221 protein-coding genes, 7 tRNA genes, 1 other RNA gene and 8 pseudogenes (2 of these 237 cut by a window edge) are annotated in these 230,686 nt (G+C 33.9%); 125 read left to right on the forward strand and 112 right to left on the reverse strand.

Translation table 11 applies throughout. The features are described from left to right. Both GKR88_11550 and GKR88_11555 read right to left on the reverse strand, forming a co-directional pair. Window positions 1-1,224, reverse strand: the 5' portion of a protein-coding gene (locus tag GKR88_11550; GenBank protein QMU64861.1) for a peptide chain release factor 3. It extends 363 nt beyond the left edge of the window; 1,224 of the gene's 1,587 nt are visible here — the first part of the coding sequence; it begins with the start codon at window positions 1,222-1,224; the stop codon falls past the left edge of the window. Window positions 1,225-1,303: 79 nt separating this feature from the next. Then, entirely contained in the window at window positions 1,304-1,828 is a 525-nt protein-coding gene (locus GKR88_11555; GenBank protein QMU64862.1) for a hypothetical protein, read from the reverse strand. 208 nt (window positions 1,829-2,036) lie between these two features. Between GKR88_11555 and GKR88_11560 the strand changes: the two genes are divergently transcribed. From GKR88_11560 to GKR88_11580, 5 genes are all read left to right on the forward strand, one after another. Continuing rightward, window positions 2,037-2,549, forward strand: coding sequence for an isopentenyl-diphosphate Delta-isomerase (locus GKR88_11560; GenBank protein ID QMU64863.1), 513 nt, complete (start codon window positions 2,037-2,039; stop codon window positions 2,547-2,549). Window positions 2,550-2,586: 37 nt separating this feature from the next. Then, window positions 2,587-3,000: a 6-carboxytetrahydropterin synthase gene (locus tag GKR88_11565; protein ID QMU64864.1), complete on the forward strand. Its 414-nt coding sequence runs from the start codon at window positions 2,587-2,589 to the stop codon at window positions 2,998-3,000. Window positions 3,001-3,093: 93 nt separating this feature from the next. Next, window positions 3,094-4,065, forward strand: a complete 972-nt coding sequence (locus tag GKR88_11570) for a mannose-6-phosphate isomerase (protein QMU64865.1) — start codon at window positions 3,094-3,096, stop codon at window positions 4,063-4,065. A 55-nt stretch (window positions 4,066-4,120) separates the two neighbouring features. Continuing rightward, the gene (locus GKR88_11575) at window positions 4,121-4,813 is read left to right on the forward strand and encodes an HAD hydrolase-like protein (GenBank protein QMU64866.1); all 693 of its coding nucleotides are present in this window, start codon (window positions 4,121-4,123) and stop codon (window positions 4,811-4,813) included. A gap of 95 nt (window positions 4,814-4,908) precedes the next feature. After that, the gene (locus tag GKR88_11580) at window positions 4,909-5,802 is read left to right on the forward strand and encodes an IS1595 family transposase (GenBank protein ID QMU64867.1); all 894 of its coding nucleotides are present in this window, start codon (window positions 4,909-4,911) and stop codon (window positions 5,800-5,802) included. A gap of 22 nt (window positions 5,803-5,824) precedes the next feature. Here the strand turns inward: GKR88_11580 and GKR88_11585 are convergent, their stop codons facing one another. Beyond that, on the reverse strand, window positions 5,825-5,968 hold the full coding sequence (locus GKR88_11585; GenBank protein ID QMU64868.1) for a hypothetical protein: 144 nt from the start codon (window positions 5,966-5,968) through the stop codon (window positions 5,825-5,827). 234 nt (window positions 5,969-6,202) lie between these two features. Between GKR88_11585 and GKR88_11590 the strand changes: the two genes are divergently transcribed. The 4 genes from GKR88_11590 (at window position 6,203) to GKR88_11605 (ending at window position 8,266) form a co-directional block, all read left to right on the forward strand. Next, a complete protein-coding gene (locus GKR88_11590) occupies window positions 6,203-6,469 on the forward strand; it encodes a hypothetical protein (GenBank protein QMU64869.1) in 267 nt (88 codons plus the stop codon). A 170-nt stretch (window positions 6,470-6,639) separates the two neighbouring features. Beyond that, window positions 6,640-6,837, forward strand: a complete 198-nt coding sequence (locus GKR88_11595; GenBank protein ID QMU66699.1) for a hypothetical protein — start codon at window positions 6,640-6,642, stop codon at window positions 6,835-6,837. A gap of 178 nt (window positions 6,838-7,015) precedes the next feature. After that, window positions 7,016-7,777 carry an enoyl-CoA hydratase/isomerase family protein gene (locus GKR88_11600; protein QMU64870.1) on the forward strand — a complete coding sequence of 254 codons (762 nt, stop codon included), beginning with the start codon at window positions 7,016-7,018 and terminating at the stop codon, window positions 7,775-7,777. Between the two features lie 192 nt (window positions 7,778-7,969). Then, window positions 7,970-8,266 (forward strand): DUF721 domain-containing protein, encoded by a 297-nt coding sequence (locus GKR88_11605; GenBank protein ID QMU64871.1) that lies wholly within the window; start codon window positions 7,970-7,972, stop codon window positions 8,264-8,266. 13 nt (window positions 8,267-8,279) lie between these two features. Here GKR88_11605 and GKR88_11610 read toward each other — a convergent pair whose 3' ends face one another. Continuing rightward, window positions 8,280-8,699, reverse strand: a complete 420-nt coding sequence (locus GKR88_11610; GenBank protein ID QMU64872.1) for a nucleoside-diphosphate kinase — start codon at window positions 8,697-8,699, stop codon at window positions 8,280-8,282. Window positions 8,700-8,775: 76 nt separating this feature from the next. On the opposite strand from GKR88_11610, the gene GKR88_11615 reads away from it, so the two are divergent. From GKR88_11615 to GKR88_11630, 4 genes are read left to right on the forward strand one after another with little or no spacing between them, the layout of a single operon-like run. Then, window positions 8,776-9,804, forward strand: coding sequence for a bifunctional oligoribonuclease/PAP phosphatase NrnA (locus GKR88_11615; GenBank protein ID QMU64873.1), 1,029 nt, complete (start codon window positions 8,776-8,778; stop codon window positions 9,802-9,804). Further along, window positions 9,794-10,339 (forward strand): gliding motility-associated peptidyl-prolyl isomerase GldI, encoded by a 546-nt coding sequence (gene gldI, locus GKR88_11620; protein ID QMU64874.1) that lies wholly within the window; start codon window positions 9,794-9,796, stop codon window positions 10,337-10,339. Before GKR88_11615 ends, gldI begins: the two co-directional genes overlap by 11 nt. Continuing rightward, window positions 10,336-11,379 (forward strand): peptidylprolyl isomerase, encoded by a 1,044-nt coding sequence (locus GKR88_11625; GenBank protein ID QMU64875.1) that lies wholly within the window; start codon window positions 10,336-10,338, stop codon window positions 11,377-11,379. Before gldI ends, GKR88_11625 begins: the two co-directional genes overlap by 4 nt. A 7-nt stretch (window positions 11,380-11,386) precedes the next feature. Next, window positions 11,387-11,950 (forward strand): phosphatase PAP2 family protein, encoded by a 564-nt coding sequence (locus GKR88_11630; GenBank protein ID QMU66700.1) that lies wholly within the window; start codon window positions 11,387-11,389, stop codon window positions 11,948-11,950. A 114-nt stretch (window positions 11,951-12,064) separates the two neighbouring features. Here the strand turns inward: GKR88_11630 and GKR88_11635 are convergent, their stop codons facing one another. Together GKR88_11635 and meaB are read right to left on the reverse strand one after the other, a co-directional pair. Next, window positions 12,065-13,768: a hypothetical protein gene (locus GKR88_11635; protein ID QMU64876.1), complete on the reverse strand. Its 1,704-nt coding sequence runs from the start codon at window positions 13,766-13,768 to the stop codon at window positions 12,065-12,067. Continuing rightward, window positions 13,765-14,838, reverse strand: coding sequence for a methylmalonyl Co-A mutase-associated GTPase MeaB (gene meaB / locus GKR88_11640; GenBank protein ID QMU64877.1), 1,074 nt, complete (start codon window positions 14,836-14,838; stop codon window positions 13,765-13,767). The genes GKR88_11635 and meaB overlap by 4 nt, the downstream gene beginning before the upstream one ends. 425 nt (window positions 14,839-15,263) lie before the next feature. On the opposite strand from meaB, the gene GKR88_11645 reads away from it, so the two are divergent. The 6 genes from GKR88_11645 (at window position 15,264) to lgt (ending at window position 20,596) form a co-directional block, all read left to right on the forward strand. After that, complete coding sequence (locus GKR88_11645; GenBank protein QMU64878.1) at window positions 15,264-15,824, forward strand: sigma-70 family RNA polymerase sigma factor; 561 nt, start codon at window positions 15,264-15,266, stop codon at window positions 15,822-15,824. Then, entirely contained in the window at window positions 15,808-16,377 is a 570-nt protein-coding gene (locus GKR88_11650; GenBank protein ID QMU64879.1) for a hypothetical protein, read from the forward strand. Before GKR88_11645 ends, GKR88_11650 begins: the two co-directional genes overlap by 17 nt. Then, a complete protein-coding gene (locus GKR88_11655; protein ID QMU64880.1) occupies window positions 16,358-17,767 on the forward strand; it encodes a hypothetical protein in 1,410 nt (469 codons plus the stop codon). Before GKR88_11650 ends, GKR88_11655 begins: the two co-directional genes overlap by 20 nt. 111 nt (window positions 17,768-17,878) lie before the next feature. Next, entirely contained in the window at window positions 17,879-19,360 is a 1,482-nt protein-coding gene (locus GKR88_11660; GenBank protein QMU64881.1) for a cysteine--tRNA ligase, read from the forward strand. Then, window positions 19,353-19,646: a membrane protein insertion efficiency factor YidD gene (gene yidD / locus GKR88_11665; GenBank protein ID QMU64882.1), complete on the forward strand. Its 294-nt coding sequence runs from the start codon at window positions 19,353-19,355 to the stop codon at window positions 19,644-19,646. The genes GKR88_11660 and yidD overlap by 8 nt, the downstream gene beginning before the upstream one ends. A gap of 83 nt (window positions 19,647-19,729) precedes the next feature. Continuing rightward, window positions 19,730-20,596 (forward strand): prolipoprotein diacylglyceryl transferase, encoded by an 867-nt coding sequence (gene lgt / locus GKR88_11670; protein ID QMU64883.1) that lies wholly within the window; start codon window positions 19,730-19,732, stop codon window positions 20,594-20,596. Between the two features lie 184 nt (window positions 20,597-20,780). On the opposite strand, the gene GKR88_11675 is transcribed toward lgt, so the two are convergent. From GKR88_11675 to GKR88_11685, 3 genes are all read right to left on the reverse strand, one after another. Continuing rightward, a complete protein-coding gene (locus tag GKR88_11675) occupies window positions 20,781-23,006 on the reverse strand; it encodes a M1 family peptidase (GenBank protein QMU64884.1) in 2,226 nt (741 codons plus the stop codon). A 71-nt stretch (window positions 23,007-23,077) separates the two neighbouring features. Next, window positions 23,078-23,572 carry a hypothetical protein gene (locus tag GKR88_11680; protein ID QMU64885.1) on the reverse strand — a complete coding sequence of 165 codons (495 nt, stop codon included), beginning with the start codon at window positions 23,570-23,572 and terminating at the stop codon, window positions 23,078-23,080. Next, window positions 23,559-24,386, reverse strand: a complete 828-nt coding sequence (locus tag GKR88_11685; GenBank protein QMU64886.1) for a hypothetical protein — start codon at window positions 24,384-24,386, stop codon at window positions 23,559-23,561. The genes GKR88_11680 and GKR88_11685 overlap by 14 nt, the downstream gene beginning before the upstream one ends. 165 nt (window positions 24,387-24,551) lie before the next feature. On the opposite strand from GKR88_11685, the gene pepE reads away from it, so the two are divergent. Both pepE and GKR88_11695 read left to right on the forward strand, forming a co-directional pair. Next, window positions 24,552-25,262: a dipeptidase PepE gene (gene pepE / locus GKR88_11690; protein QMU64887.1), complete on the forward strand. Its 711-nt coding sequence runs from the start codon at window positions 24,552-24,554 to the stop codon at window positions 25,260-25,262. Window positions 25,263-25,399: 137 nt separating this feature from the next. Next, window positions 25,400-25,645: a hypothetical protein gene (locus GKR88_11695; GenBank protein ID QMU64888.1), complete on the forward strand. Its 246-nt coding sequence runs from the start codon at window positions 25,400-25,402 to the stop codon at window positions 25,643-25,645. A gap of 315 nt (window positions 25,646-25,960) precedes the next feature. Here the strand turns inward: GKR88_11695 and GKR88_11700 are convergent, their stop codons facing one another. From GKR88_11700 to GKR88_11710, 3 genes are all read right to left on the reverse strand, one after another. Continuing rightward, complete coding sequence (locus GKR88_11700; protein ID QMU64889.1) at window positions 25,961-27,139, reverse strand: class I SAM-dependent RNA methyltransferase; 1,179 nt, start codon at window positions 27,137-27,139, stop codon at window positions 25,961-25,963. Window positions 27,140-27,267: 128 nt separating this feature from the next. Beyond that, window positions 27,268-28,209, reverse strand: coding sequence for a hypothetical protein (locus tag GKR88_11705; protein QMU64890.1), 942 nt, complete (start codon window positions 28,207-28,209; stop codon window positions 27,268-27,270). Between the two features lie 52 nt (window positions 28,210-28,261). Next, window positions 28,262-28,474 (reverse strand): hypothetical protein, encoded by a 213-nt coding sequence (locus GKR88_11710; GenBank protein QMU64891.1) that lies wholly within the window; start codon window positions 28,472-28,474, stop codon window positions 28,262-28,264. Between the two features lie 124 nt (window positions 28,475-28,598). Here GKR88_11710 and GKR88_11715 point away from each other — a divergent pair, with 124 nt between their 5' ends. From GKR88_11715 to GKR88_11750, 8 genes are all read left to right on the forward strand, one after another. Beyond that, complete coding sequence (locus GKR88_11715) at window positions 28,599-29,324, forward strand: methyltransferase domain-containing protein (protein ID QMU64892.1); 726 nt, start codon at window positions 28,599-28,601, stop codon at window positions 29,322-29,324. Beyond that, window positions 29,321-29,998, forward strand: a complete 678-nt coding sequence (locus GKR88_11720) for a ZIP family metal transporter (protein ID QMU64893.1) — start codon at window positions 29,321-29,323, stop codon at window positions 29,996-29,998. Before GKR88_11715 ends, GKR88_11720 begins: the two co-directional genes overlap by 4 nt. Window positions 29,999-30,102: 104 nt before the next feature. Continuing rightward, window positions 30,103-30,756 carry a hypothetical protein gene (locus GKR88_11725; protein ID QMU64894.1) on the forward strand — a complete coding sequence of 218 codons (654 nt, stop codon included), beginning with the start codon at window positions 30,103-30,105 and terminating at the stop codon, window positions 30,754-30,756. 2 nt (window positions 30,757-30,758) lie between these two features. After that, a complete protein-coding gene (locus GKR88_11730) occupies window positions 30,759-31,298 on the forward strand; it encodes a hypothetical protein (protein ID QMU64895.1) in 540 nt (179 codons plus the stop codon). 35 nt (window positions 31,299-31,333) lie between these two features. Further along, window positions 31,334-31,765 (forward strand): hypothetical protein, encoded by a 432-nt coding sequence (locus GKR88_11735; protein ID QMU64896.1) that lies wholly within the window; start codon window positions 31,334-31,336, stop codon window positions 31,763-31,765. A gap of 84 nt (window positions 31,766-31,849) precedes the next feature. Next, window positions 31,850-33,208: a hypothetical protein gene (locus GKR88_11740; protein ID QMU64897.1), complete on the forward strand. Its 1,359-nt coding sequence runs from the start codon at window positions 31,850-31,852 to the stop codon at window positions 33,206-33,208. Window positions 33,209-33,291: 83 nt separating this feature from the next. Continuing rightward, complete coding sequence (locus tag GKR88_11745) at window positions 33,292-33,918, forward strand: response regulator (protein QMU66701.1); 627 nt, start codon at window positions 33,292-33,294, stop codon at window positions 33,916-33,918. 343 nt (window positions 33,919-34,261) lie between these two features. Continuing rightward, complete coding sequence (locus GKR88_11750) at window positions 34,262-34,933, forward strand: TIGR02453 family protein (GenBank protein ID QMU64898.1); 672 nt, start codon at window positions 34,262-34,264, stop codon at window positions 34,931-34,933. Between the two features lie 411 nt (window positions 34,934-35,344). Here the strand turns inward: GKR88_11750 and fahA are convergent, their stop codons facing one another. Further along, window positions 35,345-36,622, reverse strand: a complete 1,278-nt coding sequence (gene fahA, locus GKR88_11755; GenBank protein ID QMU64899.1) for a fumarylacetoacetase — start codon at window positions 36,620-36,622, stop codon at window positions 35,345-35,347. Window positions 36,623-36,720: 98 nt separating this feature from the next. Between fahA and GKR88_11760 the strand changes: the two genes are divergently transcribed. Genes GKR88_11760 through GKR88_11770 form a run of 3 tightly spaced genes read left to right on the forward strand, consistent with a single transcriptional unit; the run spans window position 36,721 to window position 39,013 of the window. Next, the gene (locus GKR88_11760; GenBank protein ID QMU64900.1) at window positions 36,721-37,995 is read left to right on the forward strand and encodes a serine hydroxymethyltransferase; all 1,275 of its coding nucleotides are present in this window, start codon (window positions 36,721-36,723) and stop codon (window positions 37,993-37,995) included. A gap of 26 nt (window positions 37,996-38,021) precedes the next feature. After that, entirely contained in the window at window positions 38,022-38,630 is a 609-nt protein-coding gene (locus GKR88_11765; GenBank protein ID QMU64901.1) for a hypothetical protein, read from the forward strand. Further along, window positions 38,585-39,013: a hypothetical protein gene (locus GKR88_11770; GenBank protein QMU64902.1), complete on the forward strand. Its 429-nt coding sequence runs from the start codon at window positions 38,585-38,587 to the stop codon at window positions 39,011-39,013. Before GKR88_11765 ends, GKR88_11770 begins: the two co-directional genes overlap by 46 nt. Here GKR88_11770 and GKR88_11775 read toward each other — a convergent pair. Both GKR88_11775 and GKR88_11780 read right to left on the reverse strand, forming a co-directional pair. Next, a pseudogene (locus GKR88_11775) lies at window positions 38,986-39,938 on the reverse strand (DDE transposase). The gene GKR88_11770 and the pseudogene GKR88_11775 overlap by 28 nt on opposite strands. A gap of 19 nt (window positions 39,939-39,957) precedes the next feature. Continuing rightward, a complete protein-coding gene (locus tag GKR88_11780; protein QMU64903.1) occupies window positions 39,958-40,311 on the reverse strand; it encodes a transposase in 354 nt (117 codons plus the stop codon). 153 nt (window positions 40,312-40,464) lie between these two features. On the opposite strand from GKR88_11780, the gene GKR88_11785 reads away from it, so the two are divergent. Beyond that, window positions 40,465-41,283, forward strand: a complete 819-nt coding sequence (locus GKR88_11785; GenBank protein QMU64904.1) for a T9SS type A sorting domain-containing protein — start codon at window positions 40,465-40,467, stop codon at window positions 41,281-41,283. Between the two features lie 98 nt (window positions 41,284-41,381). Continuing rightward, window positions 41,382-43,103: a T9SS type A sorting domain-containing protein gene (locus GKR88_11790; protein QMU64905.1), complete on the forward strand. Its 1,722-nt coding sequence runs from the start codon at window positions 41,382-41,384 to the stop codon at window positions 43,101-43,103. Here GKR88_11790 and rmuC read toward each other — a convergent pair. After that, window positions 43,100-44,315: pseudogene (rmuC, locus tag GKR88_11795) on the reverse strand (DNA recombination protein RmuC). The gene GKR88_11790 and the pseudogene rmuC sit on opposite strands and share 4 nt — an antisense overlap. A 44-nt stretch (window positions 44,316-44,359) precedes the next feature. Between rmuC and GKR88_11800 the strand changes: the two are divergent. Further along, window positions 44,360-44,899: an acyltransferase gene (locus tag GKR88_11800; protein QMU64906.1), complete on the forward strand. Its 540-nt coding sequence runs from the start codon at window positions 44,360-44,362 to the stop codon at window positions 44,897-44,899. Between the two features lie 36 nt (window positions 44,900-44,935). On the opposite strand, the gene pepT is transcribed toward GKR88_11800, so the two are convergent. The 3 genes from pepT to GKR88_11815 are packed head-to-tail and all read right to left on the reverse strand — an operon-like array spanning window position 44,936 to window position 47,795. Then, the gene (pepT, locus tag GKR88_11805) at window positions 44,936-46,177 is read right to left on the reverse strand and encodes a peptidase T (protein QMU64907.1); all 1,242 of its coding nucleotides are present in this window, start codon (window positions 46,175-46,177) and stop codon (window positions 44,936-44,938) included. Between the two features lie 15 nt (window positions 46,178-46,192). Further along, a complete protein-coding gene (locus GKR88_11810) occupies window positions 46,193-46,759 on the reverse strand; it encodes a hypothetical protein (GenBank protein ID QMU64908.1) in 567 nt (188 codons plus the stop codon). Beyond that, window positions 46,752-47,795: an oxidoreductase gene (locus GKR88_11815; GenBank protein QMU64909.1), complete on the reverse strand. Its 1,044-nt coding sequence runs from the start codon at window positions 47,793-47,795 to the stop codon at window positions 46,752-46,754. Before GKR88_11815 ends, GKR88_11810 begins: the two co-directional genes overlap by 8 nt. Window positions 47,796-47,841: 46 nt before the next feature. Here GKR88_11815 and GKR88_11820 point away from each other — a divergent pair, with 46 nt between their 5' ends. From GKR88_11820 to GKR88_11840, 5 genes are all read left to right on the forward strand, one after another. Then, window positions 47,842-48,771, forward strand: coding sequence for a patatin-like phospholipase family protein (locus tag GKR88_11820; protein ID QMU64910.1), 930 nt, complete (start codon window positions 47,842-47,844; stop codon window positions 48,769-48,771). Between the two features lie 122 nt (window positions 48,772-48,893). Next, on the forward strand, window positions 48,894-49,787 hold the full coding sequence (locus tag GKR88_11825) for a DUF72 domain-containing protein (GenBank protein QMU64911.1): 894 nt from the start codon (window positions 48,894-48,896) through the stop codon (window positions 49,785-49,787). 277 nt (window positions 49,788-50,064) lie between these two features. Next, window positions 50,065-50,451 carry a hypothetical protein gene (locus GKR88_11830; GenBank protein QMU64912.1) on the forward strand — a complete coding sequence of 129 codons (387 nt, stop codon included), beginning with the start codon at window positions 50,065-50,067 and terminating at the stop codon, window positions 50,449-50,451. Then, the gene (locus GKR88_11835; GenBank protein QMU64913.1) at window positions 50,444-51,184 is read left to right on the forward strand and encodes a DDE transposase; all 741 of its coding nucleotides are present in this window, start codon (window positions 50,444-50,446) and stop codon (window positions 51,182-51,184) included. Before GKR88_11830 ends, GKR88_11835 begins: the two co-directional genes overlap by 8 nt. Before the next feature lie 58 nt (window positions 51,185-51,242). Then, window positions 51,243-53,345 carry an ATP-binding cassette domain-containing protein gene (locus GKR88_11840; GenBank protein ID QMU64914.1) on the forward strand — a complete coding sequence of 701 codons (2,103 nt, stop codon included), beginning with the start codon at window positions 51,243-51,245 and terminating at the stop codon, window positions 53,343-53,345. 53 nt (window positions 53,346-53,398) lie between these two features. Here the strand turns inward: GKR88_11840 and GKR88_11845 are convergent, their stop codons facing one another. Both GKR88_11845 and GKR88_11850 read right to left on the reverse strand, forming a co-directional pair. Next, window positions 53,399-54,388, reverse strand: a complete 990-nt coding sequence (locus GKR88_11845) for an IS1595 family transposase (GenBank protein ID QMU64915.1) — start codon at window positions 54,386-54,388, stop codon at window positions 53,399-53,401. A 269-nt stretch (window positions 54,389-54,657) separates the two neighbouring features. After that, a complete protein-coding gene (locus tag GKR88_11850; GenBank protein ID QMU64916.1) occupies window positions 54,658-54,885 on the reverse strand; it encodes a hypothetical protein in 228 nt (75 codons plus the stop codon). 240 nt (window positions 54,886-55,125) lie between these two features. Between GKR88_11850 and GKR88_11855 the strand changes: the two genes are divergently transcribed. Together GKR88_11855 and GKR88_11860 are read left to right on the forward strand one after the other, a co-directional pair. Next, entirely contained in the window at window positions 55,126-56,058 is a 933-nt protein-coding gene (locus GKR88_11855) for a type IX secretion system membrane protein PorP/SprF (protein QMU64917.1), read from the forward strand. A gap of 2 nt (window positions 56,059-56,060) precedes the next feature. Continuing rightward, on the forward strand, window positions 56,061-57,989 hold the full coding sequence (locus GKR88_11860; protein ID QMU64918.1) for an OmpA family protein: 1,929 nt from the start codon (window positions 56,061-56,063) through the stop codon (window positions 57,987-57,989). Window positions 57,990-58,407: 418 nt separating this feature from the next. On the opposite strand, the gene GKR88_11865 is transcribed toward GKR88_11860, so the two are convergent. Beyond that, the gene (locus tag GKR88_11865) at window positions 58,408-58,566 is read right to left on the reverse strand and encodes a hypothetical protein (GenBank protein QMU64919.1); all 159 of its coding nucleotides are present in this window, start codon (window positions 58,564-58,566) and stop codon (window positions 58,408-58,410) included. A gap of 916 nt (window positions 58,567-59,482) precedes the next feature. On the opposite strand from GKR88_11865, the gene GKR88_11870 reads away from it, so the two are divergent. Beyond that, the gene (locus GKR88_11870) at window positions 59,483-59,848 is read left to right on the forward strand and encodes a Na(+)-translocating NADH-quinone reductase subunit F (protein QMU66702.1); all 366 of its coding nucleotides are present in this window, start codon (window positions 59,483-59,485) and stop codon (window positions 59,846-59,848) included. A 291-nt stretch (window positions 59,849-60,139) separates the two neighbouring features. On the opposite strand, the gene GKR88_11875 is transcribed toward GKR88_11870, so the two are convergent. The 7 genes from GKR88_11875 to dnaN all read right to left on the reverse strand — a co-directional run bounded on the left by GKR88_11875 (window position 60,140) and on the right by dnaN (window position 67,350). After that, complete coding sequence (locus GKR88_11875; protein QMU64920.1) at window positions 60,140-61,222, reverse strand: 3-deoxy-7-phosphoheptulonate synthase; 1,083 nt, start codon at window positions 61,220-61,222, stop codon at window positions 60,140-60,142. Window positions 61,223-61,281: 59 nt separating this feature from the next. Beyond that, entirely contained in the window at window positions 61,282-62,130 is an 849-nt protein-coding gene (locus GKR88_11880) for a prephenate dehydrogenase (protein QMU64921.1), read from the reverse strand. 70 nt (window positions 62,131-62,200) lie between these two features. After that, window positions 62,201-63,343 carry an aminotransferase class I/II-fold pyridoxal phosphate-dependent enzyme gene (locus GKR88_11885; protein ID QMU64922.1) on the reverse strand — a complete coding sequence of 381 codons (1,143 nt, stop codon included), beginning with the start codon at window positions 63,341-63,343 and terminating at the stop codon, window positions 62,201-62,203. Next, a complete protein-coding gene (locus GKR88_11890) occupies window positions 63,340-64,179 on the reverse strand; it encodes a prephenate dehydratase (protein ID QMU64923.1) in 840 nt (279 codons plus the stop codon). Before GKR88_11890 ends, GKR88_11885 begins: the two co-directional genes overlap by 4 nt. A gap of 300 nt (window positions 64,180-64,479) precedes the next feature. Next, window positions 64,480-65,403, reverse strand: coding sequence for an IS1595 family transposase (locus GKR88_11895; protein ID QMU64924.1), 924 nt, complete (start codon window positions 65,401-65,403; stop codon window positions 64,480-64,482). A gap of 450 nt (window positions 65,404-65,853) precedes the next feature. Further along, window positions 65,854-66,231, reverse strand: a complete 378-nt coding sequence (locus tag GKR88_11900; protein ID QMU66703.1) for an IS1 family transposase — start codon at window positions 66,229-66,231, stop codon at window positions 65,854-65,856. 3 nt (window positions 66,232-66,234) lie between these two features. Then, complete coding sequence (dnaN, locus tag GKR88_11905; protein QMU64925.1) at window positions 66,235-67,350, reverse strand: DNA polymerase III subunit beta; 1,116 nt, start codon at window positions 67,348-67,350, stop codon at window positions 66,235-66,237. Window positions 67,351-67,701: 351 nt separating this feature from the next. On the opposite strand from dnaN, the gene GKR88_11910 reads away from it, so the two are divergent. The 3 genes from GKR88_11910 (at window position 67,702) to GKR88_11920 (ending at window position 72,604) form a co-directional block, all read left to right on the forward strand. After that, on the forward strand, window positions 67,702-70,221 hold the full coding sequence (locus GKR88_11910) for an LmbE family protein (protein QMU64926.1): 2,520 nt from the start codon (window positions 67,702-67,704) through the stop codon (window positions 70,219-70,221). 2 nt (window positions 70,222-70,223) lie between these two features. Continuing rightward, the gene (locus tag GKR88_11915) at window positions 70,224-70,808 is read left to right on the forward strand and encodes a hypothetical protein (GenBank protein QMU64927.1); all 585 of its coding nucleotides are present in this window, start codon (window positions 70,224-70,226) and stop codon (window positions 70,806-70,808) included. A gap of 119 nt (window positions 70,809-70,927) precedes the next feature. Beyond that, the gene (locus GKR88_11920) at window positions 70,928-72,604 is read left to right on the forward strand and encodes a sodium:solute symporter (GenBank protein QMU64928.1); all 1,677 of its coding nucleotides are present in this window, start codon (window positions 70,928-70,930) and stop codon (window positions 72,602-72,604) included. Here GKR88_11920 and GKR88_11925 read toward each other — a convergent pair. Next, window positions 72,567-72,980, reverse strand: a complete 414-nt coding sequence (locus GKR88_11925) for a DUF2752 domain-containing protein (GenBank protein QMU64929.1) — start codon at window positions 72,978-72,980, stop codon at window positions 72,567-72,569. The genes GKR88_11920 and GKR88_11925 overlap by 38 nt on opposite strands. Next, window positions 72,980-73,253, reverse strand: a pseudogene (locus GKR88_11930) (CD225/dispanin family protein). The gene GKR88_11925 and the pseudogene GKR88_11930 overlap by 1 nt, the downstream one beginning before the upstream one ends. A gap of 623 nt (window positions 73,254-73,876) precedes the next feature. Between GKR88_11930 and GKR88_11935 the strand changes: the two are divergent. From GKR88_11935 to GKR88_11995, 13 genes are all read left to right on the forward strand, one after another. Next, window positions 73,877-74,944 carry a T9SS type A sorting domain-containing protein gene (locus GKR88_11935; GenBank protein QMU64930.1) on the forward strand — a complete coding sequence of 356 codons (1,068 nt, stop codon included), beginning with the start codon at window positions 73,877-73,879 and terminating at the stop codon, window positions 74,942-74,944. Window positions 74,945-75,073: 129 nt separating this feature from the next. Beyond that, entirely contained in the window at window positions 75,074-77,122 is a 2,049-nt protein-coding gene (locus GKR88_11940; protein ID QMU64931.1) for a polysaccharide lyase family 7 protein, read from the forward strand. Between the two features lie 56 nt (window positions 77,123-77,178). After that, a complete protein-coding gene (locus tag GKR88_11945; protein QMU64932.1) occupies window positions 77,179-77,526 on the forward strand; it encodes a cupin domain-containing protein in 348 nt (115 codons plus the stop codon). A 342-nt stretch (window positions 77,527-77,868) separates the two neighbouring features. Continuing rightward, window positions 77,869-80,946: a SusC/RagA family TonB-linked outer membrane protein gene (locus GKR88_11950; GenBank protein ID QMU66704.1), complete on the forward strand. Its 3,078-nt coding sequence runs from the start codon at window positions 77,869-77,871 to the stop codon at window positions 80,944-80,946. A gap of 27 nt (window positions 80,947-80,973) precedes the next feature. Beyond that, complete coding sequence (locus GKR88_11955; protein ID QMU64933.1) at window positions 80,974-82,410, forward strand: RagB/SusD family nutrient uptake outer membrane protein; 1,437 nt, start codon at window positions 80,974-80,976, stop codon at window positions 82,408-82,410. Between the two features lie 31 nt (window positions 82,411-82,441). Continuing rightward, the gene (locus tag GKR88_11960; GenBank protein QMU64934.1) at window positions 82,442-83,320 is read left to right on the forward strand and encodes a PKD domain-containing protein; all 879 of its coding nucleotides are present in this window, start codon (window positions 82,442-82,444) and stop codon (window positions 83,318-83,320) included. A 4-nt stretch (window positions 83,321-83,324) separates the two neighbouring features. Beyond that, window positions 83,325-84,215 carry a polysaccharide lyase family 7 protein gene (locus GKR88_11965; protein ID QMU64935.1) on the forward strand — a complete coding sequence of 297 codons (891 nt, stop codon included), beginning with the start codon at window positions 83,325-83,327 and terminating at the stop codon, window positions 84,213-84,215. 74 nt (window positions 84,216-84,289) lie between these two features. Beyond that, window positions 84,290-84,991 carry an FCD domain-containing protein gene (locus GKR88_11970; GenBank protein ID QMU64936.1) on the forward strand — a complete coding sequence of 234 codons (702 nt, stop codon included), beginning with the start codon at window positions 84,290-84,292 and terminating at the stop codon, window positions 84,989-84,991. 176 nt (window positions 84,992-85,167) lie between these two features. Then, entirely contained in the window at window positions 85,168-86,436 is a 1,269-nt protein-coding gene (locus tag GKR88_11975) for an MFS transporter (protein ID QMU64937.1), read from the forward strand. Between the two features lie 26 nt (window positions 86,437-86,462). Further along, window positions 86,463-87,227, forward strand: coding sequence for an SDR family oxidoreductase (locus GKR88_11980; protein ID QMU64938.1), 765 nt, complete (start codon window positions 86,463-86,465; stop codon window positions 87,225-87,227). A gap of 85 nt (window positions 87,228-87,312) precedes the next feature. Then, the gene (locus GKR88_11985) at window positions 87,313-88,353 is read left to right on the forward strand and encodes a sugar kinase (GenBank protein ID QMU64939.1); all 1,041 of its coding nucleotides are present in this window, start codon (window positions 87,313-87,315) and stop codon (window positions 88,351-88,353) included. A gap of 11 nt (window positions 88,354-88,364) precedes the next feature. Beyond that, window positions 88,365-89,039, forward strand: coding sequence for a bifunctional 4-hydroxy-2-oxoglutarate aldolase/2-dehydro-3-deoxy-phosphogluconate aldolase (locus GKR88_11990; protein QMU64940.1), 675 nt, complete (start codon window positions 88,365-88,367; stop codon window positions 89,037-89,039). Between the two features lie 6 nt (window positions 89,040-89,045). After that, window positions 89,046-89,222: a LacI family DNA-binding transcriptional regulator gene (locus tag GKR88_11995; GenBank protein QMU66705.1), complete on the forward strand. Its 177-nt coding sequence runs from the start codon at window positions 89,046-89,048 to the stop codon at window positions 89,220-89,222. A 61-nt stretch (window positions 89,223-89,283) separates the two neighbouring features. Here GKR88_11995 and GKR88_12000 read toward each other — a convergent pair whose 3' ends face one another. After that, complete coding sequence (locus GKR88_12000; GenBank protein ID QMU64941.1) at window positions 89,284-91,662, reverse strand: hypothetical protein; 2,379 nt, start codon at window positions 91,660-91,662, stop codon at window positions 89,284-89,286. A gap of 126 nt (window positions 91,663-91,788) precedes the next feature. Between GKR88_12000 and GKR88_12005 the strand changes: the two genes are divergently transcribed. The 4 genes and pseudogenes from GKR88_12005 (at window position 91,789) to GKR88_12020 (ending at window position 96,651) form a co-directional block, all read left to right on the forward strand. Further along, window positions 91,789-92,160 (forward strand): transposase, encoded by a 372-nt coding sequence (locus GKR88_12005; protein QMU64942.1) that lies wholly within the window; start codon window positions 91,789-91,791, stop codon window positions 92,158-92,160. Then, complete coding sequence (locus GKR88_12010; GenBank protein QMU64943.1) at window positions 92,160-93,017, forward strand: IS3 family transposase; 858 nt, start codon at window positions 92,160-92,162, stop codon at window positions 93,015-93,017. The genes GKR88_12005 and GKR88_12010 overlap by 1 nt, the downstream gene beginning before the upstream one ends. A 383-nt stretch (window positions 93,018-93,400) precedes the next feature. Next, window positions 93,401-95,501 (forward strand): annotated as a pseudogene (locus GKR88_12015) (prolyl oligopeptidase family serine peptidase). A gap of 112 nt (window positions 95,502-95,613) precedes the next feature. Next, window positions 95,614-96,651, forward strand: coding sequence for a pyridoxal-phosphate dependent enzyme (locus GKR88_12020; GenBank protein ID QMU64944.1), 1,038 nt, complete (start codon window positions 95,614-95,616; stop codon window positions 96,649-96,651). A gap of 128 nt (window positions 96,652-96,779) precedes the next feature. On the opposite strand, the gene GKR88_12025 is transcribed toward GKR88_12020, so the two are convergent. Then, on the reverse strand, window positions 96,780-97,628 hold the full coding sequence (locus GKR88_12025; protein ID QMU64945.1) for a DUF2911 domain-containing protein: 849 nt from the start codon (window positions 97,626-97,628) through the stop codon (window positions 96,780-96,782). A gap of 79 nt (window positions 97,629-97,707) precedes the next feature. Between GKR88_12025 and GKR88_12030 the strand changes: the two genes are divergently transcribed. Next, complete coding sequence (locus tag GKR88_12030; GenBank protein QMU64946.1) at window positions 97,708-98,394, forward strand: MIP family channel protein; 687 nt, start codon at window positions 97,708-97,710, stop codon at window positions 98,392-98,394. Window positions 98,395-98,515: 121 nt separating this feature from the next. Here GKR88_12030 and GKR88_12035 read toward each other — a convergent pair whose 3' ends face one another. From GKR88_12035 to GKR88_12055, 5 genes and pseudogenes are all read right to left on the reverse strand, one after another. Continuing rightward, window positions 98,516-98,860, reverse strand: coding sequence for a tRNA-binding protein (locus GKR88_12035; GenBank protein QMU64947.1), 345 nt, complete (start codon window positions 98,858-98,860; stop codon window positions 98,516-98,518). A gap of 35 nt (window positions 98,861-98,895) precedes the next feature. Further along, window positions 98,896-99,426 (reverse strand): annotated as a pseudogene (locus GKR88_12040) (putative metal-dependent hydrolase). Between the two features lie 3 nt (window positions 99,427-99,429). Next, on the reverse strand, window positions 99,430-99,930 hold the full coding sequence (locus tag GKR88_12045; protein QMU66706.1) for a hypothetical protein: 501 nt from the start codon (window positions 99,928-99,930) through the stop codon (window positions 99,430-99,432). Window positions 99,931-100,121: 191 nt separating this feature from the next. Then, window positions 100,122-101,075, reverse strand: coding sequence for a DDE transposase (locus GKR88_12050; protein QMU64948.1), 954 nt, complete (start codon window positions 101,073-101,075; stop codon window positions 100,122-100,124). 19 nt (window positions 101,076-101,094) lie between these two features. After that, a complete protein-coding gene (locus GKR88_12055) occupies window positions 101,095-101,448 on the reverse strand; it encodes a transposase (protein QMU64949.1) in 354 nt (117 codons plus the stop codon). A 591-nt stretch (window positions 101,449-102,039) separates the two neighbouring features. Here GKR88_12055 and rocD point away from each other — a divergent pair. From rocD to GKR88_12080, 5 genes are all read left to right on the forward strand, one after another. Next, the gene (gene rocD, locus GKR88_12060; GenBank protein ID QMU64950.1) at window positions 102,040-103,278 is read left to right on the forward strand and encodes an ornithine--oxo-acid transaminase; all 1,239 of its coding nucleotides are present in this window, start codon (window positions 102,040-102,042) and stop codon (window positions 103,276-103,278) included. Window positions 103,279-103,362: 84 nt separating this feature from the next. Beyond that, entirely contained in the window at window positions 103,363-103,512 is a 150-nt protein-coding gene (locus tag GKR88_12065; protein ID QMU64951.1) for a hypothetical protein, read from the forward strand. 64 nt (window positions 103,513-103,576) lie between these two features. Continuing rightward, entirely contained in the window at window positions 103,577-105,565 is a 1,989-nt protein-coding gene (locus tag GKR88_12070) for a dehydrogenase (protein QMU64952.1), read from the forward strand. Between the two features lie 99 nt (window positions 105,566-105,664). Beyond that, window positions 105,665-106,780, forward strand: a complete 1,116-nt coding sequence (locus GKR88_12075; protein QMU64953.1) for a hypothetical protein — start codon at window positions 105,665-105,667, stop codon at window positions 106,778-106,780. 44 nt (window positions 106,781-106,824) lie between these two features. Further along, window positions 106,825-107,871: a hypothetical protein gene (locus GKR88_12080; protein ID QMU64954.1), complete on the forward strand. Its 1,047-nt coding sequence runs from the start codon at window positions 106,825-106,827 to the stop codon at window positions 107,869-107,871. Between the two features lie 905 nt (window positions 107,872-108,776). Here GKR88_12080 and GKR88_12085 read toward each other — a convergent pair. From GKR88_12085 to GKR88_12135, 11 genes and pseudogenes are all read right to left on the reverse strand, one after another. Continuing rightward, window positions 108,777-109,942, reverse strand: a protein-coding gene (locus GKR88_12085) for an IS3 family transposase (protein QMU64955.1) whose coding sequence is annotated in 2 segments (ribosomal slippage) — window positions 108,777-109,678 and window positions 109,678-109,942 — 1,167 coding nt in all. Because the reading frame shifts where the segments join, the coding sequence is not laid out codon by codon here. Between the two features lie 118 nt (window positions 109,943-110,060). Next, window positions 110,061-110,438, reverse strand: coding sequence for a hypothetical protein (locus GKR88_12090; protein QMU64956.1), 378 nt, complete (start codon window positions 110,436-110,438; stop codon window positions 110,061-110,063). A 188-nt stretch (window positions 110,439-110,626) separates the two neighbouring features. Beyond that, window positions 110,627-113,332, reverse strand: a pseudogene (locus GKR88_12095) (outer membrane beta-barrel protein). A gap of 12 nt (window positions 113,333-113,344) precedes the next feature. Continuing rightward, a complete protein-coding gene (locus GKR88_12100; protein QMU64957.1) occupies window positions 113,345-114,193 on the reverse strand; it encodes a GLPGLI family protein in 849 nt (282 codons plus the stop codon). 77 nt (window positions 114,194-114,270) lie between these two features. Next, window positions 114,271-114,732 carry a hypothetical protein gene (locus GKR88_12105; protein ID QMU64958.1) on the reverse strand — a complete coding sequence of 154 codons (462 nt, stop codon included), beginning with the start codon at window positions 114,730-114,732 and terminating at the stop codon, window positions 114,271-114,273. A 404-nt stretch (window positions 114,733-115,136) separates the two neighbouring features. Further along, the gene (locus tag GKR88_12110; GenBank protein ID QMU64959.1) at window positions 115,137-115,976 is read right to left on the reverse strand and encodes a DUF4249 family protein; all 840 of its coding nucleotides are present in this window, start codon (window positions 115,974-115,976) and stop codon (window positions 115,137-115,139) included. Between the two features lie 11 nt (window positions 115,977-115,987). Then, window positions 115,988-118,414, reverse strand: a complete 2,427-nt coding sequence (locus GKR88_12115; protein QMU64960.1) for a TonB-dependent receptor plug domain-containing protein — start codon at window positions 118,412-118,414, stop codon at window positions 115,988-115,990. A gap of 201 nt (window positions 118,415-118,615) precedes the next feature. Beyond that, window positions 118,616-119,329: a response regulator gene (locus tag GKR88_12120; GenBank protein ID QMU64961.1), complete on the reverse strand. Its 714-nt coding sequence runs from the start codon at window positions 119,327-119,329 to the stop codon at window positions 118,616-118,618. 10 nt (window positions 119,330-119,339) lie between these two features. Continuing rightward, window positions 119,340-120,347, reverse strand: a complete 1,008-nt coding sequence (locus GKR88_12125) for a sensor histidine kinase (GenBank protein QMU64962.1) — start codon at window positions 120,345-120,347, stop codon at window positions 119,340-119,342. Window positions 120,348-121,501: 1,154 nt separating this feature from the next. Beyond that, window positions 121,502-121,894 (reverse strand): hypothetical protein, encoded by a 393-nt coding sequence (locus tag GKR88_12130; GenBank protein ID QMU64963.1) that lies wholly within the window; start codon window positions 121,892-121,894, stop codon window positions 121,502-121,504. Window positions 121,895-121,914: 20 nt separating this feature from the next. Further along, complete coding sequence (locus tag GKR88_12135) at window positions 121,915-122,121, reverse strand: helix-turn-helix domain-containing protein (GenBank protein QMU64964.1); 207 nt, start codon at window positions 122,119-122,121, stop codon at window positions 121,915-121,917. 194 nt (window positions 122,122-122,315) lie between these two features. On the opposite strand from GKR88_12135, the gene GKR88_12140 reads away from it, so the two are divergent. The 3 genes from GKR88_12140 to GKR88_12150 all read left to right on the forward strand — a co-directional run bounded on the left by GKR88_12140 (window position 122,316) and on the right by GKR88_12150 (window position 124,624). Beyond that, window positions 122,316-122,507, forward strand: a complete 192-nt coding sequence (locus GKR88_12140; GenBank protein ID QMU64965.1) for a hypothetical protein — start codon at window positions 122,316-122,318, stop codon at window positions 122,505-122,507. A 93-nt stretch (window positions 122,508-122,600) separates the two neighbouring features. Beyond that, window positions 122,601-123,878, forward strand: coding sequence for an N-6 DNA methylase (locus GKR88_12145; GenBank protein QMU64966.1), 1,278 nt, complete (start codon window positions 122,601-122,603; stop codon window positions 123,876-123,878). A gap of 62 nt (window positions 123,879-123,940) precedes the next feature. Beyond that, the gene (locus GKR88_12150) at window positions 123,941-124,624 is read left to right on the forward strand and encodes a hypothetical protein (GenBank protein QMU64967.1); all 684 of its coding nucleotides are present in this window, start codon (window positions 123,941-123,943) and stop codon (window positions 124,622-124,624) included. Here GKR88_12150 and GKR88_12155 read toward each other — a convergent pair. From GKR88_12155 to GKR88_12170, 4 genes are all read right to left on the reverse strand, one after another. Continuing rightward, window positions 124,621-125,013 carry a hypothetical protein gene (locus tag GKR88_12155; GenBank protein ID QMU64968.1) on the reverse strand — a complete coding sequence of 131 codons (393 nt, stop codon included), beginning with the start codon at window positions 125,011-125,013 and terminating at the stop codon, window positions 124,621-124,623. The two genes, GKR88_12150 and GKR88_12155, sit on opposite strands and share 4 nt — an antisense overlap. Before the next feature lie 264 nt (window positions 125,014-125,277). Continuing rightward, window positions 125,278-125,493: a helix-turn-helix domain-containing protein gene (locus GKR88_12160; GenBank protein ID QMU64969.1), complete on the reverse strand. Its 216-nt coding sequence runs from the start codon at window positions 125,491-125,493 to the stop codon at window positions 125,278-125,280. A gap of 383 nt (window positions 125,494-125,876) precedes the next feature. Further along, window positions 125,877-126,356, reverse strand: coding sequence for a winged helix-turn-helix transcriptional regulator (locus tag GKR88_12165; GenBank protein QMU64970.1), 480 nt, complete (start codon window positions 126,354-126,356; stop codon window positions 125,877-125,879). 62 nt (window positions 126,357-126,418) lie between these two features. Next, window positions 126,419-127,483: a zinc carboxypeptidase gene (locus GKR88_12170; GenBank protein ID QMU66707.1), complete on the reverse strand. Its 1,065-nt coding sequence runs from the start codon at window positions 127,481-127,483 to the stop codon at window positions 126,419-126,421. Between the two features lie 301 nt (window positions 127,484-127,784). On the opposite strand from GKR88_12170, the gene GKR88_12175 reads away from it, so the two are divergent. From GKR88_12175 to GKR88_12190, 4 genes are all read left to right on the forward strand, one after another. After that, entirely contained in the window at window positions 127,785-128,162 is a 378-nt protein-coding gene (locus tag GKR88_12175; GenBank protein ID QMU64971.1) for a helix-turn-helix domain-containing protein, read from the forward strand. Between the two features lie 36 nt (window positions 128,163-128,198). After that, a complete protein-coding gene (locus tag GKR88_12180; protein ID QMU64972.1) occupies window positions 128,199-128,336 on the forward strand; it encodes a hypothetical protein in 138 nt (45 codons plus the stop codon). Beyond that, entirely contained in the window at window positions 128,293-128,733 is a 441-nt protein-coding gene (locus GKR88_12185) for a hypothetical protein (GenBank protein QMU64973.1), read from the forward strand. The genes GKR88_12180 and GKR88_12185 overlap by 44 nt, the downstream gene beginning before the upstream one ends. A 99-nt stretch (window positions 128,734-128,832) precedes the next feature. Then, window positions 128,833-128,973: a hypothetical protein gene (locus GKR88_12190; protein ID QMU64974.1), complete on the forward strand. Its 141-nt coding sequence runs from the start codon at window positions 128,833-128,835 to the stop codon at window positions 128,971-128,973. A 12-nt stretch (window positions 128,974-128,985) separates the two neighbouring features. Here the strand turns inward: GKR88_12190 and GKR88_12195 are convergent, their stop codons facing one another. The 5 genes from GKR88_12195 to GKR88_12215 form a co-directional block, all read right to left on the reverse strand. Further along, window positions 128,986-131,442, reverse strand: a complete 2,457-nt coding sequence (locus tag GKR88_12195) for a M1 family peptidase (GenBank protein QMU64975.1) — start codon at window positions 131,440-131,442, stop codon at window positions 128,986-128,988. 159 nt (window positions 131,443-131,601) lie between these two features. Next, the gene (gene rny, locus GKR88_12200; protein QMU64976.1) at window positions 131,602-133,167 is read right to left on the reverse strand and encodes a ribonuclease Y; all 1,566 of its coding nucleotides are present in this window, start codon (window positions 133,165-133,167) and stop codon (window positions 131,602-131,604) included. Between the two features lie 47 nt (window positions 133,168-133,214). Further along, a non-coding RNA gene (gene ssrS / locus GKR88_12205) (6S RNA) lies at window positions 133,215-133,334 on the reverse strand. A 48-nt stretch (window positions 133,335-133,382) separates the two neighbouring features. Further along, window positions 133,383-133,673 carry a cell division protein ZapA gene (zapA, locus tag GKR88_12210; protein QMU64977.1) on the reverse strand — a complete coding sequence of 97 codons (291 nt, stop codon included), beginning with the start codon at window positions 133,671-133,673 and terminating at the stop codon, window positions 133,383-133,385. Window positions 133,674-133,688: 15 nt separating this feature from the next. Next, window positions 133,689-133,982: a hypothetical protein gene (locus GKR88_12215; GenBank protein ID QMU64978.1), complete on the reverse strand. Its 294-nt coding sequence runs from the start codon at window positions 133,980-133,982 to the stop codon at window positions 133,689-133,691. A gap of 157 nt (window positions 133,983-134,139) precedes the next feature. Here GKR88_12215 and GKR88_12220 point away from each other — a divergent pair, with 157 nt between their 5' ends. Both GKR88_12220 and GKR88_12225 read left to right on the forward strand, forming a co-directional pair. Next, complete coding sequence (locus GKR88_12220) at window positions 134,140-135,834, forward strand: peptidoglycan DD-metalloendopeptidase family protein (GenBank protein ID QMU64979.1); 1,695 nt, start codon at window positions 134,140-134,142, stop codon at window positions 135,832-135,834. Between the two features lie 29 nt (window positions 135,835-135,863). Further along, on the forward strand, window positions 135,864-138,314 hold the full coding sequence (locus GKR88_12225; protein ID QMU64980.1) for a TonB-dependent receptor plug domain-containing protein: 2,451 nt from the start codon (window positions 135,864-135,866) through the stop codon (window positions 138,312-138,314). A 24-nt stretch (window positions 138,315-138,338) separates the two neighbouring features. On the opposite strand, the gene GKR88_12230 is transcribed toward GKR88_12225, so the two are convergent. The 4 genes from GKR88_12230 to GKR88_12245 form a co-directional block, all read right to left on the reverse strand. Further along, window positions 138,339-138,500 carry a hypothetical protein gene (locus tag GKR88_12230; protein ID QMU64981.1) on the reverse strand — a complete coding sequence of 54 codons (162 nt, stop codon included), beginning with the start codon at window positions 138,498-138,500 and terminating at the stop codon, window positions 138,339-138,341. 68 nt (window positions 138,501-138,568) lie between these two features. Next, window positions 138,569-138,853: a hypothetical protein gene (locus tag GKR88_12235; GenBank protein QMU64982.1), complete on the reverse strand. Its 285-nt coding sequence runs from the start codon at window positions 138,851-138,853 to the stop codon at window positions 138,569-138,571. Between the two features lie 143 nt (window positions 138,854-138,996). After that, window positions 138,997-139,551, reverse strand: coding sequence for a hypothetical protein (locus GKR88_12240; GenBank protein ID QMU64983.1), 555 nt, complete (start codon window positions 139,549-139,551; stop codon window positions 138,997-138,999). 11 nt (window positions 139,552-139,562) lie between these two features. Next, the gene (locus GKR88_12245; protein ID QMU64984.1) at window positions 139,563-140,132 is read right to left on the reverse strand and encodes a hypothetical protein; all 570 of its coding nucleotides are present in this window, start codon (window positions 140,130-140,132) and stop codon (window positions 139,563-139,565) included. A gap of 14 nt (window positions 140,133-140,146) precedes the next feature. Here GKR88_12245 and GKR88_12250 point away from each other — a divergent pair, with 14 nt between their 5' ends. Both GKR88_12250 and GKR88_12255 read left to right on the forward strand, forming a co-directional pair. After that, on the forward strand, window positions 140,147-140,518 hold the full coding sequence (locus tag GKR88_12250) for a transposase (GenBank protein QMU64985.1): 372 nt from the start codon (window positions 140,147-140,149) through the stop codon (window positions 140,516-140,518). Next, window positions 140,518-141,375 (forward strand): IS3 family transposase, encoded by an 858-nt coding sequence (locus GKR88_12255; protein QMU64986.1) that lies wholly within the window; start codon window positions 140,518-140,520, stop codon window positions 141,373-141,375. Before GKR88_12250 ends, GKR88_12255 begins: the two co-directional genes overlap by 1 nt. A gap of 27 nt (window positions 141,376-141,402) precedes the next feature. Here GKR88_12255 and GKR88_12260 read toward each other — a convergent pair whose 3' ends face one another. Continuing rightward, window positions 141,403-142,863 (reverse strand): hypothetical protein, encoded by a 1,461-nt coding sequence (locus tag GKR88_12260; protein QMU64987.1) that lies wholly within the window; start codon window positions 142,861-142,863, stop codon window positions 141,403-141,405. 510 nt (window positions 142,864-143,373) lie between these two features. Further along, on the reverse strand, window positions 143,374-143,829 hold the full coding sequence (locus tag GKR88_12265; protein QMU64988.1) for a thioredoxin-dependent thiol peroxidase: 456 nt from the start codon (window positions 143,827-143,829) through the stop codon (window positions 143,374-143,376). A gap of 128 nt (window positions 143,830-143,957) precedes the next feature. On the opposite strand from GKR88_12265, the gene GKR88_12270 reads away from it, so the two are divergent. Together GKR88_12270 and GKR88_12275 are read left to right on the forward strand one after the other, a co-directional pair. After that, window positions 143,958-144,617, forward strand: a complete 660-nt coding sequence (locus tag GKR88_12270) for an endonuclease III (GenBank protein ID QMU64989.1) — start codon at window positions 143,958-143,960, stop codon at window positions 144,615-144,617. Window positions 144,618-144,648: 31 nt separating this feature from the next. After that, window positions 144,649-144,750 carry a helix-turn-helix domain-containing protein gene (locus GKR88_12275; GenBank protein QMU64990.1) on the forward strand — a complete coding sequence of 34 codons (102 nt, stop codon included), beginning with the start codon at window positions 144,649-144,651 and terminating at the stop codon, window positions 144,748-144,750. A gap of 206 nt (window positions 144,751-144,956) precedes the next feature. Here GKR88_12275 and GKR88_12280 read toward each other — a convergent pair whose 3' ends face one another. After that, on the reverse strand, window positions 144,957-146,051 hold the full coding sequence (locus GKR88_12280) for an IS4 family transposase (GenBank protein QMU64991.1): 1,095 nt from the start codon (window positions 146,049-146,051) through the stop codon (window positions 144,957-144,959). 165 nt (window positions 146,052-146,216) lie between these two features. After that, window positions 146,217-146,801, reverse strand: coding sequence for a sigma-70 family RNA polymerase sigma factor (locus tag GKR88_12285; protein ID QMU64992.1), 585 nt, complete (start codon window positions 146,799-146,801; stop codon window positions 146,217-146,219). A 216-nt stretch (window positions 146,802-147,017) separates the two neighbouring features. Here GKR88_12285 and uvrA point away from each other — a divergent pair, with 216 nt between their 5' ends. Both uvrA and GKR88_12295 read left to right on the forward strand, forming a co-directional pair. Next, entirely contained in the window at window positions 147,018-149,810 is a 2,793-nt protein-coding gene (gene uvrA / locus GKR88_12290; GenBank protein QMU66708.1) for an excinuclease ABC subunit A, read from the forward strand. Window positions 149,811-149,852: 42 nt separating this feature from the next. After that, a complete protein-coding gene (locus GKR88_12295) occupies window positions 149,853-150,359 on the forward strand; it encodes a phosphoglycerate mutase (GenBank protein ID QMU64993.1) in 507 nt (168 codons plus the stop codon). 11 nt (window positions 150,360-150,370) lie between these two features. On the opposite strand, the gene GKR88_12300 is transcribed toward GKR88_12295, so the two are convergent. Together GKR88_12300 and GKR88_12305 are read right to left on the reverse strand one after the other, a co-directional pair. Continuing rightward, complete coding sequence (locus tag GKR88_12300; protein QMU64994.1) at window positions 150,371-152,005, reverse strand: T9SS type A sorting domain-containing protein; 1,635 nt, start codon at window positions 152,003-152,005, stop codon at window positions 150,371-150,373. A 229-nt stretch (window positions 152,006-152,234) separates the two neighbouring features. Beyond that, window positions 152,235-152,828 (reverse strand): deoxyribose-phosphate aldolase, encoded by a 594-nt coding sequence (locus GKR88_12305; GenBank protein QMU66709.1) that lies wholly within the window; start codon window positions 152,826-152,828, stop codon window positions 152,235-152,237. Between the two features lie 113 nt (window positions 152,829-152,941). Here GKR88_12305 and GKR88_12310 point away from each other — a divergent pair, with 113 nt between their 5' ends. The 4 genes from GKR88_12310 (at window position 152,942) to GKR88_12325 (ending at window position 155,208) form a co-directional block, all read left to right on the forward strand. Continuing rightward, on the forward strand, window positions 152,942-153,082 hold the full coding sequence (locus tag GKR88_12310) for a hypothetical protein (GenBank protein QMU64995.1): 141 nt from the start codon (window positions 152,942-152,944) through the stop codon (window positions 153,080-153,082). Window positions 153,083-153,148: 66 nt separating this feature from the next. Next, window positions 153,149-153,610 carry an SsrA-binding protein SmpB gene (gene smpB, locus GKR88_12315; protein QMU64996.1) on the forward strand — a complete coding sequence of 154 codons (462 nt, stop codon included), beginning with the start codon at window positions 153,149-153,151 and terminating at the stop codon, window positions 153,608-153,610. A gap of 9 nt (window positions 153,611-153,619) precedes the next feature. Continuing rightward, complete coding sequence (gene maf, locus GKR88_12320; GenBank protein QMU64997.1) at window positions 153,620-154,213, forward strand: septum formation protein Maf; 594 nt, start codon at window positions 153,620-153,622, stop codon at window positions 154,211-154,213. 41 nt (window positions 154,214-154,254) lie between these two features. Beyond that, on the forward strand, window positions 154,255-155,208 hold the full coding sequence (locus tag GKR88_12325) for a transketolase family protein (protein QMU64998.1): 954 nt from the start codon (window positions 154,255-154,257) through the stop codon (window positions 155,206-155,208). A 23-nt stretch (window positions 155,209-155,231) separates the two neighbouring features. On the opposite strand, the gene GKR88_12330 is transcribed toward GKR88_12325, so the two are convergent. Further along, window positions 155,232-156,101, reverse strand: coding sequence for a peptidylprolyl isomerase (locus GKR88_12330; GenBank protein QMU64999.1), 870 nt, complete (start codon window positions 156,099-156,101; stop codon window positions 155,232-155,234). 81 nt (window positions 156,102-156,182) lie between these two features. Here GKR88_12330 and GKR88_12335 point away from each other — a divergent pair, with 81 nt between their 5' ends. Both GKR88_12335 and GKR88_12340 read left to right on the forward strand, forming a co-directional pair. Continuing rightward, window positions 156,183-156,551, forward strand: coding sequence for an RNA-binding S4 domain-containing protein (locus tag GKR88_12335; protein ID QMU65000.1), 369 nt, complete (start codon window positions 156,183-156,185; stop codon window positions 156,549-156,551). A gap of 9 nt (window positions 156,552-156,560) precedes the next feature. Further along, complete coding sequence (locus GKR88_12340) at window positions 156,561-157,064, forward strand: phosphoribosyltransferase (protein QMU65001.1); 504 nt, start codon at window positions 156,561-156,563, stop codon at window positions 157,062-157,064. Here the strand turns inward: GKR88_12340 and GKR88_12345 are convergent. Then, window positions 157,056-157,574, reverse strand: coding sequence for a shikimate kinase (locus tag GKR88_12345; protein QMU65002.1), 519 nt, complete (start codon window positions 157,572-157,574; stop codon window positions 157,056-157,058). The two genes, GKR88_12340 and GKR88_12345, sit on opposite strands and share 9 nt — an antisense overlap. Window positions 157,575-157,671: 97 nt before the next feature. Here GKR88_12345 and GKR88_12350 point away from each other — a divergent pair. After that, window positions 157,672-157,756: transfer RNA gene (locus GKR88_12350), tRNA-Leu, on the forward strand. Between the two features lie 239 nt (window positions 157,757-157,995). On the opposite strand, the gene GKR88_12355 is transcribed toward GKR88_12350, so the two are convergent. From GKR88_12355 to GKR88_12380, 6 genes and pseudogenes are all read right to left on the reverse strand, one after another. Continuing rightward, the gene (locus tag GKR88_12355; protein QMU65003.1) at window positions 157,996-158,949 is read right to left on the reverse strand and encodes a DDE transposase; all 954 of its coding nucleotides are present in this window, start codon (window positions 158,947-158,949) and stop codon (window positions 157,996-157,998) included. A 19-nt stretch (window positions 158,950-158,968) separates the two neighbouring features. Beyond that, a complete protein-coding gene (locus GKR88_12360) occupies window positions 158,969-159,322 on the reverse strand; it encodes a transposase (protein ID QMU65004.1) in 354 nt (117 codons plus the stop codon). Between the two features lie 210 nt (window positions 159,323-159,532). Then, a pseudogene (locus GKR88_12365) lies at window positions 159,533-160,164 on the reverse strand (DDE transposase). Window positions 160,165-160,222: 58 nt separating this feature from the next. Next, entirely contained in the window at window positions 160,223-160,609 is a 387-nt protein-coding gene (locus GKR88_12370; GenBank protein ID QMU65005.1) for a hypothetical protein, read from the reverse strand. A gap of 177 nt (window positions 160,610-160,786) precedes the next feature. Beyond that, entirely contained in the window at window positions 160,787-161,521 is a 735-nt protein-coding gene (locus GKR88_12375) for a Fic family protein (protein QMU65006.1), read from the reverse strand. A 433-nt stretch (window positions 161,522-161,954) separates the two neighbouring features. Continuing rightward, window positions 161,955-162,039, reverse strand: a tRNA-Ser gene (locus tag GKR88_12380). 305 nt (window positions 162,040-162,344) lie between these two features. Between GKR88_12380 and GKR88_12385 the strand changes: the two genes are divergently transcribed. The 4 genes from GKR88_12385 (at window position 162,345) to GKR88_12400 (ending at window position 166,032) form a co-directional block, all read left to right on the forward strand. Continuing rightward, a complete protein-coding gene (locus GKR88_12385) occupies window positions 162,345-163,130 on the forward strand; it encodes a TSUP family transporter (GenBank protein QMU65007.1) in 786 nt (261 codons plus the stop codon). Next, window positions 163,130-164,206, forward strand: a complete 1,077-nt coding sequence (aroC, locus tag GKR88_12390; GenBank protein ID QMU65008.1) for a chorismate synthase — start codon at window positions 163,130-163,132, stop codon at window positions 164,204-164,206. Before GKR88_12385 ends, aroC begins: the two co-directional genes overlap by 1 nt. Window positions 164,207-164,391: 185 nt before the next feature. Next, window positions 164,392-165,453: a PA0069 family radical SAM protein gene (locus GKR88_12395; GenBank protein QMU65009.1), complete on the forward strand. Its 1,062-nt coding sequence runs from the start codon at window positions 164,392-164,394 to the stop codon at window positions 165,451-165,453. A 51-nt stretch (window positions 165,454-165,504) separates the two neighbouring features. Then, entirely contained in the window at window positions 165,505-166,032 is a 528-nt protein-coding gene (locus GKR88_12400; GenBank protein ID QMU65010.1) for a DUF4440 domain-containing protein, read from the forward strand. Between the two features lie 56 nt (window positions 166,033-166,088). On the opposite strand, the gene GKR88_12405 is transcribed toward GKR88_12400, so the two are convergent. The 18 genes from GKR88_12405 to GKR88_12490 form a co-directional block, all read right to left on the reverse strand. Further along, window positions 166,089-166,400 (reverse strand): DUF3467 domain-containing protein, encoded by a 312-nt coding sequence (locus tag GKR88_12405; GenBank protein ID QMU65011.1) that lies wholly within the window; start codon window positions 166,398-166,400, stop codon window positions 166,089-166,091. A gap of 8 nt (window positions 166,401-166,408) precedes the next feature. After that, window positions 166,409-170,683 carry a DNA-directed RNA polymerase subunit beta' gene (gene rpoC, locus GKR88_12410; protein QMU66710.1) on the reverse strand — a complete coding sequence of 1,425 codons (4,275 nt, stop codon included), beginning with the start codon at window positions 170,681-170,683 and terminating at the stop codon, window positions 166,409-166,411. Between the two features lie 86 nt (window positions 170,684-170,769). After that, window positions 170,770-174,585, reverse strand: coding sequence for a DNA-directed RNA polymerase subunit beta (gene rpoB, locus GKR88_12415; protein QMU65012.1), 3,816 nt, complete (start codon window positions 174,583-174,585; stop codon window positions 170,770-170,772). 131 nt (window positions 174,586-174,716) lie between these two features. After that, window positions 174,717-175,097: a 50S ribosomal protein L7/L12 gene (rplL, locus tag GKR88_12420; protein QMU65013.1), complete on the reverse strand. Its 381-nt coding sequence runs from the start codon at window positions 175,095-175,097 to the stop codon at window positions 174,717-174,719. 51 nt (window positions 175,098-175,148) lie between these two features. Further along, a complete protein-coding gene (locus GKR88_12425; GenBank protein QMU65014.1) occupies window positions 175,149-175,664 on the reverse strand; it encodes a 50S ribosomal protein L10 in 516 nt (171 codons plus the stop codon). 22 nt (window positions 175,665-175,686) lie between these two features. Beyond that, window positions 175,687-176,376, reverse strand: a complete 690-nt coding sequence (locus tag GKR88_12430; GenBank protein ID QMU65015.1) for a 50S ribosomal protein L1 — start codon at window positions 176,374-176,376, stop codon at window positions 175,687-175,689. 20 nt (window positions 176,377-176,396) lie between these two features. After that, complete coding sequence (gene rplK / locus GKR88_12435) at window positions 176,397-176,834, reverse strand: 50S ribosomal protein L11 (GenBank protein ID QMU65016.1); 438 nt, start codon at window positions 176,832-176,834, stop codon at window positions 176,397-176,399. A gap of 67 nt (window positions 176,835-176,901) precedes the next feature. Continuing rightward, complete coding sequence (gene nusG / locus GKR88_12440; protein ID QMU65017.1) at window positions 176,902-177,450, reverse strand: transcription termination/antitermination factor NusG; 549 nt, start codon at window positions 177,448-177,450, stop codon at window positions 176,902-176,904. Window positions 177,451-177,462: 12 nt separating this feature from the next. Then, window positions 177,463-177,651, reverse strand: a complete 189-nt coding sequence (secE, locus tag GKR88_12445; protein QMU65018.1) for a preprotein translocase subunit SecE — start codon at window positions 177,649-177,651, stop codon at window positions 177,463-177,465. Window positions 177,652-177,724: 73 nt separating this feature from the next. Beyond that, window positions 177,725-177,797: transfer RNA gene (locus tag GKR88_12450), tRNA-Trp, on the reverse strand. A 77-nt stretch (window positions 177,798-177,874) separates the two neighbouring features. Then, window positions 177,875-179,062 carry an elongation factor Tu gene (gene tuf / locus GKR88_12455; protein ID QMU65019.1) on the reverse strand — a complete coding sequence of 396 codons (1,188 nt, stop codon included), beginning with the start codon at window positions 179,060-179,062 and terminating at the stop codon, window positions 177,875-177,877. Between the two features lie 56 nt (window positions 179,063-179,118). Next, a tRNA-Thr gene (locus tag GKR88_12460) sits at window positions 179,119-179,191 on the reverse strand. Window positions 179,192-179,206: 15 nt separating this feature from the next. After that, a tRNA-Gly gene (locus tag GKR88_12465) sits at window positions 179,207-179,279 on the reverse strand. Window positions 179,280-179,303: 24 nt separating this feature from the next. After that, window positions 179,304-179,386, reverse strand: a tRNA-Tyr gene (locus GKR88_12470). A 41-nt stretch (window positions 179,387-179,427) separates the two neighbouring features. Beyond that, window positions 179,428-179,501, reverse strand: a tRNA-Thr gene (locus GKR88_12475). Between the two features lie 95 nt (window positions 179,502-179,596). Further along, window positions 179,597-179,905: a ribosome-associated translation inhibitor RaiA gene (gene raiA, locus GKR88_12480; protein QMU65020.1), complete on the reverse strand. Its 309-nt coding sequence runs from the start codon at window positions 179,903-179,905 to the stop codon at window positions 179,597-179,599. Next, window positions 179,902-180,792, reverse strand: coding sequence for a tyrosine-type recombinase/integrase (locus GKR88_12485; GenBank protein ID QMU65021.1), 891 nt, complete (start codon window positions 180,790-180,792; stop codon window positions 179,902-179,904). Before GKR88_12485 ends, raiA begins: the two co-directional genes overlap by 4 nt. A gap of 99 nt (window positions 180,793-180,891) precedes the next feature. Then, window positions 180,892-181,089, reverse strand: a complete 198-nt coding sequence (locus tag GKR88_12490; protein QMU65022.1) for a 30S ribosomal protein S21 — start codon at window positions 181,087-181,089, stop codon at window positions 180,892-180,894. A gap of 594 nt (window positions 181,090-181,683) precedes the next feature. Between GKR88_12490 and GKR88_12495 the strand changes: the two genes are divergently transcribed. The 4 genes from GKR88_12495 to GKR88_12510 all read left to right on the forward strand — a co-directional run bounded on the left by GKR88_12495 (window position 181,684) and on the right by GKR88_12510 (window position 183,572). Continuing rightward, complete coding sequence (locus tag GKR88_12495; GenBank protein QMU65023.1) at window positions 181,684-181,830, forward strand: hypothetical protein; 147 nt, start codon at window positions 181,684-181,686, stop codon at window positions 181,828-181,830. 27 nt (window positions 181,831-181,857) lie between these two features. Beyond that, window positions 181,858-182,229 (forward strand): transposase, encoded by a 372-nt coding sequence (locus GKR88_12500; GenBank protein ID QMU65024.1) that lies wholly within the window; start codon window positions 181,858-181,860, stop codon window positions 182,227-182,229. After that, complete coding sequence (locus tag GKR88_12505) at window positions 182,229-183,086, forward strand: IS3 family transposase (protein ID QMU65025.1); 858 nt, start codon at window positions 182,229-182,231, stop codon at window positions 183,084-183,086. Before GKR88_12500 ends, GKR88_12505 begins: the two co-directional genes overlap by 1 nt. 147 nt (window positions 183,087-183,233) lie before the next feature. Then, entirely contained in the window at window positions 183,234-183,572 is a 339-nt protein-coding gene (locus GKR88_12510) for an FtsX-like permease family protein (protein ID QMU65026.1), read from the forward strand. 260 nt (window positions 183,573-183,832) lie between these two features. Here the strand turns inward: GKR88_12510 and GKR88_12515 are convergent, their stop codons facing one another. From GKR88_12515 to GKR88_12530, 4 genes are read right to left on the reverse strand one after another with little or no spacing between them, the layout of a single operon-like run. Further along, the gene (locus GKR88_12515; protein QMU65027.1) at window positions 183,833-185,704 is read right to left on the reverse strand and encodes a hypothetical protein; all 1,872 of its coding nucleotides are present in this window, start codon (window positions 185,702-185,704) and stop codon (window positions 183,833-183,835) included. Window positions 185,705-185,708: 4 nt separating this feature from the next. Further along, complete coding sequence (locus tag GKR88_12520; GenBank protein ID QMU65028.1) at window positions 185,709-189,356, reverse strand: hypothetical protein; 3,648 nt, start codon at window positions 189,354-189,356, stop codon at window positions 185,709-185,711. Then, entirely contained in the window at window positions 189,353-190,825 is a 1,473-nt protein-coding gene (locus GKR88_12525; GenBank protein ID QMU65029.1) for a hypothetical protein, read from the reverse strand. Before GKR88_12525 ends, GKR88_12520 begins: the two co-directional genes overlap by 4 nt. Continuing rightward, the gene (locus tag GKR88_12530; GenBank protein ID QMU65030.1) at window positions 190,822-191,718 is read right to left on the reverse strand and encodes a hypothetical protein; all 897 of its coding nucleotides are present in this window, start codon (window positions 191,716-191,718) and stop codon (window positions 190,822-190,824) included. Before GKR88_12530 ends, GKR88_12525 begins: the two co-directional genes overlap by 4 nt. 233 nt (window positions 191,719-191,951) lie before the next feature. On the opposite strand from GKR88_12530, the gene GKR88_12535 reads away from it, so the two are divergent. The 3 genes and pseudogenes from GKR88_12535 to GKR88_12545 all read left to right on the forward strand — a co-directional run bounded on the left by GKR88_12535 (window position 191,952) and on the right by GKR88_12545 (window position 195,216). Beyond that, entirely contained in the window at window positions 191,952-192,623 is a 672-nt protein-coding gene (locus tag GKR88_12535; GenBank protein ID QMU65031.1) for an ATP-binding cassette domain-containing protein, read from the forward strand. A 242-nt stretch (window positions 192,624-192,865) separates the two neighbouring features. Continuing rightward, window positions 192,866-193,435, forward strand: a pseudogene (locus tag GKR88_12540) (ISAs1 family transposase). A gap of 731 nt (window positions 193,436-194,166) precedes the next feature. Further along, window positions 194,167-195,216, forward strand: coding sequence for a branched-chain amino acid aminotransferase (locus GKR88_12545; GenBank protein QMU65032.1), 1,050 nt, complete (start codon window positions 194,167-194,169; stop codon window positions 195,214-195,216). Between the two features lie 55 nt (window positions 195,217-195,271). On the opposite strand, the gene GKR88_12550 is transcribed toward GKR88_12545, so the two are convergent. Continuing rightward, window positions 195,272-195,733 (reverse strand): prepilin-type N-terminal cleavage/methylation domain-containing protein, encoded by a 462-nt coding sequence (locus GKR88_12550; GenBank protein ID QMU65033.1) that lies wholly within the window; start codon window positions 195,731-195,733, stop codon window positions 195,272-195,274. Between the two features lie 122 nt (window positions 195,734-195,855). Between GKR88_12550 and GKR88_12555 the strand changes: the two genes are divergently transcribed. The 11 genes from GKR88_12555 (at window position 195,856) to GKR88_12605 (ending at window position 205,873) form a co-directional block, all read left to right on the forward strand. Further along, window positions 195,856-196,185 carry a hypothetical protein gene (locus GKR88_12555; GenBank protein ID QMU65034.1) on the forward strand — a complete coding sequence of 110 codons (330 nt, stop codon included), beginning with the start codon at window positions 195,856-195,858 and terminating at the stop codon, window positions 196,183-196,185. Window positions 196,186-196,191: 6 nt separating this feature from the next. Further along, window positions 196,192-198,291: a general secretion pathway protein GspD gene (locus GKR88_12560; protein ID QMU65035.1), complete on the forward strand. Its 2,100-nt coding sequence runs from the start codon at window positions 196,192-196,194 to the stop codon at window positions 198,289-198,291. After that, window positions 198,291-199,460, forward strand: coding sequence for a hypothetical protein (locus GKR88_12565; GenBank protein QMU65036.1), 1,170 nt, complete (start codon window positions 198,291-198,293; stop codon window positions 199,458-199,460). The genes GKR88_12560 and GKR88_12565 overlap by 1 nt, the downstream gene beginning before the upstream one ends. Window positions 199,461-199,482: 22 nt before the next feature. Next, window positions 199,483-199,968 (forward strand): hypothetical protein, encoded by a 486-nt coding sequence (locus GKR88_12570; GenBank protein QMU65037.1) that lies wholly within the window; start codon window positions 199,483-199,485, stop codon window positions 199,966-199,968. Window positions 199,969-200,446: 478 nt separating this feature from the next. Continuing rightward, the gene (locus GKR88_12575; GenBank protein ID QMU65038.1) at window positions 200,447-201,856 is read left to right on the forward strand and encodes a type II/IV secretion system protein; all 1,410 of its coding nucleotides are present in this window, start codon (window positions 200,447-200,449) and stop codon (window positions 201,854-201,856) included. Beyond that, window positions 201,856-202,311: a hypothetical protein gene (locus GKR88_12580; GenBank protein QMU65039.1), complete on the forward strand. Its 456-nt coding sequence runs from the start codon at window positions 201,856-201,858 to the stop codon at window positions 202,309-202,311. Before GKR88_12575 ends, GKR88_12580 begins: the two co-directional genes overlap by 1 nt. Continuing rightward, window positions 202,308-203,567 carry a hypothetical protein gene (locus tag GKR88_12585; GenBank protein ID QMU65040.1) on the forward strand — a complete coding sequence of 420 codons (1,260 nt, stop codon included), beginning with the start codon at window positions 202,308-202,310 and terminating at the stop codon, window positions 203,565-203,567. Before GKR88_12580 ends, GKR88_12585 begins: the two co-directional genes overlap by 4 nt. Then, complete coding sequence (locus GKR88_12590; GenBank protein QMU65041.1) at window positions 203,555-203,893, forward strand: hypothetical protein; 339 nt, start codon at window positions 203,555-203,557, stop codon at window positions 203,891-203,893. The genes GKR88_12585 and GKR88_12590 overlap by 13 nt, the downstream gene beginning before the upstream one ends. Next, window positions 203,890-204,348: a prepilin-type N-terminal cleavage/methylation domain-containing protein gene (locus GKR88_12595; protein QMU65042.1), complete on the forward strand. Its 459-nt coding sequence runs from the start codon at window positions 203,890-203,892 to the stop codon at window positions 204,346-204,348. The genes GKR88_12590 and GKR88_12595 overlap by 4 nt, the downstream gene beginning before the upstream one ends. Window positions 204,349-204,350: 2 nt before the next feature. Then, window positions 204,351-205,481 carry a type II secretion system F family protein gene (locus GKR88_12600; protein QMU65043.1) on the forward strand — a complete coding sequence of 377 codons (1,131 nt, stop codon included), beginning with the start codon at window positions 204,351-204,353 and terminating at the stop codon, window positions 205,479-205,481. An 11-nt stretch (window positions 205,482-205,492) separates the two neighbouring features. Further along, the gene (locus GKR88_12605) at window positions 205,493-205,873 is read left to right on the forward strand and encodes an MmcQ/YjbR family DNA-binding protein (protein QMU65044.1); all 381 of its coding nucleotides are present in this window, start codon (window positions 205,493-205,495) and stop codon (window positions 205,871-205,873) included. A 189-nt stretch (window positions 205,874-206,062) separates the two neighbouring features. Here GKR88_12605 and GKR88_12610 read toward each other — a convergent pair whose 3' ends face one another. Beyond that, window positions 206,063-206,635: a DUF4402 domain-containing protein gene (locus GKR88_12610; protein QMU65045.1), complete on the reverse strand. Its 573-nt coding sequence runs from the start codon at window positions 206,633-206,635 to the stop codon at window positions 206,063-206,065. 315 nt (window positions 206,636-206,950) lie between these two features. On the opposite strand from GKR88_12610, the gene GKR88_12615 reads away from it, so the two are divergent. The 4 genes from GKR88_12615 to GKR88_12630 all read left to right on the forward strand — a co-directional run bounded on the left by GKR88_12615 (window position 206,951) and on the right by GKR88_12630 (window position 211,147). Beyond that, the gene (locus GKR88_12615) at window positions 206,951-207,865 is read left to right on the forward strand and encodes a dihydrodipicolinate synthase family protein (protein ID QMU66711.1); all 915 of its coding nucleotides are present in this window, start codon (window positions 206,951-206,953) and stop codon (window positions 207,863-207,865) included. Between the two features lie 54 nt (window positions 207,866-207,919). Continuing rightward, on the forward strand, window positions 207,920-209,503 hold the full coding sequence (locus GKR88_12620; GenBank protein QMU65046.1) for an aldehyde dehydrogenase family protein: 1,584 nt from the start codon (window positions 207,920-207,922) through the stop codon (window positions 209,501-209,503). Between the two features lie 2 nt (window positions 209,504-209,505). Next, window positions 209,506-209,901, forward strand: a complete 396-nt coding sequence (locus GKR88_12625) for a hypothetical protein (GenBank protein ID QMU65047.1) — start codon at window positions 209,506-209,508, stop codon at window positions 209,899-209,901. Window positions 209,902-210,151: 250 nt separating this feature from the next. Further along, window positions 210,152-211,147: a transposase gene (locus GKR88_12630; GenBank protein ID QMU65048.1), complete on the forward strand. Its 996-nt coding sequence runs from the start codon at window positions 210,152-210,154 to the stop codon at window positions 211,145-211,147. Window positions 211,148-211,185: 38 nt separating this feature from the next. On the opposite strand, the gene GKR88_12635 is transcribed toward GKR88_12630, so the two are convergent. From GKR88_12635 to GKR88_12660, 6 genes are all read right to left on the reverse strand, one after another. Continuing rightward, window positions 211,186-211,965, reverse strand: a complete 780-nt coding sequence (locus GKR88_12635) for a hypothetical protein (GenBank protein QMU65049.1) — start codon at window positions 211,963-211,965, stop codon at window positions 211,186-211,188. A 39-nt stretch (window positions 211,966-212,004) separates the two neighbouring features. After that, a complete protein-coding gene (locus GKR88_12640; protein QMU65050.1) occupies window positions 212,005-212,499 on the reverse strand; it encodes a tetratricopeptide repeat protein in 495 nt (164 codons plus the stop codon). 57 nt (window positions 212,500-212,556) lie between these two features. Beyond that, complete coding sequence (locus GKR88_12645; protein ID QMU65051.1) at window positions 212,557-213,480, reverse strand: IS1595 family transposase; 924 nt, start codon at window positions 213,478-213,480, stop codon at window positions 212,557-212,559. 575 nt (window positions 213,481-214,055) lie between these two features. Then, a complete protein-coding gene (locus GKR88_12650) occupies window positions 214,056-214,298 on the reverse strand; it encodes a hypothetical protein (protein ID QMU65052.1) in 243 nt (80 codons plus the stop codon). A gap of 15 nt (window positions 214,299-214,313) precedes the next feature. Further along, a complete protein-coding gene (locus GKR88_12655; GenBank protein QMU65053.1) occupies window positions 214,314-215,237 on the reverse strand; it encodes an IS1595 family transposase in 924 nt (307 codons plus the stop codon). A gap of 215 nt (window positions 215,238-215,452) precedes the next feature. Next, window positions 215,453-217,474, reverse strand: coding sequence for a family 16 glycosylhydrolase (locus GKR88_12660; GenBank protein ID QMU65054.1), 2,022 nt, complete (start codon window positions 217,472-217,474; stop codon window positions 215,453-215,455). Window positions 217,475-217,600: 126 nt separating this feature from the next. On the opposite strand from GKR88_12660, the gene GKR88_12665 reads away from it, so the two are divergent. The 4 genes from GKR88_12665 to GKR88_12680 all read left to right on the forward strand — a co-directional run bounded on the left by GKR88_12665 (window position 217,601) and on the right by GKR88_12680 (window position 219,651). Continuing rightward, the gene (locus GKR88_12665) at window positions 217,601-217,738 is read left to right on the forward strand and encodes a hypothetical protein (protein ID QMU65055.1); all 138 of its coding nucleotides are present in this window, start codon (window positions 217,601-217,603) and stop codon (window positions 217,736-217,738) included. A 174-nt stretch (window positions 217,739-217,912) separates the two neighbouring features. After that, window positions 217,913-218,056 carry a hypothetical protein gene (locus GKR88_12670; protein ID QMU65056.1) on the forward strand — a complete coding sequence of 48 codons (144 nt, stop codon included), beginning with the start codon at window positions 217,913-217,915 and terminating at the stop codon, window positions 218,054-218,056. Window positions 218,057-218,093: 37 nt separating this feature from the next. Beyond that, the gene (locus GKR88_12675) at window positions 218,094-218,786 is read left to right on the forward strand and encodes a hypothetical protein (GenBank protein QMU65057.1); all 693 of its coding nucleotides are present in this window, start codon (window positions 218,094-218,096) and stop codon (window positions 218,784-218,786) included. Window position 218,787: 1 nt separating this feature from the next. After that, window positions 218,788-219,651 carry a hypothetical protein gene (locus GKR88_12680; protein QMU65058.1) on the forward strand — a complete coding sequence of 288 codons (864 nt, stop codon included), beginning with the start codon at window positions 218,788-218,790 and terminating at the stop codon, window positions 219,649-219,651. A gap of 157 nt (window positions 219,652-219,808) precedes the next feature. On the opposite strand, the gene hutH is transcribed toward GKR88_12680, so the two are convergent. Further along, window positions 219,809-221,317, reverse strand: a complete 1,509-nt coding sequence (gene hutH / locus GKR88_12685) for a histidine ammonia-lyase (protein QMU65059.1) — start codon at window positions 221,315-221,317, stop codon at window positions 219,809-219,811. Between the two features lie 121 nt (window positions 221,318-221,438). Here hutH and GKR88_12690 point away from each other — a divergent pair, with 121 nt between their 5' ends. After that, window positions 221,439-222,494 carry a redoxin family protein gene (locus GKR88_12690; protein ID QMU65060.1) on the forward strand — a complete coding sequence of 352 codons (1,056 nt, stop codon included), beginning with the start codon at window positions 221,439-221,441 and terminating at the stop codon, window positions 222,492-222,494. Between the two features lie 71 nt (window positions 222,495-222,565). Here the strand turns inward: GKR88_12690 and GKR88_12695 are convergent, their stop codons facing one another. Then, the gene (locus tag GKR88_12695) at window positions 222,566-223,021 is read right to left on the reverse strand and encodes a hypothetical protein (GenBank protein ID QMU65061.1); all 456 of its coding nucleotides are present in this window, start codon (window positions 223,019-223,021) and stop codon (window positions 222,566-222,568) included. A 61-nt stretch (window positions 223,022-223,082) separates the two neighbouring features. Between GKR88_12695 and rsgA the strand changes: the two genes are divergently transcribed. Beyond that, on the forward strand, window positions 223,083-224,030 hold the full coding sequence (rsgA, locus tag GKR88_12700; GenBank protein ID QMU65062.1) for a ribosome small subunit-dependent GTPase A: 948 nt from the start codon (window positions 223,083-223,085) through the stop codon (window positions 224,028-224,030). Between the two features lie 65 nt (window positions 224,031-224,095). Further along, window positions 224,096-224,548 (forward strand): D-tyrosyl-tRNA(Tyr) deacylase, encoded by a 453-nt coding sequence (locus GKR88_12705; protein QMU65063.1) that lies wholly within the window; start codon window positions 224,096-224,098, stop codon window positions 224,546-224,548. Between the two features lie 18 nt (window positions 224,549-224,566). Here GKR88_12705 and GKR88_12710 read toward each other — a convergent pair whose 3' ends face one another. Further along, entirely contained in the window at window positions 224,567-225,766 is a 1,200-nt protein-coding gene (locus GKR88_12710) for a cystathionine beta-lyase (GenBank protein QMU65064.1), read from the reverse strand. A 154-nt stretch (window positions 225,767-225,920) separates the two neighbouring features. On the opposite strand from GKR88_12710, the gene GKR88_12715 reads away from it, so the two are divergent. Continuing rightward, window positions 225,921-226,379, forward strand: a complete 459-nt coding sequence (locus GKR88_12715; GenBank protein QMU65065.1) for a winged helix-turn-helix transcriptional regulator — start codon at window positions 225,921-225,923, stop codon at window positions 226,377-226,379. A 1-nt stretch (window position 226,380) separates the two neighbouring features. On the opposite strand, the gene GKR88_12720 is transcribed toward GKR88_12715, so the two are convergent. The 3 genes from GKR88_12720 to GKR88_12730 form a co-directional block, all read right to left on the reverse strand. Then, entirely contained in the window at window positions 226,381-228,402 is a 2,022-nt protein-coding gene (locus tag GKR88_12720; GenBank protein QMU65066.1) for a DUF3857 domain-containing protein, read from the reverse strand. A 2-nt stretch (window positions 228,403-228,404) separates the two neighbouring features. After that, window positions 228,405-230,252: a DUF3857 domain-containing protein gene (locus GKR88_12725; protein ID QMU66712.1), complete on the reverse strand. Its 1,848-nt coding sequence runs from the start codon at window positions 230,250-230,252 to the stop codon at window positions 228,405-228,407. A gap of 211 nt (window positions 230,253-230,463) precedes the next feature. Beyond that, window positions 230,464-230,686, reverse strand: the 3' portion of a protein-coding gene (locus GKR88_12730; GenBank protein QMU65067.1) for an IS1595 family transposase. Its footprint extends 701 nt past the window's final position; only the last 223 of its 924 coding nucleotides appear in the window; its start codon lies beyond the right edge, outside the window; the stop codon is at window positions 230,464-230,466.

Below are 230,686 nucleotides of genomic sequence, written 5' to 3' on the forward strand. Positions count from 1 at the left end.
TTGCTTGGCTTTCATAGGATCTGCATTGTTCACATAGCGAAAATGTTCCGGAGAAAAACTAGGAATACCTTTAAAGTTGAGTATTTCTCCTTCGGTTAATGTATCTCCGGTTTTGAAATTTCCCGTATCATGCAAGCCTACGATATCTCCGGGGTAGGACTCCTCTACAATTTCTTTTTTTTCTGCAAAAAATGCATTTGGACTGGAAAACTTAATTTTTTTGGTATTTCTAACGTGTAAATACGGTACATTTCTTTTAAAAGTTCCTGAAACTATTTTGACAAACGCCAGACGATCCCTATGTTTCGGATCCATGTTTGCATGAATTTTGAAAACAAATCCCGACATTTTTTGTTCTTTGGAATCAACCATGCGTTCTTCTGCTTTTTTAGCTTGCGGCTTTGGAGCTATCTCTATAAAAGTGTCCAGAAGTTCTTTTACTCCAAAATTGTTTAAAGCCGAACCGAAAAATACAGGTTGTAAATCTCCTTTCAAATATTTCTCCCGATCAAATTTCGGGTATACTTCGTATACTAATTCCAGTTCTTCTCGCAAGTTTTCTGCTGTACTTTCTCCAATAAGAGTATCGAGTTGCGGGTTGTTGATATCATCAAATTGTATCCCTTCGGAAATGGTTTGTTTGTGCTCCCCGGAAAATAGATTCAATTTCTCATTGTAAATATTGTAAATGCCTTTAAAATCGTACCCCATACCAATAGGAAAGCTCATGGGAGTTACTTTTAACCCTAATTTTTGCTCCACTTCATCTAACAGATCGAAAGCATCTTTTCCTTCCCGGTCTAATTTATTGATGAACACAATCATAGGAATTTTACGCATACTACATACCTGTACTAATTTTTCTGTTTGTTCCTCAATTCCTTTGGCAACATCAACAACAATAATTACACTGTCTACAGCAGTTAGAGTCCTGTAAGTATCTTCTGCAAAATCTTTATGCCCCGGAGTATCCAGAATATTGATTTTCTTATCACGATATATAAAAGCCAATACGGAAGTGGCTACGGAAATTCCTCGCTGACGCTCAATTTCCATAAAATCAGAAGTAGCTCCTTTTTTTATTTTATTATTTTTTACGGCACCTGCTTCTTGAATTGCACCGCCGAATAGTAATAATTTTTCAGTTAAGGTTGTTTTTCCGGCATCCGGATGGGAGATGATTCCAAAAGTCCTTCTGCGCTCTATTTCCTTTAGAAAGTCCATCAATAAAAATTAGAGCGCAAATATAGTTTTTTTGTTAAAACCGAAGAAAATAAAGCTTGTTTTAGGATGTTTTTTGAAATTACCTGGACAATACTATGAACATATCACCGTCTGTTACGGTGATATTTCCGACATCTTGCACGAGTGATGTTCTCAATTTTAAAACAGTTCCGTCAAAACTTATAACATTTGCACTAGTAATAACACCTGACGAATTAGTAATATTTATGACATTATTTTGATATGACCACATACCAGCAATATTTGGTACTTCATTAACAACTTGTTGGCTAGTTTGAGATATTCCTGCAAGAGTATAGATGGCCGTAAGAGTAAAACTGCCATTTTGTGTTATGGTTTTTGGATTATCCCCAAAAATCACTTGCTGATTAAAGTTAGAGCCTGTTAATGTATAAACTACACTGATAGGCATATTATCTACAGTAGTAGTTGCCGAACCATTTTCAGTATAAAGTTCTGTAAGATTCCAGGTATTTATCAAATCGGATTCTGATAGTTGAGGGGGATTTGAGTCATTATTGCTACAAGCTATGGCGAGTAACACGGCCCCCCCTGAAATGATCATTTGTCTTAATACTTTCATTTGAATGTAAGTTTTCAATTGGAAATATAATGTTATTTTAATTGCCTTTTATACTATCTGACTCTATATAATTAAAGATTAAAAGATTCAAGGTATTTTTAAAAATGTTTTAACGATTCTTTTAAGTTTTAAACCGAAAGTACAATATTATTAAAAAAATAGTAAATGGTAATACAATAATGTTAAATTTGCATGGATCTTGATTTTCATGAAAGAAGAACAGGTAATTTTGGTTGATGAACATGACAATCCATTGGGTTTAATGCCTAAAATGGAAGCCCATCAAAAAGCGATATTACACAGAGCTTTTTCGGTTTTTATTTTTAATGATAAAAAAGAACTCATGTTACAGCAGCGCGCTGCCAATAAATATCATTCTCCTTTATTGTGGACAAATACCTGCTGTTCTCATCAACGTTACGGGGAAACCTCTACAGAAGCCGGTAAACGACGGTTAGAGGAAGAAATGGGTTTTAGTACGGATTTAAAGGAAGTATTTCGATTTATATACAAAGCATCTTTTGATAACGGATTGACAGAACATGAATTAGATCATGTGATGATAGGAACATATAATGGGGAACCGAAAATTAATAGGGAAGAGGCGGCGTCTTACAAATGGATGTCATTAGCATCTGTAAAAAAAGATATAGAAGTGAACCCTGAATTGTATACGGTTTGGTTTAGAATTATTTTTCGGGAATCGTATGATAAATTATGAATTACGAATAATACATCTTTCAATTTTCAATATAACGATGCCTAAGGTAACTGTTTCCAGAAAAGCACATTTTAATGCAGCTCATAGATTGTACAACCCGGATTGGTCTGATAAAAAGAATGCGGAGGTATTTGGTAAGTGTAGCAATCCAAATTATCACGGGCATAATTATGAGCTGATTGTTTCCGTTACCGGGGAGATAGATCCTGAAACAGGATTTGTGTTCGATTTGGGAAAATTGAAATACTTAATAGCTTCTGAAATTGAAGATCCTTTTGATCATAAAAACTTGAATATAGAAGCGGTCGAGTTTAAAAATCTGAACCCTACTGCAGAAAACATAGCTGTAGTTATTTATAAAAAACTCAGGAATCATATCCCTTCTCAATTAGATTTAAAAGTGAAACTTTACGAAACACCAAGAAATTTTGTGAGTTATTCCGGGGAGTAGATATATATTCTTTTGTGAACTTCATCTTGATGTTTTCTATTTCCTAAAAAAATCCTTGTAAATTTGAATTTTGTTATCTGACAATACATCAAGATGAATCAATTTTTGAAATTTGAACCTATCTTAAAAACTAAAATTTGGGGCGGTGAAAAACTGAAGACTATTTTTGGTAAAACTACAGAGAAAAAAAATATTGGAGAAAGCTGGGAGGTTTCCGGTATGGAAGGGAATGTGTCTGTTGTGACTAATGGTACATTAAAAGGAAAAAGCTTAAAAGAATTACTCATAAAATATAAGAGTGATCTGGTAGGGAATAGCGTATTTAAAGGCTTTGGAGAAAATTTTCCTCTTTTAATAAAATATATCGACGCTAAAGAAACACTAAGTATTCAACTACACCCACATGATGAGTTGGCAAAAAAAAGGCATGATTCGTTTGGTAAGACAGAAATGTGGTATGTGATGCAGGCAGATGAAAAAGCAAATTTAATTGTTGGTTTCAAAAAAGACGTTAGCAAAGAAGAATACCTGAAACATCTGCAAAATAAATCTCTTACGAGTATTTTGAATATAGATACCGTACAAAAGGGAGATGCGTATTTTATTCCAACCGGTTGTGTACATGCTATTGGAGCTGGCGTGTTATTGGCAGAGATCCAGCAAACTTCTGATATTACCTATCGAATTTATGACTGGGACAGACAGGATGTAAATGGAAATTATAGAGATTTACATACTGAAGAAGCTGTTGAAGCTATAGATTACACCTCAAAAAAATCCTATAAAACAGTTTATCGGAAAATTGAAAATACACCTTCCGAAATGATCTCATGTTCTTATTTTACAACCAATATGTTGCTTGTCAACGGTCAACTGACAATCAGCCATTACGATAAAGATTCTTTTGTCATTTATATGTGTATGTCCGGTTCGGCTATTTTTCAAAATAAAAATACTCATGAGAAATTAAAAAAAGGAGAAACCATTTTAGTACCTAATTGTCTGAAAGAATTTGTCATAAATACTGATACTAAAACCGAGTTGCTAGAAGTATATATCAAATAAAAAAAGTATTACAGATATACTCCGAAAACCGTTAGAAAACTTAAAAAAATATAGCATGTATCAAAATAATAAAGTTATTGCATTTGACGCCGATGATACGCTTTGGGTCAATGAAACCTATTTTAGAGAGGCCGAAAATGAGTTCGCAAAATTGCTTTCCGCTTTTGAAACCGAAAATAAAATTCATCAGGAACTGTTTAAAACAGAAATTAAAAATCTCGAAATATACGGATACGGAGTTAAAGGTTTTGTTTTATCGATGATTGAATGTGCTTTAGAAATTTCAAATTCAAATATTCATCTGCATAGTATGGAAAAAATACTTCAGATAGGTAAAGAAATACTGGAGAAACCTGTGGAATTGTTAGATGGAGTAGAAGCGGTATTAAAATCTTTAGCCGGCAATTATAAATTGATTGTAGCTACAAAAGGAGATTTATTAGACCAAGAACGCAAGTTAGAAAAGTCAGGATTGCTAAATTATTTTCATCATGTTGAAGTGATGAGTGAAAAAAAAGAAAAAGATTATTTAAAATTGATCAGGCATCTGGATATAGAACCTTCTCAATTCATAATGATAGGAAATTCTCTAAAATCGGATGTATTACCCTTATTAGTTATTGGAGCACGGGCTATACATGTTCCTTTTCACACCACCTGGGTATATGAAGAAGCTTCCAAGCAAGATACCATGTGTTTAGATTATGATACGGTAGACAGTATTACTGAAATACTCCCATTGCTGTAAAATTTGCGAAACCTTTAAGTAAATAGAACTCATTTAAACTTTTAGAGGTCAGTAGATAATTTCATAACTTGTATGTCAATAAAAATAGGGATTTTATGGAAATTTTCAAGGGTCAAAACCTTTTAGAGTTCGCTGAACGCTTTAAAACAGATGTAGATTGCAAAGCATATCTAGGTCAAATCAAGTGGAAAGAGGGTTATGTATGTCGTAAATGTGGTAATACCAGTTACCAAGTACGTAAGAACTTTTCAAGAACATGCAATAAATGTGGTGATACAGAAAGCCCAACGGCTAACACCATTTTTCACAGAGTGCGATTTGGTGTACGAAAAGCCTTTTTTATCTGTTTTGAAATGGCAACTACCACCAAGAGTTTATCAGCTACACAAATGGGTGTACGCTATGGTATTACAGAAAAGACAGCACGATTGTTTATGCTTAAAGTAAGAGAAGCTATGGCTTCTAGTGAAAATAACCCTATGGATGGTCATGTACAGGTTGATGAATTTGTGTTGGGTGGTTATGAGCAAAACAAGATAGGTCGTAGTTATGATGCTAAGAAAAAGAAGGCTATTACTGCTGTTGAGTTCACAGACCAGGGCAAAGTAAAGCGTATGTATGCTTTAAACATCAAAGATTTTTCTGCACAATCGTTGCAATATATGTTCATTAAGCATATTGATAGAAAGGCTCAAGTAATCACTCACAAATGGAAAGGCTACAGGCCTATTGCAAAAGCCTATAACATTACCCAGATTGATAGCGACAAAGGATTAAACTTTAAAGCCTTACATACGATGATTCATCAAATAAAATCATGGATTAGGACAACTTATTCTTGGGTAAGTGAGTTTAATCTAAACCGATACTTTAATGAGTTTTGTTTTAGAATTAATCGCTCGCAAAACAAAAACACAATATTCAATAACTTAATAACTAAAATGGTCATGAGTGATAAAATTTATCAAAGTGAAATTATATGTAACTAACTACTGATCTCTATAAACTTTTTCAATTTGCTGAAAAATTACTGTTTTCCGCTCTGTTTTTGTCTTTTTTTCCTTCCGTAGCGCTGCTATGCAACTCAAAAAATCCTTCAACAGCCCTAAAAACTTCTAATTTTCGCTTACATCCAAAAAGTTTAAATGAGTTCATGAAAAACGTATGCTATTTTTTTAGTACTTTTATCAATAAAGTAATGTGTGTATAGTTGAGTCAATTCTATAAGGAGTTTAAAGCTTGAAAGTTTTAAGTTAAAGGGAGTTCCAATGCCTAAATGAAGTTGAGCGTTTTATTTGACTTTTCTAATATACGATACCACATGAATGACATTACTTTATATGAGTATGAAAATTATATTTTGAATTTATAACTTTAAACCGATGAGTTATGGCAAGTGTAAAGCATTTGAAAAAGAATATCAATCATGTATTGGGTGATATTATTGAAGAGTGTTATATGTGGGAATTGATGAACCCAAAAGAAAGCACTAAAAAATCCGAAGCTATTATAGATGAAGCCATAGCGGTTTTTGATGAGCTAATAGCGGAGTTGCATATAAAAAATATAGAAAATAAAAAAGCCCATTATAAATCAGTTAGTTTAACTTTGGAAAAAAAAGCAAAAGATTTAGTTGCGAAAGTAAATGCATTATAGGGTGCTTTTAGTAATTCAATAGATTTTGTCTATACTAAATCTTACATAATTTTTATAAAAAAAAGAGAGATAGGTATTTGATTATGAGTGATTAAAAATATTTTAAACTCATGATTTATATGCTACATACGAAATCCTTTTCTTTTACGTTATATACTAAAAAAGAACTTATGGCCAGAGCAATGTTTGAATATACTAAAACCATCCTTAAAAAGGTGAGTTTTAATAAAGAATTGTTTAGTAAAGAGCTGAAAAAAGCATTACAAAGATTATTACCTCATGAAATTAAAGAATTATCCATATGGTTAAAAGAGTATGTGCTAAATAAACCGGAATTGCGTGTTTGTATAAGCATTATTGATAATTAATAATGCCTTCAGCTTTAGATAAGGGATTAAATGGTTTGATTATTCCAAACCAAGTTCCCGTTCTCTAAAAATACTTGTCTGACATACTTTTGTTTGTTTCCTGGTTTTGGACATATCTTTTTGATTAAAAACAGAATGAGTATTCATTTCTCGGAAATTCTTATTACCTGACTATACTATGAATACCATTAAACTTATTGATAAAGACAATTATACAATACTTCAATTAAACAGAGGAAAAGTAAATGCTATCAACCATGAAATGGTAGTTGAAATACGGGATGCATTTCAAAAATTTACAGCCGATGATGCCATTAAAGGCGTCATTATCTCAGGAATACCTCATTTCTTTTCTGCCGGATTGGATGTCATTGAATTATATTCATATAATGAGAAAAAAATCAAACAGTTTTTCAATGATTTTGGGAGTATGTTTTTAGATCTCGTTACATTTAAAAAACCACTAATTGCTGCCATTACCGGTTACGCTCCGGCAGGAGGTTGTGTAATTGCTATTACATCTGATTACCGGGTGATGGCGAAAGGAGAAAAATATACTATTGGGTTAAATGAAGTAGCAGTCAACATTCAGATTTCATCTAATCTGATTCATAGTTATACCTATTGGATAGGAAGCGGTTTGGCAAACCGTTTTATTTTATCAGGGAAACTGATGACAGTTGATGAGGCTAAAACTTCCGGTTTGGTAAATGAGATAGCGGACTTAGAAAAGGTAGTATCAAAAGCCGAATTTCAAATGAAGAGCTACTTATCTTTTGATCAGGAAATTCTGATGAATACCAAGCAAAAATTGCGAAAACCCTGGCTTGATAATCTGGAAATGAATCCCGCTGAAGATTTATCACAGGCTGTAAAACTATGGTGGAGACCGGAAATTAGGAAAAAGATAAAAGTTTTTATTGATAGTCTAAAGAAGTAATATGCTCTTATGCCTTAATTGAGAAATAAAATGATTACCTCGATCGTATTCCGATACTAGATGTTTTTAAAAGCCTTTACTAAACTTTCTATACTTGTTGATAATCCGTACATTTGTTTTCATTGAGGAATCAATTTTTTAAAATTGGTCAACCTATATCAGGGACGTGAAACTTGAAACTATATCACACATATGACTAAAAGAGAAAATGAATTTTTTTCTGTAAAAGACCTGATGCACTCTTTTATGAAAGAAAATAACCTTTCAAAAGGAATGTCTAAGTTAAAAATAAAAGAAGCATGGATTAAACTGATGGGACAAGGGGTTGCCTCTTATACTGATTCCATAGAATTACAAAATAAAACCCTTATTGTCAAATTATCTTCTTCGGTCCTAAGAGGAGAATTGAACTACGGAAAAGAGAAAATTATAAAAATGCTAAATGACGAAGTAGGCGAACAGGTAGTTTATAAACTGATGTTAGTTTGATAAAAAACGTATTTTAAAATAACTCTCTTCCGGAAAAATGAAAAGTACTTTCAATAGCGGCATTTTCATCGGAATCGGAGCCGTGTATTGCATTTTCTCCTACAGAAGTTGCATATAACTGTCTGATGGTTCCTTCGGCAGCTTCATCAGGATTCGTAGCACCTATTAAAGTTCTGAAATCTTCTACTGCATTATCTTTTTCCAGAACCGCTGCTATGATAGGTCCTCTGGTCATAAATTCGATGAACTCACCAAAGAAAGGTCGCTCACTATGTATTGCATAAAAGGTTTCCGCATCATTCTTTGTCATTTGCGTTTTTTTCATGCCGACAATTCTAAATCCGGCAGCATTTATTTTTTCTAAAATAGCTCCGGTATACCCGTTTTCCACAGCATCGGGTTTAATCATTGTAAATGTTCTGTTTGTTGCCATTCTGGTTTTTTAGGTGTTTTTACAAAACGCTGCAAAAGTACATAATTTTTTTAATTATGTTGTATCTTTGCATCTTATGATTCGAAAGAACTTAGATGTATTAAAAACGTATTTATCATCACCTAAAAATATTGTAATTATAGGACATAGAAACCCTGACGGAGATGCTATGGGTGCTACGTTGGGATTGTATCATTATTTTAAAAAGAAGGGACATCAGCCTACGGTTGTAGTGCCCAATGAATATCCTGAATTTCTGGACTGGATTCCCGGTTCTGAAGCTGTCTATAGGTTTGATAGGCAAAATAACCAATCTCAAAGGGCTATTAACCAATCAGAGATTATTTTCCTGTTAGATTTTAATGCATTGCATCGTGTCGGAAGTGATATGCAGAATACGTTAGAAAAGTACCCTAATAATTTTGCATTGATAGATCACCACCGGCAGCCGGATGATTTTACCTATATGTATTCTGATACGGATATGTGCGCTACCTGTCAGATGATATATCATTTTATTGAAATGATGAATGATATTGATTTAATTGATAATGCTATTGCTACGTGTTTATATACCGGAATTATGACAGATACCGGATCTTTTAGGTTTAGACAAACTACCAGTACAACGCATAAAATCATCGCTAACCTTATTGATAAAGGTGCTGAAAATGACAGGATTCACAGCAATGTATACGATTCGAATTCATACGGACGATTATTATTGCTTGGACAGGCATTAAGTAATTTAAGGGTATATTCTGAATATAAGACGGCTTTTATTACGCTTACCGATGAAGAAAAGAAAAGATTCGATTTTCAAAAAGGAGATACGGAAGGAATAGTAAATTATGCACTGTCTCTGAAAGGAATTGTATTTGGAGCTATTTTTATTGAAGATGTGGAACAAGGTATTATAAAAATATCCTTCAGATCTAAAGGGAGTTTCTCTGTAAATGAGTTTGCAAGAGATCATTTTAACGGAGGAGGGCATGACAATGCTGCCGGCGGAAAATTATCCGAACCTCTGGATAAAGTAATAAAAAAATTCCTTGAATTATTACCTGCATATCAAAAACAATTAAAGAAATCTTATGAGGTATAGCTTTTTTTTTATGGTTTTTTATATGGCCTTGACTTCTTGTAAAGGACCTCAGGCAAGAAGGCCTGTTACAGTAAAGACAAGTACTGTTTTAACAAATACGGTGAGGCAAACAAAAATCATCAATGCAGTAGAGGAACAAAAAGTACAGCATTATATCAAGCAGGATTCATTACATACTTATTTGGTTTCCGAACATGGTTTTTGGTATACATACGATAAGAAAAAAGATGGCAATTTATATTCACCCGATCCGGATGATGAAGTGCTGATTTCATATGAAATCAGAGATTTAAATAATGATATTATTTACAGTGAGGAAGAACTCGGAAATAAACTATACAAAGTAGACAAAGAAGAATTTATAACTGCTTTACAAATAGGAATTAAAATGATGAAAGAAGGAGAAACAGTTACATTTGCAATTCCATCTTATAATGCGTACGGTATTATAGGTGACGGAGACAGAATAGGGATCAATCAATCCATTATAATTACCGTAACACTATTAAAAATAAATCAAATCAATAAAAAATGAAAATTAAATTAGTCAAACTGCTTTTTGTAAGTATTGTTTTATTAACTACTTGCAAATCCAAATATGATACGTTAGAAGATGGCGTATATGCTGATATAAAAACAAAAAAGGGTTCTATTGTGTTGGAACTATATGCAAAAGATGTTCCCATGACCGTAGCCAATTTTATTACACTGGCAGAGGGAACAAATTCTAAAGTAACAGATTCATTAAAAGGTAGAAGATATTACGACGGACTGAAATTTCACAGGGTTTCTAAAAACTTTGTAATTCAGGGAGGAGATCCCTTGGGAAATGGATTGGGAGGTCCCGGATATAAATTTCATGACGAGTTTCCTAAGGATTCTACAGGTAATTTATTATACAGACACGATGCCGGAGGGGTTTTATCTATGGCAAATTCCGGGCCGTCTGCCAATGGAAGTCAATTTTTTATTACACACAGAGCTGCACCTCATCTGGATGGAGTACATTCTATTTTTGGAAAAGTAGTTACGGGTCAGAATGTTGTAGATAGCATCGTAAAGAACGATACAATTACTTCAATTACGATCATACGCAAAGGAAAGGAAGCTAAAAGTTTTGATGCAGCAAGAGTTTTTGATGAAGGAATTGCACAATATGAAGTTTTGGAAAAAGAAAGATTGGCTAAGGTTGAAGCTGAAAAAGAAGCATTTATAGCTACTACAAATGCACAAAAAGCAAAAGCTGCCAAATTAGCATCCGGTTTACAAATATTTACTTTTGAAAAAGGAACCGGTAAAAAAGTAAAAGAAAATACCAATACTACGATTCATTATACGCTATACCTGTCTGATGGAAAAAAGATCCAATCTACAGTAGGACAAACACCGTTTACTTTTAATTTTAGTAAAAGGCCCATGATAGCAGGTTTTAAAGAAGGCCTTTTAAAAATGAAACAAGGAGGTAAGGCACGTCTTTTTATTCCATATTACCTCGCTTACGGAGAACGGGGAGGCGGACCTTTTCCACCCAAAGCAGATATTATTTTTGATATAGAGGTTTTAAAAGTAGAGTAGTAGTTTGCTGGAAAACTTTTTACAAAAGGATAAAGAATTTCTAGTGTTCTTAAATAATATCGGAAGTGAACAATGGGATTCTTTTTGGCTGTTTATAACCAATCAATTTAACTGGATTCCATTATTCATTTTCATATTTTACCTGGTGATTAAAAAATTTGGCTGGAAAAAGGGAAGCATTGTTATGTTAACATTAATCGTTTTGGTTACTTTTTCGGATCAGTTTACAAATTTAATTAAAGACACCATACAGAGGTTAAGACCCAATAATGACCCTGCTATCAGTAATTCGTTAAGAAAATTAATTCACCCTCAGGGCTACAGTTTTATTTCCGGGCATGCCACTACGTCTACTTTTTTTATAATGTATATTGTATTACTTTTGAGAAAGACATACGCCTATATTTGGCTGTTATTTTTATTTCCTTTAATATTTGCGTATAGCAGATTATATTTAGGAGTTCATTTTCCCGTTGATATAGTATGTGGAATTTTTATGGGGATCATTTTAGGGAATTTGTATTATCTGCTGATCAAAAAAATAGCCGCCAAAAAGTTGTTTATTGATTAGAGATTTTTACACTTTTCAACTGTGTTTTTTGAGAAAAATAAAGATGATGAGACCTTTGCAGCCAAATCAATTCAAGTACGGAATATATCACTGTTTTGCAAAGGTCTTCTAAACTTAATTATATCTTTTATAGCGGCTAAGTGAACTTGCTTTTACAAAGCCTGCCTTTTCGGAAGTTCTAATGCCTATTCCGATATTTAAAAACTCCTCTGCATTTTTTACATCTTTACCATTAAACCTTAGTGTAGTTGCAGATTCACTGTAAGCTTTCAAAACACCTTTATAATCAGCTTGTGTACTAATACTATATATTTCACTATTTTCTTTATTTGAAAAAACAATGTGTATTTCCAAATCATCGATATGTATATCAAAATCATACGGGTTTTTTATGAGGACGTCCAGGTTTGTTTCTTCTGAGTTAGGGATATTAATATTGTTTTTGTCAACAAAATCTATTTTAATTTTAAAAAAAGGTTTTAAATCTTTTATAAACGAGACAAATATGGAATCGTTGCCAATGCCTCTATTGTTGATTACCGAATAGTCGTTTTCGGAGTTGGTGATGTATGCAATAGAGTCCTTTCTAAAAATCAGGTTATCCTTCATAAGTCCATATTGGTTTTTCCTTCCCAAATAATTATGCTGATAATGAGGCTTTTCTTTGGTGTAAAACCAATAAATAGAAGCATTTTGGTAACTATTGATAAATAGCTTATCTGTATTTTTCGCCTTTTCTTTTATTTCCAAAGCCCATTTTTTATTCCCGTAAAATGATAAGTTGACAGGAATTATTCCTTCATTAGCTATAATCATTCGTGCAATTAAAATAATACTGATATTTAGTATGGCCAGATAGTTAAATAATTTTATTTGATATTTATTTTCAATCAGGTAATTGAAAGTAATGAACAATAAAGGAAGGATCATAGGAGCTAACCACTGTGCCTGTACATGCCCTCTATATGAAGATAAAAAGAAGAAGAGAAAAAAACCGGCGATGATATAGTTTAAACTTTTATAAAATAACCCCTTTTTTCCGAATCCTTTAAAGAATGCTTTATAGATAATGGGGAATGTAAAACCAACAATAATAATGGCATTCACAAAATGTAACAGGGTATACTCTAATTTATATGATGTAGCTGAAACTCTTTCATATAGGTGATACCTTATAGATGGAAAGTCATGGACATATTGCCAATGCAAATGAGGAAAAAATAGAATGATGGTTATAAGCCCGCTTAATAAAATCTTAGGATCTTTTAGTACTTTGACATTAGAAATCAACGCAAAGAATATAACTAAAACCCCATGATATTTGCTGTATAACATTCCTGTCATAGCAACAGCCAACAAAATACAACTAGCTATAGATTGATTTTTTAAATAGGTTTTATAACCTAATAAAAATAAAGCAATGAATAACATTAGAGGTGCATCGGGTACTGTTATAAAACCATATACATTTAACAAAGCAGTTGAGAAAAAGAGTAAGAGATAAAGGCCCGTATATTGCTTTTTTTTAGGATGATCTGTTACTTTCCAGAAAATAAATATCATTAGAACATACATAATACCTGAAAAAAAACGAACACCTAATTCTCCGGAAAATAAAAAATCACTGATCCATATGTATAAGGCTACCAAAGGTGGGTGATCAAAATAACCGAAAGCCAGATTCTGGCTATATGCCCAATAGTAAGCTTCGTCATCAAGTAATCCGGTACTAAAAGCTTGTGCAATATTAAGTATAAGAATTAATGATAAAGCAATATGAAATAAGTAGCGGGATGTTTTTAAATTAAATGAGTTCATTGTAAAGCCATCAGTTTTTTAGCAGATAAAAACGGAGTAGAAGTTCCGTTTTTTAATTTTTCTATTTCCCTTTCCAAAAATGCTGTGTTTTTTTTATCTTGATAAAAAATATCTTTCAACTGCTGATCAATAGTAGCTAATAACCAATGAATATTCTGGTCATTTCTTTTTTTTGTAAAGAAACCGGATTCTTTCGTTGATTGTATATATGTTTTTATAAGATGATAAACGGGTTCTATCCCTTTATTTTCAAGTGCGCTGGCCATCATCACTTTGGGTTGCCAGCCACTTTCTTTGGGAGGGTATAAATGCAGCGCCCTGCTAAATTCAGTTTGTGCAATTTTAGCTTGTTTTATAGCATCTCCATCTGCCTTGTTAATGACGATAGCATCTGCCATTTCAATGATCCCGCGTTTTATTCCTTGCAATTCATCACCTGCACCATATAATTTTAATAATAAAAAGAAATCAACCATGGCATGTACCGTAGTTTCACTTTGGCCAACCCCTACGGTTTCTACAATAATGATATCAAACCCGGCAGCTTCACAAAGAATTATGCTTTCTTTTGTTTTTTGAGCTACACCCCCCAAAGAAATTCCGGAAGGAGAGGGTCTGATAAACGCATTTTTATCGATAACTAATGTTTCCATACGTGTTTTATCACCTAAAATACTTCCCTTACTAATAGAGCTGCTTGGATCTACAGCCAGTACGGCTACTTTTTTTCCGATACCTGTTAAATACTTACCAAAAGATTCAATAAAAGTACTTTTTCCAACACCCGGAACACCTGTAATACCTATTCTAACAGCATGATGTGCATGAGGTAAACAACCTTCTAAAATTCGGTTAGCTTTTTCCTGATGTTTTGTATTCGTACTTTCTACCAATGTAATGGCTCTACTTAGAAAGGTAATATCGCCATTTAAAATACGATTTACAAAATCGTCAATACCAGGGAGCTTACCCCTGTTAAGTTTCACATTTTTTACAGCCTCTATACGGGTAGTTTTCGATTTGGAAACCTCATCTTTCTCGTATAATGAAGAAGGGCGGTTTTTATTCATGTAGGTAAATACAAATTATTACTGTAAATTTAGAATAAAAAATAAAATAATATCAAATAGAATACTAAAATGATTTAAAGATTGTATAAGTAAAATTTCAAGGTTTAAGTTAAAAAAAACACAGGAATAACCTAAACTACACTGAGTATTTTAGTAGAACTCATTTAAACTTTTTCAATTTGCTAAAAAATGGGTGTTTTTAGCTCTGTTTTTATCTTTTTTCCCTTCCGTAGCACTGCCTATGCAACTCAAAAAAGCTTTCAACATATCTAAAAACTTCTAATGTTCGCTTACATCCAAAAAGTTTAAATGAATTCGTAATAAAATTTGGAATTTTCATAGCAATATTGAACTATTTTTTGTTCTTTTTAGTATAAAATGCAACGTTGGTAAAAATACTTCGTCTCTAATGTAGTAAATCAAGCATGAGTACTGTTAAATTATTACATCAACCCGTCATTGATAAATGTAAAAAGAATGATGCAAAGGCACAGATGCAGTTGTATAAGTTATATGCAGATGCCATGTTTGGAGTAGCAAAAAGGTATGTTAAAGATCATTTTATAGCTGAGGATGTAATGCAGGATGCTTTTATTAAAGCATTTAAAAATATGAAGAACTATAAAGGAGAAGTTGCATTTGGTGCCTGGTTGAAAAAAATAGTGATCCATCAAAGTATAGATGAATTAAAAAAGAAAAAGTCAGAAATAGTTGCTATCAACCATGAAGTGCAGGATTTGACAGAGGAAGATACTTCCTGGCAGGTGACGGAAAAAACTTCGGTTAATGAAGTAATTCATTGTATTCATCAACTAAAAGAAAAATATAGAGTTGTACTATCATTATATCTGTTGGAAGGATATGACCACAAAGAAATTTCCGAAATACTGGGAATTACAGAGGTTACTTCAAGAACCCACCTCTTAAGAGGCAAGAAAATAGTAAAAGAAAATTTAAAATCGATACGTTATGCAGAAGGATATTAGAGAAATGTTCACAAATTATTCGGAAGAATTATCAGGATTATCAGAGGATCACACTCAAAAATTTAAGCATAAATTATTAAAGGAATTGCATCCTAAAAAAGAATCTAAAAAAACCATGATACAATGGATATCTATTGCAGCTTCCATAGTATTGTTAATCACTGTTGGAATAAGATATACACATACAGGCCCGGGTCCGGCAAAAGTAGAAGTCAAACCGGTTGAAAAGAGATTAAGTTTGGGAACGATATCACCGGAGTTGAATACTATAGAAAGCTATTATATAAATAGTATTAATCTGGAGTTAAGCCAGTTAGAAGTTACAGAACAAAACAAAGAGTTATTAAATGGCTATTTGCTCAAAATCGGAGAGTTGACCAAAGAATATAAATCATTAACCGAAGAGCTCAATACAAAAGGAGTTAATGATCAAACGATCGATGCATTAATTGGCAATTTACGATTGCAATTACAGTTGTTACAACGCCTAAAAAAACAGTTACAGAATTTCAAAAAATTAAATTTAAAACAAAATGAGATACAACAGATTTAAACTAATAGGAGCTTTTTTAGCCGTAGGTTTTTTTACAAGCGCATTTGCGCAAAAACAGGATAAAAAGTTTACAGAAACTTTTAACGTAAATAAAGATGTTGTGGTAGAAATTGATGCTACCAATACGGAAATAGATGTAACTGCCTGGAATAAAAATCAAGTGCAGGTAGAGGCAGTTATTGAGGTAGAAGGTTTAACTAAAAAGGAATCCGAAAAGTATTTAAAAAACTACAAATTTGAAGCATTAGGCAATAGTAGTAAAGTAAAAATTACCTCAAAAGGAAACGGCTTTTATGCCTTGCGTGACAACCTTTTTATTTTTAACGACACGGATTTTGATTTTCCCGAAGTAATTGTTCCGGATATGCATATTATGGCCCCGGACGTAGAGGCCATTGTATTGCCGGATATGGATTTTGAAAAGATATTTCAGGGGTTAGATAAACTGGAATTTGATTTCGACAAATACCATAAAGATGGTGAAAATTATTTTTTCCGATGGAAAGACAGTGCTAAAAACATCACTATAAAATCCAGGAAAGAATGGAAAAAATTCAAAAAATCCGATGAATATAAGCAGTGGAAAAAAGAAATGAAGAAAAAGCTTGCGAAAATGAAAATAGAACTAAAAAATGTCAATAAAGATGCGGTAAAAGAAGCCTTGGAGAAAGCAAAAATAGCAATTGCCAAAGTTGATATAAACAGAGAATTAGCAAAGGTTAAGAAGAAATTAGGTAATGTGAAAACAGAATACTTCTTTGACACCGACTCCGATGCTATTGTTATTAATAATAAAAAAGTAAAAATTAAAAAACGTATTACTATCAAAGTACCTAAGAATGCTACTTTTGATCTAAATACACGCCACTGTAAAGTAACATTGCCAAAAACAAAGGCGTCAGGAAAAGTATCGTATGGATCTTTTAATGCAGGAGGCCTACAGGGAGGAGATTTGAGAATATATTATTCTCCCGTAACCATAAATTCTTTAAACACTTGTACGTTGTTTTTAAATAATGTAACCGATGCTTCATTAGCATCGGTTACCAATACAACGATCAATTCTAATTCCAGCGGTTTGAAGATTGAAGAAGCCTTTTCCAAAACGAATTTGGAATCCTCTTTTGGTGATGTCATCATCAAAAAGGTAAACCCGACACTGACTGATTTTAAACTGGTTTTAAATCAATCCAATGCTACGATTGATTTATCAAAATTCAAAAATAAACTGAGTATTGATACTAAAGGAAATAAAGGGGAGATAGTAAGCTACAATAGCATTACGGGCAGTGATAAAGAAATGCTTGTCAGAGGTAATTTTGTAATCTCTACAGAAGGAGAAAAATTAGCAATTACAGGGAAATATAGTGAGCTGACTATCAAGAATTAAAGTATACAGGATTAAAAATTGCTCTGAAAACTACCAAACTTCTAACCGTATTTCATTTCTCTATTCCTGATAAAGTAGCTATCTTTAACCCTGCCAAAACAAATACTTTACATGGAACGCTACAAAGAGAATCAAATCAAAATCTACAATTCGCTTTCTAAGACCAAAGAAGTATTTACGCCTGTATATGAAGGGCATATTGGCATGTATGTTTGCGGGCCTACCGTGTATAGCAATGCACATTTGGGAAATTTAAGAACCTTTATGTTTTTTGATGTGGTATACAGGTATTTTTTACACCTGGGATATAAAGTACGATATGTCCGTAATATTACGGATGCCGGCCATTTGGAAAATGATGCTGATGAAGGGGAAGATAGAATTGCAAAGAAAGCCCGATTAGAAAAAATAGAACCGATGGAAGTAGTGCAGCGCTATACGGTTGATTTTCATGAGGTGCTGAACAGCTACCATTTTTTGCCGCCCAGTATAGAGCCGACAGCAACGGGCCATATTGTAGAACAAATAGAAATGGTTAAAAAAATCATAGAGAAAGGTTTTGCTTATGAGGTGAATGGATCTGTTTATTTTGATGTACATGCCTATAATAAACATCATCATTACGGTATTTTGTCCGGAAGAAAGTTAGAAGATCTTATTCATAATACAAGAAATCTGGACGGGCAGTCCGATAAGAAAAACCCGCAAGATTTTGCACTTTGGAAAAAAGCCGGTGAAAAACATATCATGCGTTGGCCATCGCCATGGTCTGATGGTTTTCCGGGTTGGCACCTGGAATGTTCTGCTATGAGTGCTAAATATTTAGGCGAACAATTTGACATTCACGGAGGGGGGATGGATTTAAAATTTCCACATCACGAATGTGAAATAGCACAATCCAAAACATGTAGTGACCATGATCCTGTAAACTACTGGATGCATACAAATATGTTGCTTCTGAACGGGCAAAAAATGGCTAAATCTACCGGGAATTTTATTTTGCCTAAACAAATAATAACAGGTGAAAATGATATTTTGCATAAAGCGTTTTCTGCCAGTGTTGTCAGGTTTTTTAACATGCAGGCACATTATCGGAGTATTTTGGATTTTTCCGGCGACGCTTTGGAAGCTTCTGAAAAAGGATACTATAAGTTGATGAATGCTGTAAGTACATTGAAAAAAGTTACACCTGCCAATTCATCTACATTACTTGTTAAAGATTGGATCGCCAGATGTTATGATGCTTTAAACGATGATTTTAATACGCCGGTTTTAATAGCCCATTTGTTTGAAGGTGTAAAATACATCCATCAATTAAAAGAAGGGATGTCAACATTAGCACAGGAAGATCTGGAACTGTTTAAAAATAAGTTACACGCTTTTGTTTTTGATATTTTAGGATTAAAAGATGAAATCAAAGAAGAAAGTACTACAAAAATGGATGGTGTTATACAATTGCTAATTAAATTGAGAAAAGAAGCAAGAGATAATAAAGACTGGGCTTTATCCGACCAAATAAGAGATGAATTACTGGCGTTGGGAATTCAATTAAAAGATGGTAGAGAAGGTACTACATATACAATGAATGAATAGAGTCAATTTTGTCTACCTATGTTTATTAAATGACACCAAACCTTTTAATGTCTTGAATAAAATAATAATATATCCGTTGGTAGCTATTATACGTTTTTACCAAATAGTGATATCCCCATATACCCCTTCGACTTGCAGGTATTCTCCTACTTGTTCTCATTATGCAGTGGAAGCGTTACGGAAGAGAGGACTTTTTACAGGTATCCGGTTGTCGGTAAAAAGGATATCTGGTTGCCATCCATGGGGTAGAGGTGGTTATGATCCGGTATCTGAAAAACGAAAGTAAGTTAAAAAACAGGCTATTTTGAAAACAGTTAAATATTATTCATTACATTTCACTTGTGTTTTATCTGACAATAAATAATAAATATGAATTTTCTAGCAATTGAGTGGGATCCGTCTGTCGGGATCCATTTGGGATTTTTTACCATCAGGTGGTATAGTTTAATGTTTGTTGCCGCATTTCTCTTTGGTTTCAAACTGATGAAAAAAATGTATGCAAATGACGGTATTCCTACGGAAAAAGTAGACCCGTTATTTATGTATACCTTTATTTCCATGTTAATAGGCATGCGTTTGGGAGATGTCTTTTTTTACAGTTGGGATTATTATAAAGACCACTTGTTAGAGATTATTTTACCTTTTAAAGAAAAGGAAGGATCTACCGCTTTGTTTGGCTTATTAGATGGCTGGAAATTTACGGGTTTCACCGGATTTGCAAGCCATGGAGCTGCTATTGCTATTATAGGAACCATGTATTTTTATGCAAAAAAGCACTTACAAAAACCCTGGTTATTTGTTTTGGACAGATTGATTATTGCTGCTGCTTTGGGAGGCTTTTTTATTCGTATCGGTAATTTTTTTAATTCGGAAATTTACGGAAAAGCAACCGGCTCTGATTTTGGTATTATTTTTGTAGCGAACAAAGAAAATTTTGCAAGACATCCGACACAATTATACGAAGCTTTTGGTTATTTGCTTTTGTTCTATGTCCTTTGGAGGTTGTATTGGAAAACAAATAAGAAGGAGCAATTGGGATACATATTCGGTGTATTTATGGTGGCTTTGTGGTCTTTGCGTTTTATCATTGAATTTTTAAAAGAACCACAAGTGAAGGCTAGAGGAGAAGAGTGGTTTTTTAGCCCGTTAAATACAGGTCAGGTTTTGAGCATTCCTTTAATTCTTATAGGGGTTTGGTTAATTTTCAGGAAACAAAACACAAAAACTATTTCATAAAAAAATTAAACCTCGATCCGTCTTCGAATCGAGGTTTAACCATTTTTATATATGGAGACCTTTGCAGCATTGATTTGGTATAAAATTTTCGAGAAGGAAGAAATTTGAAGCCAAATCAATTCAAATACGGAATATATCATTATTTTGCAAAGGTCTCATATGAATAAAAGTAGTATTGTAATTCCTACCCTTTTATTTTATCTTTAAATTTATCAAACTTACTAGCCTCTTTTTCAGGCCATGTATTATTACTTGTATCTACATCTGCGGTTTCCAAATTCGGATCTACGGTAATTTTGGTAATCTCTTTATTGGAAGCAAAAACTCTTCTTACCTGTTCGTCATTTTTCATCCAAATTTGCGCAGGAAACGTCTGCCTTTCGGTAGTTCCGTCTGCATACGTTAATTCTACAATAATCGGCATTACCAGACCACCGGATTTTTCAAAGGTAACTTCATACATAAAACTGGGAGCTTCTTTTAAGCTTTTTCTGTCTTCTTCGGATAAAGATGCCAAGTAATCAGTTAGGTTTTTTGGGTTTACCGCATCTTCTTTTTTATCGGTCATAAACACCATGGGTCCTTGTTGCTTAAAATACTCGGGATATTGCTCCATTAACTTTTGAACTCTTTCATTGGGTTTGTCAGTAAGATATAGCGATTTTACTTCTTTAATACCTATATCCGTATAATCCGTAGTATAGAACCATCCTCTCCAGAACCAGTCCAGATCCATTGCGGAAGCATCTTCCATAGATCTGAAGAAATCTGCCGGAGTAGGATGTTTGAACATCCATCTTTGTGAATAAGTTCTAAAAGCATAGTCAAATAATTCCGGTCCCATGATCGTTTGGCGTAACATGTACAATCCGGCAGCCGGTTTTGTATAAGCATTAGGCCCAAATTGTTTTACGTAATCTCCCTGAGACATAATAGGTGATAAATTACTCTGATCTCCGCCCATATATCTTACAATATCTTTCGGCAAATTGCCGGTAAAGAAATTGGGATCATAATCTAACTCAGCTAAAGTCTCAACAAACGAATTTAAACCTTCGTCCATCCACGTCCATTGACGCTCATCGGAATTTACGATCATAGGAAAGAAATTGTGTCCTATCTCGTGGGTAATCACACCGATCATTCCTCTTTTGGTTCTTTCCGAATACGTTCCGTCCGGATTTGGCCGGCCGTAATTAAAACAAATCATTGGATACTCCATCCCCTGGCGTTTTGCATGTACGGAAGTGGCTTTGCTATATGGATAGTCAAATGTCAATTTGGAATATTCTTCCAGTGTATTGGCAACTACTCTGGTAGAGTGTTCTTCCCATAACGGATTCCCTTCTTTCGGATATAATGATACTGCCATTACCGTTCTCCCGTTTATATTTACACCCATAGCATCCCATATATATTTTCTAGATGATGCAAAGGCAAAATCTCTTACGTTTTTTGCTTTAAAATGCCAGATTTTTGTTTTTGTAGTGCGCCCTTTTTCTGCTTTTTCGGCTTCTTCCTGTGTTACGATAAAAACAGGATCTTTATACGATTTTCTTGCCTGCTCAAAACGTTTTAACTGCTTTCTGGTCAGCACTTTTTTAGGATTCTGTAAATCGCCGGTAGCATCTAATATGTGATCCGCAGGAACGGTTAGTTTTACATCGTAATCGCCAAATTCCAGAGCCCACTCACTACGTCCCCAAAATTGCATGTTTTGCCAGCCTTCTACATTGTCATAAACGGCTAACCTGGGAAAGAATTGCGCAATCGTATAGTTGTTATTTCCGTCCGGAAAAGATTCAAAACCCGAACGGCCGCCATCTTCAACCGAATTATTAATTAAATAATTCCATTTAATACTGAATTTGAATGTTTTTCCGGGAGCCAGCGGTTTTGGTAAATTAATTCTCATCATCGTTCTGTTGATGGTATGCGATAGCGAACTGCCGTCAGCATTTTTTACAGCTTCAATTTTAAAACCGAAATCGGGCTTGTCTTTCATATATGTTCCGGTAAAATTCGAAGTAGATATAAAAGCACTTGTCCCTTGAGACCGCGCCAGGGGGGTTTTGGAGTCCGGAGCTCTCATATTTTGATCTAACTGTACCCATAGATACTCCAGATGATCTTTTGAGTTGTTGTGATATGTAATGTATTCCGAACCGTAGATCCGGTTCGTGGCCTCATTCAGGCGAATATCCATTACATAGTCTACCTTTTGCTGTGTATACTCATTGCCCGGTGCGCCGGACGCTGTTCTTTGTGCATTTGGCGTTGGCAAAAGATCCTTCATTTGCCTGAATTTGTTTGTATCCGTATGGCCGCCCTGACGTTTCTTAGGCGCTTCTTGTCCAAAAACAGAAACACTTACCAATACGGAAAGTAAAAAAGAAGTTATGTTCTTCATGTTAATAGATTGATTTGATTTTTAAAAATGCACGCTAAATTACTAATCGTACTTAAATTATTGAAAAAATGCTAGAACTTTAACAAAGCTTTATCATTTTCACCGGTTAATAATTTACTTCTGTTTTTTTTATTTGCTTTGACTTTGATCAGATTTTGCTGCTTTGGAAAATATTTGACCAAAATCGTATTATTGACTTCTATGGTTTTGACCTGTTTAATACCTTTTATTTCCAGGTAAAAAAAGATATTATCTCCTTCGTATTCTTTCCCCAGGTAATTGATTTCTTTAGTATTGCCATCCACTTTAATATGGAAATGTTCTGTAAGATATTCCCGAAAGAATTTATCATTCTTTTCCAGCTCTTTTTTTGTATTCAATTGCAGATCTATTGAGTGGATGTTGTTTAATGTATATTCCATATCATCTATGAATACATTCATAATAATTTGGATGGTATTTTCTTCTTCTACGTATGCGATTTGCGTGAGGCTCAGATAAAATTTATGTGTAGCAGATGAGCATATCAGTATTAAAAAAAGGAGCAGGTATTTATTTTTTATCATTTTTTTCTTTATTCTCTTTTAAAATTTTAAGGTAAGCATTGCTTTCTTTTTTAAGAATTTTAATGACCTCAAGCTTTTTTCGTTGTAAATATAAATTTTCTATTCCCAGGTGGTTACAATATTCTAAAAAATGATAGTATTTTTCTTCGGGAATTTTTAGATCGACATAAAAAAAAGTTTCCCCCAATTCGTCTAGTAGTGCTACGGGGATTTTTTTTTGATAATTTAGTTTCCTCCTTAGTGTCCACAGCTTCTCAGAATATTTAAAAGGAATCCCAATTTTAGCACCGGCACCTATAAATGCCTGATTTGGATCTGTCCTCACTACAGGAGGCCTCACTCTTTTATCAATATGATCATCAGGCACAGGAGCCTTCATATTTTCTTTGGAAAGGGTCATGGTATTTTTTAAGGCATTTTCTCTCCAGTCTTTCGGAGTCTGCTTTCTATCTAATGATAATATGCCGGTTAAGTAATGTTTCTTCAGAACAATCTCATCAAGTACATATCTTTTTTTTTGTAACCGTATGGTAAAAAATGTACTACTTATATTATATTTGGTAATGACACCTATGGCCGTTTCGTGTTGTATGGAAGACGCTTTTAAAGAATCACCTAAAGAAGCATATATTCTAAATGCTCCCTGGTCATTGGAGAAAGTTCCTTTGTTTGTGTTTAGATTGATAATATGCGCATTTTTTACAACAGTGGTAGAGTCAACAACTTTACCATAGATACGTATTTCTTTTTTCTGGGAAGACAAAGACCATGCCGTACATAAAAACAAAAGAAAGAAGTATCGTTTTTTATTCATAAATTTTTTAAAGTTGGTTTCATAGGTCCTAATGTACCAAAAAATGGAGATTAAAAAATGTTAATATTGGTGAATATGAATTTAATTTTATGTTAAAAAATGAGTTCAATATGAATTTATTAAATTAGAACTCTATCCATACTGTTTTTCTAAGTTGATTAATTTATGAAAAAACTGATCATTGCCAGTACATCCACTCTTTACAAAGGCACTTATTTAGCATATTTATTGCCAGTGTTTTCCTCTTTTTTTAAGAAGGTAAAAACCGTAGTATTCATACCTTATGCCCGACCGGGCGGGATTTCTTATGATGCTTATACAACCCATGTAAAAAAGGCATTTGATAATATAAATGTAGATATCATGGGGCTTCATACATTTGAAAATCCTAAAGAAGCAATTCAAAATGCGGAAGGTATTTTTACCGGAGGAGGAAATACATTTGAACTGGTGAATCAGCTATATGAAAAAGATATTATGGAAGACTTAAAAGTTGCTATTAACAGAGGAACTCCATATTTGGGAACGAGTGCCGGAAGCAATATCTGCGGATTAACTATGATGAATACCAATGATATGCCTATTGTATATCCGCCGGGTTTTGAAACACTAGGTTGTATTCCTTTTAATATTAATCCGCATTATTTAGATCCTGATTTAAGCTCTCAACACATGGGAGAAACGAGAGAAACAAGGATAAAAGAATTTCATGTATTCCATAAAATTTGTGTGTTGGGATTAAGAGAAGGTAGTTGGTTAGAAGTTACCGGTAACCGTATAATACTGAAAGGAACTTTGACGGCAAGGTGGTTTCAACCTGGTAAAGAACCTATAGAAATAGCACCTAATGTTGAAATTGATTGTTCCGAACGATAAAAATAAAATAATTCTTTGTCTTTTACCGCTCTGATTTTTAAGCTATAAATTTCTGTTTGGAATATTTTTTGCGATACTAAAACCAAATAACTTATGTTATAATTTGTGTATATTTGTTAGTGTAATCATTCAATATTATGGGAGCAATCGAACTGAGAAATAAAATAATTCAACTTCTAAATACAGATAATATTAGTTATCTGAAAGATGTTTTTGATTTTGCAGAAAAGAAAAAACAAGATGAAATTGACCCATTTCTTGAATTACCTGAAGAAGTACAAGAATTATTAAACGAAAGTATTAAACAAGCTGAACGAGGAGAAACTCGACCACATGTTGAAGTGATGGCTGAAGTTCGAAAAAAATATAATCTTTCCATATAAAGTATATCTGTAGAAAGTTACTTGGACTACTCTGGCTAGACTTACCTATTACGAAGAAATTGATTTTATTGACTTAAAATGGAACCTTAAAGAAGTTGAAAAATTTATTCTTTTAGTTGAAGATTTTGTTAAAAGAATGTCAACCGGAGTTCTTGTTGGAAAATCGTATCCCAATAACAATATTAATTCTATTGTTATTTCAAAGCAGACAACTGTATTTTACAGGCAATATCCAAACAAAAATGAAATTTCTTTACTCCTGTTTTGGAATAATGAAAAAGATGATAAAACTCTTAAAAGAATATTGAGCCGCCTTTAGTCTTTTTTATCTTTAGACACCTTTTTTTTGATTTTTCTGGAACCTTCATAAAGTTCATACTTTACAAAACGACATTCCAGGTCGGCATTTTTTAACGGAATACGTCTGGAAGTTCGTAATCCCACGTGCTTTAGCACTTGTATATCCGAAGTGATGAACCATGCAGTAGTATTTGGGTAATTGTGCTTTAAGGTATCCCCTATTTTTTTATAAAATACTGCGGGGTCTATAGCTAAGCGTTCTCCGTACGGGGGGTTAAAAATAATAGTTGTATTTCCAAATACTTCTTTGGTCGAATTGAAAAAGTTAATATGATGTACGCCTATAAATTCCTTCAAATTGGCATTGGCAATATTCTGTTTTGCCTTGTATATTGCAGAAGGTGCTTTATCAAAACCCATTATTTTAAAATGCGAGTTTCGAGTTTTTTCTAACAAAGCATCTTGTATGGTAAAATACAAATCTTCGTCATAGTCTTTCCAATTTTCAAAGGCAAAATGTTTCCGGTTAATATTTGCCGGAATCCTATTAGCTATCATTGCAGCTTCAATCAAAATGGTTCCGGAGCCACACATAGGGTCTATAAAGTTTTCATCACCTGTATATCCGGATAATAAAACCATTCCGGCAGCCAATACTTCATTAATAGGAGCCATATTGGTTGAACTTCTGTATCCTCTTTTATGTAGAGATGCTCCGGAAGAATCCAAAGAAATGGTACACCATTCTTTTTGAATGTGTACATGTATTTTTACGTCCGGATATTTTATATCTACATCGGGGCGTTTGCTATATTTATGTCTAAAATAATCGGCAATAGCATCTTTGGATTTTAGTGAAATATAATGTGAGTTGGTGGTAAAATTTTTAGAATTAACAACTGCTCCAATTGCAAAAGTACCGTCTACTTCCAAATACTTTTCCCATTTTATTTTTTGGATGGCTGCATACAAATCTTCCTCATTAAAAACTTTTACGGTTTTAATGGGTTTTAAAATCCTGATGGCTGTACGAAGTGCAATATTGGCTTTATACATAAAACCTTTATCCCCTCTAAAAGAAACACTGCGAATATTTTCCTTTATGTCCTTGGCTCCCAATGCTCTTAACTCATTTGCCAGCACATTTTCCAAACCGAAAAGGGTAGTGGCAACCATTTTAAAATCGGTATTCATATTCCTGATAAATTAGGAATTACAAAATTACATTTTAATTTGAAGAGATCTTCGGAAAATAAGAACAGCTTCTGCAAAGGTCTCTTGAAGTTATGTGATATGTTTAGGGTGCATAACATTTTGTCGTTTTAAGCAGCTTTATTTTTCTCAGTACAGATTAGGTTAACTACTTTGTTCCATTTATCACTCAGTTTAGTTGTTCTTAATGTGAGCATATTTTGAGCTCCAATTTTAGACCAACGTTGTCCAGAGAGTTTCATTCTTTTTTGAACAACCTCCCTGTTAGCTGCTTCTATGGCTCCAGATCCTATAATACCTGCTCCTGTATTTTGATATTGCTGATAGTCCATACGCGACCTATTTTCGGTATAATATGTGATAAGTTGGCTTTGTTGTTTACGTTGATTTTGCTTTGTCAATTCTAAGTTTTTGATATTCTCAATGACTTGATTTACTTGACTGTTTTTTAGTAGTTGCTCCTGTTGACCAACCCAACTGTTATATGACTCTTGATTAGAGAGACAAACCTTAGCAAAATCGTGTAAATGTTCTAAAGCATGATACCAATCCAATATTTGTGTGGCAAAAGGGTAATGTTGATCTACCCATTTCCATATCCATCTAGCACCATCACCAACAAAAATCAGTCGCTTATCAATACTCCTGTAACAGCCTAAGTATCTATCCATTCTATCTGTAAACTTATCAGCTTTGCCTAAATATGCTTCATACAACGAATGGCGTATCCATCCACGTTTATTTGATATGTCCATACAGCTACTCTGTTTAAAAATTCTGCCTAATTTTACTTCTTTCCAAGCCTCTTCCCGAGTGAAAAGCATCGACCCATCGACCATAGCATATATGCACTCTTGGTTATCTACCTTAAGAATATCAGGTTCAACGGCATCAACCTCCAATACTTTTTCTTGCTCTAATAAACCACCATAAAAGTCTGTGACTCTGTAAAGCTGCATCGCATTGACTGAAACACCTAGAAGATTCGATAAAACTTCATGACCATCTCCATAACAATCGTTTTGACCAATATAAATCATTTTGTCTTGCATATAGGGACTTATCTTAAATCCATTGACTTTTTCACTAAAGGGATGAGTGTTGTTAATCTCTATCTTTCCGTAACGTGATAAGTTTTTTTTTACGCCTGTCTTTAGATGGTTCGCTTATACTTCTCTCTAAAACCTCTCGACCATAGTCCGTCCATATTTGATCAAAAGTCTTTTCGTAATCATAGTAACTCTTTATGTTTGATAATTTTGCTATCGCTTGATAACGCTTCTTGGCTTGGGCTAAAAATTCCTCTTCGCTAATCATAATGGTGTCGCTTTTAAAAGTTAATCCTTAAAAATAACTATTTCGCGACAAAATGTTATGCACCCTATGTTTAACTATCGTACCGACATATATAATAAAAATGTATTTTTGCGAACGATTATATATGAAAAGAGCAGATTGGTTTACGGACTGGTTTAATACAAAATATTATCACATTTTGTATAAGGATAGAAATGATGTTGACGCCCGGGTATTTATGCAAAACATTACTTCGTTTATACAGCTTCCTAAGGGAAGTCATATTGCAGATATTCCTTGTGGCAAAGGCAGACATTCGGTTTTTTTAAACTCTTTAGGGTATACTGTCACAGGAATCGACCTGTCTGAAAACAGTATTGCTTATGCAAAACAATTTGAAAATAAAAACCTCCGTTTTTTTGTAAAAGACATGCGGCTTCCTCTCCAAAACAAATACGATGCTGTTTTTAACTTATTTACAAGCTTTGGCTACTTAGAACATGACAGCGAAGATATTTTAGTACTCGAAAACTTTAAAAACGGATTAAAAAAAAATGCGGTTTTAGTGATGGATTTTTTGAATGTAGAAAAAATACGTCAAAATATTGTTACCGATGAAGTAAAGGTAGTTGACGGAATTGTTTTCAGCATAAGAAGAGAAATAGAAAACGGAGTTATTTTAAAATATATTTCCTTTGAAGCAGAAGGTAAAAAACATGCCTACACTGAGTATGTAAAATATATAGATCTCCCGAAAATGAAAACGCATTATGAGAAAGTAAATCTAAAAATTCATCATATTTTTGGAGATTATCAACTCAACCGTTTTGATGAAAATACCTCTAATCGATTAATTTTAGTTGCTTCATGAGCATCGTTTATCTTATTGCATCCGTATGGACAGGTGTACTATTTGTATTTCTCATGAAGCCCAATAAAAAATTTATTCGTTTACTGTTAGCTTTTAGCGGTGCGTATTTATTATCAGTAACTATTTTGCATTTATTGCCTGATGTCTATCACCATTCCGGGAATACCCGAATAACCGGTATGTATATACTACTGGGAATTGTACTACAATCTGTATTGGAGTCTTTTTCCAAAGGAGCAGAACACGGCCATATTCACCACCATGGAGTTGATAAAAAAATTCCTGTTCTGTTGTTTGTTAGTTTGTGCACCCATGCTTTTTCGGAGGGGTTGCCTATTGAGCATGCCGGAGAAAATTTGTTATGGGCAATTGTAGTACATAAAATTCCTATTACCATAGTGCTTACCGGCTTTTTGATTCAGGCAAAATTTTCCCGAACAATCATTATTATACTTCTCACCATTTTTGGATTCATGAGTCCTCTTGGAGTTTTCTTGGCTGAAAAAATACCTTTTTTTGAAAAATATACTATGGAAATTACAGCAGTAATTATTGGTGTTTTTCTGCATATTTCTACTATTATTCTTTTTGAAAGTTCCGAAGATCATTCGTTTAACTTGCAGAAATTTATGGCCATTTTCTTAGGGATTTTACTGACAATATTTACTTTATAAGTCGCTACCTCATGTAAGTATTTAAAATACCTACTCGTAGGTATATTGTGCCGTATGTTTCTTTCCCATTTTTGGAATTAATTAGTGAACTCATTTTTTATTTTATGAGAAATAAATTTACCATAGCCATTACATTTTTTACTCTTTTTTTATTCTTAAGTTGTAAAGTCTGTAAAATTAAACTAAACAACAAACAAGAGGCTGGCACAAGCGCTAATTTTTCAGGGAGTTATATGCTACAGGAAAATGACCGGTACCAAATACTATATGCCAGTCAAAATTACGGTACATTTTATAGTGTATATTCAAAATTCTTCTTTAAAAATGATTATTTGGAAAAAATAGAATTTAAAATTATCAATTACAAAGGTCTGGTTAATATAGGTTTTTTAGATTGTAAAAACGGATGTATACGATCTGATCTTACAAAAAACGGCACATTAAAAATAGACTTGCCTGTAAAAGGAATGGCTCAAAAATCAACAATCCTGTACAAGCCTAATGCCAAAATACATATAGATAGCCTGCAAAATATTTTTGTTCAAAGACATCTTGTGAAATTAAATACGAAAGGAGAAAGAACAAATAAAGGAGTTTTTGATACCGAATATTACTATAGAAGTGGTAATTTTACAGATAGTAGAAAAATCAGACCCGGAATGGTAGCAGACTCAATTAAAAGAGACTCTATTACCCTATTTGCCATCAGTAATAACTGTCATTCCTCAATATTAAAAGCATATAAAAACAACAACTAATCATGGATTTATCAGGATATATAAAAGTTACAGACGAAAAAACGTATCAATTTATTTACGGAGGTCAAAATTACAGCACATTTTATGGAATATATGCTAAATTTACATTAGACGAAAAAGAAATAAATGATGAAAAAAAGAAAGTTGTCAAAGAAATAAGTTTTCATACGCTCAATTATAAAGGAATTCTAAGTATTGGAAGATACAATCCCATAAAACTAGGATTTATTTCCAGTACCGTTTCAATTGATAATGTTTATTATGATGCTGCAAATAGTGTGTTAAAAATTAACTTGCCGGTCAGGACAAGGAGAAAAAGAAAGAATACGCACCTGAATTTGCTGGACTTTCCGGAGGCTATTGAAGTGGAAAAGTTAAAAGAAGTACATATCAACAAAGAACTCATCAGTATTTTTAATCGTAAAAAAAGTAAGGAAAGAATTTTAAAAATATTACAGAATATGTTCCGCAGAACTCAGCATATAACCTTTTATGCCGTAGGCAATAATTGTCAGCAATCTTTTATGAAAGTAACAAAATAGATTTGTATAAAAGACATTTTATCATTTTGATAAGCATGTATCTTCATAGTTGCCATTTTCAGGATAGCTATGAAGATTTTTCGCGTTTCGATACATATTTTAAAAATATAAAAGAGCTGAATTTTGATGATGCTTCTGCCTCACTGGATCAAAATCATAAGACAGATCGATTTTTATATCGTTTAGCCTGTATTCTTTTGGATAACGGGCAGCGCGATAAGCATCAAATTGAAAGTAAACTAAACTTCAGTAATGATGAAGAAAACCGAACTTTTTTTGAAGAAACCATTGAAAATTTAATGACTGCATACTTTTTATTATGGTATGAGAATGACAGAATTGAATCCTATCAATATTTTAGAACAGCTTATGAACAGTCTTTGCAAATAAAATATGACCCGCTCATTAAATTGTGTTTAAGATCCGTATTATATTTTTACAAAGAAAGCTCTTTACAAACCGAATAAGGGTTCAGTCCGTACCTGGATACGTATAAAAAATATTGTACAGACAGGAGTGATGCTTTTTACTATTTTTTTTACGGATACAATTTGTTTTCTCAAACCGAAACGTATAAAGAAGACACATCTGACAATAAAGAGCTATACACGACCATTTTTAAAAGTTACGATTCTCTCATTTCATATCTTCCGAAAGAGCATAAATTACTATTATATTACTATCAGGATAAAGGCAATTTCCTTATTAGAGATGATACGATAGCAGCTAAAAAATACTACTTGAAAGCTTTTGAATTTACGGACAGCTCAGCATATTACAAACCTTTCAGGTATTCACTCAACTCCCATTTGGCAAGAGTATCTCTAAAAACCAAAAATTATAAAAAAGGGTTACAATATCTAAAATATGCTGAAAAAAATGCCAATGAAAAAGATAGCCTGATGAATAAATATGTACTAAGTATATACAGGTATAGACTTTATGAAGGATTACATAAAACAGACTCTACACTGTACTATCTTAAAAGAGCTCAACAGCTATGGTCTGAAGTGAGTTTGGAGCGCAGCATTATTGCCACCGCCGAAATAAAAATACAACTGGATACTTTGGAAAAAGAAAAGAAAAATTTGGCATTGAGTGAGGAAAATTCAAAAAAGAACAATATCATTATTATCATTTTAACAGTTGTTGTTTTAGGGAGTGCCATAAGTGTTCTGTTACTAAAAAATGTCAATAAAAAAAGGCTCCTCGCACAACAGCAAAAAGAGTTGGAAGAGCAAAAAAATATTACCTTGCTCAGAGAACAGGAAATGATAACGATTAATGCCATGGTTTCCGGACAGGAAAAAGAACGGAAACGTGTTGCCGAAGACCTGCATGACAATTTGGGAAGTGTGCTGGCCACCTTAAAATTGCATTTTGAAAATTTAAAAATGAATCGAGAACAAAAAAAAATAGATCAACAAGTATTATTTGACAAGACCGAACATTTAATAGACGAAGCTTATTTAAAAGTGCGTAGTATGGCACATGCCAAGAATGCAGGCGTAATTGCCACTCAAGGTTTATTACCGGCAGTTCAGTTAATGGCAGAGAAGATTTCCTCTGCTCACCTGGTAGCTATTGAGGTCATACATTTTGGTCTGGAAAAACGCCTGGAAAACAGTTTGGAAATTACATTGTTTCGTATCATTCAGGAATTAGTAACCAATATCATTAAGCATGCAAGTGCAAGTCAGGCAACGGTCAATATTTCACAATATGAAAATACGATTACTATTCTTGTAGAAGATAATGGAAAAGGAATGGATATTACCAGGATTTCACTTACTAAAGGGATGGGTATACATTCCATTCAAAAACGAATAGAATACTTAGAAGGAACCTTTAATATTGATACAACTTCCGGTAAAGGGACTACTGTTATTATGAATATTCCCAACAGATAAACTACCTACTTGCAGGTATGTATATCACCCGGAGATATATTACATTTGAATAGAAAAAATGTGCTCTTATGATTACTATAATAATTGCCGAAGATCATCAAATGCTGATTGACGGCGTAAAATCTTTTTTTGAATATGACGAAGATATCCATATCATTGGTACTGTGAACAACGGACAAGATTTGATAAAATTAGTTACGCTAAAGCAACCCAAACTGGTCATTACCGATATACGAATGCCCATTATGGATGGCATACAGGCTACACGGCAAATCAAAAAACAATTCCCTCATATATACGTATTGGCGATGACTATGTTTGACCAACCCGACGCCATTAAACAAATGCTAGATGCCGGAGCTACCGGCTATTTACTTAAAAACTCCGGAATAAAAATGCTTTCCAAAGCCATAGTTACCGTTGCCGGCGGCGAAACTTTTTTTGACCCCAATGTGGCTTTTAATTTTATGAATGATTATATAGATGAAAACGTACATATTGGTAAAACAGAAGAAATTGTACTGTCAAACAGAGAAAAAGAAATTCTGCATCTTATAGCCAATGGGAATACCTCTAAAGAAATATCAGAAATATTGTTTATTGCAAAAACAACTGTTGATACACATCGAAAAAATATGATTCGTAAACTACAATTAACTAACGGCAACGAATTGGTGAAGTACGCTATTGATAAAAAATATCAGTTTTAGCTTTAATAATACAAAAAATTCAGTTGAAAAGTTAGAAAGTGTAAAAGCTTATATCTTTCACTTTGATAGCGAAGTGATTTAAACTTTTCAAGTAAACAACTGTATATCAGTAAGTTATGAAAATTTTGATATTTTACAACTGTTTGATAATCAAATAGTTAAATCAAAAGTTTAAAACACCTCAGCTTTAATATCAACTTCTTGATGTATTATAAGTTTTATTTATAGCCATAAGAAAAATTTATAATATACGTCCGGAACCTGAAACTAAGAACTTTTAAACTTGAAACGATATTATTTTATCAGGCAATTTTTATAACTTTAAATTTTTAAAATTTACATCATGCAATTCGAGAAATCAGGCCTCCAGTTTTTATGCGACTTAAAAAAGAATAATCATCGCGATTGGTTTGCGGAAAATAAACCCCGTTTTAAAGCTGCACAGGACAATGCAAAAGCTTTTTATGCCGCTATTAGGGAAAATTTAGAGAAACATGACGAAATTGATAAATTCAAACTATTCCGTATTTACAGAGATGTTCGCTTTTCGAAAGATAAAACACCTTATCAACCACATTTTGCAGGCTCTTTCTCTAGAAAAGGAAAACACCTGCGAGGAGGTTATTATTTGAGAATACGCCCGGGAGAAAGTTTTTTAGCCGGTGGATTTTGGGAACCAAATAAAGAAGATTTATTTCGTATTCGTAAAGAAATAGAAATGGATGCTTCGGAGATGCGGGCCATTTTAAAAGAGCAAAATTATGTAAAATATTTTGGGGGTAAGTTTGAAGGAAGCGAGTTAAAATATGCTCCCCGCGGTTTTGATAAAGAGCATCCGGATGTAGATTTGTTACGTAAAAAAGGATTCATTGCCGTTCGTAATTTTACTGATATTCAGGTTTTGGACACAAATTTCTTAGAGGAGTTGAATGTAACTTACCAAGCTTTGCGCCCGTTTTTTGATTATATGAGCGATGTTTTGACTACAAATCTGAATGGAGAATCTATTCTTTAAATAGCGCCTTATTTTTCTGAGACCTTTGAATTGATGTAATATTTATTCACTTAAAATTACTGTAAAAAAAAGCTTATCAATATGTTGTCACCACTGTAACGGATTGCATAGAAAATAAAAAGTCGCCTATAAAATACTTTATAGACGACTTCACCTAATCAACCAAAAAACTTTGATATGAAATATAGAGACCTTTGCCGAATTGATTTGACTTCAAATACGAAATATATCACTATTTTGCAAAGATTTCATATAGTTAAAACCCCTCTTAACTGATATAAAATTACTGCAAGAGTTTTGAGTAAATGTTAGAAAAAGTTTAAATGACTTTGATCAGAAGTGAATAACTGTAAAGTATCGACCAATAGAAAAAATAGTGCTGATACTACTAAAATAACTCTACAATGTTATTCATTTTGCCGGTACTATTTTACCGATACATTCTCCAAACCCAATTCTGACGTTATCATTTTGGCAATGAGCTCTCATAATAACGGTATCGTGATCGTTTATAAATTTTCTTTCTGATCCATCACTCATCTGTAGCGGGTTTTTACCTTTCCATGTCAATTCTAACATGGAACCATAGCTATCTTTAGTAGGGCCGGAAATAGTACCGCTCCCCATCATATCGCCGGCATTTACAGGACATCCGTTTACCGTATGGTGTGCTAATTGCTGTGCCATAGTCCAATACATATATTTAAAATTGGAGTTCGCCACTACCGTTTCTTTTTCACCCTCCGGTTGAATGGCAACTTGTAAATGAATGTCAAAACTTCCTTTACCGCTATGTTGCAAATATGCTAAGGGCGCAGGATCTTGTTTAGGGTTATCCACTCTGAACGGCTCTAAAGCATCTAACGTAACAATCCAGGGAGAGATGGTTGAAGCAAAACTTTTTCCTAAAAAAGGGCCTAAGGGTACATATTCCCATGCCTGGATATCTCGTGCCGACCAATCGTTAAATTGTACCAATCCGAATATGTACTCTTCAGCTTCTTTAACAGAAATACGCTCTCCCAAGTGGTTTGAAGTGGTAGTGATAAATGCCATTTCCAGTTCAAAATCTAATAGTTTGGAAGGGCAAAAACCGGGAGTAGCAGATCCTTCCGGTGGTTTCGTTTGTCCGTAAGGTCTTCTTACGGGCGTTCCTGACGGAATAATAGAAGAACTCCTCCCGTGGTAGCCTATAGGGATATGCAACCAGTTTGGTAATAAGGCGTTTTCCGGATCTCTAAATAAACTACCTACATTTGTGGCATGCTCTTTACTGGCATAAAAATCCGTATAATCTCCAACTCTAACAGGCAATAACATTTCCACCTCATCCATTCTAAAGATCACTTTGTCTTTATGCTGCACATTGTCCCTCAATGCACCGTTCGTTACGTCAAAAATATCTGCAATTCTATTTCGTACCAAACGCCACGTTTTTCTTCCATCCGCAATGAAATCATTTAAATTGTTTTGTAAAAAAATATCATCGGTGAGCGGGATTCCATCAAAATATCCTAATTGATGTAATGCTCCCAAATCAATAGCATAATCTCCGATTCTGCTTCCGACGGTAATAATATCGTCTTTGATAATGAAGACTCCAAAAGGGATATTTTGTATTGGGAAATCAGAATTAACGGGAACTGAAAGCCACGATTTTCTGTTAGGATTGTTTGCTGTTATTTTCATTGAGAAATACATATTATATTTTTCCAAATATAGTGGAAAGATGTAATTATAAAAATGATTTTTTAGTACTTTTGAGGTTCTTAAATTTAATTTAATAAATGCAACGGGATTTACAGGTTTTTGATTTAATACAAGCGGAAAAAGAAAGGCAAACAAACGGGTTGGAATTGATAGCTTCGGAAAACTATGTGAGTAGCCAGGTACTTGAGGCTGCCGGTTCCATATTGACAAATAAATACGCCGAAGGATACCCGAATAAAAGATATTACGGAGGTTGTGAAGTGGTAGATATTGTAGAGCAAATTGCGATTGACAGGGCAAAAGAATTATATGGTGCTGTGTATGTAAATGTACAGCCACATTCTGGTTCCCAGGCTAATGCTGCGGTTTTTGCAGCTTGTTTGCAACCCGGTGATAAAATACTCGGTTTTGATCTATCTCACGGAGGGCACTTAACACATGGATCTCCTGTGAATTTTTCAGGCAAATTATACCATCCTTGTTTTTATGGAGTAGAGAAGGAAACGGGTATTTTAAATTATGATAAAATAAAAGAAATTGCGGAAAATGAACAGCCTAAAATGATTATTGCCGGAGCATCTGCTTATTCCAGAGATATTGATTTTAAAAAATTTAGAGAAATTGCAGATAGTGTAGGTGCATTATTATTGGCAGACATCTCTCACCCTTCGGGAATGATAGCAAAAGGAATACTAAATGACCCATTACCTCATTGCCACGTGGTAACCACCACTACTCATAAAACATTAAGAGGACCCAGAGGAGGGATGATTATGATGGGACAGGATTTTGATAATCCGTTTGGCATCAAATTAAAAAACGGAAGCTTAAAAAAAATGTCAGTATTGCTAAATGCTGCTGTTTTTCCGGGTAACCAGGGCGGTCCCCTGGAGCATATCATAGCAGCAAAAGCAATAGCATTTAGTGAGGCATTGACCGATGCATTTTTGCAGTATCAAATTCAGGTAAAAAAGAATGCAGCTGCAATGGCAAAAGCATTTGTAGCAAAAGAATACCAGCTAATCTCAGGCGGGACGGATAATCACATGATGCTCATTGATCTGAGAAATAAAAATATTACAGGTAAAGATGCCGAACTTGCACTGGGCAAGGCTCATATTACTGTTAATAAGAATATGGTACCTTTTGATGATAAATCACCATTTATTACCTCGGGAATTAGAATTGGAACACCGGCGATCACAACTCGCGGAATGAAAGAAGATAGCATGCCTGTAATTGTAGATCTCATTGATAGTGTTATTACAAATTACGAGGATGATACCATTTTGGAAAACGTGGCAAATAAAGTATACGATTTAATGAAAGATCGCCCATTATTTCAGGAATAAATTGTTTTAAGTAAACCAAATTGCGAATGTCAAAATTGAATAAGTACACACTATCTTTAGTGCTTTTGTGTATGGGGGCTTTTATGTACGGACAACTATCTTTTTCCGAAAACGCCACAGCTTCCGGAATATCAGTTACGTATGGAGATAGTGAATTAGGAGGTGGTGTTTCTTTTGTTGATTTTGATAATGACGGGTGGGATGATATTTCTTTTGCCAGTCAAAGCGGATCCGAGCTTTATTTTTACAAAAATACCAATGGCCATTTTTCTATAGTCAACTTCAATGGAATATCAAATACTCAAAAAACAAAACAGATTGTTTGGGTAGACTATGATAATGACGGTGATAAGGATTTATTTTTAGCAGTACTTATCGGCGCTAATAAATTCTATAGAAACGATGGCCATATGAATTTTACGGATATCTCCGCTACCATAGGTTTTTTTCAAGACGATCTATTTACTTATAGTGTTTCATTTGGCGATATTGATAATGATGGAGATCTGGATGCATATATATATGCAACAGGGATGGCCCCGATGAAAATCAAAGGAATTATTTGTATAAAAATGATAACGGAACATATGTGGATATATCACATAGTGCAGGTATTGTTATGGCTAGCGAACTGACTTTTTGCTCGGTATTTTTTGATTACAATAATGACGGTTATCAGGATATTTATATTTCCAATGATAAGCCTACTTATATAAACAGATTATACAAAAACAATGGAAATGGTACTTTTGATGATGTTTCCGTAAGTAGCGGAGCAGGAATTTATATCAATGCCATGACAACCACTATAGGTGATTTTAATAATGACGGATGGTTTGATATTTATGTTACCAATACCCCGGAAGGAAATCAATTGTTAAAAAATAATGGTGATGGAACTTTCACAAATATAGCACGTCCGTCAGGTACGGATTTTAATAGTGTAGGATGGGGGGCAGTATTTTTAGGGATCAAGACTAATTGTTGTGTTTATGCAAAAATTGTAGTTAATCTATAGAGGAAGAATTCTGTGTTTTTGACCCCTCTAAATTGTAATCTAAAGGCTTTGATTTTGGCATTGAAAGATTCTGCCGCTGCATTAGTACTTCTATTAATGAAGTAATTCAATATTGATCTATAGTTAAGCCTGATAGAGTTTGCTATGGTATTAAAAGCCTTGTATGCTGTTTGTTCTACATCTTTATACCAATGCGCTAGTTTTGTATAAGCGACTTGTATTGAGTTTGCTGTGTTGAAGATATTTCTAAGTCCTTGTACGAGCTTAAAAGCTGTTTTGATATCAGGATATCTTTTAAAGAGGATGTTAGCTCTTACTCTTTGATCTTCTGTCCAATTACTTGGTGCTTTGTAGAGTAAGTATCTGCTTCTAGCCAAGAGTTGCTTTATGGTATCTCCATTTTCTAATATTTCAGGGTAATATTCTTTGTTATTGGTTTTGGCAAGTTTGATCCGTTCATTTTCTGTATCTATGGCTTCCCATCGATGTTTGATCCTAATTTCTTGAAGTGCTTCTAGAGCTAGTTTCTGTACATGGAATCTATCGGTTACTTGTATGGCTTTGGGGAAACACCGTTTGGCAATCAGCTTCATGGAGTTCGCCATATCTAGGGTAATTTCTCTGACCTTGTTTCTTTTCGCAGATGAGATTTTAAATAGGTGTTTGATAATAGGTTCGCTTTGGTAGTAGCTATGATCGCCACAATACTTCCTTTCTTTCCTTTAGCTTTTTTATTGGTAACGATGGTGTAGAGTTCTCCTTTTGATAAGGCTACTTCGTCGATAGATAATCGAGTTCCTATATTCTCAGGGAAGATCAACCACTCTTTGGCATGAGACTTTTCCTTCCACTGTTTAAACTCACTCAAATAATCTCGATACTGCCTTTGGAACTTCTTCCCATTCACGCCATAGATTCTTGCAATGGTTTTGCAATCACTCTTCTCAGTATCGACTAATCTCTTTTAAAAAAGCAGCAAACTCACCTGTCATGCGAGTTCCCTGAGCTACTAGATTCCAATCTCTTTGAATGATTTGCCTAGTCTCTTTATCTAACCATCTACGTCGCCTTACGTGAAGATACACAGTGTTTCCACGCAAAGGAAAGTCTTCAATAGTAATCTCTTTGTGGAAACCATGAGCAATTACATTAGGATTTATGACTTCTTTAGGAACAACATTACGCTCTTCAAAATACAAATGAAGTTCCTCATTTCGATGAGTGTGTCTTACCAAATCAAAATGTTCTACGAGCATCTCAGGTAAGATGAATTTTAAAAGGTCTAAGGATAATTCCAATCTCTGTTTTTTTTTACAAAGATCAAAACTTTAATTCAATCCACACAAAACTTTTGACCCTGATCCCTAATTGCTTCGTTTCACTCGCAAAGACACACTTCATTCAATCTTCAATTAACAATTAATCTTCATCTGAACTCACACACAACTTTTGTGACTGATCCATTTTTAGATGCGGATAATGACGGTTTTGAAGATTTGTATGTAAGTGGAAGTTTAGACGGATCTAATGACGGTTTTTTGCCATCGGCATTCTATCATAATCAGGGAAATGAAACGTTTACTATTCCTTCAAATATCGGTTTTGCAAATGATACCCGGGAAAGTTATTCCAATGCTATAGGAGATATTAATAATGATGGAAAACCCGATATTGTAGTTTCCAATGATACGGACCATAACTTCTTATGGAAAAATACAACAGTCAATTCAAATAATTGGTTAAAAATCAAATTAGCAGGAGTTAATGGAAATAAAGACGGAATAGGCAATAAAATAGAAATACATGCCAATGGTCAATCACAATATCGTTATACGGCTTGTGGCGAAGGATACTTGGGGCAAAATTCCTCGTATAAATTTGTCGGTATCGGAAATGCTGCTATTATTGATTATATAAAGGTTACCTGGAATCATAGTGGACAGGTGGAGACTCTCTATAACATTACTCCAAATCAGGCAATCACTATCCGGGAAGGCTCCGGAGTATTAGGTACTCCTGATGTTGCTTCTTCGGATTTTACTGTTTTCCCAAACCCAGGTTCTGAAGGGATCTTCGCAATTCGTTTTAATGAAGAATTTTCGAAGAAGCACATACAAATCTTTGATATTTCCGGGCGATTACTATTTTCTTTTGAAAAGAATACACAAAGTGTTCGTATGGATTTAAGTAGCTACGCTAAGGGTGTTTATTTTGTAAAAATAACTTCCCATACCAACTTGTATAAAGTAGTGAAACTCATACATCGTTAATGATAGGAAATATCCCTAGCCGGGGAAATTTCACTCAAATTTTGTAAACAGGTAAATTTTATCTAAAATTGTAGCTTTAAGGGGTATAACCGTTCTTCATGAAAATAATATTAATTATTTCAATACTTGTAAAGCTTTTAAACCCATGCTGGGGGCAGCTTTCATTTACCGAAAGAGCGAGTAGTCTGGGAGTAGGATATAGTTATGGCTCAAGTTTTCACGGAGGAGGGGTGTCATTTGCCGATTTTAATCAGGATGGTAGAGATGACCTTACTTTTTCGACCGAATTCGGAAAAGAAATTTATTTTTTTAGAAATGATATTAGCAGTTTTACCAAAATTCAGCTGACAGGTATTACAAATTCATATGAAACAAAGCAAGTGTTGTGGGTAGACTATGATAATGACGGAGATTTGGATTTTTTTGCAGCTAGTACAGACGGGCCTAATAAGCTCTATCAAAATGACGGCAATCTCTCTTTTACGGATGTAACAAGCAGTAGCGGGATTTTTACCGAAGATTTGAACACTTTTGGCGCTAGTTTTGGAGATATAGATAATGACGGAGATTTGGATTTATTTATTTCAAATCGAGGAATTCTCCCGGAACAACGCAATTATTTATACAGAAATGACGGCGGGAGTTTTATGGATATTACGGTAGCTGCAGGTATAAACACGAATCCGGAGCAGTCTTTTTGCGCTGCTTTTTTCGATCTCAATAATGATGGTTATCAGGATATTTACGTAGCTAATGATAAGTTCACAAATATAAACAGATTGTACAAAAATAAAGGAGATGGTACTTTTGAAGATATCTCAATGAGTAGCGGTACCGGAGTAAATATAGATGCCATGTCCACCACTATTTCGGATTATAACAGAGACGGTTGGTTAGATATTTATGTTACCAATACTTCGGCCGGTAATTATTTATTCAGAAATAACGGAGATGAAACCTTTACAAATGTAGCCGGTATTACAGGAACCACTTTTAACAGCGTTGCATGGGGAGCTGTTTTTTTAGATGCTGATAAAGACAGCCATTTGGATTTATATGTCAGTGGAAGTAGAGATGGTTCCAGTGGTTTGCTACCTGCGGCATTTTATTATAATGATGGTTATGATATGTTTACGATTCCTTCTAATATCGGTTTTCAAAACGACAACCGAATAAGTTATAGCAATGCTATCGGAGATTTTAATAATGACGGTGCTCCGGATATTGTGGTTATGAACGATACGGAAAATTACTTTTTATGGGAAAACTCAACTTTTAGTACCAATAATTGGATAAAAATTAAATTGGAAGGGGTTCATGGTAATAAAGATGGAATAGGTAATAGGATAGAAGTACGCGCTAGTGGTGTATCTCAATACCGCTATACCTTATGCGGCGAAGGATATTTGGGGCAAAATTCTTCACATGAGTTTGTGGGTATTGGAAATGCTACGGTTATTGACTATATAAAGATAACCTGGAATCATAGCGGACAGGTGGAGACTCTCTATAATATTGCTCCAAATCAGGCAGTTACTATACAGGAAGGAAATGGTGTCCTAAATACTTCCGCATATACTTTTTCTGAATTTAAGGTATTTCCTAACCCCGGTCAAGCGGGTATTTTTACTATTTATTTTAATGATATTCCGGGAGATAGAAATATTGAGGTGTATACGATTTCGGGGAAGTTGCTGTTTTCCCGGAAAAGTAAATTAGAGAAAACTAAGATTGATCTAAGCCCTTATGCCGAAGGTATCTATTTTGCAAAAGTACATTCTGGGAATGCTACTGCTACAGTAAAATTAATACATCGTTAATTTGTATCCGAAGCTCTTTCTATAATATTTTCCGGGAGGGATTTTTTAGTTTTTGCTCCCATTTTTTTTTAGTTTTTCTATACTGGTAATCAAATTTCCTCTACCGTCGACCAATTTGTTCATGGCCGATGAATACTCTTTTTTAGCATCATCCATTTTCTTGCCAACTCTTGTCAGATCAGCTATAAAACCTTCAAATTTATCATACAAAGCTCCTGCTTGTCTTGCAATTTCAATGGCATTTTTTTGCTGCTTTTCATTCGTCCACATGGTGTCTATGGTACGTAAGGTAGCAAGCAAAGTAGTAGGTGTAACAATGACAATATTTTTTTCAAAGGCTTTGTTGTAGATGGTGTCATCTACTTGCAATACAATTGCAAAAGCAGGTTCAATAGGTATAAATAGCAGCACAAAATCAGGAGAATCCATTTCATAAATCGCTTCGTATTTTTTTTCACTTAGTTCGTTTACATGCCTTTTTAAAGAATATACATGCTCTTTTGCAAATTGCTTTCTTTCAGTTTCGTCGTCTGTATTAACATATCTCTCATATCCGGTTAAAGATACTTTCGAATCAATAATTATTTTTTTATTATCCGGTAAGTGAATGATTACATCCGGCAACATTCTTTTACCTAAATCGTTGGTGAAGCTTTGCTGTACAAAATACTCCCTTCCTTTTTCCAGGCCGGATTTTTCAAGGACTCGTTCCAATACCAATTCTCCCCAATTTCCCTGTACTTTGCTATCTCCTTTTAACGCTTTTGTTAAATTAACAGTTTCTTTGCTCATTTGAGCGTTTATTTCTTTTAAACCTGTTATTTGCTGACGTAGTGCAGCGTGGTAATCGATACTTTCTTTATGGGTAGTTTCAACCTTTTTTTCAAATCCTTCAATTTTTTCTCTTAGCGGATTTAAAATAGCCGCTAAGTTTTCTTTGTTTTTTTCCGTAAACTTAGTGGATTTTTCTTCCAGAATTTTATTTGCCAGATTTTCAAATTCTTTGGTAAATTTTTCCTGCAATTTTTCTATGTTTTGTTGACTCTCGGCGTGTTTTAATTCCAGATTTTTTAATTCGCTCTCTTGGCGGGTATTTGTAATAATTAGTTTCTCTTTCGCTGCTTGAATGATTTTCAAGAATAACCTGCCTGTCAATAGACCAATAAAAACACTTACGAGAGCAATTATTAAATATATAATGAATTCATCCATCAGTTAAAAAATAAGTCCTTAAATTTAGAGTTTTCGTACAGACAATGAAAGGATTTTCTAAATTTATCTTTACCTGGGTTTTAGGCTGGAAGATGACTGATACTTTTCCAAAATATCTTAAAAAATACGTTGTCATAGCTGCGCCGCATACAAGCTGGCAGGATTTTCCTATAGCTCTTTTAGTAAGAAGTATATCCGGAGAAAAGATTCATTTTATTGGGAAAGATTCGTTGTTTAGAGCCCCTTTTGGCTTTATATTTAGAGCTTTGGGAGGTACTCCTGTAAATCGAACCCAAAGCAACAGGCTTATTGATACTATCATTGAATTATTCAATTCCAAAGAAGAATTTAAACTGGGATTATCTCCCGAAGGCACACGTAAAAAAGTAGCTAAATGGAAAACCGGTTTTTATTATATAGCAAAAGGAGCTCATGTTCCAATAGTGATGGCCACTCTGGATTTTGGAAATAAAAACGTAAAAATATCAGAACCCTATTACCTGACGAGTGATATGCATCGGGATTTTGAATATTTTTACTCATTTTATAAGGGAATAAAAGGCAGGCATCCTGAATTATCCTAACTTGAAGCCAAATCAATTCAGGTACGGAATATATCTTTATTTTGCAAAGATTTCAACTACTTTTTTAGCAATTCCTACGATAACTTCTGCGGCCTTCATCATAGATTCTACGGGAATGTATTCATAACGTCCGTGAAAATTATGGCCGCCGGCAAAAATATTTGGGCATGGCAAACCTTTATATGATAATTGCGAGCCGTCTGTTCCTCCCCTGATAGGTTTTATCAAAGGTGTAATGCCTATTTCATTCATTACTTCTTCGGCAATATCAACAATATGTATTACCGGAATAATCTTTTCTTTCATATTGTAATATTGATCGGTTATATCTAACGTTATCAAATCCGACCCCAACTCAGCATTCATCTTAGCAACAATCGCCTGCATTTGTTCTTTTTTATCTAAAAACAACGCCATATCATGATCTCTGATGATGTATTTCAAAATGGTTTTTTCTACCGTTCCTTCCGTTTGGTATAAATGAAAGAACCCTTCATAGCCCGCTGTTAGTTCGGGGGTTTCATTTTTTGGAAGCCTGGAAATAAAATCATTGGCTACCAACATTGCATTGATCATTTTTCCTTTGGCATATCCGGGATGTACCATTTTTCCATGAATGGTAACCTGAACCGAAGCAGCATTAAAATTTTCGTACTCCAATTCTCCTATTTGAGAACCATCTATGGTATATGCCCAATCAGCACCAAATTTTTCTACATCAAATAAGTGTGCCCCTTTTCCTACTTCCTCGTCCGGAGTAAAGCAAATCCGGATTTTTCCATGCTTGATTTCCGTATGCTCAATCAAATATTCCATAGCAGAAACTATTGCCGCAATGCCAGCCTTATCGTCAGCTCCCAGTAGTGTTGTACCATCTGTAGTAATTATGGTTTGCCCCTTATATTGTAGTAAGTCTTCAAAATAATCAGGAGATAGTATACAATTTGATTCTTTATTCAGGACAATATCTTTTCCATCATAATTGTGGTGGATTTGAGGATTGACATTAGTACCGGTAAAATCAGGGCTGGTATCTATATGAGAAATAAAACCAATGGCGGGTATTTGTTGCTCTGTATTACCAGGCAGTGTAGCCATTACATAGCAATTTTTATCAATGTTGACATCCTGCATACCTATATGTTCTAATTCTTTGACTAAAAGTTTCGCAAGATCCCATTGCTTTTCCGTAGAAGGAAACGCAGGGTTATCAGTATCTGATTGTGTATCAATGGTTACATAGTTTAAAAATCGTTTGATGATGTGATCTTTTTGCATTTTACTGTATTGATATTAAAAAGTAAGATGAATGTCCTCTAATAAACTAATTCCTCTGCACAACCTTTCATTTACCAAAGAATCTCCATATACTTCCAGTTTAGCATGAATAAAAGCAGTACTATTCGTATTGATGAAAACATTGCATATCGTATACGGAAAACGACTTCTATTCCCTTTGACAATAGAATAATAGGAAGGCAGGTTTTTTAATGAAAACGCATGATTACTTTGTTCTTTTAAATTGATTTTTTCATAATTTGACCGGATATTTTTAAAAAACGCATCGTCAAAAGATGATTTTTGTTTTACATAGGTAATATCTATGATTGTTGTTTCCGTCAGCTGTTTTGTGGTATCTGCAAAATAAACAGAGGTTTGCATAGTATCATAATACAAATTTGTTTTCCAGTTTTTAGGGATCAGAATTGAAAATTTATTTTCAAAATCAGTTACTGTCTCCAAATTTGCGAATGTTTTTTCTGCACAATTAAACTTTTTTGACAAATCTGATTTTTGAGTACAACCATACGGTAAATAAACCAGAATATGTGCCAAAACTACTTTTATAAATTTATTCATTAGGCAGTATTAATTTTCCTATTTTTTCATTTCCGGATAACCAGGCCGTATTTCTATCTACAAATTGTATGGTATAATATGCCTCCGTACTTATCTTTTTCCATGTTAGTCCACCGTCATTAGAAAACGATATTCCTGTTTTTCCTGTGGCAAAAACTTCTTTTCCGTCGGTATCGGGGACGTATTGAATACAACTTTTATAGCCGGGATCTTCTCCGTTAGCAACTAGTTTCCATGTCAGACCACCATCAGCAGTGATCGCTTTATTTTGTGTATTTGCTTCCGGTTCGGAATAATTTCCTCCAATGATGATTCCATTATTTTTATCGACAAAATCTACGGAATAAATTCCTTGAGGGGTGGTTCCTTGAATGATTGGAGTATCATATACTCTCCAGTTTTTTCCTTTGTCTTCGGATTTAAAAACCCTTGCTTTTGCACCGCCCGTGACAATCCATACCGTATTTCCAATAATTTTGATGTTGGTATTACTGGCCGCATATAGTGCTTCTCCTGTTGCCGTTTTCGGAAGATTTTCACAAGGGGTTTTATTCCACGATTTGCCACCATCATTTGTTAAAATGACAGAGAGGCAATCTTCCGTAGGATCTCCTACGGCAATTCCGTCTAATGCATTAAAGAATTTCATGGAATCATAGAATACTTTTTCATGCACTTCTTTGTATACTAACTTATGATCAACTATAGACGTTTTATACAGTAGAGCAGGGTTCGAAACACTTAATAAAAAGAATTCGGTCTGATTAGATGCAAGACTTCTAAAACCGGGTTTTACAGTATCTTGATAATTGATTGTTTTGACAATGGTAGCTTCATTTTCAATATGATATCCAAATTTGCCGTTGGAACCGGCAAACATGACCTGATTTGAATCTATTGCTATTATTGCTCTGATACTTGTACTGTCAATACGAATTTCCTTAATTGCAATGGTATCGAGATTTCCGGGCTGATATTTCTCTTTGCATGAGAAAATGAGTATACTAAAAATCAAAATCAGAAAAAATGGTTTCATTTTGATATATTTATAAGGCGAAAATACATAAATCATTTATTCGATAATGAAGAAAGCATTGGTAATTTCAGGAGGGGGGAGTAAAGGTGCATTTGCAGGAGGTGTTGCTGAGTATTTAATACAGAAAGCACAAAACAAATACGATTTGTTTTTAGGGACTTCTACCGGTAGTTTGTTGATTACACATTTGGCACTCGGCAAAATTGACGAATTGAAAGCTCTTTTTACAAGTGTCGATCAGCACGCTATTTTCAATATCAATCCGTTTAAAATTAAGAATGTAAACGGTGTTAATGTAGTGAGTATTCGCCATTCAAATACCTTGCTAAATTTTATTAAAGGAAGTAAAACATTTGGGCAGAGTAAAAATCTGAAAAAATTAATTTGCAATAACGTAACCAAAACAATGTATGATACTGTGTGTGAAGGTAGTAAAGATATAGTAGTAACAGTCTCTAACCTTACGGCAAATAGAATTGAATACAAATCTATCAAAGAGTGTGCTTATGAGGATTTTTGTGATTGGATTTGGGCATCGTCTAATTTTGTGCCATTTATGAGTTTATTGGAAAAAAATGGTTATCAATATGCAGATGGCGGTTTTGGATGCCTGGTTCCGATTAGGGAGGCTATTTTAAGAGGGGCAAAAGAAGTTGATGCAATTATTCTGGAGACTGAACTTCCTCAAATAAACAGGATGCCTGCTAAAAACCCTTTTGCTTTGTTATTTACCGTTCAAGAGTTTATGATGGATAATGTGGAACGACACAACATTACCATTGGAAAATTAACTGCAAAACACCGGGATGTAAAATTAAACTTATATTATACACCAACCGTACTAACAACCAATTCGTTGGTTTTTGAAAAAAAACAAATGACAAAGTGGTGGCAATCCGGGTTCAATTATGCATTTAAAAGACATCAACAAGATGATAGTGAGTTTAGAACGGATATAATAGATCTTGTAAATTAGCTCAGTGAACTCGTTTAAAGTTCTATAATTGATTATAAAATATCAATAATTTTGAAGTACCGATTCAACAGATTGAATTTGAAACAACACTATTGAATAATGAAAGTAATACAATATAATATATGAAATTTGGAAAAGTAGCACAACCGGAGCTAGTAGATTTTACATTACCTGAGAGTCATCCGGATACTATCAGGTTATTGAAAAAACAAAAAAAAGATGACTTATCCGTATATGTCGGCTGTGCCAAATGGAATAAAACCGATCTGAAAGGTTTTTACCCAAAAGGGGTCAAGGAAGAGTTGTCATATTACGCTACCCAGTTTAATGCGATAGAACTCAATGCAACATTTTACAGGCAATTTCCGGCAGCACAATTTGAAAAGTGGTATGGTAAAACTCCGGAAAATTTTAAATTTTTCCCAAAATTAAATCAAGAGATCAGCCATTGGAAAAGACTGGCTAATATAGAAGATACTGTAAATACCTACCTTTATAATGCAAGTAATTTAAAAGAAAAATTGGGCACTATTTTTTTACAAATGCACAGCAATTTTGGAACTAAAAATTTTGACAGACTATATAATTTTGCGGCGGGTTGGCCTAAGAATACCCCATTAGCAGTAGAATGCAGGCATCCCGATTGGTTTTCGGATACTGCAATTTCCGGAAATTTTTACCAATTACTGGAAGATAAAAATATGGCAAATGTGATAGTGGATACTGCAGGCAGGAGAGATATGCTTCACATGCGGTTAACAAATAATGAAGCTTTTATTCGTTATGTGGGGGCAAATCACGCTTCGGATTATGATAGGTTAGATGCCTGGGTGATTCGTTTAAAAGAATGGGTAACTTTAGGACTGAGAAAGATACATTTTTTTATCCATCAAAATTTAGAAAAGGAATCTCCGTTATTGGCCGCTCATTTTATTGAGAACCTGAATAAGGAGCTGAATTTAAACTTACATATACCTGAAGTACCTAATAACAGGCAAAGTACCTTGACTTTCTAAAAAAAGGCAAGGCCGTATATTGGGTATTGTTTTAATTCTATTTTCCTTTTTATTATTTTGAGGCCTTTGCAAAATAGGGATATATTCCGTACCTGAATTGATTTGAATTTCTTCCTTTTCGAAAATTTTCTTAAGAGACGAAGATTGCTATGACCCCATAGTTTTTTCAGAGTTAAGATTAGGATTCCCCATAGAAACGTGAGGAACTATGAAAAGATAAATATGGGTCAACGACAATTTATGGGGATTGATTATTTTAGATGCATAAAAAAAGACGATGCATTTAGAATTATTAGCATCTATCTTCCCTCAAGATTTATTACTTCATTTTGATATTGTATTTTTTGAAGAATTAGGAGATATTTCAGTTAAAAAGGATGCTTTTCACATTTATTTAGAAGAGAAGAATATTCTACCAGAGGGTTACTCAAAGGGTAATTATGAGTCCAAAGGTTTTATTAGCAGTAAACAGATTCAAGATTTTCCCATACGCGGTAAAGCAGTTTATCTACATATAAAAACAAGACGATGGCGAGATAAGAAGACTAAAAAGGGAGCGATTAAAAATGATTATTCATTCATTGCAGAAGGTTCTAAATTAACGTCAGAACTTTCTGATTTTTTAAAAGCTACAGGTAGAGGCCCGAGAAGATACGATCAGTAATATAGCGAGTTATTACGGTATTTACCCACGAACTTTACAACGCCATTATAAGAAACAGATAAGTGGGTTTGATAGTTGGAATCAAAAGCCCCATTGTGAAGATTATCTTATTTATCCGAAGAATATAGGAGAGTATTTAAGTCTTGATGAAGTAAGTCTATCTAAAGGTGAACTTTATACCTATTTGACCAACAAGAACGCACGAAGTAAACAAGGAACTTTAGTGGCTTGTGTAAAAGGAATTAAAAGTGATGATATTATTACTGCTATTGAAAGAATACCCTTAGAACAACGCAAACAAGTCAAAGAAGTAACTTTAGATATGGCAAATAATATGAATTTAACAGCTAAGATTTGTTTTCCAAATGCTAAAATTGTTACCGATAGATTTCATGTGGTAAAACTGGTAACAGAAGCTTTACAGCATGTTAGAGTACAGCATCGGTGGAAAGCAATAGAAGATGAAAACAAAGCCATTGAAGCTGCTAAAAAAGCAAGGAAGAAACACAAACCCATAGTGCTATCTAATGGTGATACAAAAAAGCAACTTTTGGCTAGAAGTAGATATATTTTAGCTAAAAAGACAAACGATTGGACACCTAATCAAAAACAAAGAGCAGAATTATTATGTAATCTTTATCCAAACATCCAACAAGCCTATAAACACACTTTAGAATTTAGAAGCATTTATCAAGAAAAATGTAAAGTAAAAGCCAAACAACGAGAGGAATAGAAATTTAAAAAAACTTCATACTCAACACCATGACCAATCAGATTGCGGTGTTGTTTGTTTGCAATCTATTGTAAAGTATTACACCAGCAATTGTTCGTTAGAAAAATTAAGAGAATATAGCGGTACTTCAAAACAAGGCACTACGATGTTAGGGCTATTGCAATGCGCTAATAAAATTGGATTGTATGCCAAAGGGTATGAATCAACAATAGAGGCATTAAAAGAGAATACCATCCCTGCTATTTTGCACACGGTCTATGAAGACAAATTACAACACTATATTGTTTGTTTTGGGTATGATACTAAAAAAAAGAAATTTATTATCAGTAACCCTGCTAACGCCAACATGACATATTTAAGCGATACGGAATTGGATACAGTTTGGAAATCCAAAGTACTGTTACTATGTAAACAAACGGATAACCTGCTGAAAAATAAGGTTGAAAACAAACAAAAGTGGAAGTGGATGTATCGCTACGTTAAAGAGGATGTAAACCTCCTTTCAATGTCTTTATTTCTGGGTATTCTATTAGCGGTTTTAAGTTTGGCAACGGCGGTGTACTCTCAAAAATTAATAGACGTATTATTACCATCTGACAATTCTTTTAAAATTATTGCCAGCATCTGTTTATTGTTTTTCTTGTTCTTAACACAATCCTTTTTTAGTTATATAAGAGGGCTTTTTTTAATCAGGCAAACAAGAGATTACAATACCAGAGTTATTGATTTCTTCTATAGGAGTTTGCTCAAACTGCCAAAATCTTTTTTTGATACAAGAAAAATTGGCGACATGGTGGCTCGAATGAATGATACCAGTCGAATACAAAAAACGATCTCTAAAATAATAGGGAATGTAATGATTGACGTATTATTGGTTATCGTGACTTCCGTAGCTATTTTTAGCTACAACACTCATTTAGGCTTCATTACCATACTATGGGTTCCGCTATTTATCGTTGTTGTTATCTTTTTTAATCCTAAAATTGCTCAGCAACAAAAACAGGTTATGCAGTCCTATGCCAGAAATGAAAGCAATTATATTGAAACTATTGAAGGAATAGAAACGATAAAGGCAAATAATAGAGAACCTTTTTATTCAACACACACCAATAGCATTTATCAGATATTCCAAAAAGCCATCTATGATTTAAGTCGTTTAGGTTTACATTATGCAACCATAACACAATTTATTTCCAACATTTTTGTAATTGCTACGTTAAGTTACAGCGTTTACTTAGTTATCAATAGTAATCTTACGGCAGGTGCTATTATAGCGATATTGCAATTAGTGGGAATGCTCATGTCTTCAACATCGAACTTAGCTCTGATTAACATAGACATACAAGAAGCGAAAGTAGCGTTTAACCGTATGTTTGAATTTACCTCTGTCGAAAAAGAAAAACAAGGAGAAACAGCACTGAGTAATTTTAATTCATTGACTATTGAAAATCTGTCATTTCGCTTTGCAGGAAGAAGCCAATTACTAAAAAACATCAACATATCTGTTAAGAGAGGAGAAATTTCTGCCATTGTAGGAGAGAGTGGAAGTGGAAAAAGCACGCTCGGACAGATTTTACAAAAATTTTACGATTTTGAAAGTGGAAAAATCGTAATTAATAACACGATCAATCTAAGAGATATACAATTACAGAATTGGAGAAATTTACTTGGTGTTGTATCTCAGGAGATTACCATTTTTAATGGAAATGTATTTGACAATATTCTTCTTGGAAAAGAAGATAACCCTCAACAGGTAATACAGTTCTGCGAAGAATACGGATTTGATGAATTCATACAGAGCCTGCCACAAGGCTATGCTACCATGCTAGGCAAAGAAGGCGTTAATCTATCAGGTGGACAAACTCAGATCATTGCTTTTATGCGGATTTTATATAGAAAGTCACAACTGTTATTACTTGATGAATGTACCTCTGCTATGGATAGAAAAACAGAGCGTTTTATCATAGAGCTATTGAATAAACTGAAAAAAGAAATAGCTATTGTATTCATTTCCCACAGACTCCATTCCTTGCCGAAACTTGCAGATGCTATTTATATCATCGAAAATGGAATGACATCAGATTATGGAACACATAGTCAACTGATGAACTCTGAGAATTTTTACAGTGATTTTTGGAGTGAATTAGAGCTGAAAAACTAATTAGGACAAATCATGTAGAAAGAACGGAAACCGAGTTTAAGAGGAAATTATAGCTAAGTTCTAATTAACATATTAAATAGTTGTTGTTTATATTCATACCATACGCTATTTGAAGCAATAGCAGTAACAGCGGTCATTTTGCTAGTGGAATTCTTAATTTTTTCAAGAACCAAGAACCAGTTCAAGTAATTTTGAAGGTACTTTGTTGCAACACCATTGAAAGACTCCATAAATTTTCTCAATCGCATATCCATATTATTAACATTTTGTACGTGGTACACTTTATCTATAGTTCGCTGTCCTTTTGAGGCGTTAAACTTTTTATGATTAAGTGTATTTGCTTTTGCAAAAGCACCATAACTTCTATGACTATCACTACAGATGACCTCTACTTTGTTGAGCTTTCCTTTGAGTACTTTATCTAAGTCCTTTTTACTTATACGACCTCTGGTTGCTACTTTAAAGTCTTTGTTTCCAGATCTATCGCAAGTAGCAATTACGGCTACTTTTTCATTGCTTATGCCCGCTTTGCTTGCTTTCTCACCGCGTTGTCTTGGTTTTCTATCTAAATGACGATTTCCTTTTTCTGAATAAGCGAAGAACAAATCGTCACTCTCAACAATACCTTGAAATTCTTCTACTGAAACACTAGAAAATGAGGTGAGTAATTTGTGTCGCCAATCAAAAGAGGTTTGAATGGATATCCCTGTTTCTTTGGCACTTTTCCTAATACTATAGCCAGACAATAGGCAGTATAGATACTTGCTTAATTTGTCTTTCTTCTTTATACCATACCAAAACTTGCCTGTAGTCTCACTAAAGTTCTTCTTACAATCATTACAAAAATAACGCTGAACACCTTTGAGTTTACCATTGGCTCGAATACGTTTCTTTGTACAATGTGGACAGGTAATAGCTTTATCCTGTTTATCATCTTTAACAGCACTCCCTTGCAAAGACAGTGATAGTAAAGACGACACAATCTCTTGCTGAGTAGCTGTAGAACTGTTTGTGAAATAATCTCTAAAATCTGATGGAATCATATAATCTGTTTTATCAAAGATAATACATATATTTATTAGAACTTAGCTGAAATAATCAATTATTTCTATTTTTGAAAGAAGCAACCAGAGGTTTACACTCAATATTATGTGGATTAAGTATAATTTAATATTTTTCGATAATATTAAGTATACTCGTTATGGCAGATACTTACATGAGCTTGAACGAGATAGGCGATATTTTAGAGTTGATAGGGTTAAAAAATAATTAAAAAACACTCCGATAAACGAAGTGTTACAAAAGTATTCAGTTATACCAGCCAAATTTCTTCAGCTCTATCAAACCCAATCCACCTGTGATCTTTATCGTACCCCCTGATCGCCAATTCATAGCGAATCAACTTCTCAAGAGGCATCTTGGTATGAAGCACATAGCGGAGTAACTCACTATTTATAGTTGAAAATACTCCGGTAAGTTCTTCTAAGTGGTCTAATGGGTCTTTATCTGCTCTCATATGACGGATCATGTCATAAGCCATTTCAGAGTAGTCATTAGGGAATTTTTCAAAAGAAGCTCCTATCTGTTGTGCTACTTCAGATTCAATGACTGCCAGCCATTACAAGATGCTTGGATATTATCAAAGACGTAAGGAAATAGGTTTGTCATTTTTATCCTTAAACAAAGAAAATTGTTTGACATTAGATGTTTCAATTAAGTCGTTATGAGTTTTTTTCAATTTTCTCATTACCAATCTAAATACAAGTAGTACATTAGAGTTATTATTAATCGATGTACATTGAATGTAAAGCGTGCTATTCTGTTTATTTTATTACCTGCTTTTTCAACTATTTGTTACGGGCAGCAAGATTCTCAGTATACACAATATATGTATAATACGATGTCTGTTAATCCTGCCTACGCAATAGCAAAAGACCATACTTCTTTTGTAGCTTTGGCAAGAACACAATGGATAGGTTTTCAAGGTGCTCCGGAAACACAAACCGTTAGTTTTCAGACACCTGTCGGATACAGCGGATTTGGTTTGGGTATTACTGCTATGAACGATATCCTCGGCCCGTCGCGAGAAACAGGAATAGAGGTAAATATAGCCTACGCAGTCTACCTGAGTAAAAAAGGAAGTTTGGCATTTGGATTAAGAGTCGGGGGGCGTACATTAAGTCTGGACTGGTCCAGAGGTAGATTTCAACAACCGGATGTGGTATTTAATGAAAATATAAATAACAGATTTTTACCTACTTTAGGAGCAGGTTTGTACTATTATGAAACCAAATGGTATGCAGGAATATCGGTACCTAATTTGTTAAAAACGGACCATTATGATGATTCGGTTGAATCTTTGGCAGTAGAAGAGTTGCATTATTTTTTGATTGCAGGCTATGTTTTTGATATAGGCAATACTATTAGATTTAAACCCGCAATCTTGTCGAAAGTAGTTTTTGGCGCCCCTGTTTCCGTAGATTTTTCGGTAAATGTTCTTTTTACAGATCGATTTGTATTAGGGTTAGCATATAGGTGGAATGACGCTATAAGTGTGTTGACAGGTTTGCAGGTAACAGAAAGGTTGCATATGGGATATGCATACGATTTAACAACTTCTAATTTTCAGAATTATAACTCAGGAACGCATGAAGTATTTGTAAAATATGATATTTTTAAACAACCAAAATTAAAGTCACCGAGATTTTTTTAAGTATGAAAAAGGTAGTCATTATTATAAGCTTGTTCTTTTCGATTACCTCTGTTTCACAGAGCAAACGTACTGCTGACAAATATTTTAAAGAATATGCATATGTGAAAGCAGCCGAATTATATGAACGAATAGTAGAAAAAGGGGATTTTTCCTCAGAAGTGCTAAGCAGGTTGGCAGATGCATATTATTTTAATTCCATTACCGGTAAAGCGGAAGTTTGGTATAAGAAACTGATTTTTTTGTACGAAAAGAAAAACATTGACCCCGAATATTATTTCAGGTTGTCTCAATGCCTAAAATCAAACGGAAAACATAAAGAAGCAGATCAATGGTTGTTGAAATTTCACAATGTCAAAAGAGCTGATTCCAGAGGGAAAAGATTTATTAACAATACAAATTATATGTCAGAATATGCTAAGAAGGAAAACAACCATGTAAAAGTTCATAATGTGGCCATCAATTCAAAATATTCCGATTATGGAGCTTATAAGTTAGGGGCTACTCTTTATTTTTCGTCTACACGTCCGGAAGAAAGAATCGATAAAATGAAGTTATACCAGTGGAATAAGCAACCGTTGTTAAATATTTACAGAGTAAAAGATTCGGTGATTCATAGAGAAACAATACGTGATTCCGAAACCTATACCGTTGAAAAAATACCGGGAATCAATACGGTGTTCCACAATGCTTCGGCTATTACTACTAAAGACGAAAAAACGATGTATTTTACCGGAGATAATTTTGACGGTAAAAAGTTGAAAAGCGATGCATCCGGAATAACACATTTAAAAATATACAAGGCAACACTAAAAAATGGAATATGGACGGCTATTACGGCACTTCCTTTTAATAGCGATGATTATTCGACAGGGCATCCTGCATTAAGTCCAAATGAAAAAGAATTGTATTTTGTCTCGGACATGCCCGGAGGGTATGGACATACGGACATTTATAAGGTAGCCATTCTACCTGAAGGAACATATAGTAGGCCGGTCAATCTTGGAAAAAAAATCAATACGGAAGGAAGAGAAATGTTTCCTTTTGTATCCAATGACAATCAGTTATTTTTTTCCTCTGACGGGCACTTGGGCATAGGGTTGTTAGATATTTTTAAATCTGAGATACATACAAATAGTTATTCTGAGCCAATGAACCTCGAAGTTCCGTTCAATAGTCTTAAAGATGATTTTGCATTTACCATTGATACTTCTAAAAACAATGGTTATTTTTCTTCGAATAGGGAAGGAGGAAAGGGAGATGATGACATCTATGGTTTTACTATCTATGATTGTAAAACTGCTGTCAAAGGAATAGCCTACAATAAATCTGATAAAAGTGTGCTACCAAAAATACAGGTTGCATTAGTAAACAGTAAAGGAAAAATTATAGATAGTACGCTCACGGATATCAAAGGAAATTACATTTTTTCTAATACCGAATGCGACCAAACATATGCATTAGTCGGCAATAAGGGAGGCTATGTATCCGATACTACTGAAATTATTACGAGTGCAGATAACGAATCTGTTGTTGAATCTGAATTGTTTTTAGCACCACTCATTGTTGATTATCAAATAATGGTTCATCCTATTTTCTTTGATTTTGACAGTGCTGATATTCGTGAAGATGCCGAATACGAACTGGAAAAAATAGTAACGGTAATGAAGCAATATCCTGAATTAGTGATAAGGATAACATCTCATACGGATGCAAGAGGCAATCATGATTATAATAAGAGGCTATCCGACAGAAGAGCGAAGTCATCCGGAGATTATATTATATCCCGCGGAATAGATGCATCGAGAATTGAAAGTACCATTGGTTTTGGTGAAAACCAATTACTCAATCATTGTAATGATGCAAATGCAAAAAAATGTACAGATGAAGAACATCAAAAAAACAGGAGATCCTATTTTTATATTGTAGAATAAATAAACAGAAGGTTTTTTAAACTTGAACTCATTTAAACTTTTTGGATGTAAGCGAACATTAGAAGTTTTTAGCAAATTGAAAAAGTTTAAATGAGTTCCTTATCAAATTACGAACTTATCACTTAAAAATGACTTTTATAAAACGCCCTTTTTTCTTTTACTTAAAAGGCAAAGATATCTTCAAATAATAATGAGTATTATAATATAAAAAGCCCATCATTTTAATTAAAAATAACGGATTATTAACAACCGTTGTCCCCTGCCATAAATTATCCTCACCGGTAAAATCAATCCAATTATTATTTGGTGAGGTATTATTTACAGCAGTTATAAAGTTTCCATGTCCAACGTAGGCACTGCTAACAGTTGTGGAAGTAACGGTACTTGTTCTACATTGGTGCCCGTCAGTAAATCTACTCTATTGATATAAACCTCCAAAACCTTCAGTATTATCCGTACTGGAAGTAGGTACTCGTGTTGCTCCTAAATTACGATCCATCCATACACGATCATCTGTACCATTTATATCTACCGCTGCTATTGAGCTACCGATACAGTAGGTAGGTGTTAATTGCATATTTACGGTATATTGATAATGTTTTAGTTCTGGACAGCAGCAGGAGCCGGAGAAGCGTCTGCAATACCCTCTTCTGTAAGCAGCCCGGACTTGGTATCCTGTCCTAATCCTGTGAGGCTTACAGTTGCGAGATCAACTAAAGAGGGCATGCTTCCTGCCGCTGGATTTGTAGAAGTTGCACGATAACTACAAGTTATTAACAAGAGTAATCATAGCCTGCACTTCCGTTTGTGTGGCAGGAGATGAAAAACTATTAGGGTTGGCATCTATGTAATCCTGATACGCTGTTTGATTCCCGGCAGTTACTCCCGTTAATGCAGGTAAAATCTGATTTAGCTGCGCAACGGTTACTACCGATTTGTGTTAAAACAGAGGTACTTAATACCGTCGCAAGACTGCCTCCCGTCGTCAGGTTTATAAAAGTAGTTGCATTGTAGAAATAAAGTCCTTTTGGATTACAATCCATACAATAGACAATCAATCCTGCTGTCGGACTTACTATAGCGCTAACCTGTGACAGGTTCATACGTGGAAGTAAAAACCCTTGAGTGGTAGAGCTGAGATCTAAAGCAGCAGAAGTGTGCGGTGTTGTTGTACCTATAGCAATACTTACTTGACCAATTATTGTAAAATTTATTGAAAGAAATAAAATAAGAAAGGTTATATTTTTTTATACATAAAATTATTTTTAGGAGGTTAAATGTTGAACTCAAATAAGTTAATCTTTTTTGTTTAAAAAACAATGTTTTTCAAAGGTAGTTATTTTTTCAATTTTTGTACATAGTTATTTGTAATTTTTAAGGTATGCATCAAAGTTTTATCGTTATTTTTCGAGGAAACTGAAAAAGCTTAAATGGATTCTAAATTTATAAATATATCTTTGTTCGAAGCTTACATAAATATGCAAAGAAATAATATGCAGGTTTTAACAGAACAAGAGTTACACAATCTTGCGATGAATATTGTTGGAAAAAAATTAGAAGATATGGGGTATGAATTTCAGGCAATCAATAGTCAATTAAAAAAACATCCTCAATTTGTGCTGTATAAAAAAGGAGAACCTACTATTTTTGTTTTGGTAAAAGCTACAAACAACATCCAAAACCCGGAAACATATGATGTTTTATGGATGGAAACATTTAAAGAGCACGCAAAAAAACAACACGCAAAAGTTTGGTTTGCAGGGGTGGGCATTGCTAATGCAGAAAGTATAGATAGTCCTGTTTTTAAAGATCAACCTTATTATGTAGCTTTTAATGATTTTATTAAGATTTTGGAATGAAAAAGTTTAAATGAGTTCAAAGTGTAAAAGTTCAACCTTTATTTGACTGAATATTAAAGAATGCTAATTTTTTATCCTTGAATTGGGGCTCAATGAATTAAAAAATTAAAAGATTTTCAATATATTTTAATGACACCTCCCAAAAGTTATGAGTTGAAAGTGGGGGTGGTAAATGAGTATTTATTATTGTCAAAAAGTTAATATTAAAGCTCGTAACTTTAAAAATATAAACTCTTAACTTTCCAACTGTATTTTTTGAGAAAAAATTTAAAATAATTTCATATATAGCATTTACGATTGTATTATTTTTTTTTGATGATTGATCGATTCTTGGTGAATTGCTTTAAAAATCCTTAAGATGAATTCCTCACTTAAATGATGGTTTTTTCCTTCCAAAACCATTTTTTCGAGAACTTCATTCCAACGCTTAGTCTGTAGAATAGCCACATTTTTAGATTTTTTTAAGATACCGATACTATCGGCTATCTGCATCCTCTTTCCTAGTATTTCTATTAACTGATGATCTGCTACATCTATCTGTGCCCGTAAGGTGTGCAATGCATTTTTATAATTTGCTTCCGTATCTGTTTCTTTTCTTATTTTCAGATCTTCCATCATCTGAATTAATGTAATAGGCGTGATTTGCTGCTTTGCATCTGACCATGCATTATCCGGATCATCATGTGTTTCAATCATCAGCCCGTCAAAATTTAAATCTAAAGCAGTTTGACAGATATCAAAAATAATATCTCTTCTTCCGGCAATATGTGAGGGATCGCAAATCAATGGTAAGTCAGGAAAACGATTTTGTAATTCAATAGGTATTTGCCAGTTAGGATTATTGCGATACCTTGTTTTTTCATATGTGGAAAAACCCCTGTGGATGGCTCCTAATTTTTGGATATTTGAAGTGTACAAGCGCTCAATAGCTCCTAGCCATAAAGGTAAGTCAGGGTTTACGGGATTTTTTACCAGTACAATTTTATCTGTTCCTTTAAGGGCATCTGCAATTTCCTGAACAATAAAAGGACTTACCGTTGTCCTTGCTCCCAACCATAAGATATCTATATCGTATTTTAAAGCCAGATCTACATGGTTTGGGTTGGCAACCTCAGTGGCAGTTAACATCCCTGTTTCTTGCTTGGCCGCCTGCATCCATTTTAACCCTAAAGCACCTACCCCTTCAAAATTGCCGGGTCTGGTTCTGGGTTTCCAGATACCTGCTCTTAATACGGTAGCATCCGAATCTTTTAGCTCTGTTGCAATTCTTACTACTTGTTCTTCCGTTTCTGCACTGCAAGGACCTGCAATTACCAACGGGTGGGATAACCCAAAACCTGAGACCCAATTTCCTAATTCTTTTGTGTTTTCCATGGTGATATTTGTTCTTAAGAGACCTTTGCCAAATCAATTTTGGCAAAGGTCTCCTTAAATTATTTAATTTCTTTTAATATTTTTTTTATATAATTGGTATTTTCCATTTCTTGAAACACTTCGTCAAATCTATCTTGTTGCATCAATACTTTAAATGATTTTAAATTGTTAATATATGCTTCTAATATCTCGATGATATTTTCTTTATTTTGTTCAAAAATAGGGGTCCACATAGCCGGCGAGCTTTTTGCCAGTCGGGCCGTAGATGCAAACCCGCTTCCGGCCAAATCAAAAATATCTCGTTCATTCTTTTCTTTTTCAATAACTGTTTTTCCCAACATAAATGAACTGATGTGCGATAAATGAGAAACGTAAGCAATGTGTTTGTCATGAGAAATGGCATCCATATAGCGAATGCTCATTCCTAATTTTTGAAAAATAGCCAGTGCTTTTTCCTGTAATTTATAAGCGGTTTTTTCAATTTCGCAAATAATATTCGTCTTATGTATATACAATCCTTCCATTGCAGCTTTTGGCCCTGAATATTCTGTTCCTGCTATAGGATGTGTTGCTAAAAAATTTCTCCTTTTCGGGTGATTTTCAACTACTTTGGTAATTTTTGCTTTTGTAGACCCTACATCAAATACTAATGTAGTATCCGAACAGGTATCTAATATATTAGAAATAATACGTATGGAAGCATCCACAGGAACTGCTACAATGATCACATCTGCTTTTGTAATATCTTCAACACTGCTTTTTTGATGAATGATTCCCAAATGTGATGCTTCATCCAGATGCTTCGAATTATTGTCAATTCCATAAATGGTTGCATTTTTATAATGCTTTTGAATGGCTAAGGCAAAGCTTCCTCCAATCAATCCTATTCCTATAATATATACTTTCATATTGTATTTATATCGTATTGAACGTATTCAAAAATGACATTCAATTTGTTTCATCAGGTACCATTAATACTTATATTCTATGTATGGCTTCTTTTATTTTTTCTTCGGAAACACATAATGAAAAACGGATATATCCTTCTCCCCGGCTTCCAAAAACGGTTCCCGGCGCAACAAAAATATGTTTATCTCGGAGCAGAAAATCTACCATTTTTTCAGCTGTTTTTCCTGTTGGTAATTTTGCCCAAACAAACAACCCCGAGGAGTTTTTATCGAAATTACATTTTAATTTATCTGCCAATTCCCATACCAATTCTCTTCTTTGACCATATAACTTGTTTAAATTGTTAAACCAATCAACACCTGACGCTAATGCTGCTATAGCTCCTTTTTGTATTCCGTAAAACATTCCCGAGTCCATTTGCGTTTTCACTTTTAATACTTTTTTGATATGCGATTCACTTCCCAATAGCATTCCTACGCGCCAACCTGCCATATTAAAAGACTTGCTCAATGAATTCAATTCCAAAGCTACATCTTTAGCACCTTCTATTTCCAGAATACTCTGCGGCTTATCGTTTAAAATAAAACTATAAGGGTTATCATTTACAATCAGGATATGATGCTTTTTTCCGAATGTCACCAGCTTTTGAAAAGTATTTTCCCGGGGAATTGCTCCTGTTGGCATATGCGGGTAGTTTACCCACATTATTTTTACTTCAGAGAGTTCCAGCGATTCCAGGGCCTCAAAATCAGGCTGCCAGTGATGGTCAATATCCAGGTTATAAAAAATAGGTTTGGCATCTACTAAGCGAGTTACCGATGTATAGGTCGGATATCCCGGATTTGGAATCAATACAGCATCACCTTTGTTTAAAAAAGCCATCGAAATATGTAAAATCCCTTCTTTACTACCCATTAAAGGCAGTATTTCATTATTTTGATTTACTCGAACCCGATATTTTTGATTGTAGAAATCTTCAATGGTTTTTCTAAACTCCGGGAGCCCCTGATAGCTTTGATAGGCATGTGCATTCGCATCGTTTATACTATTTTGCATGGCCGCTATTACTCTTACATCAGGAGCTAAGTCCGGGCTTCCGATACCTAAATTGATAATTGATTTTCCTTGCGCAAGCAACTCCTGTACTTCCCGTAATTTTTTAGAGAAATAATATTCTTGTATGTTTTCCAAACGATTTGAAGATCGTATCATTTTTTACCGTTTTTATATTCGCCCAATATTTTAAAATCTTCTGCCATAACTTGAATGATCTCTTTTGCTTTTTTGTAATCTTCCGGTACATCAAACGTAACATCTACGAAGAAAACATATTTCCAAAGCGTTTCTATTTTAGGTAATGATTGGATCTTGGTTAAGTTGAGTTTACAATCGCTCATCACATTTAGAATAGCAGCTAAACTCCCCCTTTTATGATTCAATTCAAATTTTAAAGAAGCTTTGTCTATAGTAGCTTTACTTTTATGAGCCTTATCAATAGCTTCTTTTTTCCGTACGATTACAAATCGGGTAGCATTGTTTTTTATGGTTTGTATCTCATCTTCCAGTACCTCCAACCTAAATAATGCTGCAGCAATTTTAGGAGCGATGGCTGCAATTCCTCTCAATTTTTGTTCGGAAATCCTTTTGGCAACCTCGGCAGTATCTACATCTTCTACCAACTTTATATGCGGGTGTTTTTTAAAAAATAGCTTGCATTGTAACAATGCCATAGGGTGTGAGCATACTTCTTTAATTTCTGTTATTTGTTGTCCCGGCAATGCCATTAGATGATGATGAATGGGTAAATAATACTCATCACATATATACAAATGATGATGATCTATTAACGCATAATTAGGAATGATAGACCCTGCAATGGTATTTTCCAAAGCCATAATTCCAAGGTGAGAGGTTCCGTTTAATAAACTGTCTACCAAACTATCAAAAGAAAGGCATTCATGTATAGAGGTCTCATTTCCGTACATCGCTAGTGCTACCTTATGATGATTTGACCCTTTTGCTCCTTGAATGGCTATTATTTTTTTCATCTTTTAACAAAAAAAAGCCTCGATATATCGAGACTTTATGACTATTATTTACAATTTATAATACGCTACAAAGCCTCTTTTTTTATTAAAAAATAAAACCCTTGCCAAACGTAATATAACTTCATTATCTTTAGTATTTAGCAAGCAAATCTAAGTATTAAATTGACATAATCAAATAATAGCGTATTCATTTTTGAAGAATTACAAATTTCCTAAAACGGCAGTATATTTTTGAATAGTTTTTGAGAAATTAAAGATTTTTGTTCTTTAAAAACAGAATATTTTAATAGATTTTTTTGATTACCCACTTTTATACCAGTATTGATGAGTGACAGCTACTACCAGTCTATCAAATAGTCTTTCAGCGAAATAGCGTCTGTTGAGTTTATAGCAGAACTCGTCAAGATAATTCTGCAAATATTTTCCTTTAATTTTATGGTAAATACCTAACAGAGTGCGTTTTGCATTACTTATGGCTATATGCACCGATTTTAGTGTGGTAATAGTGGTTTCTTTATTTGATTTTTCAGTAATGTGTACTTCCACATAATCACCTATGTCTACATAAGACGTGCTTTTGTCGCTAAAAACAATGCATGTATCATCAAAATTACTATCAATAAGCGTGTTGACTTCTTCTTTTTTATGAGTATCCAAAACTTTCATTTTAAAATAACGACATTGTTTGGATTGTTTCCCAGTCTTTAAATCTTCTAAAGGTACAGACTCTGCCATTACCGCTACGTTAGATTGTTTTTGACTGCCTCTGCCTCTTTTAAGCTTTTGTCTGTCGGATTCTTTTGTTGCCACAGTAAAGTAATCTTGATCAAACTCAATCATATCTTCAAGGTCGTATAAATTATCTCGTTTTCCCATAGCCGAACGTATTCTGTGCATAAGAGACCATATAGTGGTATAACGTGTATGGTTGAGCTGACGTTGTAATTCGGCAGCAGAAATACCTTTTTTACTAAAAGTCATAAATGCCATAGCGAGATACCAAGTACGAATAGGTAAATTGGAGTTCTCCATCATAGTACCGCTGCGTAGAGTAGTTCTAAAACCACAATAAGAACATTGCCACATCCATTTAGACTTTAACCAATAGTGCTTTTTTGATTGACATTTTTTGCAAATGACTCCTTCTTTTGAACGAGCCAACTTCATATGTGATTTACAGGAAAACTCATCTGGAAATTGTTCAATAAAATGTAGTAAATTCATAATTCTAAACTTTATATTAAGATACGAATTTTTAAATTAGTGGCATAATTAAGTGTAATCAATTTTATATTTTTAATGGTTAGATAAAGTACTAATTTATTTTAAAATTCTTAAAGAAACTTATTGAACTCATTTAAACTTTTTCAATTTGCTAAAAAATTACTGTTTTCCGCTCTGTTTTTGTCTTTTTTTCCTTCCGTAGCGCTGCCTATGCAACTCAAAAAAGCTTTCAACATATCTAAAAACTTCTAATTTTCGTTTACATCCAAAAAGTTTAAATGAGTTCATTATGTTCCATATTAAATCAACATAAATTTAGTGCAGGAAAGCAGGTAAGATTATATGAAAAAATAGAATATTCAGTAAACTAAAGTGTAAAATTCAGGCATTGTTAATAAAGTATACTTAGTTGATTATTTCTTTTTAACATTAGCATCATAATGGCTTCTTTTAATCTGTTAACGTTCTTTGAGTAACACTTTTGCTCTTTCTTCTTAATCGAGCTAAGAAATGTCTGAATAAACTATTGTAGCCTTCAACTGTAAAGGCCTCTGCTTTACTTGAAACATGTTTATTTTGAGGAATAATTTTTTGATATGCTTTCCAATGGTCGGTCATAATAGTACCTATGCTTTTGCTTTTAATTCCTTCCCATAACTGTTTTCTTGTTTCTCCAAACCTGTCACCAATAATGAAGCGGATAAACCTTTTTCCATGCCTATCAACAGCAATCCATATCCAACAGTAGTTTTTTTTTGAACGGATTAATTGCAGCCAGATTTTAATATGATAAAGTTCTTCCTGTTTCCGTAGAATAGAACAACAGATTTTTTAATTATTCAACATCACAGGCATTACGAGCATCGTAATTTGCTCTCCTTCATCGGTTCCGTCAATTGGTGTTAAAATTCCGGCTCTGTTCGGCAGAGACATTTCAATAAGTATCTCGTCAGAGTTTAAATTGCTCAGCATTTCACTTAAGAAGCGTGAGTTAAACCCTATTTGCATGTCATCTCCCTGGTATTCACAGCTTAAACGCTCATCGGCTTTATTGGAAAAATCCAGATCTTCAGCAGATACGTTTAGTTCGGTTCCTGCCATTTTTAAACGAATCTGATGCGTGGTTTTACTGGAGAAAATAGAGACACGTCTCACAGAATTTAGAAAAGAAGCTCTGTCTATGGTTAACTTATTGGGGTTTTCTTTTGGAATTACCGCTTCATAGTTAGGATATTTCCCGTCGATTAAACGGCAAACCAAAACAAAATGATCAAAAGTAAATTTAGCATTGGAGTCGTTATACTCAACTGTTACGTCGTCAGAATTTTCCAACACTCCTTTTAATAAATTTAAGGGTTTTTTAGGCATGATAAACTCTGCCGTTTCATCAGCAGAAACATCTGTTCGAGTATACTTTACCAATTTATGAGCATCGGTTGCCACAAACGTCAGGTATTCCGTACTGAACTGGAAGAAAACACCACTCATTACCGGACGCAGATCATCATTACCGGCCGCAAAAATGGTTTTGGAAATTGCTGTTGCCAATATATGAGAAGACATTATTGTTTTACTCGGTGAAGGTAAGCTTACGGCTTTGGGAAACTCGTCTCCGTCAAAATAAGCCATATCATATTTACCCTGATCGGAGCTGATTTCGATGGTATGGTTATCTCCTGTCCTAAATATCAGAGGCTGATCCGGAAATGTTTTTAATGTATCTAATAGTAAACGGGCAGATAAGGCAATCGTTCCCGAAGAATCGGACTCCACCTCAATTACTGCACTCATCGTTGTTTCCAGATCAGAAGCAAAAACCTGTAAGGTATTTTCAGACAGTTCAAATAAAAAATTATCTAAAATCGGCAGGGTATTATTACTGTTGATGACACCTCCTAAAACTTGTAACTGTTTTGATAATTGAGAGCTCGATACTATAAACTTCATGAAGTAGTATTTAAGGAAATTTAACTACAAATATATCTTTAAATAAGTGATTTTAAAAAGATATTTATTAACAGATTTTGAGTATTGTTAATAGCAAAAACAGAAACGTTATAAAAATGTTAATGCTACCGGTTTGGCGGATTAAACCCGGATGATGCATTAGAAAATCTATTACAGCTTGAAATCGTTTCAAAATATATCGCTCCGCTGCATTTTTAAAATGAACCGTGGCAGTACTACGCTACATTTCAGAAAACGCTATATTTTATCACAATTTCAACCTTCATTACGAAGTTCTAATACATAATCCGGGTTAAAATAGTACATTTGTTCACAACCAAATCGTTTTATATGAAGAAAAACAAATTGTTTATTTTTTCATTTTTGTTGATTACATCAACGGTATTTTCACAAAAACCGGATAAACTTTCTTCAAATCAAATCTTTGAAAAATTACAAAAACTTAATTTCTTAGGTACTGCATTATACATAGCAGCTCACCCGGATGATGAGAATACTCGCCTGATTGCTTATTTGGCAAATCATGAAAAAGCAAGGACAGGTTACTTATCATTAACACGCGGAGATGGCGGCCAGAATTTAATAGGCCCCGAAATAAGAGCATTGTTGGGAGTCATTAGAACGCAGGAGTTACTGGCAGCAAGAGATATAGATGGGGGAGAGCAGTTATTTACGAGAGCAAATGACTTCGGATATTCCAAACACCCTGACGAAACGTTCGCTATTTGGGATAAGGAAAAAGTGTTGGCTGATGTAGTATGGGCTATCAGGAAGTTTAAACCGGATGTTATCATTAACCGTTTTGATCACAGAACCCCCGGAAGTACTCACGGGCATCATACCGGGTCAGCCATGTTAAGCGTAGCGGCTTTTGATCTGGCGAGTGATAAAACAAAATATCCGGAGCAATTAAAATATACGGACATTTGGCAGCCTAAACGATTGTTTTTTAACACCTCCTGGTGGTTTTACGGAAGCCGGGAAAATTTTGAAAAGGCAAATAAAGAAAAGATGCTTTCTTTTGATGTGGGAGTCTACTACCCGTTAAAAGGATTATCTAATAATGAAGTTGCAGCTATGGCCAGTAGCCAACATCTATGCCAAGGATTCGGAAGGTTGACCACCAGGGGATCTCAGAAAGAATATATAGCGTTTTTAAAAGGAGATTTCCCAAAAGACCGGAGCGATATTTTTTCCGGGATCAATACTACCTGGAACCGGATTGAAGGCGGAGGGGAAATCGGCGCCATTCTATATGATGTTGAACAAAGTTTTGATTTTACGACCCCATCCGGACACCTGCCACGACTATTAGAAGCGTATCAAAAAATTCAATCACTAAAAGACACTTACTGGAGGGATATTAAATTAAAACAAATTACAGAAATCATAGAAGCCTGTGCGGGATGGTATTTGGAGGCTTCCGCAATGAGTTCAACAGCCATTCCAAATTCTGAGATAACCCTAAAAATAGAAGCGTTAAACAGAAGTAATTACACAGCCGTTTTACAATCAATTCGCATCTCACCGGGTAAAAAAATGATTACAAAAAATATTGAACTTAAAAACAATATCAGGCAAAATTTCCGGGAAACCATTACTCTGGGAAATATTCCTTATTCAGACCCTTATTGGCTAAAAAAAGAAGGTTCTCTAGGGATGTATACCGTACAGAATCAGCAATTGATCGGAAAGCCGGAGACCCTTGGGAAAGTAGCGGTTACGTTTAATTTAACTATGCTGGATCAAGAGATAAGCATTACAAAAGATATAGTATATCGCTATTCGAGAAGAGATAAGGGAGAAATTTACGAACCTTTTCAAATACTGCCCAAAGTAACTACTAAATTAAAAGATAAGGTGTTGATTTTTTCCGATACTACTCCAAAAACAGTTTCCGTAGCAGTGAAATCGGGAGCAAATGCTGTTCACGGAAAGCTCACCCTGAAAGGCCCAAAGGGTTGGAAAATAACTCCTGAATTCATAGATATAAATATTGCACAGAAGGGAGATGGGCAATTATTTGATTTTACGGTATTGCCATCCGGTAACATATTGGAAGGAAAACTGGAATCCTTTGTGTTGGTTGATGGAAAGAAATATACGAAAGAACTGGTAGAAATCAATTATGACCATATCCCAAAACAATCTGTATTGCTAAATTCTGAAGCTAAGGTTGTTCGTTTGCATATTCGGAAAGCCGGTAATTATATTGGGTATATAAAAGGAGCGGGCGATGTAGTTCCTGAAAATTTAACGCAGATCGGATATACGGTTGTTACCATTGATCCGGATAGGATTGACAGCGAAAACCTACATAAATTTGATGCTATTGTATTGGGAATCAGAGCATACAACACGATTGCTGCTCTGAAGTTTAAACAAAAATTTTTGTTAGCTTATGTAAAAAAAGGAGGAAATATGATTGTCCAATATAATACTAGCAGAAGAGTTGACGTAGGAGCTCCTTATGAATTAAACCTTTCCAGAGATCGGGTAACAGACGAAAATGCAAAAGTGACGATTTTGGAAAAAAATCACTCGCTGCTGAATTTTCCAAATAAAATATCGGAGAATGATTTTAACGGTTGGGTACAGGAAAGAGGATTGTATTTCCCGAATCGATGGGGTAAAGCATATACATCGGTTTTATCTATGAGTGATAAAGGAGAATCTCCGAAACAAGGAAGCTTGTTAATAGCAAAGTATGGAAAAGGAAACTACATTTATACAGGGTTGAGCTTTTTTAGGCAATTGCCTGCAGGAATACCCGGAGCGTATAAGTTATTTGCAAATATGCTGTCCGCAGGTAAAGAACATATCAAAAAAGAAGAGCACATTAAAAACTGATCATGCGCAAATTGTTTGTTTTAGGAATATTCTTTTTCTTCTATAATTGTTCCGAAGGTCAGATAATAGAAAAGTTAAACGAGGAAGAAAAGCGATTGTTAGAAACATTTAAAAGCCTATCGGATTCCGCAAGTTTAAAAATGACAACCGCTACTGAACCCGGTGAGAAGCTTATGTTGTGTATTACTTTTATAAATAAAGCAACTGCCGGTGTGTTGACAAATCAAAAAGTGTTATTGTACCAGACAAACAAAAATGGTGCATACGAACCATCTGATCCCGAAGATCAGACGACTGCAAAAATAAAAGCTACAGGTTTTACGGATGAAAAAGGAAGACTTTTTGTAGAGACCATACTTCCCGGCAGCTACGGTTCTTCCGGAGATAACAGACATATTCATATACAGGTATTCGATGCAAAACCGGAAGCCTACGATATTTTTTTCAAAGACTATTTAAGTACTTCTCTGATGACTCGTTTTGCTTCCGGAAATAACGATCAGTTTTTTGTAGCAAAATTAAAATATACGGAAGCTGATGCACTTATTTGTTTTGTAGACATAAAAGTTAAAAACCAAAAAAACTAACCAACATGCCGGAACAAAAATTACATTGGAAAAAAATGTATACTTTGGTTTTAATCATCAATCTTATATACATTCTCCTTTTTTATTTTATTACCAAATACTATTCAATTTTGTAAAAGATGACCGGAACCTTACATTATATTGATTGGATTGTATTGTCTGTCACCATCGTATTTATTGTTGTTTACGGAATGTACAAAACCGGTATAAATAGTGGCGTAAAAGATTATATCAAAGGAGGAAATAATACCAAATGGTGGACGGTAGGTTTATCCGTAATGGCTACGCAGGCCAGCGCGATTACTTTTTTATCAACACCCGGGCAAGCATTTCATGACGGGATGGGCTTTGTACAATTTTATTTTGGCCTGCCTGTTGCTATGGTCATTATTTGCCTGGTATTTATCCCTATTTACTACAAACTCAACGTATATACGGCATATGAATATTTGGAAACCCGATTCGACGTAAAAACCAGATCGCTTGCAGCTGTTTTATTTTTGGTTCAAAGAGGACTGGCAGCAGGAATTACTATTTATGCACCGGCAATTATTCTATCCTATGTATTAGGATGGGATTTGGTAACCTTGAATATTTTCATCGGGTTATCCGTAATTTTTTATACGGTTTCCGGAGGTACAAAAGCCGTGAATGTAACCCAGAAGCAACAAATGCTGATCATTTTTTCAGGGATGATCATTGCTTTTTACCTAATCATGCATTATATGCCGGAAGAAATTACCTTCGGAAAGGCACTGGATATTGCAGGCTCCGGTGATAAGATGAAAGTACTTGACTTTTCATTTGATTTACATAACCGATATACGGTTTGGACAGGGTTTTTAGGCGGTACTTTTTTAATGCTGTCTTATTTTGGAACCGATCAAAGCCAGGTACAAAGATACCTTTCCGGGAAATCTCTGCGAGAGAGCCAGTTAGGCTTACTCTTTAACGGATTGTTAAAAGTACCCATGCAGTTTTTTATTTTACTGACAGGAGTGATGGTATTTGTATTTTATCAATTTAATGCATCTCCGCTAAATTTTAATCCAAAAGCAAATGAAGCCGTTATCAATTCGGCTTACTACGATGCTTATAAGGAGTTGGAAAACGAGCATGTTGAGATAGAGGATCAGAAGAGGAAGTTGCTTTTAGATGGGGTGCGGGATAATGAAAGAGCACTCATTAAAGAGCTAAATGCCAAAGATAAAATAGTAAAAGAACAAGCCAGGGAAATTATTTTAAAAGCAAACCCCGATGTGGAAACCAATGACAAAGATTATGTATTTATCCATTTTATTCTGACCACACTTCCTCGCGGTATTATCGGGTTATTGTTAGCTGTAATTTTGGCGGCGGCTATGTCGTCTACGGCGTCAGAGTTAAACGCCTTGGCAGCTACCACGACCATAGATATTTACAAACGAAATATTGCACAAGGCAAGAGTGAAACTCATTATGTATATGCTTCCAAATGGTTGACATTGGCCTGGGGTTTCCTTGCTATTCTCATCGCTTGTGTTGCAAATTTATTTGATAACCTCATTCAATTAGTCAATATCATCGGTTCGGTTTTTTACGGAAATGTATTGGGTATTTTCTTGTTGGCATTTTTTATCAAATATGTAAAAGGAACCTCCGTATTTATAGCAGCTATCATCACACAATTGATCATATTTTATATTTACTATATAGACGTACTGCCTTATTTATGGTTAAATTTAATCGGATGTGTGATCGTTATGATCTCAGCTGTTTTTATTGAATTGGTAACCAGAAAACCTTATAGTCCGTAATTGGAGCCAGTATGTGAAATGGAAAGATGTTTAGATTTCTTAATATCCAGAAAAGAACTATGATTCCAAAAATAATATAAGGAGATTTAGGATGGTATATTAATTTATAAAACCTGTTTTTCGAATATAGAAATAAGCCGAATCCAAAAAACAAAGTGACAACCATTAATATATTGTGCCTTATGGCTCCCATTATATTTAGATGCGTAAGATCGTGAATTGCTCTTTGTGATCCGCAACCGGGACAATATAAGTTTGTCATTTTATAAAAAGGACATTCGGGGAAAAAACGGATACTGTCAGGATCGAAAAAAAAATATAGAGATACTATTATTAGTAACAGTATCCCTATACTTAATTTTATAGTACGACTCATTAATTAAAACCTCCCGTTCCCATTGCTGCAAACATGGCTGCAAAGAAAAGGAAATATAAAGCAATTATTACCAAGCTAACTACCGCTGATACAAAGCCCATATTTTGGCGTTTTTGGAAGCGGAAACGGCTTCTTCATATCGGCCCTCGGCATATAAGCCATTTACTTTTGCCGCATAGATAATACTTACAATTCCGGTAGGTATACAACATAAAATAGTGGTAAAATTGCAAATACCATGTAATTTTCGGGTCTGGATTGATGTTGTTCCATTGTATAGTTAAAAAATTAGTTAATAATTATAAATATAAAAAAAATAAAAGATTAAAAGGTAGTAGCATCCGAAACTTTAGAAATAAGACCGTTTCATTGATAGAAGTTAGAAAATAAACACTTGATAATCAATACATTACATTTTAAAATTCTATGCTGGTTACATATAATAAAGAATCCTTATATATGCCACCATTACTATATATGCTACTCTCTATTAGCTCATTTTTTAATGTCATAAGTTTGTTTCCGCAACAAATTTCTTCAATAAACTTTACTTGAACTTCATTTTTGTTATTCAACAATTCATTATCATTACATGATAACATACTGCTTAACACTAAAAGTGTGGTGCTCATTATTAGTGTCAATTTTGTTTTGTTCATAGTTTTAGCTTTATTATTAGATGTAAAAATTTCAATTTGATTGTGTTAAATCAAAAAGAATATTAAACCCGAATGATGTATTAGAAAAACTAGATTTAGAAGTTATTTTTAAATAATATTTTGTCAATTAAAAAATAATTGTACATTTGGTAAACCAATCTGGTCAACCAGCATAAAATATCTTTTTAAACAAAAATAATAAAAAGGGCAATTTAAAAATAATTTAAAACTAAAATTATGAAAAAAACACTACTTATTACATTATTACTCATTAGCCAGTTTATAACTGCACAGTTATATATTAGCGAAGTATTTCTTAGCCCTCCGGGAGATGATTCCCCTAATGAATATATTGAGATCCGTGGCACTCCAAATGCTACCATAGCAGCAGGAACTTATATAGTAACCATAGATGGAGATGTAGAAACCTCCGGAAACGGCCCGGGAGATTTAGAATCAGATATTATGAATTTGTCGGGGCTAACAATCGGATCTAACGGATATTTGGTTTTACTAACTACAGGACACCCTTATACCGTGGACCCCAATGCAACAATTGCATTAGATTTAAATGACGGGAATATCGAAGATCAATCACACACTATTTTACTCATACAAACAAATACTCCACCCTCAGGGAGCGATGATATTGATAGTGATAATGACGGTACACCGGATGGTTCTGTATATGCAGGATGGACAGTCTTAGACGGAGTAGCTTTTGCCGATGATGATGGCACCTTACCTCATGATGAATATGCATATGCAAATGTTATTTTTGCCGAAAGCGCCATTGTTCCCACATTAAAACACCCGGCCGGAGCTACAGTAATATCTACAACGACACAATATGATTATGCTGCCAGAATTGGAAATTCAACAGGTTCTGCCGTAACCAATGATGCCAGTACTTCAGATTGGGTAGGAGGGGATATTCCTTCAGGAAACGTTCCTAACTGGGTACTAAGTTCAACTACGGACAGGGCAACACCAAATAGTTTTGCAGGGTCTCAACTAAATCATATAGGTTCGGCAAACCCCTCTATGAACACATTATCTACGGAAGATGTTTTTGCTCGTTCTAATTTTAATTTGTACCCGAATCCTGTAAATGACTTTGTTCAAATATCAACAGATGTGCAAATTGATTCTGTAGAGGTATTTAATTTGATTGGAAAAAAAGTATTTTCAGCTTCAGGACTAATAAATGATAGAGTAAATGTTTCTTCTCTTTCTACAGGAATCTATATACTTAAAATTACAAGTGGGAACTCTAGTATTGCCAAAAAAATTATAAAAAACTAAGGAGTTACAAAGAATTATTGTTTATTAACAAATAGTAACCATCTTAAATTGTCGGTTAACCGTACCCGGTTAATTGGCAATTTTTAGTTACAACCTCAAAATGCTTTAACTCAAAATTATCATATAAATATGAGTTTTAAAATACCTAAATCGATTTTTATCTATTATCCGATAATAAGTGCTTTTTTACTATTTAATTACTGTGTTGAAAACAAAAAACAAAACTCTACCAGCACTGAAAATATAGCTACAGGTAGTAATGCAAACGACATAATACCATTTTTCCAACATTGGAATTTAATCTTAGGTGATGGTTCTAATGTAGGTCAGGCAATTAATTATGAGAATAAAAATTTCTTTTACACCGCCAGAGATGACAAAGAAGATTGGGTAGTATTTAAAACACCTAATGCAGGGAATACCCACGGCACTTCCAACAACACAAGAACTGAACTAGCTCAATTAAAAAAGTGGTCGCCGATGACAGAAGCTAAAATGAATGCTACCCTTAAGGTAATGAATGTGGCCAAAACAGGAGATGCCCGTGTTGCGGCAACATACTCAGTGGTAGTTGGACAGATCCACAGTGCAGACGGGCATGAAAACGAACCACTAAAGATATTTTATAAAAAATTTCCTAGCCATACGAAAGGTTCTGTCTTTTGGAATTATGAAATCAATACCAAAGGTAATGATAATTCGGGGCGGTGGGATTATTCTTACCCAATTTGGGGTTATGACTTTTCTGTTGTTGGAACTGATAAAAACACCTACCCGCCAGAGCCAGAAGACGGGATTGCTTTAGGGGAAGAGTTTAGTTACGAAGTGGAAGTTAAGAAAGGAATTATGCGCCTTACATTTACAAGTGAAGGACATGAAACCAAAACATTTACTAAAAACCTTGTTTCTTCTGAATATTCAAAACATTCAGACATCCCAAAACAAGTCAAAGAATTATTTGTCCCAATAGGTCAAGATGGTGTAGAACGTGAAAGTGCCTATGCAGATGAAGGACTCTTTTTTAAGCTAGGCTGTTACAATCAAACAAACGGAAAAGACCCTAAAGTAAATAAAGTATGGTGTTCAGGTGCTGAGATTCATGGTGGTGATATCCCAAAACAATATGCAGATGGAAACTACGCTGAAGTTTGGTTTAAATCTGCTAGTATTGAAATCAGCGATGATGCAATTTCGAATGCCGGGTATTTTAAATCAAACGATGGCTTGAGTAAAAAAATAGTCTATCCAAGTGAGGTGATTCCTTTTATGGGTAAATTTAAAATGTTGATGGGAGATGGAACCAATATGGAAAACCTGGGTGACTTTGAGCATAAAGATTTTTTCTACACTGTTATTGACGGTACCAGGCGTTGGGTAGTCTATAAAACACCTAATTCAGGCGTAACTTCACCAAACTCTAGTAATACCAGAACAGAATTACACGAAAAAAGAGAATGGACACCTGAAGAAGGAGGTAAATTAACAGGTACCTGCAAAGTCATGCAGGTTTCCATTTCCGGTGATGCCAGAGTTGCGGCCTCGTACTCAACGGTAGTTGGGCAAATCCATAGTGGTGAAGGACATGAAAATGAACCCCTAAAAATATTTTACAAGAAATTTCCGGGGCATAGCAAAGGATCCGTATTCTGGAATTATGAAATTAATACAGCAGGTGATGATAATTCCGGAAGATGGGATTTTTCAACCGCCGTATGGGGGCACGATATGTCTGTTGTTGGAACAAGCAAAGATGAGGAGCCCGCTGAGCCTGAAGATGGAATAGAATTAGGTGAAGAATTCAATTATGAAGTAAATGTATATAAGGGAGTTATGTATCTCACCTTCAAAAGTGATAAGCACGAAACAAAAACATTTACTAAAAACCTCACCTCATCCGAATATGTAAAAAAATCAGATATGCCAAAACAGGTAAGGAAACTATTCGTACCTATAGGACAAGATGGAACTGAACGTGTCACTGCCTACAGTGGAGAGTTAAATTATTTTAAACAAGGTGCTTATAACCAAACCAATGGGAAAAACCCCGAAACAAATATGGTATGGTGTACAGGTGCAAAAACCTATGGAGGTGACATTGCTAAACAATATGAAAATGGGTGTTACACAGAAGTGTGGTTTAGAGAAGCAACAGTGGGTCCGGGCACCTCACCAAAATAAATCGGGTTAAAAGTAATAAAGGACCACGTTTTGTAACTAATTAAAAACAATATAATATGAAAACATTTGGAACAAGTAAAGAATTCATCATGGGAGATGATATTGAATGGGAAGTAGTCGGAGAAGGTGTAAAACGTAAAATTATGGGATATGATGATAAAATAATGCTTGTAAAAGTGCATTTTGATGAAGGAGGTGTAGGCCCAATGCACGAGCATTACCATTCACAAGTAACCTATGTTGAAAGCGGAGAGTTTGAGCTCACAATCGGAGAAGAAACCAGATTGATGAAAGGAGGAGATTCGTTTTACATTCCCCCTCATGTTCTTCATGGAGCAATCTGTAAGAAATCAGGAGTTCTTATTGATGTATTTAGCCCGATAAGAGAAGATTTCATGGAATAAATAAATTTTTATAGTCAATTTTTTCCCAATAATTTGGTGTTAAAAGAAATTTATATATATTTGGTTCTCCAATCTGGTAAACCAGATTGGAGAACCAATAAAATAATGATTATAAAATTAACATTAATTAAAAAAAAGACAGGTATCCCTATCCTTTAAAAAATACTTCTTTCGAGGGAAGTATAATGCACATGGCCTTATTAAATAAGTATGAACAATACAAAAATACAAAATCAATTTATAAATAAGACGATTTGTTTGGAAATAAGGTTTATGTGAGAAGATTAAAAAATAGTTCTATTTAAGGAATTAGTAAACCAAAACTTTAAAACATAAATAATGATGAACTTAAAACTTAAGCTGGCATTACTGCTTACAATGTTCGTAAATATTACATTTGCACAGGAAACAGTTATTGTTAAAGGGAAAGTAGTCTCCCAAACAGATGGTACCGGTTTGCCGGGTGTAACTATAAAAATATTGAACACTTCGAGGGGAGATGTTACAGATTTGGACGGGAATTTTCAAATTGTAGTTAAAAAAGGAGAAACCCTTGAATTTTCGTATTTGGGATATGCACCGCAAAGAGTAGTGATTACTGATCAAAAAGAACTACAAATAGTACTGGCGGAAGACAGTAATCTTCTGGACGAAGTTGTTGTTGTTGGTTATGGAACACAAAAGAAATCGCATTTGACAGGAGCTATTTCCAAAGTAACTAATGATAAGTTAGACCAAATAAATGTCTCGCGTATAGATGATGCTTTAGTAGGTCAGGTTTCGGGGGTAAACATTCAGGCAACAGAAGGAGAAGCCGGATCTGCACCAACAATCAGGATTAGAGGAACCGGATCCATTAATGGAAATTCCGGGCCTTTAGTGATTGTAGACGGAGTGCCGGTTGATGAAGATTTCTTAGGATCTTTGGATATGAACAATATTGAATCTTTTGAAGTTCTAAAAGATGCGGCATCAGGAGCTATATATGGTTCAAGGGGAGGTAATGGTGTTATTATTATTACTACAAAAAGTCCCGAAGAAGGGAAAGTAAAGCTGAGTTATAATATGGTTACCGGTTATAAAGCGGCCAGGCAAAGCGATGCTTATCATCTTTCTGTAGCAGAAGGAGTAGCAAGAGAAATGGCAGCAAACGGAACACTTTCCGATAGAAAGGGATATAAACAACTTATCGGTGTTGATAACAACTGGCAGGACATTATATTTGACGGAGGAATAATAACGGATCACTCTTTTATAGCAACCGGAGGAGGGAAAAAAGCAAAATTCAATATAGGGCTTAACTATTTGGAAGACAATGGGGTATTACTTACAGACTATTTTGAACGATATAATATAAATGCCAAAATCGATTATAAAATAAGTAAGAAATTAACTGTTGGACTCAAAGTAAACCCTTCATTTACTAAAAGAAGAAGGTTTGACGGTTCTACACATGATATTTTGAGACAACCCTCGTGGTTACCTCTGTATCTCGATGCAAATACCATTCAATTTGTTAATCGGTTTAGAGATGGGGCGAGATATGCCAATGCGCAAGTTGGAGATTACGCAATTCAGAGAATGTTTGATGATTATGATTTAGCTGCCGGAGAACCAAGTACAGGGAGTGGCACGGATATTAGTAATTCTTCTAATACAAATCCGGGAGCAAAAATATTAGAGCGAAAAAGATTTGAATACAGAAATAAATTGTTAACAAGTATTTACGCTAAATATAAAATCAATAAAGATTTAACTTTTAGATCTAACGCTTCTTTAAATTACCAGTTTACAAGAACATCCCGTTATCAAGGTGTACAATCACATAGAAACGGAGGTTCTAATGCCAGATTAGACAGTACCCGGCAGGCAACCTTCAGGTTAGTTGCCGACAATACCTTATCTTACAGTAAAACAATAGGGAAGCATGAAATCAATGCGGTGATAGGTACCTCCATAGAGAGGAGAAAAAGAACTTTTGAAAGTATACAAGGAACAGGATTTGCTAACGATGCTTCTCAGATCATAGCTTCTGCCGAAAGTATTACGGATCAAGATAAATTTGAATGGGAAAGAACACTATTGTCTTTTTTTGGAAGAGTTAATTATGCATATGAAGATAAATACCTGGCTTCCGTTAGTTATAGAAGAGATGGAAGTTCAGTATTTGGCCCTAATGTGAAATATGGAAACTTTACGGCAGTTTCCATAGGTTGGAATATTGCCAAAGAAAACTTCTTAATAGACAGTGATGTTATAAACAATCTGAAATTACGCGTTAGTTACGGAGTAACAGGGAATAACGATTTTAGAACAGGGAATGAATTAGTAAACAATTATCCGTATTTGGCAATTTTAGACAATACCACAACAGCAGTGAGTGGTGGCCAACCTGCTCTGATTGTAAACCCTCTTAATATTCCTAATCCTAATCTAACATGGGAACGACAAATAGAATTTAATCCGGCAATAGACTTCGGCCTTTTTAATAATGTGATATCCGGATCTGTTGATTATTATAAGAGAACGAGTGATCAACTACTACTGAACAATCCTATCTCTACGACAACAGGCTTTAGTAATGCACTGGTAAACCTCGGTAAAGTAGAAAATAAAGGATTTGAAGTTGAACTGAGAAGTAGAAATATATCTAACAGTAATTTTAGATGGTCAACTACATTCATTGCATCCAAAAACAAAAATGAGTTGGTAGACTTCGCAGATTCTAACGGTCAAACTCAGATAGTAGATTCCAAAAGAGCTGCAGAATGGATTAATCTGGAAGGAAACCCAATATCTTCTTATTACGGCTGGGTAGTGGATAGAGATATTCCGTTAGAATATATTACAGATCCTTTTCATCCTATTGGGGCAGAAGCACAAGACGTATATGTAAAAGATTTAAATGGCGACGGCCTGATTGATAACGATGATAGAACCATTTTAGGAAGCCCTTATCCCGATTTGATATGGAGTTTATCTAATGATTTTACATTGGGAGCTTTTGATATCAATTTGATGGTTCAAGGAAGTCATGGGGCTGAAATTAGAAATATGGGAGACCAATATATTTTTAACCACTTTAACAGTGCGCAAAATTATATTGTTGCAACAACACCTGATCAAGGATTTATCAAAGAGAAAATATTTACAAATGATATTATTCAGGATGCTTCTTACGTTGCTTTGAGAAACTTAAATATAGGATACAGATTTAGTCAGGAACTTTCTTCGGAATTAAAGATTTCCGGTGCCAGAGTTTATGTATCAGCGCAAAATCTGTTCTACATAACAGCGAGTAACTATACAGGGTTTAATCCCGAATCTATCAATAATACAAGTGCAACAACCTATGGATACCAAAGAGCAGGGTCTCCTGTTTTCAGAACCATCTCCTTAGGTGTAAATGTTCAATTTTAAGCTACTAAAACTTAAATAGAAAATATTATGAAACTAATAAAATTTTTAACATTACTATCAATAGCAATGCTAATTACATCATGTGAAAAGACCTTCTTATCTCCCGAATTAAATACAGGGATTAATGCAGATAATTATTTTACCAATGATGCCGAAATAGAAACCGGAATCTTAAATATTTATGATGGAATACAAGGTGTAAATGCACTAAAATTTACAAGTACTAATTTAAATCATGCCGTACAAGTAGAATTTTACGTAACAGAAATGCGTAGTGATAATACCAGAACTAAAGCAAGTGAAGGTGAAGCAGCTCAATTTGAACAGTTTAATATTCAGGCAACCAATGGTATTGTTGCTGACTATTACAGAAGTTACTACAACGTAATTTTTAGAGCCAATCTTGTTTTAGAAAACCTGGGAGCAGCTTCATCCGGTAGTGCTGCCAGATATGAAGCGGAAGCCAGATTTTTAAGAGGATACGCCTATTTTAATTTAGTAAGATTATTCGGAGATATTCCATTAATCAACAAAGTGATTGACCCATTAGATAAAGTAACGGCATTCACCAGAGTCTCAACCACCGAAATTTATAATCTGATTGTAAGCGATCTCGAAAATGCAGTTGCTAATTTAACAGATGGCGGGCCAAAAGACCGGGCAAGCAGAGCTGCAGCACAAGGCCTTTTAGCAAAAGTATTCTTAACTTTGGGAAGATACGGAGAAGCACAAACACTTTGTGAGGATATCATGAATCCGGCCAGAGGGTTTACTTTGCAAAGCGACTTCAGGAATATTTTTTATAATGAAGGAAATAGCGAGGTGATATTTGCAATTGGTTTTGTTGCAGGCTCAAACGATGATAGTCAAAATTTTTCTGCGGAATGGCTAAATGCCGTAGGGAGGACAAGCGGTGTTAATTATGTAACTGCAGACGCCAGAGCTTCACTGGATGCCAACGGAGGTACCAGAACACAATACTCCTACAGACAAGATCAAAGCCAGATAACCCAGTACCAAGTAGTAAAATATTTACCTGATGGCGATACCACTTTGGGGATACCTGTTACTTCTCCTGACCCTACTTCTGCAGGGAATGATTGGATTGTATTACGTTATGCAGATGTTATCCTGATGCATGTTGAAGCTATTTTGGCGGGCGGAGTTTCCACAACCAGTTCAAATGCCTTGGTGTCATTTCAAATGATTCGAAACAGAGCAGGTTTAACCACCCCGGTAACGAGTATTACAAAAGAAGAACTGTTGGAAGAAAGAAGAGTAGAATTAGCTTTTGAAAATCAACGATTATTTGATCTGATAAGATTTGGTGTTGCCCAAGATGTTTTAAGTGCATTTTCAACAGCAAACGGATATGGATTTACGTCAACTGACCTTTTGTTACCTATTCCACAATCAGAAATAGGGTTAAGCAATGGTCTTTTAACTCAAAACCCCGGTTATTAATTCTAAAACACATAATTATAAATTAATTATTATGGAACAAGCAATTAAAAATATAAACAATAGAATTTCTAAAATAGCAATTTCGTTATTAACATTAGCTGTTACAACGTTATATATTGCGTGCGAAGATAATACATTACCCGAAGTAGGATCCATACCTGATTTAACACCTCCGACAGCAAATTTTTCAGCTACGCAGGGATCAGGAGCAGGTGATGCGTGGAAAGTATATACGTTTGCGAATTTATCAACAAGTGTCACAGACTATTCCTGGAATTTCGGAGACGGAAATACCTCAACAGCAGTAGAACCTACAAATACGTTTCCCGGAGAAGGAACTTATACGGTAACACTTACTGCCAGTGATAAATTGGGAGTGACAAACACACATTCTCAAGCTATAGAAGTTGTCGAACCACAAGCCCCGGTAATCATAGTACCTCCCATATTAGAAGCAAGTTTTGAAGATGGCACCCTGGATGGCGGTACAGGAGACGGTAGAGATTCTTGGAGAAATTCTAGTATGGGAGGAGTTATTCAAATTACTAGCAGTCCGGTACATGAAGGCTCTCAAGCTTCTAAATACCCATCTGCAGGCGACCGAATTGCATACCAGGAACTGGGAGTTTCTCCTAATTCGGATTATATACTTACGTATTGGTATACGATTAAAACTTCTCCAGTAGGATCTATTACAGTATCTGTTTTAGCCGGCGGAGGATTTACAAATGTGGCAGATATACCGGCTGCTACAATTGCTTCTTTTGAAGGAACAGACCAATCAAGCGCCAATACTTATGTAAAGGTTGATTTACCATTTAATTCGGGAGCCAATTCTACAGTATCTATTTTTGTCACTAATCAAGGTGCCGAAGCCAGACTGGATTCATTTTCTATAGTATCAAACTAAAAAAATGAAAAAAATTAAAGAATCATACCTAAGCATTTTATTTGTTGCTTTATGTAGTTTGACAAGTGCTTGCCAGGACGGACAAAAGGGGGAAAATACCCCAGAAACCGGAGTTAATAATGACCTATCTCCTGATGATTATAAGTTGCCGAGTATTGATTTGAGTAATTGGAAAGTTACATTGCCCATAGGGAACCCAACCGAAATAGAACCACCGGAAATTTTAGGGTATGCTACAGATGAAACATTAAAGCCTTTTATGTATAATGATTCAATTAAAGGAGCATTGGTTTTCCACACATATCCGGGATCAACAACAACAAACTCATCGTATTCCAGAACAGAATTGAGAGAACAAATGGTACCGGGAAGTAATACTACTAACTGGACATTCGCTCAAGGAGGGATTATAAAAGGCGAGTTAGCCATGGGTGAAATCACAAAGGATGCCAATGACAATTATCACAGGACAATTATCATGCAGATACATGGGAGGCTAACTGATGAACAAAGAGATTTGATAGGATCCGGTGACAATAACGCTCCTCCTGTTTTAAAAATTTATTGGGTGAACGGAAAAGTGAGGGTAAAAACAAAAGTACTCAATGATTTGGATGCAACAGCAACAGAAATACTACATACTTCCGCTTGGGGGGATGATGTAGGGTATACATTTCCCGAGTATGTTGGTTTTGATAAATTTACTCTGGAAGTCAAAGTATCTCAAGGAAGAATGGAGGTGATTATGAACGGGGTATCAAAAGTGTACAATGATATCCATATGCAAAAATGGGGTATATTTGAAAATTATTTCAAAGCAGGAAATTATTTGGTAACACGTGATAGTTGGGCAAATGCAAAAGTGGAATATTATTCGCTGGAAGTATCACATTAGAAATAAAAATTAGGTAACGAGTGTTTTAAAAAGTTAAATTTGTTGAACTAAATTTTAGCAGAAAACAAACTAAGATGAAGTTAGACGTAGTCACAAAAGTAGAAAATCAGAGCATTCAAGATGCTATTATTCTCAAGATAAGAGGTTTAATTAATTTCAAAAATCTGGAACCCGGCGACAAATTACCTTCCGAGAGAATGCTTTCCGAAAAATTTGGAGTTACAAGAGGAAATATACGGGAAGCGATTCAGAAGCTAGAGTTCTACGGATTGTTGAAATCCATTCCACAAAGCGGAACTTTTATTGCAAATATCGGTGTTATTGCCATGAATGGGATGATAGATGATATATTAAGGCTGGAAGAACCGGATTTTAAATCACTGGTTGAAACAAGAATACTCCTCGAATTAAAAACAGCAAGGCTTGCCGCTATTAGGAGAACCGAAGAAGATCTGGAAAGAATTAAAGACACTTTAGATGCTTTTATAGATAAAGTATTAAGAGGAGAAGATGCTGTTCAGGAAGATTTACTATTTCATCTTGCCATTGCAAAAGCAAGCGGAAACAGCACAATGAATACACTGATGTTAATGATTACTCCGGAAATCATCACAAATTTTGAGAAATATCTCATATGTGATGATGACCTGGCACAAAAGGGAATTCAAGAGCATACGGAAATATACAATGCAATAGTAGCACAAAACCCAAAATTGGCAAAAGAAAAAATGAAAGCTCATTTTAAAATATTATATCAGTACTGTTATAATATTTAATCAAGTAAAAGCATGCGTGATTCAAGTAGTTCCTTAGTAAGATTTTCTACCGTATAAACAGCGTTAGTATTGAGAATAACTTTAAGTATGTGTTACCTGGTTCTTTTATGAATTAAATAAACAGAAATTTAAAAAAACTTACATAAGTACTTAGGAAGTACCACAAAATTAATATAATGAAAATAAAAGGACTCAGATGGTGGATTATCGGGCTAGTTTGTCTTGCGACGATTATTAATTATATAGATAGGGCCGCATTGGGAATCATGTGGCCGGAAATGAGTAAAGATCTTGGGTTAACTAAAGAAGCCTATGCTTGGATTATCAATATTTTTACAATCACATACGCTGCCGGTAAATTTATTTCAGGAAAAGTATACGATAAAGTAGGAACAAAAATAGGTTTTGTCTTATCAATTTTCTTCTGGTCTCTAGCGTCTATATTACACTTCTTTGCAAAAGGAGCTGCGTCATTAGGTATTTTTAGAGGTTTATTAGGTGTTGCAGAAGCGGGGAATTGGCCGGGAGCAGTAAAAAACAACGCAGAATGGTTTCCAATTAAAGAGCGCGGTTTAGCACAAGGAATATTTAATGCAGGTGCTGCAATTGGTTCTATCATAGCTGCACCAACAATTTCAGAATTATTTGGTGTTTACGGATGGAAAGTGACTTTTATAATTATTGGCGTACTTGGTTTTTTGTGGATTATTCCATGGTTGATTATAAATAAAAAACAACCAAAAGATCACCCTTGGATTACTGACGAAGAAAAACGGCATATTATTTCGGGAAGGCTGGAAGGCAGGCAGAATGATGATAGTAAAAGCCTGAGTGTATTAGAAATACTATCAAAAAAAGAATCGTGGGGAGTTATTACTGCACGCTTCTTTATTGAACCTATTTGGTGGTTATTTGTTTTTTGGATGCCTATTTATTTATCAGATCAATTTGGGTTCAATGTAAAAGAGATCGGATACTATGCTTGGTTTCCTTATGTAGGTGCTATGCTTGGGAGTTTAGCCGGTGGTTGGTATGTTAAAAAATTAATGAATTCAAGCAGCCTTGATAAATCAAGGAAAAAGGTTATTTCTATAGGAGCACTTATTATTGTGATATCAATTTTAGGAGCAATATTCTTGGCAGATACACCGGAAAAATTTGTGTCTTTTGTATTTGTTGTACTTTTTGGATTCCAATTCTCTATTAGTAATATCCAAACAATACCCAGCGATTTGTTAAATGGAAAATCTGTAGGAACTTTAGCTGGATTAGGAGGTAGTATTGGAGCAGTTTCAGTTATTATCATGAACTGGCTAATACCAAAAATAACAGTAGATTCGTATACGCCAGCATTTATTATTCTCGCTGTTTTAGCTCCCTTATCAGTCATGTCAATTTATGTGTTGATCAAAGAAATTAGACCGATAGAAAATAACAACAATTAACTAAACAAATAAAACTTAAAATAATAATGAGCAAATCAGAAGGTAAAATAGCTATCGTTACAGGAGCTACAAGCGGTATTGGTTTTGAAGTAGCAAAGAGATTAGGAAAAGATGGATGTATTGCCATCTTAAATGGTATCGATCATGAAGCAGGAGCTGAGAAAGTAGCAGCACTTACTGCCGAAGGAATCACCGCAGAATATTACGGGTTTGATGTTACAGACGAAGAAGCAGTTACCGAAAACATTAGCAAAATCGGTGAAAAATATGGTAAAATCGATACTCTTGTAAACAATGCCGGAGGATTGGGGGGAAGATCCAGATTCGAAGATATGACGACTGAATTTTATAGATCAGTAATGGCTTTGAACCTTGATTCAACATTTTTTGCCTCAAGAGCAGCCATACCTTTCCTTAAAAAAGGAACGAATCCTTCAATAATTAACTACACTTCAAATGCCGGCTGGAATGCCGGTGGGCCGGGAGCTGGTATTTATGGAACATCTAAGGCCGGAGTTCATGCAATAACAAGAGCGTTAGCAAAAGACCTTGCAGAATATGGAATTAGGGTCAACGCTGTATCTCCCGGTACAATTGATACTCCTTTCCATACTCAAATTAAAACAACCAAACCTGAAGTATTTGCTTCCTGGAAAAACAATATTATGTTAGGAAGGTTGGGACAACCTGAAGAAGTAGCATCTGTAGTTTCATTCTTAGCAAGTGAAGATGCGGCTTTCATTACTGCGGAAACTATTCAAATAGGCGGCGGGCAAGCGCTAGGGATATAAAACAAAGAAATTTATTAAAAAATAAAATAATAGTTTAAACATTTAACCGAATAGTGTTAAATGATAAATTAAAACAATATTAAAAATGAAAAAGGTAGTTACTTTTGGAGAAATAATGCTGCGTCTGGCACCACCGGGGTTTTTACGATTTTCTCAGACAAATAATTTTGATGTTGTTTACGGCGGAGGAGAATCTAATGTAGCAGTATCGTTAGCAAATTATGGGGTTCCTGTAGATTTTGTTACCCGCTTACCAAACAATGATATCGGTCAGTGTGCCATGATGGAAATGCGCAAAAGAGGTGTGGGTGTTGATAAGATCATTTACGGAGGAGATCGTCTGGGGATTTATTTTTTAGAGACCGGTGCTGTGAGTAGAGGAAGTAAAGTGGTCTATGATAGGGCACATTCTGCCATGTCAGAGGTCAAAGCCGGAATGGTAGATTGGGAAGAAGTTTTTACAAATGTAAGATGGTTTCATTGGACAGGAATTACTCCTGCTATTTCTCAAGGGGCTGCTGATGTTTGTTTGGAAGCTGTAAAAGTAGCAAGTAAGTTAGGTGTTACCATATCAACAGATCTGAACTATCGCGCTAAACTGTGGAAATATGGAGGTGATCGCGAAGCGATTATGACAGAATTGACTTCTTACTGTGATATCATTTTGGGGAATGAAGAAGACACTGAAAAACATTTTGGGATTCATCCCGAAGGGCTTGATGTACATAAACACGGACACAATGTAAAAGCAGAAGCGTTCTTATCGGTATGCAAGCAGATGATGAAAAAATTTCCAAGAGCCAAAAAAGTAATTACCACATTAAGAGGCTCTATCTCAGCGTCTCATAACACTTGGGCAGGAGTAATGTATGACGGAACCACCATGTACGAATCACCGCAATATCAAATTACAGATATTGTTGATCGTGTAGGGGGAGGAGATTCTTTTATGGGAGGATTGATTTATGGATTGTTAAAATACCCGGATAACGATCAAAACGCATTGAACTTTGCCGTAGCAGCGTCATGCCTGAAACACACAATCAAAGGAGATGCAAATCTTGTTACCGTGGCTGAAGTAGAAAAACTAATGGACGGAGATGCCTCCGGAAGAGTTGCACGATAAAGAAAGATACTATGGCAAAATTTTCGAGAATAACAGTCGCTATGGTTATGGAAAAAACAGGGTTCGTTCCGTTGTTCTATAATGATGATATTGAGATCAGTAAGAAAGTTGTAAAAGTTTGTTATGATGGAGGAGCTCGCTTGTTAGAGTTTACAAACAGAGGTGATTTTGCTCACGAAATTTTTTCCGAACTCAATAAGTATGCCCTCAAAGAATTACCCGGAATGATACTTGGAGCGGGTTCTGTTACTGATGCGGGAACTGCATCTTTGTATATGCAGCTAGGGGCCAATTTTATTGTAACCCCAGTTTTACGAGAAGACATAGCTTTAGTTTGCAATAGAAAAAAAGTTTTATGGTCACCGGGTTGTGGTTCCTTAACTGAAATTGCGAAGGCAGAAGAATTAGGTTGTGAAATTGTGAAATTATTTCCGGGAGGAATATACGGACCTGATTTTGTAAAGGCTATAAAAGGGCCTTGTCAATGGACCAGTATTATGCCAACAGGAGGAGTTTCACCTACACGAGAAAACTTAGAAGCTTGGTTTAAAGCTGGTGTAACTTGTGTTGGTATGGGTTCAAAACTCATGGTTAAAAAAGAAGATGAAACCTATGACTATGATAAAATTCAAACACTTACCAAAAACTCATTAGCAATTATTGCTGAGTTGAAAAGTAAAAACTGAGTCATGCTGTCTTCAATAACCATCAAAGAAATCTCTTCTATTTCAGGATACTCTGTTTCTACCGTTTCTAAAGCATTGAATGATGGGTATGAAGTTAAAGAAAAGCATATTCAAATATGGATTAGATTATATCGCTTCTGTGCTATTAAACCCTGTAAATCAAAACAATATGAACTTGACTAAATTTTTGTCATGTACTTAGGTGATTTTTATAAAAAATAATGCGAAAGTTACTGTTAAGAAATTAATTATTGATTAAACCAATAGTTTCTCTTTTATTATTTTTCTTTAGTAATGGGGATTTTTTACTTGGAATAAAATTCTTTTTATCTTCCCATTTTGCACTTTTATATATTATATCCTTTTGAACAGCATTCTGAGTTGTTTTTACAGAACCACTGGAACTAACAAGGCAATTTTCAATAAGATTATTCGCTCCTTTTAAGCTTACCGGATGCTTTAAATTGTAGCTATTTATAAATACAGAATTCTTAATAATAACCTCCGGAATTCCTTTCGTTTTCAGAACGATTCCTTTCTCATAGTTTCCAACTTTATTAAAAATACAATTGCTTACTTCCAGTTTTCCACCTTGAATTGCCAACGTTGGGTCAGCTTTAAAATAATTGACAGCAAATTGTTCAAGATTACTAAATACACTATTATGAATTTTTATATACTCGGCACTATATTTTCCAAAGGCTTTTTCAAAAGAAAGATTGAACCCCCTATAACTATCTACAAACTTAGAATTTGTAATTACAATACTATCGGCTTTGGTACCAATGTATGCTTTGAATATACTTCCCCCTTTTTTGTTATTGAAGTTCTTAAATGTAGAATTTCTAATATAAAGATTGTACTTCTCCGCATTATTTTTATCTGGCGATACAACAGCATATTTTACTTTGGTATCGTTATCTCCATCAAGAATCAAATTATCTAAAATAAGAGTGCTTTTAGGTTGAACTCTAAAAAAGTAATTAAGAGGTTTGGACAACTTATTATTTGCTTTGATTAGGGTTTCTCCACTTCCGATAATGGTAACCTTATCATTGATCTTTAGAGTTTTATCTGAGAAGTAGATGCCATTTTTTAATTGTAAAATATCACCATTATTTGTTTTTTTTAAAGCCTTTCCAAGTGTTTCTTGCCCGGGCTCAACAATAATAACTTTCTTTTTAACAGTGATTTTTGGAGCAACAATTACAGGCTTCCAATTAGGGCCGGTTTTTGTTAATAAGGCTTCAGGATACTGCCCATTATTTAGGTTAAAAGCGCCAACAACAATTTCTTTTCGAGGCGAGTTTACAATATCTTTTTTTGGGGTTTGTTCATTTTTAAAAGTAGATGTTAATCCTGTATTTTTACTTGTAGGCATAGGAAGTGAACGAAGCAATTTCCAATCGACACTGAGTTTTTGAAAATAGTTTGCATTAACAGACGATTCCGAGTCAACAATATTGTTGTGAAAAGAGATGCCGCTAATATCATCATGCGAATTAAAAATTTTCCCTTTAGTTGTATTAGTAATTAGGTTGTTGGCAAAAATGGTATTGATCGGAGGCAAGCTTTTTTCCGAATCTTTTCCTGCGGCAAATTCAATCGGTCCACAGTTAATGATTGTATTGTGTTGAATGTTAACGTTCTTCACCTGATGATATCTGTTTAAAGGAGAATTGGGAACCCCATTCATTACTACTATGGGGCCTCTATACCCATCACCTTTCAATCCAACAAGCAGATTGTTTCTTACCACGTGTCCCTCGTTAATAATTCTAATTCCTCCGGTTTTAGAGACATTATTTCCCAAGAAAACGTTGCCCTCTACCAATGCATTATTACCATGTCTTAGTGTTAGAGTTCCTTTACTTGCAAAAAATAAATTATTCCTGTAAATATTATCTCCGGATTTATTAGAGATAATTTCTATTTCCCCATTGCAGTTCTTAAACATATTGTTTTCTACAATTGTCTTTGATGATTTCATAGAATTTGTACTCGTGCCTATACGTATGGTTTCACCTCCGTTTTCGCCTAAATCCGGACGGTGACCAAAGAAATTATGATCTATACGATGGTTGTTTTCTAAGTGGGCACCTCCTTTTAACCAAACAACCAGAGTTGTGCCTTTATTTGTTTTACCTGTAAAATTGCAATGATCTATTCGATTATTTCTTCCCCATAAGTCTACCCAATGTGTATTAAAACTGCGATCCGATGGATTAAAATAAGAAACAGTACAATTGGTCAATCTTGAGTTATAAGCAAATTCTTTAGAATTTTTTCGAAACGAAATAACAGATTTGGAGCTAGGTGTACCATCTTTAAACCACAGGCCATCAACCACCAAGTACTTTCCGTAAATGTTCATTTTCGAATCTCCGGTTATGATTACTTTCCCGGGAGTTTCTGCCTTAACTGTAATCGGGCTTTCTTTTTTTCCAATTCCAAAAACCTTTAAATAAACATTTTTCCATTCCCCATTCTTCATAATAATTGTTGATCCCGGGTTAGCTTTTTTGATGGCAGTATTAAACTCATTAAGATTAGTTACTAAGGTTTGCGAATAAATAGTTGAACTTATCAAGGAACTTGATAAAAGGATAAAGAAAAATTTCATAATAAACTGGTTCACCAGATTGGTTTACCAAATATATAAATAAAAACAACATGAACAAACTATAACTTATCTTTACAAAACTTATGTGACCCGTCCTGAAATATGTATACAAAAAACAACAAGTATATGTATAAAAATGATGGATATGTAAGACGTTATAGTGAGAGTTTTAAACTCAAAGTATTAGCAGAACTTACCAAAGGAAACCATTCCAAAAGACAAATTGCCTTAACTTACGGCATACAATCTAGTACGATAAACGTATGGATTAAAAAATATGACCGTAAAGATTTAATGAACACCCGTGTAACCGTGCAAACAGACGACGAATTATCCCGTATTAAAGCCCTTCAAAAAGAGCTAAAACAACTCAAAGATCTTCTTATTAAAAAGGATCTAGATAAACTTGTGAATGATAGTTATCTTGAAGTAGCTGCTGAAAATCTTGGCTATAAAAATGTTGAAGAATTAAAAAAAAACTTAAACATAAAGCCTTAATGAAAATAGCACCGATTAATAGAAAAAAAAGAAGGTACGCCATCGCTACTATTTGTAATGCTTTCGAGTTAAAAAGAGATGCTTATTACAAATATCAAAAAAGGTTTGTTCTTAAAAAACAAATAGAACAAAATGTAATAATGCTTGTTAAAAAAAGCAGGAAAACATTACCCAGAGAAGGTACTAGAAAGCTAATGAAATCCTTACATAATGATTTTAGGAAACAGAATATAAATATAGGTAGAGACCAGTTATTTAGAATCTTAAAAGAAAATAATTTGTTAATTAGAAGGAAAAAATATTCTTCTAAAACAACCAACTCTTACCATCGTTTTTATAAATATAAAAATATCATAAAAGACCTGATCATTAATAGACCTAACCAAGTTTGGGCTTCGGATATTACCTATATAAGAACTATAAATGGATTTTGTTATTTAGCACTTATTACTGATATGTATTCAAGAAAAATAGTAGGCTATGATATTAGTGATAGTTTAGAACTTAAAGGCTGTGTTAGAGCTTTAAATAAAGCTATTTATCAAACTAAAAATACCGAAGAAATCATACATCATTCTGATAGAGGAATACAATATTGTAGCAATGTTTATACTCAAATTTTGAAAAGAAAAAAGATACAAATCAGTATGACCCAAGAAAATCATTGCTACGAAAACGCAATGGCCGAAAGAGTTAACGGAATTTTAAAAGATGAATTCTTCCTCGACCAAACATTTACAAATATCAATCACGCCAAAAAAGCAACAAAAAATGCAATCAAATTATATAATAATAAAAGATTACATTTATCTTTAGATTATAAAACACCTAATTACGTGCACAAAAATGTAGCATAAATTTTAATAATTAACTGTAGCCCTATTTTAGGACGAGACAATGCAACAGACACAAGATGTATAGATCATAGTCTCCCTCCGGTCAGCAATGACCCATACACAGAACGCCAGTAGTGATAGATATTTTTATTTTTCGGGATACTACTCATCAATAAGTACGTTATTTAATCTGGGTTTGGTTTTTTCTACTTTGTGTTGAACTTCTTTCAGTTGATTCATCATTTCTGACATATCTTGGAACATAAATTTAAAATATTAAATTAGCAGGTAACAAAATCACTTCTTTATATAGTAATGATGAAATCTTTAAACTCATGAAAAAAATCATACAACTTACCACAATATTTAGTATTATTTTTGTGTTCGCATGTAAAAATCAATCCATGAGAAATACGGATGCCAAAGCTCCAATTGCAGAAAAACAAGTTAAAAAATTGAGCATTCACGGAGATACAAGAATAGATAACTATTTCTGGATGCGTCTGACGGATGAGCAGAAAACAGCAAAAAAGAAGGATGAGCAAACCCGGAAAGTAGAGGCATACCTGCGTGCTGAAAATGCTTATTTTGATGAGGTAACAGTCTATACGAATGCTTTTCAGGAGAGCTTGTTCCGGGAAATGAAAAGCAGGATTAAAGAAGATGATACTTCCGTGCCTTATAAAGAGAACGGATATTTTTATAATACTCGTTATGAAAAAGGAAAACAATACCCTATCTATACTCGTAAGAAAGAAACCTTAGAAGCTTCGGAAGAAATCATGTTCGACGTGAATACTGAAGCTAAAGGATATGACTATTTTCAATTGGGAGGACTTAACGTAAGCCCAAATAACAAACTGGTTGCTTTTGCTGTAGATACTTTAAGTAGAAGACAGTATGTGATCAGAATTAAAAACCTGGAAACAGGAGAGGTCTATAAAGACGAAATAAAGAATACTACCGGAGGTTCGGTATGGGCAAATGATAATAAAACACTGTATTATACATTGAAAGACCCCATAACCTTAAGAAGTTCGAAAATTTTTAAACATACCCTGGGAACAGATACTTCCGAAGATGTTGAAGTTTTTCATGAAGACGATGACACTTTTAACACCTATGTATATAAGACAAAATCAAAAAAATATATTGTAATTGGTTCTTACAATACCGTATCTTCCGAATATAGAGTTCTGTCTGCCGACAATCCGAAAGAAGCATTTAAAGTCATACAATCCAGAGAGCGTGATTTGGAGTACAGTATTACTCATTTTGAAGATTCTTTTTATATACTTACAAATAAAGACAATGCTAAGAATTTTAAGTTAATGAAAACTCCCATAGCTAAAACAGGTAAAGAAAACTGGGTAGATATCATTCCGCACAGAGAGGATACGCTATTGGAGGATATGTCTATTTTCAAAGAATACCTGGTTTTGGAAGAACGTCATAACGGGTTAAGTAAAATAAGAATAAAACGTTGGGACGGAACAAAAGATGAGTACTTGCCTTTTGATGAAGAAACCTATTCTGTACAAGTATACATAAACCCTGAATTTGATACGGATATTTTCCGGTATTCTTATAATTCATTTACAACTCCTAATGCTGTGATTGATTACCATATGAAAGATCGGTCAAAAGAAATCAAAAAAGAACAGCAAGTATTAGGAGGGAAGTTTGATAAATCGAATTATAAAAGTGAACGTGTTTGGGCAACAGCCAGAGATGGTAAAAAAGTAGCCATTTCATTAGTGTACCATAAAAATACAAAGCCGGGTAAAAATACTCCTTTACTGCAATATGCATACGGATCATACGGATATACCATTCCGGACGGATTCTCAACTACACGTTTAAGTTTGTTAGACAGAGGTTTTGTATATGCTCTTACACATGTCAGAGGTGGTCAGTATTTGGGAAGAGACTGGTATGAAGACGGAAAAATGCTATATAAAAAAAATACATTTAACGATTTTATTGACTGTTCCAAGTTTTTGATTGATGTGAGCTATACTTCACCGGAACACTTATATGCCATGGGAGGATCCGCAGGAGGTTTGCTAATGGGAGTTATTGCAAATATGAATCCGGAATTGTATCATGGAATCGTAGCGACCGTACCTTTTGTCGATGTCGTTTCAACGATGCTGGATGAATCAATTCCGTTAACTACAGGAGAGTATGATGAATGGGGAAACCCTAAAAACAAAGAATATTATGATTATATTCTCTCGTATTCCCCGTACGACCAAATAGCAGCAAAAGACTATCCGAATATGCTGGTAACAACGGGCTATTTTGATAGCCAGGTACAATACTGGGAACCCGTAAAATGGGTTGCAAAACTAAGAGCATTAAAAACAGATTGTAATATTATTACATACAAATATGGATACCGGACACGGCGGAGCTTCAGGTAGGTTTGATGCCTTAAAGGAGACAGCAAGAGATTATACTTTTTTATTGGCATTAGAAGACAAGTTGGAGCAAATAAATTAGTTGATTTATAAATTACATCCGGTTTAAAATCATTACGAAATAGGTATATTTGAGCCGGGTACAGTAACTTTGTTATTTTTGATGCTGGTATGTATAATGAGTTATAAAAGGAATGATAAGAAATCAACAAATTACCAATAGTTTACTAGATCTTATTGGAGAGACACCACTGGTTCAACTACATCGAATTACTGAAGAACTTCCAGGAAGGTATTATGCAAAAATAGAAGCATTTAATCCCGGGCAATCTGTCAAAGATAGAATTGCCTTGTATATTATTGAAAATGCGGAAAAGGAAGGGATCCTTAAAGCAGGGAATACCATTATAGAAACTACTTCCGGCAATACCGGATTCAGCTTGGCTATGATTGCTATGCTAAAGGGGTATACATGTAAGTTAGCCATAAGTGATAAGTCGTCTAAAGATAAAGTAGATGCACTTCGGGCTATGGGAGCAGAAGTATATGTCTGTCCGGCTAATGTTGCTGCAAACCACTCCAAATCGTATTATGAAGTGGCTAAGAGAATTCATAGAGAAACACCAAATTCAGTATACATCAATCAATATTTTAATGAGTTAAATATAGAGGCACATTACGCTACTACCGGTCCGGAAATTTGGCAACAAACCGAAGGCAAAATTACACACCTGGTAGCAGCGAGTGGTACGGGTGGCACTATCTCGGGAGTAGGAAAATATTTAAAAGAACAAAATCCGAAGGTTAAAATATTAGGCGTGGATGCTTTTGGTTCGGTATTGAAAAAATATCACGAAACCGAGGAGTTTGATGAAAATGAAATTTATCCGTACAAGATAGAAGGGTTAGGGAAAAACTTAATCCCTACCGCTACGGATTTCTCCGTAATTGATTTTTATGAAAAAGTGACAGATAAAGATGCAGCGTATAAAGCCAGAGAAATAGTTGCCAAGGAAGGTTTTTTTCCGGGATATACCTGTGGAGCGGTTATGCAAGCTATCGAACAATATGCACAAAAAAAAATTTTTGATACCGAAAGTCTTGTCGTATTAATTTTCCCGGATCACGGATCTCGTTATATGAATAAAATTTATAGTGATGAATGGATGCGAGAGCAAGGTTTGTACGACTCAAAATTCGCTCAAACCCCTAAGGTAAAATACATTAAATAATAAAAACTACTTCCGGAACGTATTCTTTTTGATATTAAACTCATTTAAAGTTCTATAATTGACTATAAAACTTTAAATGAGTTCATCTTTCTCAAGTACATATAGTTTTCAAACTTGAAACTACTCTATCACATCGCTCCCCATTCTTTTAACGAAGCCATATTCATCTCAATATAATTACTGTTGTCAGCAGCTTTTGCTCCTTCCAGAGATTTTTTTGCAATTTCAATAGCTTTTTTCTTTTTACCCATTTTTGCGTAAATCAAAGATTGTTGTCTCAATTGCCAAAAACCGGGTTTTTCAAACATAGACATTGCTTCTTCCATCCATTCACCGGCTTTTTTAATGTCTTTATTATTTTCACTGTAATAAACCGCTGCATTGTAATAATCGCCTGCCTTTGGAGAAGCACTCATAACATCTGCAATGTTTGCCATTACAATTTTATCCGTAGGTACTTCAAATGTTACCCCGACATAGGTGTTTTCCCATAATAGCCCTAAAACAGCGGATGTATTAGTAATATCATCAACTGAAATGGTAAATGTTTCAATTTTCATGGGCATTTTATAGGTATCTACCTTTAATTTTGCAGCTACCTTAGCTTCATTCCATTCTTTTGGAACCCCCCAATTTTTAGTATCCGTATAGAAGATAACATCCCAGGATTTTTCATTAGGTATGATATACAAGGCATAGGTTCCTTTTTTTAGAGGATATCCGCTGAGAGTGATGTCAGTACTGAAAGTAATTTTGGTGTTTTCATTGGCGCCGGTTCTCCATGTCTTGCCATATTTTACCAGTCCGCCAAAGATTCTCCTCCCTTTCACACCCGGTCTGGAATATGTTACGGTTACATCAGTCAATCCAACCTTTTGTGTCTGGGTACCGGCCGGACTTGGTTGAGGTGTTGTTATTTGCGCTTTTATAGATAAAGACATCGCAATAACGAGTAAATTTAATAATACTTTATTCATAAATGATGAGTTTTAATTTGCGCTATAAAAGTACAACTAAAGAATGATTCAAATGTTAACAAAAGCTTAAAATAGGGCGATGTATATTTGCAAAAACAGTTTTGAGATGAAAGAATATATAGCTGAGTTTATCGGGACATTTTCTATGGTTTTTTGCGGAACCGGTGCAATGGTCATTAATGAAATAACCGGAGGTGATGTAACACATGTTGGAATTGGTATTACCTGGGGGTTAATTGTAATGGCAATGATTTATGCTTTTGGCGATATTTCCGGAGCACATTTTAATCCGGCAGTTTCTATTGCATTTGCGTATGCAAAAAAGTTTTCCTGGAAAAAAGTACCTAAATATGTAATGGCTCAAATATTAGGGGGCTTTTTGGCCAGTTTGATACTTTGGTTTTTATTTCCTGCCAGTGAAGATTTGGGGGCTACTGTTCCCAAGATAGCTATCTGGAGGGCATTTGTACTGGAACTTTTGCTTACCTTCTTTTTAATGGTTGTTATTATTAATGTGTCCACAGGTAGCAAAGAGATAGGAATTATGGCAGGAATAGCAGTTGGAGGAGTTATTTTATTGGAAGCTCTGTTTGCGGGCCCTGTTACAAGTGCTTCCATGAATCCGGCACGCTCATTAGGGCCCAATATCATTTCAGGAAATATACAAGGATTGTGGTTATATATGACTGCACCCATACTCGGTGCTATTTTAGCAGTCGCCAGTTGTAAGCTGGTAAAAGATGGTAATTGTTGTGAAGATTGTTAGTTAAATTTTTGGTTATTGAGATACCTAAATAAGATTGCCTTTTACACTTTTTAACTTTCTAACTTTTCTACTAAATTTCAACATTACATCAAATGGATTCATTTTTTGTATTATAAAGTAACTATAACACCTGTACTCCGTTTTTAATAGTTTTTGAACTTTGAAGTAAAACTACTTCCCCGGTGTTGTTATATACTCCTAAAACCAGACATTCACTCATAAAGTTAGCTATTTGTTTTGGCTTAAAATTTACGATGGAGGCCACCTGCCTGTTTAATAATTCTTCTTTGGTATAAAGATGTGTTATTTGAGCACCGGATTTTTTGATACCCAGATCACCAAAATCGATATGTAGTTGATAGGCCGGTTTATGAGCTCCCGGAGAATCAGCTACTTCTACAATCATACCTATCCTGATATCAACTTTTAAAAAATCTTCAAATGTAATTTCTTCTTTCGTCTTCATTTTGCTGGTGCTAATCTTTTGATTAAATATAGGAATTATATCCAGTTGTTACGAATCAGCAAATTTTCGATATGTGCAAAATGATGGTTGGCATGCCAGGCATATTTGCCAATATTTTATCTTAAGCTAATTTTGCTTTGATCCGAAGGATGAATGAAAGTTCGCTCCAGTTGCTCATTAGTCAGACCCTTTAACAGATAAACCAATTTGGCATGAACCGCCTTTAGATGACATATGGATGGAGCAATAGGTGCCGATTTACTGTCAAATAACGTGGCCCAGTCTTTTTCTTCATAGGCTTTGATTACGGGATTTTCTTCTGTTAGTGCCCACTTAAAACGCACATAACTATTATGGTGGCTGTCTGCACAGTGATGTACTACTTGTCTTACCGTCCAACCACTATTTCTGTAAGGTGTATCTAACTGTTCTTCGGAGAGGTTCACGACCAAATTTTCTAATCTTGTAGGGAAATGTTCCAAAACAGCAATCCATTCCTTTTTATGTTGATCCGTAATAACATCCGGAGCTGTAAATTTTCCGATAGGATATTGTAATTTTTTCAATGACTATTCTAATTTATGTTTCTTTAAAAATCTTTTGGAACTCCTGTTCTCAGGATTTATAGATAATGCTTTTTTAAAATTGGCAATGGTATTCACCGTATCTTTTATATACCAATACGCTTCTCCCAAACTATCATAAGGATTTGATTTATAAGGATACAAAGCTACATTGATCTTAAAAATTTCTATGGCATCTTCGAATTTTTTTTCTCTTATCATCGCATACCCCAACCTGTTTAAAACCCACTCTTCAATGGCCGGGTCTAAAGAATCTTTTTCTTTAATGGCCAAATATCCCCTCAAAGCTTTATCATATTCTTTACTTTTTATATACTCATGAGGAGTTTTTGCCCCTTTTTCTAATTTAATGAAGGTAAACTTTTGCTCGTTATGTTCCCTTTTGGGAGCTAATTGAATATGCATTTCCGGAGTAGAAACAAAAACTAATTTTTCATTCATTTCTTTTAGATAAAAAGCAGAATCATTCACCTTTACAGGTGTCATATCTTGCCCTCTCCATTTTACTTTTAATTCTTTTTCCGCAAAATAAATTTCTATTACTTCATCGGAATTAAAAAGATATCTGCCCTCGGTATTTTTTATAAATTCTGCTGTATTTTCAGAATTTACACAACTGATGATCATAAAACTAATCCATAAATAAGCAAAACGTGGATCAAGACTAATTGTTGTGTTTATGCAAAAATTGTAGTTAATCTATAGAGGAAGAATTCTGTGTTTTTGACCCCTCTAAATTGTAATCTAAAGGCTTTGATTTTGGCATTGAAAGATTCTGCCGCTGCATTAGTACTTCTATTAATGAAGTAATTCAATATTGATCTATAGTTAAGCCTGATAGAGTTTGCTATGGTATTAAAAGCCTTGTATGCTGTTTGTTCTACATCTTTATACCAATGCGCTAGTTTTGTATAAGCGACTTGTATTGAGTTTGCTGTGTTGAAGATATTTCTAAGTCCTTGTACGAGCTTAAAAGCTGTTTTGATATCAGGATATCTTTTAAAGAGGATGTTAGCTCTTACTCTTTGATCTTCTGTCCAATTACTTGGTGCTTTGTAGAGTAAGTATCTGCTTCTAGCCAAGAGTTGCTTTATGGTATCTCCATTTTCTAATATTTCAGGGTAATATTCTTTGTTATTGGTTTTGGCAAGTTTGATCCGTTCATTTTCTGTATCTATGGCTTCCCATCGATGTTTGATCCTAATTTCTTGAAGTGCTTCTAGAGCTAGTTTCTGTACATGGAATCTATCGGTTACTTGTATGGCTTTGGGGAAACACCGTTTGGCAATCAGCTTCATGGAGTTCGCCATATCTAGGGTAATTTCTCTGACCTTGTTTCTTTTCGCAGATGAGATTTTAAATAGGTGTTTGATAATAGGTTCTGCTTTGGTAGTAGCTATGATCGCCACAATACTTCCTTTCTTTCCTTTAGCTTTTTTATTGGTAACGATGGTGTAGAGTTCTCCTTTTGATAAGGCTACTTCGTCGATAGATAATCGAGTTCCTATATTCTCAGGGAAGATCAACCACTCTTTGGCATGAGACTTTTCCTTCCACTGTTTAAACTCACTCAAATAATCTCGATACTGCCTTTGGAACTTCTTCCCATTCACGCCATAGATTCTTGCAATGGTTTTGCAATCACTCTTCTCAGTATCGACTAATCTCTTTTAAAAAAGCAGCAAACTCACCTGTCATGCGAGTTCCCTGAGCTACTAGATTCCAATCTCTTTGAATGATTTGCCTAGTCTCTTTATCTAACCATCTACGTCGCCTTACGTGAAGATACACAGTGTTTCCACGCAAAGGAAAGTCTTCAATAGTAATCTCTTTGTGGAAACCATGAGCAATTACATTAGGATTTATGACTTCTTTAGGAACAACATTACGCTCTTCAAAATACAAATGAAGTTCCTCATTTCGATGAGTGTGTCTTACCAAATCAAAATGTTCTACGAGCATCTCAGGTAAGATGAATTTTAAAAGGTCTAAGGATAATTCCAATCTCTGTTTTTTTTTACAAAGATCAAAACTTTAATTCAATCCACACAAAACTTTTGACCCTGATCCCTAATTGCTTCGTTTCACTCGCAAAGACACACTTCATTCAATCTTCAATTAACAATTAATCTTCATCTGAACTCACACACAACTTTTGTGACTGATCCCAAAACGTTTCATACATTGATTTTGACAGTAAATATATTAAAAACTCGCTTAAATTCAAAAAGTTTAAACGAGTTCATTACTTTAACATTAGATGAATAAATGGATTTAAAAAAATTAAGAATTAGCCTCATAGCTTTTTTATAAGTTTTTACAAACGTATATTATTTTTTTTGAAATAAAAAAATGTAAGACAAATTCATCTCAGTTCTTTATTCCTAAAAACAATTGAAGTTAAATTTACCGAATTTTAAACTTTCAAACTTTTTAACGTTAAAAAATAATTTCATCAGGATTTTATGACATGAGTAATATTTAGTAATTTGCAGGTTTCAGGGATGATTTCTCTCCCACGCTGAATTTTCGGGTTCTTCGAAAGGATAAAGGTATAGTAGGAATGGTTATTTTATCAATTTAAAAACTATTAAAATGGCTGTTTTAGAACACATGACTTCACAAGAAGCAATTAATTTGGAAAATATATATGGAGCACACAATTATCATCCGTTACCGGTGGTGTTGAGTAGAGGAGAAGGGGTTTATGTATGGGATGTGGAAGGAAAAAAATACTATGATTTTTTATCGGCTTATTCTGCTGTCAATCAGGGTCATTGCCATCCTAAAATTGTAAATGCAATGATAGCGCAAGCACAAACTTTGAGTTTGACATCAAGAGCATTTTACAATGATATGCTGGGGAAATATGAAAAATTTGCCACCGCTTATTTTGGTTTTGACAAATTATTACCTATGAATACCGGGGCAGAGGCTGTTGAAACGGCATTAAAGTTGTGTAGAAAATGGGCATACGAAGTAAGAGGAATTAGAGAAAACGAAGCGCAGATTATTGTCTGCGAAAATAATTTTCACGGCAGAACGACTACTATTATTTCCTTTTCCAATGATCCTGTAGCACGTGAAAATTTTGGACCTTATACTAAGGGCTTTATCAAAATACCTTATGATGATCTTTCGGCATTAGAAAAAGTGTTGGAAAGCACGTCTGATATAGCCGGATTTTTGGTAGAACCTATCCAAGGAGAAGCGGGAGTATATGTTCCCTCCGAAGGATATTTGGCAGCAGCAAAAGCCTTATGCGAAAAATACAATGCGTTATTCATCGCTGATGAAGTGCAAACAGGAATTGCACGTACAGGCAAGTTATTAGCAGTAGACCACGAAAATGTAACTCCGGATATCTTGATTTTAGGAAAGGCACTGAGTGGTGGTGCGTACCCTGTTTCCGCAGTCTTATCAAACGATGCCATTATGAATGTGATCCAGCCGGGAAATCACGGCTCTACTTTTGGAGGAAATCCAATAGCGGCGGCTGTGGCCATTGCTGCCCTGGAAGTGGTTACCGAAGAGAGTTTAGCTGAAAATGCAGCGTATCTGGGAATGATATTGAGAAAAGAATTGACTGAATTTGCCAAAGAAAATGAATTAGTAAGTTTGGTCAGGGGAAAAGGATTATTAAATGCAATTGTTATCAATGATACCGAGGATAGCACTACTGCATGGGACATTTGTATAAAACTGAGAGATAATGGTTTGTTGGCAAAACCAACACATGGTAATATCATTCGTTTTGCACCACCTTTGGTCATAAATGAAGAAGAATTAAGGGATTGTATTTCAATTATTAAAAAGACAATTACAGCATTTTAGTAATTTGCGGAAGTTTTGGTAGCATTGAATGTAAAAGCTCAAAGCCCGAAGAAAATTTTCAATTGGAGTAATACCAAAAAGAATATGAAAAAATATCGCATAAAAGAGTCAATTAAAAATCACAAGAATAAAATTCAAGAGCTGGCTAAAAAGTCAATAGTAGATACCAATGCCTATCAAGAATATCGAAAAATTGATGAAAACTATCAAATGTTAGTATCAACACAATTTTAAACTAGAGCCCATAATTTTTATAAAAATTTTCTTTACTTTATTCGTTTTTAAATGAGTTCTAGAAATGAAAACGCTAATGAACTACAGTCGTTATAAAATTAAAAAGGAACAATTGCTTAAATTATATACGAGTATGTTAAAGCCTCGCTTAATTGAGGAAAAAATGTTGGTTTTATTACGACAAGGGAAAATTTCCAAATGGTTTTCAGGAATTGGCCAAGAGGCCATTTCCGTAGGCGTAACTTCTGCATTAACAAAAGAAGAATATATATTGCCCATGCATAGAAATCTGGGTGTTTTTACAAGCAGAGAAATCCCTTTACATAGGTTATTTGCACAGTGGCAGGGAAAGAAGAGCGGTTTTACCAAAGGAAGAGATAGAAGTTTCCATTTCGGAACCCGGGAGTTCAATATTATAGGAATGATCTCTCATTTAGGGCCTCAATTAGGTGTAGCAGATGGTATTGCACTTGCGAACGTATTAAAAAAAAACAACCGGGCATGTGCTGTATTTACAGGAGAAGGAGGGACGAGTGAAGGTGATTTTCACGAAGCATTAAATATCGCTTCTGTTTGGAGTTTGCCTGTACTGTTTTGTATTGAAAACAACGGGTATGGATTATCTACCCCTGTATCCGAACAGTACCATTGCAAACACTTAGCAGATAGAGGGTTAGGTTATGGTATACCATCTTGTAGAATTGATGGCAATAATATTTTGGAAGTATTTACCAAAGTTTCCGAACTGGCACAAAGTATAAGAGAAAAACCCGGACCTGTTTTACTGGAATTTGAAACTTTCAGGATACGGGGTCATGAAGAAGCAAGTGGCACCGCATACGTTCCGAAAGAATTGATAGCAACCTGGAAGGGCAGAGATCCGCTTATTAATTTTGAAGACTATCTGTTATCTGAAAATATAGTTGATGATGATTTTGTCAATCAAACCAAAATAACAATCAAGTCCGAGATCAAAGAACATTTACAAAAAGCGTATGATGAATCGGCTATCATTCCCAATATAAAAACAGAATTGAATGATGTTTATGCTGCTTACCGGCAAAAAATCATTCCTCCATCAAAAAATAAGGCGAACATTCGTCTGATAGATGCTATTTCCAAAGGTCTGGAGCAATCTATGGAAAAACATGATCATTTAATTATAATGGGTCAGGATATTGCCGAATACGGAGGGGTTTTTAAGATTACCGATGGTTTTGTGAAAAAATTTGGAAAGGAACGTATCCGAAATACTCCTATATGTGAATCTGCCATTGTTGCCACTGCCTATGGTTTGAGTATAAGTGGTATGAAGGCTGTTGTGGAAATGCAATTTGCAGATTTTGTAAGTTCAGGATTCAACCCAATTGTTAATCTGCTGGCAAAATCACATTATCGCTGGAGCCAATATGCAGATGTGGTCATACGGATGCCATGCGGAGCAGGAGTGAGGGCCGGTCCTTTTCACAGCCAGACAAATGAAGCCTGGTTTACTAAAACACCGGGACTAAAAGTAGTATATCCTGCTTTTCCCGAAGATGCAAAAGGATTGTTATGTGCAGCCATCAATGATCCAAACCCCGTATTATTTTTTGAACATAAAGCACTGTATCGATCTGTATATCAGGATGTTTCTGAAGACTATTTTACCGTAGAAATTGGAAAAGCCGCCATTTTAAAAGAAGGGGAGGACATGACTATTATTTCTTACGGAGCCGGAATTCACTGGGTTTTGGATACCTTAAAGCGTCATCCTGATATACAGGCAGATGTCATTGATTTACGAACTTTGCAGCCTTTAGATACAGAAGCTATATATACATCGGTAAAGAAGACAGGAAAAGTAATCATTCTTCAAGAAGATTCTTTATTCGGTGGTATTGCCAGTGATATATCAGCTATGATTACGGAAAACTGTTTTGAATTTTTAGATGCACCCGTAAAAAGAATTGCTAGCTTGGAAACACCGATTCCATTTCAAGCAGCCCTGGAAAATCAATATTTACCAAAAGCCAGATTTGAAAAAGAAGTACTATCTCTGTTAAAATATTAATCTCAAAATCAAAGTGTTAAATATTAGTTAATAGCATTTTTACTCTTTATCTAAATACAGATAACTATATACCTTTATCAAAATACCTAATCTAATCGTATGAAAAAAATAATATACCCGTTAAGTTTAGTAATTGTAGTCTTATTACTATTTGCTGCAACAACTAAGAATGAAAGTGTGCTTACAAAAGATTTTGTCATTGGAAATCCTCAAATTGCTTCTATTAATAGCTTGAGTTTTGGACCGGAAGGAATTTTATTTATTGGAGATTCTGATAATGCAATGGTTTATGCCATTGACACAAAAGATATATCATTAAAAAGCAAAGCTGATAAAATTGCAATTGAAGATTTTGATGTAAAAATTGCTGCTGCTTTAGGAACTACATCGAAAAATATCAGAATTACTGATATGGCAGTAAACCCAATCTCAAAAGTTCCCTATTTCTCAGTGCATACCAGAGAAGGAAGGCCTGTTTTATTAAAACTGACAAGTGGGAGTTTAAAAAGTGTTTCTTTAAACAATGTCAGCTATTCTAAAATAGCATTAAATCACCCGGTTGCTAAAGGAGCTAAAGACCGGCGCGGACGGGAGTTAAGACGGTGGGCAATTTCAGATATGAAATACTACAATGGAAAAGTGTTGGTTTCAGGGCTTTCTAACAAAGAGTTTAGTTCTTCATTCTCTAGTATTCCTTTCCCATTTACAAAAAAGCAAGATTTCGCGACTTTAGAAATTTATCATGTAGCGCATGGAAGGTATGAGACTTATGCTCCGGTTAAAACCTTTGATGTGACAGCCATAGAAGATAAAGAATATTTATTAGCGAGCTACACCTGTACTCCATTAGTGTTGTTTCCTATTGATGAGTTAAAAGGAGGAAAACACTTAAAAGGAAGGACAATTGCAGAATTAGGAAGTGGAAATTCTCCTTTAGATATTATCAGTTTTAAAAAGGGAAATGAACTCAAATTCTTTATGTCTAACTCTAATAGACCCGTGATGCGAATTAATTTTAAAGATATTGTTAATTTTAAAGAGTCATTAACCAAACCAGTAACAGAATTTGGCAAAAATGTTGGACTTACTTATGATAACCTGCCATTTGTGAATGTGCAGCAATTAGATGATTTAGATGAAGAAAATGTATTATTCTTAAGAAGAAGAAACGACGGAGTATTGTATTTGCACAATAGGAGTAAAAAATGGATGTAGGGATTAAAAGCGTAGCTAATGACCTCAAAAAGATCAAGAAATTCTTGATCTTTTTTTTAGCCATTTATGGACTGATATCCTGTATTACGAAAGAGAAAGATAGTGCATTTTTAATACGATATGAACACGGCACTGCCACGCATATTGATTTCAAAATAGATGATAAGAAAGCTAATTATACTGTTGTCTTAAAAGGAATAAAAAACCAAGCAATTATAGGAAATAGTGAATTAGATGGATATTCTATAACGTTTAAACCTATTATTCCTTTTACGGCAGGGGAATCGTATGAAATATTAAAAGATGGAATTGTTTTTATAACGTTTAGCATCAAAGCAATATCTGAAAACATCAAACCAAAAGTACTTACCATCTATCCAACTACAGATTCTGTTCCTGAAAACCTTCTAAAAATGCATTTTGTTTTTTCTAAACCAATGCAACAATCTGAGCCATTTTTAGACTTTATAAGAGTTATTAATAATGATACAAAAGAAGTCAGTAACCCATTTTTACCATTAGAAAATGAATTATGGAATAAGGATCATACAGAGATTACCTTGTGGCTGGACCCCGGAAGGATTAAACAAGATTTAATTCCAAATAAAAAATCAGGTATTCCAATTAAAAAAGGGAATACCTATGAAATAGTTATTCTCAATAATTTAAGAGATGCTGAGGGGATTTCTTTAGGGAAAAATTACAACAAAACAATACGAGTTAAAAAAAGAGATCGTAAACAACCTTCTGTAGAAAATTGGAAATTGAATCTCCCAAAACCAGAGACAAAATCACCATTAGGCATTTATTTTGACGAACCTTTAGACATCACTTTAGTTAAAGAAATGATTCAAGTTTTAAATGATAAAAATGAATTAGCACAAGGTAATTTTGTATTGACAGAGGGTGATAAAAATATTTTTTTTACTCCTATAAAAAATTGGAAAAGGGGAAAATATATACTTTTAATTGATAGTAAGTTAGAAGATTTGGCCGGAAATAATCTGAATCGTCTTTTTGATACTGATTTGCAGTTACCTCACGCAAAAAATCGCTCAATATCAAAACAAATCCAGTTTGTAATTCAATAAATTTAAGTTCTTCCTATAAAAAGAGAGGGTCAATTTATATTATTTAACATAATAATAATTATAGTACAAATGTCAATATTTGTTATTTATGTATTGTATGCCATTCGTAAGCTATAATTCTATATTATGTAAAATATCCCAGAAACTGCTGTAATCTTTTTTAATATTCAGTATTTGGGTCATTAAAATTTCAAATACGCGATTCTCATGGATTAAGATTTTAGATTTATAATGAAAGTTATTTGTAGCTATAATTTGCCATTATGTAAAATTGCCGCTACCAAACGCTCGATTGCTTTTATAAAATCAAATTGTTATCACAATTTATTTTACACACAATTATCCATCGCTTGCCAACGCCAAAAAAAGCAAAAGCTTTTAGTTTCGTATTTATAATTCGTCTGTAATTAAAATTATCGTTGTAAAAAGTTTTCAGAAACTTATCGTAAAGCATTTCGCAACAGTACAAAATTTTCCCTTGCTCAAATCCTTGCTTAAAAATTTCTGTACACTTGCTTTGTTCTTACTTTCATTAGAATATTCTTTTAATTTGACTTCTAATATTATGTAAAATAGAAATTAAACTGTAGAACTTCTTAAGGTTTCATTTATCTTTTTTTCTTGATAAAAAAAGAAACAAAAAAATCAAGACTGCATAAAACTTTGGAAACAATTAACGGTTCGTTACACTATATTTTAGGAAACATTGTAGCTAACCAAGACCACTTAAGAAAGAGCCTTAAAATGTAGAAACACTAATAAAAATAGTAACTAACCCCCTAAAATATTACGCTCCTCTCTCCTATTGTTTTAACCAAATTTTTATGAGGTCAATAAAAAAACTCCTAAAAGGAGTTTTTAATAAAGCATCAATTTGGATATGCAACAAAAAATGGTACAAAAAGTTAAGCTACATTTTTGATTTGATATAATTTTTCAAATTCGATGATATTTTTGTAACCAAGAGCAGAATGTCTTCTGTATCTGTTGTACCAAGTTTCTATGTATTCAAAGACTTTAATTTGAAGACTTTTGTTGGATATAAACTTATTGTCTATCATTAGTTCTGTTTTGATTGTTTTAAAAAAAGATTCAGCTACTGCATTATCCCAACAGTTTCCTTTTCTACTCATACTGGGTGTTACATGATAACTTTTAAGGATATTAACAAACGCATGAGATGCGTATTGTACACCTCGATCAGAATGAAAAATCATACCTTCACAAGGCATTCTGTTGTTTACAGCCATTCTCCATGCAGCAATGATAGTTTGTCTTGCTTTGAGTCCATTGCTCAAAGACCAACCAATGACTTTACGATCAAACAGGTCAATAATTACCGTTAAGTACAGCCATCCTTGTGCAGTCTTTAAATAGGTAATATCAGAAACCCATTTCTGTGCAGCAGCGGTAGCTTTAAAATCTCTATCCAATACATTATCAGCTACTGGATATTGATGCTTAGAATCTGTCGTGACAACAAATTTCTTTTTACGAACTGCTTTAATCCCGTGTTTTTTCATCAATCGTGCTACCCTAGACCTAGATACTTTAAACCCTTTAGCTTTGAGTTCCTCTGTAATTCTAGGACTTCCATAAGTAGATTTACTTCGCTCACAGATACGGTGAATCTCAGAGAGTAGCATACGATTTTTTCCATCTCTATCTGATGGAACATAATTCTTACTCCTGTAATAACTGTTTCTACTAATTTTAAAAATTTTACACATCTTCCCAACCGGATATTCTCTACTGTAATCTTTGATAAATTTCAATACTTCCGATCGCTCTTGGAGAAGATGCTCACGGCATTTTTTAAGATATCCCGCTCCATGGTAACATCCTTGAGCTGTTTACGTAATCGCTCTAACTCTTTCTGATCTTCTGTGAGTTGTTTGACGCCATTACCGCTAAAAGCTAAATCAGGACGCTGTTCTAATTCTCTACGCCATCTGTAAATAAGATCTGCACTGATTCCCAATTCCATGGCAATCTGCTTTGTGTTACCTCGTACATTGCTTAATTCTACTGCTTTAATTTTAAACTCTTTACTGTATTTTCTTCGTTTCATATGGTTAAGTTATTTTAGATAAAATTAGCTTAACTCTTTGTCACTCTAAATGTAGCAAGTCCAATTTCTCGGTTGTTGTTTATAGAGGTAATAAAAATCTGTGTTTAAATTTGATATTTTAATTTCTATTTCTAAATTTTTCTTTCATCTTCTTTTGTATTTCTTTTTGAGTTTTTTTATAAATCTTGTATTGTTCAGCAGAAAGCAATGTTTTCATTTCGTTGTTTTTAGAACGTTTTATCGATTTATATTCCTTGTACTTGGCAAATTTACTCTTACCACTAGTTTTTAAAGTTTTCATTTGAAGTGCGTACTTTTTTGTAGTTTCTTCAAATTTTGGTTTCTGCTCTTCAGATAAGTCTAATTTTTCAAAATACTGTTCTAACTGTTCTTTAACTTGCTTTTTTTGTTCTTCTGTAAGTTTTTTGTCTTGTGCGAAAGTTATTGTGCTAACTAACAATACTACTACTACGATACTATTTTTTAATAATTTCATTTTTATATTTTTTATTGTTTATTATTTTCTAATTGTTTTTCAAAATTAGGACTATTACACATTTATTGGTTTAAATTATTTATGTTTACCACCACCCTTCAAAAATAGTATAGAAAACAAGATTATTAAAATTTACTATACAGAGACTTAAAATGTATAGATGAAACCCTCATTGAGGGGTTTAGTATTTATAATTTATATGTAACAGTTAAAAAACCATAACGCGGTTGTACATAATACTCTGACGTGGTAGAAAAAGCTTCGTTATAATTGTTTTGATTTATTGATTGGGTATTAAGAATATTTTTAACACCTAATCTGAATTTCCATTTACTGTCTTTTTTTCTATAATAGAGATTTGCATTTAAAAAAGAATAAGAGTTTAGTGTCTGCTGATCATCAGAATAATTATAGAAGCTATAATCTGATGTAAAAGAAAAATCTTTAAAGAATACCATCTCTAACTTTGCAAAAGGCATATCTGTATAAAAGGTGTTTTTAGTACCTGAATTTGTAAAATCGCTTATAGCACTTTGGTAACCGATTTCAAAATTTGGTCCTTTTTTAAAATTTGTCAAAACGCTTACTTTATAGCGCTGTGTTAATGATTCTGATTCAGTTATTTTATCGTTTACTACATTAAAATTATTAAACCAAGACACATTAGCACTTAAGCCTACTTTATATTTTCCAATGGTTTTATCCCAACGAAATATTCCGTTAAGGCTTTCGTCTGTTACGGTTGAATTAATTGGTGTAGATACCGAATTTATGCCTTGATAGATAAGACTATTTTTAATTGGGTCATTCATTTTCGTATATCTTAATGATGCCAATACATTAGTATAATTAAACAAACTAAAACTACTATAGTTTAAATTGAATGTATCGTATAGACCATTTTTAATCTCATTATTCCCTTGAAATAGTGAATTATAATTAGTAAACACATAACCTTGTGCCACACTATTAATATCAGGGTATGCTACGGTTTGAGAATAGTTAAATCGTAAGCTTTCAGATTTTTTAAATTGCAGATTAGCATAAAAATTTGGTAATAGTTTCGTTTGAGTATCTTCATATTTTTCTCCGAGTTGTTCATTATTATAAGTGTAACTATGAAGGTTTACTCCTGGCGCAAATGTGAATTTTCCAGTAATAAATTTATATTTTGCGCCTGCATAGATATCTAAAAAATTAGCAGTAACATCATTATTAAACCCGTCTTCAGAAAAGTCATTTATACTTCCATCGTCCAAAGTTTGAAAAATTGAAGAGTCGAAATTCTGTTTACTGTTAGTACCACCAATAACAAAGTTTAAATTACTTGTGTTATTTAGTACATTGTAATAATTCACTTTAGCATCAAACTTATTGGTATTAATTGTTTTGTCTTAATTTAATCCGTAATTCTCTTGCGTAGTATCATAAGGGAATACAGTAGAAAATGGCAACACTGCTACACTTGGATTCTCGCCTAAACCTAAAAATGTTGCATTGTAAAAAGGGTTTTCTTTAGACCATAAATGTTGTACTTCGGCTGAAAAAATATTTTTATCGTTTAATGTATAATAAAGATTTGCATTCTGGTTAATAGAAAAAGGATTGTCTTCTCTCAACTCATTTATGGTATTATTTACAGTTGCTGTTGTAGACGAGACTCTACTACTTTCTTCTTGTTCAGACAGTTTTAAGAACACATCATAATCTAATTGAAAATTGCTATGCGGTTTATAAGATGCACTTATTTTACCAAGACCTAACTTATTGTCTTGAACAGAACTCGTTGTAGTTTCCTCTGTGAGGTCATCTAAAATATAATCTCTTGTTGTTAGTTCTTCTATATCTGTTTTTGTTCCAGAATAAATAAAGAAGCCACTTAAATCAAGGCTTTTACTTGGTGAATAGCTAAAATTTGCAGCTCCAAATTTAGTTTCTATTTCATTAGCCATATTGTTTTGAAGTAATGAAAACCCTAAATTATCTTGAGTTAAATTTAAGGTGGTTCCTCCTCCTGCCAAATTTTTAAAACCTCCTGTAAACTTAAAATAATCTCTACGTGTAAAAGGTATTTCACCAATATTATTGATGTCTGTTATAATATTAATACTCTTTTCTGGACTGTAGTAAAACAGCTTTGGGTGAACCAAATATCTATCATCTGGCCCACCACCAGCTGTAACATCACCAAACCAAAAATTCTTCTTTCCTTCTTTAAGCTTAATATCAATAGCTATACTATCGTCATTATTTGTAACACCCTGTAATTGCGAGACTTCATTAAAGTTTTTAAGCACTTGTACTTTTTCAATGGCATTAGACGGTATATTTTCTACTGCCAATTTAGAATCTCCATCGAAAAAATCTTTCCCTTCTACCATTAGCTTCTGTACACGTTTGCCTTCAACCTCAATTTCTCCATCATCATTAATTTCTACTCCTGGTAATTTTTTAAGCACATCGCCTAATTTCTTTTCTGTACCATTCTTAAAAGAATCAGCATTATATACTATGGTGTCACCTTTAACTGTAATAGGCATTTCATAAGTTAAAAGAACTTCATCTAATTGGCTATTATCCTCGTAAAGTGTAAAGTTTTTTTCAAAGCCTATAGATTGCTCGGTTATTTCCAAAGTTTCAGAAATGGTTTTATATCCTAAAAAACTAACCTTTAAAGTATAGTTAGCATTCTTTTCAAGCGAAAGCTGGTATCTACCTTTATTATTAACAACTGAATATGAAGCTAATTTTTTTGTTATACTATTTATCGCCACCACATTAGCAGACTCTAAAGGTGTGCCAATACTATCTTTTATAGATCCTGAAACATTAATCTCCTGCGAAAAAGCGTTTAAAGAAAATAGTACACAAAGTATATATACGATTTTTTTCATTTGAATCTATTTTTAGTTTCCTTTTCCTAAACCAGCTCTTCCTCTACGGAAATTTTCTCGAACTTCTTGCGCTTTCTTCTTTGCAAGAGCATCATATTTTTCTTGGGTTATTTTCTTTCCTTTTTTAGGCGGATTTATAGTTTCTTCTTCTTTATTTAATTCTATTTTTGAGCAAAGAATTGTAGTATTTCCTGCATTTACTTCTAGAATTAACCCTGGTAAACCATAATACATTGCAGGTCCTTGAGAAACAGGAATATCAAGAGTAAACCAAGCCGTTACTATTATCATTTCATCCTCTATTTTTCTTTCTTCTTTCGAGTCATTTGTTCGTTGCTCTCCTGGGCGAAAATTTGTTGGTAATCCTCTATTTTTTAAGATAGCCGTTGCCTTAAAGCAGGTATGTTTTCCAATCGTTTTTACATCATCAGTAATTTTCCAATCTATCGCTTTAAGTGAATCTTGAATTAGGAATAGTTTCCCATAAAGGTCTACTTGATTTTTGTAAGTATTGTCGATATTATTTTTGTAAAGTTTGCCATTACTCCCTTGATTAAGTATCATTTTCATCATTCCCATCCGTTGTGCTATTATTCCATTGCCTTGGTCTTGTTCTAACTTTTCTTCTTCAACATATATAGAAGAATTCTTATTAAAAGAGAGTACAAAATTATTAGTAGACATACTATTGATACGCTCTTGTATCATTGCCTTTTGAGCCTCTGGAATTTGACGATTACTTAAGTTTATTTTTATCGTATTTTTTAAAACATAATAGGCTTTACCGTTGGTGTTTTGTGCTGAAATAGGTACTGAAAATACGAGTATGAATAGTATTATTATGTTTTTTAGATACTTCATTTTTAATAATTTTGATTAAGAAAATATTACTTTAATTCAATAGGAATCCAAATGTTAATGTCTGTTAACATCTTAATTTACTTTTTCAACACAGATACATCTACCCAGAACTGAATAGGCTTTAATAAAGCTTTTATTTCATTAATTTTTTCAAGTTTACCACTTACACCTGATCTATTTTTAAACCTTGCAGGAATCCTATCCAATTTAGAACTGTCAGGTAAGCTGAGCTCTATATTTGGATCATTAGTTGTTATACCTATTGCCCAGGTATCTTTTTTAGCTTTTGTATTTTTCTTGAGAAGCCTTTTTGGAATCGCAATCTCAAATGTAAATGATTGACCAGGTATCAATTTTGAATCAAACATAATACCCAAACTCTCAAAATCTAAAGCACTACGATTGAAATCAATTATTTGCCCATCTTCATAACCATTAAAGTTTATTAGGCCAATATTTTCGGATTGACCCTTAAAATTCTCTAATAATTTAGACTGATTTGGCAACATATTTTTATCAATATTGGATATTGAGCCCATACCTCCTCTTCCTCTAAAACCACCATCGCTACTCTTGAGGCTTTCAAATTTTTGTTTTATTGCGTCTGAATTTACAATTCCTTCAAGGAAAGAAATACCTTGGTCTTTACTATGCTTTCCATCTGTATTAACTCAATAGGTCATACCTAAAAGCATAATTTTTTTTATAACCTGCTCATCAAATGAACTCACTATTAAGTACAAATTATCGTCATCCTGTTGTATCGCATAATTTATATTATTGTTGGACCGAATTGTATTGACTGGCCATTCTATCTGGTCTCCATCAATTACAGGTATAGCATCGACCTTTTCAACATTATATAATTTCTTACTACATGAGCTTGATAAAAACACTACAACTATTATTAGAATTATTTTATTCATTTTATTGATTAAATTATTTATTGCTCAATAACTTCAAAGTAAACCACCTGACTTGCAAATCCTGAAAAAATACCTAAACCATTATTTATGTTTGTGAATGGCTCGTTTAAATCTCTTGAATCTTGACTTGATGTTTCATAGAGTAAGGCATATTCTTCATTGACGTGATATATTGTAACCTTGTGCATACCATATTGCGTATAGTGTATCAAAGCTCTTAATTCTAAAATGTTCTGTTGGGTAGGTGAAGTTGTAAATTCAAAATTAATGCCCAAACCACCAAGAACATCAGTTGGGTCTATGGACTCAGGATTATCTTCTGTATTTTCAATTACTAGATAGTAGTAACTACCATCATTGTTGTTCCAAATGACATCAATAGTTTGCTGAAAAGATTCTCTAAAATCCCTTAAATCTAGCAAGGAGTTTATTTCAGGTATTTCGATTGACTCAGGCGATATATCCACTCCTTCTGGTTCACTCGGTATGGTTGTTGTTGAAGATATTATTCTATCTTCATATTCAAAAGTTAGTTGATAGTTTCCACCTATATTTATAGATAAATCGTTACCGTCATAAAAATACCTCCCTGGTTGGTCTGCTACTGGTGATAATACAAAATCCTGACTATCACTAGAAATTGTTATAATTGCATCACTTATAAGCTCTGGCTCAATAGTATTCCCACTATTAAAGGGCACTGTTTTTTTTAGATAAATATCATCAACAGATTCACCTTCATAAATAAAGGCCTCTACAACTGGTTCGCTTATCCCTGGGTCAAAATCTGGGACATCTTCACAAGATGAAATAATGATGATACATAATACAGCTATAATCTTTTTGAAAATTTTCATTGTTATTAATTTTAAAATGATACGTTAAAAAATAAGCTAGGTGTAAAACCTATATAATTGACATTTGTTTCTATCATCTCACTATCCACAACTTCAAACTCTTTGTACCAAGTATTGGTTCTGTTATATAAGTTGAATAAGGATAAGCCCATACTGCCTTTTCCAGATCCAATATTAAAGTTATAAGTAGCACTTAAATCTAGGCGATGATATGGTGCAAGTCTTAGCCCGTTCTTTTCTCCTACGCTTACATATTCGGTTTCTGTTCCATCCAAAAGAGTAATAGTATAAATACCATTAGGTGCTGTAAAAGGTTTACCGCTCCCGTAAACCCAAGTTGCGCCTAAATCCCAACGACCTGCCTTGAGTACATTTACAAATTTAAATTCGTGGCGCTGATCGTTTAAAGAATAAAATGGATTGCTGTTTAAGTCTGGGAATGTGTGCACTACTTCGCTCAAAGTATAACCTAACCAACCCGAATATTTACCCACCTTTTTTTGGATTAAGAAATCAAAACCTCTTGATATACCTGTACCCTCAAAAAACAATTGATCGTTAGGGTCTGTACCTAGCGCAGACTGAAAACGAAGTGAAAATTCCGTAAGCCCTGACATATCTTTTTCAAAATATTCAACATCAAACAACCAATCATCAATTTCATAGCTTGCACCAATAATTAAATGCTCTGCAAAACTTATTGGACTATTCTCTTCATTGGCCAAAAGCCAAAAGTCTCTACTTCCTTGTGTTACGTCTTCACGAACAATTCTATTTACAAATTGATAATATTTTCCCCAAGCGCCTTTGAGTTTGATTTGGTCATTAAGTTGGTATGATGCCGAAAGACGTGGTTCAAAATAGAGTTCATCTGTTACATCAAAATGAGTAGCTCGAATACCACCAACTAGATTTAATTTTTCGGTTGGACTCCATTTATCCTGTAAATAAACTGTACTTAATACCCCTTTATCTTTTTGATCTATTACGGTTATTGAATCGTTAAGGCTGTAGCTATAATCAACTTCATTCTTTGTTAATTGTCCACCAAATTCTAAGCTATGCTTTGAGTTGATTTTGTACTCGTTGTGTATTCTAAGTGTATAATCTTTTAGATTGTTATCTTCTACCAGTCCTGTTCTGTTAGTGTTGGTTGAGTCAGCTAATTGTATGGTTACATCGTTTACCCTATTTCTCTCACTAACGTAATTGGAATAAGCACCTACAACATTTGTGTACAGTTTATCATTCCATTGTCTTGCCCGTCGAACACTAGAACCCCAGTTTCCCCAATTCAACAAATCTTCAATGTCAGCATTTATGGTTCTTTCATCATCTGTACCTGAGCCAAAAGTATTTTGGTTTTCCCTAGAACTATCTAAATTATCTTCACCATTATACATTGAAACTGAAATAATGTCTTTATCGCTAGGTTTGTAACTGAACTTTGTATTTAAATCATAAAAATAAAATGAAGGCTGTGTTTGGTTTTGTTGAAACCCATTGAAATTAGGCAGGTTATTACCATTGGTTGGCTCTGAATCGTTATACAAATCAAAAATACTATTGTACAATCCGCTTTGAAGAATATCGGTATAAGACCTTCTACCCGCTATTAACAGATTTGCTTTATCTCCTATTGGAATCTCAACAGTTGCATTGGCACTCAGTAAGCTTAAACCTCCAGAAAAACTTAGTTTATTGCTATTTCCCGTTTTACCAGTTAAATCAATTACACTTGAAATTCTGCCACCATACTCGGCAGGAAACCCACCTTTAAATAACTGAATATCCTTTATAGCATCACTATTAAAAGCACTGAAAAAACCATAAAAATGATCAACGTGATATACCGTAAAACCGTCTAAAAGAACTAAATTTTGATCTGGCGTTCCACCACGAACATAAAGACCTGCAGAAGATTCATTTGTGCCACTTACACCCGGAAGTAATTGTAAGGCTCTAAAAATATCTTTTTCTCCTAAGTTTGGTATGGATGCCAACTTTTTGGGTGATAATGATATCTGACTTACATTCTTATTCATTTTGACAATTTGCTGTCTTGATTCGGCATTTATGACTACCTCGTCTAGTTGGTTGTCATCAGGTTTCAGCAGGATTGTTATTTTATCTTTTGCCATTTCTGGTGTGAGTATCAAAGTCAGGATTTGATAACCTAGATATTGTACCTGTATAGTTGAAGTTTCTGATGGTACATTGAATAGCGTAAAGAAGCCATCCTCATTGGTTGTTGTTCCAATATTTGTCCCTTTCACAAAAACATTAGCAAAAGGTAATGTCTCACCACTTTCATTGTCTTTTACAACACCACTAATGGTAATTGGGTTCTTTTGGATTTTGTTTTCCAAAAAATGTGAAGCGACATTGCTCTTGAGGTAAATTGCATAACTCTTGGTTATTGAGCCATACAGAAACATAATAAAAAATAATAAAAAATAATACTAAAATTTTTCTGTCCATATTTTTGAATTTAGAGAACTATTAATATTTAATATCAAAAGTATGAGCAACTTAAAACAGAGAAAAAAAAGATATACCTACAAAAAAAAAGTATCGACAAACAAGGAATATGTATCGATACTTTTTTTAAAGTTTATACCATTTGTATTAAAAGAGATTTACACTCCAAGTCTTTTTAGAACGACTTCTTTGTAGGTTTCTCCAATAGGAATACGAATATCATTAATAACAACATTAGATTTTTGCAAAGCCCTAATGCAATCAATATTAATAATATAAGAACGGTGTGTTCGAATAAAATTTGAAGGTAGTTTTTTTAAAATTGCTTTAAAACTGGATAGTGTTAACAAAGGTTTTGATTTTTCTTTTAGATGAATTTTTATATAATCTTTCAGCCCTTCAATATATTCTATATCTTGTACATTAACCTTAATGTTTTCATATTCTGATTTCACGAAAATAAAGTCGTTATTATTTTCTCCAGAAGAAACGTTTGCTTGTGGCGCAATAGACTGTTCTAACTCATACTTTTCTTTGGCGCGAGAAACGGCTTTTAAAAAGCGTTGAAACGGAATAGGTTTTACCAAATAATCGGTTGCATTTAATTCAAAGCCTTCTAAAGCGTGCTGTGGATAAGCCGTTGTAAAGATAAATTGCGGAATATTCTCAACTGTTTTTACCAAATCTAATCCTGTTAAATTAGGCATTTCTATATCTAAAAACACTAAATCTACTTGATGCTTATTCAATATTGTTATTGCATCTAATGGATTGTTACATTTCGCAACAATTTCCATCCCTTCTATTTGATTGACATAAGTATCAATAACATCAACTGCCAATGGCTCATCATCTATAATTACGCACTTCATCTGTTGTATTTTAATCTAATTTTAATTTTAAATCAACCATAAATTTATTGTCCTTTTCCATTGTGGTTAACCAATGTTTATCAGGATACAATAACTCCAAACGGTTTTTGGTATTTTGCATTCCTATACCAGAGTTCTCCTTATCTTTAGTTCTATTTCCTATAATGTTAATACACTTAAAATGCAATTCGTCGTCCTTTATACTAATATCTATTTCGACCTCAGTGTTACCATTAAAATCTGTTCCATATTTAAAAGCGTTTTCGATATAAGATATAAATAGTAAAGGGCTAATTTTTTGCGTGGAAATCGTGCCTCTTATATTCGTTTTTACATTTTTATTTTTTGCTATTCTAATATGTTGAAGCTTAATATAATTCTCAATGTATTGCAATTCGTCTTTAAGTAAGACTTTACTGTTATTAGCTTTATATAACATATATCGCATTAATTCAGAAAGCATAATTACGGCTTCTGGTGCATCATTAGATTTTTTAACTGTTAATGAATAAATACTATTTAAAGAGTTAAATAAAAAATGAGGGTTTAGTTGATTTTTAAGGGCTTCTAATTCCGTTTTATTTTTTTGAACTTCAATTCTCGTTTTAATCCTATCGTTTTCTATCCATTGTTGGTATACTCTAATTACTGTTCCAATGATAATTATCACAGTATTGAAAAATATAATTATTATAAATTTTGAAGGTCGTTTGTCTAACAGATTTTGGTTCTTATAAAAATCAAAATAGAATACATTTGAAATAATCAAATAGGCTATTATTAAAAGAACGACAATAGACAGTAGATAAGATGTTTTCTTCTTCTTAAGTAATAAATAAGGCACTAATAAACTATAGTTTGTATAGAAAACCGCAGCTCCAAACGTTATTCTCAAACAAATTTTAAGCGTAATTTCTTTACCTTCTGAATACACAAAAAACAGGACAACTGAATAAAGTATTACCCATATAAACATGTGAATCGAAAACTGCCTTCTATTTTTTATAATTTCTTCCAAATTTGATAATAGCTATTTTGTAAATCTACATAATTATTTTATCAGAGGTATTGAATTAGTTTTTACATAACTTTCAAATATATATGCTACCAGAATATTCTTAAAATAAGATAGATGAACAAGTGTAATTACTATACGAAAAAGGAATAACTATAGATAAATATTGCCATTCCATACACATTTTGCCTGCACTCCTCTGCCCTTACAGCAAAAAGAGTATTTAATTAACTTTAGTAAAAGAAGTTTGGAAGAAGAAAACTTTTAAAAGAAAAATCAGCAAATGAAACTATTGCTTTTACCAAAGCAAAGTAACATAATGCTGACCATTATAGTACAAATAGTTAGTAATTTCTGTATAGCCGTTTTTCAGGCTATTTACACATAATATCAGATATGACGTCTTTAGACTCATATCGGCAGATATTATGTTAAAAGAAATTACGGCTTATGAACTTCAAGGTTTATTTGTAAGCTATAATTCTCCATTATGTTAAATATCCCAAAGTATTCTCGTTTCTATAGAATCTGTATTACTTGGGTCATTAAACATTTGGCTCTTGGGTTTAGTACTAAATAAGAAACATTCTGCTGTTTGTACTATAATTAGTCGCTATGTAAAATTGCCGCTGCCTATGCGCTCAATTGCTTTTTATAAATTAAACGCTTCTGGCGTTTATTTCTAAACACAATTGCCAACTGCATAGCCATCGCCATAAAGAAGCTAACCTTTTAGATTCATTTAAAAATAGCGTATTCGATAATAATCCTGCAATATTTTTTTCTATGGCATTCTCGTAAAGAATTCCGTAAGAGTATAAAATTACTCTGCGAGATAATTTCTATACACTTGCTCAAATTCTGCAATTATTCAACATTTTTAAATATTGTATATCTTTTTTTCTTGATAAAAAAAGAAACAAAAAAATCAAGGCTGCAGAAAACTTTGGAAACAATGTACGGCTCAATCGCTATATTTTAGAAAACATTGGAACGATTAAGATTACTTTAAACTAGCTTTAAACCTTGTTATTATTAAGAATATGTATTGCTAGACCTCTAAAATATATACGCTCATTCACCTATTGTTTTAACCAAAGTTTTCCGAGGCCGTTCCGCCAACGCTTCATCCAAAACAATTTCTATTTTACACAATATTAAGATATATATGTACTTAAACACTCATCTTTATATTTTATAAAACCTTTATAGTTATCCATTAAAATAGAATGATTTTTGATATAAATTTCTGCATTTAACCAAGCACTCTTTTCTCTTTTAATATTAACTTCATTTTTACTTGGTCTTCCGTCAATTAAATGACCATATTCATGCAGAATATCCCATAATACTTTTAACTCACGTTTTTTTCCATTCTTGACACTTATCCTTATTAAGTAACTATCCCATTCAATAACGGACTGCATTGAATCACTTCTACAAGAAAGCATGAATCCCCTATTCTCTATTTCATTTACTATTTTCAACAAGATGTCATTATATACATCAAGATTCGTTTGCGATATTATTTCATTAACAATGGTTTTCAATTGGAACTTATCTAAGGAAATTATTTTGTAGAAACTAATAGCTCTCTAATATCCACATCTAGGATTTCTGCTATCTTTTTTAAATCTTTTAAATGAGGTTGTGATTTATTATTACAAAATGCAGTTACAGAAGTCGTACTTTTTCCCAATTCTTCTGCAAGCCAAACTTGCGATTTTCCTTGAATTACTAATACTTCTTTTATTCTATTTATTCTTTCTACTGCCATAATTATTTGATGTATTCTACCTTAAATATATAATACTTGCTTATTAAAACATAAGTTTAAATTAAATTTTAGTAAGCTAAACTTGTGTTTTTGAAATTTAATTTATAAATTTGAATTAACTTTATGTAAGTTACAATTATATAAATGTAGTTTTTAATTAAATTTTCGTTGTTAATAACTTTATTTCAAATTTTATGCCATATCCTAAATACACCAAAACCGACTTAGAGAAAATCGTCTATACACAACTAGATAATTTAAATGCGATTCACGACTTGTTACGTATTATGAAACTTCAAAACGAACTTATTGAAAACGCTAATAAGAAATTAAGAGATGAAGTTATTGACTTTAAAAAACGCATAAATTACGGAGCTGGAAAATAAATAGAGCATAATAAACCTTGTTGAAAACTTTACAAAAACACGCTATGATGCAAAATATGCATTACATATTTTTGCATATAAGCACTTTAATCAATGAAAGTAAGCAATATTAAACTTCAAAAAGCAATAATAAATATTTATAATCATCTTTATGCAAATTCTGAGAAAAAAACGCCTCATGGAATATCTAAAGAGGTGGGAAAAATACTTCATACAGGAATGTATATTGAAGAGCATACACTAGAAAAACCCGCTTTTGTTTTTAATAATCAAAAAGAAAAACAGCTTTTAAACGGAGAATCTATTGAATTCAGTAAAACAATTATTGCTAACTACAAAGTGATGAATGATGCTTGGTCTATTTATGATTTTAAAGAAGAAATAAATTTAAAACCATTTGACATTGCTTACACATGTGTTCAATTAAATGGAATTGAAATATCAGACCCAAATAGAGATGTTTTTGGTGATTCTTTAGAAATATTTAGAAGTCAATGGGCTAAACAAGCAGGTGGTCAATTTTTTACAGATTCTTTAGTCACGCATTTATCAATGAAATTATTAGAGTTTGACCCTAGAAATGGAGATGACTTAATTGACATTTGTTCAGGAACAGGAGGTTTTTTATTAGCCGGTTTGAACAGAGTTAGAGAGTTACTTGAAAAAGATAAAAAGAAAGATGTAGAGATGAAAGTTATTGAATTGGCAAGAAATTCAATATTTGGCCAAGAATATGATAAAGAAGTTTGTTCTATAGCAAACTCAACACTTAAAGCAAGAATTGGAGATACTTCGCACAATTTTGTAACTCAAGGTGATTCATTAGAATTTAATCAATTTTCGAAAAAAGATTCTAGAATAAAGTTTAATTCTCATCATTGTATAGCAGGAAACCCTCCATTTGGAACCAAAATAACAATTAAAGACCTAAATATTTTAGAACACTTTGAATTGGCTAAGGTAAAGGCTAGACAAAATGATTTATCACCATCAAAAATAACACCTAGAGCTCCAGACATATTATTTCTTGAACAAAATATAAAGTTATTGATACCAGGGAAAGGTAGGTTATCTCTTGTTGTTCCTTATCAAATTCTAAGTGGTCCACAGGCATTATATATTAGAAATTGGTTATTGTTAAATACTATTGTCACTTCAGTTGTAGATTTACCTGCGGATACTTTTCAACCACATACAGGTACTAAAGCATGTCTAATTACATTAATTAGAAGAAAAGAAGTTTTAGAAGATATTAATGAGATTGAAGGTTATAAAATATTTATGTCAACTCCAAAATGGATTGGGCATGACAGAAGAGGAAACCCAGTATTTAAAAGAAATCTTGATGGTACAATACAGATGAATCTTTAACTGATTTTAAAGAAGTTGAAAATGCTTATTCACAATTTAAATTAGGTAAAGATTTTAGTAAAATACATGATGAAAGTTTTGTAATATCATCAAAAGATATAATTAGCGCTTCTTTAATTCAATTAAATGCTCAATTTCATAAGCCTTCTAAATTTGGCTTGCCAGAAATAAACCCTAAAGAATGGAAAACAGTTAAGTTAAAAGACGTTGTTGAAAAGATATTTTATCCTGGTAGGTTTGTTAGAAACTATGTAGATTATTATCCTGGTGCTGTTCCTTTTTATGGTGGAAAAGAGATAACTCAAATGGTTGTAGAAAGTAGTAAATGGATTGGACATAATCACCCAAAATTAAAAGAGTTAACAGTTGAAACAGGATGGATATTAATTACTAGAAGTGGTACCACTGGCATTGTGTCTATCGTGCCAGAAGCATGGAATGGATATGCAATGAGTGAGCATGTCATTCGAATTAAACCCACAGAAAATAAATTGAGTCCGTATTATTTACTGACTTTTATTAAAACTAAATATTGCCAAAACCTAATATCGAAAGGTGTTTACGGTTCGGTAATAGATTCGATAACCCCAGATTTTATAGGCAATCTTGATATTCATATTCCAAAAAATGAAAATGAATATCAAAATGCTGTAGAAAAAATGAAGAAAGCCGAAGAAATGAGAAACATTGCATTAACTGAAACACATGAAAGTATTAATTCACTTAACGAAATGATTTTAAGTTAAATACGCTTATGACTATGTAGTATTTGTTGCATTAAATCTAATAATTCAGTTACTGTCAAGTTTCCCTGTAATTGATTACTTCTTTTAAGCATTAAGAAAGTATTAGATGGTTCATGTTTTCCACTTCGGTCTAACGGAGTTAAATGACCAGATTGTATGATTCTAGCATCAGCAATTACTTCATTTATTCTAATTGGGTTTTTCTGTATTGGATCAACATAGTTACCTGGCTCAATATCATGCTCCATCATAAACCCAAAACAAGTTTTAATATCATTATTTGGTAATTTAGGGCAACCGAGCATACTAAAACATTGTAAATAATATTTAATTTCTACAAGAGTAGCCATCACTTCGGTTGCATAAAATTTATGTTGAGAATCAAGCAACCAACGGTTAGTACGATTTCCATCCGCACCGTCTTGCGGTCTACCTGGAACTCTACTTGAGTGAGGTTTCCAAGGAGGAGACCTTCTCCCTGCATCTCTTAATTTAGTTGTTAATCTAGTTATTTGTCTTCTATCGAATCCATTGTCAACTAGATGTTGTCTACGTTCTTGCTATCAAATCCATTAAATCTCTAGCGTTTTCTACTGATATATCGTAGCCATCAGAAACTAATTCATTGATTCTTTTTAAATTTGTTACAACTGTCATATATCTAGAAAAAAGTTTTCAATTTTTATATCAAAATCTTTTGCTAACCTGTATATATTTTTAAGAGAGATATTTCGTTCACCTCTTTCAATCATACCTATATAAGTTCTATGGAAGTCTGTTTTTTCAGCTAACCTTTCTTGACTCCATTTTTTTGTTAATCGTAATTCACGAACTCGATTTCCAAATGCTTTTAAAACATCGTTATTCATACTTACAAATTAAATCTAATGAATACAATAAATCTACATACAAAAAGTATCATTTTGGAGTTCTGAGATTTTAGAACAATACCCACTCCATACACATTTTGCCTCCACTACTCTGCCCTTTCAGCAAAAAGAGTATTACATTACATTTCTAAAGAAACATTTGAGAAGAAAAAAATAAGGTATGATTAAGTGGTAAAAAGCTTTTTACCAAAACAAAGTTACATAACGCGAGAACATTATAGTACAAAAATATTTATAGCTATAACTCCATATTAGTATCCCTATGAGCAAGTAGGTATATGAAATTACCAAATAGGGTTCTACCTTGTGTTTTTTACAAGTAGCAAAGAATGAATCCTCTTTTAAACAATTATAGTACTATTTTATAGTTCTCTGAAGATGGCATGCATCATTCTCTTTTTATCATTGATGCTTTCTTCCAAGGCAATCATCGTTTCCGTTCTGTTTACACCAGGAATTTCGTCTATTTGATAAATAATTTCCTTGGCATCAATAGTCCCTTTTGCTCTTAACTTACAAAAGATGTTGTACTTACCGGCTGTTACATAGGCAACGGTTATATTGGGTATTTTTCTTAAGCTTTTAATTACTTCTTTTGTCATTGACGTCCTTTCCATAAAGATACCTACGTGAGCAATAAAAGAATACCCCATTTTCTCATAATTCAATGTTAGCGTAGATCCTTGAATAATACCTTCATCCTCCATTTTTTTTACTCTTATATGTATGGTTCCTGCTGAAACTAGTAATTTTTTTGCAATATCGGTAAAGGGGGTTCTAGCGTTTTCAATCAAAATGTCTAAAATCTGATGATCGATTTCGTCTAATATGAATTTTTTCATTTTTTGATTATTATTCAAATAACTTTGCAAAATTATCAAAAAAATTCAAAGTAAAAAGGAACTTAATGATAAAAATTCAATAAAAAATCATTTTCATTGTGAAATAATTTTCTTTTTAAATTCACACCTTCTATTTTTTTAGGTATGAATTTAAGCTGGTTATCAACAATTTGTTCTTTATATTGATAGACCTCATCTTCTTTATTTTTAAAACGTTTTACTACATCGAAAAAGATTTCGTTATTATTAGGAATGTTAAAATATGCTTGATAATCATCATTGAAAAAGGCTGTTTTTGCTATGCTATATACACCTTGAAGGATAGCAAAAAAAGTAAACCTTCTAGTTTCTTCACGATGATAATCATTGTGATAATGCCCGGATTCAATAAGAATGGTATGGAATCCTAATTTCTGGAAGTTATCCCCTGTAGCCGTAGGATAAAATTCATCTGTATACCTCCCTATGTGATGAGGAATTATGGTCTGCAATAGTTGGTTCATAGCCGTAATTATATACATTGCTTTTTGTCTTCCGACGGTAATATATCTTGTTTCGTCTTCCGAAGGTGCTAAAAATGAAATGGTAGCCGGGTTTGTGGTTCCTTCAACTCCAAAAATAGTTCTTTGGTCATGTAGATTAAAACAGAAATCCGGTTGAAACTCTTCCAAATGATTTCGTAATACATTACTTTCGATAGCCACTCTGCCCACTGCGTCCCTGTTTAAATCTATCCCTTTTGCATTTGCTATGGTATATCTCAAAGCACCATCAGGGTTTAACATGGGAATAATACTAATTGTACATGCAGATAGCATTTCTTCGACAATGAGAATATCCTGATTTAGTAAATTTAGTAAATCAAAAATAGCTTTGGTGCCCGTACTTTCGTTGCCATGCATTTGTGTCCATATCAAAATTTTTTTATCTCCGTTACCTATTTGAAGGTTATATATGGGGATACCATTTTCAGAGAAACCTATTGACAGTGAGTGTATATTTTGATTATTTTCAAACGCCAATAACAAGTTTTTTATATCATCAAAAGTGATCCATCTACCACATAATCCAAATTCTTTTGAAACGGTAAACAATTCTTGAGCTTTATTTTTATCCAGTATCTGCATATCAAAATGATCTTTTACAAAAATAGAGATTCTATATGGAAAGAAAGCTTCAGTTGCTATGTTACAAATGTAAACAAATGTCATTAGCGCAATTAATTTTTCAACCATATCTTTATTTCTCCCACCTGTTTACATTTGTAATATAAATAAGTTTTATATTTAAAGATATTATTAATTAAACATTTAATAATCAATTATTTATATACTTTATATAAATCTTTTATTTAAATTTTATACTATTTAATATTGTTTATTTTATGAATTTTTATTGTTACATTTGTAATATATACTTAAATTTACAATTGTGAACAACAAATCTTTTATAAAAAGAATTAAAACGATTCTTGATTATTACCAATTAACAGCATCTATGTTTGCAGATAAGATAGGTGTACAACGTTCTAGCATTTCACATATGCTGTCGGGAAGAAATAAGCCCAGTTTGGATGTTATTCTTAAAATAACTTCTGAATTTCCTGAAGTGGATATGTATTGGCTATTATATGGTAAAGGGGTTTTTCCTAGAAAAGTAGAAGAAGAATCAGTATCCTCTTCTCTTACACTACCTCTATCTGATAATGAACATCCAATATCAAAAGCAAAAACTTTAGGAACTAAAAAGATTACAAAAATTGTTGCCTTTTATGAAGATGGAACCTTTGAAGAGTTTATTAAGTAATATTTTTAAAGTCCGAAAGGCTTAGGTCAAAAACCATTGGACACTTTAAAAGAGGAGTATTTTTCTGCCTATGACATGATTATGTCTGTTGCTGTACAAGAAATGTTTCACTTAACAATGGCCATGCAACTTGGCCAATTCTATGGGAGTTCGCCCAACCATTACCGCACCTGATTTATCAAACCCTCCTTCTTGTTTAAAAGGTATAATAGGAATGCCGGTAAAAGGCAACTTGAGTAAATTGATAGATACCATGTTAGCTATTGAAACTCCAGACCCTAATTATCATTACAATGAATCGCCAAGCAATGATAATCCTGCAAATTTTGACGGCCCAAAATTGTACCAAGATGAATATGATTCGATTGGTGATTTATACCACGCTTTGGCTTATGGTGTTCAAGAATTTTGGAATTATGATTCGACAAATGACAATTATCAAAAAACAAACTTCGCAACAAAATATCCTTTGTTTGGAAAGCAGGCGAAATCCTTCAATGGAATTATATCCCCTACGCCCACACCGTGGCCTGCACCTCCCAAATTCCCTCATACATGCCAGGGGGTCTAAATGCTTGCAAAGGACAAGATATTAAGGGTAAAAATAGTTGTACAGGAGAAGGTATATGCGCTACAGCAGTAGCACATTCTTGTCAATATACCAACTCATGTGAATTCCAAGGCGGTTGTGGGTACCCTGGAAGATCAGAATCTGGAGCAGCAGATTACAATCCTAGTCAAAATTCTTGCCAAAGTAATGGAGGATGTCAATCGCCTATTTCACCAAAACAATACTACAGAGGTAGAATGAGAAACGTTTACGCTATTTTGCTAGTTTTCCAAGAGCTTCTTTAATGACGGCAATATTTTTAATTTTATTTGGAGTATTGGCTTTATTTTGCATTTGAATCATTTGCCTCATCAAATTAATGCCGACTTTATCAAAATTAAATTGCTTATATTGATTTCCCTTATCAACAATATCATTTACCAAATTCTGTATCGCTTTTGTATTATTGCCGCCGGCAATTTCGTCATAAGCTCTCTTATATAACACCTGTACTTTTTTATCGCTATTCAAAAACATTCCGGAGAGTACATTATTGGCTATAAACACCATTTCTGTTTCGTCCTTTTCTTCCAAATAAATTCTTGTTAAAGGAATTGCAATAATATTCTTTACTTCCGGAGGTAGTTCTTTGGATTTTTTTAAAGTATACTGTTTATCTATATAATACATTGCCACCAGAGCTTTTCCCAGTACAGTATAGGATTTACTTTTAAATGCATTTATAAAGACAGATCTTAGCTCCGGATCGGTCAGTTTTCCCAGCGTTTCAATTGCTGCTGCCCGTACCAGCGTTTTTTCGTCATTATTTGCAATCCATTTGATTTTATTAATGACATCTTTTTTTGAGAACTTATTGACCAAATTGATGTTTTCTAATGCTAATATTCTTATTTTGTAGAAATCGTCACTCATCGCCCCGGCAATGGCATCGAAAGCTTCTTTGAGTTCCTGGCTTTTTGCTACTTCTATCAGTGCTTCTCTTTTATGTGCGTAATGTTCAGCATATTTTAATTGTTCGATATAATCACTGGTAACTTTGTTTTCCTGAAAATCTCCCAGTACAACACCGTCGGCATTTACTAATAATAAACTGGGCGATTTTCCTTTAAAAGGGAAGATAAATGAAGCATCATTACCATCTACAAAAACGCGATAACGGGTTTTGGTTTTGCCTTGAAAAATATCAATTGTCAAAGGGAATTTAAACTCACCTGTTTGTGTTTGATATATATTGATGGTTACGGTTTTTTCCAGTGTATTATAGTCGTAGGAAACTTGAACTTTAGGGTGGCCGCTTCCAAAATACCACTGATTAAAAAACCGTTGTAAATCTTTACCGCTAACTTTTTCAAAGGCTAAACGCAATTGATGCACTTCTGCGGATTGGTATTTGTTTTCGGTAAGATATACCCGAAGCCCTTCAAAAAAAGCGTTGTCTCCCAAATAATTCCTCAGCATATGCAAAATTGCACCTCCTTTATTATAACTTACAGCATCAAACATGTCCTCTTTATCAACATAATAATGCCTCACCAGTTTTTTACCTTCATTTTGTCCTTCTTTATACCCTCTGATTTCTTCAAATAAATGAGCATCCGCATTTGTTTTGCCATATTTGTATTCTCTCCATAAATATTCGCCATAGTTTGCAAAGGATTCATTTAAGGTCAAATTACTCCAACTTTCGGTAGTAACTAAATTTCCAAACCAATGATGAAAAACTTCATGAGCAATGGTATTTTCCTGAACATTTTCATCTACCAATTGCCCGGGCATTTGATAGGCTCTTTCCCCATGAATAACTGCTGTTGTATTTTCCATAGCCCCACTCACATAATCTCTGCCTACAATCTGACTATATTTGCTCCACGGATATTCAATACCCGTAATTTCAGAGAAAAACCCAATCATTTCCGGAGTCAAACCAAAAATAGCTTTTGCTACTTTTGCGTACTTTTTTTCTACATAATAATTTACAGGAATATTTTTGTAGGAATCCTTAACAATTTCATATGCTCCTATTCCCATAAAAAATAAATAGGGAGCATGTTTTTGATCTAATTTCCAGTAATCGGTTCTGTAATTACCCGCTACTTTTTGACTCACTAATATGCCATTAGATAGGGTTTTGTATTTATCAGGTACGGTAATGTATATTTCCTGTGATGTTTTTTGATTCGGGCTGTCTATTGTAGGAAACCAGCAACTGCTTGCTTCGGTTTCTCCCTGTGTCCAAATCTGGGTGGGTTTATTTTTATCCGATCCGTCAGCATTAATAAAATACACTCCCTTTGCTTCAGTAATTGCCGCACTTCCTTTTTGTTTTACTTTTTCAGGCTGTGCCGTATACTTAATATATACGGTGAACTCCTCCCCTTTTCTGTATACTTTGGGTAAATCTATTTTTAAATTAAATCCGTCATAACGATACACTAACTCGGTTTTATTCATTTTTACAGTATGAATAATCATAGCTTTAGCATCTAATTCAAACACATCTGTAGCATAAAAATGAGGTGTTGCCGTTACCCATTCTTCACCGTTTACTGTTTTATCTGTAAAATTGAAATCGACCTTTAATTTTGTATGAATTAAATCGATTTTTTTTTCTCTTTCTGCTCTGTATATGGATAATGGATCTACTATTTGCGAAAAAACATGCCCTGTAAACAACAGGTATACGTGGATAATGATATTTATGTACTTCATTTATATCCTAATATATATTCTAATTCTAAGAGCTCCAAAAGTACTAAAATAATAGAGTGTTTCTTGTTAATGGCTAGTTAAAACCCTAACGAATGACACTAGTCAAACCCATTCTAATTAGATATTTTAAGTGAATCAAACCAGATAAAAACAAAAGATTTACTTGGCCACATTTACAGCCCTGGTTTCTCTGATTACAGTGATCTTAACTTGGCCAGGATATGTCATGTCGTTTTGTATTTTTTGAGAAATATTGAATGACAACTCAGCGGCTTTTATATCATTTATTTTATCGCTTTGCACAATAACTCTTAACTCTCTTCCCGCCTGAATTGCATAAGCTTTTTCGACACCGGCAAACTCAAACGCTATATTTTCTAAATCTTTTAGCCTTTGTATGTAAGAGTCTAATACTTGTCTTCTTGCTCCGGGTCTTGCTCCGGATATGGCATCACATACCTGGACAATGGGTGCGATTAGGCTCTTCATTTCAATTTCATCGTGGTGAGCTCCGATAGCATTGCATACGTTTTTTTTCTCTCCGTATTTTTCAGCCCACTGCATTCCTAACAATGCATGCGGGAGATTACTTTCTGTTTCCGGTACTTTTCCTATATCGTGTAATAAGCCCGCTCTTTTGGCCAGCTTTGCATTCAGTCCTAGTTCAGATGCCATAATTCCGCAAAGATTGGCTACTTCTCTGGAGTGCTGCAAAAGGTTTTGCCCGTAAGAAGAGCGGTATTTCATCCTTCCCACCGTTTTGATCAATTCCGGGTGTAAGCCATGGATCCCTAAATCAATAGCAGCACGCTTACCTACTTCAATAATCTCCTGCTCAATCTGATTTGTTGTCTTCTTTACAACTTCTTCTATCCGGGCCGGATGAATTCTTCCGTCAGTGACCAATTTATGCATAGATAAACGAGCAATTTCTCTTCTTACAGAGTCGAAACAGGATAAGATAATGGCTTCCGGAGTATCATCGACAATGATTTCAACACCGGTTACTGATTCCAGCGCTCTGATATTCCTGCCTTCTCGGCCAATGATTCTTCCTTTTACATCATCGGATTCCAGATTGAAAACAGAAACACAGTTTTCTACTGCTTGCTCTACCCCTACTCTTTGTATGGTATTTAAGATTACTTTTCTGGCTTCTTGTTGCGCAGTAAGTTTTGCTTCTTCTACTGTTTCTTGTATAAAGGTGATAGCATCTGCCTTAGCTTCTTCTCTCAAAGAAGAAACCAGCTCTTTTTTGGCATCTTCTACAGATAATCCGGAAATCTGCTCTAACATATCGACATGTCTTTTGTGCAATTTACCCAGATCGCTTTCTTTCTTTTCCAGATATTCTAACTTTTGATCATGATCTGCTTCCTTCTGTTCTAAAGAGATATTCAGTTTTTTGCTTTTCTCTAATTCTGAGTTCACTTTGCCTTCTTTATCTCTGATTCTTTTTTCAATGTCAGAAACTTTTTTCTCTCTGGATAAAATCACTTTTTCATGTTCGGATTTCAATTCTATAAATTTTTCTTTTGCCTGTAGTATTTTATCTTTTTTTAATGCTTCCGCATCAACTTTTGCTGCTTTCATCAAAGCATTTACTTCTTTCTTTGTATTTTTTATCAGTTTATTTGATCTAAGCTTTTCTATAAATTTTGCTATGATAAAACCAATGATTAATCCTCCTGCTCCCACACTAATGGGTATTAGCATATCTTCCATAATTTTAATTTAGGTATAAAAAAAGCCTACAATAATTTGGTTTATATAAACCCCATTATGACATATATAGAACTAACTAATTGGTCAAGGATCCGAATCCATATCAGTATAGTAACGGCTTGCTTTAACAATTAAGACTCATCCTTCATAATAGATTAATGTTGAGTTTATCAAACAAATAACTAATGTAGGCAGTATATTGTATAATAAAGAACTTATTCTAAATGGCTATTCACTAACGCTGTTAGCTCATTTACCTTGTGCAACACTTCTGTATTTTCAGATTGATTACTAAGTTTAGAAATTTCTACTTTGGAAGCAAATTGTAACGCACACATGGCCAAAACATCCTGTTTATCACTAACAGCATAATTTTCTTCATATGTAGCTATTAATTGATTAATTGCTGCTGCTGCTTTACGCATTCCTTCTTCTTCTTGTATGCTATTTACAGTTAAAGGATACGTTCTACCCGCGATAACGATATTAATCTTTAATTTTTCCAAATATTCTAAAGAACTTTAGTATTCATGCAACTGAACAATACACTTATCGATTTCCCGAATTAAAGCGTTTATTTTTAATTTTGTTTTTTTCGTATTATTGCTACTGCCTTCTATAGTTTTCGCAATCTTTAGTAAATCGAACTCTTTTTGTCTTTCTTCTAAGATTTGCTGATTCTCAATAAGTTGATGCTGTAACTTATGATTATTTTGAAGCAAGATTTCATTTTCCTTTATTAAAAAATCATAGTTAAATAACAAGTTTTTTAACGCATTTTCCAATGAATGAACAGCTTCAATTGTATTACTCATTAACTTTTGTAAGAATAAACTATATATACAAAGTTAATATTCTCTTTGATATAATTAAAGGAATTGTTAACTTTTTATAAAATAAAAATAACGGTAATATATTTTTGATTTTCATATTTTTGAGTACTGTTTTTTGAATTAGCTAAAAATTGAATTTTTGAGAAAATTAATACTATTTGTTACCGTATTTGTTTGCTTTTATCAAATATTCGGTCAAAAATATCCGCAACATTATTTTAGAAGCCCTTTAGATATTCCTTTGGTTTTATCCGGAACTTTTGGTGAGTTGAGAAATAATCATTTTCATTCGGGAATTGATATCAAAACAAAACAGCGTGAAGGTTTAAAAATATATGCGGTTGCCGACGGATATGTATCCAGAATTAAAGTAGCTCTTTTGGGATATGGCAAAGTGATTTACATAACACATCATAATGGCTATACAAGCGTGTATGCGCATTTAAGTAAATTTGGAAACGGGATAGAAGAATATGTAAAACGTATTCAATACAAAAAAGAAGCATATGAAATCGGGAATATATACCTGAAACCTAATCAGATTACGGTTAATAAAGGTCAGGTAATTGGTTATTCCGGAAGTACGGGCGGGTCTTCAACTCCTCATCTGCATTACGAACTGAGAGATACCAAAACTGAAAAAATAATCAACCCTCTGTTATTTGGTTTAAAAGTAGAAGATACAATAGCTCCTAAAATTGTTAAACTAATGGCATATACCATCGACAATCAATCCAGAATTAATCATTCAAATAAAAACCAAATGATTGCCATTAGAAAAAAAGATCATCATCATTATATTTCTAACAGAATAACTGCCAGTGGCCGTATTGGATTTGGAATAAGTGTACATGATTTGTTAAACAATGCTGCTAATAAGAATGGGGTGCATAGCATAGAAATGTTGGTGAATGAAAAAAAAGTATATTATCACGATTTAGAAACTTTTTCTTTTGCAGAAAGTAAATATATTAATCTATTAATAGATTATCCATACTACTATAAATACAAAAGAAAAATACAAAAAATGCATATTGCTAAGGGAAATAATTTAAGTATATATGAAGATGTGATAAATAATGGGGTTATCACTATAGAAAACAATAAAAATTATTTTGTAAAAATTATTGCTACTGATGTTGTTGGTAATAAAACTACCGCCACCATCCCGATTGTCGGAAAAGAACCCAATACTATTTATACGGAAGCAATAACGACTACACCGTATAAAATAAAAGCATCTGAATTTAATACGTTTCAAAAAAATGGGGTGACCATAGCTTTTCCAAAAAATACTTTTTATGAAGACACATATTTAAATTTTGATGTAAAAGATCATATAGCAACCATACATGAACCTTCTGTTCCTCTTGACAAAAAGTTTACGTTAACTTTTGATGTTCCCAGATATAGCGATGTTGAAAAAGAGCAACTTTTTATAGCAAATATGAATCATAAAAAGTATGCTAATTACCAACAAACAAAGAAAAAGAAAGATAAATTTTATACTACAACTAAAACTCTAGGTAAGTACGCTTTACTAATTGACAATCAAAAACCTAAAATATATAATTTGAATTTTAAAAATGATCAATGGATTACTTATAAAGATAAAATTCAAGTACACATCTCAGATACGGGTTCGGGAATAAAATCATATAGAGCTACTATTGACGGAGAATGGATTTTAATGGAATATGATTTGAAAGAGAAGAGATTGACATATAACTTTCAAGATAAAAAGTTGGTAGGTAGCAAACATTCTTTTAAAATTGTAGTATCAGATAACATTGGAAATACCAATACGCTGTCTGCAACGTTTTACAAGAAGTAAACATATGTAAATCCGGCAATATCAGTTAAGTGAAAAATACTTTATTTATTTTATTGACGCTCCCAAGTATAGTAATAGCTCAAAAAACAGCAATTTTAAAAGGGACCGTAACAAACAAAGAGAATAACCCTATTGCGGATGTTTCGGTAAAATACAATACAATTGGCACTACTACAGATAGTAATGGGAGGTATCAAATAAGAATTCCTGTCAATCAAGAAATCTCTATTGTTTTTAGTCATCTGTCTTATCATTCCATTACCAGAATCATTACTGCTAAAAGAGTAACTACATACAGGTACTCCCCTACACTTACTTTAAAGACTGAAAAATTAGATGAAGTAGTTATTGAGAACCTCGATGACGATGCTGCAGGGCTCAAAACAATAGATAAAACACTTGTTCATAAAATACCCGGAGGTGGTGTGGAAAATACGTTGATAACCTCATTTGGAGGGGTTTCAAATAATAATGAACTCAGTACACAATACAATGTGCGAGGTGGTAATTTTGATGAAAATCTGGTATATGTAAACGGTATACAAATTTATCGTCCCTTTTTAGTCAGATCCGGTCAACAAGAAGGGTTGAGTTTTTTAAATACCCATATGGTTAGGAATATCAAATTCTCAGCAGGAGGATTTCAAGCCAAATATGGTGATAAACTTTCTTCTGTTTTGGATATTACTTACAGGGAGCCTAGAAAATTTGCTACCACTGCAGATGCCAGCTTATTGGGAGGTAGTATCACTCTTGAAGGTTTATTTGCAGATAAACTATCTGCTATTCTGGGAGTTAGATATAGAGACAATAGTTTGTTTGTAAATAGCAAACAGATAGAAACAAATTTCAGGCCTAGTTTTACAGACATTCAAACTTTTTTATCTTACGGTGTAAACCATCAATTGAGCTTGCATTTTTTAAGCAATTTTTCTATAAATGATTACAATTATAAGCCTTTGACCAGAAGAACTCGTTTTGGAACGCTAGCCGAACCTTTGGAGCTTATCGTATTTTATCAAGGACAGGAAAGAGATAAGTTTCTTACTTCCTTTGGAGCTTTTAGTGCTAATTATAAAGTACATGATGATTTAGCTCTTACAGGAACTATTTCTGCCTATAATACACAGGAGGAAGAATATTTTGATATTGCCGCTTCTTATAATTTAGGTCAGGTAGATGCTAATCTGGGATCTCAAACTTTCGGAGAAGTCGAATTTTCCGAAGGCATAGGCTCTCAGCTAAACCATGCGCGTAATGATCTGGATGCACTGATTATGAATGCGGAAGTCAGGGGAACGTATAAAAAAAATGATAATCAAATTGATTTTGGTGTAAAATATCAGATAGAAAATATCAGAGATCGTATTAGGGAATGGGAAATCATAGATTCTTTGGGTTTTTCCGTAAGACCCCCGGATCACCTAATCACGAATGAACAACCTTATACTTCTTTTGAGGGTCCCATTACTCCTTTTCAAAATGTCAGAGCAGAAAATGATATAAGTATAAACAGGCTTTCCGGTTTTGTACAATTCAGTAGAAAAATCAACTTAGGAATGCACGATATTTGGTATAATATTGGGGTTAGAAGTCAGATATGGTCTGTAAAACCCACCGGAGAAAGTACAAAAACCCAATTCATCATAAGCCCAAGAGCGCAATTTGCCATTAAGCCGGATTGGGAAAAGGATATACTTTTCAGAATTTCAGGAGGTTGGTATTCTCAACCTCCATTTTACAGAGAACTCAGAGGAATGACCGGTGCTATTAATAAAAACGTAAAAGCTCAAAAATCGATTCATCTTGTGCTTGGAAGTGATTATAGTTTTACAATGTGGAACCGGCCTTTTAAACTAACTGCAGAGCTTTATTACAAAAATTTAACCGATGTAAATTCTTACGTTGTTGACAATGTACGAATCCGGTATCAGGCAAATAATAATAGCAGGGCATATGCCTATGGTTTGGATGTTCGTTTAAATGGTGAGTTTGTTCCCGGTAATGAAAGTTGGGTGAGTTTTGGTTATCTAAAAACAGAAGAAAACATAGATAACCGCGGATATATAGCCAGGCCTACGGATCAACGTTTAAAATTTGGTATTCTATTTCAGGATTATGTTCCCAATATACCCAACTTAAAAGCATACTTGAATTTAGTGTACAATACGGGGGTTCCCGGAGGTGCTCCTGCATATGCGGACCCGTATGACTTTCAGCAGCGTTTAAGAGATTACAGGCGGGCAGATATAGGAGTTTCTTATGTTTTTGTCGATGCCAATAAAAAGAACAAATACACTACAGGATTCCTTTCTAAATTTAAGGAGTTTACTGCCGGTTTGGAGCTTTTTAATATGTTCGATATTCAAAACTCTATTACCAATACCTGGGTTCGTGATGTATACTCAAAACGCCAATTTGGAATCCCTAATTTTTTAACAGGCCGTATACTAAATGTTAAAGTGGGAATGAAATTTTGAAGGGTAAGTCATCTTCACTATCCGTTATCCCCACATAGAGTAAACAGATTCTCTTATAAGTTCACTATTGTTATAATCTTTTCTTACTCCATCACTTGTGAAAATAGTTTTACGAGAGGAATCTCCTTCTAGTATCCATGTTCCTGTTATATCAGGGAGTTGATTGTTTGTCTGGAAAAAAGACATTGATAGTATACTACATCCTAATAAGATAACTATTCCTACTATTATATATTTATTTTTTTCATGATCTTTTAGTTGTTACAGTTTATTGAATCTTTTGCTTTTTGAAACCGCTGCTTTCGGTCATTTATTCCTTTTAAGTCAGGATTAATTCTTTCAGTTACTTTTTCCACAGTAGTATTTCTATCTACAGTAATTCTATTAAGTACTCTATATTTATAGTACCAAAGCCCGCTTAGTATAGCCAGGGTATCGTTACCGAAAATGAGATCAGGATTGGCAACAAAATCTTTATTCGGATCATAGTTGTTATTATACCATTCTTTAAATCTACGGTAATTTTCTTTCCATGTCAATTGTAAAATGCTTCCCCTCTATACTTCCAACTATCCCCGCTGGCTTCATCTCCGTTTTCATAATCACAACACATGGCTGCATTTGCTAATTTCTCTTCATTGTTTATATAATCTCCTTAAAATGATTAGCTCAATACTGTCTTCTATTTCTGCTTAAATAAATATTGCTGCCTCACAAGCAGTTGAATAGCTAAAGCCATTATCACTTGCCAGAGAGTGTAAGGATTTAGTATTTCATTAAATTCATGCTGAAATTTTAATGTATCTACATTCCAAGTGTGAAATAAAGAAATTAAAAATAATGTAATAACCGAAATTGCTGTAACTTTAATGACAAACTTCTTCTTTGGATATTTGAAAATAAATCTAAATAGAAAAAAAAGCAATAAAGGAGAAATTAAGCATACGGATAAAGTTAATGCAACAATACCTCCAATATCTTGACCAAATAGAGGGACAAATGCATTTGAGAGTATGTGAGGAGTGAAATATCCTGCGAAAAAAGATGTGTACGAAAATAAAACACATAAAAAAGTTCTTAGATAAGAATTACGGCTAGATATTTTCCAATTAACAACTGCAATAACCAACCCAAAAGAAAGAGGATAATACTCTAATGGTAATTTTGTAAAGACTATTAAAACAGCACACAAAAAAGGAGCTATGATAATACTTGTATTTTTTTCTAAAATTTTCATCGACTTTGTTATTAATCACAATTAATTTGATCTATGGTTTCATTTTGTTCGAGGAGCTCTTGAAGTTTATTTTTATCAAAACGAATAGCTGTTCTTGGTACTACTGAGACCTGTCCTCCATTATCATTTATCCACTGTTCAATCTCATTTTGTAAGTTAGTCCAAGTAGCATCACCTATATTGTAATAGGTGTCTTCCTTGCATGTAGAATTTCCCAAGGGATTATATCTAATAATATCCGAAACCCTAGCAATATCGACTGCTCTAGCATATAATTCCAAATTCCCGCTTTGATTAGTGTGATAACCCCATTGTCGGTTTCCTGAAAAAGGTTGAGTACCTGTATTTGCTGTAGTAATGGTAGACCCAATCCAGAAATTAGGAGTGAATTCTGAAATCATAATTGCACCATCATCTGCAGTTAGCCCTATAAAGAGTGCATCTGCATGAGCATATATCTGAAATATTGCCGTTACAGGTTCATTTGATATCCAAAGTTGTAAATCGCTTAAAAAATAAGGTGCAAAATACCAACTTACATCCAAAGTATTTGAGTGACCCGTCCTGAAATATGTATACAAAAAACAACAAGTATATGTATAAAAATGATGGATATGTAAGACGTTATAGTGAGAGTTTTAAACTCAAAGTATTAGCAGAACTTACCAAAGGAAACCATTCCAAAAGACAAATTGCCTTAACTTACGGCATACAATCTAGTACGATAAACGTATGGATTAAAAAATATGACCGTAAAGATTTAATGAACACCCGTGTAACCGTGCAAACAGACGACGAATTATCCCGTATTAAAGCCCTTCAAAAAGAGCTAAAACAACTCAAAGATCTTCTTATTAAAAAGGATCTAGATAAACTTGTGAATGATAGTTATCTTGAAGTAGCTGCTGAAAATCTTGGCTATAAAAATGTTGAAGAATTAAAAAAAAACTTAAACATAAAGCCTTAATGAAAATAGCACCGATTAATAGAAAAAAAAGAAGGTACGCCATCGCTACTATTTGTAATGCTTTCGAGTTAAAAAGAGATGCTTATTACAAATATCAAAAAAGGTTTGTTCTTAAAAAACAAATAGAACAAAATGTAATAATGCTTGTTAAAAAAAGCAGGAAAACATTACCCAGAGAAGGTACTAGAAAGCTAATGAAATCCTTACATAATGATTTTAGGAAACAGAATATAAATATAGGTAGAGACCAGTTATTTAGAATCTTAAAAGAAAATAATTTGTTAATTAGAAGGAAAAAATATTCTTCTAAAACAACCAACTCTTACCATCGTTTTTATAAATATAAAAATATCATAAAAGACCTGATCATTAATAGACCTAACCAAGTTTGGGCTTCGGATATTACCTATATAAGAACTATAAATGGATTTTGTTATTTAGCACTTATTACTGATATGTATTCAAGAAAAATAGTAGGCTATGATATTAGTGATAGTTTAGAACTTAAAGGCTGTGTTAGAGCTTTAAATAAAGCTATTTATCAAACTAAAAATACCGAAGAAATCATACATCATTCTGATAGAGGAATACAATATTGTAGCAATGTTTATACTCAAATTTTGAAAAGAAAAAAGATACAAATCAGTATGACCCAAGAAAATCATTGCTACGAAAACGCAATGGCCGAAAGAGTTAACGGAATTTTAAAAGATGAATTCTTCCTCGACCAAACATTTACAAATATCAATCACGCCAAAAAAGCAACAAAAAATGCAATCAAATTATATAATAATAAAAGATTACATTTATCTTTAGATTATAAAACACCTAATTACGTGCACAAAAATGTAGCATAAATTTTAATAATTAACTGTAGCCCTATTTTAGGACGAGACAGAGCTATTAAAGGGAATATTGCAACTGAATTCAAAATCATCTTTACTTCCAGATGCTAAATCTGTGAACTTTTGTCGATATGCCTCATACACTTGAGTATCAGAATCTGGCATCCCGTCTGAATTAAGATCAGGGTTAGCGGTTATCTCAACACCATAATAATCAACGTTTGCTATAGCTGCATTACCGGTACTTAGAGGTTGATTGGAAAAATCCTCGCCAAGTGATTCTAATCGATCTGTACAAGAAGAAGGCAATGTATGATTGTATAAATAAATATAATTAGACATATCTAATCCATTTTCCTGTATACAATCTTCTAATAAGGCCCATGGATTATTTTCGATAATAGCAATTAACTCTTTATATCTTGCGAATTTTGCCTTTGGCAGATCACACACAATAGATAAATAACTTTTTTCCAAATTTTTAACCTCATCCGACCAATTGTTCTCACCACCATAAATCCAAAGATTAATAACTTCTGATGAATTTTCAGGATCATTTACCCAATCTATTTCGCATTCTTTGTCCAACTCTAAAGCAGAAGTTAAAAGAGAAGGAACGACCGAATCCTCACCTTCTCCAACAGGTATTGTTACTGTATTATCATTATTACCCTCTGTATCAGGGTTTCCATATACTACGCCTCCAACAAGCTGATCTCCTCCGGAGCCATCATCTCCTCCCGGCGGGTCTCCCACAGGAGGGTCCGGAACACCGTAGTTCTCACAGTGTGAAAAATCTATATATAACAGCGGACTACCGCTACAATAGGTAAACCCATCGTTTTGCAAAACCGGCCAGTGTCCGTCCGCATTGCCTCCCAAATTACACCGGTCATATACCAAAATACTTTCACAAGGACCGCTACCCGTACCACCACCGTCATTCGGAAAAACCCAATCAAAAGCATCTCTGGAAGACAGGTTGAGGCCTTCCAGGCTTAGGTATTCTTCGGAAATCACATACGAAGTGGCTTTCTCATACAAGGTTTCCGAATCGGTAAGGTCAGTGAACTCATAAGAGACCAAAAAATAGGTAAACACACCGTTGTGTTTTTTTACCAGAAAGTTTTCAAAATCAGAAGTTTCCAAAACAGGGCTTTCTGTCTGAAATGTCCAGGTAATGACATCGTCTATGACAATTCTGTTAATCTCATCGGTAAAAATGGTGAGGCCTTCTGCAACCTCAGTAGCACTTCTGCTGTAGATGCTTTGTGGCGAGTGCTTAGAAAATCGTCTTTCAATCAGAGGTAAAGAGGGTTTTATTTCTTTGTCTGCAAGTAGTTCCTGATAGGATATTTTGGTTAAGGAATACTTGAGTTGGTTAGAAGTAACGGTGTTTTGAGGATTCATAAAGTCTTCTCGGATACAGTTCCATAAGAACAAAGATAGACTAAAGACGAAGACCCCGATTTTGATGAATGAAGTTTTTTTCATTTTCATGATTTAAAATTGTTTAAATTAGTTAATACGCACCGGTTTTGTTGTGTCCACACAAACTACAACTACCGGATATTTTTTTACAGACATTTCTTAGTATGCCTCTGTTTCATACCGGAACAATAAATATTTATGTACTGCCCGGTTTATGCCTTTTTGTTTTATTCAAAAAAAGGCGGTGTTAAAAATCGTACAACAAAACAAGACGTCTGAAAAGGTATAGGGGTTATTAAAATTTAATTGGTTTCAATTTTTTTTAAACCATAGCCCTTTTATTTCATTTGCTATAGCAAACCTGTAAAAATAATTCTTGATATCCAAATATATAACAGTATTTTTTCATTTTTAATTGTTTTGTCCAAATCAGTTACAAATTTTATCAAGGAGAAAAAAACACGTGTCAACCCAAAATAAAAACAATAAAATTTTGATATCACTATTTTTCAATGATAGAGTATTTTTAAGAAAATAGCAGGTTTAATAATAACTGGTATTATTTCAAAGTTCAATATTTCAAAATTTCAATATCTGGGCAGTATGATCTTTTGTTTTTACTTTTAAAATGATATCCTCAATAACTCCTTTTTCATCAATTACAAAAGTGGTTCTGTGAATCCCGTCAAATTCTCTACCCATAAACTTTTTAGGTCCCCATACATCAAAAGCATGGATCACTGCTTTATCTTCATCTGCCAATAGCGGAAAAGGCAATTCGTATTTTTTGATAAAGTTATGTTGTTTTCTGGCAGTATCGGCACTCACTCCCAATACGTCATATCCTTTGGCCAGGAATGTGTGATAGTTATCCTTTAGGTTACAAGCTTCAGCAGTACAACCGGGAGTATCTGCCTTTGGGTAAAAGAAAATAACCAGTTTCTTACCTGTATAATCACTTAATTTAATGGTGTTTCCTTCGCTATCTTTTGCTTCAAAATTTGGGGCTGCGTCACCTATTTGTAATCTTGTCATTTTTTTGATGATAAAAATTATAAAAGCGGAAAGTTAAAAAGTTAAAAAGTATCCTAAAAACTTTTTTAAAAAATAAACCTGCTCAACTCTATAAACTTTGTACTTTTAATTTTATAATATCGTATAAAATGACAAAGCAAGAGAAGGTTCAATTTGTAATTGATACATTGGAAAAACTATACCCGGAAACGCCAATTCCTCTAGATCATGAAGACCCGTATACATTGTTAATTGCCGTATTAATGTCGGCACAAAGTACAGATGCACGTGTTAATACAATTACTCCGCTCTTATTTGCAAAGGCAGATAACCCGTATGATATGGTAAAGTTATCCGTAGAAGAAATCCGGGAAATTATAAAGCCTGTCGGTTTATCTCCTATGAAATCCAAAGGTATATACGGGCTGTCTCATATACTGATCGATAAACACAACGGTGAGGTCCCAAAGAGTTTTGAAGCATTGGAAGCATTACCGGGTGTTGGGCATAAAACAGCAAGCGTTGTGATGAGTCAAGCATTTGGAGTACCTGCATTTCCTGTTGATACACATATTCACAGGTTATTATATCGGTGGAATTTTACGAATGGCAAAAGCGTTATACAAACCGAAAGAGATGCAAAACGTTTATTTCCTAAGGAAATATGGAACAAATTACATTTACAAATTATTTATTACGGGAGAGAATACTCACAGGCAAGGGGTTGGAATTTAGATAATGATATCATTACTAAAACAATAGGCAGAAAATCCGTATTAGGTGATTATTACAAAAAAAATAGTCGTTAAAATAATATAATATCTTGCAGTAAAATCAAACATGGAAGAAAATGCATTCCAACGAATTGAGACTGGTCGTGCAAACCCATCTTTAAAAACATTACTTAAAATTGCTAATGCTAATAATTCAAATTCGCCGTAAACAAATAAAAAAAGCCTTAACTTCTGTCAAGACTTTTTTTGGTATTAATTCAAATTCAATTCAACGAGATGGTTTGATTTGGTTTTAACAACTTTTAACGATTTTGAAAAGTTAATCAAAAATTAAATTGTTTCTTTTTTCGGTTGCTTCCTAAAACCGGAAGGCTTTTTAAAGTAAATTTGCCCCATAAATATTAGAGTTTAGTTCTAAGTACATGACAAAAATTTAGTCAAGTTCATATTGTTTTGATTTACAGGGTTTAATAGCACAGAAGCGATATAATCTAATCCATATTTGAATATGCTTTTAGCCATTCTTCCATGCTTTTTTATTTTGATAGGCTTAATCTGATGTAAATATATACCAACTTTGTAACACCATACGAAAGCCATCATTACAAGCAGTACTAATTTTTCAATACGCTTAATATCTTGCAGGTGTGTGTTTTCAATATCAAAGCCACTGGCTTTCATTGCTTTAAAACACATCTCTATCTGCCATCGTTCTTTGTATTGTTCAAAGGCCTTATCAGGAGCGTTGAACGATACAATGATTAAGAAATCAGGCTTTCCATTTTTTGGGTACAACTTGCATCCGGAAAGGAAACAAAGCTGACCATTAACACGTACAATTTTAGGATAATACACAAACTCATTGATCTTATGTGGATTAAACAAGTGAAATACTTTGATGGTTTTGTTCTTATCAGGAAGCTCTACCTTAAAGTTGTTTCGAATGCGGATATAATATTTGATTCCATTTGTATTCAAGAAATCCAACCAATGATTACCTACAAACTCTCTATCGGCTACAATGGATTTAATAACATCTTTGCCAAAAAGTCTTATGAAACGATTCACAAGATCAATACGCTCCTGACTGTTAGAGTTCCCTGGCTTATCTAACATAGTAAATAACAATGGGAAGGCAACACCTTTATAGACAACTCCCAACTTAAAAATGTTGATGTTGGTCTGACCAAACTTCCAATTGGTCCTATCAATACTCAAGATCAATCCCTCTTGCTTAGGAAGGAGACTAAATATAAGACGAGCGATCAAATCTCCATCCAACGAATAATCAGCAATAAATCTTTGAATACGTCTGAGTGATGACTTCGAATCTACTGAGGTCTCAAAAGCGTTGGCTACCTTTTCAAAGGTAACTGTCTGTACCTTACAGAGGGCGATAATGAAATGTGATATGAGTTTGATTCTTGCCAAATTGATCTTACCTTGGAAATGAGAACTTAAAACTGAATTTAATTCACTACTTTTAGTGGAAGCATTGGTTTTTTTCATTAGAAAAATGAGTGATGTTATTCTTCTAATATACTGAAAATCAATGCTTTATTTTAATTATTTAACATTTAATTTACTGATAATCAATTAATTATATTTTTTGTCATGTACTAAAGTTTAGTTATTATCTTTCAATGATATAACGAGGCAGGTTTTATTTTAGTATCAATTTACCAAAACAATTTTATGCTTTTCTATTATTTTCCTCAGGTTGATCAATGCATACCGCATTCTTCCCAAAGCAGTATTAATGCTAACACTTGTATTTTCACTGATTTCTTTGAAACTCATATCTTTATATATACGCATTAGTAATACTTCTTTTTGATCGTCCGGCAACTCCTCAATCAGAACCCTTACATCCGTGTAAATTTGCTCTTTTATAATCTTTTTCTCTACGTTTAAATCATTATCACTCAACACAGAGAATATATCAAATCCATCTGTATTCTTAAAAGAAGGGATTCTATTGGATTTTCTAAAATGATCTATAATCAAATTTTGGGAAATACGCATTACCCAAGGTAGAAACTTCCCTTCTTCATTATAATTTCCTCTTTTTAAGGTTTTAATTACTTTTATAAAAGTATCTTGAAAAACATCTTCTGTTATATCTCTATCCTGAACTTTATTATATATAAAGCTATATATACGTTGCTGGTGTCTTTTGATAAGAATTTCCAAGGCAAATTCATTACCCTTAATATAATCGTTTACCAAAGTGCTGTCGGAATTTGAATTTGTACACATATTACACTACTTTTTAGAAAGCCCGAGAGGCTTATCGGTTATTAATTTGACAATTTTAAAAGTAGTTATTTTGCTATAATGTGTTTAAATTTAACAGATATTTATACAAAAATGAACAATATTTTTTACAATTGCAATTTTTTAACAAAAAATATTAGAATATATAAACTTCTTAGTCAAAAAAGGGTAATTTTGCCGTTGTATTTTAATTAGATGATTCCTCAAAATATTGCCATAGCTGACCCTAAAAAAAATATTGTTATCAAGGGAGCTAAACTCCATAACTTAAAAGATATCAATGTTGTAATTCCCAGAAACAAATTAATTGTTATTACCGGTTTATCAGGCTCGGGAAAATCATCTTTAGCTTTTGATACGTTATATGCAGAAGGCCAAAGGCGATATATAGAAAGCTTATCTTCTTATGCTCGTCAATTCCTGGGAAAATTGCATAAGCCCAAAGTGGATTATATAAAAGGAATTGCCCCTGCCATTGCAATAGAGCAAAAGGTCAATACCGCCAATTCAAGATCTACTGTTGGAACATCTACTGAAATTTATGATTATATAAAATTATTGTATGCCAGGGTTGGTAAAACGTATTCCCCTATTTCCGGAAAACAGGTAAAAAAGCATACGGTTACCGATGTTGTTAACTTTATAAAAACGTTTGAAGAAGGAGCAAAATTGTTGTTACTAGCACCCATTACGATTGAAAACAGAAAGCTGGATACTGTACTACAAACCCTTATACAACAAGGATATGCTCGCCTAAAATATAAAAACACTATCTATAGAATTGATGAATTTCCCGTAAAAGAATATCAAGGCAAAAAGCCTTTTTTTCTCGTCATAGACAGGGTTATTGTAAGATCTGATGAAAATTTTTTAAACAGATTAGGAGATGCCGTACAAACCGCTTTTTTTGAAGGCAAGGGAATTTGTGTTGTGGAAGCACCAGATTCTAAAAGTTGTACTGAATTTTCCAATAAGTTTGAGTTAGATGGAATTACTTTTTTAGAACCTAACATTCATTTATTTAGCTTCAACAATCCGTATGGAGCCTGTCCTACTTGCGAAGGTTACGGGAACGTCATTGGTATTGATGAGGACTTAGTAATACCCAATACAGGCTTATCCATATATGAAGATGCTATTTTCCCTTTTCGGACAGATGCATATAAGCATTATAAAGATGAAATCATAAATCATGCGTATAAATTTGATATTCCTATCCACAAACCTTGGTTTGAATTGTCAGATGAACAGAAAAAATTAGTTTGGTCCGGCAATAAAGATTTTTTTGGCATTGATCATTTCTTTGAAGCACTCGAAGAAAAAAGTTATAAGATACAGAATAGGGTAATGCTATCTCGTTACAGAGGCAAAACCGTATGTAGGGATTGCCTTGGAAACAGACTGCGTAAAGAAACTGATTTCATAAAAATGAACGGTAAAACCATTTCTGACCTGGTGACCTTACCATTAGACGAGTTAGCTGTTTTCTTCAAAAATCTAACTTTGGATGCGAATGAAAAACAAATTGGAGCACGCTTATTGAAAGAAATTAACAGTCGACTGACATTCTTGAGTAATGTTGGTTTGAGTTATTTGACTTTAAACAGGACTTCAAATACGCTTTCGGGAGGAGAAAGTCAACGAATTAATTTGACTACATCTTTGGGAAGCAGCCTGGTGGGGTCTATGTATATTTTAGATGAACCCAGCATCGGGCTACATCCAAGAGATACGGAACGCCTCATTCAGGTTTTAAAAGAGTTACGTGATTTGGGAAATACGGTAATCGTAGTAGAACATGATGAAGATATCATGAAAGAAGCCGATTATATTATTGATATTGGCCCTGAAGCAGGAACCTATGGAGGGGCTATAGTTGCACAAGGCACCTATAATGAAATCATAACATCGGACTCATTAACAGGGAAATACCTTTCAAAAAAACTCAACATTGAAATTCCCGGAAAAAGGAGAACTTCTAAAAATCACATTCGGATTACAGGTGCAAGAGAACATAACCTAAAAAATATTGATGTTACTTTTCCTTTACATTCTCTATGTGTTATTACTGGAGTTTCGGGGAGTGGAAAAAGCACTTTGGTAAAGAAAATTTTATACCCTGTTATGCAAAAAAAGTTAAAAGGATATGGAGATAAAATTGGGCAACATACGAGTATTTCAGGTAGTTTTGAAAATTTAAAATATATAAAATTTATCGACCAAAACCCCATTGGCAGATCTTCTCGTTCTAATCCTGTTACCTATATCAAAGCATATGACGATATCAGGGTTCTGTTTTCAAATCAAAAATTAGCAAAAATCAGGGATTATAAGCCAAAACACTTTTCGTTTAATGTGGAAGCCGGCAGATGCGAAGTTTGTAAAGGGGAAGGAGCAGTAACCATTGAAATGCAGTTTATGGCTGATGTGCATTTGGAATGCGAAACATGTCATGGCAAACGTTTTAAAAAAGACATTTTGGAGGTTACCTTCTATGATAAAACCATTGATGACATATTAAACTTAACCATTGATGATGCCATCTCCTTTTTTTCGGAACACCTGAAAACTAAAATTTCCCAAAAATTAAAGCCTCTACAAGACGTAGGCTTGGGGTATATTCAGTTAGGGCAATCTTCTTCCACCCTTTCCGGTGGCGAAGCTCAGAGAATAAAACTAGCTTCTTTTTTAGTAAAAGGTCATACAAAAGAAAAAACCTTGTTTATTTTTGATGAACCTACAACAGGTTTGCATTTCCATGATATTAAAAAGTTGATTGACTCATTTAATGCACTTATAGAAAAAGGACATTCAATTATTGTGATAGAACACAATATAGAACTTATAAAATGTGCCGATTATATTATTGATCTGGGTTTGGAAGGTGGTAAAAACGGTGGTCAATTAATTTTCCAGGGAACCCCGGAAGAGCTTGTAAAAAATAAAGAATCCTATACGGCTTCCTATTTAAAAGAAAAATTAGTACTTTGAATAGTGCATATGGTAATTACAATTATAATCTAAATCCCAATTATGAAAAAAATAGTAACAGTATTTGCTTTCATTTTTACCTGTTTGATTGTACAAGCACAAAATAGTGATGTTACTACTTACTATTTTATTCGCCATGCGGAAAAAGTAAGAACAGATACAAGTAATAAAGATCCTAATTTGAATGCCAAGGGATTACAAAGGGCAAAAAAATGGAAAGAAGTGTTTATCCATGTGAAATTTGACGCTATTTATACTACCGACTACCACAGAACAAAACAAACTGCCAAACCTACTGCTGATTCAAAAAACCTTCCTGTTTTTATATACAATCCCGGAGAAATATACAATGATGCTTTTAAATCTGAAACTAAAGGAAAAACAGTATTAGTTGTAGGACATAGCAATACGACCCCTTTTTTTGTGAATAAGGTAATAGGAAAAAACAAGTATCTGCAAATTGATGATCAAAATAACTCAAACTTGTACATCGTTACTATTACCAAAGGTAAAACAACAGATATACTTTTAAAAATTGATATGAAATAAGAAAAAGTATACTACTCCTTAATAATTTTTTTAGTGATAACCGTATTATCGGCGTAGATTTTAATTAAATACAAACCTGATTTGATCTTTGACAAATCCGCTTCATTGGTATATAAAACTTCATTTATTTTTTTCCCTAAAAGGGTATATATTTCTATTTTATCTACTGCCCTTGAAGTAGCCACTGTTATTTTATCACTCGCAGGATTTGGATATATTTTGATCTCGTCTATTACTACTTCGTCAACGCTTAATGTATTACACGGAGTCAAATCCGGATTTCCTTCTATGGGTAGTCCGGGTGTTACATCTCTTCCGGTAAACGCTCCATAGGTTCTGGTATATTTGATTGCTCTAAAAGTAGTATTTGCAGATATACTTTCTGTTTGATTTGCAATAACTCCATTATCGTTACGAATGGGATTGATGTATTCCCATACTATCTGATCGCTAGCATTTAATTCAAAAAACCTGCCACTACTCCCCTGGCAAACTAAAATATTCCCATTCGGTAAGCGTTGTGCACTACTGACAATGGGCGAATAAAAATCAGAAGGGTTATTGGTCGGATCCGCATATATATAATCCGGATTTATAGGCCCATAGGGAGTTAATGTACTATATGTGTACACTCCGGGACTTGTCATTGGAGTATCTAAAATAAATACCTCTGAAAATGCAGGTATCCGATCGTTTCCATTGTTGAACAAAATAATTTTACCAGCATCTACCAGACCGCTTTCAATAAAATGAGGGTAATGCTGACCATATAATTTTCTATCCGATTCATTCCCGTGATCATAAGATTGCGGATTCCCCCATCTGTATAAGAAGTCGCCACCCTTTCCATAATTACCTCCACTTCCCGAAGCAGCTTCCGCCGTTGTTGTCGAATGGTCTATTATCCAAATTTCACTGAGGTTCCTGGAACTGATAACTATTTGATCGAAGGTCTCGTAATATTGTATTGAATTTATATGTAACCAATTTGCACCTGCTCCACTGCCATTTAAAAAATTGATATTTAATTTTCCCGGATTACTTGCTATGCTACCAAAATTATCTTTGGTATTATCAAAATTCTGGACTAAATGATCCTTGATATTCCATTCCCATACTACATTTGCTTGGTTAGCACCAACCGGTCCTACTTCAAAAATCCTTTCATTGTATAATTCGTTATCATCTAATAAACTTGGATCCCTTCCGGCCTGAATGGCTTCTGCTTGAGTCATTACGGTAGCTGCTAAAATAAGTACATTGCCACTAGGCATAGGATATACGTCGTGATGCTGTCTGTAATCATCTGTATTGTATTCGTATTGCCAAATTAAATTTCCATCCCAGTCAAATAGCTCTATCACTCCTCCTCTGCCTCCGAAAGAAATTTGACTTTCTCCGTCATTTCTACTGGCTCTCAATAAATTTCCATTCGGGAGCAAATAGACTGCATTTCCCGGAGGGTATGCACTCGTCCATTCATGAATCACCCTTCCGCAATTGTCTATCAAATACGTTTTTTGGTGAATTGAAAAAATAGTAAAACCATCATAAGCCTCATTCGTTACGGATATGGTTCCTACCGTATTTTGAGATAGCGTATAATTACCGACAAATAAAAATAAAAAGAGTATTTTTTTTATCATAAAACTTCCAATAGTATTCAAATAAATAACAAATCTAATAATTCATACCAAATTACTATTGAACTCCTTGGTTTTTTGTTTTTAACCGAAAATAAACTGAAATTTAACTAGATGAGGCACTTTTTGAAAACTATAGCAGTGCTACAGGTAAGAAAAGTAAAGAAATATAGGTGAGTTTCAGTTATTTTTTAGGGAATAGAAAAAGTCAAGATGAGTTCATTCAAAGGTTTCATTCTTCTAAAAAAGCAACTTTTATATTTTCCAAATAAATCTCTGAAAGTTTTATGAGTTTATCGTTCATAAAACTAAGATCCAAATTAGAAATACTCACAGTGTCTTCTTTAGGTTTATAATTATTATAATTCACAAACCTGATTCCGTTTATAATGTTTTCATCTGTCGCTTCTCTAAAGCGCATCCCACCTCCATTGACTTGAAATTTATACGCTAAATAATCAATTGTAAAATTCTGTTTATCAATCCAATAAATAAAAATATCTTCAAAGTCTTTTCCACCATTTTCTTTGTCAAATGAAATCTCAATTTTATAGTACTCCTTTCCTTTAATAGCCACCGGTTTTAATAATTTCTTTTTAACAGCGGCATCATTTAAACCATAGGGCAAAAGCGCAAAGTAATGAACCGAATTAACAGATTCGCTATATTTCATAGCAGTACTATCTGCGATATATATTCGCTTGTTATTTAAAAACCTTTCAAAACCTGCATTGGCAGCTTTATCCGAACCGGCAGCAGCTATCGTTTTATCTATAATTTCCTGTGCTGTGTATTTTTTAGAAATTTCTTTACAATTAAACAGCATAAGGAAACAAAAAAATAAAAGGCTACTACGTTTCATTATAGATTTATTTAAACGAGTTTCATTTGTAAAATTACAAGAAAGAAACAAAAATTTGCTATATTTTTTGTTAATGTATGAGCTCATTTAAACTTTTTGGATTTAAGCGAACATTAGAAGTTTTTAGATATGTTGAAAGCTTTTTTGAGTTGCATAGCGCTACGGAAGGAAAAAAAGATAAAAACAGAGTTAAAAACAGCAATTTTTTAGCAAATTGAAAAAGTTTAAATGAGTTCTATATATATAGATTTCCTAATGTATCAATATGATTATATTTGTAGCTGATTATGCAAAAAAGAATTAACATACAAAACAAAAAAGCCTGGTTTGAATACGAGATTTTAGACAAATTAACGGCTGGGATTCAATTAACCGGAACAGAAATAAAATCCATCCGCTTAAATAAAGCCAGAATCACAGAAAGTTTTTGCGAATTTAATGAAAGAGGTGAATTGTTTGTTGTTAATATGTATATAGAAGAATATATCTATGGACATCAGTTTAATCATCGGCCCAAAAGCGAACGTAGGTTACTATTAAATAAGAGAGAATTAAAGAGCTTAAAGAAAGAAATTGATATCAAAGGGAATACCATTGTTCCCTTGAGGTTATTTATCAATGACAACGGTTATGCAAAATTGGAAATAGCATTAGCCAAAGGAAAAAAACTACACGACAAAAGGGAAGCTATAAAAGATAGAGATAATAAAAGAAACCTGGCCAGAATAAAAAAGAGTTTTAATTAACGAACTCATATGCTAAGACAAAAATTACAAAATTATGATATCATTTTGGCTTCGGGCTCTCCGAGAAGGCAGCAACTGTTTAAAGTATTGGATATCCCTTTTTCAATTCAATTAAAAGCAGTAAAAGAGATATATCCCGATTCATTGAAAGAATCTGACATTACCGATTATTTGGCACAATTAAAGGCCCAATCGTTTACAAATTTAAATGATCGTGAAATCCTCATCACAGCTGATACCATTGTCTGGTTTGATAATAAAGCTATTGGAAAACCAAAAGACTATGAAGATGCTTTTCAGATGTTAAAGAAGTTATCTGATCACATGCATGAAGTGTATACTTCCGTATGTATAAAAACCAGTAAAAATCGAAAAACAATAAACGATTGTACAAAGGTTTATTTTACCGAACTTTCCGACGATGAAATCCATGATCATTTAAAAAATGAACAACCATTTGATAAGGCCGGGAGTTATGGCATACAAGATCGGATAGGTTTGACTGGTGTTTATAAAATAGAAGGAAACTATTTCAACGTTATGGGGTTGCCTGTTCATAAATTGTATAAAGAATTAATATCTTTTATAAAAAGCTCTGAATAATAGTTTATTTTTACATTCAAAATGAGGAATAAAAACAAGTGATGAAAAAATATGTATATACAGAAAAAAAAGATACAAGATCCGGATTTGGAGATGGTTTAACCGAATTAGGAGAAACACATCCAAATGTGGTGGCTTTATGTGCGGATTTAACAGGTTCTTTAAAGATGAATACGTTCAAGAAGAACCATCCGGAACGATTTTTTCAGGTAGGAATTGCAGAAGCGAATATGATGGGGATTGCTGCGGGCATGACCATCGGAGGTAAGATTCCTTTTACAGGGACATTTGCTAATTTTTCCACAGGCAGAGTATACGATCAAATCAGGCAGTCTGTTGCATATTCAAATAAGAATGTAAAAATATGTGCTTCTCACGCCGGATTAACTTTAGGAGAAGACGGAGCAACTCATCAAATTTTAGAAGATATAGGATTGATGAAAATGTTACCCGGAATGACCGTAATTAATACCTGTGATTATCATCAGACCAAAGCAGCAACCATTGCCATTGCTGATTATCAAGGCCCTGTTTATTTAAGGTTTGGCAGGCCTGCTGTTCCGGTATTTATGCCGACTGATGTCCCTTTCAAAATCGGAAAAGGGATGTTACTGTCAGAAGGAACAGATGTGACTATTGTTGCAACGGGTCATTTGGTATGGGAATCTCTTATGGCTGCGGAGCAGTTAGAACAAAAAGGGATTCATGCGGAAGTCATCAATATTCATACGATTAAACCCCTAGATGAAGGCATTATTTTACAATCGGTTGCTAAAACCGGTTGCATTGTTACTGCAGAAGAGCACAATAAGTTTGGCGGATTGGGAGAAAGTATTGCCGGATGTCTAAGTTTGCACATGCCAACGCCTCAGGAATTTGTAGCCGTAAACGATACTTTTGGTGAGTCTGCCACACCTGCTCAGTTAATGGAAAAATATACTATTAATGACACTGCCGTAATAACTGCGGTGGAAAAGGTTTTAGCCAGAAAATAACTACTACTTTTTTTAAAAACTATTTATTCCGTATTGTCCGAATCTAAATAGTCAGGAGTTCCATCTCCGTCCGTATCATCATCGGTAGGGTCTCCGTTTGAATTTGCATCTTCTTCGGATGTGCGTACTCCGTCATTATCATCATCCGCATCAAAAAAATTGGGTACGCCATCACCGTCCGTATCATCGTTACGCGGATCACCGTCTCCGTCAGGATCTTCTAAAATAGAAGGAATGGAATCATTGTCATGATCGGTATTTTCAACCAAATCCAGTAATCTGATATAAAAAACCAAAGCTCTGTTTGAAGGTATGGTTGTTGTTCCAATATTCCGATATGCCAAACCCGAAGGCATAATCAAAATACCTTTCCCTTCATTTTCATAAGTAATTGGCCCGTTATTCGTAATATTTCTACCTCCTTTAAAACCCGTAAACCCATGGGTCCATCCTCGTATCACCCCATTTAAAGTAAACCAAATGGCAGGAAGGCTTCTATCAAAATATATTTGTGTTGTGGCAGTATTCAGATAATACCCTTGGTATTTTGTCAGTACAGAGTCCATAACTGTCGGAAAGCCTTTCACGGGATCAGGTGTTCCAATTCTATTTGTAAAAGTATATAACGTATAATTTACATCACTTTCAGTAACCTGTTGACTGCTTAACCTACTATCGTTGATTAAAGCCATTTGGCCGGCATCTATCGGTCTGATTGAATCCATCGTCTCATCAAAATAATGATTTGTTAAGAACTTTATGATGGTATCATTATCTATGATGGCTTGAGTAGCATGATCAAAATTATCTACCGCTGATGTATTATTCCTACCACAAGCATATACTAAAGCTGCTAGTGCAACCGCGACGAATATATGTTTATATTTTATCATTATAGTATTAATAATTAGAGCGCACAATTTACCAATTTTATACCTTTGTAAAAAAGGAAACCTTATTTTTTAACTTTTTTTATGAGAATCGATAAATATCTTTGGTGTATTCGTTATTTTAAGACAAGAAATATGGCCACGGAAGCCTGTAAAAAAGGGCTTGTGAGAATTCATGACGTTATCGTAAAGCCGTCTAAAGAAGTATTTGGAAATGAGGTTGTTACAATAAGAAAAAACCAAATAAATTATACTATTGAAGTATTAGGAACTCCGGAAAGCAGAGTGGGTGCCAAATTAGTGGATTTGTATAGAAAAGATAAAACATCTACAGAAGAGTTTACTAAAACCGAACTATTGAAATACACTAAAGATTATTACAGGAAAAAAGGAACAGGCAGACCTACTAAAAAAGACAGAAGAGATATTGATAATTACAATGAATTAAACTAGAAAATGAATATGGCTGCAAATAGAAATATCATACTCACATCATTACAGATTAAACAAAAAACCAGAAGAATTGCCTATCAAATTTTAGAAAGCAATGGTAAGGAAGAAGAAATAGTCATTGCAGGAATTAACGGAAACGGGTATATATTTGCAAATAAGTTAACATCCATTTTAAACGAAATAACTTCTATTGATATTCTGTTATGTGAGGTATTTATTGATAAAAAAAAGCCGTTAAAAGAAATTAAAACCAGTATTCCCAGTAGTGTTTATGCAAATAAGTCATTAGTTTTGGTGGATGATGTTTTAAACTCCGGTAGCACGTTAATTTATGGAGTAAAGCATTTTCTTGAGGTTTCGTTAAAACAGTTTAAAACAGCGGTTTTAGTAAATAGAAATCACAAAAAATACCCTGTTAAGGCCGATTTTAAAGGGTTGTCTCTTTCAACTTCAACTCAAGAACACATCCATGTGGAATTTAAAGAAGATATGGCTATTGCATATTTAATGTAACAGTATTCTGATTTCCGTAACAACAGTTTTTATGGTTTTATTACTCACATCCGTTTTATATGTCGCTTGTTCGTAAAAGTGGTTTCTTTCAAATAAATGTTTGGCAATAAATTCCGTAAGATCTCTGTCCTGAAGTTTGTCTATTAAAGGTCTTTTCTCTTTTTCTTCCCGCAATCTATTTGTCAATGTAGAGATATTCGCATTTAAATATATCGATGTAATGGCAGGAGTATTTGTAATCAAGTTCATATTACCGGCATAACAGGGGGTTCCTCCTCCTAAAGACAGCACAAAGTTTTCATTGGAAGAGAGTAGTTTTTTTAAGTATTGATGTTCTATTTTTCTAAAGTAAACCTCTCCTTTGGTCTTAAATATTTCTGCTATGGATGCATGTTCTTTTTCAACAATATACCTGTCCAAATCAATAAAAGGTAAAAACAATTTGTCAGATAGTATTTTCCCTATGACTGTTTTTCCACTTCCCATATATCCTAAGAGAACTAGTTTCATTATGTGAATTTCGGCAAATATCGTAAAATTCATACATTATAATATGGTTATCCATTACAATGCTTATATTTGCCTCTTTATGCCCATTTATTATACTGCGTACATGGCGGAATTGGTAGACGCGCAAGCTTGAGGGGCTTGTATCCGATTAGGATGTGCAGGTTCGACTCCTGTTGTACGCACTGTTGGCAAACCAGTTTACAGCTCCTGTTTCAACGCCTTCCATAGTAACCGTATATTCCTTTTTGTCGTTTAGGTAAACGTGCCGGGCTCCTTTAATGACCGGAGTAAATTGGCTCAAGTAAATTTTATGGGTATTAAGCGAATAATTTTTCAAGTCTAAAGAGGAAAAATTGTGTATCTCTTACGCCTCTTTGATTGGCTCTAAAGAGTTTTATTGGATCAAGACTAATTGTTGTGTTTATGCAAAAATTGTAGTTAATCTATAGAGGAAGAATTCTGTGTTTTTGACCCCTCTAAATTGTAATCTAAAGGCTTTGATTTTGGCATTGAAAGATTCTGCCGCTGCATTAGTACTTCTATTAATGAAGTAATTCAATATTGATCTATAGTTAAGCCTGATAGAGTTTGCTATGGTATTAAAAGCCTTGTATGCTGTTTGTTCTACATCTTTATACCAATGCGCTAGTTTTGTATAAGCGACTTGTATTGAGTTTGCTGTGTTGAAGATATTTCTAAGTCCTTGTACGAGCTTAAAAGCTGTTTTGATATCAGGATATCTTTTAAAGAGGATGTTAGCTCTTACTCTTTGATCTTCTGTCCAATTACTTGGTGCTTTGTAGAGTAAGTATCTGCTTCTAGCCAAGAGTTGCTTTATGGTATCTCCATTTTCTAATATTTCAGGGTAATATTCTTTGTTATTGGTTTTGGCAAGTTTGATCCGTTCATTTTCTGTATCTATGGCTTCCCATCGATGTTTGATCCTAATTTCTTGAAGTGCTTCTAGAGCTAGTTTCTGTACATGGAATCTATCGGTTACTTGTATGGCTTTGGGGAAACACCGTTTGGCAATCAGCTTCATGGAGTTCGCCATATCTAGGGTAATTTCTCTGACCTTGTTTCTTTTCGCAGATGAGATTTTAAATAGGTGTTTGATAATAGGTTCTGCTTTGGTAGTAGCTATGATCGCCACAATACTTCCTTTCTTTCCTTTAGCTTTTTTATTGGTAACGATGGTGTAGAGTTCTCCTTTTGATAAGGCTACTTCGTCGATAGATAATCGAGTTCCTATATTCTCAGGGAAGATCAACCACTCTTTGGCATGAGACTTTTCCTTCCACTGTTTAAACTCACTCAAATAATCTCGATACTGCCTTTGGAACTTCTTCCCATTCACGCCATAGATTCTTGCAATGGTTTTGCAATCACTCTTCTCAGTATCGACTAATCTCTTTTAAAAAAGCAGCAAACTCACCTGTCATGCGAGTTCCCTGAGCTACTAGATTCCAATCTCTTTGAATGATTTGCCTAGTCTCTTTATCTAACCATCTACGTCGCCTTACGTGAAGATACACAGTGTTTCCACGCAAAGGAAAGTCTTCAATAGTAATCTCTTTGTGGAAACCATGAGCAATTACATTAGGATTTATGACTTCTTTAGGAACAACATTACGCTCTTCAAAATACAAATGAAGTTCCTCATTTCGATGAGTGTGTCTTACCAAATCAAAATGTTCTACGAGCATCTCAGGTAAGATGAATTTTAAAAGGTCTAAGGATAATTCCAATCTCTGTTTTTTTTTACAAAGATCAAAACTTTAATTCAATCCACACAAAACTTTTGACCCTGATCCCTAATTGCTTCGTTTCACTCGCAAAGACACACTTCATTCAATCTTCAATTAACAATTAATCTTCATCTGAACTCACACACAACTTTTGTGACTGATCCGTTTTATTTTTGAATTAAAAGACTCTGCATTTGCATTTGTATTCCTATTGTAAAAAAAGTTTAAGATGGTATTAAAATGATGTTTAATACTGTTCATTGCTGTATTGAAATTTTTAAATTCCAATTTTTCTGTATCCTCAAACCAATGTTCAAATCGTTGTTTGGCTTTTACTTTACATTTTTCTTGATAAATGCTTCTAAATTCTAAAGTGTGTTTATAGGCTTGTTGGATGTTTGGATAAAGATTACATAATAATTCTGCTCTTTGTTTTCATCTTCTATTGCTTTCCACCGATGCTGTACTCTAACATGCTGTAAAGCTTCTGTTACCAGTTTTACCACATGAAATCTATCGGTAACAATTTTAGCATTTGGAAAACAAATCTTAGCTGTTAAATTCATATTATTTGCCATATCTAAAGTTACTTCTTTGACTTGTTTGCGTTGTTCTAAGGGTATTCTTTCAATAGCAGTAATAATATCATCACTTTTAATTCCTTTTACACAAGCCACTAAAGTTCCTTGTTTACTTCGTCCGTTCTTGTTGGTCAAATAGGTATAAAGTTCACCTTTAGATAGACTTACTTCATCAAGACTTAAATACTCTCCTATATTCTTCGGATAAATAAGATAATCTTCACAATGGGGCTTTTGATTCCAACTATCAAACCCACTTATCTGTTTCTTATAATGGCGTTGTAAAGTTCGTGGGTAAATACCGTAATAACTCGCTATATTACTGATCGTATCTTCTCGGGCCTCTACCTGTAGCTTTTAAAAAATCAGAAAGTTCTGACGTTAATTTAGAACCTTCTGCAATGAATGAATAATCATTTTTAATCGCTCCCTTTTTAGTCTTCTTATCTCGCCATCGTCTTGTTTTTATATGTAGATAAACTGCTTTACCGCGTATGGGAAAATCTTGAATCTGTTTACTGCTAATAAAACCTTTGGACTCATAATTACCCTTTGAGTAACCCTCTGGTAGAATATTCTTCTCTTCTAAATAAATGTGAAAAGCATCCTTTTTAACTGAAATATCTCCTAATTCTTCAAAAAATACAATATCAAAATGAAGTAATAAATCTTGAGGGAGGATAGATGCTAATAATTCTAAATGCATCGTCTTTTTTTATGCATCTAAAATAATCAATCCCCATAAATTGTCGTTGACCCGAATAAAATCAATAGGCGAAAAAAAATTATATATTCAGGTAATCAGTATAAAATCAAAGTTGATCGAAGAATAATTTTTTCAAAATATTTTCATAGGGAAAAATGTAGCAATAATCTTAATATACTACTCAAATATTGATAAAATACGCGTTATAGTATCTTGAATAGTTGCAGTAATCAGATCAATAAATACTTTTTTATTATTTTCTGTTTGAGCTATTTCAAGAGCATTATAGTACTCCAGCCTACTTTTATCATCACCTTTTAAAATGGCAATAGGATAACCATTTTGAAGCAAAATTAAATTCATTAATAACCTTGAAGTTCTACCATTACCGTCAATAAAAGGATGTATAGTAACCAATCTTTCGTGCATTTCAGCAGACAATTCAACAGGATGTAAGACCTCTTTATTCTCATTGTACCAAAACATTAAATCTTCCATTTGTTTTGGCACTAAAAAAGGTTGATGAGGTTTGTGCTTTGCACCGCTTATAATAACGGGTATTTTTCTATAAGATCCGGCATTTGGTTTGTCAATTCCTTGTAGTATTAAGCTGTGAATTTGTAAAATATCTCTTTCGGAAATAGTATTTTTAGATGCTGCGAGTTCTTTAATATAATCTATGGCTTGGGTATGATTGATAACCTCTAAGTGTTCTGTCATTGTTTTACCGCCAACTGTCAAACCCTTTTCAACTACTAAGGCGGTTTCTTGAAGTGTTAGAGTATTTCCTTCAATTTTATTACTCTCGCAGGTATATTCAATTTCCAAAGCTTTTGTAACTTTTGAGTGTTCGTTTTTACGATATTCATTTAAACGATCTTTTAAAGCATCTAATTTAGTATACTTGTTCATTACAATTTAGCTTTTAAAGTTATCTAGGGCGTGTTAACACTAAGCCAAAAATTGTCTTTTTTGCTCTTTTTCTGCCTTTTTTCGTTAGTTTTTTTAAACGTAGCTCGGCTATGTTTTGCAAAAACTGCCTCAAAATCCAAAAAAATAGCTGAAAAATCCATGATTCTCGTTTAGTGTTAACACGCCCTAATTGATTGATAATATTTTGAACCTCGCCTTTAGATTCTTTTATTTGTTTTGATACTAATTAAATAAGTATCTTACATCAACATCTAAAATTTCGGCTTTGAGTAAATTGACTTTAACATTTTAATTTGCTTTTAAATTAAAGTGTTTGTGGAAATGTCAATCAACTAAATCTGCGTACGATTTGTGTATTTTAAAAATTTTAGGATTTATAAATTCCTGAAAAACATAGATTTATAAATCCTAGCGGAGAAAGAGGGATTCGAACCCCCGGACCTGTTACAGTCAACAGTTTTCAAGACTGCCGCATTCGACCACTCTGCCATTTCTCCTGTATATTACCTATTTCTCTTTAACGAACGGCAAAGATAGAAAGCTTTTTTGTTTTCTAAAAACATTTTTATCTTTTTTAAAATCCATTATGTATAAGCAGTTTTAGAACTCATCTTGACTTTTTGTTTTTAACCGAAGATGAGCTGAAATTTAACTAGATAAGGCGCTTTTTGAAAGCTATAGCAGCGCTACAGGTAAGAAAAGTAAAGAAATATAGGTGAATTTCAGTCATTTTTTAGGAAATAGAAAAAGTCAAGATGAGTTCTTAATATAAATAAATACATTTGCCGTTATAATATTTCTCATGTCAGACTTTGTTTTTTTAATGGTTATCGGTTTTATAGCCGGAGCCATTAACATTGTGGCAGGCGGAGGTTCTTTATTAACTTTACCGATGCTTATTTTTTTAGGGCTTCCTCCTAATGTAGCTAACGGAACTAACCGGATTGCAATTATTATTCAGAATATTTTTGCCGTAAAAGGCTTCCAAAGTAAAGGGGTTTCTGCTTTTCCTTTTAGTATTTACCTAGCTGTGTCTGCATCCGTAGGGGCAATTATCGGTGCTTTAGGTGGAGTTCATATTCGGGGAGAAATATTCAATAAGATTTTAGCTGCCATTATGATCTTAATTGTAGCATATATGGCTTTTAAACCCAAATCTTCTACAAAAAATACGGCAGAACGCATTACCGGAAAATATTCCCGCTGGGGAATCTTTGCTTTTTTCTTTGTAGGGCTATATGGTGGTTTTATTCAGGCCGGAGTTGGTTTTATCATGCTATTATTCTTATCGGGAATCCATCGTTTTTCTTTAGTAAAAAGCAATGCCATTAAGGTATTTGTTGCGCTGGTATATAGCTGTACTGCAGTAGCTGTTTTTGCATTTAATAATCAGATAAACTGGAAGTACGGACTCATATTATCTGTTGGGAATGCTTCCGGCGGATGGGTCATGAGCAGGTGGTCGGTACATAAAGGAGATGGGTTGGTGAAAAAAGTACTGATCTTTATGGTATCTGCTATGGCTGTCAAGTTATGGTTTCCTGATTTTTATAGTATCTTAGCGCGTGAAATTTATAACCTTTTTTAATGGCTTTTAATTCTTTTGGAAATCTTCTGAAACTTACTACGTTTGGTGAATCGCATGGAGTGGCTGTTGGTGGAATTATCGATGGATTTCCTGCCGGATTAGCAGTGAATTTAGATGCTATTCAAACCGAGTTAAATAGAAGAAAACCTGGGCAATCTAAGATTGTTACACAGCGTAAAGAACCGGATACTGTTGAATTTTTGTCCGGTATTTTTGAAGGAAAAACTACGGGTGCTCCTATCGGGTTTCTCATTAAAAACACCAATCAGAAGTCAAAGGACTATTCTCATAATACAAACACATACAGGCCTTCTCATGCCGATTTTACTTATGATAAAAAATTTGGCATCAGAGATTACAAAGGCGGAGGCAGGAGTTCCGCAAGGGAAACTGCTAACTGGGTAGTTGCCGGTGCCCTCGCCAAACAGTTGATCTCGGATATTCATATCAATGCTTTTACTTCTTCGGTAGGTGATATTTTTATAGAAAAACCATACCAGAAATTAGATTTTTCCAAAACCGAAAGTAATGATGTCCGGTGTCCGGATACTGCTGTTGCTGAAAAAATGATATCAAAAATCAAAGCAATCAGAAAAACCGGAGATACGATTGGGGGTACCATTACCTGCATAGCGCAAAATATACCTGTTGGCCTGGGAGAGCCTGTTTTTCAAAAGCTACATGCCGAACTGGGAAAAGCAATGCTCTCTATCAATACAGTAAAGGGTTTTGAGTTTGGCAGCGGATTTTGCGGATCCAGAATGAAAGGTAGTGAACACAATGATATTTTTAATGCCGATGGCACCACACAATCTAATTTGTCCGGGGGGATCCAAGGAGGAATTAGCAACGGGATGGATATCTATTTCCGGGTAGCTTTTAAACCTGTGGCTACTATCATGCAAGATCAACCTACCATTAATGCCAAAGGCGAAGAAACCCATATTTCCGGAAAAGGAAGACATGACCCTTGTGTGGTTCCGAGAGCCGTATCCATTGTAGAAGCTCTTACTGCTTTTGTTTTAGCCGATTTTTATTTATTGAATAAAACCAGAAGTGTTTCATTTTGCTCCTGAAAAATTCAGTAAACTTATCAACAATTTGTATTTTATTAGGTTTTCTGATGTATCTTTATAAGGGTTATTTTGAGTAATTTTTGACGATGTTGTTTTCTCTGGAATTTAGTTCAACATACATTTCATTTGACACTGTTTAAATTCTAATAACTAACATTAATTTCTAATTTATTTTTGTTATAGCTATGAGGTATAAAGGGCGCGGTGCACAACTAAACACCCATAATCGGTTTCTACAACATGAGCACATTATACGGAATGATTTTTTAAACTATTGCGAACTGGAAAATGAGCGTGCAGATAGCAACAAAACCACTTATTTGGAGATTTTTCCGAAAACGATTATAAATAAGGTAACGAGTCCGGATATAGGGCTTATGTATTCTATGAACCCTTATCAAGGTTGTGAACACGGCTGTATTTATTGTTACGCCAGAAATAGCCATGAGTATTGGGGATATTCTGCCGGTTTGGATTTTGAAAGAAAAATCTTGTATAAAGCCAATGCTCCGGAACTACTAGAACAAAAATTACGAAGTAGAAACTGGAAAGCACAAAGCATTATGTTTTCAGGAAATACGGATTGTTACCAACCTATTGAAAAAAAATTGGAAATTACCAGAAGCATGCTAAAGGTTTTGCTGAAATTAAAACACCCGACAAGTATGATCACTAAAAATGCTTTGATCTTACGCGATCTGGACCTATTGAAAGAAATGGCATCTATGAATCTGATTCATGTTAATATTTCTATCACATCTTTATCCGAAGACACCCGGCGAGTTTTAGAGCCCAGAACAGCTACCATCAAAAAAAGACTGCAAACTGTTGAAATTTTATCTGAAAACGGAATTCCCGTCAATGTTATGATGGCACCTATTATTCCGGCCATCAACAATCATGAAATTTTAAAGTTAGTAAAAACAGTTGCCGGATTAGGAGCTAAATCTGTTGCTTATACGGTCGTTCGCTTAAACGGGACCATTGGAAAAATTTTTACGGACTGGGTAAAAAAAACATACCCTGACAAAGCAAACAAAATACTACACCAAATTGAAGATTGCCATAACGGTTCTTTAAACGATAGTCGATTTGATAAACGAATGCGCGGAGAGGGGAAATTTGCCGAGCAAATAAGTATGCAATTTAAATTAGCTAAAAAATTATACCTCAAAAATGTGGTATATCCAAAATTAAATTTTACCTTGTTTGATAAACATCAAAGTAATCAGATCGGCTTATTTTAATTTTGCTCTTAAAGAAGTACGTTTGATTAGCAATAATTCAAAGAAAATAATATGTTTAAAAAACTTATCTTTTTTATAGTAACCTTGGTTTTATTTACAAATCAGGGAAATTCACAATCTCTTACCAGCTTAAAAGAAATTAATAAAGTATGGGCTAAGTTTTACCAGGCTTTCGATTCGTTAAATCATCAACTAATGGCCGAAATTCATTCAAAGAAATTGATACGTATATCCGGTGGAAAAAAAATATCGGATTACGAAACTTATATCGGCAATTATAAAAAAAATTTTAAACGAGCCAGGGAAAATGCTATTTCTAATACCATTTCATTGCGGTTCTTTGAAAGGATACATACTGACTCCATTGCCAGTGAAAGAGGCATATACAAGCTTATTAGAACCAGAGAGCAGGAAAAGGAACAGGTATATTACGGCCAATTTCACGTAATCCTTATCAAAGAAAATAATATGTGGAAAATACTAATGGATTATGACTCTGACGAAGCAAATAGTATTAGAGAAGAGGAGTATATGAAATCCTACGGAATAAACGAATTCAATGCATTTATTCAAAAATAATTTCCCTCATTTAAAAAAAACCATCTGGGAATTTTAATTTTCAGATGATTTTTTATTTATGCTTCACCGGTAGGTCCAAAATTGAATGGCATTGGAGGTTGTTCATAATCTTTGATCTCTCCATGAGTTTGTTCAAACTTCTTTACATTATCAGCCAATGCTTTGCTCAATCTCTTGGCATGCTGTGGTGTTAAAATAATCCTGGATTTCACTTTTGCTTTCGGAACGCCAGGCATAATATTAATAAAGTCAACTATAAATTCTGATACGGAATGATTAATAATAGCCAAATTAGAGTAGGTTCCTTCTGCTACACCTTCATCTAACTCAATATTAATCTGCTCTTCTTTAGATTGATTTTCATTCATGTTTCTAATTATAAACGTCTTTTAATTTCTTCTTTTGGGCCAACAATTAAATGGTCATAAGTTCTCATCCCTGTTCCTGCCGGTATTTTTTTACCGACGATCACATTTTCTTTTAATCCTTCCAATGTATCTACTTTACCATTAACAGCAGCTTCATTTAGTACTTTGGTAGTTTCCTGGAAAGATGCCGCAGAGATAAATGATTTTGTTTGTAGAGATGCTCTTGTAATACCTTGAAGTATCTGTTCTGCTGTTGCAGGTTTTGCATCTCTGGCAACTACTACATTTTTATCATTTCTACGCAATAATGAATTTCCATCTCTCAACTGACGCGCAGAAATAATCTGACCTGTACGTAAATTATCCGAATCTCCTGAGTCTTCAATCACTTTCATTCCATAAATGGCATCATTTTCCTTAATGAAGTCCGTCTTATGAACCAATTGATTTTCCAGGAATAAAGTATCTCCGGAGTCAATAACTTTCACTTTACGCATCATTTGACGAACTACAACCTCAAAATGTTTATCGTTAATTTTTACACCTTGCAAACGATATACATCCTGAATTTCATTTACCAAGTATTCCTGTACTGCCGAAGGCCCTTGAATTCTTAAGATATCTGCCGGAGTAATAGCCCCGTCAGATAGCGGCATTCCCGCTTTTATAAAATCATTCTCCTGTACCAAAATTTGGTTAGAAAGTTTGATTAAATACTTTTTAACATCTCCTGTTTTTGTCTCTACAATAATTTCCCTGTTTCCTCTTTTTATTTTGCCAAAAGACACCACACCATCAACTTCGGAAACTACTGAAGGGTTTGACGGATTACGAGCTTCAAACAACTCTGTTACCCGTGGTAAACCTCCTGTAATATCACCTGCCTTACCTGATTTTCTCGGAATTTTCACCAAAACTCTTCCACTTTCTACTTTAGCTCCGTCATCTACGATCAGGTGTGCTCCTAAAGGTAAACTATATGAACGTAGTGCATTACCGTCTTTATCTTGAACGATTAAAGAAGGAATGATTTTTTTATTCTTAGAATCAATAATTACTTTTTCCTGGAAACCGGTCTGCTCGTCGATTTCTACCTGGTAGTTGATTCCCTGTTCTAAATTATCAAACTTCACTTTCCCGGAAAACTCGGAAACAACAACACCATTAAACGGATCCCATTGACATATGACATCTCCTTTCTTAATGGTTTTTCTATCTTTCTTAAAAATAGTAGACCCATAAGGAATAATATTAGAGTTTAATGTAATTCCTGTTTTCTTATCGGTAACTTTAATTTCTGCAGTTCGGGAGATGACAATATCTATGTAATTTCCTTCGCTATCTTTTCCTACAACAGTTCTTAAATCTTCAATGGATACATTACCGTCAAAGCTTGCAAGCAATTTATTATCTTCGGAAATATTTCCTGCTACTCCACCCACGTGGAATGTTCTCAACGTTAACTGTGTTCCGGGTTCTCCGATAGATTGTGCGGCAATTACTCCAACAGCCTCTCCAATTTGTACTTTCTTACGGGTAGATAAACTCTGGCCATAACACTTTGCACAAATTCCTCTTTCGGACTCACAGGTTAATGGCGATCTCACTTGAATTTTATCAATTCCGGATGCCTGAACCATATCTGCCAAAATAGGAATAATTCCTTGATTTGCCTCTAACAATACTTCACCTGTTTCCGGGTGATACACTGTTTGTAAAGACACACGTCCTTCGATCCTGTCACTTAAAAGTTCAATAATTTCATCGTTTTTCTTTAATGGTGTAATCTCCAACCCCCTTAGCGTACCACAATCATCTTCATTGATGATGACGTCTTGAGATACATCTACCAAACGACGGGTCAAATAACCTGCGTCAGCCGTTTTTAGAGCTGTATCGGCAAGACCTTTACGAGCACCGTGTGTAGAAATAAAATACTCCAGAATTGAGAGTCCCTCTTTAAAATTAGAAAGAATAGGGTTTTCAATAATCTCACCACCGCCAGCAGTTGATTTTTTAGGTTTTGCCATCAATCCACGCATTCCTGTCAATTGACGGATTTGCTCTTTAGAACCCCGAGCTCCCGAATCTAACATCATATATACGGAGTTAAAACCTTGCTGATCTTCGCGCAAACGCTTCATAGATAATTCAGTCAGCCTGTTATTGGTAGACCCCCAAACATCAATCACCTGATTATAGCGCTCTTTTTGTGTCAGCATACCCATATTATAGTTCACCACTATTCCGTCTACTTCTTTATTTGCTTCGGCAATCATATCATATTTCTCTTCCGGGATGATAATATCTCCCAGACTAAATGACAACCCTCCTTGAAACGCAAACTGGTAGCCCATATTTTTGATTTCATCTAAAAACCTTCCTGTTTCAGGAATATCCGTAGCTTTTAATATTTTGCCGATGATTCCTCTCAAAGATTTTTTAGTCAGCACTTCATTAATATATCCTGCTGCTTCAGGCACAAATTCATTAAATAAAACCCTGCCGACAGTGGTTTCAATGATTTTACTTACAGATTCTCCCGCCTCATTCAGGTCTTTTGTTCTTACTTTTATGATTGCATTCAAATCAACTTTACCCTCGTTAAAAGCAATGTTCACCTCTTCGGGAGAATAGAATACCAATCCTTCTCCTTTTACAGGTACCTCTTTAGTTGACCTGCGTTCTTTGGTCATATAGTATAAACCTAAAACCATATCCTGAGAGGGTACCGTAATCGGAGCACCATTTGCAGGATTCAGTATATTGTGCGAAGCTAACATTAGTAGTTGTGCCTCCAAAATGGCTTCCGGGCCTAATGGCAAATGCACTGCCATTTGATCTCCGTCAAAATCAGCATTAAAAGCCGTACATACTAACGGGTGTAATTGTATCGCTTTTCCTTCGATTAGTTTTGGTTGAAATGCCTGGATACCTAAACGGTGTAATGTAGGAGCACGATTTAATAATACCGGATGTCCCTTAATTACATTTTCTAATATATCCCAAACAACAGGCTCTTTTCTATCTATGATTTTTTTAGCAGATTTTACTGTTTTTACAATCCCTCTTTCAATCAGCTTACGGACCACAAAAGGTTTGTACAGTTCAGCTGCCATATCTTTAGGCAATCCACATTCAAATAGTTTCAATTCCGGCCCAACCACAATTACAGAACGTGCTGAATAATCAACACGTTTTCCTAGTAAATTCTGGCGAAAACGTCCTTGCTTCCCTTTTAGTGAATCTGACAGTGATTTTAACGGCCTGTTGGATTCTGTTTTTACTGCAGATGATTTACGAGTGTTATCAAACAAAGAATCTACGGATTCTTGCAACATACGTTTCTCATTACGCAGAATAACTTCCGGAGCTTTAATCTCTACTAATCTTTTTAAACGATTGTTTCTGATAATTACCCTGCGGTATAAATCATTTAAATCAGAAGTAGCAAAACGACCTCCGTCTAACGGAACCAGTGGGCGTAATTCAGGTGGAATTACCGGGATTACCTTCATAATCATCCATTCCGGTTTATTCTCCTTATTCTTATTTGCATCTCTGAAAGCCTCAACTACGTTCAGTCTTTTTAAAGCTTCTGTTTTGCGTTGCTTAGAAGTTTCCGTATTTGCTTTATGTCTTAGTTCAAATGACAAAGCATCCAAATCAATACGAGCTAATAATTCAATCAGACATTCGGCCCCCATTTTAGCTATAAACTTATCCGGATCGGAATCATCCAAATACGAATTTTCCTGTGGTAGTGCATCTTGAATATCCAAGTATTCTTCCTCTGTTAAAAAGTCCATTTTTTGTAATGGCTCTCCTTCGGCATTTGTTGCAACACCCGGTTGAATTACTACGTATCGCTCGTAATAAATGATCATATCCAATTTTTTAGATGGTAGCCCAAGCAAATATCCCATCTTATTTGGCAATGATCTAAAATACCAAATATGTGCTACGGGAACTATCAGGTTGATGTGCCCTACCCTGTCTCTTCTTACTTTTTTCTCGGTGACTTCCACACCACAACGATCACAAACAATTCCTTTGTAACGGATTCTTTTGTATTTGCCACATGCACATTCATAATCTTTTACAGGGCCAAAAATACGCTCGCAAAATAAACCGTCTCTTTCAGGTTTATGTGTACGATAATTGATGGTTTCCGGTTTTAAGACTTCTCCTTTTGAAGCTTCTAAAATAGACTCCGGAGATGCTAAACCAATAGAGATTTTGTTAAATTTTTTTACAGTGTACTTGTCGTTGTTTCTTGCCATTTCTTTCAAGTATTCAATTTGCTGTATGTTGGTTTTCAAGGCTCAATATTGATTCGTAATTGAAGCTGAAAACCATTATTGTTTTATTATTCTTCTAAGCTCACGTTTAGCCCCAAACCTTTCAGTTCATGCATCAATACGTTAAATGACTCCGGTAATCCCGGTTCTGGCATAGTATCACCCTTTACAATACTTTCGTATGTTTTAGCTCTACCCATGACATCATCGGATTTTACTGTTAAAATTTCACGTAAGATACTGGATGCCCCGTATGCTTCCAATGCCCAAACTTCCATCTCACCAAAACGCTGCCCTCCAAATTGTGCTTTACCCCCCAGTGGTTGTTGAGTAATTAACGAATAAGGCCCTATAGAACGTGCATGCATTTTATCTTCGATCATGTGCCCTAGTTTGATCATATAAATCACACCCACGGTTGCCGGTTGATCAAAACGTTTTCCTGTTCCTCCGTCATACAGATATGTATGTCCGAATCGCGGTACTTCTGCTTCATCTGTGTATTTATTGATTTCATCTAACGATGCTCCATCAAAAATGGGCGTTGCATATTTTCTATCTAATTTCTGACCTGCCCAACCGAGAACAGTTTCATAAATTTGGCCAATATTCATACGAGAAGGTACCCCTAAAGGGTTTAATACAATATCAACCGGCGACCCGTCTTCCAGGAAAGGCATGTCTTCCGCTCTTACAATACGAGCTATAATACCTTTATTTCCGTGACGGCCCGCCATTTTATCGCCTACTTTTAATTTACGCTTCTTAGCAATATATACTTTAGCCAATTTTAATATTCCTGCCGGTAATTCATCTCCTACGGAAATAGTAAATTTCTCACGACGTAAAACACCTTGTAAATCATTCACTTTAATTTTATAATTGTGAATTAACTCACTGACCAGTTTATTAACATCCTTATCAGTAGTCCACGTACCACTTGTTAAATGTATATAATCTTCTACCGAGTTTAACATCTTTAGTGTATACTTTTTCCCTTTGGGTAACACCTCTTCCCCTAAATCATTATATACTCCCTGAGAGGTTTTACCACTTACCAAGGTAAATAACTTATCTGTCAATCTCGTTTTAAGATCGTTAAACCTAGAGACGAACGAAGCTTCCAGAGTAGCTATTGCTTCTTTATCTCTGGCCCTCTTCATCTTATCTTTAATAGCTCTTTTAAATAGTTTTTTATCTATAACTACTCCTCTTAAAGACGGTGAAGCTTTTAATGATGCATCTTTTACATCTCCTGCTTTATCTCCAAAAATGGCGCGTAATAATTTTTCTTCCGGCGTTGGATCGGATTCTCCTTTTGGAGTGATCTTACCAATTAAGATATCACCGGGATTTACTTCGGCTCCAATACGAATCATTCCGTTTTCATCCAAATCTTTTGTAGCTTCTTCCGAAACATTAGGGATGTCATTGGTTAATTCTTCAGTACCTAGTTTGGTATCACGTACATCCAAAGAATATTCGTCTATATGAATAGAAGTAAAAATATCTTCGCGAACTACTTTTTCGGAAATTACAATGGCATCTTCAAAGTTGTATCCTTTCCAAGGCATAAAAGCTACTTTCATATTTCTTCCTAAAGCTAACTCCCCTTTCTGTGTAGCATAGCCTTCGCATAAAACCTGCCTTTGTTCTACTCTATCTCCTTTACTGACAATAGGTTTTAGATTAATACAAGTTCCCTGATTTGTTTTTCTGAACTTAATTAAATCGTATGATTTTTCATCGGTTTCAAAACTTACAAGCTTCTCCTCGTCAGTCCTATCGTATTTAATGATAACTTTATTTGCATCTACATATTCTACCACTCCGCTTCCCTCGGCATTAATCAATATCCTGGAGTCTTTTGCTACTCTTCTTTCGAGTCCTGTTCCTACAATCGGAGACTCCGGTCTTAGCAGCGGTACTGCCTGGCGCATCATATTAGACCCCATCAATGCACGGTTTGCATCGTCGTGTTCCAAGAAAGGAATTAAAGATGCGGAAATAGAAGCAATTTGATTTGGAGCAACGTCCATATAATCAATAACATCAGGAGTTACCACAGGAAAATCACCTTCTTCGCGGGCGATTACTCTATCACTTATAAATTTTCCTTCCTTGTCTAGTGCCAGATTAGACTGTGCTATCTTTTTTCCTTCCTCTTCTTCGGCACTTAAATATACTGCGCCTTGTTTTATATCTACACTACCACCGGTTACCCTACGATACGGTGTTTCAATAAATCCTAAGTTATTCACTTTTGCAAATACGGAAAGAGAAGAAATCAGTCCGATATTTGGTCCTTCGGGAGTTTCTATCGGGCATAAACGTCCATAGTGTGTGTAATGTACATCACGAACTTCAAAACCTGCTCTTTCTCTTGACAAACCTCCGGGACCTAATGCAGATAACCTTCGCTTATGGGTAATCTCTGCCAGCGGATTGGTTTGGTCCATAAATTGAGATAGCTGATTGGTACCGAAGAAAGAATTAATGACTGAAGATAGTGTCTTTGCATTGATCAAATCAATGGGTGTAAACACCTCATTATCACGAACATTCATACGCTCACGAATAGTTCTTGCCATACGTGCCAGTCCTACTCCGAATTGACCGGCCAATTGCTCACCCACAGTTCTGACACGACGGTTAGATAAATGATCTATATCGTCTACCTCTGCTTTGGAATTAATTAATTCAATGAGATATTTGATAATTGTTATGATACCTAATTTTGTCAGTACTTTCTGATCTATGTCTACGTCCAGTCCAAGCTTCGTATTCATTCTAAAACGCCCTACTTCCCCTAAATTATATCGCTGCTCAGAGAAAAATAATTTGTCAATAATCCCTCTTGCCGTTTCTTCGTCCGGCGGTTCGGCATTACGTAATTGTCTGTAAATATGTTCTACAGCTTCTTTTTCGGAATTTGTAGGATCTTTTTGTAATGTGTTATGGATGATAGCATAATCTGCTTGCTGATTATCTTCTTTATGTAACAGTACTGTTTTAGTTCCCGATCCGATTATTTCATCAATATGTTCTTTTTCAATAATGGTATCACGATCAAAAATAATTTCATTTCTTTCAATAGATACTACCTCTCCCGTATCTTCGTCTACAAAGTCTTCAAACCAGGTTTTTAAGACTCTGGCAGCTAACTTACGGCCTAATACCTTTTTTAGCCCCGCTTTAGAAACCTTTATTTCTTCCGCTAAATCAAAAATCTCCAGAATGTCTTTATCTCTTTCAAAACCAATAGCTCTAAACAGTGTTGTTACCGGTAGTTTTTTCTTTCTATCGATATACGCATACATCACACTATTGATATCTGTGGCAAACTCTATCCAGGAACCTTTAAAAGGAATGACTCTTGCAGAATATAATTTTGTACCGTTTGCATGAAACGATTGTCCGAAGAATACCCCCGGCGATCGATGTAATTGAGATACTACAACTCTCTCTGCACCATTAATAATAAATGTACCCGCATTTGTCATATATGGTATTGTGCCCAGATACACATCTTGTACAATAGTTTCAAAATCTTCGTGCTCCGGATCTGTACAATACAATTTTAAACGTGCTTTTAAAGGCACACTATATGTTAATCCTCTTTCTATACATTCTTGAATGCTATATCTTGGCGGATCTACAAAATAATCTAAAAATTCCAATACAAAATTATTGCGTGTATCGGTAATAGGAAAATTATCCATGAAGGTTTTATATAATCCTTCTTCACCTCGCTCTTCGGCTTTCGTTTGGAGTTGAAAAAAATCTTGAAAAGATTTTACCTGAATATCTAAAAAATCAGGGTATTCAGTTTCAAGCTGTGAAGATGCGAAATTGATTCTTTCAATAGTGTTTTTCGTTGTCAAAAGAGAATATATTTTTGATTAAAAGTCTAGATTAAATAAAGAACGAATATATACGCAAAATAGTTCAGGCTTAAAGAACCGTAAAATCCTTTAATACCTATAATACCTAAATCTGTTCAAGTTGTACAAACTTACTTTAGCTCAACTTCAGCTCCAGCTTCTTCTAACGAAACTTTAAGACCTTCGCCCTCGTCTTTGGAAACACCTTCTTTGATTGGGGCCGGTGCACTGTCCACAATACCTTTAGCTTCTTTTAATCCCAAACCGGTTAATTCTTTAACTAATTTTACTACAGCGAGTTTGGAACCACCTGCTGCTTTAAGAATTACATCAAATTCAGTTTGCTCTTCTGCACCGCCTCCGTCAGCAGCGGTGCCTGCAGGTCCTGCTACCGCCACTGCTGCTGCTGCTGGCTCAATACCATATTTGCTTTTTAAAATATCAGCTAATTCCGTAACTTCTTTTACCGTTAAGTTGACTAATTGCTCCGCGAAATTTTTTAAATCTGCCATTTCAATTGTTTTTTAAAATTTTTTATTATGTAATTTATTTAGTGTGCTCATTTATTTTTCCGATAATGTTTTTAAAATACCTGACAACTTACCTCCTCCCGACTGTAATGCCGAAATAACATTTTTAGCCGGTGATTGCAGTAAGGTGATAATATCTCCAATCAATTCTTCTTTAGATTTAATATTTGTCAGAATATCTAATTGATTATCTCCAATATAAACCGCTTGTTCAACATAAGCGCCTTTTAACAGAGGTTTATCTGATTTTTTTCTAAACTCTTTAATTAATTTTGCAGGAGCATTTCCTGCTTCAGCAATCATTAAAGAAGTATTTCCTGTTAAAACATCTTGTAACGCTCCAAATTCTTTATCAGAAGCTTCCATTGCTTTTGATAATAATGTGTTTTTTACAACAGCTAATTTTACATTTGCTTTAAAACAAGCTCTCCGCAGGTTGGATGTGGTTAATGCATCCAAACCGGAAATATCTGTCAGATAAACCGTATTTGTATCTGCTAATCGTGCTGTTAAATCTTGTACTACCTGTGATTTCTCTTCTCTAGTCATAATTTATACATTTTAACTGCTGTTAAACAGATTTTACATCAACTTCTACACTAGGGCTCATGGTACTAGACATAAAAGCACTTTTTATATATATCCCTTTTGCTGCTGTTGGTTTTAATTTGATGATGGTTTGAATTAATTCATTTGCATTTTCTGCAATCATATTAGCATCAAAAGATACTTTTCCTATTGCAGCATGTACAATTCCGGTTTTATCAACTTTAAAGTCAATTTTGCCCGCTTTTACATCCTTTACGGCTTTTTTTATGTCCATAGTTACCGTACCTGTTTTGGGATTAGGCATTAACCCTCTGGGGCCTAAAATTCTTCCTAAAGGGCCTAATTTACCCATAACACCAGGCATTGTAATAATTACGTCCACATCTGTCCATCCTCCTTTAATTTTTTGGAGGTATTCATCTAAACCTACATAGTCAGCTCCTGCTTCTTGTGCTTCTGCTTCTTTGTCGGGTGTTACCAATGCAAGTACTTTTACATCTTTACCTGTTCCGTGCGGAAGTGTTACCACACCTCTAACCATTTGATTAGCTTTGCGTGGATCTACTCCTAAGCGGATAGCTATGTCTACAGATGCATCAAACTTTACATTAGTAATTTTTTTGATTAGGGCAGAAGCTGCATCAACACTATGAGATTTGGAACTATCTAATTTTGCATGTGCTTCTTTTTGCTTTTTTGTTAACCTTGTCATTTTACTATTCTTTATAAAGTTTATACAGGGGCATCGCCTTTTACTGTTAATCCCATAGAACGTGCTGTACCGGCAATCATTTTCATTGCCGAAGAAACTTCAAAAGCATTTAAATCTGCCATTTTATCTTCTGCAATTACTTTAATCTGATCCCAGGTAATCGATGCTATCTTTTTTCTGTTGGGTTCACCCGAAGCTTTTTTAATTTTAGCTGCTTCCATCAACTGCACTGCTGCCGGAGGTGTTTTTATTACAAAATCGAAAGATTTATCTTTATAAACCGTAATAACCACTGGCAGCACTTTTCCTTGTTTATCTTGAGATCTTGCATTAAATTGCTTACAGAACTCCATGATATTAACACCGGCAGCACCTAAAGCAGGGCCAACCGGCGGTGACGGATTTGCCGCACCTCCTCTTACTTGTAATTTTACTATTTTACTAACTTCTTTTGCCATTTTACTTAACTTAAGTAGATGTGTTTAAAAAAATTGGAAGCTAAAAAGCACATCAATTATGTAACAATTATATTTTATTTACTTGCATATAGCTCAATTCTAACGGGGTTCTACGCCCAAATATCTTTACCATAACTTCTAATTTTCTCTTTTCTTCATTTACTTTCTCTATGGTTCCGTCAAAACCGTTAAATGGCCCGTCTATAACTTTTACAGTCTCACCTACCGTATAAGGTATTACTATATTTTCATCCTGAACGGCAAGCTCGTCCACTTTACCAAGCATTCTGTTAACTTCTGACTTACGCATTGGAACAGGGTCTCCTCCTTTTGTTTCTCCTAAGAATCCAATCACCCCGGTAGTTGACCTGATAACGTGAGGAACCTCTCCGGACAGGTTTGCTTCTATCATAATATATCCCGGAAAGTAGACTTTTTCTTTATTGATCTTTTTTCCATTTCTTACCTGAATAACTTTTTCGGTAGGAACTAACACCTGATTTACATAATCCGAAAGGCCCAAACGGCCGATTTCAGTTTCTATATAAGATTTTACTTTACTTTCCTGTCCTCCGATCGCTCTTACAACGTACCATTTCATCATTACATCATCCATATCTCTTTTACTCTAAAATAATTGAAAAAAATTATCTAATCCCATTTGAAAAACCTTATCAATAGCAGCAACACCTAATGCAAATAGTATGGTGAAAACTGCCACCGCAACCGTAGTTTTCTGGGCGCTTTCCTTGGAAATCCAAGTCATGTGATTGTTTAGTTCTTCGAAAGAATCCTTGATATATTGTATAAATCCCATATTAACTATTTTTTGTACATCTTTTCCATTTTAGGCTTCAGCACAACTCCTTTGGTTTTTTATTATTGTTTAGCACGGGTTGAGAGACTCGAACTCCCGACACCTGGTTTTGGAGACCAGTGCTCTACCAACTGAGCTAAACCCGTTTCTATTTATTCATAAAGGCATCCCAATAAAATTGGGACACCTTCACAAATAGTATTTGAAACTAATGTGATTTTTCCTAATCTAAAATCTCAGTTACCTGACCTGCACCTACTGTTCTACCACCTTCACGAATTGCAAAACGCAAACCTAAGTTTAATGCAATCGGTTGAATTAAATCAACGGTAATGGTCAAATTATCTCCGGGCATTACCATTTCTACACCATCAGGTAAATTAATATTTCCTGTTACATCAGTAGTACGTACGTAAAACTGTGGACGGTAGTTATTATGAAATGGTGTATGCCTTCCGCCTTCTTCTTTTTTAAGGACATATACTTCTGCCTTGAACTTGGCATGTGGAGTTACGGAACCTGGCTTACAGATGACCATACCTCTTTTGATATCGGCTTTTTCTATACCTCTTAATAAGATTCCCGCATTATCTCCTGCTTCACCTCTGTCTAATATTTGGCGAAACATCTCGATACCTGTAATGGTAGAGGTCAACTTCTCAGCTCCCATACCAATAATTTCCACCGGGTCTCCTGTATTGGCAATACCGGTTTCAATTCTACCTGTTGCTACAGTACCACGACCTGTAATAGAAAATACATCTTCAATTGGCATTAAGAAATCTTTATCAACTTCTCTTAAGGGTTCTTCAATCCAGCTGTCAACAGCTTCCATTAACTCTGTTACACTATCTACCCATTTTTGTTCACCATTTAAGGCTCCTAAAGCAGAACCGGCAATCACAGGGCCATTATCTCCGTCATATTCATAGAAAGAAAGTAAATCTCTAATCTCCATCTCTACCAATTCCAGTAACTCATCATCATCAACCATATCTACTTTATTCATAAATACTACTATTCTAGGAATACCTACCTGGCGTCCTAATAAGATATGTTCGCGAGTTTGAGGCATCGGGCCATCCGTAGCAGCAACAACTAAAATTGCTCCGTCCATTTGAGCGGCACCTGTTACCATGTTTTTCACATAATCTGCGTGACCCGGACAGTCAACGTGTGCATAATGACGGTTTGCTGTCTGATACTCTACATGAGAAGTATTGATGGTAATACCTCTTTCTTTTTCTTCCGGAGCATTATCGATTTGATCGAAATCTTTAGCTTCAGACAAACCCGAATCTGCCAATACTTTGGTAATAGCTGCAGTTAATGTAGTCTTTCCGTGATCTACGTGTCCGATTGTACCTATATTTAAGTGTGGTTTCGAACGGTCAAAATTTGCTTTTGCCATGGTTATTTGATTTTAATTCTTAGTTAAATATTTAGTGTCTATCTTATATTTTTTTGAGCCAATGACGGGATTTGAACCCGTGACCTCATCCCTACCAAGGATGCGCTCTACCAACTGAGCTACACCGGCTTGGAAAAAAATTTGAGCGAGAGACCGGGTTCGAACCGGCGACATTCAGCTTGGAAGGCTGACGCTCTACCAACTGAGCTACTCTCGCATTCTTTGTTTATATTCAATTTTGTGGGGAGAGCAGGATTCGAACCTGCGAAGTCGTAAGACAACGGAGTTACAGTCCGTCCCATTTGGCCGCTCTGGAATCTCCCCTCCGAAAATTCACTATTTTGATGAACTTTTTTACTGTTTTGAGCCGATGGAGGGACTCGAACCCACGACCTGCTGATTACAAATCAGCTGCTCTAGCCAGCTGAGCTACACCGGCTGTTTTTACAAAAAACAGCCCGCTATTTCTAACGGACTGCAAATGTATAAAGTTTTTTTTATTTCTAAAACTTTTTGTTCTTTTTTTTAAGAGGATCATATTGCTATTGCACCTCTTGTTTTTTCTTTGGATTTTTTCAATTGTCTTTTCAGAGATTCTACGCCTAAACTAACTCCTTCTTCAAAAGATTTTGTTTGTTTTTTTACCATCAGTTCACTTCCGGGTATATTAATTTTAATCTCTATAATCTTATTTTCTTTATCACTTGTATTTTCTACTTTCAGAAAAACTTCCACATCTATAATTTTATCGTGGAACCTAACGAGCGTTCCTACTTTCTTTTCGATAAATGTTAGTAAATCCGATGATGCATTAAAGTTAATTGATTGGGTATATACTTTCATAAGTAGTTTTTTTTATTGCTCCTAGGGTGAGCCTGATTATACACTTTTTTAATTTTATCCAAGCTATTATAGATGTAGACTTGGGTGGAGGCCAAACTTGAATGCCCTAGTAATTCTTTAACCGAGTTTAAATCTGCTCCTTCATTTAGTAAATGTGTGGCAAAAGAATGCCGCAGAATATGAGGGCTCTTTTTTACCTTAGAAGAAACTTTACTAAAGTACTCATTTATTATTCTATAAACAAGTGTTTCGTATATTTTATTTCCTTTTTCAGTAATAAACAGATGTGTTTCATTTGTATTTATTTCCTCTCTTGCTTTGATATACCTGTTTAATGTTTCATATACAGGGGTTATTAAAGGGATATATCTTTCTTTATTTCTTTTCCCTATTATCTTAATGGTTCTATCGTCAAAATAAACAGCATTTGTTTTTATTGTTATGAGCTCTGTTCTGCGGATTCCCATAGAATACAATAATTCTATTATGAGCTTGTTGCGGAGATCAATAAAAGTATCTCCTTCAAAAAAGTCAAGAACATCGTTGATCTCTTTTGTTGAAAACGGAACCTGAACTTTCTTTTTTGTTTTTAAAGCTTTGTGATGTAACATTGGGTTGATTTTTATTTGTTTCGTTTTCTGTAGAAAATGATAGTACGATCTTAATGCACTCATTTTTCTATTAATGCTATTGTTGGAAATATGGTTAATTGCCAAATGAACGATCCAGCTACGAATCTGATGATATTGTATATCTTTTAAATCCTGCTGATCAAATTCAATTTCACAAAAGTCTTTAAAAGTCAGAAGGTCACTGTGATAAGCCAAAATCGTATTTCGAGCATATTTTTTTTCAAGAGCTAAATAGTTTAAGAAAGGTTGAATCATTTATTTAAAGTCCTTTTATTCAAAGGTAAACATATAATATCAAAATGAAAAATCCCATATCAAAACGATACAGGATGTAATATAGTTGCAAAAGAAGTTTTAACCGACTTCTTCCTGAGTTTTTAATCTCTGAACATAAGAGGCTTTAATTTTTTGAGCTCTTTTGGCAACAGATGGTTTTGTGTAATGTTTTCTGTCACGTAGATTTTTCATTGTCTTTGTACGATCAAATTTTCTTTTAAAACGCTTTAGAGCTCTATCAATATTTTCTCCTTCTTTAACCGGAATAATTAACATGTGTTGGCACCTCCTTTCAATATCTTCTCTTCAAAAATTAGACTGGGTGCAAATATAGTATGATTATTTTAATAATGATTGCAGATGGTAAAATTATTTTTTAAAAATATCGATTGTTATTATTCCTACAATTTTTAATGCTACTTTCGTCATTTTAATCATTAAAAAAAAGGCAGTATATTACAATTGTACTGCCCTTGAATTTTATTGTTTAGTGAAATGAGTATAGCTAATTTTCGGATGTATAGTTTGTAAAATCATTTCACTATCTCCTAACCCAAAAATACAAAAATGCTATTGATAATGAAGGAGTAACACCTTTAGAAAATAAAAAAGAAACATTTTGAATTATTAAAGCACACTCTGAGAGAAAAAAAAATTATATGAATGCATCACGATATTGTAACTATGATCATAAAACTTGTAGATATTTATAAGGTAAGAGACAGAGTTATTTTACAACCTCTTTTCAACTTCAAAACCCAATATTCGACTTCAATAATCTAATTCCTAAAATAGAACAAATAACATTTTATCATTGCAAAGAACTTATAAAACATTTTGTGATGAACAGAATCTTAGCTTTTTTTAGTGTTGCTGAATATAATTTTAGTATCTGCTCAAAGCAATATAACTGATGTTGAAATCCGATTCCAGTCATTTCAGGAGGCACTTAAATATGCTAATGAACATGCTATAAATATCAACAATGCTGTTATTAGTGAGCATGACCCGTCCTGAAATATGTATACAAAAAACAACAAGTATATGTATAAAAATGATGGATATGTAAGACGTTATAGTGAGAGTTTTAAACTCAAAGTATTAGCAGAACTTACCAAAGGAAACCATTCCAAAAGACAAATTGCCTTAACTTACGGCATACAATCTAGTACGATAAACGTATGGATTAAAAAATATGACCGTAAAGATTTAATGAACACCCGTGTAACCGTGCAAACAGACGACGAATTATCCCGTATTAAAGCCCTTCAAAAAGAGCTAAAACAACTCAAAGATCTTCTTATTAAAAAGGATCTAGATAAACTTGTGAATGATAGTTATCTTGAAGTAGCTGCTGAAAATCTTGGCTATAAAAATGTTGAAGAATTAAAAAAAAACTTAAACATAAAGCCTTAATGAAAATAGCACCGATTAATAGAAAAAAAAGAAGGTACGCCATCGCTACTATTTGTAATGCTTTCGAGTTAAAAAGAGATGCTTATTACAAATATCAAAAAAGGTTTGTTCTTAAAAAACAAATAGAACAAAATGTAATAATGCTTGTTAAAAAAAGCAGGAAAACATTACCCAGAGAAGGTACTAGAAAGCTAATGAAATCCTTACATAATGATTTTAGGAAACAGAATATAAATATAGGTAGAGACCAGTTATTTAGAATCTTAAAAGAAAATAATTTGTTAATTAGAAGGAAAAAATATTCTTCTAAAACAACCAACTCTTACCATCGTTTTTATAAATATAAAAATATCATAAAAGACCTGATCATTAATAGACCTAACCAAGTTTGGGCTTCGGATATTACCTATATAAGAACTATAAATGGATTTTGTTATTTAGCACTTATTACTGATATGTATTCAAGAAAAATAGTAGGCTATGATATTAGTGATAGTTTAGAACTTAAAGGCTGTGTTAGAGCTTTAAATAAAGCTATTTATCAAACTAAAAATACCGAAGAAATCATACATCATTCTGATAGAGGAATACAATATTGTAGCAATGTTTATACTCAAATTTTGAAAAGAAAAAAGATACAAATCAGTATGACCCAAGAAAATCATTGCTACGAAAACGCAATGGCCGAAAGAGTTAACGGAATTTTAAAAGATGAATTCTTCCTCGACCAAACATTTACAAATATCAATCACGCCAAAAAAGCAACAAAAAATGCAATCAAATTATATAATAATAAAAGATTACATTTATCTTTAGATTATAAAACACCTAATTACGTGCACAAAAATGTAGCATAAATTTTAATAATTAACTGTAGCCCTATTTTAGGACGAGACAGCAAATTGCAAATACCAAACAAAAGGATGCACAATCGTATCTATACCCCACGGTAAGTGCTTTATCAGGATATAACAACAATTTAACCTTGCAGCCTACATTAATTCCTGCACAGGTCTCTAACCCTGACGCTTTCGCTTACTATATTAATTGTGGCAGGATTTGGTATTTACAATATTATGAATATGACGGTAAATGAAAAAATAAAAGAAATAGCCATATTAAAAGCTATGGGGTTTAATGGAAGCGATGTTATTGAAATATTTTTAACACAATCAGTAGCTATTGGTCTTATTGGTGGTTTTTTGGGATTGTTTTTAGGAAATGGTATTGTGCAAATACTAGATATTGTACCTTTTAAAATTGCCACACATTCAACATTACCTGTAGTGTACAATATAAAAGATTATATACTAGCTTTTGGTATAATTATCGGTCTAGTATAAGAATAGTAGCGGATTTTGCGCACTAACTTTTCGGTTAAACACAGACCTTTTTTATATTTACTTACTTTCAATTTAGTGATTAAACCGCTATTATTTTTATACATTGTTGTAAGCTGGCTTTCTACGTCCTGCTTGGTTTTCCGAAGTTTTAATGCTCGTTCGGAAGTGTGCGTTGGCACAAGACATACTCTTTTGCAATTTTTGGCTTTAGCGTTGGCTGGTGCGAATTGTAAATGTGTATGGCTTTTAGCGTTGGCTTATTATCTGTCTGCAAAATATCCATATTCTTTATTAATTACTAATCCTCTGTCAAGGTATAAATTCGATAGCTCACAAGTTGTTTCAGGTGTTAAGGCACAAGAATGACAAGCTGCAAGATTTAATTGACCAACTCCTTGACCATCAGATTCTATACAAATTGGGTCGGATGAACAATCAGTTGCCCTGAAAATGGCACTATTAATTATATTATTGAGGTTATCTAAATTGTTACATAAATTTGATAATCCACCCAAATAGCCGTCAGTTCCATCAAAAGCAGAGATTAAAAAACCGTGCATTGTCTCGTTTACATACAATCTTTCAGACAAAGAAGATACAGGATAGCCACACACATACTCCAATTCACGCATCAACAAATGCGAAAGCGTATGAATTAAAACTTTTCTTGGTGTTAAAGTTTTGGCTATAATTTGATGCGATTTCCAATCGGCATTATTAGCATTAGTCTTTAGTTTTTCCGTGCGTTCAATTACGACTTGTTGGCTTTCCCATTGTTCCAATTTTTGTTTATCCAAAATGAATAAAATTCCTTCTCCGTAACTTTCTGATGCAGGTAAGGTTTTTGTGTCAAAATTGTTTTTTGATACTGATTGTCTTTTAACTGTGTACTCATATGCATTATCGCCATCTTTGAGCAATATAGAGTCAATATCAATAGGTTCGTTTCGTGTAAAGGATGTTTGAACGGTTGTCTTTTTTAATTTGTCAATTTTTATAAGCTTATTAAACCCATTAATTTGCTCACTACTATTAATTACTCGGAATTTTATCTGTTTATTCTCGGGTTGCTCTTTTTCCAAGAAATAAACGTACTCAGTTTGTCGATAAATATTGTCTGGAATGTATTTAATGTCTCCTGTATCTAAATATTGTTGAATCAACTCTTTTTCAATTTTCTTTTGGATGCTTATTAATTGAATTATTTGCTCTGTTGAGAATTCTCCACTTTCTAACATATTGTCAATATCAATTCTTACTTCTGGTGATAGTGGATTTTGAAACTCAGGAATGAATAAACTGCTTAAACTATTGGAATAATATACACTATTACTCGTTTTCAGTTTTACGTTTGTAATTTCTGAACACTCTTCTTCGTAAAACTTTCCATTAATTTGACCTAACCAATATTTCTTACCATTGCAGATTTGCTCGTAGTTAAAAATACCTTTTAGATTTGCTTTTTTATTGCAATTTTTACACTCAATCCATATACCTGATAGTTCGGTGTTTTCTCGACTGATTTTGTATATTAAATTTTGATTTTCGCAACAAGGTTTAGAAAAATCTAATTGCGGACCTGTTGGTTTTTCATTTGCTTCTTCTTTTTCTTGTTCGTTGGTTCGGTCGCTTGGTAAACGGTTATTCCAAAATTTCCAAGGTAAATCGTGAATATAACCATTCTTACAAGTCATAACAAAACGAATTTGCTCCAAATGATTTTCCTTGCAGTCTTTATTACTGCATTTTGGTGGATTGAAAAAATCAAGTTTCTTGCTTGCACTTCTCCAACGGTTTTTCCATTCGTTGTATGGTGCAAACCGTTTGCAATAAGAGCAATAAAACCATTTTGAGAAATAATTTGCTTTCGGTCTTACTTGATGCAAAAAAGAATCTCTGTCAGTAGGTATTGAAACCAAATGCTTCAAATTTGGGAAACGATTTTTTAAGCGTTGTAATAATCTATCGTCTTTTATGATGTAGTGAGCTAATTTTTCGTTTAAATCTGCATATCCCCAATTATCAAAGGTTTCTATCATTATAGAATTGTCAGTTGTTTCAATCAATGAACCAACGCCACCATAATTTGAAATATGCTTGCTTCTTCCGTGTTTTATTTTGTCGTTTGGCATATATTTAATATTGTCTAATGAGTATCTCAGCACTTGGTTCTACACTTCGCATTGATTGCATTGCCGTTAAAGTATCGTCCTCATTTTTCTTCTCTTGGATAGGTACGATTAATGAATCTTTAGGATGGTCTCTCCAAAAATATTTAAGGTCTTTTTGTGCATCAATTTTATATTTCCAATCTCTTAAAATATTATCAATCTTTTCAGTTATAAGCTGTAAATCATTTTGAGCAAAGTGATGGTTTTGAAAAAGTTCAAGTAAGTTATTTCGTAATTCATTTTTTACTTTGTCATCAATTAAAGCAGTTGCCGCATTATTAGAAGTAAATGGTGTAGTATGCCTGAAATAAGCAAGAATTAGTGTAAACAGCATTTTATCCAAAGCATTTTCGGCAAATGGTGTTACGCTCAATGGTTCTACTTGTTTATAAAATGTTTTGTGGAATTGCACAAAATCTTCAAAATAAGATAAATCACGGCTATTGAATGGGTCGAAAAGTGTAATAACCAAACCTTTGTTTTTTCTTGCTACACGGCTACTTGCCTGAATATATTCAGCTGTGTTTGGTGGCATTCCGTTCATTATCATTAGACCTAGCCTACTAACATCAAGCCCAACACTTATCATATTTGTTGCCAAAACTAAGTCGTAAGCCTTATGTTCTTTGATATTTCCATTAAATTCAATTTCTAACTTATCTAAATTCTTCTTGATTTTTTCATTTGGAATTCGGCCTGTTAATTCAATGTTTCTATAAGACAGTTTTCTATAGTTATTTTTTTCACTAAGTGAATTGTTGTTCAAGTACCGAACTTGTAATTGTTTGATAATTGGTTTTAACTCCGAATTAATCTTATTAGAAAACCGTCCAAGTTCTTTTAAACTTTTGAAATAAGAAAGTATTGTCCAAAAATTATCTACTTCTTTTTTATCTGACGATTTTTTCCAAACTTCCAATCTAGCAAAAAGCAATGAAGCCAATAATTGTAAATTGGTAACAACGGTTGTTTTTCCTGTTGGTAAAATGCCTATATACTTTCTTTTACTTCCTTCTATCACTTTTGAAAAAAAGGTGTCGTCTGAATTAGTAGCATACTGTGGAAATATTCGTGCTTCTCTGCCGTACAAACCTTGAATTTGTTTGTCGACATTTTTAACTGTTGCTGTTGAAGCAATTATTTTAGGGTTATCACAAAGTTGCAACAAGGCATTTTCAAATAAACCAACCAAACTTCCCAAGGTTCCGTTTAATAGGTGCAATTCATCTTGAACTATCAATTCTGGTTTACGATTTGAGCCATTATTGAAGAATGTAGTAGATTCTCCTTTCCAAGCTAATGATGCAAATTTATCAACGGTCGCAAAAAGAATGGTTGGGGGTTTTGAATAAATATCTTCATCTACTAAAACTATAGGCAAACCACCTTTTTGTTCTGAAAAATAACAGTCTTCATTTAAGCAATGGCTATGTAGCTGAGTTTTACCAACTCGATGTCCAATACGAAAGGTGTCATCATTTTCATTAATTTTAGAAATGATTTTAGAGTTACACCACTGACAGTTAGTCAACTGTAATGGATTTACATCATAATTAGGGTTGTATGTGTGATTGTTGAATTTTTTCAAAAGTTTATTTAGCTTGGTTTCGGCATCATCTCCTTTATATCCTTTTCTTAATTTATTAGGCAAGGTTTGATTTCCTACCCAAAACCCAATTGAGACAGGTTTATCGCCTAAATCTGTATGATTGGTTCTAATAAATTCACAAGCCAAAATTAATTTTGAGGCTCTCTCAAATTGTTGTGCAGAAAGCAAACGCAAGGTATAGCGAATAATTATGTTTACACCATCATAACTTTTAGGGTATTGTATTCTTCTCCAAAAAATCAAGAATGCTGAAACCGCTAAATATGCTTCCGTTTTTCCGCCACCTGTAGGGAAGTAGAGTAAATCAATCAACTCCTTTTCATTGCTGTTTTCTTCTACAAATGAAGCCAAACATTGTAAAATAAATGCTAATTGAAATGGTCGCCATTCAGGTATTCGGTCTGAGGGAAATGGTAATGTTCCATAATCTTGAAATTTATTTTGCAATGGTTCATTGCGTTCCCATACTTCAAAACCTTCTTTTTTCTTGCTAAAATGTTGCTGACTTTGAAAAAATTGCAAATAAATAGCAGTATTAGATAATTGAAATGCACGAAAAGCATTTTCATTTTCAGAAAGTAATTTAACTCCATTAATTATTCGGTCGTAAATCCGCTCACACTTTTTGATATTTTTTAAACCTAGTTCATTACTGTTGGCAGATGTTTGCTCATCTTCAATCCAATTTTTATATGCTTTTGCAACCTTCGTAAGGTTAGAAATAATGCTTTCTTTGTCTGAATTGTAAACTGACAGATTTTTTATATTTAGAATATCTCCTCTAATTTTGTCAGTTTCTGAACTTTGATTTTTTACGTCATATTCAGGTAAAAAAGTAGATTTTATCCATTGTGGTGTGATAGGTGATTGAGCGTTTTCCCAAGTGCAGGCTGTATTGTGTCCAATACCAAATGCTAATTTATCGCGATAGAGATAATCTAGCATTTTGTCTTCATCAGTTTTGTACAAGTGTGCTTTGTAATCTCTGAATGGTAACAATTTTTCACTTTCAATTCTAACTTCAGTTTGAAAACAGGATAATTGATTTACCTTTTCTTTTGAAAGTGAAAACTTGTCTTTAGGAATCAATGTTTTATTTTCTATAACAGCTTTAATGTAATACTTGTCCGAATAATTTGTGTAAAGTTTCAAATGTGTAACGAGGTTTTCTTTCATTTCCTTGTTCCAATTTTCTGTATTAACATTTGGCTGTTCAGATAGTATCAATTCAAGGTGCTGATTATCGGCTGAAAGAATGTTGTTGATGTTGATTTCGAGTTCAATAACATTTTCATTTCTCTTGTATTTGTCTTTAAAAAAAAGTTTTGAAATGGTTTTGTAAAGAGCGTGGTCATAAGATGTTGCTTTAGCCAACGATTTTAATCCGTCTTGAAATACTTGATATTCTGCTGTTATATTCCCATCTTTTGTTCGCTGTATCTTTTTAGTTTGTGAAAGTGTCTTGTTCGTTTCGTCATAACCTATAAAACTATTTAAGCCGTGTTCAGATAGTAAGTTTATGCCTTCGCCATCATAAGAAGTTTTAATTTCCTCAGGTTTAGCTTTAGAATAATTTCCAAAAGAAATAACAGTTTTAAATTTTTCACAAGATTTTTCAACGGCAAACGTAATTCCGAAATGGGAAGGGAAAAATATGTTTGAAGTATATTTGGGTTGAGTATCAGTTCCGTCTCCGTCTTCGGCACTTTCTTCGTTATTGTTTTCTTTATTTTTATTATCTCCTGTATTTACATTATCTGAATCATCATTATTTTCGTTATCGTTTGAATTGTTTTCATCTTTCATTTCCTGCTCGCCATTATCGCTTGCATTTGGTTGTAATTGTTTTGGAAATAAAATACCGGAATAGTATCGCTGTAAAGGTTTCCCTTCAATGATTTCATCACTAAAATCATCTTTGCATAGAAAAATGTCCGAACCTGGACCGACTATTTCTTTCTTAACACGTTCAATTACTATATTTCTGTTCTCTTTTACGCTCATATTTCAATTAGTTGTAATGCTATTTCTTCTAATGTTTCAATGTTTTTACTAATAACTTCTTTGCTGATGACTGTGTGTATTGGCATAAATTTATTAATAAAAGTGTCTAATGTATTCTCGTTGAAATTTCTTTTTCTCAATATTTCTCCAATTTTCTTTTTCTTCAAAAACAAACGCAATTCTTGTTTTAGTCCACGACCAAGTACAATCATTGTGCTGCTGTATGTGGTTTTTGATTTTAGAACTGGGTTTAAAATATCGTCAATTTTGCTATCAGGTAAATTATGATAATACAATTTTAAAATTGCTCTTAAATCGTTTTTATACATTGGAAACTTTCTAAATCCACTACCGTAAGATGCTAAAGTATTTGGCAACACTTTTAAACCGTTTTCTTTTAATTTTTGATAAAGTTGTTCGTCTCCAAACTTGTTGCGCAAATCACATATGATTTGTTTCCAAAAATTAGAGTGTTTTTCTACTATTCCAAAAATATCAGGCTCGGTTTCAACAGCAACTTGATAAAGGTTATCGGCTAATTGTTCTTTTGGATAAATTCTAATTTTGTCTCCTACTTTGATTTTATAGGACTTTATCAAATCTCCTTTATTTGTAAATACTGTATCATTGCTTTCTAACAGCAAATCGGTTTTAGTTGTTGTTATTTTGTAAATCAGTTTTTCTTCAATTTCATTCAGCAATAAATCACATTCTTCTTTATATCCATCATAAGCCTTGTTGTTCATTTCGTCCAATCTACAAACAATGCCGTTTATTGTGAAACTGATGTCAGTAACATTATTTCTAGTTTCTTTATATTCAATACCACAAATATTAAAACGGTCGGTTGATTTGATTTCAGTTTCAATCAGTTTTTTCCTTTGGTCAAGATATTTGTGATATAAGTTCTTTTCCTGTTTATAGACAATCAATCTAATTTCATTATCTAAATTGTAGAGATAATCAAAATCTTTTTGTCCGTTGAATGAATAAAAAACCAAAATCTTGTTTTGAATATCTATTCTTTTCAGATTTGAAAAAGGTATTGTTTCAACCCTTCTGTTTTTGATATTTTGACTTATGAAATCCAAATCGTTGTTGTCAACTACTACAATTGTTCTTTTATCGCTTTGATTCAAGAAGTCAAATAAAACTTGTTGTTTTGGCTGTTTTTCTTTAATTAGTTGAAGTAAGCTAATCAGTTCAGTTTTTGGATTATTGTCTTTGAGATAATCTATTGTATATCCTCCTGCATTATCTAATTCTTTTTCTAATTCTTTGTTGATGTTAAGCCTGTTTATGAGATTTTCAATAGTTTCAATTTGAATAGCATTTAAACCAATTCGTAATATGTTTCCGTAGGATTTTAAATCAAAACCAAACTCTGAATGGACATATTGTACTTTCACATCAAGATTTTTGATACGCTCTTCTATTTCGTTGTTTGGTATGTTTCGGAAATTAATCATAGGGCATCTACAATTTTAATCTCTTCCTTAAACCAATTCCAACAAGAAATAATCTCATTTTTTAAAGGCGAATAACTGTTCGACATAACTATCAAATTGAACCCAAATCTAGCTTTGTCCTGAAGTATTTGTTCAATTTTATCTGCTTCGGTATCAAAGACAATAACTGTCTTTATTTTTTCTTCTTTTAAAAGAATTTGTTGATAACAAACCTCATATTTTGGTGTAAAAAAGGCTAAACAATCTTGTAAAGCAGGAATTGATTTGATTGTAGAAGTATAACTTTCTTCTCTTGGATTTGGCAAATAGGCACAAGGAATTTTGTTTTTATCGGGCAAAGCATCCCAAAGAGGTTTTTTGGCTATGAAAACGGTTTTTTTTTCAAAATTGGTAGGTGTAAAATCTATTTCTATTCCACCATTGAGGTCATAAAAATACTTTGTGTAGCCTTTTAATTGCCTTGAACCTTTTTTTATTGGTATAAACTTTTTTACTAGACTGTCGTAATTCAAGTTTAATTCGGCTTTATTTCGACCTTTAGTGCTTTCAATTGTGTAATTACCATTAACGATATGTTTTATGACGTAATCATGCTTCTTTCCATCTTTGTATTGTCGTTTATCTCTTAATTTGATTCCTAGTTTTAGGAATGGCAAGTCATAGTGATTTAGAAAAATATCATTAGCAAATTCAATAAATAGTTGTTTCCCTATTTCAAGGATAGTTTCTTTTGAATTTTGAAAGTTAATATGGATAGGTTGGTTTTTTCGATAAAAGGCTAAAATGAATTTTATAGAAAGACAAGCAGTATTTGAATCAGGAATATTTAGAGTATTTATATGCTCATATTTGTTCCATAATGTTTGATAATATTCTTCGTTTAAAATTGTCATTTTTCAAAATACCTCTCTTACTTACAAATATATTGTTTTTTTTGTCGAGCGTTGGCAAAAAACAGCTCTTTTGGTTTTTTCTGCGTTGGCTTGTGTGTCGTCAAAAACCAAATGTGCTGTTTGTGCGGCTGGCTTTTCAGCTTACAACACATTAATAACACAGGATATCTTCCATCTAGAAAAGCATCTAAAGTAGACCCTGTAGCCATATTAAGAGGATAAAATATAAATCAATGAAAGCAATTTCTATAAAAAATATAAACAAATACTTTTACGACCCAGTAGAGTTTCAAGTATTAAAGGACATTTCTTTTGATGTACATAAAGGAGAATTCGTGTCGATTATTGGAAAATCTGGGTCGGGTAAATCTACCTTATTGTATTTATTATCTACCATGGATACACAATACAATGGTACTATTTCTATAAATGATACCCAAGTAACAGGCTTATCGCAAAACCAACTAGCAAAATTTCGTAATGAGCATATTGGTTTTGTTTTTCAGTTTCATTTTTTATTACCTGAGTTTACTACTTTAGATAATGTGATGTTACCTGCTTTAAAACTCAATAAAAGACCTAAAGCAGAGATTGAAGCAGAAGCCATTGAGTTATTACAATTACTTGGACTTAAAGGTAACGAACACAAAAAAGCCTCTAAAATATCGGGTGGTCAACAACAACGGGTAGCCATTGCAAGAGCATTGATTAATTCGCCATCTATTATTATGGGAGATGAACCTACAGGGAATTTGGATTCTAAAAATACAAAGATTGTTTTTGATGTGTTTCGAGAATTGGCAAAAGAGCGAGGACAAACCATTATAGCCGTTACCCACGATGGTGAATTTGCTGCCAATTGCGACCGTATTATTGAACTTTCGGATGGGAGGTTGATTTCTTGATGAAAGTATTTTTCGACCTCATCAACCAAAATTCGACTTCATGAATTACGATTTAAAAAGAACCAAGCCATAAGATAGTTTTGTGTGTTATATATAATAATTTAATAAAAATGAAAAATTTTAAAACACACTATTTATTAATTCTATGTACATTATTTTTAGTAACATCCTGTAGTAATGATGATGATGACGGAGATGTTTTCCTAGGAGAATCAAGTACAACTATTGAAGTACCCAATACTGCCATTGTTGACAAACAAGCGGACTATATTTTAGCTGTAAAACAAAATCAAGCACAATTATATCAAAATATTGAAGATGAATTTAGATTTGGTGAAAATATAGCAACCTCTATAAGTGAAGAACTAGACCATGGAAGGATAGAAACCCGAAAATGCAGTGTTATGACAAACTTTCAATGTATTCCACCGGATAATAAATGGGATAGTCTTACTGCTATTGTTAAAATAGAAAGCAAGCGTGAATTTAAAAACTCTGATAAACCAATAGAAACAGCTACACGCTATTATATATCTAACACAAAGGCTAAGCCTAAAGATTTTCAAAAAGCCATACGTTCACATTGGGGTATTGAAAATAAACTGCATTGGACCTTAGATGTTGCATTCGAAGAAGATGCTTCTAGAAAAAGAAAAGATAATGCTGCGCAAAACTTTTCTATTCTAAACAAAATTGCGCTTAATCTTTTTAAAAATGAAAAAGCATCTAAGGTTGGTGTCAAAAGTAGAAGATTAAAGGCTGGATGGGATAATCATTACCTCATTAAAGTGCTAAATCTTATGAAAGTTTAATGCGTTTGCCCTGGCACTGAGCTAATGGCTTACAACTGAGGCGATGATTGCCCGAACAAAGCAAACGGCGTGCTTGCCATTAATGCAATTCCTGTTAAACTTGCGGTTGATAAAAATGAACGACGTTTCATAGTAAGAGGTTTATTTATTAAAACCCGTTGTGCATTTTGAACTAAAAAGTAAATTTAAACGTCAGTTCGAGTGATTTTGAGCTACGAAAAATAGTATCGAGAACATATTTAGAGCAAAAATTCTATTCTCGATACAAATTTTTCTCATTTTCAATCGAAAAATTTACTCGAATTGACGAATTTTATCAAAATGCACAACGGGTTTATTAAAATTTAATTCAAACGATCCCTGGAAAAATTTCCGGAATATGTTAACATATATACAATTATTTTTATTACAAATGGCTGCAAAATCCAATAACATCGTTGTCAAATAAAACCTTTCCTCAACGTAACTATGGCTACGTCTGCGGAATATTTTACTTTCCGCCTTGTTCTTGAATTTTTCGCTCATTTTCATTGACTAAATCAGTTTTTAGAGGTGCCCATAAGTTAATCTGGATTGGATTTTTACTACCGGTTTTATCGGAGATTTAGCAGGTAGAGGAATTGCCAAACTTATTACCAAATACGGAAGTAAGAATGTAAAAAAGTAATCATTATAAGGGATAAAGAACAGTAAATTTTATACCTTCGCGCAAGCAAAAAAATGATGGATATATGGGTATTAAAATAGAAAAAATAACGGTCTCGAAAATAAATTCGATAGATTTTAACCACTTGCCGTTTGGTAAAGTTTTTACAGATCATATGTTTGAGTGCGATTTTGTTGACGGGAAATGGCAGCAACCGTTAATCAAACCTTACGGCCCGTTACAATTAGATCCATCTGCAAGAGTTTTTCACTATGGACAGGCTGTTTTTGAAGGAATGAAAGCTTATAAAGATGATCATGGCGCTATTTTTTTGTTTCGACCGCAGGAGAATTTTTTGCGTATAAATATATCTTCAAAAAGATTGGCAATTCCGGAATTTCCCGAAACCTATTTTTTTGAGGGATTAAGGACCTTATTGCAGTTGGAAAAAGACTGGATCAAAAAAGGACGCGGAAATTCGTTATATATCAGGCCTTTGGTAATTGCAACGGAAAGCGCAATTTCTGCTTCTCCCTCTAATGCCTATAAGTTTATGATCATTTGTTCTCCGGCTCAGTCTTATTATGAAGAAGAAGTACGTGTTTTGTTCTCGGAAAAATACAGTCGTTCTGCTGACGGTGGTATTGGATTTGCAAAAGCAGCAGGAAACTATAGCACACAGTTCTACCCGACAAATCTGGCTAATAAAGAGGGTTTTCAGCAGATCGTCTGGACAGATGCAAGCACACATAAATATGTGGAAGAAGCGGGAACCATGAACATTTTTTTTAGGATCAACGATCTACTGATCACTCCGCCTGTTAGCGACAGGATCTTAGACGGGGTTACCAGAAAATCAGTGATTCAATTGGCAAAAGACAACGATATGGAAATTGAGATTCGAAAAGTTTCCGTATCAGAAATTAAAGAAGCTGCTAAAAGCGGCAGTTTAAAAGAAATTTTCGGTTCCGGAACTGCAGCGGTGATCAACCCGATCGTAGGTTTTAAACATGGAGAAGAAACATTTGAATTATTTAAAACAGAAGATTCGTATGCTCGTTTTTTTAAGCAAAAATTAACGGATATTCAATATAATACGGGTAGTGATATTCACAGTTGGCGATATAAAATATAAGCTGCAAAATCAAGCTCCTGTATTTTACTGATTTTTCAAATATCTTTTCCGAATATCAATCTTTTGCGGTTTCTACCAATTGCTTGTCCTGATTGATTTCCCACTCGTTCTTAATACCGTCTCCATCCCAATCTTCCACAGCAGTAGCCCTGGCTTTAAAAGCGGTTTTGGACGCCTCTAAAATTTGATACGTATAATAGGCAGTACCACCTTCCTCAGATGTTTTGGGAGCAATAAAATCTAACTTGTCCAAATCATTGGCATAACTATTATGCATAAAGCGGTAGGTGCTCTGAAAGCTTTCTATGGTAATTAAATTTTGTTTTGCTTCTATACTTTTTGCATTGTTAATAACACCTGTAAAAGTAGGCATGGCAATTAAAATCAGAATACCGATAATGACGAGGACTACTAAGAGTTCCTGTAAATTATACGCAGGTATTTTCTTTTTTAGAAATTTCACAGCACTGAAAGATATACGTAAATAAGTATCCGGTTTTTTATACAATGCCCTCATAACATTTTTTATTTCTTACTATTTATAAAAATCTTTGTACCCAAATGTACTAAAAAATAAAATATTTTGTTACTTTTATGCAATAATTTATGTTTGTTGTGAAAAAAATAATTTTCATACTAATGCTCACAGCACTGTTTACTACCTGTGAAGCTATTCTCGTAGAAGATATTTCCAACCAAAGAGTAGAAATTTTGGCTCCGGCCGAAGGTACGCAACTTGCTACGGGGACAATTACACTAAACTGGCAAACCTTGAGTAATGCCAATTCGTATCATGTACAGATCGCTACACCTGGTTTTACTAATGCAACTCAAATACTATTGGATACCACCGTAACGGAAAACAGAACTTCCATAGCACTCACTACAGGTACTTACCAGTGGCGAGTAAGGGCCTCTAATACAGCATACGCAACCGAATATACAACCATTAACTTCTCTGTAAACTGAAAAAAAATGAAGCTACTGAAAAAATGTATTGAGCTGTGGTTTTTTTGTATGTTATTTAATATAAGTGTCTTAGCTCAAAATAGCCAAGATGTAAGAATAGAAAAAATAAAAGGGCAGCTAACCGGTTTACAGTCAGATATCCCGGGATTGCTAAAAATAGTAGATTTTTCGATAAGTACTACCGAGCTAACTACTTTTTTAAAAGCCGTTGCTACCAGTAATGAAATTAATATTAGTGTTGATTCGACATTAAAAAACCTGATATTGTCGCAGAGTTTCTCCAATGCCACCGTACAAGATGTACTGCTGTATTTATGTAAGCAACATCAACTTACCATAGAGGTTACAGGAAATATTTTAGTGATAAAAAAATACAAACAACGCTACGTGCCCAGAAATATTCCGATAGCATATGATGAGAAATCTTCTCTGCTTACGATTGATTTACAAAACGATTCGTTATCTCGGGTACTCAGGAAAATTACGGATATAACAGGTAAAAACCTGGTTTTTTCAATAGACTTGGAAGGCAGGAGATTAACAGGGTTTATTAAAAATAAACCCTTTGATGATGCTATCAATATACTTGCCAAAACAAATCATTTGAAAGTAAGTAAAACCCAGGAGGGTTTTTACCTGTTTGAAAATAAAGATGCCGTCGCTGATAGAAATTCAAGACCACAAAGACCCAGAATGGCTAATTTTTACTTTAAAGTAAAAGATACCGTACGTCAAATTTTAGAAGTAGATTTTATAGATACGCCTATTGAGGCAATTATTAACGATATCGGATACGACCTGAAAATTAATATGGCAACCAGTAAGCCGTTAAAAAATATAGGTAAGACTTCCGTAAAATCAGATAGTATTGCTTTTGATGCACTTTTGAGTCAAATTCTGAAAGACACCCGTTTTGTATTTAAAAAAGAACATGATATATACTTATTTGGTGACAGGAAACAATCTTCAGTACAAAATGAGACTATTATACCTTTGATGCATCGTTCTATTCAAATGATGATGCAGCCTTTACAGAGTAATGGCATTAACAATAACTATCAATCTTTAGGAAATAATCAAAATAATAACTTCGGAACTCGAAATACTAATACTATAGGAAATACAGATAATTATACAAGATCTTCTTCGTCGAGAAGACCCGTAAGAACCGGCCGGCAAGATCCGTTTACGGACTTTAACAGCGATGCGGAAGCATTGTTAAGTATTTTTCCGAAAAGTATTAAAGACAGCCTCAATATAGGCATAGATATTGAACACAATAGCTTTGTGGTAAGCGGAGATGCGTTGAGAATCAACCGGTTTAAAGATTTTTTAAAAAAAATAGATAAGCCTGTTCCTGTTATTTTAATAGAGGTGATGATTATAGAAGTTAATAAATCCGTTTCTTTTTCAATAGGACTGGATTTGGGTATTGGCGAAAATCCAACTGCGGATCAGGGGACTATTTTAGATGGTACAAGTGGTACCAACCTTACCTTAGGTGCTACTACTATCAATAATATCATTGGCGGATTTAACGGTTTTGGAAGTGCAAATCTGGGAAAAGTAGTCCCTAATTTCTATGCCAGAATACAAGCACTTGAAACTAACGGTGATATTACCATTAAATCAACACCTAAATTATCTACTTTAAACGGACATGAGGCTACTTTATCAAACGGAGTGCGGTCATATTATAAAATAACCCGTACAGATATAATCGGTTCTCAAAATCCGCAGACAATAAACACCGTAGATTATATCCCTACGGATGCCAACCTGTCTATAAAGATCAGGCCTGTAATTTCCGGTGACGGAAACATCACCCTTAGTATAAATGTAGTACAATCTAATTTTAATAGTGATAGAATAGCTGCCGATGCACCGCCCGGAATCAACTCAAGAGAATTTACTTCCACCATACGAGTAAATAATAAAGATGTCATTATTTTGGGTGGACTCGAAGAAAATTTAGATAATAAATCCGGTTCCGGAGTTCCCTTTTTAGCTAGGATTCCTATTATAAAATACCTGTTTAGTAAGAGAACACGTACTAAATCAAAAAAGAAACTCTCAGTACTTATAAAACCTACTATCATTAATTAATGATAAAAAACAGCATCAAATATGGTATAAAATTTTGTTCCGTAGAACATGCAGACAATGGACAACATCACTTTTTACAGTTAAAACGCAAACGAAAAGAACTGGTAGTGTCCAACAAAGGAGAAACAACTGATTTTGAAGAACTCATTAAAACGCTGCAAGGACAAAAACATCTTTTTCTGGTTGTAAATAATGAACAGGTACTTACAAAAACAGTAGCAAATGCAAACACTACCGAAGAACACTTGGTAAAAACAGTTTTCCCGAATATTGCTCTGTCAGATTTTTATTACAACATTTGTTCAAACCATGAGGAATCTATTATCTCAATCAGCAGAAAAACATATGTAGATGCTTTGATAGCACTATACGATACGCATAAAATATCGGTCATTGACTTTTCTTTGGGAAGCTTATCTATAGAAATGTTGGCGCGTTTTGTAGATCGAAGTGAAATCAACTCTTCCAATGCCAGAATCACTTTTGAAGGAAATCATATTACTGCAATACAAAAACAAGAAGTTGCCGAAACGCAATATACCATTAATGAACTGAACATTTCAAACAAGCAAGTACTGCCATTATCAGGAGTTATTCAATATTATGCGGGCGCGAATGTACAAAGCGATATTCAAAAGCAATTGCAGGAAGCATACAAACAAAAACGATTTTTTGATATTGGATTTAAATTTGTTTTAGGGTTTTTATTTGTCAGTTTACTGATTAGTTATTTGGTTTTTAATAAGTATCAAGGTATACAACAAAATCTGGAAGGGGAATTAAAAACGAATGAAGCCTATAAGAAACAACTAAGTATACTGAATAAGTTAGTTACACAAAAACTAAAACTCGTAGAAAGTGTTTCTTCCGCAGCAACCTCCAAAGTAGCCTGGTATTTTAATGAAGTAGCTGCTTCTGTTCCTGCTTCTATCTTACTAGATGATATGTCTTACCAGCCTATTGCAAATTCAGTAAAGGAAGATAAGAAAATAAGCTTTAGGGAAAATAGTATTACCGTAACCGGATTGAGTGTTTACGATAAAGATTTTACCGACTGGATTTCCAACCTTGAAAAGAAAAACTGGATAGAAAAAGTAACTTATATACACTACGGGCAAGGAAAAAAGACAAAAACCTCATTTAATTTTATGATCACGTTACATGAGTAGTAAGCAAAAAAATATAGCCCTGATGGTTGGATTTTTTATCATGCTGATCATTTCCTATCATTTTTCGTACAAAAAGACAATAGAAGTAAAAAATGTGGTGGGTAAACTTCGAAAAGAAAAATCATTATTGGAAAATGCAGGTTCCAGAATAGTATCTCTGCAAAAAGAAAATCGGTATCTGGATTCAATTTTACAGTCAAATGACCTTTCTATAGAAAATACATTTGAACAAACATTGGTACAAAAAATTACTCAATTTGCCACAAAAAATAATTTAAAAATAGTTGCGTACAATACGCCTCACTTATTTGCTTTAAATGATACCCATTTGCTGAGCTATATTGTTGAAATAAAAGGAAGCTTTAGAGATTTGATGTTGTTTGCCAATTATATAGAGCAACAGCGCCTGGCAAAATTAACTTCGTTGACTTTTACCAAGAAAAAGAATTACAGAACCCGGAGAAATTATTTGTCATGTAAACTGGTATTACAAAGATTTAGCAAATGATTTTGATATTAAACATAGCCATTATCAGTATTCTCTTTTTGATCTTTTATCAAGATATGAAAGAACGTAAAGTAATGTTGCTTTTATTAGTTATACTATTTATAGTATCAGGACTTTTACATAGCCGGTTCCAGGTACTCGAATATTTTTTACTGAATATAGCCATTAATTTTTGTGTAGTGGCTTGCATACTTTTTATATTGTTTTTGTATACCCGGTTTATGATGAAAACAAAATTGTTCACTGTTTTTGGTATGGGTGATTTACTATTTTTTTTGGTATTGGCAGTCAGCTTTCCCACACCTGTATTCCTGGTGATGTTTAGCAGCTCGTTACTCTTTGCTTTTATCATATCAACAGTTCTGAAAAAAACGGCGCATAACAAGGCCATCCCTTTGGCAGGATTTCAGGCATTATTTATGATGTTGATAATGATTAGTAACCTGATTTTTAAGTTTACTAATCTTTATAGCAGTTAATGGAAGGCAATATGTTACAAATAGAAACCCGTATTCTTCAATTGATAAGCTCCGAGCAAGCATATCATTACAGGGTTATTCCGTATAAAGAACTATCAGAGACTGTTTATTTAAAAACAGATCGGAAAGATATGGCTTTACTGGCATTAGAGCTACAGATTATGTTGGGAAGAAAGGTAGTTTTGGAAAATGAAACTTCCGGGAATATTGAAAATTACCTGCAACACAACTATCGGAAAAGAACTGAAATCGGTAGCTCTCTGAGTTATTCGGAAGATTTTTTGTTGAACATGATTTACGAAGCTAAAGAAACCGGGAGTAGCGATATTCATTTTGAAGCGTATGAAAAACAGCACAGAGTACGTTTTCGTATTGATGGAAAGCTTATTGAAAAATATGTAATTTCCAATGAGGAATACCCAAAGATTGTCAATCGAATAAAGATTATGGCAGGGCTGGATATCTCTGAAAAGAGATTACCTCAGGACGGAAGGATTAACCTGACTACCGAAACAGAAGATTTTGACATTCGTGTATCTTCACTACCCACGTTACACGGCGAAAAATTAGTATTGCGAATACTATCCAAGGATAATGTAGCTATTCAATTGGAAAATTTAGGTTTTAATGCACAGGAATTAGAAACCTATACTTCATCCGTAAAAAAACCAAACGGAATTATACTTATTTCCGGCCCCACAGGTTCGGGAAAGACAACCACTTTATATGCTACGTTAAAGTTGTTAAATAAAAAAGATACAAACATTTTAACTATAGAAGACCCGATTGAATATACTCTGGAAGGAGTCAATCAGGTACAATTAAGAGAAAATATAGGCTTGGATTTTGCAAGTACCTTACGAACTTTTTTACGCCAGGACCCGGACATTATCATGGTAGGTGAAATACGTGATGTTGAAACTGCAAATATGGCAATAAGAGCTGCACTAACCGGACATTTAGTGCTCTCTACCATTCATACAAATTCCGCCTGGGCTACGGTTTCCAGGCTGATAGATATGGGAATTGCCCCTTTTTTAATTGCCAGTACCCTAAACGTGAGTGTGGCACAGCGTTTGGTGCGGACACTATGCAATCATTGTAAAAAAGCAATGCCTTTAACAGACGGTGTAGTACCCAAAGGATATAAGATGCCGAAAGAAATTACCTCGCATTACGAAGCTGTTGGCTGTGCAATGTGCTATCAGACCGGATATCGCGGACGAAAAGCAATTTATGAGATTATTCCCATTACCAGAGAATTGGTACAAAAAATCCAGGATAAAGAGCTGGAAGTGGAAGCCTACCTAAAAGAACATAAAATCCCTACCTTGCATGCAAATGCGATTCAATTGATTGCTGAAGGAATTACCTCTATTGAAGAAGTATATCCATTATTACTATCGTGATGAATAAGAAGAATAAGACATATATATTACTAATTGCCGTGGCCGCCGTCTGGGGAACCATCGGATATCGGATTTATTCTAATATGAATCCTGTATCTCCTGCAATTCAACCGGTCCAAAATATCGGGTTTAAAAAAATAAAACCCAAACAAGTAGATAGAATAGAAATTCAACCTGATTACAGAGACCCTTTTTTAGGAAAAATCTACAAAAAGAAAACACCTACTCGAAAGAAAACACCTGTCAAAGTAAAACCTGCTGTGGTATTCCCTCCTATTCAGTTCATTGGTTTGATTGAAGGAACAACCGTATCTTATATCATTGAGGTTAACGGACATCAGGAAATCTTTAAAATCGAACAAACTTTTCAGCAAGTTACATTGAAAAAAGCAAAGGATAAAAATATTACCATTGTTTATCAGGGAGCATTAAAAACCATTTCATTAAAAGAATGAAATGGCTCAGGCATAAAATAAAAGCCGCTTCAATACAATATGTTCTGGTTATTTCAGTCATTATACTCATTGTCATTTCAGCATTTATCTCCTTACTCTACCTACAGAAAAGAATTGCACAAAAAAACGAGCTATATAAAGAAACGGTGCATCATGCTAATTTAGCTTTTAGTTATATAAGTAATGCAACTATACCTTATGATATTCCAACAATCCTTTCTTTTTCCGATCATGCATTTGAAGAAACTATCCTTTCGAGAAAACACTGGGGAGCCTTTGACGTGGTTTCAGTACGAGCAAATCTAAAAAATGAAACCTTTCATAAAGTGGGAATTATCGGCGGTAGCAATACAACACGACAGGCATTATATCTAAAAGAAGATAATAAACCCTTGGTGTTGGTCGGTAATACTCAAATAAAAGGAGATGTATCTTTACCGATAAAAGGGGTAAAAAGAGGGAATATTGCAGGCACTTCGTATTATGGAGCTACGCTAATTCAAGGAACTTCCCGACATAGTAACTCCTCACTTCCGGAAATTACAAATCTCCGTTTTTTAAAAGAATTTGTAAACTATCGAAATATTGAAAACAAAGTAGATTTCGATTTGGAAGACGACCTTCAAAAAACGCAATCTTTTAAAAAGGCAACAGCAATATATAATGATCAACAAAGGATCTATTTACAAAATATATCACTATCGGGAAATATTATTATTTCATCTGATATTTCAATTAATGTAAGTAACTCGGCCCTATTGGAAAATGTCATTCTGATAGCACCTGAAATTACGATCGAATCCAATGTAAAAGGAAGTTTTCAGGCGTTGGCCACTAAAAAGATACTGGTAAAAGAAAACAGCATACTTCAATACCCTTCTGTATTGGCATTGTTTGAAGAGGGTAAAGAGGATATAGCGGGTGAAAAAGAACCGTTAATTGTAATTTCTAAAAACGTACAATTAAAAGGAGTTGTTTTATGTGAAGGGCAAACAAAAAATACTGATTATAATTCACAACTGTATATTGCAGAAAACAGTGTGATTACCGGAGAGGTATATTGTAAAAAAAACCTGGAATTAAGAGGAACGGTAAAAGGCTCTGTATATACGGAAGGGTTTATTGTAAGGGCATTTGGAAGCGTATATGTAAATCATATATATAATGGGGTTATTGACGCTGTTGCAATTCCCGATCAATTTAGCGGTTTACTGATGAACCCGACGAATTTATCTGTTGCAAAATGGGTATATTAAAAAAAATATATAAAATCAAAGCTTCTTCATTGGTAGAAACTGTCATTGCTACAATTATTATTACAATGGTCTTTACGATTGCCACAGTAGGTATCACAAGAATGTTAAGACACTCCATACAAAATAATACCCATCAAATAGATACCCAATTAAATAAGTTGACATACCAATACATACATGGGCAACTAACAGTTCCGAATACTTTGGAAATAGGTATGTGGAATATTGAAATAAAAAAACGAATAGAAAATAACAATACCTATATTGCTTTTACCGCAAGAAATACGGCTACAAATAAAGTAAGAACCAAAAAAATACCGGAATGAAAAATATAAAAATGACTGCTTTTACTTTGAGCGAACTGATGGTCGTATTAGTCATTTCCAGTATGGTTGTTACCATTGCTTTTTTTGCATTAAATGCTGTTCAAAAACAAATTCATACGATTCGGAAAGTGTATGAGAATCAGCAAAAAATTCAGTATATGGAAAGAGTATTAGTAGCAGATTTGAATACACATCAGGGGATTTATAGCAAGAAAGATAGTATTTTATTATTTCGCAATTCAAAAGATTCCATACAATATCACTTTAAAAACCGTACTGTTATTAGAAATAAAGATACCATGTATTCGAATTTCGTATCTAAAAAAATATACTTCCTGGGAGATGAGGTAAAAGACGGAGTCGTAGACGCATTAGAACTTCATGTTTCAAATACATTTTCCGTGAATACTATTTTTGTGTATAAAATCAACGATGCATCACAATATGTACATTAGAAATGGCATTCAAATTAGAAAACATAAAAACAAAAAATAAAACATCAAATTCCATAGATGTGGATGCTATTTTAAAAAAGGAAATTACATTGTTTGGAACTTCCTTTTCCAACAAGAAAAAAGAAAGTTTTTATGTGGCACTGAGTGTTTTACTAAAAGCAGGTTTGACATTAAAAGATGCATTGGAGCTGATTTCCGAAGAGCAAAAAAAACCTTCGGACAAAAAGCTCATAAAATCATTATTGGACGAGTTGGTAACCGGAAAAAATTTGTCTGCGGCTACCGAAAACAAAAAAGAATTTTCCGAATATGAAACCTATTCTTTACAGATAGGAGAAAATACGGGAAATTTAGAAAGAGTTACGGATGAATTAGGTCTTTTTTACAAACGTAAAAACGAACAAAAAAGAACTATCATTAGCGCATTGTCCTATCCGGTTATTGTATTGTGTACTGCTTTTGCGGCAATTGTATTTATGCTAAAATTTGTGGTACCAATGTTTGAAGGAATTTTTAAACAAAACCATGTGGGACTGCCTTGGTTAACACAAGTTATTATTAAAATGTCAAACACTTTTGAACGGTATTTCTGGATAGGAATGATACTGATTTTAGCCATGGTTTTTTTCATACAATTTTCAAAGAAAAAAATATGGTACAAAAAAGCAAAAGCATCTTTTTGGTTGCGGGTTCCTTTTGTAGGAGAATTTATAAGAAAAGTGAAAATTGCACAATTTACGCAGGCAATTAACCTGTTAACCGGTTCAAAAATCCCTTTATTAAACGCATTGGAACTGACACGACAAATGATTGATTACTACCCACTTCAGCATGCATTGCTAAAAGTAGAAAGCGATATTTTAAAAGGAAAAACACTCTATGAAAGTATAAAAGATATTCCTATTTTTGATAAGAGAATGAGTTCTTTGATCAAAGTGGCAGAAGAAACCAATCAGAATGAAACTATTTTTAAACGCCTGACCGATCAATACAATGAAGAAGTCGAATATAAATCGAAAATGATCAGTGCTACCATAGAACCCTTTGTAGTTTTAATACTAGGCATAATCGTCGCAACGGTCTTAATTGCGATGTACCTACCCATGTTTAAAATGAGTGCTGTCATTGGCTAACGAGAACTTTAATGAATATTGAACAACTTCACAACTATTGTATACACAAAAAAGGAGTTACGGAAGAATTTCCTTTCGATGACGATACTTTGGTTTTTAAGGTAATGGGAAAAATGTTTGCATTGGCTTCACTTAAAAAGTGGGAGCGTGGAGAAGGAGCTGTCAATTTGAAATGCGATCCGGATAAATCTTTAGAATTACGAGCATCGTACGAAAGTATCAATGCCGGGTTTCATATGAGTCAAAAACATTGGAATACAGTTACCGTAAACAGAGATGTATCGGATGCATTTTTAGAAGAATTAATAGATTATTCCTACGATTTGGTAGTAAAGGGATTGACTAAAAAAATGAAAGAGACATTACAAAAAATGAAACCTTTGCAGCATTGATTTGGCAAAAAAGTTCGATGCCCGAAGAAAATTTTAAACCGGAATAGCCTATTGGTTTTGAGGATTTAAAATTTTCGAGAAGGAAGAAAAAGATCTCAAAAGTTTAAATCACTTCAGATATAACCAAATCAGCACAAAAAAAGAAGCTGCCTGAAAAGGCAGCTCTCTGATTATTTTTACTTAGCTGAATTAATAAGATACTGTCAATGTTGTCGTACCTGTGTACACTCCCGGAGTACTTGGTGTTGCCTCATCTTGCCCATATACCTTAATAAAACCTCCTATACTCATTTTAAATTCACCATTACCGTCTAATGAATAAGTATTAGGAGTGAAATTAATATAAGAAGCTGTTCCAAACTGATAAGATGAACGATAGAACTCAACAGTTGCTCCATCAGAATTCGTTAAAACAGTATTTGTTAAACTAGAAATAGAAAATGATGTATTAGGAGTTCCGTTTATTGTCATGGTACCTACCGTAGGAGAACCTTCAAAGTCTGTTTGTGCACCATCTGCAGATGAGAAAGGACTTCCTGTATTTGACGAGAACATGCTACCATCTCCCTTTACATGATAATAACGTATTCCTGTTGCTGGAATAGCTACTTTTTGAAAATCAAGGGTAGACCCTGTTACGGTTAGAGGAATTACTAATTCTGCCTCTACGCTCATAGAACCACTTCCTGAGAATACTTGACCGAATGAAGCCATACTTACACAAGTAAGTACGAATGCTATTAATAAATTTGATTTATTCATGATATAAAATTTTAATTATTATGCCACAAATATCAAATGATAAGACAAGGTAACCCCCTTTTTTTCTTCCAATCAGTACTATATAAAGACCAAATCAAAAAAATAAATGATGAATGGTTAATTTTTTATTTTATGAGGGCTTTGCAGCATTGATTTGGCAAAAAAATTCAACGTCAGAAGAAAATTTTCAATCAAAGCAACCTGCTGATTTTGAGAATTTAAAATTTTGGAGAAGGAAAAAATTTGAAGTCAAATCAATTAAAATACGGAATATATCACTATTTTGCAAAGGTTTCAAAAGTTAAATTCATAAGTATGGGTATGGAATGGAGAGGTGTCATGCCGGCAATAACTACAAAGTTTACAAATGAAGATCAATTAGATCTTCACATGTTTGAAAAAAATATCAGCGCACAAATAGATGCCGGTGTTCATGGAATCATTCTGGGAGGGACCCTGGGAGAAGCAAGTACCCTATTGGAAGAAGAAAAAAGAATGCTTACAAAAGTAACGATTGATCTCGTAGAAGGAAAAATCCCGGTACTCATGAATATTGCGGAACAATCTACCAAAGGGGCTATTGGTGCAGCACAAAAAGCAGAGCAAGATGGTGTACAGGGTTTGATGATGTTGCCACCTATGCGATACAAAACAGATGATAGAGAAACGATAATCTATTTTAAGATGGTTGCTAATAATACATCGCTGCCCATTATGATTTATAATAACCCGGTGGATTATAAAATTGAAGTTACCTTAGATATGTTTGAAGATTTACTGGAGTGTAAGAATATAGAAGCGGTAAAAGAATCTACAAGAGATACTTCAAATGTAACCCGCATCAAAAATAGATTTGGAGACCGATTAAAGATCATGACCGGAGTAGACACTGTTGCTTTGGAAAGTTTGCTAATGGGTGCTGACGGGTGGATTGCTGGTTTGGTTTGTGCATTTCCGTCGGAAACAGTCGCTATTTACGAATTACAAAAAACAGGAAGAATTCAGGAAGCAATAGCAATTTATCGATGGTTTCTACCTCTTTTAGAGTTGGATATAAATCCCAAGCTAGTACAAAATATAAAGTTGGCAGAAGTTTATACGGGAATAGGCACTGAAAATGTACGCGCACCTCGTCTGCCACTATATGGAAAAGAACGCAAGCATGTAATCAAAATAATAGAAGAAAGATTAAAGAACAGACCCATATTACCGGATTATAAAAATGTATAAATACTCTCTCATTTACTGGTACATTGGTGAATTGGTACATTGATAAATTAACACATGATTACAGGAAAAAACTACATAGGAAGCTCATTATCGGCAAAAGGAGCTAAAATATACAAAACCTTTAACCCGGTATTAAATATTGAAAATGAATTCGTATTTACAGAAGCCTCTAACGAAGAAATCCATGAAGCGGTTTTACTGGCTTCCCGAGCATTTAAAGAATATGGAAATACTTCAGGAAAACAAAAAGCCATATTTCTAAATGCCATTGCAGATGAAATTTTGGCTTTAGACGATGAGTTAATAAAAGTATACTGTTCCGAAACAGGCTTACCGGAAGCAAGAGCGAAAGGAGAGCGGGGGAGAACCGTTTTTCAGTTGAGAAGTTTTGCTGATTTGGTAGCGGAAGGTTCCTGGGTAGCAGCTACTATTGATATCCCAAATCCTGATAGAGAGCCCGTACCAAAACCGGATATTCGCAGAATGTTGATTCCATTAGGGCCAGTAGTCGTTTTTGGAGCCAGTAACTTTCCCTTAGCCTATTCCACCGCAGGAGGAGACACTGTGGCAGCTTTTGCGGCAGGATGCCCCGTAATTGTAAAAGCACATCCGATGCATGCCGGAACCGGAGAGTTAGTAGCCTCGGCAATTGTAAAAGCCATTGAAAAAACAGGAATGCCTAAAGGGATTTTCTCAAATTTGAACAGTAGCGGAATAGAAGTAGGCATAACATTAGTAAAACACCCGTCTGTAAAAGCTGTCGGGTTTACGGGAAGTATCCGAGGGGGAAGGGCTTTGTTAGACCTAGCAGCCCAACGAGAAGAGCCTATTCCTGTTTTTGCAGAAATGGGAAGCATTAATCCGGTAGTGATCCTTCCGGAAGTTTTAAAAGAAAGAGGCGATACATTGGCAAAAACATATGCAGGCTCTATTACTTTAGGAACCGGGCAGTTTTGTACAAACCCCGGATTAATACTGGGAATTAAAAGTGATGAACTCACTGGCTTTATTCAAAATTTAGGCAAAGAAATAATGGCAATCCAACCCTCTGTGATGTTGCATGCCAATATTATAAGAGCATATAAGAACAATAAAAATAATGCGATTGCCCAACCGGGTATCACGCTTGTTGCCAATCACAAAAAACCGGTACATGCCAATATTGCACAACAGGCGATTGCTACGGTTGAAGGTAAAACATTTTTAGAAAACCCAATATTACACCGGGAAGTCTTCGGTCCATTTTCAATAGTAGTACAATGTAAAGATATTGAAGAATTAGAAACCATTATTTCTCATTTGGAAGGCCAGTTAACAGGGACTTTAATCGCAAATGATAAAGAAGCATCAAAATATGCATCGATTATTTCCGAATTGCAAAACAGGGTAGGCAGGATGATTTATAATGGAGTCCCTACCGGTGTAGAAGTGTGTCCTTCTATGGTACATGGAGGGCCATATCCGGCTTCAACAGACAGTAGATTTACAGCTGTCGGAATAACATCTGTTAAACGTTGGGTCAGGCCATTTAGCTATCAGGATTGGCCCAATGAGCTGTTGCCAGATGAATTAAAAGACGAAAACCCTCTGGGAATTATCAGAACTGTAAACGGAAAAATGACTTCGGAAAAATTATAGAAATGAGATCGGTTTTTGAATGTATTGACGGACATACCTGCGGAAATCCGGTACGGGTAGTTAAAAACGGAGTACCTGATTTAGCGGGGGCTGACATGAGTGAAAAGCGCCAGTATTTTATCAAAAAATACGATTGGATTCGAAAAGGGCTTATGTTTGAACCCCGAGGACATGATATGATGAGTGGAGCCGTTTTCTATCCGCCTCACCATCCGGAAAATGATTGTTCGATTTTATTTTTAGAAACTTCGGGGAGTCTGCCAATGTGTGGTCACGGAACCATTGGTGCCGTTACCATAGGTATAGAAGAAGGGTTAATTACCCCGAAAACTACGGGGAAAATCAGAATGGAAGCCCCTGCCTTTAGATTAGCAAATAGAAATAATTACTTAAAATAAAAACATAATAGTTATGATGAAATTTCTTTTTTTGCTTCTTTTTTTCTTTGTTAATAACTCTTATTTTGTTGATAACCAAAAACACAAAAGAACGGAGTGAACTTTAGCGGCCAGCTAGCTTTTTAGAGCCATCCCCCGTATTAGTCTCCGTTCTTTTTAAAAGTTACTTAGAACCATATAGAATTTCAGTTTCTGCCCTTATTAAAGGTCTTAGTTTAAGTAACTATTATTAATATCTAATTACAAAATTATGAAAACAAATGAAATTATCGGAATCGATGTCAGTAAATTATTAATTGATGTTTGTATCTATTCTAAACAAATTGTTCAACAGTTTGAGAACAGTAAATCTGGATTTAAATTAATGCTAAAGTGGAGTTTTAAAAATTCGTCTTTCTCTAAAGAAGAAACCATGTTTGTATTTGAACATACAGGAATGTACTCTCATTTATTATCTGTGTCTTTAACTGAACAAAAATTATCTTTTTTCATAGCTTCTGGTTTAGAAATTAAAAGATCTATTGGTATTGCTCGTGGAAAGGATGACCAAATTGATGCCAAACGCATTGCTCTATATGGGTATCGATTAAAAGAAGAACTTAAACCCAGTAAGCTACCTAAAAGAAGTATATTACAACTAAAAAGTCTCTTATCTTTAAGGACAAAACTTAACAAACAAAGAGCTGGTTTTAAAGTTACTTTGAAAGAACAAAAAAGAATTTATAAAGCAAAAGAGTATAAAATAATCTTTGACGTTCAACAAAAAATGATTGCAGAACTAACCAAACAAATACACAAGATTAATACTCAAATGCAAGCTATTATTGACCAAAATATAATGTTAAAAGAAACCTATAAACTTGTTACTAGTGTTAAAGGTATAGGAATGCAAACTGCTATAATGATGATTGTGTTTACTGACAATTTTTCAAAATTTGAAAACTGGAGAAAGTTTGCCTCTTATTGTGGTGTTGCTCCTTTTCCTTACCAATCTGGAACTAGTATTAAAGGACGTACAAAAGTCTCTCATTTGGCTAATAAAAAATTGAAAGCAATTATTAATATGTGCGCTATTTCTGCTATACAACATAACCCAGAAATGAAATTATACTATCATAAAAGAATAAAACAAGGCAAAAGTAAAATGAGTACCGTTAACATTATTAGAAACAAATTAATAGCAAGAGTGTTTGCCGTTGTCAAACGACAAACACCCTATGTAGATACTTTTAAATTTGCTGCATAAATTAGTAAAAATAATATCTCAACTTTTACTTGTTTTTATCATAGAATACCTTTAGTGCTTTTTACTACCAAAGCATTATAATTATGGATGGTATTTAAGATTTTTTGAGATATTCCAACTCCGGTATCTTTAATTTTAAGAGTACATTTTTTATCATCAGAGGCAACTTCTATGGTTATTTTCCCATTTTCCGGGGCATATTTTATAGCATTGTCTATTAGATTTCTAAATGCAATTTTAAATAATTCTTTGTCCAGATATACTTGTATATTCGGATTTTTATAAATGGCAGATAATGTAATGTTTTTTAAAAAAGCAAGCGGTTTAAAATCATATAAAATAGTGTCTGTTAAGGCCCCTATAGGATGCACATCAGGGATAAATAGCAACTGGTTGTTCTGTTGTAAAGCCCAATTGAGAATATTATTTACTATTTGAGATGTACTTTCGGAAATAGAGGTACTTTTAGTATTTAAAATGGAGGCATCTTCAATACGGTTTGTGTTTAATAATGCAGATAATTTTTTATGATTCCCTTTAATAGCGATTAGAAATATCCTTAAATCATGCGAAATTACGGAAAGTAAATAATTTTTGGTTGTATTTAAGTTTTCTAACTGTTCTTTTTGTATATTGATCAAGGCATGTTGTTTGATTTTTATTCTATATAGATAGAAAAGAACCGTTAAGAACAATAGGATAATAATGAGTATCATAGCAAATAACCGAACCCACTCTTTTTGTTTTTTACTAATTTCTTTTTGTACGGCGACTTCCTTATTTTTTACAGCTAAAGCGATCTGTTTATCTTTTTCCAATAGTTTTGATATTTTATCTCTGTTCCATAAGGAATCCTTCTATCTTATGTACTGGGTATAATAAGTAACACTTTCTTTATAGTGTTTTCTGTTTTTCTCAACAATGGCCATATTTTGAGAAGCCAACTGTTTTAGCCTGATGTCATGAAATAATCGTGCTAGATCATAAGCTTCTTTGAACAGAAAAATAGCTTTGTCATCCTGATATTGTTGATAAAATAAATTTCCCAGATCAAGTTTTGCATAAATAACGCCTGAAGTATCTTTTTCGTTTTGGGAAATTTCTAATTCTTTCATTAAAAATTTTTCAGATGCATGGTAGTTTTTTAAATGCAAATAACATACCCCAACATTATGATATATCTTTTTTAACCTGTCATTAGTTTGGATAGTATTGGAATTAATTACTGAAATATAATATGCCAATGCTTTTTCATATTGACTATTATTCAGGGCAATATTACTCAGATTATAGTCAACAAGATATTTATAAGGAGGAAAATCAGGGATACTTTTTAATTTTTCCTCAGCCATTGAAAAGAACTCTCTGTCAAGTGCACTAACCCCATAAATATAATTTAAGTAAATTGATTACCCACTTTTATACCAGTATTGATGAGTGACAGCTACTACCAGTCTATCAAATAGTCTTTCAGCGAAATAGTGTCTGTTGAGTTTATAGCAGAACTCGTCAAGATAATTCTGCAAATATTTTCCTTTAATTTTATGGTAAATACCTAACAGAGTGCGTTTTGCATTACTTATGGCTATATGCACCGATTTTAGTGTGGTAATAGTGGTTTCTTTATTTGATTTTTCAGTAATGTGTACTTCCACATAATCACCTATGTCTACATAAGACGTGCTTTTGTCGCTAAAAACAATGCATGTATCATCAAAATTACTATCAATAAGCGTGTTGACTTCTTCTTTTTTATGAGTATCCAAAACTTTCATTTTAAAATAACGACATTGTTTGGATTGTTTCCCAGTCTTTAAATCTTCTAAAGGTACAGACTCTGCCATTACCGCTACGTTAGATTGTTTTTGACTGCCTCTGCCTCTTTTAAGCTTTTGTCTGTCGGATTCTTTTGTTGCCACAGTAAAGTAATCTTGATCAAACTCAATCATATCTTCAAGGTCGTATAAATTATCTCGTTTTCCCATAGCCGAACGTATTCTGTGCATAAGAGACCATATAGTGGTATAACGTGTATGGTTGAGCTGACGTTGTAATTCGGCAGCAGAAATACCTTTTTTACTAAAAGTCATAAATGCCATAGCGAGATACCAAGTACGAATAGGTAAATTGGAGTTCTCCATCATAGTACCGCTGCGTAGAGTAGTTCTAAAACCACAATAAGAACATTGCCACATCCATTTAGACTTTAACCAATAGTGCTTTTTTGATTGACATTTTTTGCAAATGACTCCTTCTTTTGAACGAGCCAACTTCATATGTGATTTACAGGAAAACTCATCTGGAAATTGTTCAATAAAATGTAGTAAATTCATAATTCTAAACTTTATATTAAGATACGAATTTTTAAATTAGTGGCATAATTAAGTGTAATCAATTTTAAGTAATGTCTTATTTCAGATACTTCGGAAATATGATTATAGGTCTGGCTGCTGTAAAAAAATGAAGAATCAATTTGTTTTTTAAAGAAAAATAAATGGGTTTTATGAAAATTAGTATCCCTTCCCTGACATTTTTTTACAATGTCTCTTTCCAAGGGAAAGTAGTCTTTATCAATTTGTGAAAAGGAGTAAGAAGACAATAAAACCGAACAAAATAAGACCAGCTTTTTCATCAGCTGTAACTTCTTAATTATTATCAGTCCTGATGGAAGTTACGGTACCTCTGTCAGTTCGCGGATCTTCATTAGTTAATTTAATAATAATAGCCTGTACGGATTGGAAATTTTTTGGAAGCAATTGATACTCGAATTGAATGTGATATAGATCATAATTCCCAATAGTAGGGTCTTTACAGTCGTATTCAACGCTAAATTCCCTGCAGAGTAAAATCCCTAAATCATTTGATCTACTGGTAACAGACGTACTTATATTGTTTACCCCGTTATAAGCTAAAAAAAGAGTTTTTCCTTATTTAGAAATAGGCCACTTCCTAAATCCATACCACTGAGGTTTTCAAGCAAAGCAGGAATATAAACAATAATATCTACTATATAGGTTTCCGGTTGCTGACCCAAATAGATAGTAGATACCGGTTCTTTGGGTATAAATTTGGAATTGATCTGATCGCTGTTTATTTTACTGCAAAAATTTAAGTTAATAGAAAGTCCGGCAATAGTAACCCCTTGGTTCATGATTTATATTTTTGATTACCCACTTTTATACCAGTATTGATGAGTGACAGCTACTACCAGTCTATCAAATAGTCTTTCAGCGAAATAGTGTCTGTTGAGTTTATAGCAGAACTCGTCAAGATAATTCTGCAAATATTTTCCTTTAATTTTATGGTAAATACCTAACAGAGTGCGTTTTGCATTACTTATGGCTATATGCACCGATTTTAGTGTGGTAATAGTGGTTTCTTTATTTGATTTTTCAGTAATGTGTACTTCCACATAATCACCTATGTCTACATAAGACGTGCTTTTGTCGCTAAAAACAATGCATGTATCATCAAAATTACTATCAATAAGCGTGTTGACTTCTTCTTTTTTATGAGTATCCAAAACTTTCATTTTAAAATAACGACATTGTTTGGATTGTTTCCCAGTCTTTAAATCTTCTAAAGGTACAGACTCTGCCATTACCGCTACGTTAGATTGTTTTTGACTGCCTCTGCCTCTTTTAAGCTTTTGTCTGTCGGATTCTTTTGTTGCCACAGTAAAGTAAGCTTGATCAAACTCAATCATATCTTCAAGGTCGTATAAATTATCTCGTTTTCCCATAGCCGAACGTATTCTGTGCATAAGAGACCATATAGTGGTATAACGTGTATGGTTGAGCTGACGTTGTAATTCGGCAGCAAAAATACCTTTTTTACTAAAAGTCATAAATGCCATAGCGAGATACCAAGTACGAATAGGTAAATTGGAGTTCTCCATCATAGTACCGCTGCGTAGAGTAGTTCTAAAACCACAATAAGAACATTGCCACATCCATTTAGACTTTAACCAATAGTGCTTTTTTGATTGACATTTTTTGCAAATGACTCCTTCTTTTGAACGAGCCAACTTCATATGTGATTTACAGGAAAACTCATCTGGAAATTGTTCAATAAAATGTAGTAAATTCATAATTCTAAACTTTATATTAAGATACGAATTTTTAAATTAGTGGCATAATTAAGTGTAATCAAATAGATTTTTTATAAATAATTAAATTCTTTTATTGAAAACAAATTTTTGTAGTAAAAAGAAAATACCATTTCTAGTGCCCTTTATTTAACACAGACAAAAATTATCGGTACCTAAATAAGCTTAAAAAAATAAGGATAAACGAACTTTTTACACTATTCTTTTATCAGTTTTAAGCTTCCAATTCCATTTGTTGTTTGTATTTTGGCAATGTACAAGCCCGCCTTTAAATGACTCGCATCAATAGTAACATCAGATGAGCGAGGAGTAAGAGATAGTACTTTTTTACCAACCAAATCAAAAACAGCTATAGAATTGATTTCCAGATGACTGGTTTTTATAACCCAATTTCTTTTAGTAGGATTAGAGAGTATTTTCACATCAGAAACAGTAAATTCATCAGTACTTAAAGATGGATTATTCACAAAATACATATTGTCCAGGAAAACAGTTCCGTTACCATCAACTTTAAATTGCATTACATCTGCTAATGAGAACTCCTGATTGGTAAAATGAGTTAAAGGGATATTTAAACTCACCCAACTCCCTATCATGATACCTCTTTCTGTAACTATATCATAAAATTTTTCCCCCGCTTCGCCTGTAGACGCATTCACTAGAAAAAATCTCAGCGATGTGGCATTTCCTGTCCAATAATCAAAATGCAGATGCGTCATTCCGGAAACATCCTGTACATTTCCCGCAAAATCCGTACCCTGATAGTTAAGGTTGGCATATTTTAGCGTATTGTTTCCTGCAATACTAACTTCAGTAGTAGTAGTTGTCTGATTCCAATCCGGATTTAGGTCTACCCCTGTAATATCCGTATAAGCATCGCTAAATATGGAAATTACATTTGAAGCATTTTCCGTAGGTGTTGGCGCTGCTTCAGCCGGACCATTTGAGGGCTCCATTCTTTGGTATACACGAACATAATCGATTTCCATGCTGTCTTCTGTAAATGCAGGATCAATAGCCCCTCCTAAAGTTCCTCCCATAGCTACATTTAAAATCATGAAAAAATCAGCATTGAAAGGTAAATCTTCATTGTTATTAAGTACAAAGAACTGTACTCCGTCTAAAAAAATCTTCACAGTATCAGGTGTCCATTCCAGAGAGTATATATGAAATTGTGATGAGGCATTGGTGATACTGGTTGTTTGTCCGTAATTGGCATTACTATTTCCAGCCGTATTATACCAATGTAACGTGCCTAATATTTCATTTTTATTTCCTCCTGTTTGCTCCATAATGTCTATTTCTCCCGAATGTGGCCACCCAACTGTCGGAAAGTTAGAACCCAACATCCATATGGCAGGCCATGTTCCTTGAGCTACAGGCAGTTTTGCTCTTACATCTGCTTTTCCATATTTGAATTTGAATTTTCCTTGAGATTTTATTCGTGCCGAAGTGTAGCTGCCTCCGTTTTTCTTTGCTTTTATTTTTAAAAGACCTCCTTCTACAATTACATTATTCGAGTTATTGGTATATGTTTGCACTTCTCCGTTTCCCCAGCCTCCACCGCCAAGATCATAGCCCCAATTAGCTACACAGGGTGCTCCGTTATCGGAAAACTCATCTGCCCATACCAACTCATAAGTAAACGAAGACGGGGTAACTCCAATAGTTCCGGAGGGGCAGGAGGGTGCTATGTTGTATAGTATAATATCATCAAAATAAAAAGTAAAATTTGCTGAACCATTTCCTACTGTACCATTGTCAAAGATAATAACAATCCTGTCATAAGTATTAGAAGTATTGATCAGTGAATAATTAAATACTACTGTTTCCCATGCATTCACTTTGGTCATGGTTACTTGCTGTTCATAATTAATTGAAGGATTGCCGGAGTTCTCCACTTTTAACAATACCTTAGTATTGGCTTTAATAGAATATACTTTCATAGAGAAAGTATTATTGTTGTTGAAATCCATTGCACCGCTCAATGTTACGTAACTGCCTGCCCATGGATGACCTGCATTTTTAATCATCTGGCCAACATTTGCCGAATTATTATCCGAATTGTTTTGCGGATTAGAAATAGTCGTAACATTACCGCCATCAAAATCAGTCCATAGTATTGGCGTTTCAAAATCTATAGGTAAAGATTGTGTATATCCGCTTAAAGAAATTAAGAGTATAAAAAACAGTGTTATTTTTTTCATCATTAGATACATTAAATTTCAATTGGCTATAAAACTACCAATAATATGTTTCAAATACACCTTTTGCTTACTATACAAAAAACATACAAATTAAATTTTAACATTTTATTAAACCTGATGGTCTGGAAGTTCATTTTAATGAACTCATTTAAACTTTTTGGATGTAAGCGAAAATTAGAAGTTTTTAGTGCTGTTGAAGGCTTTTTTGAGTTGCATAGCATAGCGCTACGGAAGGAAAAAAAGATAAAAACAGAGCTAAAAACAGCAATTTTTTAGCAAATTGAAAAGTTTAAATAAGTTCAATCTGTAAAGTTTCAGGTTTTAGTTTGTTCTAATAATTTCATGAGTTTTTTTGCATTTTTTCAATTTTCAAACTATATTAGGCATCAAATAAGATGTTTAATAAATTTAAAATAATGTAATGATAATTTTAAACTTCGACTATACATCATGAACTCGTTTAAACTTTTTGAATTTAAGCGAAAATTAGAAGTTTTTAGATATGTTGAAAGCTTTTTTGAGTTGCATAGCAGTGCTACGGAAAGAAAAAAAGACAAAAACAGAGTGGAAAACAACAATTTTTTAGCAAATTGAAAAAGTTTAAATGAGTTCCATAAATATAATTAATCAAATGAAAAAATTAATACCCATACTGCTATTACTGATTTTGACTACTTTTTACAATTGTATAGAAAATGATTTTTTAAATGACAGGGTGGATGAACGTATTTCTTTTAATAATCCTGTTAATCAGATTTTATTAAATGAAACCTACCAATTAATGGCTACTTTTTTTAATAATGTTGGGCAGCAGGAAACTGCCAATTTCATCTGGTCTAGTTCACAACCTTCTGTTATCTCCATTAGTGATTCCGGTCTCATAACGGCTTTAGCCGAAGGAAGTGCTGTTATCAGTGTAAGAGTGATAAGTACTACGGGGACAACTATTTCTCAGGAACTAAATATAATGGTTACCAATACTCCTGTAGATAATGACCCTGTTTCCAAATCAGGAATGATAATTACGACAAGCTCTTATGTGTTAACCGGAAATTTTACCATTTCAGAGATTACCGGTTCTTCTAATCTGGATTTAAGTATTGCAAGTGACTATCAGGCATCGTCCAGTTTACCAGGATTGTATGTTTATTTATCTAACAATCCAAATTCGATAAGCGGTGCGCTGGAAATAAGTAAAGTAACGGTATTTAGCGGAGCACATAACTATCAAATAATGAATACGGGAATTAATGACTATAAATATGTACTATATTGGTGTAAACCTTTTTCAGTAAAAGTCGGACATGGAGAAATTAATGATTAATATGAAAAAAACACTGTTATTTGTTGTCATTAGCGCAATGATACAGCAAGCTTCCTTTGGGCAATGGTCTAAAGGACAAGGAAAAGGGTATTATAAATTATCTGCATGGTACTTAAAGACCGATAAACACTATACGGATACCGGAAATACAGATCCTAATATTACCAGAACACAATTCAATATTAATGCTTATGTGGAATACGGAATTGCGAATCAGTTTGATCTCATTGCGTATGTTCCTTTTTATGCCAGGGCTACTCAAAATAATGTATTTTCAGGTACTACAGGAAACCTGATTCAAAACGGAGAAGCAATTTCTTCTATCGGTGATATTGACTTGGGAATTAATTATGGCTTCTACAAAAAAAGAAACTGGGCAGCTTCGGTAAAAATTTTGTTCGGTTTGCCAACGGGTGAGAAAAGTGGGGGGAGTGACGGAAGTTATCAAACCGGAGATGGAGAATTCAATCAGTTTTTATCAGTAGCATTAGGATATGCTACCGCATTTAATCATCTTCCTTTCTATGCAAAAACGTATTTGGGTTATAATAACAGGTCGCAAAATTTTTCAGATGAATTTCGATTTGGGTTAGAATCGGGAATTAATATATTTAATAAAAAACTCTGGATTATCGGAAGATTAAATGTAGTAGAGTCACTCCGAAACGGAAGTTTAAATGCACAAAATAATACACAGGGAAGCATTTTTGCAAACAATGTAGAGTTTATTAATCTGGGTGCCGAAGTAAGTTATTATATTACAAAAAAAATAGGCGTTTCTTTGAACTATGACGGAGCAGTTTCAGGGAGAATCATTGCCGCCAATCCATCCATTAGCGGAGGTGTATTTTTGGATATTAGGTAGGATTGGTGTTTTTTAAGATTACTCTTATAGTTTGATTATTAAGTTAAAACGTACATCCAAAACTGCCATCAAAACCTCACAATTTCAAAAACCCGAAGGGTTTAATAGTTTTATAGATGTTTATTCAATTTTTCTAAAAACGTTGAGAAAATAAATACTATTCTTGAATACCGTCCTGAGAAAGTAGTAAAGTGTCAATAAATTTTGAGGATTTTATAATGTCGTAATGTAATACTTTATCTTCCTTTACGATAGGTACTTTTTGTCTAAAACGGTTTAATACAGTTTCTATAAAAGGCGCACTTTTTGCTTTTCCAAAACTCAAAGCCTGGGAAGCGACCAACAATTCAATCGCTAGAATGGTTTGTATATTATTCACTACTTTTTTTGCTTTGGTGGCTGCATTTGCTCCCATACTTACGTGGTCTTCCTGTCCGTTACTGGATTCTATGGAGTCTACACTTGCCGGGGTAGCGTATTGCTTGTTTTGACTCACGATGCTCGCTGCCGTATATTGCAAGATCATAAAACCCGAATTTAACCCGGGATTGGCAACTAAAAAAGGAGGTAAATGCCTGTGCCCGGATACCAATTGATAGGTTCTGCGTTCGGAAATACTTCCCAATTCAGCCATAGCAATGGCCAGATAATCCAGAGCTAATGCCAAAGGTTGCCCGTGAAAATTACCTCCTGAAACGATAACATCTTCCTCGGTAAAAATATTGGGATTATCCGTTACCGAATTAATTTCCGTTAAAAAGGTGTCAGTAACAAAACGGAGGGTATCTTTTGTGGCCCCGTGTACTTGCGGTATACAACGAAATGAATACGGATCTTGTACATGCTGTTTTTCCTGAGCAATTAACTCGCTTCCCTCTAAAAATTTCCGTATTCTTTTTGCAGTTTTAATCTGCCCGTTATGTGGCCGGACAGCATGTATCATTGCATTAAAAGGCTCCATACGTCCGTCAAAAGCTTCCAAAGAAATAGTTCCTATAACATCTGCCCAATAAGAAAGTTTATGACACCGGAGTAAATGATATATACCATAAGCGCTCATAAATTGCGTTCCGTTTAGTAAAGCTAACCCCTCTTTTGATTGTAAATCTATGGGTTTCCAGCCATATTTCTTCAGCATTTTCTCTCCGGACATCTTCATACCGTCAACAATTACTTCTCCTTTCCCTATCAAAGGTAGAGACAGATGTGCCAGAGGAGATAAATCTCCCGAAGCACCTAAAGAACCTTGTGTATAAACCACAGGTAATATGTTGTTGTTATAAAAATCAATTAATCTGTTGACCGTTTCTAATTGTACTCCCGAGTGCCCATAACTTAAAGATTGAATTTTTAACAACAACATGAGTTTTACTATTTGAGCGGGCACCTCTTCACCAATACCGCAAGCATGGCTCATTACCAAATTTTCTTGGAGTTTTCGTAAATTTTCACCTTTGATTTTTATATTATATAAGGCTCCGAATCCGGTATTTATACCATAAATCGGAGTAGATATTCGATTCATTTTTTCATCCAGATATTTTCTGCATACTACTATTTTTTGTCTGGTAGCCTCAGATAATGCAAGTCTGGTATCCGCATGTAATATCCGGTGAATGATTTTTAAATCCAAAGGCTTGGCATCTATAAAATGAACTGATTCCATTTATGTAGGATTGGTTGTATAAAAATCAGCATTCACTTATAATTATGCAACTAATTTTAACAAAATTTCTTAAAGAATAAGTTTTATCTTTGGCACTCGTAGTAATGTTATAGTATTGATAATGAAAAAAATTAGTATCTTAATAACGATTCTGTTAACCATAGCTTCTTGTAAACCGGATCATCCTAAAAATTATATGACACTTGCTGGGAAAATTGAAAATAGTAAAGACTCTGTTATCATATTGAAAGGATATCAATTAACGAAAAAGATCGATATTAAAGCAAACGGCACCTTTAAAGATTCATTGATTATCAAGAAAAAAGGAAATCATTTGTTTTTTATAGGAGGTATAAAAAGGTTCGTTTATCTAGATAACGGTTATGACCTGTACTTGAAGGGAAATGCAAATAAATATGAAGAAGGATTCACATATGAAGGTATAGGGTCGGATACCAATAACTTTATCAATGCCCAGTATACTTTTTCAAGAAGTTTTGGAGAGCCTACTGATTTTTTTGGATTGGAAAAAGACGCATATTTTAAAAGAATGGCTATCATAGAAAGAGGAATCGATAGTATTGAAAATTTATTTGATAATGTTGATACCACCGTACTGAAGCAATCTAAAAGACTTAATGCTCAGTTCTTAAGAAATATGAAAGATGAGAACATATATAAAATACAACGTCAAAGATACCTGGAATTAAAAGCGAAGAAAGATAAAATTGCTAAAGGGCAACCTTCTCCGGAATTCAAAAATTACTTAAATTATAAAGGGGGTAAAAACAGCCTTTCGGATTATAGAGGAAAATATGTTTACATAGATCTCTGGGCTACCTGGTGTAAGCCTTGTATTGCGCAGTTTCCGGTGTTAAAAAAACTTGAAAAAGAATACAAAAACAAAAATATTGTTTTTATAAGTATCGCTACAGACGATGATAAAACAGCCCACTCATGGGAAAAAGCAAAAAAAGTATGGAGAGATGCAGTTAAAAAATTTGAGCTTAAAGGAGTGCAGTTATTTGCAGGAGAAAAACAGTTTACCATAAATTATCTTGTGGGAACAATCCCTCGATTTATGTTGATTGACCCCGAAGGCAATATAGTAGATAATGATGCTCCAAGGCCTGGTGATCCGGCATTAAAAAAATTGCTTGATGAATTGGAGATATAGGCAAAAACCGGCTAAAGAAAAAAGATTCTTTAGCTGTTTTTTTCAATGGATTTAGTATCTCTTGACAGGCTCTATTTTACTCTTTTGAAAATATATCTGGTAATATAAATACCATTGATGTCACCTTCACTACCATAACTTTCTACACCGCTATTTACAAAAACCAATTCCCATCCTTCCGATGTCATTGCATTGATTTTAGAATCTACCAGTGCATCGTTTGCAGCAATATTCTGAAAGCGGATACCGCCAAGATTAAAAAAATTCAGTAATTTGGTTTCTTCAAAATTCTTTACGCGAATTCTGCTTCTATCGGACTTATTTCTTTTACTATTTTTTCCGGAAGAAGTGTAATCTCTGTAGTTTTTTGTTTCTTCGGCAGAAATCATTCTGGAACGGCCCAGACCACTTGGAATAATAGACTCTATAACCGTAATGGTTTTATATTCTACTTGCTGTTCCTGACCTATAAATGAAACAGAAATAAGTGCAATGATCAGGAGAAGGCTTACTAATAATTTTTTCATGATATTTGTTTATGATTATAATAAGTTGTAAAAATAGTCAAATTGTATAAAAATATAGATTGTGATTGGAGTAATCTATAAATCTACAGGAAGTTGGTATTGGGTAAAATCCGGTGACGGAACTTTTTACCAGTGTCGTATCAAAGGAAAATTTAGGATCAAAGGAATTAAAAGTACCAACCCTGTTGCCGTTGGAGATCACGTTCATTTTGAATTGGAAAAAAAAGGAGACGATGAGATTGGTGTGATTCATCATATTGTGGAACGAACTAATTTTATCATAAGAAAATCGGTCAATTTATCTAAACAAACACATATCATCGCAGCTAATATTGATCTTGTTTTTTTATTAATTACTGTAAATCACCCGCCTACGTTTACCATATTTATAGACCGTTTTTTAGTTACTGCCGAAGCATATTCCGTAAAAGTCGTATTGATATTTAATAAAATAGATATATGTGAAGCAGCAGAAAGAGCGGAAATTTTATATCTGAAAGAGGTATATCAAACCATTGGTTATACTTGCATAGAAACATCTGCAACGGAAAATAGAAACATCGGCAAAATAAAAGAACTTATGTCAGGTAAAGTAAGTCTGTTTGCCGGACATTCCGGTGTAGGTAAATCTACATTGATCAACGCTATTGAACCCGGTTTAAACTTAAAGACAAAAAAAATATCCGATCAGCACAAACAAGGACAACATACCACGACCTATGCGAAGATGTTCGATTTAAATTTTGATGCTAAAATTATAGATACTCCGGGAATAAAAGGGTTTGGTCTCGTAGCTATTGAGGAAGAAGAATTAGGCGATTATTTTCCTGAATTTTTTTCATTAAAAAGCCGGTGTAAGTTTAATAATTGCATCCATATTAATGAACCTGATTGTGCAGTGAAGAATGCCTTGGAGCAAGGAGAAATTTCATGGTCCAGGTATAAAAGTTATTTGCAAATATTAGAAAAAGAAGAAACGCATTTTAGAACTGATCATTGGAAGAGTTAATAATGTGGTTTATAGTTTGAAAGTCGAAAAGTTATAAAGTGTAGATTGAAAAATAAAAGTAATATATGATAGCAGTTATTCAAAGAGTTTCCGAGGCAAGTGTAACAGTACATCACCAAAAGATTGCTGCTATTGGTAAAGGACTGTTAGTATTAATTGGTATTGAAGATTTAGACAATTTTGAAGATATTAAATGGCTTTCTAAAAAAATTGTCAATCTTAGGGTTTTTAACGATAAAAATTCAGTGATGAATACTTCTTTGACAGAGATAGGCGGCGAACTTTTAGTAGTAAGTCAATTTACCTTACATGCCTCAATAAGAAAGGGAAACAGGCCGGGTTATGTAAAAGCAGCTAAGCCGGATAAGGCAATTCCGTTGTATGAATCTTTTTTAAATCAACTGGAAAAAGATTTGGGAAAAACTGTTCAAAAAGGGCAGTTTGGAGCTGATATGAAAGTAAGTTTATTAAATGACGGTCCGGTTACAATTATTATAGATACGAAAAATAAAAAGTAATTTCCGGTGCATATTTCGTTATAATATTCCTACGTCAATCATACATGCTTTCATCATTTGGTATGTTCTTTCTATATTATTATCCAAACCAATAGAAAAGCGGATCAATCCATCAGATAGGCCCATTTCTTTTTGTTCGTTTTCCGGAATTTCCGATGAAGTTGATGTTCCGGAAGCTGAGAATAATGTTTTATAAAACCCTAGGCTAACGGCCAGATACCCCAGATTTTTACGTTGCATTAATTCCATCAACTCATTTGCTTTCTCCAAAGAACCAACATCTATTGTGAGGATCCCTCCAAAACCATATTCTTCATTCATTATTGATTTATATAATTCGTGAGAAGGGTGGGATAGGAGTCCCGGGTAGACCGTTTTTAACCCGTCCGCTTCAAACTTATTCGCCAGGTAATTGGCATTAAAGCTATGTTGTTTTATCCGAATGTGCAGTGTTCTTAAGTTTTTTAAAACCGAGGATGCACGCAGGCTGTCCATGGTAGCACCTAATAACATACTTGCACCGTCATTTACATTTCTTAAACTGTCTATAAACTCTTGGGAAGCACAAGTAACCCCACTCACCGTATCCGAAGTTCCGTTAATGAATTTTGTCAAGCTATGGATCACAATATCTGCTCCTAATACTGCCGGTGACAGGGACAATGGTGAAAACGTATTATCGACTACCAATTTTAAACCGTATTTTTTTGCAAGGAGTGCCAGTCCTTTCATATTTGCTACTTCTAATAGCGGATTGCTCACGGATTCACAGTACAGCACTCTTGTATGTCTTGTAATAGCGGCTTCCACCGTATGTAGATCTGCAATATCTACAAAAGAAGTTTGTATATTAAATTTTGGTGCAAGATTTTTTAAGAAAGCATAGGTTCCTCCGTAGGTGGTTCGGCCGGATACTATATGATCTTCTGCTTTGCATAACTGCATGAGAGTGGATGTAATGGCTCCCATTCCCGATGCAGCTACATTGGCTGCCTCTGTTCCTTCCATAGCTGCTAAGGCTTTCCCCAAATATAAATTACTTGGCGATGTGTGGCGTGAATATAAATAACATCCGTCTGCATTTCCTTCAAAGGTATCAAACATGGTTTTCGCCGATAAAAATGTATACGTTGATGCATCTGAAATAGAAGGGTTTACGCCTCCAAATTCTCCAAAATACTGTAGATCCTGAATATTATCTGCCGGGTTAAATTTCATAAGACTTAAGTTTATTTCTACAAAATAACATCTATATAAAATAAAAATCAATAAAAGTTAATAATTTTAGTTATATAAACTATATTTATAATATTATTTTAAATAATATTCTACTAAGCAAAATATAATTTACTATTTCAGAAATATTTTTGTCATGAAATTAGACCCTATTGATAAAAAGATTATAAATCTTTTACAAAGAGATTGTAAGCAGACTCATAAAAACCTGTCGCTATTCTTAAATTTATCTGTAACTGCAGTTTATGAGCGTATTAAAAAATTAGAAAAGCATGGCTTTATTACAGGTTACGTAACACTTATAGATAAAAATAAAGTAAACAGGTCTTTTTTGGTTTTCTGTCATGTAAGGTTATTACAACATTCAAAAGGGTTTTTAGTACATTTTGAAAAAGAGGTGTTGAAATTAGATAAGGTTTCCGAATGCTTTCATGTGAGTGGCGATTATGATTATATATTAAAAATCCACGTAGAAAATATGAGTGCTTATCGGGAGTTTATGGTCAGGAAACTCACTATTATCCAACATATTGGAAATACACATTCCATATTTACGATTCACGAATTAAAGAATACCACAGAAATTGTTTTATAAATCAGCTTTTTGTGATTACAATTTTCTCAGTTTGTTTTGCTACAATTTGTTTGAAAAACTCTTTTAGTTCCTGATAATATTTAGGAATAATGATACCCTCGTTGAATTGTAATATTGAAATTACCTTGATTTTATTACTTAATTGAGTTATCTGAAATTTAAACAGCCCTAAGCCGTCGGGCAGGCCAATTGCAGCTACTTCGGGCAAAGAAGCTACTTTATACCCTTCCGGAATTGCTATCGTTACCGTATATTTGTCTTTCCATGGCATTCCAAAATCTACAGGGTATTTTCTTTCATTCGCTTTAAAAGGATTGGTTTCCGTAGTAAAAAATAATAACGGTTCTATATATAATTTACCTCCAATACCTTCTACTAAATCTTCCGATGAAAATTTAAATAGCCTTATTAGTGGCTTTGTAATATTTTTATCATTGGTTACTTTAAAAGTATCTATCTCAATACTATAATTGTCTTCCAATTTAGCAATGACATCTTCCTCTTTTAACGGGTTGTTTCTATTTCTATACCTCAGTGCATTTAACCCTGTGTATTTGGTTCTTATCATACCTTCTATGGTACCGTCATCGAATAATTTGGCACTGATGAAACTCTCGTCTGAAGTATGCTTTTTAGGAACCAGAGGAACTCTTAAAGATGTTCCGTCTTGCTTTACCAGTCTGCCACTCCAATTCATTACTCTAAATGGTAAAACATTTACTGAACTATATTGATCGGTAGCATCTAATAATAGTATCCCCTCAGGTAATGTCACAGAAGCAATGACATAGTTAAACCCACTGCTTGTAGGTGAAACCGGAATTCCGTTTCTCCTGGTACTTGTTAAAACCGGATTTGCTTTAAAGCCGGCTTCCAGTAACATTGAAGTAAGCAATAAATTAATAGCTGCAACATTTCCCGTACCCTCTTTGTACGCTTTTTTGGTGGAAACATCCGTATATTTCCCATAGTACTCATTCCATTTTACTTTAGCCTTTACAAACTCTAAAATAGTTGTTATTTTTTCACTATCGGTACTGGTATTAGCCAATAATGTTTGTAAATCCTTTTTAAAGAAAGCACTCTTATTTAATTCACCTCCAAAATTATCGGATTTATATATTCTTTTTACAACGTCTTCCCATGATGCTGTTAACATCTCCGGAATAGAATTAGGATATTTTATTACGCTTATTTCGTATTTCATACCGCCCCTATAAGTTTGTATACTACTCACAAAAGGCTCTCCGCTTCTTAATGCAGGTACATCTTTTGCTGCATATGTTTCTTTATGATATATTAAATCTATTGACCTGTTTTGAACAGTAGATGTAACTGCTACTCCTACAGCACCACGAGAAGTCTGCCTAACTCTTTCATGAAAAGAAATGCGACCGCTTCTTCTGGAATTTGTAAAAGGTACTAAAAAATAACCTTTGGGGGTTTTATTAAATACAAACCATTCCGGGTGCTCTATTTGGTAGTTTATTTTTTTTACCGGAATATCAAACTGAAATTTCAAATCGTCTATATTCCTGATATAAGGAGAAGTTATTTTATATTTCAAATCAATAACGGAGCCTTCTTTTATGGCAGGCATGGCTATCTTTTTTAAATGATAATACTTGCTTAACTTTTCATCAAAAATTTCTGATTTAGCTAATTTACTTTTAACAATTTTATTATTTTCCAAGTTAAAAGTATATCCTTTTATTTCGTGTACTTTATCACGACTGCCTTCGTCCGGGCTATAGTAACGAATTATTTCATTTGCTTTTTTAAATCCTTCTTTATTATAAATTTTTATACGGACATGTGCTTCGGTAATGATATTAAAACCGCTATTTTGATTATATTTATAGTACGTTTTTCTGGATCTAAATAGATAAGCAGCCTCCGCAATGGAATCTTTTGGATAAAACTTTTCTTCCAGTTCCTGTTTGGATACTTTACCGAATTTGATTTCTTGCCCAAAAGACGTTAATGTAATCAGTAAAATAAGAAGGGATGTAATTTTTTTCATGATTATGTTTTTTTTATGAGTGATAGCCTTAAATTGTCATATTTTGTAACTTTTTTTAAAAAACGTCTATATGCTTTATAATCTTCTTTAGGGTAATCTCCTGCTCGGATTAAAAGTTCTCTATTGTATTTTATTCGCGAGCCTTCTATTTTCTTAAAAGTTACCCTATAAGTACCAAATTGATTCTCCAGTACATAATCTGCAGGTAGTGTTTCCAATATATATCCTTCGGGTAACTTTATGATAAATTCATCTACATGTTTAAATCCTCTGGGGATTTTCAAGGGCAATTTTCTATTCCTGTACCGCTTGGGTACATATCCATATTTATTAAATACATTGGCTCTGAATAAATAAGCTCCCTGTTGTGTCGCAGCATAATTTTGAATGTTAACGGAAAGTTTTTCGGAAAAAACAATAGAATCTTTATTGTTTGAAAGTGTTACTTTATCTATGGTCAGATTGTTATTATAGTCCCATACTTTTGTTTTATAATATTTTTTCAGCTCTTCTTTGGGAATGGATTCTATGGAGAATTTGCGATCGTATTGAATTCCTTTGGAAGTAACTAAGATATCTGCCTTAACATTACCGGCAGCGTCTAATGCTATCACTGTCTTGGAAGTCTGCAAGTTGAACTCATTCAAATATGCCGGAGTTCTTTTTATAATGCCTCCTTCCGGAGTGATAACCAGTACATTTCTATCATCGGTAAAATCGCCTAAAAAACCAAAAGGCATGATCTGACTTGTACATTCCAACCAAATATCTTTTCCTTCATTGGGAATATTTAAAATCACATGATTTCCCTGCATAGAAGTAAAATCTTTCATTACATCTTTTTTTTCACTTCCCGCCCATATCACTGAATAATGAGATTTAACACCTACAGCATCTAATAAAGTTTTTGTATAATTTGTCAATCCTTTACAATCTCCATACCCTACTTTATCTACTTGGTTAGCTGCAATAGGTTTCCATCCCCCTATACCTTCCTGAACACTAATATATCTGGTTTTATTCTGCATATAGTTATATATAATTTTTGCTTTTTCAATAGGGTCGCTAATACCCTTAACTAAATTTTGAACCTTTATTTTAGTTTCTCCGGAGATTACATCTTTTCCATTATATAGATATTCATATCTCCATTTTCCAAACTCTTGCCAGTTTTCTCCCTTACCTCTTACTCCTTTTAAAGTAAAATTATTGGCAGCTACTCTTATAACCGGCGTAAGCTCAAAAAAAGATCCTGCACCTCTTTCGTATGCTATCGGAGGTTGGTTTTGCATACGATAATGAATATCGTTGCCTGTAGATAAGTTCTCAATAGCATAGCCTTCCGTACGAGATTCTTTTTTTCTGAGACTTAGCCCTGCCGGATTCAGAATTTGATATGTGCTTTCCTGAATACCCACATAATACCAATCCATAGGCCTCCAACCGGGTATAAATCCCGTAGAAGATGTTTTGTATTCGTATTCAAACTTTACGGTATACGGATATTTGACAGGTGTATACTCTAATTGTTTTACTCTATCATCCGAATACAAAGTGCCTCCTTCAACGGCACTAAAGTCTAAAAAGTCTTTTTTCTTTACTCTTTTAATTTTCTTACCGAGCGCATCGTAGATTTCAGCTGACAGAGATACAATTTTAGTATCGTTATCATATCTGACGTATGCATCTACATATCTCCGTCCCAATTTATTTAGTACAGTTATAGTTCTGGATACTTTTACAGACATTTCATCTACGGCTGTAAGTGTTATTTTGGTAGATTCGTTTCTGATCACCGCATTGGCATCTTCTTTTAATTCTTGTGGGATCAAAAGCGAAGCTAATTGTATTTCCTGTGAAAAAACTAGGTTCGACACTATTACTAATAGTAAGGTGATGTGTAATTTGAACTGCTTCATAGCATTTAAAATTTGGCGCAATATACAAAAAAATTAAAATATGATTTTAAGTTCAAATATTTTTTTGAGTATTCTTTTAGTTTAAACGAGTTCAAAGTTAGAAAGTTGGAAGTTGGCAAGAGGTGATGAATATTTTAATTGATTACCCACTTTTATACCAGTATTGATGAGTGACAGCTACTACCAGTCTATCAAATAGTCTTTCAGCGAAATAGCGTCTGTTGAGTTTATAGCAGAACTCGTCAAGATAATTCTGCAAATATTTTCCTTTAATTTTATGGTAAATACCTAACAGAGTGCGTTTTGCATTACTTATGGCTATATGCACCGATTTTAGTGTGGTAATAGTGGTTTCTTTATTTGAT

This window comes from Flavobacteriaceae bacterium, from assembly GCA_014075215.1.
Lineage (GTDB): Bacteria > Bacteroidota > Bacteroidia > Flavobacteriales > Flavobacteriaceae > Polaribacter.

Bases quoted from the DNA above. Each gene is read 5' to 3' on its own strand.
- GKR88_11720 (QMU64893.1), top strand. From the start codon at position 29,321: ATGAGCATCGTTTATCTTATTGCATCCGTATGGACAGGTGTACTATTT.
- GKR88_11950 (QMU66704.1), top strand. From the start codon at position 77,869: ATGAACTTAAAACTTAAGCTGGCATTACTGCTTACAATGTTCGTAAAT.
- GKR88_12600 (QMU65043.1), top strand. From the start codon at position 204,351: ATGGCATTCAAATTAGAAAACATAAAAACAAAAAATAAAACATCAAAT.
- maf (QMU64997.1), top strand. From the start codon at position 153,620: ATGCTAAGACAAAAATTACAAAATTATGATATCATTTTGGCTTCGGGC.
- GKR88_11700 (QMU64889.1), bottom strand. From the start codon at position 27,139: ATGAATACCGATTTTAAAATGGTTGCCACTACCCTTTTCGGTTTGGAA.
- GKR88_12240 (QMU64983.1), bottom strand. From the start codon at position 139,551: ATGAAAATTTTAGAAAAAAATACAAGTATTATCATAGCTCCTTTTTTG.
- pepE (QMU64887.1), top strand. From the start codon at position 24,552: ATGAAAAAACTGATCATTGCCAGTACATCCACTCTTTACAAAGGCACT.
- GKR88_12370 (QMU65005.1), bottom strand. From the start codon at position 160,609: ATGCATTTAGAATTATTAGCATCTATCCTCCCTCAAGATTTATTACTT.
- GKR88_11595 (QMU66699.1), top strand. From the start codon at position 6,640: ATGGCCAGAGCAATGTTTGAATATACTAAAACCATCCTTAAAAAGGTG.
- GKR88_11865 (QMU64919.1), bottom strand. From the start codon at position 58,566: ATGCAATTAACACCTACCTACTGTATCGGTAGCTCAATAGCAGCGGTA.
- GKR88_12405 (QMU65011.1), bottom strand. From the start codon at position 166,400: ATGAATGAAAATCAATCTAAAGAAGAGCAGATTAATATTGAGTTAGAT.
- GKR88_11635 (QMU64876.1), bottom strand. From the start codon at position 13,768: ATGAACTCATTTAATTTAAAAACATCCCGCTACTTATTTCATATTGCT.
- GKR88_11590 (QMU64869.1), top strand. From the start codon at position 6,203: ATGGCAAGTGTAAAGCATTTGAAAAAGAATATCAATCATGTATTGGGT.
- fahA (QMU64899.1), bottom strand. From the start codon at position 36,622: ATGAAAATAACAGCAAACAATCCTAACAGAAAATCGTGGCTTTCAGTT.
- GKR88_11970 (QMU64936.1), top strand. From the start codon at position 84,290: ATGAAGTTAGACGTAGTCACAAAAGTAGAAAATCAGAGCATTCAAGAT.
- GKR88_11820 (QMU64910.1), top strand. From the start codon at position 47,842: ATGAAGAAAGCATTGGTAATTTCAGGAGGGGGGAGTAAAGGTGCATTT.
- GKR88_11815 (QMU64909.1), bottom strand. From the start codon at position 47,795: ATGAAACCATTTTTTCTGATTTTGATTTTTAGTATACTCATTTTCTCA.
- rplK (QMU65016.1), bottom strand. From the start codon at position 176,834: ATGGCAAAAGAAGTTAGTAAAATAGTAAAATTACAAGTAAGAGGAGGT.
- GKR88_11875 (QMU64920.1), bottom strand. From the start codon at position 61,222: ATGGAAAACACAAAAGAATTAGGAAATTGGGTCTCAGGTTTTGGGTTA.
- GKR88_11845 (QMU64915.1), bottom strand. From the start codon at position 54,388: ATGATTCCATCAGATTTTAGAGATTATTTCACAAACAGTTCTACAGCT.
- GKR88_12255 (QMU64986.1), top strand. From the start codon at position 140,518: ATGAAAATAGCACCGATTAATAGAAAAAAAAGAAGGTACGCCATCGCT.
- GKR88_12565 (QMU65036.1), top strand. From the start codon at position 198,291: ATGATAAAAAACAGCATCAAATATGGTATAAAATTTTGTTCCGTAGAA.
- GKR88_12295 (QMU64993.1), top strand. From the start codon at position 149,853: ATGAAAAAAATAGTAACAGTATTTGCTTTCATTTTTACCTGTTTGATT.
- GKR88_11800 (QMU64906.1), top strand. From the start codon at position 44,360: ATGAAAGGATTTTCTAAATTTATCTTTACCTGGGTTTTAGGCTGGAAG.
- GKR88_12575 (QMU65038.1), top strand. From the start codon at position 200,447: ATGGAAGGCAATATGTTACAAATAGAAACCCGTATTCTTCAATTGATA.
- GKR88_12580 (QMU65039.1), top strand. From the start codon at position 201,856: ATGAATAAGAAGAATAAGACATATATATTACTAATTGCCGTGGCCGCC.
- GKR88_11980 (QMU64938.1), top strand. From the start codon at position 86,463: ATGAGCAAATCAGAAGGTAAAATAGCTATCGTTACAGGAGCTACAAGC.
- GKR88_12555 (QMU65034.1), top strand. From the start codon at position 195,856: ATGCTCACAGCACTGTTTACTACCTGTGAAGCTATTCTCGTAGAAGAT.
- GKR88_11985 (QMU64939.1), top strand. From the start codon at position 87,313: ATGAAAAAGGTAGTTACTTTTGGAGAAATAATGCTGCGTCTGGCACCA.
- GKR88_12090 (QMU64956.1), bottom strand. From the start codon at position 110,438: ATGAAATTATTAAAAAATAGTATCGTAGTAGTAGTATTGTTAGTTAGC.
- GKR88_12340 (QMU65001.1), top strand. From the start codon at position 156,561: ATGGCTGCAAATAGAAATATCATACTCACATCATTACAGATTAAACAA.
- GKR88_12505 (QMU65025.1), top strand. From the start codon at position 182,229: ATGAAAATAGCACCGATTAATAGAAAAAAAAGAAGGTACGCCATCGCT.
- GKR88_12020 (QMU64944.1), top strand. From the start codon at position 95,614: ATGATAAGAAATCAACAAATTACCAATAGTTTACTAGATCTTATTGGA.
- GKR88_12010 (QMU64943.1), top strand. From the start codon at position 92,160: ATGAAAATAGCACCGATTAATAGAAAAAAAAGAAGGTACGCCATCGCT.
- GKR88_12065 (QMU64951.1), top strand. From the start codon at position 103,363: ATGAAAAAATATCGCATAAAAGAGTCAATTAAAAATCACAAGAATAAA.
- GKR88_12660 (QMU65054.1), bottom strand. From the start codon at position 217,474: ATGTATCTAATGATGAAAAAAATAACACTGTTTTTTATACTCTTAATT.
- GKR88_12710 (QMU65064.1), bottom strand. From the start codon at position 225,766: ATGAAATTTAACCCGGCAGATAATATTCAGGATCTACAGTATTTTGGA.
- GKR88_12650 (QMU65052.1), bottom strand. From the start codon at position 214,298: ATGAACCAAGGGGTTACTATTGCCGGACTTTCTATTAACTTAAATTTT.
- GKR88_12145 (QMU64966.1), top strand. From the start codon at position 122,601: ATGAAAGTAAGCAATATTAAACTTCAAAAAGCAATAATAAATATTTAT.
- GKR88_12230 (QMU64981.1), bottom strand. From the start codon at position 138,500: ATGTCTTTTTTCCAGACAAACAATCAACTCCCTGATATAACAGGAACA.
- GKR88_12530 (QMU65030.1), bottom strand. From the start codon at position 191,718: ATGACAATTTTAAACGAAGAATATTATCAAACATTATGGAACAAATAT.
- GKR88_11790 (QMU64905.1), top strand. From the start codon at position 41,382: ATGAAAATAATATTAATTATTTCAATACTTGTAAAGCTTTTAAACCCA.
- GKR88_12045 (QMU66706.1), bottom strand. From the start codon at position 99,930: ATGACACCTGTAAAGGTGAATGATTCTGCTTTTTATCTAAAAGAAATG.
- GKR88_12615 (QMU66711.1), top strand. From the start codon at position 206,951: ATGGGTATGGAATGGAGAGGTGTCATGCCGGCAATAACTACAAAGTTT.
- GKR88_11675 (QMU64884.1), bottom strand. From the start codon at position 23,006: ATGAAGAACATAACTTCTTTTTTACTTTCCGTATTGGTAAGTGTTTCT.
- GKR88_12705 (QMU65063.1), top strand. From the start codon at position 224,096: ATGATAGCAGTTATTCAAAGAGTTTCCGAGGCAAGTGTAACAGTACAT.
- GKR88_11990 (QMU64940.1), top strand. From the start codon at position 88,365: ATGGCAAAATTTTCGAGAATAACAGTCGCTATGGTTATGGAAAAAACA.
- GKR88_11960 (QMU64934.1), top strand. From the start codon at position 82,442: ATGGAACAAGCAATTAAAAATATAAACAATAGAATTTCTAAAATAGCA.
- GKR88_12550 (QMU65033.1), bottom strand. From the start codon at position 195,733: ATGAGGGCATTGTATAAAAAACCGGATACTTATTTACGTATATCTTTC.
- hutH (QMU65059.1), bottom strand. From the start codon at position 221,317: ATGGAATCAGTTCATTTTATAGATGCCAAGCCTTTGGATTTAAAAATC.
- GKR88_12595 (QMU65042.1), top strand. From the start codon at position 203,890: ATGAAAAATATAAAAATGACTGCTTTTACTTTGAGCGAACTGATGGTC.
- GKR88_11915 (QMU64927.1), top strand. From the start codon at position 70,224: ATGCGCAAATTGTTTGTTTTAGGAATATTCTTTTTCTTCTATAATTGT.
- GKR88_12395 (QMU65009.1), top strand. From the start codon at position 164,392: ATGAGGTATAAAGGGCGCGGTGCACAACTAAACACCCATAATCGGTTT.
- lgt (QMU64883.1), top strand. From the start codon at position 19,730: ATGAATTTTCTAGCAATTGAGTGGGATCCGTCTGTCGGGATCCATTTG.
- GKR88_12695 (QMU65061.1), bottom strand. From the start codon at position 223,021: ATGAAAAAATTATTAGTAAGCCTTCTCCTGATCATTGCACTTATTTCT.
- GKR88_11880 (QMU64921.1), bottom strand. From the start codon at position 62,130: ATGAAAGTATATATTATAGGAATAGGATTGATTGGAGGAAGCTTTGCC.
- GKR88_12005 (QMU64942.1), top strand. From the start codon at position 91,789: ATGTATAAAAATGATGGATATGTAAGACGTTATAGTGAGAGTTTTAAA.
- GKR88_11945 (QMU64932.1), top strand. From the start codon at position 77,179: ATGAAAACATTTGGAACAAGTAAAGAATTCATCATGGGAGATGATATT.
- GKR88_12605 (QMU65044.1), top strand. From the start codon at position 205,493: ATGAATATTGAACAACTTCACAACTATTGTATACACAAAAAAGGAGTT.
- GKR88_12620 (QMU65046.1), top strand. From the start codon at position 207,920: ATGATTACAGGAAAAAACTACATAGGAAGCTCATTATCGGCAAAAGGA.
- GKR88_11955 (QMU64933.1), top strand. From the start codon at position 80,974: ATGAAACTAATAAAATTTTTAACATTACTATCAATAGCAATGCTAATT.
- GKR88_11925 (QMU64929.1), bottom strand. From the start codon at position 72,980: ATGAGTCGTACTATAAAATTAAGTATAGGGATACTGTTACTAATAATA.
- GKR88_12625 (QMU65047.1), top strand. From the start codon at position 209,506: ATGAGATCGGTTTTTGAATGTATTGACGGACATACCTGCGGAAATCCG.
- pepT (QMU64907.1), bottom strand. From the start codon at position 46,177: ATGCAAAAAGATCACATCATCAAACGATTTTTAAACTATGTAACCATT.
- GKR88_11825 (QMU64911.1), top strand. From the start codon at position 48,894: ATGAAATTTGGAAAAGTAGCACAACCGGAGCTAGTAGATTTTACATTA.
- GKR88_12655 (QMU65053.1), bottom strand. From the start codon at position 215,237: ATGAATTTACTACATTTTATTGAACAATTTCCAGATGAGTTTTCCTGT.
- GKR88_11870 (QMU66702.1), top strand. From the start codon at position 59,483: ATGCAGGTTTTAACAGAACAAGAGTTACACAATCTTGCGATGAATATT.
- GKR88_12165 (QMU64970.1), bottom strand. From the start codon at position 126,356: ATGAAAAAATTCATATTAGACGAAATCGATCATCAGATTTTAGACATT.
- GKR88_11625 (QMU64875.1), top strand. From the start codon at position 10,336: ATGAAAATTAAATTAGTCAAACTGCTTTTTGTAAGTATTGTTTTATTA.
- GKR88_12560 (QMU65035.1), top strand. From the start codon at position 196,192: ATGAAGCTACTGAAAAAATGTATTGAGCTGTGGTTTTTTTGTATGTTA.
- GKR88_11660 (QMU64881.1), top strand. From the start codon at position 17,879: ATGGAACGCTACAAAGAGAATCAAATCAAAATCTACAATTCGCTTTCT.
- GKR88_11705 (QMU64890.1), bottom strand. From the start codon at position 28,209: ATGCAAGACAAAATGATTTATATTGGTCAAAACGATTGTTATGGAGAT.
- rpoC (QMU66710.1), bottom strand. From the start codon at position 170,683: ATGGCAAGAAACAACGACAAGTACACTGTAAAAAAATTTAACAAAATC.
- GKR88_12570 (QMU65037.1), top strand. From the start codon at position 199,483: ATGGTTGGATTTTTTATCATGCTGATCATTTCCTATCATTTTTCGTAC.
- GKR88_12715 (QMU65065.1), top strand. From the start codon at position 225,921: ATGAAATTAGACCCTATTGATAAAAAGATTATAAATCTTTTACAAAGA.
- GKR88_11765 (QMU64901.1), top strand. From the start codon at position 38,022: ATGTCAAAATTGAATAAGTACACACTATCTTTAGTGCTTTTGTGTATG.
- GKR88_12170 (QMU66707.1), bottom strand. From the start codon at position 127,483: ATGCAGATACTGGATAAAAATAAAGCTCAAGAATTGTTTACCGTTTCA.
- GKR88_12335 (QMU65000.1), top strand. From the start codon at position 156,183: ATGAGAATCGATAAATATCTTTGGTGTATTCGTTATTTTAAGACAAGA.
- nusG (QMU65017.1), bottom strand. From the start codon at position 177,450: ATGGATGATGTAATGATGAAATGGTACGTTGTAAGAGCGATCGGAGGA.
- GKR88_12375 (QMU65006.1), bottom strand. From the start codon at position 161,521: ATGAACAAGTATACTAAATTAGATGCTTTAAAAGATCGTTTAAATGAA.
- GKR88_12025 (QMU64945.1), bottom strand. From the start codon at position 97,628: ATGAATAAAGTATTATTAAATTTACTCGTTATTGCGATGTCTTTATCT.
- GKR88_12105 (QMU64958.1), bottom strand. From the start codon at position 114,732: ATGGGCTCAATATCCAATATTGATAAAAATATGTTGCCAAATCAGTCT.
- GKR88_12500 (QMU65024.1), top strand. From the start codon at position 181,858: ATGTATAAAAATGATGGATATGTAAGACGTTATAGTGAGAGTTTTAAA.
- GKR88_12485 (QMU65021.1), bottom strand. From the start codon at position 180,792: ATGATTCAACCTTTCTTAAACTATTTAGCTCTTGAAAAAAAATATGCT.
- GKR88_12265 (QMU64988.1), bottom strand. From the start codon at position 143,829: ATGACAAGATTACAAATAGGTGACGCAGCCCCAAATTTTGAAGCAAAA.
- GKR88_12400 (QMU65010.1), top strand. From the start codon at position 165,505: ATGTTTAAAAAACTTATCTTTTTTATAGTAACCTTGGTTTTATTTACA.
- GKR88_11580 (QMU64867.1), top strand. From the start codon at position 4,909: ATGGAAATTTTCAAGGGTCAAAACCTTTTAGAGTTCGCTGAACGCTTT.
- GKR88_11655 (QMU64880.1), top strand. From the start codon at position 16,358: ATGAGATACAACAGATTTAAACTAATAGGAGCTTTTTTAGCCGTAGGT.
- GKR88_11860 (QMU64918.1), top strand. From the start codon at position 56,061: ATGAAAAAGGTAGTCATTATTATAAGCTTGTTCTTTTCGATTACCTCT.
- GKR88_12720 (QMU65066.1), bottom strand. From the start codon at position 228,402: ATGAAAAAAATTACATCCCTTCTTATTTTACTGATTACATTAACGTCT.
- GKR88_12490 (QMU65022.1), bottom strand. From the start codon at position 181,089: ATGTTAATTATTCCGGTTAAAGAAGGAGAAAATATTGATAGAGCTCTA.
- GKR88_11575 (QMU64866.1), top strand. From the start codon at position 4,121: ATGTATCAAAATAATAAAGTTATTGCATTTGACGCCGATGATACGCTT.
- GKR88_11710 (QMU64891.1), bottom strand. From the start codon at position 28,474: ATGATTAGCGAAGAGGAATTTTTAGCCCAAGCCAAGAAGCGTTATCAA.
- GKR88_11830 (QMU64912.1), top strand. From the start codon at position 50,065: ATGCATTTAGAATTATTAGCATCTATCTTCCCTCAAGATTTATTACTT.
- rny (QMU64976.1), bottom strand. From the start codon at position 133,167: ATGGAAGATATGCTAATACCCATTAGTGTGGGAGCAGGAGGATTAATC.
- GKR88_11730 (QMU64895.1), top strand. From the start codon at position 30,759: ATGGATTTATCAGGATATATAAAAGTTACAGACGAAAAAACGTATCAA.
- GKR88_12070 (QMU64952.1), top strand. From the start codon at position 103,577: ATGAAAACGCTAATGAACTACAGTCGTTATAAAATTAAAAAGGAACAA.
- GKR88_12100 (QMU64957.1), bottom strand. From the start codon at position 114,193: ATGAAGTATCTAAAAAACATAATAATACTATTCATACTCGTATTTTCA.
- GKR88_12525 (QMU65029.1), bottom strand. From the start codon at position 190,825: ATGATTAATTTCCGAAACATACCAAACAACGAAATAGAAGAGCGTATC.
- GKR88_12195 (QMU64975.1), bottom strand. From the start codon at position 131,442: ATGAAGTACATAAATATCATTATCCACGTATACCTGTTGTTTACAGGG.
- aroC (QMU65008.1), top strand. From the start codon at position 163,130: ATGGCTTTTAATTCTTTTGGAAATCTTCTGAAACTTACTACGTTTGGT.
- GKR88_11910 (QMU64926.1), top strand. From the start codon at position 67,702: ATGAAGAAAAACAAATTGTTTATTTTTTCATTTTTGTTGATTACATCA.
- GKR88_12280 (QMU64991.1), bottom strand. From the start codon at position 146,051: ATGAAAAAAACCAATGCTTCCACTAAAAGTAGTGAATTAAATTCAGTT.
- GKR88_12345 (QMU65002.1), bottom strand. From the start codon at position 157,574: ATGAAACTAGTTCTCTTAGGATATATGGGAAGTGGAAAAACAGTCATA.
- GKR88_12520 (QMU65028.1), bottom strand. From the start codon at position 189,356: ATGAGCGTAAAAGAGAACAGAAATATAGTAATTGAACGTGTTAAGAAA.
- GKR88_11890 (QMU64923.1), bottom strand. From the start codon at position 64,179: ATGAAAAAAATAATAGCCATTCAAGGAGCAAAAGGGTCAAATCATCAT.
- GKR88_11585 (QMU64868.1), bottom strand. From the start codon at position 5,968: ATGAACTCATTTAAACTTTTTGGATGTAAGCGAAAATTAGAAGTTTTT.
- GKR88_12110 (QMU64959.1), bottom strand. From the start codon at position 115,976: ATGAAAATTTTCAAAAAGATTATAGCTGTATTATGTATCATCATTATT.
- GKR88_11850 (QMU64916.1), bottom strand. From the start codon at position 54,885: ATGGCTTATGACATGATCCGTCATATGAGAGCAGATAAAGACCCATTA.
- GKR88_11645 (QMU64878.1), top strand. From the start codon at position 15,264: ATGAGTACTGTTAAATTATTACATCAACCCGTCATTGATAAATGTAAA.
- GKR88_12300 (QMU64994.1), bottom strand. From the start codon at position 152,005: ATGATAAAAAAAATACTCTTTTTATTTTTATTTGTCGGTAATTATACG.
- GKR88_11810 (QMU64908.1), bottom strand. From the start codon at position 46,759: ATGAATAAATTTATAAAAGTAGTTTTGGCACATATTCTGGTTTATTTA.
- GKR88_11605 (QMU64871.1), top strand. From the start codon at position 7,970: ATGACTAAAAGAGAAAATGAATTTTTTTCTGTAAAAGACCTGATGCAC.
- GKR88_12325 (QMU64998.1), top strand. From the start codon at position 154,255: ATGAAAAAATATGTATATACAGAAAAAAAAGATACAAGATCCGGATTT.
- GKR88_11885 (QMU64922.1), bottom strand. From the start codon at position 63,343: ATGATACGATCTTCAAATCGTTTGGAAAACATACAAGAATATTATTTC.
- GKR88_12250 (QMU64985.1), top strand. From the start codon at position 140,147: ATGTATAAAAATGATGGATATGTAAGACGTTATAGTGAGAGTTTTAAA.
- GKR88_12385 (QMU65007.1), top strand. From the start codon at position 162,345: ATGTCAGACTTTGTTTTTTTAATGGTTATCGGTTTTATAGCCGGAGCC.
- GKR88_11965 (QMU64935.1), top strand. From the start codon at position 83,325: ATGAAAAAAATTAAAGAATCATACCTAAGCATTTTATTTGTTGCTTTA.
- GKR88_12630 (QMU65048.1), top strand. From the start codon at position 210,152: ATGAAAACAAATGAAATTATCGGAATCGATGTCAGTAAATTATTAATT.
- GKR88_11600 (QMU64870.1), top strand. From the start codon at position 7,016: ATGAATACCATTAAACTTATTGATAAAGACAATTATACAATACTTCAA.
- GKR88_11725 (QMU64894.1), top strand. From the start codon at position 30,103: ATGAGAAATAAATTTACCATAGCCATTACATTTTTTACTCTTTTTTTA.
- GKR88_12075 (QMU64953.1), top strand. From the start codon at position 105,665: ATGAAAAAAATAATATACCCGTTAAGTTTAGTAATTGTAGTCTTATTA.
- GKR88_12305 (QMU66709.1), bottom strand. From the start codon at position 152,828: ATGCTGTTTAATTGTAAAGAAATTTCTAAAAAATACACAGCACAGGAA.
- GKR88_12135 (QMU64964.1), bottom strand. From the start codon at position 122,121: ATGGCAGTAGAAAGAATAAATAGAATAAAAGAAGTATTAGTAATTCAA.
- GKR88_12160 (QMU64969.1), bottom strand. From the start codon at position 125,493: ATGAATAACGATGTTTTAAAAGCATTTGGAAATCGAGTTCGTGAATTA.
- GKR88_12430 (QMU65015.1), bottom strand. From the start codon at position 176,376: ATGACAAGGTTAACAAAAAAGCAAAAAGAAGCACATGCAAAATTAGAT.
- secE (QMU65018.1), bottom strand. From the start codon at position 177,651: ATGGGATTTATACAATATATCAAGGATTCTTTCGAAGAACTAAACAAT.
- GKR88_11895 (QMU64924.1), bottom strand. From the start codon at position 65,403: ATGAATTTACTACATTTTATTGAACAATTTCCAGATGAGTTTTCCTGT.
- GKR88_12670 (QMU65056.1), top strand. From the start codon at position 217,913: ATGAACTCGTTTAAACTTTTTGAATTTAAGCGAAAATTAGAAGTTTTT.
- GKR88_11565 (QMU64864.1), top strand. From the start codon at position 2,587: ATGCCTAAGGTAACTGTTTCCAGAAAAGCACATTTTAATGCAGCTCAT.
- GKR88_12535 (QMU65031.1), top strand. From the start codon at position 191,952: ATGAAAGCAATTTCTATAAAAAATATAAACAAATACTTTTACGACCCA.
- GKR88_11610 (QMU64872.1), bottom strand. From the start codon at position 8,699: ATGGCAACAAACAGAACATTTACAATGATTAAACCCGATGCTGTGGAA.
- GKR88_11560 (QMU64863.1), top strand. From the start codon at position 2,037: ATGAAAGAAGAACAGGTAATTTTGGTTGATGAACATGACAATCCATTG.
- GKR88_11940 (QMU64931.1), top strand. From the start codon at position 75,074: ATGAGTTTTAAAATACCTAAATCGATTTTTATCTATTATCCGATAATA.
- GKR88_12030 (QMU64946.1), top strand. From the start codon at position 97,708: ATGTATATTTGCAAAAACAGTTTTGAGATGAAAGAATATATAGCTGAG.
- dnaN (QMU64925.1), bottom strand. From the start codon at position 67,350: ATGAAGTTTATAGTATCGAGCTCTCAATTATCAAAACAGTTACAAGTT.
- GKR88_12270 (QMU64989.1), top strand. From the start codon at position 143,958: ATGACAAAGCAAGAGAAGGTTCAATTTGTAATTGATACATTGGAAAAA.
- GKR88_12000 (QMU64941.1), bottom strand. From the start codon at position 91,662: ATGAAATTTTTCTTTATCCTTTTATCAAGTTCCTTGATAAGTTCAACT.
- tuf (QMU65019.1), bottom strand. From the start codon at position 179,062: ATGGCAAAAGCAAATTTTGACCGTTCGAAACCACACTTAAATATAGGT.
- raiA (QMU65020.1), bottom strand. From the start codon at position 179,905: ATGAAAGTATATACCCAATCAATTAACTTTAATGCATCATCGGATTTA.
- yidD (QMU64882.1), top strand. From the start codon at position 19,353: ATGAATAGAGTCAATTTTGTCTACCTATGTTTATTAAATGACACCAAA.
- GKR88_11715 (QMU64892.1), top strand. From the start codon at position 28,599: ATGAAAAGAGCAGATTGGTTTACGGACTGGTTTAATACAAAATATTAT.
- GKR88_11975 (QMU64937.1), top strand. From the start codon at position 85,168: ATGAAAATAAAAGGACTCAGATGGTGGATTATCGGGCTAGTTTGTCTT.
- GKR88_12610 (QMU65045.1), bottom strand. From the start codon at position 206,635: ATGAATAAATCAAATTTATTAATAGCATTCGTACTTACTTGTGTAAGT.
- GKR88_11570 (QMU64865.1), top strand. From the start codon at position 3,094: ATGAATCAATTTTTGAAATTTGAACCTATCTTAAAAACTAAAATTTGG.
- GKR88_12640 (QMU65050.1), bottom strand. From the start codon at position 212,499: ATGGCTGAGGAAAAATTAAAAAGTATCCCTGATTTTCCTCCTTATAAA.
- GKR88_12665 (QMU65055.1), top strand. From the start codon at position 217,601: ATGAACTCATTTAAACTTTTTGGATGTAAGCGAAAATTAGAAGTTTTT.
- GKR88_11685 (QMU64886.1), bottom strand. From the start codon at position 24,386: ATGAATAAAAAACGATACTTCTTTCTTTTGTTTTTATGTACGGCATGG.
- GKR88_11615 (QMU64873.1), top strand. From the start codon at position 8,776: ATGATTCGAAAGAACTTAGATGTATTAAAAACGTATTTATCATCACCT.
- GKR88_11750 (QMU64898.1), top strand. From the start codon at position 34,262: ATGCAATTCGAGAAATCAGGCCTCCAGTTTTTATGCGACTTAAAAAAG.
- GKR88_12680 (QMU65058.1), top strand. From the start codon at position 218,788: ATGAAAAAAACACTGTTATTTGTTGTCATTAGCGCAATGATACAGCAA.
- GKR88_12215 (QMU64978.1), bottom strand. From the start codon at position 133,982: ATGAGTAATACAATTGAAGCTGTTCATTCATTGGAAAATGCGTTAAAA.
- GKR88_12035 (QMU64947.1), bottom strand. From the start codon at position 98,860: ATGAAGACGAAAGAAGAAATTACATTTGAAGATTTTTTAAAAGTTGAT.
- GKR88_12120 (QMU64961.1), bottom strand. From the start codon at position 119,329: ATGAAGTGCGTAATTATAGATGATGAGCCATTGGCAGTTGATGTTATT.
- GKR88_12140 (QMU64965.1), top strand. From the start codon at position 122,316: ATGCCATATCCTAAATACACCAAAACCGACTTAGAGAAAATCGTCTAT.
- GKR88_12425 (QMU65014.1), bottom strand. From the start codon at position 175,664: ATGACTAGAGAAGAGAAATCACAGGTAGTACAAGATTTAACAGCACGA.
- GKR88_11680 (QMU64885.1), bottom strand. From the start codon at position 23,572: ATGATAAAAAATAAATACCTGCTCCTTTTTTTAATACTGATATGCTCA.
- GKR88_12330 (QMU64999.1), bottom strand. From the start codon at position 156,101: ATGATAAAATATAAACATATATTCGTCGCGGTTGCACTAGCAGCTTTA.
- GKR88_11695 (QMU64888.1), top strand. From the start codon at position 25,400: ATGGGAGCAATCGAACTGAGAAATAAAATAATTCAACTTCTAAATACA.
- GKR88_12585 (QMU65040.1), top strand. From the start codon at position 202,308: ATGAAATGGCTCAGGCATAAAATAAAAGCCGCTTCAATACAATATGTT.
- GKR88_12260 (QMU64987.1), bottom strand. From the start codon at position 142,863: ATGAAAATGAAAAAAACTTCATTCATCAAAATCGGGGTCTTCGTCTTT.
- GKR88_11760 (QMU64900.1), top strand. From the start codon at position 36,721: ATGCAACGGGATTTACAGGTTTTTGATTTAATACAAGCGGAAAAAGAA.
- GKR88_12645 (QMU65051.1), bottom strand. From the start codon at position 213,480: ATGAATTTACTACATTTTATTGAACAATTTCCAGATGAGTTTTCCTGT.
- GKR88_11735 (QMU64896.1), top strand. From the start codon at position 31,334: ATGTATCTTCATAGTTGCCATTTTCAGGATAGCTATGAAGATTTTTCG.
- GKR88_12590 (QMU65041.1), top strand. From the start codon at position 203,555: ATGGGTATATTAAAAAAAATATATAAAATCAAAGCTTCTTCATTGGTA.
- GKR88_11920 (QMU64928.1), top strand. From the start codon at position 70,928: ATGACCGGAACCTTACATTATATTGATTGGATTGTATTGTCTGTCACC.
- meaB (QMU64877.1), bottom strand. From the start codon at position 14,838: ATGAATAAAAACCGCCCTTCTTCATTATACGAGAAAGATGAGGTTTCC.
- GKR88_12115 (QMU64960.1), bottom strand. From the start codon at position 118,414: ATGTTTCTGTATGGCTCAATAACCAAGAGTTATGCAATTTACCTCAAG.
- GKR88_11650 (QMU64879.1), top strand. From the start codon at position 15,808: ATGCAGAAGGATATTAGAGAAATGTTCACAAATTATTCGGAAGAATTA.
- rplL (QMU65013.1), bottom strand. From the start codon at position 175,097: ATGGCAGATTTAAAAAATTTCGCGGAGCAATTAGTCAACTTAACGGTA.
- GKR88_12690 (QMU65060.1), top strand. From the start codon at position 221,439: ATGAAAAAAATTAGTATCTTAATAACGATTCTGTTAACCATAGCTTCT.
- gldI (QMU64874.1), top strand. From the start codon at position 9,794: ATGAGGTATAGCTTTTTTTTTATGGTTTTTTATATGGCCTTGACTTCT.
- rocD (QMU64950.1), top strand. From the start codon at position 102,040: ATGGCTGTTTTAGAACACATGACTTCACAAGAAGCAATTAATTTGGAA.
- GKR88_12310 (QMU64995.1), top strand. From the start codon at position 152,942: ATGAGCTCATTTAAACTTTTTGGATTTAAGCGAACATTAGAAGTTTTT.
- GKR88_12275 (QMU64990.1), top strand. From the start codon at position 144,649: ATGGAAGAAAATGCATTCCAACGAATTGAGACTGGTCGTGCAAACCCA.
- GKR88_11935 (QMU64930.1), top strand. From the start codon at position 73,877: ATGAAAAAAACACTACTTATTACATTATTACTCATTAGCCAGTTTATA.
- GKR88_12545 (QMU65032.1), top strand. From the start codon at position 194,167: ATGGGTATTAAAATAGAAAAAATAACGGTCTCGAAAATAAATTCGATA.
- GKR88_12515 (QMU65027.1), bottom strand. From the start codon at position 185,704: ATGCCAAACGACAAAATAAAACACGGAAGAAGCAAGCATATTTCAAAT.
- GKR88_12285 (QMU64992.1), bottom strand. From the start codon at position 146,801: ATGTGTACAAATTCAAATTCCGACAGCACTTTGGTAAACGATTATATT.
- GKR88_11555 (QMU64862.1), bottom strand. From the start codon at position 1,828: ATGAAAGTATTAAGACAAATGATCATTTCAGGGGGGGCCGTGTTACTC.
- GKR88_12675 (QMU65057.1), top strand. From the start codon at position 218,094: ATGAAAAAATTAATACCCATACTGCTATTACTGATTTTGACTACTTTT.